The organism is Pseudomonas sp. GT1P32, from assembly GCF_054897805.1.
This window is the reverse complement of the sequence record NZ_CM142704.1, coordinates 5,801,325-6,030,779: the sequence shown is the minus strand read 5'-3', so window position 1 is coordinate 6,030,779 and position 229,455 is coordinate 5,801,325. Positions and strand designations below refer to the sequence as shown.

The following is a 229,455-nucleotide window of genomic DNA, read 5'->3' as shown; positions in this document are numbered from 1 at the left end:
CCGGTGTGGTGACCGAAACCAGATTGCCAGAGGTATCGAACACCATGGTCGAAGCGACCGGCAGGTTCAACGGAACCGCGGTAGGACTAGGGTCGGTGCCATTCGGGTTGCGACCATCAATCAGGGTGTAGGTTTTCCAGGTGTTCGCCCCGGTCTTGACCATGTATTGGTCCATGACGTGCTTGTTACCCTGAGTGTCATAAATCGGGGTACTGAACTGTTTGGTGAATGAGGCTTCTTTGGTCGAATCAAACGGGGTGGCAACCTGATCGATAACCGGTGCGGTGGAGTTCAGGTTGATCGTCGACGACACCGTGGAGGTGTTTTTTGGCGCCAGGTTCGAAGTATCGATACGCAGGTCGGTCAACACGCCGTTGATGATCTTGCCGTTGGCGTCCACGCCGTAACCTTGCAGACGCGCAGTGCCGTCGGTGTTGGTGACGTAACCGTCCTTGTCGACCTTGAACGTACCGGCACGGGTGTAGGACATCGAGCCGTTGTCGTTCAGCACGAAGAAGCCGGAACCGTTGATGCCCATGTCCAGCACGTTGCCGGTGTTGTTGACGTCGCCCTGGGTGAACTGCTGGGAAACGTTGGCCAGGCGCACGCCGTTACCAATGGTTTTGCTACCGGAACCCAGCTTGGTCGCCGAGTAAACGTCCGAGAATTCCGCACGGGACGATTTGAAACCGGTGGTCGCGACGTTGGCGATGTTGTTGCCGGTCACGTCCAGTTGTTTGTTGGCTGCATAGAGACCGCTAAGGCCGATATTGAAAGACATATTCCACTCCTTTGTGCCGTGTTAGTCGGCTCTACATACCAATTGTTTGTACTTTGGACAGGGCGATGCTGCCCCCCCCGGCGAGATTGAGCATCAACTCACCGCCGGTCTGGCTGATGGTCACGCTGCTGACAGTTGCCGGCAGGTACGTCACCAGCGAAGTCGCCTTGCCGTCGTAAGTTGCGGTGGCGCCGAAGGTGTACGTACCCGCCTTGGCCACTTCGCCCGCATCGTTCTTGCCGTCCCAGATGAAACTGGTGCTGCCGGCTTTTTGGCTGCCCAAGTCGATGGTGCGGATGACCTTGCCATCGGCGTCGGTAATCTTCACTTTCACCGGATCCACCGACGCCGGAACCGCGATGGTCCCGTTGAAGCTCTTGGAGGTATCGACCACGGCCTTGTCGCTCGGGGCGATGACCGAACGCCCGACCAGCGACGAAGCCTGCAAGGCCTGGGACGAGTTGTAATTGCTGGCCAGGCCACTCACGGTAGTGTTGAGCGTGGTGATGCCTTCCAGGCTGCTGAACTGTGCCAACTGGGCAACGAACTCGCCGTTGTCCTGCGGCTCCAGCGGGTTCTGGTTCTTCAGCTGTGTCACCAGCAACTGCAGGAACGCATCCTTGCCCAAGGCCTTTTTGCCGGTGGCGCTGTTCGTGGCGGACGCCAGGCCATCGGCACTGGTGTTGGTCTTGATCGAAGAGTTGGCCAGGATGTCTTTGAGGCTGATGCCGCTGGTGGTATCGGTAACACTCATCTGAGTCGCCCCTTATCACTGACCGAGGGTCAGGACCTTCTGCATCATGGTTTTGGCGGTGTTCATCATTTCGGCGTTGGTCTGGAACGAACGGCTCGCGGAAATCATGTCGGCCATTTCTTCGACCACGTTGACGTTCGGGTAGTAGACGTAGCCCTTGGCGTCGGCCGCCGGGTGGTTCGGCTCATAGCGCGCTTCCAGATTGCTCTGGTCTTCGACCACGCCCAGCACTTGCACGCCCTGACCGGCTGCTTCCTGGTTCTGGAACAACGAATCGCTGCCGCCGCTCTGCCCGCCCTGGAACATGGTGGCGAACACTGGATGACGTGCGCGATAGGTCTGGTCGATGCTCGACGAGACGGTCTCGGCGTTGGCGATGTTCGAGGCCACGGTGTTCAAGCGCGTGGTTTGCGCACTCATGCCGCTACCGGCAATGTTGAAAACACTGGATAGAGACATGACTTACTCTCCGCGAATGGCTGACATCAGCCCTTTGAATTTGCTGTTGAGCAGGGTGAAGCTGGCCTGGAAGTTGATCGCGTTTTCCGCGTAGTTCGACTGTTCCAGCTGGGCGTCCACGGTGTTCTGGTCAATCGACGGTTGCATCGGCGTGCGATACAGCAGCGACTCGTCGCCATTGCCCATGCCTTCGGCTTCGATATGACGGTTGTTGGTCATGTTCAAGGCGAATGTGCCGCTCTTGGTTTTCTCGTTCTGCTCGGCGAGCACTTTCGAGAAGTCCAGATCCCGAGCCTTGTAGTTCGGGGTGTCGGCGTTGGCGATGTTGTTGGCCAGGACTTCGGCACGCTGGGCGCGGAAGCCCAGGGCTTGTTCGTGGATACCGAGCGCTTTATCGAAGCTGATGCTCATGTCGGGAAACCTTCGGGTGACCTGATTTTTCGTACGATGGATATAGCAAGCGGCGTGCCAATTCAAAAAAGCCCGTAAACCGGGGCTTTGCGGGCAAGGGGCGAAGCGGCAATGCCAGAAAAGCGGCAACGGGTTTCCGCCGTCTGCCGCTTTTCTGCCGCTTTCGGTTTGGGCTCGGGTTGTGACCGGGGTTTGTAGGCATATCCGTTGTTGGGGTAACGGCGGCTATTGGTTTCGCCCTTACGGCGAGTCACTTGGAAAAGCCCCAAGTAACCAAGGGCTCTTGCCCCTTTCGTTCGGTGCCTCGCTAAGGCTCGGCATGCCCTCGCTCCGGTCCTGCTCCGTGGGCCCGCCGCCATCGGCCATCCATGGCCGGGGGCGGCTAACCCGGCATCCATGCCGGGTTGCCCACTGCGCAGAACCTCCACTCGGCCTCTCGAGGGGGCGACTACCGCCACAGCCGCCGAGGCGGCCTGATAGCCGACCTGGCTCATGCGCCGTGCCCGCGCTCCAGCAATGTGATGGCCCCACCAATTTCGGACTTTTACGCATTCCCCCTGTAGGAGCCGGCTTGCTGGCGATAGCGGTGGGTCAGGCAATGAATGTGTTGGCTGGACGGCCGCTATCGCCAGCAAGCCGGCTCCTACAATGGATTGGGTTCACACGATTCAAAATGGTAGGAGCTGGCTTGCCAGCGATGGAGGTCAACGATAACGCAGGCTGTCTGAATGAACGCGTTGCCCCGACGCTTTTCGCCAGCAAGCCGGCTCCTACAATGGATTGAGTTCACACGATTCAAAATGGTAGGAGCTGGCTTGCCAGCGATGGGCGTCAACGATAACGCGAGCTGTCTGAATGAACGCGTTGTCCAAACGCTTTTCGCCGGCAAGCCGGCTCCTACAGGAATCGGCGTACGCTTTTGATTCCCACCACTCATCAGGCCGAGCGTTAGCTCGCCTTCAGCTTTTGATCTGAGCGCCCCCTCGAGAGGCCGAGCGCAGGTTCTGCGCAGTGGGCAACCCGGCATGGATGCCGGGTTAGCCGCGCACGGCCAGGGATGGCCGATCGCGGCGGGCCCACGGAGCAGGACCGGAGCGAGGGCATGCCGAGCCTAGGCGAGGCACCGAACGAAAGGGGCAAGAGCGCTTGGTTACTTGGCGCTTTTCCAAGTGACCCGCTGTAAAAGCGGAACCAATATCAGCCATAACCCCAGAAACGGATATACACACCAAAACAGCAGACAAAAAAAACGGGAGCCCCAAAGGACTCCCGTTTTTCAAACTACCGCCAACCCATCACTTCGCCTGGTAAATGATCCCCGGGCTGCACTGGACCATCTGGTAATGATCCGGCAAACCGTTCAGCGCTTCGGACGCGCCAAGGAACAGATAACCGCCAGGCTTCAACGTGCTGTGGATGCGCAACAGGATGTCTTTCTTCACCTCGGCGGAGAAGTAGATCAGCACGTTGCGGCAGAACACGATGTCGAACTTGCCGAGGCTCGCGTAACTGTCCAGCAGGTTGAACGAGCGAAACTCCACCCGACTCTTAATCGGCGCCTTGATGGCCCAGCGCCCCGGCCCTTTCGGGTCGAAATAACGTTGAAGACGTTCGGGCGACAACCCACGGCCGATGGCCAGGCTGTCGTACTCGCCAGTCTTGCAGTTGGTCAGCATGGTGCCGGACAGGTCAGTGGCAACGATCTGCACACCCATCTTCAACTGGCCCATATTGACCCGCTCGAACTCGTCGATGGACATCGACAGCGAATACGGTTCCTGACCCGACGAGCAGGCCGCCGACCAGATTCGCAAGCGTTGCCCCGGAGCCGCCTTGATCGCTTCGGGCAGTACCTTGTTCTTCAAGACTTCAAACGGATAGGTGTCACGAAACCACAGGGTTTCGTTGGTCGTCATGGCATCGACCACCAACTCGCGCAAACCGCTGCGCGGCTGGGTCTGGATGCGCTGAACCAGCTCACCCAGGGACTTGATGCCTTGCTGTTCCATCAGTTTGTTGAGACGGCTCGAAACCAGGTACTGCTTGTTTTCACCGAGCAAAATGCCACAGGCTTTTTCCAGGAAGACCCGGAATTGTTCGAAATCCAAATTACCCGTAGACAAAGATGCCGCCTCTTAAATCGTGTTAATCACCAGGGGCAAAAGGCCCCTAGCTGATGTCTGCTGCTTTGATCCGGTCAACTACCCGGGATGCCAGGTCATCAGGACGGAATTTGGCGAGGAAGTCATCGGCACCGACTTTCTTGACCATCGCCTGATTGAATACGCCCGACAACGAAGTATGCAGGATGATATGAAGCTTTTGCATGCGAGGGTCGTTGCGGATCTCGGCCGTCAGGGTGTACCCGTCCATCTCCGGCATCTCGATGTCGGAGATCATCATCAGGAACTCTTCTTCCGGCTTCTTACCCTCATCGGCCAGTTTGCGCAGGTATTCCAGCGCTTGCCGTCCGTCGTTCAACGCCACCACTTCGACGCCGACCGTTTGCAGGCAGCGCGTGACCTGCTTGCGCGCCACCGACGAGTCATCGACCGTCAGCACCCGCAACGACAACGCCTTGTGCTGGGTCTCGACATCGACCACGCCGACGGAAATCGCTTCCGGTGTCGGCGCCACTTCCGCCAGGATCTTCTCGACGTCGATGATTTCGACTAACTGATTGTCGACCCGAGTCACAGCCGTCAGGTAATGATCGCGTCCGGTGCCCTTGGGAGGCGGATGAATCTCCTCCCAGTTCATGTTGACGATGCGTTCCACCGAGCGCACCAGGAAACCCTGGGTCTTGGTGTTGTACTCCGTGATGATCACGAACGGATTGCTTTGATCTTTAAGCGCCCCCGAACCGGTCGCCATTGCCAGATCAAGGATCGGAATGGTCGCCCCCCGGATATTTGCCACACCGCACACGACAGGACTGGACTTGGGCATCAGGGTCAGCTTGGGGCATTGCAGCACCTCGCGAACCTTGAACACGTTGATCCCGTAAAGCTGCTGGCCGTCGAGACGGAACAACAACAGCTCCAGGCGATTCTGCCCTACCAGTTGCGTGCGCTGGTTTACCGAATCCATTACACCAGCCATGCCCAGACTCCTACACCAACGCTAAGTGTGTTGCGACGCACATTCATCACTAAACGGCACGGCGCTTGCTTTTTAACTCTTATGAACACAGAACCGACATTTTTCCGACGCCTGACATCACCTATCCGCAGATTGCTCTGTGCAGTGTCGGCCGTTTGCCTGTTCAACGCTGGCAGCCCTGCCTTTGCTGACGCAGTTACCTTGCCTGACATGCTTATCGGCGTCACCCAGGGCTTTCTTGAATTCACCGTAGAAGACTATCTGGCTACCAGTCAAACGGAAGGTCGCTACGAAATCCAGGTCAACCAGCTCGACCAGCGACTGCGCATGCCCATGTGCGACAAGGAATTGACAGCCAGCCTCGAGAGTCCGGCCAAGCCGCTGGGCCGGGTCACGGTCAAGGTTCGCTGCGAGGGGGCATCGCCCTGGACAGTCTTCGTACCCGCTCAAGTCCGCCTGTTTCGCGACGTTGTGACCGTCACCCGGCCCCTGCGCCGCGCAGGGATTGTCGAGCCCGATGACGTGACGCTGCGCGAGCGTGACATCAGCCTGATCGGCCAGGGCTACTTCACATCCGTAGACCAGGCGATCGGCCAGCGACTTACCCGACCAATGGTCACCGACCAGGTGATTACCCTGGTTCATCTCGAACAGGCGGAAGTCATTCGCAAAGGCGATCAGGTGGTGATTACCGCCCGCAGTGGTACGCTCAGCGTGCGAATGCCCGGCGAGGCCCTGTCCAACGGCGGTATGGCCGAGCAGATACGGGTGAAAAACCTCAATTCCAGACGGGTCATCAAGGCGCAGGTTACCGCGCCAGGTCAGGTGGAAGTGTCCATGTAGGATTCTCTGTTCGTGAAGATGTGGCGTTGCCCGAGGCTGTTCCCTAAACTGTGCCGCATGCAGGAGAAGTGCTGGCGCATGCGGGCCCATTTGATAAATGGGTCTAAAGTTTTCACAGGGAGAGCCGAAAACATGGCAAGCGTCCAAATACTCAGAGGTTTTTTACCATGGTCATCGATTTCAGCCGTTTGAACAGCTCCTCGCCACTTACGGGCAGTACACGTACCAGCGTTGCCAAGGAAACTGCCGAAGCTGGCAAATCCGCGCCGCTGAATACCCCGGCCGAACAGGCCACTGCCATCAAAAGCGGGGAATCGGTACACCTCAGCAATGAGGCTCAACAGTTGCAACAGGTCACTGACAAGCTGCGCGATCAGCCTGCCGTCGACAACGCCCGTGTGGCCGAGTTGAAAGCAGCGATTGCCGATGGCAGCTATAAAGTCGACAGCAGCCGTGTAGCCAGCAAACTGCTCAACTTCGAAGCCCAGCGCTAGGCTACGGCCCGCGCCAGGCTTTTGGACGCTTAAAACCCAAGGCCAGCCATGCAAGACACTAATTTACTGCAACTGATCACCGACGACTTTGCTCCAGCGCAACACTTGCTTGAGTTACTGCAAACCGAGTCCCTCGCCTTGCACGGTCGGGACATGCCACTGCTCGAAGAAATTCTGGCGCAGAAACAGGCATTGATCATTCTGCTTGAACAGCATGGCCGCAAGCGCAGCGAAATCCTCGCCAGCCTCAACCTGCCGACCAATCGCAACGGCCTGGAGCAACTCGCCAGCCATTCGAGCATTGGCGATGAGTTGTTGGCCCAGAGCGATGTGCTGACCGATCTACTGGCTCAATGCCAGGCGGCGAACGTCAATAATGGCCAGTCAATCCTGGTCCAGCAGGCCGCCACGGCCAATCAGCTGAAAATCCTGACCGGCGGTGAACCGCCAGCGCTTTATGATGCCCGCGGATCAACCGCCAAGCTTGCGAAGCCGCGCCCGCTCAGTCAGGCTTGAGCCTGCAAATGACCACGCCCTATCAAGACTCGCAACATGCTGGCAATATACTGGCCAGCCGTAGTCATATTTTGTCTGGAGATTGATGAACCGTGTCCAATGCCTTAACCGCGGAAGATGCCCCGCAGCCACCCAAGGTGCTTACCACACCGTTGGAAATCTCCGGCAACCTGCGCCAACTGCAAGAAAGCCATGATCCGCTGATCATCACCTTCCATGAGCGCACCCAGCGCTTCCAGAGCTATCTGGTGGACGTGGACCGCGAGCGCGGCACCATCGCGCTCGACGAAATGATCCCGCGTGACGGTGAGCGCTTCATGCTGGCCGGCGAACCGTTCAAGGTCGAAGGCTTTCACGAAGGCGTGCGCATTGCCTGGGAAAGCAACGGTCAGCTGACCATCGACGAATCCGGTGACACCCGCTGCTATCGTGGCTCGCTGCCAGATGAAGTGGTTTATCACCAGCGCCGCAATGCCTTCCGTGCAGCTTTGAAGCTGGCCCAACTGGTCAACGTCGATCTGGACGGTGAAAAGCTCAAGGCGCCGATCAGCGGCAAGCTGCTGGACATCTCCGCCACCGGCTGCAAATTACGCTTTGACGGCGACATCACCGGCAGCCTGCAATTGGGCCAGGTCTACGACCGCTTCGCCGCCGCCCTGCCCTTTGGCAAAATGACGGCACCGGTCGAGCTGCGTTACCTGCATTTCGAAGAAAGAATCTCCACCACCTTCGCCGGCATCCGCTTTCACAACATGAGCGGCCTGGTGCAGCGTCAGGTCGAGCGCTTCGTCTATCAGCTTCAGCGCGAAGCACGACGTTTCGACAAAGACGACCTGTAATTCGAGCGCCAATAAAAAACGGGCAGTCCCTTGCGGTGACTGCCCGTTTTTTATGCCCGGGTTTAAGGCCTGGCCTCGGTGAAGCTTTGCTCGCGCCCCGTGTCAGGGTCCTCCGGAGGTGGAGCGGTTGGTGCCTCAGGCTCCTGCTCAGGAGCCGGATCAGGATTGACCGGGGTCTGCATCTGGTCCTGCACCACTTGCTCATCGACCCGTGGATCAAGGCAAGCCACCAGCGGCGAACTCGACATGCTGTCCGGCATGGCGACGTGATGCAGCGGCGCGTCGTCCACCTGATGCAGGTTGGTCACCGCTTTCGGGCGGATCCGCCACACTAGCACCAACGCGAAGAAACTGAAGAAGGCGTAGAGCATCTGGCTGCCAAACATCTTCATCAGTACCCCCGCGACCAACGGCCCGATACTCGCGCCGACACCGTAGGTCACCAGCAACATCGCCGTCAGAGACACCCGCCGATCAGCCTCGACGTGGTCATTGGAAAACGCGACCGCCAGCGGGTACAGGCAAAATTTCACCAATGAGCAGATAAAACCGGTGATGAACAACACCTCCAGCGGCACCTGCTGCATCACCGCCAGCGGCAACGCGGCAACGGCCAGTACCAGCGCAAAACAGCGGATCAACAGCGCCCGGTCATAACGGTCGGACAACCAGCCCAACGGCCACTGCACCAGCAGGCCGGCAAAAATACAGCTACCCATGAACAGACCGACCTGCTCCGTGGACAACCCTTGCTGCGAGGCATACAGCGGCGCCAGACCGTAGAACGAACCGATGATCAGCCCCGCCCCCAGCACGGTACTCAACGACTGCGGCACACGCTTGATGAAGAATCGCGGCTCCATCGGCGCCGGGTGGAGCGCCGCCGGGTGAATCCGCCGCGTCAGGGCCACCGGCACCAGGCACAGTGCGAAGCACAGGGCGACCAGCATCAACAGCTCAAGACCGAGCGCCGGGTGCATGACCAGAATCAGTTGCCCCAGCACCAGGCCAAGATAAGAAGCGATCATGTAACCGCTAAACACCGTGCCGCGTTGCGAGGCTTCGGCCTGCTCATTGAGCCAGCTTTCGATGACCATGTACTGGCACATCATGCCCAGACCGACGATGACCCGCAGGAATATCCACGCCGGCAGCCAGTCCACCAGACCATGGCCCAGCACCGCCGCGCCAACAATCCCGGCGCAGGCCGAATAAGCCCGGATATGCCCGACCCGCGCAATCAACCGGTGACCGATCTTGCCCCCCAGCACGAGGCCGAAATAGTTGGCCGCCATCAACGCACCGACCCACAGGCTGTCGACATGGTCGGCCGCCAGGCGCAAGCCCAGGTAAGTACTCAGCAAGCCGGAGCCGATCAACATCATCAGCGAGGCGAAATACAGCGCTCGAAAGGGTTTCCAGATTTGGCGCATCGGCGTTCCGAGCGGCTCCTTGCGGTAAGAAACGGGCTATCCGAAAAGATAGCCCGAAGACGAAGGTTCGTCAGGCCTGGGCGGCTAAAACACGGCGCTCCCAGGGCGTAATTTCATCAAAGAAGCTGGTCAACTCCATGGTCTTCGAAGCGACGTAGCCTTCGATGAACTCCTTGCCGAACAGTTCCTTCGCCAATTGGCTACGTTTCAGACGCTCAAGTGCGGCATGCAAGGTACACGGCAACGAAAGATTATCCGGAACCTCGAATTCGCCCTGGATTGCTTCACTTGGCTCCAACCTGTTTTCAATGCCATACAACCCTGCCGCCAGACTCGCCGCAATCGCCAGATACGGGTTGGCATCTGCCCCCGGCAGGCGATTTTCCACCCGACGCGCCACCGGCGAGCTGGCTGGAATGCGCAAACCGGCCGCCCGATTGTCGTAGGACCAGCAGGCATTATTCGGTGATGCGAACGGATGGCACAAGCGCTGATAGGAGTTCACGTTCGGTGCAAATAATGCAGTGAAATCCGCCATCCCGGCCTGCTGGCCACCGATGAAGTGACGGAAGGTCGCCGTCGGCTCACCGGCCTCGTCGCTGAACACGTTACGCCCGGTGGCGATCTCGACGATGCTCTGGTGAATATGCATCGAGCTGCCCGGCGTGTGCGCCAGTGGCTTGGCCATGCAGACCACCGTCAGCCCATGCTTGAGCGCCACTTCTTTAAGCAGATGCTTGAACAGCAATGTCTGGTCGGCCAGCAACAATGGATCACCGTGCAACAGGTTGATCTCGAACTGACTGACGCCCATCTCGTGCATGAACGTATCGCGCGGCAAACCGAGGGCCGCCATGCACTCATAGACTTCACTGAAAAACGGCCGCAAGCCGTTATTGGAACTGACACTGAACGCCGAATGACCGTCCTCGCGCCGACCGTCCAGGCCCACCGGCGGCTGGAATGGTTGCGTCGGGTCGGTGTTGGGGGCAAAGACGAAAAACTCAAGCTCGGTGGCCACCACCGGCGCCAGCCCAAGGGCGGCGTAACGCGCGATAACCGCCTTGAGTTGACCGCGAGTCGAGAGAGAAGAGCTTTCGCCGGTCAGTTCGTCCGCATCGCAAATGGCCAAGGCACGCGGCTGCTTGCTCCAGGGCAAGCGGTGGATCTGCGCAGGATCGGGCACCAGCGCCAGATCGCCGTCATCGCTGCCGTAAAAACGCGCTGGCGGATATCCGCCCATGATGCATTGCAGCAGCACACCCCGCGCCATCTGCAAACGCCGCCCCTCAAGAAAGCCTTCGGCTGTCATGACCTTGCCACGGGGCACGCCGTTCAAATCCGGCGTAACACATTCAATCTCATCAATGCCCGTCAATCGCTGCGCGAGTGAACGCTGGCCATCGGTTGTCATGACGCAATCCTTTGTAGTTGTGCAAGCCGCGAACGGCGACCGTACAAAATAGGCTCCGCGTGTTCGGAATATCAAGCAGCGACTAACAAAAACGCCATGGCGAACAACAACGCCGGAATAACCGTCACCGCAACCCTTGTAGGAGCCGGCTTGCCGGCGATGGCGTTCGTAAGAACGCCGCAGAGTTCAAAGCCCTCATCGCTGGCAAGCCAGCTCCTACAGGGGATGCGGTGTATTCAGGGGAGATAGAGGCTGAACACACCACCGCCCAACGGGCCGCCGTTGCTGATTTCAGTGCGCCCACCGATCCCGTTGCGCTGATGCAACGCGGCAATCCGTCCGGCGAAATACAGGCCCAGGCCGGTGCTGCCGCTGCTGTGGTTGATGCCCTGCACGTAATCGGTCTGACGCTCAATCATCTCGGCCGGATAACCTTCACCATCGTCGTTGATGGTCAACACCAGTTGCCCGGCCTCGTCGCTCACCGTGATCAACAGTGCGTGACGGGCGTAACGGATGGCGTTGTTGATGCTGTTGGCCAGCACCGACGCAATCAGCTCACGGTCGAAGAAACCCAGCGGGCTCAGGGGGTCCACTTCATAGGTCGCCATGATGCCGCGACTGGCGAACACGTCCTGATGGCAGGCCAGTTGCGCTTCGATGAAGTCATCCAGTTCGTGGTAAGCCGGCTGCAACGGCATCTGGTTGACGCCGAGTTTGTACAGCCCCAGCAACTGCACCAGCATGCCGTTGAGGTGGGCGAACTCGAACTCGATCACGCCCTGCTCCGGGGTGTGCCGCGCCGGATCGGGCAAGCGCGCCAGCCATTGGCTGTGGGCCTGCATCAGCATCGCCAGAGAGTTCTTCATGTCGTGCACGGTGGAAGCAATCACCGTGGAGAAATCCAGTGCCGGGTTGTCTTGGTTCATCCGCTGAACGCCTTGATTTTCAGTTTCTGATAACGCGGATATCGCGCATCGGTGTCGGGCATCAGGCCGACCGTTTTCAGGCAGGCGCGACATTCTTCAAGCTCCGCCGATGGCACGCTGGTGTCGGTGCCATGCAGCAGCGATTGCGCCATGTTCAACGCAATACTGATGTTCTTCGGTTGCAACGCCAGGGCTTTGCGGAACACCGCCCGCGCTTCCACCAGGTTGCCGGTCTTGTACACCCGCACGCCTTGGCGGTTGAGTTCCGCCGCATCGTTGCCGGAGTTGAGGATGCTCGGGTCGTCGGTCAGCTTGGCGATGCCCTGCATCACCGTCGGATCGTCGCCGTAGATTTCTGCGCAGTTTTTCAGCATCGACTTGCCGGCGTCAGCCTGCCCAAGCATTTGCAGTTGCTTGGCCACCAACAGCGCGGCTTCGGCACTCATGAATTGCTCCATGCCATCGAGGCGCAACATCGCTTGCTCGGTGAGCTTTTCCGCGGTTTCGGCGTCGTTGAGCAACAGGCTGGTGGCCTTCATCAGCCGCGCACGAATCTGCAGGCCCGGGTCGGAAGGGTTTTCCTTGGCCACGGCACTCAGCGTGGTGTTGATTTCCAGCCGGGTCCGGGTGTCCAGGCCCTTTTCGCTGCCCTTGCTGATCAACGCATGGGCGAGACCGAGGTTGCTTTCGGCGTCCTTGAAACGTGACTGGGCACCTTGGCTGACGGCCTGACGGTAAGCTTTGGACGCGGTCTCGAAATCTTCGTTGGTCATCGCCAGCTTACCCAGCAGCGCTTGCCGGCGTACGGCCAGCGGGGACAAACGAATCGCCTCCTCCAACACCTGCTGCGCCGCCTTGGTGTCGCCCTCGGCGACCAGCACATCGGCCATGCCGTCATAGAGCGCCGGCATCATCGGGAACACTTTCAACGCTTTTTCGTAGACGCCCTTGGCCTGGCTGACCTGACCCCGCTTGAACAGCAACTGGCCCAGCCCGGCAAACGCCCATGGCAAAGGCCGGTCGGCAATGATGCCGTCGTAGAGACGCTCCAGCGCTTCGTTCTGATTCAAGTCGCGCAAGGCATCGGCACGGTAGCGCAGGCACAGCGGCGAGTAACGGATGTCCTGCTTGCACAAGGCGATGCAGGCGTTGAGCACTTCAACCGGCTTACCGCGATCGAGCGCCTGCAGGATCGGCTTGAGCAAGGTCTTGCGCTGCTCCAGACGCTCCAGGCGCTGGGCCAGGCCGGAACGGTTGAAGGGTTTGGTCAGGTAAGCATCAGGCTCGTGCTCAAGGGCACTGAGCACCATCGCCTGACTGGTCTCGGCGGTGACCATGACGAACACGGCTTCATGGCTGATCAGCTTCTCGACCATCAGGTCTTCGAGAACCTGCTGACCGTTCTTCTTGCCATCGCCGAGGTGGAAATCCTGCAGGATGAAATCGTAGGACTTCTGCGAACACATGCGCAGCGCCTGCTCGCCGGTGTCGGCGGTGTCCACGTCCTTGACGCCCAGCTCACGCAGCATGGACCTGACGGAACTGCGGAAATCCGAGAAATCATCGACGATCAAAAAACGCTTTTGGTGATACGACAGCATCGAAGATTTCCAGGCAGTTTTTAGAAGAAGATCATGACTGTCTGGGTTATCGGCCAGCAGGGCCATTCACTTGAAGAATTGGAATGCATTTACGCCGTTGAAGTCCAAATTTCAAAGGGCCGCGAATGCGGGCTAAATATTTGAAGGTGTTATTGAAAAACGGGATTATCCTGATTTATTACATCGCGTCTGCTCCCCCCCTTTCAGGTCCAGACCCTCCCGTCGTTGGCACAGGCAGAAGTTATGACCACCACTCCCGATCGCTCAGCGAATTCCAATGAGCGAAAGACCCTGATCCCCAGCACCCTGGATTTTCCGGTGGTGGGTATTGGCGCGTCGGCAGGTGGACTGCAAGCCATCAAGCTGTTCTTCGAAAACATGCCGCAGGACAACGGCATGGCGTTCGTGATCATTCTTCACCTCTCCCCCGATCACCAGAGCATTGCCGACAGGATCGTCCAGGAATCGACCGCGATGCCGGTTCTGCAAGTCACTGAAAGGGTGTCCATCGAGAAAAACCATGTGTACGTCATTTCACCGGCGCAACGCCTGTCGATGAACGATGGTTTTCTTGAGGTCAGTACCAGCGATACCCGGGAAACCCGTCACGCCTCGATCGATCTGTTCTTTCGCGACCTGGCCGATGTCCACCGGGAACGAGCCTTCTGCCTGGTGCTGTCGGGCACCGGTTCCGACGGTGCCGTCGGTCTTTCGCGGATCAAGGAACAGGGCGGCGTCACACTGGCCCAGGCGCCGGAAGACGCCGAGTTCGACGGCATGCCCCGCGCCGCCATCGATACCCGCATGGTTGACCTGGTTTTGCCGGTCGTTGAAATGCCGCAAAAACTGCTGGAGCTGTGGCGTAACTCTCAGGAAATCAGCTTGCCCATAGCCAACGACCCCGAACTGCAAACCATAGTCGCCATCTCCGAACGCGAAGCGCTGCTCGCGGAGCAAATGTTGCACGACATTCTGATCCAGCTGCGTACCGGCACCGGCCATGATTTCAAGCACTACAAACGTGCCACCGTGTTGCGCCGGATCGAACGGCGGATGCAGGTCACAGCCCAGCCGGACCTGGCGGCCTACTATCACTATCTGCAAGACAATCCCGAAGAAACCAAGGCCCTGCTCGGCGACATGCTGATCGGCGTGACCAACTTCTTCCGCGATCGCGAGGCCTTCGAAGCGCTGGAGCGCGATGTCGTGCCGCAACTGGTCAGTGCCGCCGTGTCAGCGCAGCCCGAGAAAGAAGAAATTCGTGTCTGGTCCGCGGGTTGTTCCACCGGCGAAGAAGCCTACAGCCTGGCGATGTTGCTCAGCGATCAATTGCAACTGGACGCCAGTGCGGCATCGCTGCAACTGTTTGCCACTGACATTGACGAGCGCGCCATCAGCGTCGGCCGGGCCGGGCTGTACCCGCAAGCCATCGTGACCGACGTGCCGCCCACTCGACTGCGGCATTACTTCCTCAAGGAAGATGACCATTACCGGATACGCAAGGAAATCCGCGAAAAGGTCCTGTTCGCCAAACACAGTCTGCTGTCCGATCCGCCGTTCTCGCAGATCGACCTGATCGTGTGCCGCAACCTGCTGATCTATCTCGATCGCGAAGTGCAGCGCGAAATCCTGCAAATGTTCCACTTTGCCCTGCGCCCCGGCGGGTTCCTGTTTCTCGGCTCCTCCGAAAGCGCGGACGCATGCCACGAACTGTTCGCCCCGGTGGACAAACGCAACCGGATCTTCCGCGCCAAGACCGGCACGGCCAACAGTCGCCGCACGCCGACCATGCCGCGTGGAGGCTATGTGCGGACCAATATTTCCCAGCAGCCGACGCACAGCGGTGTGCAGCGCAAAACGTCTTTTGCCGATATCCATCAACGCGCCCTCGAACAGTCCGCGCCACCGAGCGTGATCGTCGATGCCAACGCCGACATTCTGCACATGAGTGAAAGTGCCGGGCGTTTCCTGCGGCACGTCGGTGGTGAGATGTCGCGCAATTTGCTGACGCTGATTCTTCCGGAGCTGCGCCTGGAACTGCGCACCACGTTGTTCCAGGTTCAGCAGAGCAGTCTGTCGGTCAAATCCCGCGAGGTGTCGATCAAGCGTGATGAGCGGCGTTATCTGATCGATCTGGTCGCTCATCCCTACAAGGATGAAGGCTCGGACAGCGAGTACGTGCTGGTGATTTTCGAGGAGGTCGAAGTCGATCCTTCAGAACTGGCGGCGACCACCGTGCTGCAGAACGAAAACCAGGTGCTGTCCAACCTCGAACGCGAACTGCAACGCACCAAGCTGCATTTGCAGGACACCATCGAACAATCGGAAGTCTCCAGCGAAGAGCTCAAGGCCTCCAACGAGGAAATGCAGGCGATCAACGAAGAACTGCGCTCGGCCACCGAAGAGCTGGAGACCAGTAAAGAAGAGCTGCAATCCATCAACGAAGAGTTGCTGACGGTCAATTTCGAGTTGAAGACCAAGGTCGAAGAAACCGACAAGATCAATGACTACCTGACCAACCTGATCGCCTCCACCGACATCGCCACGGTGTTTGTCGACCGCAGCATGCGCATCAAGTGGTTCACCCCGCGCGCCACCGACATCTTCAGCATGCTGCCGGTGGACACCGGGCGCTCCCTGCTCGACATCACCCATCGCCTGCATTACGACAACCTGACCGGTGACGCGGCGCTGGTGTTCGAATCGCTGAACATGATCGAGCGCGAAGTCAGCAGCACCGACGACCGCTGGTACATCGCCCGCCTGCTGCCCTACCGCTCCAGCGAAGACCACATCGACGGCACCGTACTGACGTTCATCGACATCACCAAGCGTCGGGCGGCTGAAGAAGAGCTGCGCCTGAGCGAAGAGCGTATGCGCCTGGTCGCTGAAAGTACCCGCGACTACGCGATCATTACTCTCGATGAACAAGGGGTGATCACCAGTTGGAACAAAGGTGCGGAGTTGATCTTCGGTTACAGCAAGGCTGAGGCCGAGGGCGCTTACTACGACTTCATTTTCTCCCCCGAGGACCGTGCGACGGGCGTGCCGGAAAACGAGCTGCTGACAGTGCGCAGCCACGGCCGCAGCGACGATGAACGCTGGCATCTGCGCAAGGATGGCAGCCGCTTCTTTTGCAGCGGCGAAGTGACCCTGCTCAGCGGCGACAACCTGCAGGGCTACGTGAAAATTGCCCGTGACCTGACTGGCCACAAACGCCAGCACGAAGAACAGAGTCAGGAGCTGGCCGAAACTCGTAACACCAATAACCTCAAGGACGAGTTCTTTGCGGTCATGTCCCACGAACTCAAGCATCCGCTAAACCTGATCCAGCTCAACGCAGAATTGCTGCGGCGCTTGCCGGTGACCAAGTCGCTGGCACCGGCGGCCAGGGCGGTAAACACCATTTGCGACGCAGTCACCAGCCAGGCGCGGATCATCGACGACCTGCTGGATGTCGCCCGGGTCCGCACCGGCAAGCTCAAGCTGCAAACGGTCGCCATCGACCTCACCAGCGTGCTGCGTGATGTCCACACTGTCGTGCTCAATGACCAGCATGACGTCACGGTCGAACTGCTCGTGCCATCCGATGCGTTGATGGTCCAGGCCGACCCGACACGGCTGGAGCAAATCATCTGGAACCTGGTGAACAATGCACTGAAATTCACCCCGGCCAAGGGTCGTGTGCAATTGATCGCCAGCCAGGCTGGGGACATGGCGCGGCTCGACATCAAAGACAATGGCGCCGGCATTGCCCCGGAAAACCTCGATCACGTGTTCGACCTGTTTGGCCAGGCTGAAAAGCAACATGTCACCCACACCCGCGAAGGGCTCGGGATTGGTTTGTCACTGGTCCGCCAGTTGACCGAGGCGCAACGCGGTACGGTCGAGGTGAATTCTGCCGGCGTAGGCACAGGCTGCACGTTCACCGTCTACCTGCCATTGGCCAAAACCAACGGCGAAGCGCAAGCCGCAGCCCAGACCGAAGAGGCCTGCGGCAGGCTGAGCGGACTGACGATTCTGTTGGTGGACGATTCCGCGGATGTGCTGGAAACCCTGAAAATGCTGCTGGAGATGGAAGATGCGCAAGTGATTGCCTTTGACCGCCCGGTGGCGGCGCTGGACGCGGCAAAAAACACCCGGTTCGACCTGATCATTTCCGACCTCGGCATGCCGGTCATGAATGGCCACGAGTTGATGAGCGCACTGCGTGAGTTGCCGCTCGCAAAGGACGTACCAGCCATCGCACTGACCGGCTACGGGGCTCACAGCGATATTCAGAAATCACGACAGTCGGGCTTTGACCAGCACATTGGCAAACCGGTGTCCTACGATGACCTGATCCAAACCATCGAGACGCTGCGTCGCCAGCGCTGAAGCGCGCTCAGTTCAAATAGGCGCGCTGCACGCAGGCGCGCCGATCGATCGCCTGCCTGAGCCGCTCCTTGTGATCGGCCCAGACGATGGGATCAACCTTGGTGGAGCGCATCAAGACGAGCATGGCCTCCTTGGCGGCCAGGTACTCTGACCAGGCATCGGCAGACCTGAGCTTCAAGCGTTCACGCTCGGTCATCTCCATCCGGCGCAACGCGACGACCGACTCATCGGTAATCACCGGACTCAACGTCAATTGCACCCGGTGCGGCGCAACGAACGCCACAGTATCCGCCACAATCTCCCTCGCCCGCTGGGTACCCCACTTCAAAGCTGCACAGTAATGTTCACCAGCCTTGAGGTCATGATGCTCCTCGCGAATCGGCCAGCCATCAACGCCGTAGACACCTACAAAAATCTGGGTAACCCCTTCAACACTGATCCGCGCCTGCACCTCGATTTGCACGCCACTGCCCAGCACTTCTTCGTGGGTGTGCAGAGGCAATCGCGTGTTGGTCCACAACCAGAATTGGGCGCCCCTGCGTCGCATCGATTTCGCTCCTTGAGTGGTCTTTGGAGTAAGGCACAGCAATGAGCGTCTATCAAATGTTGGTCGTCAGGTGATCGCACACGAAAAAGCCCCGCCGGATGCGAGATCCTGGCGGGGCTTTTTTGACAGCCACAGGGCTGGAAATTGATGGTGTCCCAGGGCAGGTTCGAACTGCCAACCTTCCCCTTAGGAGGGGCGATTTAGAGGCAACTAGGCTTGAGACAGGCCAGCAATTACGGGGCTTATCGTCCGGTTGCGTCAGTGAAAACGGCCCCGTTTAGTTATTTTTGCTGCCACGGTACTGTCACGGAGCTGGATTGCTTGAAAGCGAAGATCACTCAAAAGCTCATCAACGGCCTACCCGCGGAGGCGAAAGCCTATCGGGTGCATGACACTGTACAGCCCGGCCTATTCATCCACGTGCTGCCGAGCGGGCATAAATCGTACATGGTCACCTGGTGTCGCAACAAGAATGCCACCCTCGGCCGCGTTGGTGTCGTGACGCTTGATCAAGCGCGCACCGAAGCCGCCCGATGCGCACGCCCACGGGGAGCCACTGGCTATCGCACAAGGGCGAAAAGGCGTCGCCCTGCCCTCCTTGCGCCAGTTCATCGACGACACCTATATGCCCTGGTTCAAGACGCACTACAAAGGGCATGAGAAAACCCTGTACACGCTCGACAACAGCTTCGAGGCAATCATGTCCCAGCGTCTCGACGCGATCACCAGCCGCGACCTGGACCAGATCCGCACCGGATGGATGCAGTCAGGCAACAAGCCCTCAACGGTAAACCGCAAAATGGGGTCGATCAGCGGCCTATTCAGTAGAGCCGTTGAATGGGAGTACATCGGCTCCCATCCAATGGACAGGCTCAAGGCTCTCAAGGTCGATTCCATGGGGCTGGTCCGCTATCTAGATGCCGACGAGACCAAGCGTCTGCGCGAAGCGCTGGACGCGCGCCAAGACGAAGCGCGGGCCGAGCGCGAAACTGCAAACAAGTGGCGAGCAGACCGCGGCAAAGAGCAGATGCAAAGTTTGCTGCAGCTGCCCTTCACTGACCACCTGAAGCCCATGGTGCTGGTGTCGCTGAATACCGGCGGCTTGGCACCTCTTTCCAATCGGCTAAATATTCAGCCGATTACTGCTTACCTTTCTCACTGATCCAACCTGCCGCCCAGCTCAATGGGTCTTTCGACTCCATCGGTTCGAGCGGCTTGCCGTCCCGCGCAGCCCTGATTCCTTCCTTTGCCGTCTCTTCGTGAATCCAGACAGTTGTCCGCTTGTAACCCGCTGCTCTCTGTCGTTCCGCAAAGTCCCGCTGCCGATCTGCGCCGGTGCGCTTGCCAACTTCGCTATTCGTGTTTGCCATTTCGATCTCCCGTAGTGCTGACAGACGAGATAGTGTCGCGCCGTTAGTGCTGACACAATAGACGAGTGCAAAATAATTGACCCAGGCGAAATTGGGTGAGTCGCTTTGGTCACCCCCATTACTACTGCCACATCCGCCGGATCATCTGGCCTGCTTCGCCTGCATTGGGCTTTACTAGCCCTACAATTCACCTTAGTGTCAGGATCGTATTTTTATAAAAAGGAGTTATGAGAATGTTTTTCTGGGAATGGGAAAGACTAGAAAATTATCTGCAAAAAAACCTATTGTTTGTAACAGACCCAGGAAAGCTTTTAAATCCAATCACATCTTTTACAATCACCAGAGACAAAAACCTCAAGTTAAACCTAGAAACGGTATCTCATACAAAGGGCATCACCGAACAGAAAGAGCGCCCACCAGGTACTGTCCGAATGAACACCGACGCAGTGCATTTCGAGAATCCAATGGGAAGCACGGCATTCGCCTCAGGAGTTCAATCATTAAATAGGAACAGCAAATACAACCCTCAGACTAACACTTACCAAAACCTCGAAAAATCTTCAATAAACCATTTCGAATATAAAACTCTAGAACCCGGCCCGACCTCCTATGTATTTGAATGGCTCGCAAACATCGACAGCCGCCATTATTTGTGGCCCGACCTAACGAAAGACAAACTAGTTTCAACTCCAACCCGAACATTTGGAGCGGGGGCCGACCAGATATCCTTTGAATCCGAGTCCACAACTGAAAACTTCGGCAGAAACTGTATCCGATTAAAAATCTGCAACTACGATATTATTTTAGGTGCTTCAAAGCACGACGACCACGACGCACATATAAAGCCAGGATACTTGCTATTCATTGGCGCACCTGAAGAAAACATAAGAAAAAAAATCAGAGACAGCTTGTCATTTTTTTTGGGTTTTCCAATCGTGTACTTAGGCTTCTCAACCTTCAACTCGGCCCAACGACTCTTAAGCTTCAAAGCGGTTAATGCATATAGCATGGACTCAAGAGCATTCAAGACTCCCACTCTCCCCCCAGCCCCCATCTCATCGGGATATATAGAAAACGAAATCGACTCAAACAAACTTGAGCAGATGCTAAACTCTTTTTGTGAGAAGTATGACCATTACGGACTGAGCAGCTTAAACTGGGAATACTGGCATGCAGTCACAGCGCCTACACATATGGCCCCCGCATATTTCGGAGCAATAATTGAGTCAATTCAGAACAAATACATAGATGAACAAGGCAGTAAATTCAACAACACTATACTTAGCAAACCAGAATATAAAAAAATCAAGAACGTCATCCTAAAGGCCACCGAAGAAATCGAAATATCTCCAAACGAGAAAAAAGTACTTCTCGAAAAACTAAGCAACGGGAACACCATATCTCAAAAAGTTCGTTCCCAACGTTTTTTTGAGCAGTTAGGGTTAGATATGGGTACGCTTGAGCTATCTGCCTGGCAAAGAAGAAACGATGCTGCTCACGGAAACCCCATACCAAATGACGACTATATCTCCCTCATTAAAGAAACAAAGCTATTAAAACTGACACTCCATCGAATAGTTCTTAAAATCATAAATGCAAGCGACTTGTACATTGATTACTACTCATTGCATTTTCCAACGCGTGCGATTAGCTCCGGGGTGCCGGAAGATGGCAGCGTTCAGCCGGGTGGTCTGGTAAATCGGGAGCCCAGCGGTTAAAGCCGTATCTGTTTATCGACCTAGCGCAGATCGACTCCGACGGATATCGCTGAGATGGCATCCTTTGTCAGTTGGTCCAGGGCCTACTGCTCGAATGCTTCAGCCATCGAGCCCGCTTTGCGCACGATCAGCAAAGCCAGCTCGGGCGGGAATGTAGCCTTGGATGGGTTTGGCAGATAATCGCAATCGATGACAGACATATGAACTCCGGGAGATGTACTCAGTTTTGAGTGCATCTCCAGCAAAACATCACGAACCTCCCACTTCACTCAGCTAAACTCAGCAGATTGGGTTCTAATTTACCCGCCCTTAACTCCATTCTGTAAAGGCTGGCATCCGGGTATTTCCCAGCAAGTAACTGGCGAACTCGTTGTTCAGTTTTGACAGTCACACGAGCACCAAGCGTCACTGACGCTAACTCTTCAGAAAAGAATAAGAAATCGCTAACCTGTTTTTCTGCCTCATTTGGCCGCCACGTGATAACACGCCATTCACGCTCATACTCCCAAGACTGGTCTTTGGTATAAAAAATAGCGTGCAACGTACTCTTTCTAAGTTCGGGGGTGTTTCCATACAACAAAAAGTCGAGACCTGACCCTACTATTGGGCGTTCAGCTGAATAAGATACCCGCGTAGCCTCTTGGAGAGGTGTATCATACCTAGCGATATGTCGAAAGCCGAAGACACAGCCGGCATGATTCTCAGCGTAATTAGCCCACATTGCGTTGTTATCATTCTCAGAAGTGACACATAGAACCCGTGCAGTGCTAAGTCCAAGGTTGTCGACGTAATCTCGAAGCGACATCTCAATTTTGTGATCGGCGTCAGAAACCTCACCAGTTAAGGCCTTCAAGATGTCCTCACGTGCGATGCAGCCCTCAGAGGCCATCCACCTAACAAGATTCAACAGTAAACGTGTTTGGTGCGTTAGCCGGGCCTCATCGAGTTCAACACCATCAAATACCGCAGCAACAATTGAAGCGGTTAGCAGTTGATAAGAATCAGCCACGCGCGGATGAAATCGCGGCATCCGCTGAAACTCAGCAATATCATTGAAAAGCAATGGGCTAGACCAGCGTAGCCTAGAGTTCTCCAGGATTAAGAAGGCAGTAGATGCTGGGGTGTATTTATAGAGAATTGGAGGGAGCTGCATGATCGGCATCCGATGCTGAGGAATCTCTGAAAGCACACATGAAACGAGTCAGCATGAGCTTTGGGGGGGCAATCATACTGACACGTAGAGAACCGGGCGAGAAATGAATGAGTGCATGGACGTTCGGCCAGAAAACTTCAATTTTGAGGGTACCTTACACCGCAGGTAAAACCATGCAATGTCTCGCTCCTCCAGTGAAATATCGCGATGTGTGATGTTTTGGTCTCAGTGAGACTGATCTCGTCTCACTGTTCGGGCGTTTTCAGCCAATCTGCCCGGGCGCCCTATCCTCGACATCAAACTCCTGCAAGTCATCCCTCGGTGTGTGCCCAGCTACCCTTCCAGCTCACATGGAGGGATGAAATGAACAACACACTGATCGCCGGCCTGCTCAACGCACTGAATCAAAACCAGATCGCCCTGAGCGCTGCCATGGAGGAACTTTCCAATTGGGTTGAACAGCGCGGCTCGGCCGACGTAGCCGAAAACGTGCGCGGAGCGCTATACACGCTAGACGAAAACCTTGATTTCATCAGACAAGGAATTGCAGAGCCGACCGTTTCAGGCAGAACCGTCAAAACCGAGAGGGCATATCAGCGCTGGTGGAGGTTTTCGACAAGTGCGCGAAAAGCCGGCAAGATGATGCCATTTAAATGGCCACCCGCTTTCTTTGGGTGTCACCTTGCCTGGAGGGCTTATGAAGGGACTCTTTCCACAGTATGACAATGCCAATGTAGTCAATTTTAGCGAGACGTGGAAGACAGCACTTTTTGTTTTTGACACTAACATATTACTAAACCTATATAGGTATCAATCAAACACTTGCGAAGAGTTGATCACTGTTATAAAAGAGCTTTCTGAACGAATTTGGATACCACATCATGTTGCGCTTGAGTTCCAACGAAACCGCCTATCTGTTATAGCTGCCCAAGGAAGAAAATTTAGCGACATAAGGAACATCCTCACAAAAGCAAAAACCGGACTATTCACTGAAATATCAAAACTGAGCCTACAAAAAAGGCACGCACTAATAGACACCGAATCCCTTCTCTCTGAGTTTGATGAACTAGTAAAAAAATTCTTAGACCAATTAGACCAACAACAGCACTCACAACAAAGACCAACAGAAAAAGACCCATTAAAATATAGAATCGAAGAGCTTTTTCACGAAAAAGTAGGAATCCCCTTCGCAGACCAAAACAAAATTGACACACTGAGCAAAACAGCCGAAAACCGGTATAAATTCAAAATCCCGCCAGGCTATGAAGACTCAGGAAAAGACAAAGATGGGCCTGATGAATTTTCCCATAGCGGTCTAATATATAAAAGAAAGTATGGCGATTACTTTACATGGACTCAGATATTAGATTACGCAAAAAAAACAAATCGTAAAAGTGTCATTTTCATCACTGATGACGGCAAAGAAGATTGGTGGTCCTTAGTAGAGTTCAATGGAGTCAAAACGATAGGCGCCAGGCCCGAGCTAATCGAAGAGGCAGCGATGTTAGGGGGAATCGAATCTTTCCTGATGTACAAGCCGGAAGGCTTCTTACAATATGCCAAGGAGTTCCTCAAGGCGAAAGTATCAGAAGAAACACTGAGCGAGGTTCGGGACGTATCCAAAAACAACAAACAAAACCCTACTCAACTGCCCCCCTCAACATTTCTTTTGTCAGAAACAGCCATAGAGCACATCATATGCAACTGGATAGTTACACAGGGGTACACACCTATATATAATGAAAGAATTCCAGTAGACTATCTTTATGAATCAGAGATAGGAAATCACGGTTTTCAACTGAAACGCTTTCAACTCAGCGACAACTCAAAAACATTGGCAATTTCAGCAATTTATTACGCTTATACGGTCGCAAAGGCATTCGACCTAGACGCCATAACAGTAATATTTACTGTTAAGAACGAATCAGAAGCAAACATTCTAATCGATATTTTAAGAACAGACATCGTTAAAAACTCAAAAGACAACCTCTACATTGTTGCCGGAGTAATTTCGGAAGAAAGTCCCAGCGCCCAGTTTGAACCATTACTTGATTTTCGATATAACGACCTTAAACCGGCTTCATACGCTTAGAGTAAAGAGCACCTGGCAGCAGGCTGGAGCAGACGCAACTCAATTGTGATCCTGGCTCATATTTGAGCCATGGGATAGTGAAACGCTACCCCATCAAACGCCACCAGCCGCTGCGAGATATCCCCCCGTGGCATCTCTTTCGCGACACGTTTTCATAATTCGCAAAACGTGTCGCGATACCTGCCATACCGAAATGGGAGGGCAGGTCAGTCCGCCACTCGAATCTCAAATCCAACTCGCCCCCCCACCATCCTCCGAAGCCCCCCCAGTAGTTACACGACCTCAGATTGAAGGTGAGTGACTGAGCCGAAAACCTAGCCCTGTATCACTTTGCCTACCACCGATTTACTGCAACGAAATCCTCTTCCTTTATCCCCTGAAAACTAACTATTTCAGTCCCGTTTAATCCGGTTACGTGTAGCACCTTAGGAATGCCTATCCAGATACGGGCAGACTTTGCCTTTTTCAGCCTTTTCGCTTGATAAGTAACACCCAAAGTGAAACAGCATTAGGAGAACACCGTAACTGATACAGGCACCTATCATGTTCATCCGCGCATACCTCCGAGCATCGACCGAAGAACAGCACGCCGGCCGCGCTCGCGATTCACTCGAGCAGTTCGCTGCCGATCACGACAAGACGATTGCCAGTGTGTACCTAGAGAATGCCAGCGGAGCGACTACAGATCGGCCTGAGCTGCTGCGCCTGCTCAAGGATGCGCGCAAGGGCGACGTGCTGCTGGTGAAGTCGATAGACCGCCTCTCCCGCTTGCCGGTGGAGGACTGGCAGAAGCTCGAGGCTGCGATCGATTCCAAGGGGTTGCGTATCGTCGCTCTGGACCTGCCAACCAGCCACCAGGGAATGAAGGACACCAAAGGCGACGAGTTCACCGGCCGGATGCTGGGGGCCATAAATTCAATGCTGGTGGAAATGATGGCCGCCGTTGCTCGCAAGGATTACGAACAGCGCCGCGAACGCCAGGCCCAAGGCATCGTGAAAGCCAAGGCCGCCGGCAAGTATCAAGGCCGACCGATAGACGAAAATCTACATAAACGGATTAAAGAGCTGCTCAACGCCGGTTTGGGTATCCGAGCTACCGCGCGGCACGCGAGTTGCTCAACTACAACCGTCCTTCGCATCAAGGACCAGCTCACTTTGATCTAGAGATGGTTCTCGGGTGGGCAAAAAACTATCCGCTTCGCTCACCTTGGCACTCTCCGGAAAGTAGCCATACTCTCAGAAAACGCTCGACGCTAAAGTTGAGCTCACACCTACAACTGCGCAGGAAAAGGAATGGAAGCTAACTGGGTTTTCGGAATAGGTACGATCATTGCCACCTTGCTTGGACCAATTTTTGCGGTGCAAGCACAGAAATATCTTGAGCGGATTAACGAATCTAGAAACCAAAAGAACTGGATCTTTAGCACTCTGATGGCAACTCGAGCCGCTAGATTGTCACCGGATCATGTACGCGCACTCAATATGATCGATCTAGCGTTCAACGGTGGCAGCTCACGCCGCCGGAAAGCCACGGAAACCGACGTGCTGGATACCTGGCGGGACTACCTTGAACATCTCTCATTGACGGTAAATGAGGGAAACTCGGAACGGTGGGTCGAAAAGCAACAAGAGCTTTTAGTTTTGATGCTGAGTGCAATGGCTACCGATCTAAATCTTCGGTATGACCGAGTACTTCTGCGGAATGGGGCATACATTCCAAAGGGGCATACGGATCTTGAGCTAGAGCAACAAAATCTCAGGCACTTCGCGATAAATGTTCTTTCAGGAAAACAGCCGATAAGCATGAACGTCACTGGATTTCCTTTCAGTGATGACATGACGAATTCTCAGCTGAAGCTACAAGCTGGGCTCTTGGAGATCTTGTCAGGCCAAGGCCACTTGAACATTCGTGTCCAGCCCACCGCCTCTGGAGAGCCTCCAAAGACACCCGTCACTTAGGTACGCCGCACTTTTCCTAAACGCCTGAAGTCTACTTTCTCTTTCGACCAGGCCCTAGACGGTCTCACCTACCGGTTATTAGCAAAAGGCCCCGCCCAACAGATGTCAGGCGGAGCCTTTTTAGGCATACCGGAGATACTTGCTGCACCCGCCCTGCACCCATGGGGGTTTAAGTCGGAGAGCTTAAATCGCTGTAGGCCTTGAAAAATATGGTGTCCCAGGGCAGGTTCGAACTGCCAACCTTCCCCTTAGGAGGGGGATGCTCTATCCAATTGAGCTACTGAGACACAAGTCGCCCGCGAGAAATGCGATGCGATGGACGGCGTGCATGTTAACGGGCGGGTCCGATTTTGTCATGTCGTCCGTAGGCTTTTTAAGTGTAGGCAGATGCCCCTCGACAGCACGGGATTTGTTAACCGTGCAAATTGCATCACCGCAAAAAGCCATCATTGCAAATTGCAATGAGGTCACCTTGCACGATTATCTTAATTGTTTGTTTTTAAAGGATTTAATAGCCGTTAGACTCCTGGCACGTCGGCTGCTTCAGCTGTTCTCAAAGAACAACGGAGGTCAGCCCTCATGAACCGCGCCCTTTTACTCTCGAACGCGATCGCTCTGGCGGTTTTTGTGGGTTTTCATTTTGCCCCCGAGAGCGGTGCCGAGCCGGTTGCCCAACGAATGCCTCATTACCTCCAGGTACAGAAGGCGCCTCAATTGGCGGTGTTGAGTGATCGGCAGGGTTTTGTCGGTCAAGAAGTGAGCCAGGAAAATATCCTGCTGCCGGCGCGGTCTTCAGAACGCCTGGTATTTTGAACAACCCTTCAGGAGCACAGCATGTCCAAACCAGCCGCAGGATTTTTCGTCCTCGCCCTGCTCAGTGGCATTCTTCATTTGTCATTGGTAGAGGACGCAATCGTCACTCTGCCGTTGATTGCCTGCGGCGTTTTCAGTGCGTTGTTCGTACTGGCGCTGGTCGCTGGCCGCAAGATCAAGTTTGATCCGGTGTTGCGCTGACTTGTATCAGCTTCAACAGGTCGGCCACTGTGTCCGAAAGTTCGCCTGAATTATCGAGTCGGTGGATTGGCGTCTCACCGACTGAGGCGTCAGCCGTGAACAGTTCATTTCTGCGCAGTCTCGCCTCAATCTCCGCCAGACTTTCACGCCCCCGCCGCAGCAAGCGCTCTCGCAGCACGTCCTCCTTGACCGTCAACAGAATCGGCACCAGCGCTGGATAGCGGCGTAGCGCCTGGGCCAAGTGCCCGCGGGAGCCGTTGATCAGGACATCCCTGCCCTCCTTGAGCCATTGATCGATCACGATAGGGATGCCGTAATCCAGGTCGTTGGCATGCCAGCACAGCGCGAAGTCGCCTTCTTCTTTTCGACGCGCGAACTCTTCACGGGAAACTCCGACGGCATCCTCGCCCACTGACTCGGCTGAACGCGTAATGACCCGACGTACCACTTCGCAGTTGATTGCCTGCAAAGGCGCACGAGCGGCCTCGATGAGGCTGTCCTTGCCGGACCCGGAAGGCCCCATCAGGTAAATCAATCTGCCATCCATCCTGAATCAGCCCCCCATGACGTGGTTGCCACTAGTAAATCGGCCATTTGCCACTATCCTGTATAAAGTAAGGAATCGTGATCGAAATCCGCACAGCATGCACCTTCAGGCGTCCTCGGACACCTCCTGTCGGGCAATAGGACGCGGCCAGCGATACGGACATGGGTAGTCTTTTCAAACCAGTCCGCATTTCTGATAATTGGTGCTGGCATAACGCCTTTATCCAGTTCAATATTTGTCACAGAATTGACGCCAATGATCTGGCTTCTTTGAGGCATGATGCGAGCCTCTATCAATTCAGGTTGAACATTTGGCCAGAGTCCTTGTCCTATCAGACATCGCGCGGCCAATCCCGAGAACCGCTCCCCTGAACTAACCGGTTAAATATATGCGCCCATTGAAACAGGCAATTTATTCCAGCCGTACGGCTGACAAGTTCGTCGTACGTCTGCCAGACGGAATGCGTGAACGCATTGCCGAGGTGGCTCGCAATCATCATCGCAGCATGAACTCCGAAATCATTGCGCGCCTGGAGCAGAGTCTCATTCAGGAAGGCGCACTGGGTGAAGAGTTGAGCATGCGACTGGACAGCCCGGAGCTGTCACTGCACGAACGCGAACTGCTGCAGCGCTTCCGCCAACTCTCCCACCGTCAGCAGAACGCACTCGTTTCGCTGATTGCCCACGACGCCGAAATGGCCGCAGACGCCTCCTGATTCATCCGAACGCTCAAGCCAGCTTAATCGCTGGCTTTTTTTTGCCTGAAATTCAGGCACAAAAAACCCGCCGATTGGCGGGTTAGTTGCACTTGTAGGAGCCAGGCTTGCCGGCGAAGGCGGCCCTGAGATCGCCTTCGCCGGCAAGCCTGGCTCCTACGAGCTGATTTGCGGGCTTCAGGCAGAGGGTAATCAGAGCAGGAAGATGGTCGCCAGCCCGAGGAAGATGAAGAAACCACCGCTGTCGGTCATGGCCGTAATCATCACGCTGGCGCCCATCGCCGGATCGCGCCCCATCTTCGCCAGGGTCATGGGGATCAACACACCCATCAACGCCGCGAGCAACAGGTTGAGCGTCATGGCGGCGGTCATCACCACGCCGAGGGACCAACTGCCGTAAAGCAGGTAGGCCACTGCACCAATCACCCCACCCCACACCAAACCGTTGATCAAACCGACGGCCAACTCCTTGCGCATCAGACGCGAGGTATTGCCGGTACTCACCTGGTCCAGCGCCATGGCGCGAACGATCATGGTGATGGTCTGGTTACCCGAGTTACCACCGATGCCCGCCACGATCGGCATCAAGGCCGCCAACGCCACCAGCTTCTCGATCGAGCCTTCGAACAGGCCAATCACGCGAGAGGCGATAAAGGCGGTGATCAGGTTGATTGCCAGCCAGGCCCAGCGGTTACGCAGGGACTTCCAGACTGACGCGAAAATGTCTTCTTCTTCCCGCAGACCCGCCATGTTGAGAACTTCGTTTTCGCTCTCTTCACGAATCAGGTCGACCATTTCATCGATGGTCAGACGGCCGATCAGCTTGCCGTTCTTGTCGACCACCGGGGCCGAGATCAAGTCGTAACGTTCGAACGCCTGTGCGGCATCGTAGGCGTCTTCGTCCGGGTGAAAACTCACCGGGTCGCTGGCCATCACTTCCGATACTTGTTTTTCCGGGTCGTTGACCAGCAAACGCTTGATCGGCAGCACGCCCTTGAGTACGCCGTCGTAATCGACCACAAACAGTTTGTCGGTATGGCCCGGCAGCTCCTTGAGCCGACGCAGGTAACGCAAAACCACCTCGAGACTGACATCCTCACGGATCGTCACCATCTCGAAGTCCATCAGCGCACCGACCTGCTCCTCGTCGTAGGACAACGCGGAGCGAACGCGCTCACGCTGCTGGCCGTCGAGGGTTTCCATCAGCTCGTGGACGACGTCTCGCGGCAGCTCGGAGGCCAGGTCAGCCAGTTCGTCGGCATCCATGTCCTTGGCCGCAGCCAGGAGCTCGTGATCGTCCATGTCGGCGATCAGGGTTTCACGTACCGAGTCGGACACTTCGAGCAGGATGTCGCCGTCGCGGTCAGCCTTGACCAATTGCCAGAGCGTCAGACGATCGTCCAGCGGCAAGGCTTCAAGGATGTAGGCAACGTCAGCGGAGTGCAGGTCATCGAGCTTGCGTTGCAGCTCGACGAGGTTCTGCCGGTGAACCAGGTTCTCGACCCGGTCGTGATGCGGACCTTCCTGGCGATGAGTCAGGTCTTCGACCACCCGCTGACGCTGCAACAGCTCAATCACTTGAGCGAGGCGGTCCTGCAGGCTTTCTTGCGTTTTCTTTACTTCAACTTCGGACATAGGCGAACTCCACTCCCAGCAGCGGGGCACGCCGGAAGGATCAATCAGTCAATTCATGATTGGAAAAGCGGTTTACTGAGTTACTACTGGGTAAGTCCATGGAGGTATTCCACAAGCCCCGGCGGGGCTGACGGGCGCAATGATACACCGCCCAACGTTTTTAAATGTTAAAAAATCGCGGCTGAAACAAGCGCTTGCGAGACAAACCTGAGCGCCGCCCTGATCCGTAAAAATGCGACGACTCATTCTGAAAAGAAAACACACCAGCGCTGAAAAATGTAGCGGCTACCCTTGTGTCAGACCGTCATGGAGGACGTTTGATGCCATTGAATGCCAGTTATTTTCTGCTGATCGCCCTGCTCTGCCTGCCCCCCGTGGCACTTGCCTCAACCGTTCACCGCTGCGAGGCAGCAAACGGCCGCATCACCTTCACCACGCTGAGTTGCACGACCGGGGAAAGCCTATCGCTCCAGGAAGTGCGCACGTTTACCCCCGGCAGCACGGTGTCGCTTATGCCGGAAGCGGACTTTCGCGAAACATCACGTATGAATATCAAAAGGAGGGAGCCAACGGTCGTCGGCCAGACAGAGGACAACTGTGGAAATCTGATCGATGCCCGGGAACGCAGGGAAGCAATCATCAATCAGCGGATTGTCGCCGGCATGAGCCAGCAAGACGTCGAAAGCGCCCTCGGCAAGCCAGACAAGATCAGTATTCGCAATTCGGCCACGAGTTACCGATACGACACCAAGCGAGGTCGTAGCGCACACGTCGAGTTCGATGAGAGAGGATGTACCAGAGGAAAAGCCAAATCCCAGACGGCAAAAAGCCCGCGTTAAACGCGGGCTTTTTGTTGTTTGGTGCACTCGACAGGATTCGAACCTGTGACCGCTCGGTTCGTAGCCGAGTACTCTATCCAGCTGAGCTACGAGTGCAATTTGTGTTTTTAGACCAGATCACAACTGGTTGAAGCAGAGTAGCTCACATTACTGCAAACAACTCTTAAATGGTGCACTCGACAGGATTCGAACCTGTGACCGCTCGGTTCGTAGCCGAGTACTCTATCCAGCTGAGCTACGAGTGCATTTGTTGCCGCGCATTATAGGCCGTCGAATCTTTTTGTAAAGCGCTTTTTTCTAGTAATTTCAACAACTTACCGAAGAAGCCAGATTACAACGTACTACGCAAATAATGGCGGAGAACGGGGGATTCGAACCCCCGACACCCTTTTGAGGTGTACTCCCTTAGCAGGGGAGCGCCTTCGGCCACTCGGCCAGCTCTCCGCAACACGGGGCGTATATTAACCAGCTTCTTCCCCGTTTGCAAACATAAAAAACGATAAAAATTAATGGCTTGGTTCTTCGTCCTTCTCTTTCTTTATACGCAGGTAAATTTCCTCACGGTGGACCGCAACCTCTTTCGGGGCGTTGACACCGATACGCACTTGATTTCCTTTAACGCCGAGCACGGTCACGGTGATTTCTCCATCACCAATAATCAGGCTTTCTGCGCACCGACGAGTCAGAATCAGCATACCTTTCTCCTCACGCATTTCATTTCAGGGACAACAGTCTGCAAAAAAAAGGCACTCGACCTACAACCTGAAAGATCGCAGCCCTACATGCCTGAGTATTGACTAGCGCGGGCAAAAGAACAGCTTCGAGCCGCACCATTCAAAAAACAAAAGGGCGCGGTCAGACCGCGCCCTTCGGCAAACGCATCACTCGCCCGTTCGGGCCGGCGCGTCCAGTTCGAAAGCCGTGTGCAGGGCGCGCACAGCCAGTTCCAGGTACTTCTCTTCGATCACCACGGAAACCTTGATTTCCGAGGTCGAGATCATCTGGATGTTGATGCTTTCTTTCGCCAGGGATTCGAACATCCGGCTGGCCACACCTGCGTGGGAGCGCATGCCGACACCGACGATCGAGACCTTGGCGATCTTGATGTCGCCAACGACCTCACGGGCACCGATCTCGCGAGCGGTGTTTTCCAGCACGGTTTGCGCGGCCTGGAAGTCGTTGCGGTGCACGGTGAAGGTGAAGTCGGTGGTGTTATCGTGCGCAACGTTCTGCACGATCATGTCGACTTCGATGTTCGCGGCGCTGATCGGGCCGAGAATCTTGAATGCAACGCCCGGGGTGTCTGGCACGCCACGGATGGTCAGCTTGGCTTCATCGCGATTGAAAGCGATGCCGGAAATGATCGGCTGTTCCATGGTTTCCTCTTCATCAATAGTAATGAGGGTGCCCGGACCCTCCTTGAAGCTGTGCAGTACGCGCAGCGGAACGTTGTACTTGCCGGCGAACTCCACCGCACGGATCTGCAACACCTTGGAACCGAGGCTGGCCATTTCCAGCATCTCTTCGAAGGTAATCTTGTCCAGGCGCTGGGCCACGGACACCACACGCGGGTCGGTGGTGTAGACGCCGTCGACGTCGGTGTAGATCTGGCATTCGTCAGCCTTCAAGGCTGCCGCCAGCGCCACGCCGGTGGTGTCGGAACCGCCACGACCGAGGGTGGTGATGTTGCCGTGCTCGTCGACGCCCTGGAAACCGGCGACAACCACCACACGACCTGCTTTCAGATCACCGCGAATCTTCTGGTCATCAATCTGCAAGATACGCGCTTTATTGTGCGCGCTATCCGTCAGAATCCGTACCTGGTTGCCGGTGTAGGACACCGCTGGCACGCCGCGCTTGATCAGCGCCATGGCCAACAGGGCAATCGTCACCTGCTCACCGGTGGAAACGATCACATCCAGCTCACGCGGAACCGGTTGGCCGTCGCCACTGATTTGCTTGGCCAGATCGATCAGACGGTTGGTTTCGCCGCTCATTGCAGACAGCACAACCACCAGGTCATCGCCGGCATCGCGGAATTTCTTAACCTTGTCGGCGACCTGCTCGATTCTCTCGACAGTGCCGACCGAGGTGCCTCCAAATTTCTGTACGATCAAAGCCATTTCAAAGCCGCCTCTGCCCATGAAGGGCGCCCAAATAATCACTCAAACAGCGTTCCGGCCCACCACTAGACTGTGGGCCGCAGACACTGCCTTATAAACCCTGCTCTACAAATGGAACAGTCAGGGCCAATGCCGCATCCAGTGCGCCAGCGTCAGTACCACCGCCCTGCGCCATGTCTGGACGACCACCGCCCTTCCCGCCCACTGCCGCAGCGGCTTGCTTCATCAAATCACCGGCTTTGAGTTGGCCAGTCAGGTCTTTGGTTACGCCTGCAACCAGAACGACCTTTTCCTCATGGACACTGCCGAGCAGGATCACTGCGCGGCCGAGTTTGTTTTTCAGTTGATCGACCAGCGCCAGCAGCGCCTTGCCGTCCTGACCGTCCAGACGCACGGCCAGTACTTTCACGCCTTTGACGTCCAGGGCGGAAGCCGACAGATCGTCGCCCGCCGCGCTGGCAGCCTTGGCCTGCAACTGCTCGAGTTGCTTCTCCAGCAGACGGTTGCGCTCCAGCACAGCCGACAGCTTGTCGATCAGGTTGTCGCGGCTGCCCTTGACCAGGCTGGCCGCTTCCTTGAGTTGTTCTTCGGCAGCGTTCAAGTATGCCAGCGCCGCAGCGCCGGTGACCGCTTCGATACGACGCACACCGGAAGCCACACCGCCTTCGCTGATGATTTTCAGCAGGCCGATGTCACCGGTACGGTTGGCGTGGATGCCGCCGCACAGCTCGACGGAGAAATCGCCGCCCATGCTCAGTACGCGCACGTTGTCGCCATACTTCTCGCCAAACAGCGCCATGGCGCCTTTTTGCTTGGCGGTTTCGATATCGGTTTCTTCGGTTTCAACAGCCGTGTTCTTGCGAATCTCGGCGTTGACGATGTCTTCCAGTGCCTTCAACTGCTCAGGCTTGATGGCTTCGAAGTGGCTGAAGTCAAAGCGCAGGCGCTGACTGTCGACCAACGAGCCTTTCTGCTGGACGTGATCGCCCAGCACCTGACGCAATGCAGCGTGCAGCAAGTGAGTGGCCGAGTGGTTCAGCGATGTCGCGTGGCGCACGTCGGCTTCGACGTGGGTCTCGACCGGCGAACCGACAGTCAGGCTGCCCAATGCCTGCACACCGTGGTGCAGGAACGCGCCACCGGTCTTGGTGGTGTCGCGCACATCGAAACGGCCGATGTTCGATTGCAGGTAACCGCAGTCGCCAATCTGACCGCCGGATTCAGCGTAGAACGGGGTCTGATCGAGAACGATCACGCCCTCTTCGCCTTCACTCAAGACGTCGACGGACTTGCCTTCTTTATAGATGGCGACAATTTTCGCCGAACCACTGGTGGCCTTGTAGCCGGTGAATTCGGTCGCCACGTCAACCTTGACCAGGGTGTTGTAGTCCAGACCGAACGAACTGGCGGAACGGGCACGGACGCGCTGGGCTTCCATTTCGCGTTCGAAGCCGGCTTCGTCGACGGTCAGGTTGCGCTCGCGGGCGATGTCCGCGGTCAGGTCCATCGGGAAACCGTAGGTGTCGTAGAGTTTGAACACTACGTCGCCTGGCACCACGGTGCCTTTGAGTTCCAGCAGATCCTGCTCGAGAATCTTCAGGCCGTGCTCCAGGGTCTTGGAGAACTGCTCTTCTTCGGCCTTGAGCACGCGCTCGATGTTGGCCTGTTGCTTGTGCAGTTCCGGGAAGGCTTCACCCATCTCGGCCACCAGCGCGGCAACGATCTTGTAGAAGAAGCTGCCGGTCGCGCCCAGCTTGTTGCCGTGACGGCACGCACGACGGATGATCCGGCGCAGGACGTAACCGCGACCTTCGTTGGACGGGATCACGCCATCGGCGATCAGGAAACCGCACGAACGGATGTGGTCGGAAACAACCTTGAGCGAAGACTGGTCGCCATTTTCGCAGCCGATGGCTTCAGCCGAAGCTTTCAGCAGGTTCTTGAACAGGTCGATGTCATAGTTGGAATTGACGTGCTGCATCACCGCACTGATCCGCTCCAGGCCCATGCCGGTATCCACCGACGGCGCTGGCAACGGATGCAACACGCCATCGGCGGTGCGGTTGAACTGCATGAAGACGTTGTTCCAGATCTCGATGTAACGGTCACCGTCTTCTTCCGGCGAACCCGGTGGGCCGCCCCAGATGTGGTCGCCGTGATCGTAGAAAATCTCTGTGCAAGGGCCGCACGGGCCGGTGTCGCCCATGGTCCAGAAGTTGTCGGACGCGTATGGCGCGCCTTTGTTGTCGCCGATACGGATCATGCGCTCGACCGGTACACCGATCTCTTTGGTCCAGATGTCATACGCTTCGTCGTCGGAGGCGTAGACGGTGACCCAGAGTTTTTCCTTCGGCAGTTTCAGGACGCCGGTCAGGAAGGTCCAGGCGAAGGTGATCGCGTCGTGCTTGAAATAGTCACCGAAGCTGAAGTTACCCAGCATTTCGAAGAAGGTGTGGTGACGAGCGGTATAACCGACGTTTTCCAGGTCACTGTTCTTGCCACCGGCACGCACGCATTTCTGGCTGCTGGTCGCACGGGTGTACGCACGTTTTTCCTGGCCCAGGAAACAGTCCTTGAACTGGTTCATCCCCGCGTTAGTGAACAGCAGGGTTGGGTCGTTGCCCGGAATCAAAGAGCTGGAGGCTACACGAGTGTGGCCTTGCTCTTCGAAGAAGCGAAGGAAGGCTTCACGGATTTCTGCGCTTTTCATTAGGTTCTTCCACGGAGGCTGCGGCCAAAGGCCTGTGCGAAACGTCAACAGACGAAGCGACGGCAAAGGGCCGCATTATATCGGCCCAGCGCGCGGGGTACAGCGTGTTTATACGATAGAAACGGTCAATTGGACGGCTAACGCGGTCAGTTGCGCGAAAACTCGACGAATGTCGCGACGACTTGCTCGATTTGCGCACGGCTGACGTCCATGTGCGTGACCATTCTAAGGCGGCCGGCGGCGCTGAGTTTGATCCCGCGCTCGGCGGCAAAGGCCTTGATCGCCTCGGCCTTGTCGCCCATCTGCACATAAACCATGTTGGTTTGCACCGGCTCGACTTCGTAACCGGCTTTTCGCAGTCCGTCCGCGAGGAATTGCGCGTTGGCATGGTCGTCGGCCAGACGCTGGACGTTATTGTCCAGAGCGTACAACCCCGCCGCCGCCAGAATCCCGGCCTGACGCATGCCGCCGCCGACCATCTTGCGCAGACGGCGCGCCTTGCCGATCAGCTCGACCGAGCCGCACAACACCGAACCGATCGGCGCGCCCAGCCCCTTGGACAGGCAGACTGACACCGAATCGAAATGCTGGGTGATTTCCCGGGCATCGACACCCAGTTTGACTGCCGCGTTGTACAGGCGAGCGCCGTCGAGGTGCAGTTGCAACCCGTGTTCGCGAGTGAAACTGCGCGCCCGGGCCAGATACTCCAGCGGCAGAACCTTGCCCTGCATGGTGTTTTCCAGCGCCAGCAAGCGGGTGCGGGCGAAATGGAAATCGTCCGGTTTGATCGCGGCAGCCACCTGAGTCAGGTCCAGCGAGCCGTCGGCCTGCACTTCCAGCGGTTGCGGCTGAATCGAACCAAGCACCGCCGCGCCGCCACCTTCGTACTTATACGTGTGCGCCTGTTGGCCAACGATGTATTCGTCACCGCGCTCGCAGTGCGCCATCAGGCCCAGCAGGTTGCTCATGGTGCCGGTCGGCACGAACAGCGCCGCGGCAAAGCCCAGGCGTTTCGCCAACTCGGCTTCCAGACGATTGACCGTCGGATCTTCACCGTAGACGTCGTCACCGATGGCCGCGTTGGCCATTGCGTCGAGCATCCCTGGAGTCGGCTGAGTGACGGTGTCGCTGCGAAGATCGATAACGCTCATGAATCTGGCCTCGGTAAGCAGGGGAAAATCCCTTTCGGAATGGAGTTACTGCGGTCATGTCGACGAATAATCAACCCTTGGGCGAGGAAAAGACGCAGCAAGTGAGCGAAAAAGTCGATAGCAATCATCAGATAGCAGCAATGCACGGCTGAGAAATATGTGTTAAAAACGCTGCGCCGCCAGACAATCTGTCGGCAAAACGTTCTCAGGGCGGGGTGCAACTCCCCACCGGCGGTAATTGCGCGCAATGCGCATAGCCCGCGAGCGCTTGGCGACAGGCACGGCTTCGGCGGTGTTTGAAGGCAAGGTCAGCAGACCCGGTGTGATCCCGGGGCCGACGGTCATAGTCCGGATGAAGAGAGAACGGGATTGGCGCCAAAGGACCGTCCGCAGGCATTCGTGCGAGCGTGCGTACCCTTAAATCCCATTCGATTCATATGCCCTGTTTTTTACATAAACAGGAGTCAGAACATGCAACCCACCGCAATCGACAGCAAAAGCAAACACCATCAGGGCGAGCGCGTTGCGTTCATCCAGGCCTGCTGGCACAAGGAAATCGTCGATCAGAGCCGTAAGGGCTTCGTCGCAGAAATGATTGCTCAGGGTTATCAGGAATCCGACATCGACTTCTTCGAAGTCGGCGGCGCCTTTGAAATGCCCCTGCACGCCAAGTTGCTGGCCAAGACCGGCCGTTATGCCGGTATTGTCGCGGCAGCCCTGGTGGTGGACGGCGGGATCTACCGCCACGAATTCGTCGCCCAGTCTGTGGTCAGCGGCCTGATGCAGGTTCAATTGGAAACCGAAGTGCCGGTGTTCTCGGTGTCCCTGACCCCGCACCACTTCCATGCCGGTGAAGAGCATCAGAAATTCTTCTTCGAGCATTTCGTGCACAAAGGCCAGGAAGCGGCGAAGACATGCGCGGATACGCTGAGCAAGATTCGGGCGTTGCGTCGTACTGAGCCGCGTGCAGTAGCCGTCTAAACCCGAAATCTGCTGCTTGGGTGCGGTTTTATGACCTCACCCAAACCCACTGTGGGAGCGGGCTTGCTCGCGAATGCGGTGTATCAGTCGACAAATACGTTGACTGGCACACCGCATTCGCGAGCAAGCCCGCTCCCACATTGGTTATGAGCTGTGTTTAGGCCAGGTTTTCGTCGGTGGTCGGCACGATCAGGATGCCGGCGCGTAGGCCGTTCTTGACCTTGGGGTTCGGGAAGATAATCCGCGCGCCCTCTTCTTCGATGATCCAGCGCGTCTGGGCGATGTCTTCGGCCAGCAGATAACCCACTTCCAATTCCGAAAAATTCTCGATGTCCGCCGGCAGGTTCAAGCGGAAGCTATCGCTGTGCTTGATGATTTCCCGCGCCACGCTGAACAACTGCAACCCATCCAGCGCCTCTTCGGTCATCTCTGGCTCGGTGCCTTCGATGATCTGTTTAAGGCGGGTTTCCAGCAGGGAGACGTTGACCCCGTCGTTTTGCCCGAACGGCCGCGCCTTGCCCAACTCCAGGGTGAAAGACTCGGCACCCAGCTTGTCGTAGGTGTAGGAACTGAAAACGATGGATGGCTTGTTTTGCAGCAGTACCGCTTCCATACCGGCGGCACGCAGGCGAGCCAGTTCCTGACGGGAATGCTGGCGATCTTCTTTCCACGGATACAACGCAAACTGCTCGATTTTCGAGCCACGAATCGCGGTGTGCAGGTCGTAATGCAGACGCTCGCGATCCGGCAGGCTGAAGAAACTGGCGGCCAGCCGCTCCAGTTCACAGGCGCGCAGGGCTTCGGAGCCGCTGGTTTGTTCGTGACGGCCGTTGAACAGCCGATTGACGTCCTGCTCGATGAAGCGCTCGCCCTTGCGAATCGCTTCCGGGTTGCCAAACAGGAACAGAATACGTGCGCGCGGCTTCAAGTCGCCGCGAGCGATGTCATGCAACAGGCGATCGAGCAACTCGATCGGCGCTGTTTCGTTGCCATGGATCCCGGCTGACAGCAGCAGGTCCAGGCCATTGTCGCGAGCCTCAGGTGGCCGGACTTCCAGCGCACCTTCGCTCAACCAGCGCATGCGCACGCCTTCGACAGTCAGTTGAGTCTTCTCCGCCGGTTCGCGGCCGGCGAGGGTCAGTTCAAGCAGTTTGCCGAGGGCGAGCATAGAGCGGTTTCCTTAGTGGTCGTGGGCGCAATCCGGGCCGTGCACGTGGTCTTCGTCGCCGACTTCAGCCGGTTCCATTTCCAGTTGCAGACTTACCAGATTAGTTGCCAATGGGCGCAGCAGCAGGTTGGCGTATTCAGCGTCACCTTCTTCGACGTCCACGCCGATCAGCAATTGGCCGCGGCCATCGTGCTGAATCCACAGCTCTTTGCCTTGCCAAATGACAGCGACGCGGGTGCAGGAAGTTTCCAGTTGCGTGCCGTCGGTGTCTTCAAGGATCAGCTGCAGGGTATCGCTCATGTGTTTTACGCTCTCGACGTTCAATTGATCTGGAATGGATAAACCGCGCCCAGTTTAAGGATTTGCGTCAGTTCATCCAGTGCCGTCCGGCACTCAAGCAACAATTGCGGGTCCGCAAGGTCGGTTTCGGCCATGCGGTCGCGGTAGTGCTTTTCGACCCATTCGGTCAGCGTGCCGTACAACGGTGCCGTCATGATAACCCCTGGGTTGACGGCCGCCAGTTCGGTTTCATTCAGCGCCACGCGCAAGCGCAGGCACGCCGGGCCACCGCCGTTCTGCATGCTTTGTTTCAGATCGAAGACTTTGACTTCGCGGATCAGGCCGCCAGAACTGGTCAGGCTTTGCAGGTACTGCCAGACGCGTTCATTACCACGGCACTCTTCCGGCACGATCAACAGCATCGAGCCGTCAGGACGCGACAGCAACTGGCTGTTGAACAGGTAGGAGCGCACCGCGTCTTCAACGGTAACCGCCGAACGGGGTACACACACCGACTGGAATTTCCCGCCGACCTTGGCGAGTTTGCTTTGCAGCTCGGCCAGCATCTGCTCGGTGTCGAGGAACGCGTCCTCGTGATAGAACAGCACCTCGCCGTTACCCACCGCGATCACGTCATTGTGGAACACGCCCTGATCGATCACCGAAGGATTCTGCTGGGCGTAGACCACGCCGTCATCGCTCAAACCGTGCAGACGAGCAACGGCTTGCGAGGCTTCGAGGGTCTGGCGCGCCGGGTATTTCTGCGGTGCCGGGTAGCGGTTATCGAACGCGCTGCGACCGAACACAAAGAACTCGACGCCGGCTTCACCGTATTCACGGCAGAAACGCGTGTGGTTCGCTGCGCCTTCGTCACCGAATTGCGCCACGGCCGGCAACGCGGCGTGGTGAGCGAAATGTTTCTGGTCAGCGAACATCGCGCCCAGCACGCGGCTGGTGGTCGGGTGCTCGATACTGCGGTGGTATTTGCAGTTGAGGTTGGCGGCGGTGAAATGCACGCGACCGTCGGCGGTGTCGGCACTCGGGCTGACCGTGGCGGCGTTGGCTACCCACATGCTCGACGCCGAGCAACTGGCGACCAGCAACGGCATCGCGTCTTTCGCAGCCTGCTCGATCACTTGCGCGTCGGTGCCGCTGAAGCCCAGGCGACGCAGGGCGGCGACATCAGGACGCTCTTGCGGAGCCAGAACGCCTTGTTGAAAGCCCATTTCCATCAGCGCTTTCATTTTCGCCAGGCCTTGCAGCGCAGCTTCCTTCGGGTTCGAAGACTGCTGGCTGTTGCTCTGGGACGCGACGTTGCCGTAGGACAGGCCGCCGTAGTTATGGGTCGGCCCCACTAGACCGTCAAAATTGACTTCATAGGATTTCATCAGCGAGGCTCCACGAGAATCTGTTTTTATAGGCTTCAGGTAACAATTCAGTACGACCGAGTTGCGGCCTTCGCGGGCAAGCCTCGCTCCTACAGGTTCAATGGGATCCGTAGGAGCGAGGCTTGCCCGCGAATGGGCGCTACGCCATCTTCACGCCGGGCGTGAGGGCCGCTGGCAAGGTCAGGCTCGGCGTTTCCAGCGAGGCCACCGGGTACGCGCAGTAATCTGCCGCGTAATAGGCGCTGGCGCGGTGGTTGCCCGAGGCGCCGACGCCGCCGAACGGTGCGCTGCTTGCAGCACCGGTCAGCTGTTTGTTCCAGTTGACGATACCGGCACGGCTTTCCAGCCAGAACTGCTGATAACGCGCTTCGGAATCCGACAGCAAACCGGCCGCCAGGCCATAGTCGGTGTCGTTGGCTTCAGCGATCGCCGCTTCAAAATCAGCGTAGCGGATCACTTGCAGCAACGGGCCGAACAGCTCTTCGTCAGGACGATCGGCAACGGCGGTCACGTCCAGAATACCTGGAGTCAGCAACGCGGCTTGTGCCTGAGGCTGAGTCATTTCCAGCAACGTCACGGCGCCATTGGCCAGCAGATGTTCCTGCGCATCCATCAGCGCTTTCGCAGCGCCAAGGGAAATCACCGAGCCCATGAACGGCGCAGGCTGCTGATCGAACGCACCGACTTCAATCGTCGAGCTGACCGCCACCAGACGCGCCAGGAGCGTGTCGCCCCAGGCGCCCTGCGGCACCAGCAAGCGGCGGGCACAGGTGCAACGTTGACCGGCAGAAATGAAAGCGGACTGAATGATGGTGTACACCGCGGCATCCAGATCAGCGACCTCATCGACCACCAGCGGGTTATTACCACCCATCTCCAGCGCTAGGATCTTGTCCGGACGACCGGCAAACTGCTGGTGCAGATGATTGCCGGTGCGGCTCGAACCGGTGAAGAACAGACCGTCGATACCCGGGTTCGCCGCCAGGGCGATACCGGTTTCGCGAGCGCCTTGCAGCAGGTTCAACACGCCGGCCGGCAAACCGGCTTCGATCCAGCACTTGACCGTCAGTTCGGCGACTTTCGGGGTCAGCTCGCTCGGTTTGAACAGCACGCTGTTACCGGCCAGCAGCGCCGGCACGATGTGACCGTTGGGCAAGTGACCCGGGAAGTTGTAAGGACCGAACACCGCGACCACGCCGTGTGGCTTGTGGCGCAACACGGCGGTGGCGTCGCCCAGCGGGCCGCTCTTCTCGCCGGTGCGTTCGCGGTAGCTCTGCACCGAAATCGCAATCTTGTTGACCATGCTGGTCACTTCAGTCGCCGCTTCCCACAGCGGTTTACCGGTTTCTTCACCGATGCAACGCGCCAGTTCGTCAGCGTTGTTTTTCAGCGCGCCAGCAAAGGCTTCCAGCACCGAAATACGTTCTTCCAAAGTACGACGGGCCCAACCCGGAAACGCCTGACGCGCGGCTTGCACGGCGGACTCAACCTGAGCGGCGGTAGCGCCCTCGCCGGCCCACAGCACTTGCTGGGTCACCGGGTTCAGCGATTGGAAGGCTTCACCCTGACCGGCCAGCCATTCACCTGCGATGTATAGCGAATTCATTATTTCGACTCCCGAGCAGCAGACAACGGAACGGCGCGCACTTGATCGCCGGCGTTGAGATGAAGACGTTTGGCGGTCAGCGGATCGACGACCAAAGTGCCAGCGGCGAAGCGTGCTGGCGCGGCAGTGATCCGGCAGTCTTCACGCTTGCGGTTGTGAATCAGGAAAGGCGTGGCGTCGTCACCCGGCGTGCCGATGGCCAACACCAGCGCCTGGCTGTCGCGCACGGCGCGGATCTTGCCGGTTTCGCATTCCACTGCCGGGCCGGCGTCGAAGATGTCGACGTAGCCTTGATAGCTGAAACCTTCGCTCTTGAGCATGGCCAGAGCCGGCTCGGTGTCCGGGTGAACCTGACCGATCACGTTGCGCGCATCCGGCGACAGGAAGCAGGTGTACAGCGGGAATTTCGGCATCAGTTCGGCGATGAACGCCTTGTTGCCCACGCCGGTCAGGTAATCGGCCTGGCTGAATTCCATTTTGAAGAAATGACGACCGAGGCTTTCCCAGAATGGCGAACGCCCGGCTTCGTCAGACACGCCGCGCATCTCGGCGATGATCTTGTTGCCAAACAGTTGCGGGAACTCGGCGATGAACAGCATCCGCGCCTTGGCCAGCATGCGGCCGTTGAGGCCCGTGCGGAAATCGGCGTGCAGGAACAGCGAGCACAATTCCGAGTTGCCGGTCAGGTCGTTGGCCAGGAACAGCGTCGGGATTTCGCGGTAGATGTTCAGCTCTTGCGAAGCGCTGACCGTCAGGCCGACCCGGAAGTTGTACCAGGGCTCACGCAGGCCGACGGCGCCGGCAATGGCGGAAATGCCCACCACACGACCGTTGTCGTCTTCGAGGACGAACAGGTAGTCCGCATCGCCGCGCCCGGCTTCACCGCGAAAAGTCTTCTCGGCCCAGCCGACCCGATGGGCCAGACGCTCTTCGTTGGCCGGCAAAGTGGTCAGGCCGGTACCGGTGCTGCGGGCCAGGTCGATCAGAGCGGGTAAATCGCTGCTGCGTACGGGACGAACGATCATGCTATCTCCTCAAACGGGCCGCTTGCGCCACCCGCGAAACACTTGCTGCTTTCTAGGTTGAAAAGCAGGCGTTAAACCGCCACCAGGCGCACGCTTGCACCTTCACCGACGCCCAGGGCTTCGGCCGCTTCCAGATCCAGGGTCACGGGTTTGCCCGGCGCGTAATCGAGCTCGAGCAACACTGCGCGGTAATCCTGCAACTGCGCATTGGCCACCAGGTACTGACGACCGGCACCTTTGACCGGCTCGCCGATTTTCACCGGCACGACACGGCTCTGGGCGATCGAACGGATCCCCGAAACACGCGCATGCAACGTCGGGCCGCCGTCGAAAATGTCGATGTAGTGATCGGTCTCGAAGCCTTCACGCATCAGGATGTCGAAAGTGATCTGCGCCCGTGGGTGCACCTGGCCCATCGCTTCTTGCGCGGAGTCCGGCAGCAACGGCACGTAGATCGGGTAATGCGGCATCAGCTCGGCGAGGAACGTGCGGCTCTTCAGACCGCACAGACGCTCGGCTTCGGCGTAGTTGAGGTCGAAGAAGTTGCGACCGATGGCGTCCCAGAACGGCGAGTCGCCATTTTCATCGCTGTAACCGACGATCTCGGTCACCACGGAATCGGCAAAGCGCTCCGGATGGCTTGCCACGAACAGCAAACGGCCACGGGAGTTGAGCTCGGCCCACGGCGAACCCACCAACTCGCGCTGCACGTAGAAACTGGTCAGCAAGCTGTTGCCGGTCAGGTCGTGGCACTGGGAGAGCACGTGAATCTTGTTATGAATCTTCAGCTCGCGGGAAGCGTGCACGAAGGTTTCATTGCGGAAGCTGTAGAACGGCTCGGAATAACCGGCCGAGGCAACGATGGCCGAGCAGCCGGCCAGTTTGCCGGTGGCGGTGTCTTCGAGGACGAAGAAATAGCTCTCTTCACCGTTGAAGCTGACTTCGGCAGCGAACGAAGCTTCGCTCGCGGCGATCTTGTCGCTCAGGCGTTCAACGTCATCCGGCAAGGAAGTGACACCAATCGGGCTGTCCGCAGCCAGACGCTGTACCTCGCCCAGATCAGCCATTTGCGCGGGGCGCATCACCAGCATGGTGTCACTCCTTTCTCATACTCTTTGAGGAAAATAAGCCGAACCCTGTGGGAGCGGGCTTGCTCGCGAAAGCGGTGTGTCAGACAACAATGATGCTGACTGATACACCGCTTTCGCGAGCAAGCCCGCTCCCACATTTGAACCGGGCCGGCATAGAAATTGGGTTCGACGCCTGAAATCATCAGGCGTCGAAGGGTCTATCAGGCTTGCGTCAGTTTTGCCGCAGCGCGCTCGAAACGATCCAGGCCGGCATCGATATCGGCGTCTTCAACCACCAGGCTTGGCGCAAAACGCACCACGTCCGGGCCGGCTTGCAGGACCATCAGGCCTTCGCGCTCGGCGGCGTTGAAGATGTCTTTTGCCTTGCCTTTCCAGGCCTCGCTCAGCACGCAACCGATCAACAGGCCCATGCCACGAACCTTGGTGAACAGGCCGTATTTCTCGCCGATCTGCTCCAGGCGAGCCTTGAACTTGTCGTGCTTGGCGTTGACGCCGGCCAGCACTTCAGGGGTGTTGATCACGTCGATCACCGCTTCGGCGACGGCGCACGCCAGCGGGTTGCCACCGTAAGTGGTGCCGTGGGTGCCGACGACCAGGTGTTTGGCCAGGTCTTCGGTGGTCAGCATGGCTGCGATCGGGAAACCGCCGCCCAGGCTCTTGGCGCTGGTCAGGATGTCCGGGATCACGCCGTAATGCTGGTAGGCAAACAGATGGCCGGTACGGCCCATGCCGGTCTGCACTTCGTCGAAAATCAGCAGCGCGTTGTGCGCGGTGCACAGGTCACGGGCGCCTTGCAGGTATTCGAGTTCGGCCGGGATAACACCGCTCTCACCCTGGATCGGCTCCAGAACCACAGCGCAGGTCTTGTCGGAAATGGCGGCTTTCAGCGCGGCCAGATCGTTGTACGGCACGTGGGTGATGCCGGTGATTTTCGGACCGAAACCGTCGGAATACTTCGACTGGCCACCGACGTTCACGGTGAACAGGGTACGGCCGTGGAAGCTGTTGAGCGCGGCGATGATTTCGTACTTCTCGCTGCCAAACCGATCATGGCCGACACGACGGGCCAGCTTGAACGCGGCCTCGTTGGCTTCGGCGCCGGAGTTGCAGAAGAACGCACGCTCGGCAAAGGTTGCGTCGATCAGCTTGTGCGCCAGGCGCAGGGCAGGCTCGTTGGTGAACACGTTGGACACGTGCCACAGCTTGTTCGCCTGCTCGGTCAAGGCACCGACCAGCGCCGGGTGCGCATGGCCCAATACGTTAACGGCAATCCCGCCGGCGAAGTCGATCAGCTCGCGGCCAGACTGGTCCCATACGCGGGAACCGGCGCCACGCACAGGAATGAAGGCGGCAGGCGCATAGTTGGGAACCATTACCTGGTCGAAATCGGCGCGTTCTACCGCAGCGTGCTCAACGGACATCGGAGTCTCCTGAAGAGGAACACTCGCCGGAAACTGGCGAGCGATGGGGGGATTGTAAGGACAGTTTTCAGCCCGGCCTTGCCGCCAAGCGACAACTTCTTATAGCGCAAACCCCGGTTTCAGCCGGGTTTACGGCAATGCGACATATAGCGTCGCAAAGGCGCAGTTTAAACCGGCGGCACAGGTTATAGGCAGGCTTGTCGAGCGGTGCGGTAAATATGTACCGCACACCGTGCTTCATCGTTTGTTTTCCTTGGGCTCCATCCAAACGCTAACGGACTAGCGCCATGATTCAGCATGACCCCGAGCTTACGGCTCAGCCAGACGCGCATTTCCAGCATGCGTTCCACAATCTGCCCGACTGGCTATTAACAGCATCGCCCGCTACGCGCACTGCGCTGAAAAGCGCGCGGCTGGACCTCCCTGAATGGCACGCCCAGGCAACCCGCCAGCAGCACCAATCATTGAAAGCGGCCAACACGCACTACCTGGCCCAGCGTAACCACCTGGAATCCATGCTGGATAAATTGCAGAACGCCCGGGACTTTGCCGAACCGCTTCTGCGTGACGCACTGAAAACCCGGTACGGCCTGGAACTGGACGTCAAGACGACCTTCCTGCGCCTGTACATCCCGCAGACCGTTCCGTGGTTCCCGATCAAGACCGGTGCCGCGCGCACCTGGACGGTCTCGCTGCTCGACGCCGCCCTGCACAACTTTCAGGATTCGGAAACCGAAGCGCAGGCTTACGAATCAGCTTCGACGTTCATCACCGAACCCTCGTCCACCGGGCAATTCGATACATTGCCGGCGATCAAGCGCCAACTCTCCATTCAGCACTTCACCCGGTTGTGCAGGGAGCTGGATATCGGCGGTCGATACGAGACCCACCTCAAGGAAAACCTGGGGTTCACCAACCCGGTCGCCGCTGCCGTGTTGAAGTCGAGCGTGATCAAGACGCACAAGGCCGCCCTGCTATCGGCCCTGCATCTGGCTCAAGTCCGGGGCGACCTGCCGCTAGATGCAGGGCAATCGATTCTCGACATTATCGAGGGCCGCGAAAACGTGGGCCTGGACAACTGGCGACTGCACTGTCACGACCTGAGCCTGATGTCTTCATTGCTGACCGGCATCGTCATTTTCGCGCCGCGACTTGAACTCACCTCCCAGCGGTCGCGGATCATCGTCTACATCCCCGACGACCCGGAACACCCGCTCAAACAGTACCCCGACACCCTGGCGTTCATGACCGAGCTGACCCGCAAACTGCGCTCGCCTGCTTACCAGGCGTTCTTCAGCCGGTTCATCGATCATCAGGAACGAGGCCACTTTTTCGCCGACCTCAACAGTCGCCTGCGCGCAGTGACCTGGCATGAACACCAGCGCGGTGATCCGCTGCCAAGCTGGCGCGACACTCCCATCGACAAGCCCAACCTGCAATTCTCGGTGGGCCCGATCAGAAACGATCTGTGGACTCACCTCTACCAGCAGCAATTGAACAAACTGCTCAATGACGCACGCCCCCTTGCGATCTCTACCGCCAGTGCCGACCGAGCGGCACGATGGGCGGCGTGGGACGCCTTCAGCAATGTCGCCAAAAAGATCCTTGAAGTGGCGTCGTTCGTTGCCCTGCCTTTTGTTCCGTTTCTGGGCGAATTGATGCTCGCCTACATGGCCTACCAAGTGCTCGATGACACGTTCGAAGGCATCATCGACTGGGCCGAAGGCCTGAAAACCGAAGCGTTCGGACACTTGATGACGATCGCCGAGACGGTGGTTGAACTCGGGACGTTCGCGGTGGGCGGCGTCATGGCGGCCGGTGCGTTCAATGGCCTCATGTCTCGCGAGGCGGTGACGCTGATCTCCCCGCTCAAACCCATCAAGACAGCCACAGGCAAAACCCGATACTGGAAACCGGATCTCGCGCCGTACGAACAGTCCGTTGATCTGCCGGACGCTGCCAGCCCCGACCCTCTCGGTTTGTATCAGCATGAGGACAAAACGCTGGCGCGCATTGAAGGCAAACTCTACTCGGTAAAACCGGACAGCAAGACTGGCCGCTTTCAGATTCAACACCCGCGTCGGGCCGACGCCTATCAGCCGGCTCTGCGACACAACAACCATGGTGCCTGGCAGACCACACTGGAGCGACCGCTGACGTGGGACCGGGAAACCGTGCTGCGCCGCCTCGGCCAGAGCGTCGAATCGTTCAATGCTGCCGAGCGCGAGCAACTCCTGCAGATCAGCGGTTTTCACGACAACGTGTTGCGCGAGATCCACGTCGAGAATCAGCGCCCACCTTCGCTGCTGACCGACACGATCAAGCGCTTCAAGATCGACCGCGACATTCAGGCGCTGGTCGAGCAGACCGGCAGTGACCATCCCGACCGCTATCAGGCGCTGAACCAGCGCAGATCGCTGTTCCAGTCGCGCTACCGTGAACTTGAAAAAACCGCCGATCGCCACGTTCTGCTACTGCAAGGCGAAGTACAGGGACTGCCCACAGACATCGCGCAAGAATTGGTGAGCAACGCAAGCGGCACCGAACTGAAACAAATGCACAGCGGCCGCTTGCCCCAGCGCCTCAAGGATGTAGCGCTGAAAGCCATGGACGCGGTGCGTGTCGCCAGAGCCTATGAGGGGTTTTATCTGGAGGGCATGGAAACGGCGGACACCCATCGTCTGGCCCTGCACAGCCTTGAGTCACTGCCTGGCTGGCCTGCTCGCCTGCGCATCGAAGTCAGGGAGTTTTCCCACGAGGGGACGTTGCGCGACAGCATTGGCCAGCCCGACGCACCGCTCCTCAAGACATTGGTGCACACCGAGGACGACACGTATCGGCTCCATGAAAACACGGCTCTGCCGGGCGACTTTTATCAGGCCATCCTGTTGGCACTGCCCGACACTGAGCGCACGGCATTGGGTCTTTCCCCTGAAGACGGTCAGCTACTCAAACAACGCATTGCCGAGCATGCGCAGAACAATCCCGCATTGCGCACGCTGCTGGTGAAGCATCCCAACCGAAAACCCTTCTATGACCCGGCGACCATGCGCCTGCCCGGCGGATCGGAGGGTTACCACCGAACAGGTCGCCCCACCCCAACGCTGAATGACAGGGTTCGCGAGGTCTATCCAGGCCTGCCCCAGGATGAACTCCGCGTCGTCGTCGCCCGCTTGCAACGCCACCCCGATGGCGCTCGCGTGGAGCTTTCGCGCCTGAGCAATGAACTCGAACGGCTGCATGAAGATCTGGACACCTGGATAAAGGAAGCCCCCACCGTCCACCCCGAAACCAGACAGCCATTGAGCGAGCTGGAACAACAGGCCCAGCAGCACAACCGCCGGTTGCTGGCTCAGGAGATCCAGCAGAGTTGGCGTCGGCAAACGCAACGGGATCTCGACTCGGCAGAGCACAGTGACCGCTATGTGCTGCGATTCGACGAGCCGATTCTGGGTGAGCTGCCGGTGCTGACGGCGGACTTCAGTCACGTATCGCTGGTCGCCCTTGAAGGCAGTCACGCGGAGCAAGGTGTTCACGGTTTCCTGCAAAACTTCAGCGACCTTCGTCGCCTCGATTTGCGGCGCTTCTCCCTGACCACCCTGCCCGACGCCATCCCACGGATGACCAACCTCGACACATTGGTGCTGAACGAATGCGCGATCAGGATTGATGCAGACGCGTGGTCGAAACTGTCCTCATTGAACAAACTGGTGATGCTGGACCTGTTCCGTAATCCGGTTGATGTGGTACCCGATGTCGGCGCATTTACCGAGCTCGTGCACCTGGACCTGAGCGCAACCGGGCTGACTGAAATCCCCGCCAGTGCTATCACGCACCCCAAACTCGATACGCTCATGCTGATCAATAACCGGATCACCGAGCTACCCGAAGGGGTGTTCGACAGCGTAGTCTACGACAAGCGCGGCGTGCACCTGTCGGACAACCCGCTCGTCGACAGCGCTCGGCAACTCGTCAAGCTGCACTACCTCGAAACCTCATACGATCTGGGCGTCTATGCCCCCGAAGCGGATATCGAACGAGCCAGGGCGCTCTACCCGAACATGGAAGTCGAGCAGGCCAGCGACTTCGTCTACGAACTGCCCGGCACACTGGAAGAGGGCCGAGAGGCGCTGACCCAACTGGAGGCAGAACTGGCTCAATTGAGCAACGATCTGGCGACATGGACAGCCGATCTGCCGCCGCACCACCCGCTAACGGGCGAACCCTTCGATGCCTCCCAGCTGTTTGTCGAACACGCTAATCGCGATGAATTCAAAGAGGCACTGGAACGCTGCTGGCGGCATGACGCCGAACTGGATGATTTCAATGACTCGCTTGAGCCGTCGTTTGAACTCTCCATCCGCCCGGTCATCATCGGGGAACTGCCGACCCTCAGCGCCGACTTCAGCCATGTCTCTGCACTGGAGCTGCACAGTGTCGATGGCGTGACGCGCATCGGGCGTTTTCTGGAATCCTTCCCGAACCTGAAAAGCCTGAGGCTGCGTGACTGCAACCTCGGTGACATTCCCGATGCGCTGTTCAAGATGGGGCAACTCAGGTCGCTGTCGATTCCCAACTGCCGCGTCAGCCTGTCAGTGCAGTCGGTCGGCGCATTGGCGGGAATGGAACAGCTCGAATACCTCGATCTGGGCCTCAACCCCTTGGGGCTGACACCCGACCTGAGTCAGATGCCGGACCTGGCGACCATTCTGCTCAACGACACCGGCATCACCGACATACCCGATGGCCTGCTACAACTGGCCGAACTGGACTGGGCAGACTTGAGCGGCAATGCAATCACCAACGTACCCAGCGACCTGTTGGAGTTGCCCGTGGAAGTGGCCGAGAACATTACGCTGAGGGGCAATCCGTTTACGGAGGAAAGCCTGTTGCGGCTGATCAGTTACTTCGAACGCACACGTGCGGACTTTGGCGTGGAAGAGGTGATCAATCGAGGTGAAATGAACGTATCCACCTCTGAGGGTTCCGAGATCGACGAATAGATCAGCCGCGCTCGGACGGCACCGACGACAACTCGAACGGACTGCTGCTGCGTCGCTGGTTGCGATCTTCCCGCGGCGTGGCACCAAAGAAGTTGCGGTAGGCGCTGGAGAAATGTGGCCCCGAGGAGAAGCCGCACGACAGGCCGATCTGGATGATCGACTTGCTGGTTTGCATCAACATCTGCCGGGCCTTGTTCAGGCGCAGTTCCAGGTAGTACTGGCTCGGCACGCGGTTGAGGTATTGCTTGAAGATCCGCTCCAACTGGCGACGGGACACGCACACGTGCTGGGCGATTTCGTCGGTGGTCAGTGGTTCTTCGATGTTGGCTTCCATCAGCAACACCGCCTGGGTGAGCTTCGGATGGCTGGAACCGAGGCGGTTCTGCAGCGGAATGCGTTGGCGTTCGCCGCCTTCGCGGATGCGCTCGACCACCAGCTCTTCGGACACGGCGCCAGCAAGTTCGGCGCCGTGATCACGGGCCAGCACTGCCAACAACAGGTCGAGAACAGACAGGCCACCGCACGCCGTCAGGCGATCGCGATCCCAGTCGAACAGATGGCTGGTGGCGATGACTTTCGGGAAACGCTCGGCGAAATCGTCCTGCCAGCGCCAGTGCACGGCGGCGCGATAACCGTCGAGCAAACCGAGTTGCGCCAACGGATAAACACCGGCGGACAGACCACCGATCACGCAACCGGCACGCACCAGTTGTTTCAGCGCACTGCTGAGCGCCGGCGCGAGGGTGGTCGGCGGCTCATCGGCGAGCAGGAACAACTTCTGGAAGTTTTCGAGCTTGCCGGCCCAGGGTTCACCCGGCAATTGCCAGGCGCCTTCGGTCGACGGTTCGGCCTGCAGGAACGACAGTTCGTAGACCACGTCCGGATGCACACGCTGGGCAACACGCAAGGCCTCCTCAGCCAGCGCAAGCGTCAGTGCTTTAGTGCTGGGCCAAATCAGGAAACCAATTCGATGGGCAGTCATGGCGGGCAATCCGAAACGAAACAGTGATGAAGGCATGGGCCAATGCTAGCCCGTAAATGAACGCAAATCTCAAAACCTGTAGGAGCCGGCTTGCCGGCGATGGCGGTATGCCTGTGCCAGATATGCAAACTGGCTCACCGCTATCGCCGGCAAGCCGGCTCCTACAAGGAATCGGGGGCGGCCGTTAATTTGCGAAGCATGCACTATCCCGGTGCACAACGGCAGTCTTGATTATTTCAGGCTGCCAGAGAGGAATTGTTGCAGACGTTCGGACTGTGGATTGACCAGCACCTCACGCGGGTTGCCGCTTTCTTCGACGACGCCTTTGTGCAGGAACACCAGCTGGTTCGACACTTCACGGGCGAAGCCCATTTCGTGGGTCACCACCACCATGGTCCGGCCTTCGAGGGCCAGGGCTTGCATCACCTTCAGCACGTCGCCGACCAGTTCAGGGTCGAGGGCCGAGGTCGGTTCGTCAAACAGCATCACCTCAGGTTCCATCGCCAGTGCACGGGCAATCGCCACGCGCTGCTGCTCGCCACCGGACATGTGGCCAGGGTAGGCGTCTTTACGATGTGCCACGCCGACCTTGTTCAGGTAGTGCTCGGCTTTCTCGCGGGCTTCGGCCTTGGACATGCCGAGCACGTGGACCGGCGCTTCCATGATGTTTTCCATCGCGGTCATGTGCGACCACAGGTTGAAGTGCTGGAACACCATCGACAGACGCGAACGCATGCGTTGCAGCTGTTTCGGGTCAGCGGCTTTCAGCGCGCCGTCCTTGTTGGCAACCAGTTTCAGCTCTTCGTTGTTGAGCAGGATCTTGCCCGCGTGCGGCTGCTCCAGCAGGTTGATGCAGCGCAGGAAGGTACTTTTGCCGGAGCCACTGGAGCCGATGATGCTGATCACATCGCCAGCCGCCGCTTTCAGGGACACGCCCTTGAGCACTTCGTGACTGCCATAGCGTTTATGCAGGTCTTGGACTTCAAGTTTGTACATGCGGTCGGTTCTCACAAAAACAGTCAGTCAGTCGTTGAGCAAGCGCCCGTGACGCAGCGCTTCGCGCCCCGCCACCTTGGCCAGCCAGAAACCGGGTTGGGCATAACGCAGCCGTTCAATGGCAAACAGCACCCCGGACGTACCAGCACACACCGTGCTGACCCGATCCGATAACGGATCGATCACTTCAAAAATCTCGTCGCCGGCTTCGATCCACTCACCGGGTTTACGCAGAAAACTGATCACGCCCGGATGCGGCGCGAACAGCAATTCGGTGCCTTCGAACGGCATGCCTTCACACGCGTCCTGCGCAGGTTTTGGCCATTCGCCGCTGATCAATCCCTGCTCGGCGAGGAACGCGAGAATGCCTTCGGCGTAAGCCTCGGCTTCAGCGCGACCGGTGTCAGACTGACCACCTAATTCAATAGTAGTCGCCAGGCACGCCAGTGGAATCTGCGCATCCGGAAACTGACGCGACAGACGCAGCCACGGCAGCGAACAGGCTTCGTCGAAGGAACTGCCGCCGGAATCTTCCGCCAACAGGCCCACTTTCACATTCAGGTGCGCGGCGAGCGAACGCCATTGCGGCCAGTGTTGCGGCAAGGCGTACATGTGCAGCGCGGCTTCGCAATCGCAATGCAGATCAAGCACCACATCAGCGGTGCAGGCATGGCTGAGCAACACGCGCTGCATGCCTTGCAACTGGCTGCTCGCCTCCGGCAGTGCCGCCAGGTGATCGCTCATGGCCTGACGGATCAAGCGGATGTTGGCGTGCGGATCGTCACCCAGATGTCCTTCAAGTTGGGCGGCCACTGGCGCGCTCAGCTCGACGAAATCGCGGTTGAAGTTCTTGCCGCTGCCCGCTTCGAAACGCCCTTGATGACCGCCTTGCAGCAGCTGACCGAGGCCCAGTGGATTGGCCACCGGCACCAGCTCGACCACACCGTTGAGCAAGCCTTGGGCTTCGAGTTCGGTCAGGCGCTTTTTCAGCTCCCAGGCCGTGCGCATGCCCGGCAATTCGTCGGCGTGCAGGCTGGCCTGGATGTAGGCCTTGCGCTCGCCACTACCGAAGCGGAACACCGAAATCTGGCGTTCGCTACCGAGGTGGCTCCACGGCAATGAATGATCGATGCGTTCCATATCAGTGCTTCCGCGGGGCCAGGTAGCCCAGCCAGCGGCGCTCGGCCAGTTTGAACAGCTTCACCAGAATGAAGGTCAGGCACAGGTAGAACACACCCGCGGTGATGTACGCTTCGAACGGCAAGTAGAACTGAGCGTTGACCGTGCGCGCGGCACCGGTGATGTCGATCAGGGTCACGATGGACGCCAGACTGGTGGTCTGCAACATCATGATCACTTCGTTGCTGTACTGCGGCAGCGCCCGGCGCAGGGCCGATGGCAGCAGAATCCGCTTGTACATCTTGAAGCGCGACATGCCCATGGCCTTGGCCGCTTCGATCTCACCGTTCGGCGTAGCGCGCAGGCTGCCGGCGATGATTTCTGCGGTGTAGGCGCTGGTGTTGATCGCGAAGGCCAGGCACGCACAGAACGTCGCGCTGGACAGCCACGGCCACATGAAGCTTTCACGCACCGCCTGGAATTGCGCCAGACCGTAGTAGATCAAAAACAGCTGCACCAGCATCGGCGTGCCGCGGATCACGTAGGTATAGAGCCAGGCAGTCATGTTGACGACCGCGTTCTTCGAGACGCGCATCAAGCCCAGGGGCAAGGCGCACAGCAAACCGAAGAACAATGACAGTGCGAGCAATTTGAGGGTGGTCACCAGGCCGCCGAGGTACAGCGGCAGGGCCTCCCAAATGACGTTGTAGTCGAAGATCATAGATCAGCCGCCCTTACGCCTACCGAGTAGCGCTTCTCAAGGTGACGCAATGCCAGCAACGAGACACTGGTGATCACCAGGTACATCGCGGCCACTGCGAGGAAGAAGGTGAAAGGCTCGCGGGTGGCATCTGCCGCCTGCTTGGCCTTGAACATCATGTCTTGCAGACCCACCACCGAAATCAGCGCGGTGGCCTTGGTCAGTACCAGCCAGTTGTTGGTGAAGCCCGGAATCGCCAGGCGAATCATCTGCGGCACCAACACCCGGAAGAACACCTGAAAGCTGCTCATGCCGTACGCCATACCGGCTTCGGCCTGCCCCTTCGGAATCGCCATGAAGGCACCACGGAAGGTTTCCGACAGGTACGCACCGAAGATGAAACCCAGGGTGCCGATACCGGCGGCCAGCGGGTTCAGGTCGATGTAATCGTCATAGCCGAGCATCGGTGCGACGCGGTTGAGCAGGTCCTGACCGCCGTAGAAAATCAGCAGGATCAGCACCAGATCGGGAATCCCGCGGATTACCGTGGAATACAGATCGCCCAGCCAGGCCAGCCAACGCACCGGCGACAGACGCAGCGCAACGCCGATCAGCCCCAGGACGATGGCCAGGGCCATGGACGACAAGGCGAGCTGAAGCGTCAGCCATGCGCCATCGAGGATGACAGCCCCGTAGCCTTTCAACATGATTCAGATCCTCGAAAGTTGGGATGAAAAAATGGCGCAAACCTCAGAGATCCTGTTGCTTGCGCCATTCGGACTTGTCGCCGGGACGTGTTACTTGCCGTAGATATCGAAGTCGAAGTACTTGTCCTGGATCTGCTTGTACTTGCCGTTCTCGCGAATGGCAGTGATCGCGGTGTTGACCTTGTCTTTCAGCGCATCACCCTTGCGAACAGCAATACCTACGCCGTCGCCGAAGTATTTGACGTCGGTGAAGGCCGGGCCCACGAAAGCAAAACCTTTGCCGGCGTCGGTTTTCAGGAAACCGTCATTCAGCAGCGTAGCGTCTGCCACGGTGCCGTCGAGGCGACCGGCAGCGACGTCGAGGTAAATTTCGTTCTGCGAACCGTACGGCTTGACCTCGGCACCCAGCGGAGCCAGGACTTCGCGGGCGAAACGCTCGTGGATCGAACCACGCTGCACGCCGATGTTCTTGCCCTTCAGCTCGGCCAGGCCTTCGCTGACTTGAGTGCCGGCCTTCATGACCAGGCGAGCCGGGGTGTTGTAGTACTTGTTGGTGAAGTCCACGGACTTCTTGCGGTCTTCAGTGATCGACATCGACGACAGGATGGCGTCGATCTTGCGCACTTTGAGTGCCGGGATCAGACCGTCGAACTCTTGCTCGACCCACACGCACTTGACCTTCATTTCTTCGCATAGTGCGTTGCCGATGTCGTAGTCGAAACCAACGATGCTGCCGTCCGGCGCTTTGGAAGCAAACGGAGGGTATGCCGCTTCGATGCCAATTTTCAGAGGCTTTTCATCGGCGAAGGTTGGCAGGGACAGCACGGACAGTGCCAGGGCGCCAAGCAGCACGAGTTTCTTCATCTTGGGACTCCATCGGTAAAGGGCTAAAACGGCAGAGTGAGCAACAGCCCAATATGCGAATGAGTAAAACCGGAAAGCGGTTGCTGCGTCCTGGGAAACCGGCGTTGTTTTCAACGCGGGCAACGACGAGCGAGTGATCGGCATTCTAACGACAGGCCCGAAGCCGATATTTCTTCAATGCGACAACAAATTACAGAAGCACCGAGAAAGCCGTTTAGGCACGTTGACAGCCTTGCAATTTCATGCAAGAGCAAAAGACAGTGAACCGATCTATATTGCAAATTGCGGGCCTATTATTGGCAAACCCTTCTAATCCGGCAAGCGCAGCGTGGGTTCTTATTTTTTTGCGGGGCTGAAATGCACGGATGCGGGGTTATGGCGTTTCGCAATGCCCCGTATCGGCGCGGGCGGTTACACATTCAGTTACTTGAAGGGTCGTGGGTAACAGTAGGAAATGGACTACGGGGGAAGCCGATAATTATTGGCTGGTGTTTATTGGGTGTCTGACAGATTGCCTTCGCGGGCAAGCCTCGCTCCTACAGGATTCAGGTACACCTCAACCCCTGTAGGAGCGAGGCTTGCCCGCGAAGAGGCCCGAACAGCCAATACAAAACCCTCAGGCATAAAAAAGCCCCACCAGACTCAACACCTGGCAGGGCTCCAATAACGCCAAACGCTACTTACGCAACATTCATCGTCTTGTGCGTATCAATCAAATGCTGCACCACACCCGGATCCGCCAGGGTCGAAATATCCCCCAACCCATCATATTCAGCGGTCGCAATCTTGCGCAGAATCCGGCGCATGATCTTGCCCGAACGCGTCTTCGGCAGCCCCGGCGCCCACTGGATCACATCCGGCGAAGCAATCGGGCCGATCTCTTTACGCACCCAGTTCTTAAGTTCCAGACGCAATTGCTCGCTCGTCTCTTCGCCAGCGATCAACGTGACGTAGACATAAATGCCCTGCCCCTTGATGTCGTGCGGCACACCGACCACGGCGGCTTCAGCGACTTTCGGGTGCGCAACCATCGCGCTCTCGATCTCGGCGGTGCCCATGCGGTGGCCGGACACGTTGAGCACGTCGTCCACACGGCCGGTGATCCAGTAGTAACCGTCCTCGTCACGACGCGCACCGTCGCCGGTGAAGTACATGCCGCGGAAGGTCTTGAAGTAGGTGTCGACGAAACGGTCATGGTCGCCATACAGCGTACGCGCCTGGCCTGGCCACGAATCGAGAATCACCAGGTTACCCTCGGCGACGCCTTCAATGATGTTGCCCAGGTTGTCCACCAACGCCGGCACCACGCCGAAGAACGGACGTGCCGCCGAACCTGGCTTCAGTGCGTGAGCGCCCGGCAACGGGCTCATCATGTTGCCGCCGGTTTCGGTCTGCCACCAGGTATCGACGATCGGGCAACGGGATTGACCGACGTTTTTGTAGTACCAGTCCCACGCTTCCGGGTTGATCGGCTCACCGACCGAACCGAGCAGACGCAAGCTGCTGCCGTCAGCGCCTTCAACAGCGGCCTTGCCCGACGCCATCATCGCGCGGATCGCGGTCGGCGCGGTGTAGAGGATATTGACCTTGTGCTTGTCGACGATCTTCGCCACCCGAGTGATGTCCGGGTAGTTCGGCACGCCTTCGAACAGCAGCGTGGTCGCGCCGTTGGCCAGCGGGCCGTAGACAATGTAACTGTGGCCGGTGACCCAGCCGACGTCGGCGGTGCACCAGTAGATTTCGCCCGGGCGGTAGTCGAACACGCGCTCATGGGTCATGGCCGCATACAGCAAGTAGCCGGCGGTGGTGTGCTGCACGCCCTTCGGCTTGCCGGTGGAACCGGAGGTGTAAAGGATGAACAGCGCTTCTTCGGCGCCCATTTCTTTCGGCGCGCAGACACTGCCCGCCACTTTCATCAGGTCTTCAAACCAGATGTCGCGATGCTGGTTCCACTTGATGTCGCCACCGGTGCGCTTGCACACGATGACTTTCTGGATGCTGCTGGTTTCCGGGTTGGTCAGCGCGTCGTCGACGTTGGACTTGAGCGGGATTTTCTTGCCAGCACGAATGCCTTCGTCCGCAGTGATCACCACTTTCGAGCGGCAGTCGATGATGCGACCGGCCAGGGCTTCCGGCGAGAAACCACCGAACACCACCGAGTGAATCGCGCCGATCCGGGTGCAGGCCAGCATGGCGACCACGGCTTCGGGAATCATCGGCATATAGATAGTCACCACGTCGCCGCGGTGCACATCCTGGCCGCGCAAGGCGTTGGCGAACTTGCAGACTTGTTCGTGCAGCTCGCGGTAGGTGATGTTGCGGCTTTCGGAAGGGTCATCCCCTTCCCAAATGATCGCGATTTGATCGCCGCGCTCGGCCAGATGACGGTCGAGGCAGTTGTAGGAAACGTTCAGGGTGCCATCGGCGAACCACTTGATGTCGACATGGTGATCGTCGAAGGACGTCTGCTTCACCGTGGTGAAAGGCTTGATCCAGTCGAGGCGCTTGGCTTGCTCGCGCCAGAAACCGTCAGGGTTGACGACCGACTGCTGGTACATGGCTTTGTAGGTTGCCTCGTCGGTCAGCGTGTTGGCCGCTACCTCGGGACGAACGGGATACAGAGAAGCCGCACTCATCTTTCTTACCTCGGTGGAATAGTTGTTTTTGTATGGCCCTGTTGTAGCCCGGGCCGGGCCTATAGAACCATTCGACGATGGTAGTAACAAGCCCCTACAAATTATCGTGATAACCCCGCACAAATGTACGCAACCCCTGTAGGAGCGAGGCTTGCCCGCGAAGAACGATAACGCGGTCAACCTGAAAACCGCGTCGCCAACATCGCCAGCAAGCCGGCTCCTACAACCGTATTCCACGATTGTTACGAAATCTGTCAAAGGTGTTTATCAAAACCCCACCTATATGAATGCCAACCCCACGCCTAAAATCCACCTCGCCAACAAGGCAAACCCTGATTAACCAAGTTGCAGCCCCCACGAAGGCAGTTAATCAAAACACCGGTAACCAAGTTCCACACGCAACCCCAAAAAGGTTGCGTGACCCCACTCGACCTCTAAAAGGTAAAACCGAAATGAAAGCTTTATTAGTTCTGGCCCTCTCCAGCCTGTGCGCAACCGCCATGGCAGACGAGGTCCCGACTGATGTCGCACAGCAACAACCCGCTATCGAGGAATACACTTACTCCACTCACCTCGATATCGCCAAAGTTGTCTCCATGAGTGAAATCCCCAATGTGTGCGAAGTTGTCCCCATGAAAATGGAATACGACGACTCCAAAGGCCAACGCCACATCCTGCGCTACAGCATCATGGGTAACGGCTGCTCCAACGGCTGATCACCCGCACTCCCCTAAACGGTTCGACCCAATGCCCGATCATCACACCGACCTGTAGGAGCCGGCTTGCTGCGGGCGGCGCTCCGACGATAGCAGTCGACGCAATGTTCAAGGCAGTCAAAGCGCCGAACCGTATAGATCGATTTACACGATAGCTTTCAGCATTTATTTGCGCTTTTTAATCGAATCTATCGGCGTAGTATGAATCCCACACCAAGGCAAACAACGCCAACGAACCTGGAGCAACGACCATGAAAACCAAACTGATCCTCGCCCTGACCCTGTCTGTACTGGCCGCCAACACCTTCGCCGCCGACGGTTACGACCGCACGGGCTCGGCCACTTTCACCACCGAAGCCGCTGTCGCTTCTGACGGCTACGACCACACCGGCTCGGCCAAAGTCGCCGCCGATGGTGCCGATCACATCGGTGCAGGCAAACTCGCTTCCGATGGTTTTGATCACACTGGCGCCGCCAAAGTCGCTGCCGATGGTGCCGATCACGTCGGTTCCGCCAAAGTCGCCGCCGATGGCGCAGATCACGTCGGTGCCGCTCGCCTGAGCTGATCATCGAGCGTGACTTACAGCCCGACTTCGGTCGGGCTTAGTTGTGTCTGGGGCCAGCGAAAACCGACTCAAAACACAACATGTAGTGAAAAACCCGATTTTTTGGCTATTTTTTGAACAAAAAAGTAGCACGTCAAAATTTAAGAAAAAAAATCTGCTCCCGCGATCACCAGCCAAAGCCCTATAAACCCTCGCTCCGACCGAAAAACCCTCCTTCTCGACCGCTCCATGCGCGGATTCGCCCCACCACGGCCGCAAAAATTTCCCTATAATGCCGCCTTAAACGGGCCTGCAATATTCCCTTACAGGGATGACAGCCAGTCCGAAGCCCAGGCCGACGTCGTCAACGACTGCAGCGCCATCAGCGGCTCTCGGAACCCCGTACAAAATTATGTTTATTTGCCTGCGTGTACCGCTGCAAAAAACGCTATCCAACGCGGCCAGACCGGTCGTGTGAAAAACCAACCAATCAGTTTTCACACGGGCATCTGGCCCTCACGCAGGAGACGACACGTCATGCTGAGCTGGGACGAATTCGACAAAGAAGACAGCGGCGAGACCGTGGTAAAAGGCGCCAACGCCGGCCACGCGACTGAAGCCAACATGGACCGCCTCGACACCGCCGGTGGTGTTGCCGCTCAAGAAGCTCGCGCTGTAACCGCGTCCGACTCCGCCGCCATCGCTCGCGCCAAGGCTGCCCTCGACAACCTCGACATCGCCGAAGGCCTCGCCGAACTCGAAGGCGCCTCCGCCCGTGTCGCCGTTGACGAAAAGCGCATGATCAACTGCCGCGCCGACCTCAACCAACTCGTACCGTTCAAGTACGACTGGGCCTGGCAAAAGTATCTGGACGGTTGCGCAAACCACTGGATGCCGCAAGAAGTCAACATGACCGCCGACATCGCCCTCTGGAAAGACCCGGAAGGCCTGACCGACGACGAGCGCCGCATCGTCATGCGCAACCTCGGCTTCTTCTCCACCGCCGACTCCCTGGTTGCCAACAACCTGGTCCTGGCCGTGTACCGCCTGATCACCAACCCGGAATGCCGCCAGTACATCCTGCGCCAGGCTTTCGAAGAAGCGATCCACACCCACGCCTACCAGTACTGCATCGAATCGCTGGCCATGGATGAAGGCGAAATCTTCAACATGTACCACGAGATCCCATCGGTCGCGAAAAAAGCCACCTGGGGCCTGAAGTACACCCGTTCGATCTCCGATCCGAAGTTCGAAACCGGCACCGTCGAAACCGACAAAGAACTGCTGCGCAACCTGATCGCCTACTACTGCGTTCTGGAAGGCATCTTCTTCTACTGCGGCTTCACCCAGATCCTCTCCATGGGCCGCCGCAACAAAATGACCGGCGTCGCCGAGCAGTTCCAATACATCCTGCGCGACGAATCCATGCACCTGAACTTCGGCATCGACGTGATCAACCAGATCAAAATCGAAAACCCGCACTTGTGGGACGCCGAGATGAAGGAAGAGGCTTCGCAGATGATTCTGCAGGGGACTCAGCTGGAGATTGAATATGCTCGGGATACCATGCCTCGTGGGGTGTTGGGCATGAATGCGGCGATGATGGAGGACTATCTGAAGTTCATCGCTAACCGTCGTTTGTCGCAGATTGGGTTGAAGGAAGAGTATCCGGGGACGACTAACCCGTTCCCTTGGATGAGCGAGATTATGGACTTGAAGAAAGAGAAGAATTTCTTTGAGACTCGGGTTATTGAATACCAAACCGGTGGTGCGCTTAGCTGGGATTGATTTCCGAGCTCGCCGCGATTTGATGATTGCAATTTGAATCGGCGAATCGAAAAAGCAAAAGCCCCGATCTGATCGGGGCTTTTTTATTGGGGAATGAATAACCTTTTTCATCCCTACGTCGCTACGCCAAAACTCCTACAGATCTTCCAGCCACTTCCGTATTGATGTCCACTCAAAGCACCTCTAAGCTCAATTGCAGGTGCCTAAGAAACGCCCAACGTAGAAGCTACTCCGTCAAACAGTAATCGCGCATGTCTCGAAGACTTACGTACGATTTTCTGTTTGAAGAGAACGCTTGTTGGGATTTTTTTAAGTCCTCTACGTCGGGTTTTGGCCCTCTCAAAATTCACACGTAGAGGTAATGGATATGCCGACACAAAGACCACTCCGCTCATCCTCCTTCCCGGAGATCGGTCATGTCTGATCCGATCATTCCAACACGTTTCGCACGCCAAAACCTCCACCTCCATGCGCTCCTTCTGGAAAACCAGCCATGGCTCTGCGCCCGCGATCTGGGTCGGCTGATGGGATTCCATCTGAGTGATCGTGTAGTCAACAAACTGGATCAGGATCAGCGGCGGACCTTGCGGATTGAATATTACGGACAATTTGAGCAGCGGTTAATGCTCAGCGAATCAGGGGCTTATGCGCTGTTGGTGTATCACTACGCGCCGGGGAACCGGTTGTTGCGTGAGTGGTTGACCCACCAAGTGGTCCCGGCCTTGCGCGATGCGGACCAGCCGAAGAATACGGATCGGCCAATGTTAAGTTTGTTGGATTGGCCGGAGATGTCGTTGAGTCTGTTGCATTGGCAGGATGAAGGTTGGATTCGGCTGCGGGACATGCCCTACCTCTTGCACGATAAGCCGCAACTACAGGTTATGGGGGTTGATCCTTGGTGGTGGAGGGTTGTGCAAATGCTTCTATCGTCGAAGCATTTACCTAGGTTAAATCGTCGAAAACCCATCGACCATTGAGAAGACTTTTCAGTTGCTCAACGCTCAGCAACTGTTGGGGTTTCCTATGAACAATCGCGTGGCAATTCGCACAGAGTGGAATCAAGTCAGTCGCTGGATCGACAACCTGGTCCTCGTCAAATTCGGAAATGGGCTTCACATGGTGCACATGAATAAAGCCTTTTGCATGTGCGCCATACGCTTTCTCGAAATCAAAATCACAGGCTTTGCATCGAAGCCCATGAATAGCGATTGCCTGAAGCCGAAGCTTTGGGCTGCGCTCATACCTCACACCGTAATAGGCGATTTTTTTCCCTTCAGTCCCGATAACACTAGTCTCAAATTCCTGCGCACTATCGATTAGGCTGAAATCGAAGGCCTGCTCCACCTGTAGCTTCGCACGGGAACAAATGTCGTCAAACACCATCTGGTCAATAAACCGGACACCATTACGCCAGTAATTACTCTTCAGTTTTTCGGGAATCTGCTCAAGGTATTCTCCGTCGAGTTTAATGGGAACCGCAGATTCAAAGGGCCTGAAGCCCTCAATGACAGCGAACAAATCACCTCGTGTGCTGTTCTCATCCGCATGAACCTTTCCGATTCGAGCAACACCAAAATAATGAGGGCTGGCACTCAGACGCTGATCCGAAAAAGCCTTGTTTGTCATCTTCCCTTTGTAATACAGCACCGCCGTTCCTTCGGTCAGAATTGCTCGATACTGTTTCGGAAAGTGATATAGGACACCGGTTTCATCGGCCCACTTCGATTCATCATTTTCGGCAATGACAGCTGGCATCCACTCATCCCCCTATAAGAGGATGAAGACTACCAAAAATACGGAATTCTCCTACACGATTAGCGGAAAGATTTCGCAATCAGTTCAATCCAGAATCTCGAGAGCAGCGGCGGCGCATACGTCGCACCTACAGCTCTCACCAGGCTATGACATCGTGTGGAAAATGAAGATGTTGGCGCGACTAAGATGAATTAAAAGGTGCGCCATCACCCGCCTCCCGCTATTAATACCGTTCCCCACTCAAGGACCCGAGCCCACCATGAAATTCGACCTCGCCTACTGCCTCAGCCTCGACGACAAACTGTCGATCTATGACGTGCGCGATTTGAATTTCGACGAGACCATGGAGTTCGATTCCGCCAAGGAACACTTCCAATGCCCCAATGACGCATGCAGGGCGGCCTTCGATGCGGCGAATGTGTTGACAACATTCAACGCCAAGAACGTGAATTACGTCCGCACTCCGCACTTCAAGAACACGCCCAGCACCCGGCATGTGGTGGACTGTCCTTATGTCAGTCTCAAGGCGTCGGCGTCGGGTGTGGACTCGGACGGTACAGAAACGGATGACAGTCGCGAGGAACATTTCCCGTCGGAGTTGTTACTGACTCGGCGTCAGTATGTGCGTAAGCCGTCGAACCCGGCGGTGGCGGCGGATGTGGTGCGGGACGATCCGAATCCTCTTACACAGCCCAGCGATACCGAGCACCCAAGCCACGAATCAGCGCCGGACAAGACCAGTGTCTTCGCCCACCCGGTGGAGTGTTTTGTGTCGAACTTCGAGGACAAGGAGTTGCTCAAGCGCGTGCCGCTGAAGATTGGCGAGCACACTGCGCCTTATGGGTCGTTCTTCAAGAAGATCGAATACCTGACGGACAACAAGGGGCTGATTTACTGGGGCAAGATCAAGGAGATCAAGGATTACACGCAGAGCTTTCGCATCGATTTCGAGCAGAAGGTCTGGTTCAAGCAAGCGGATGAGGCGAAGAAGAAGCCTTATTCGGTCAACGTTTACCTGAGCAAGAAGTTGATCGAGAACTACCGCAAGCGCAAAGCGTTTCTGGAGGAGATCAAGCATGCCATCGACAGTGGTGCCGAGTTGTATTGCTTCTTTTATGGCGTGACGCCGGAGTTGAAGCAGGTGCCGAGCAAGAAAACCCCCGAGCAGACGTTCGGGGTGTTCAGTGCGAATATCGAGAACCTGGATCACTTCATTATTCGTGAGGCGCCGGGGTTGTCGGATAAGTAATCCAACATCAGGGCAACTGCAGTGCTACTCCACCAGGATGTTGCTTGACCAGGCTATAGGGCAGGACGCTCCAGCCCACATTTCCGCACACCGCCGCGACGTGAGGAAAGGACGGTTCCAACTTGATGCCTTTCTCGGTGAAGTACCAGGAAGGAAATTGCCAACGGTCGTCCTCGTCGTAGCCGCAGTCGTTCTCCCCCTCAAGCGTTATGGTCATTTCATTGGGATAAAGCTTAAGTAACTGCGCCACCAGCCACGGCGCCAGCTCTTTGCTGCGGTAATCCGAGTAGGCAGTGAATGAATCAGACGAAGAAATATAGGCGTCGTAGTTTTCCTCGTAATGCAGCGGTCTGCCCTGCCCGACCCAAAGCACATCATCAAGCGTCAGTGATTTACCTGTCTTGGTATCGAGGTTGAGTGCTTCATTGGTCTGATCTGGGTATGCGCCGCCACAGAAGTACTCGGTTGAAACACGGACGCTCATCACGGACGGCGTCATCCACAGCGGCTGACTGATTTGTGAGTAATAGGCGTCAGCGTAATTGGCGAAGCATCCGTAATAGCCCACGACCTCTTGCCACAAACGGCCCTTCAGTTGCTGATTGATGCGTTGACGCTCTTCGGCGCTGTAACCCGAAACCACCTCAAACAACTCGGCTTTTGATTGGGGTTCGCTCCACCATTGCAACGTGTAGCCCATGAAGGTTTCGGTTTTGCCTTGTGTGAGTTTTATACCTTGCAGGCGCAGGTATTCGTACGGTGCCTTGTCGTGAAGTCTGACGAGATAGGGCAAGGTTTCGGCAGGAACTTGAGGAAAGTTTGCTTGCTGCAACTCGACCTTCAAGACCTTGCCTTTGGGGCTGGTCCATTCTCCGGCCCAGCCATTGGGCTTGGGTTGCAAGCGAATTGTCGGAAGAGGTTTGTTCTCTCCATAACGCTGGTCACCCTCTTCGAGCACAAGCGTTTCCCCTTCCTTTGAGCCACTAAGCACCAAGTCCTTGCGATACTTTTGATAGAAGTAGCGGCCCTCACTGCCATCGGCGTTCACCTCCAGCACAATCGGCATTTTGCCCAGCGTCCCGGTGTAGACCTGCTTGCCGCTGTCAGCCCACAACAGTGTGGAAAACGTTGAGCACATCAACACGACAACGCCAGGCAGACGAATCAATCCTTTAAACATCAAATCATCCTTGAATGCAGCGAACATTGGTTCGCGGGAAATAGCCGCGAATTATGGCGAAGCTTCGTCTGCGAATCGATGAAAAGCTAGCTTGATAGCGATTAACTCCAACACATGCTGACCATCACCAATACCAGCAAACCAATATAGATACGCGCATGTATCCGATCCGGAATCCGCCCGATCCACGGCGTAGCCAATCGAATCCCCACCAACGACCCCATCGTCAAAACTGCAAACGCCAGCAGATCTACATAACCGACAAACCACGCTCCCAAATCAAAATCGCTAAACCCGGCCATCGCCATATAAGTCACCGTCCCGGCCAACGCCACGGGCAGGCTTAGCGGATTAGCCATGGATGTTGCCTGCGACATGCTCAACCCGCATCGCCGCAACAACGGCACGGTCATGACGCTACCACCCACGCCGAGAAACGTAGCGATGCCGCCGATTCCTACACCTCCACCGGACACTTCCGCCCTCCCCAATCGCCGTGAGATTCCATTACCTGCGTGTGTAAGAAAACCGCGTCTGAACAGGCAATCCACAATGGTCACGCCCAGGTAGGCAATGAACGCATACCGAATCACCTCGCCACTCACCCACATCGCCGCCACAGCTCCGACCACCGCCCCCAATCCAATGAACCCACCCAACGGCCACAAGTAATGGCGAATCAGATTACCGGCGCGGTGATGTTTTCCGGTGGCGACCAGAGCGTTGACGATCATCACGCAGGTCGAGGTGGCGACGGCGATGTGCATCGCCGATTGACCGATGGGGTCGTCTGAACCGTGGCTGGCCATGAGCATGCGGTACAGCAATGGCACGACGACAAAGCCGCCGCCGAAGCCGAACAGCACGGCGGTGATGCCGGTCATGCAGCCAAAGAGTGTCAGCAGGAGGTAGAACATTGCGCGTCGTCCGTTGGTTGAGAGTGGTCGACGATAGAGCGATGTGGCTTGGCCTGCTTCAGCAAGTGAGCCAATAATGTTTGCGTTTACGCCAACTGCTGGAAGCCGCTTGATGCGCAATGTTTCGATTAATGTGCTGGATGACACGCCACGGTCGGTGGTGGCGATCGGTACGGATTATTCCTACGGTCATGTGCTGCCTAGTCATACACACCGACGGGCGCAGTTGTTGTACGGCGCCACCGGGGTGATGCAGGTCGGCACGCATGACGGCAACTGGGTGGTGCCGCCACAGCGGGCGGTGTGGATTCCGGCGGGGGTGGCGCATGAAGTGTTGATGCTGGGGGTGAGCACTCGCAGCTTGTACATCGAGCCGGGTGCCGTGGATTTGGGCGAGCGTTGTCAGGTGATCAGCGTTTCGCCGTTGATGCGGCATTTGCTGATGGAGGCGGTGGAGGTTCCGTTGACGTACGACGAGGCCGGGCGCGATGGAGCGTTGATCGACTTGCTGCTGCATGAGTTGGCGCGCAGTGCTCACTTGCCGCTGCACATTCCGTTGCCGGTCGATGCGCGGCTGCTTGGGTTGTGCCAGGGCTTTTTGCAGCGACCCGATGTTCATCAATCGCCGCAGCAATGGGCGGATCAGATGCACGTCAGTCTGCGCACGTTCAATCGGCTGTTCCGCCAGCAGACCGACCTGAGTTTCAGCCAGTGGCGCCAGCGTGCCTGCGTGGTGCTGGCGCTGGCGCGATTGGCGGTGGGTGAGCCGGTGACGCGGATTGCGCTGGATTTCGGTTATGACAGCCCGGCGGCGTTTTCGACGATGTTTCGCCGAGTGTTGGGTCAGGCACCGTCCGTCTGGTTGGCAGGGGCGAAATAGCAGAATTCAAAAAATGAGTTTGATCCGGGTGCAAAACAACTGTACAAAAACACAGTACATTTTGAATCAGCACTCTCGAGCCCGGAGAACACCATGGCCTCTTATGCGATGAAAATCACCCTGGAACGTATCGCCCTCTTCCAATTCACCCCCGCCCATTGCGCCCAGGCCCGGGCGATGTTGGGTTGGAGCGTTGATGAGCTGTCTCGGGAGTCTGGCGTTTTGGTTGATGTGATTGAGCGATTTGAGGCCAGGCGTGATGTGCCGGATGAACACCGGCTGGCGTTGGCGTATCGGTTTGAGTCGGAGGGGTTGGTGTTTTTCCCGGGGTTTGCGCCGGGGCGCGGGATGAGTGTTAAAGGGTCTGCATTGAATTCGGTGGGCCGGGCGGATTTTGCGATGGTTGAGTGACGTGACAGATCGCAGCTCCAACACTTGTCAGCGTTCGAGTTGCGATCTGGTTTGCATTGGTTATTGACTAGGGCTTGAACGCAGGTATTGGCCGCACATTTGAAGCTTGCTCATAACCATAAGCCAATGCCAGAAGCGTGGCCTCGCTCCAGCGAGTTCCGAAAAACAACAACGACGTCGGTACTCCGTCATCGCCCACTCCGGATGGGATCATGATGCCGGGATACCCTGCCAGAGGTATGACATTCAAACCAGGTGAACCAACATCCAATACCAAAGCATCCAGTTGATGCGCTACCAGTAAATCATCGATGACAGCCGCATTTTCGCTTTGAATTTTTTGCCACAGTTCGTTGTACGTGTGCTCGTTAAAATCAACGTTGCTGGCCGCACTCAACGTGGCTTGCCCGTAACCTTCAGCCCCGGGCGAGTGCTCGTTATAGTGCAGAAGATCATCCAGGCTCTGGATTGCAAGACCGGTTCGCGTCGCAAGGTACTCGGGAAGATGCCGCTTGATTCCCATAGAGAATGCCTTGTCCACCTCCTCTGGGGTTTGCGATTCAGGGTCATTGATATCCACCGGAATCAGTGTGGCCCCTGCGGACTGCATGACTTCCAGCGCTCGGGAAAACTGAGGATCGCTCTGTGCCGCTTCGCTTGTTGTATCGAACTTGACTGGATAACCGATTCGCCGTCCAACCAGCGCATTCGGAAGCAATAACGCCGTGTAGTCCACGCCACTGATGGCGAAGGGTTGTTTGACCGGTTCAGCATCGTCGCTGCCGGTCATAGCATTCAATAGCAGTGCTGCTTCACGAACGGTACGCGCCATCGGCCCGGGAGTATCGACTTTATGACTGACCGGTACGATGCCACTGCGACTCAACAGGCCCACGGTAGGCTTGAGGCCCACCACTCCGTTGATGGACGCCGGCGCAATGATCGAGCCTGCGGTTTCCGTGCCGACGGCCAACGGTGCAAATCCTGCGGCAACCGCTGCACCGGAACCAGAGCTTGAACCCAGTGGCGTGACGCTCAATACATGCGGGTTTTTTGTTTGTCCGCCACGGCTGCTCCAACCTTCAGGAATGCCCGGCTCACGAAAACCGGCCCACTCACTGAGGTTGGTTTTCCCCAGGATGACCGCACCGGCCGCTCTGAGTTGCTGCACGATGAACGCATCCTTTGGGGCTGGTTGCCCGACCATGGCCAATGACCCGGCGCTGGTCTGCATCTGATCGGACGTATCGATATTGTCTTTGAGTAACACCGGAATGCCATGCAGAGGCCCCCGGACGTGTCCACTTCGTCGCTCTTCATCCAGCGACTCGGCAATGGCCAATGCATCGGGGTTGAGCTCAATGATCGCGTTGATCATCGGGCCTTGTTTATCCAACGCCTCGATCCGTTGCAGCAGGTACTGCACGAGCGCTACAGCGCTCAGCTGAAAACGCTCCATTCTCTGGGTGATTTCATCGACACTTAAATACTCCAGACCCGACTCGCGTGCAGGCATTTGCGCATAGCGGTTCAACGTGACATCCATGTTTAAAAGATCCTTGTGATGGCTGATAGCAAGTGAATGAGCTCGCTCGTTTTCCCAGCCTACAGACGCTGCTGGAAATGTCCGTCATCTCCTGGCGCTGGATCGTGTATGAATATTCGCCTCAATCCGTAGTTCAGCCGACGCTCTGCTGGTAAACCTGCTGCTCGACCTCATACCACCAAGCACTCCCCCGCTGCGGATACATCACATTAAACGCCTCACCCATCTGCGGCGTGGTAATCGAAACACTGCGTTCCCAGGCCAATGCCAGTATCCGGTCAAACGGTTCAAACCAGGCGTGCATCGACAGATCGAAGGTGCCGTTGTGAATCGGCAGTAACCAGCGACCTTTCAGGTCGATGTGCGCTTGCAGGGTTTCTTCGGGTTGCATGTGCACATGTGGCCACTCGACGTTGTAGGCGCCGGTTTCCATCAGGGTCAGGTCGAACGGGCCGTACTGTTCGCCGATACGTTTGAAGCCGTCGAAGTAGCCGCTGTCACCGCTGAAGAAGATCCGCGTGTCGGCGTCGATCATCACCCACGAGGCCCACAGCGTGCTGTTGCCATCGAACAGGCCTCGGCCGGAAAAGTGTTGCGACGGGGTGGCGACGAATTGGATGCCGTCGACTTCGGTGCCTTGCCACCAGTCGAGTTGACGCACTTTGCTGGTGTCGATGCCCCACTTGATCAGGGTGTCGCCGACGCCCAGCGGCGTTAGGAAGTATTTGGCTTTGTCCGCCAGTTTGAGCACGGCCTGATAATCAAGGTGGTCGTAGTGATCGTGGGACAGAATTACCGCTTCAATCGGCGGTAGTTCTTCGAGGCTGATCGGCGGCTGGTGAAAGCGCTTGGGGCCGGCCCATTGCACCGGTGAAGCGCGTTCGGCGAAGACCGGGTCGGTGATCCAGAATTTGTCCCGCAGTTTCAGCAATACCGTGGAATGACCAAGGCGATAGACGCTGTGGTTGGGCGCGGCGATCAACGCGTCGTGGGTCAGGCGTTGCACCGGAACGGCCGCCGTCGGGCGGGTGTTACGGGGTTTGTGGAAGATCATGTTCCACATGATGCGCACCATTTTGCGAAAGCCTTCGCGTTGCACGGGTGCATGGTTGCGGAAGTGCCCTTCGGCCTGACGGGACGCTTCAGGTGCAGAGGCGTTAGTGGAATTGGCCATGACTGAATGACTCCAGGAAACCGCACGATGTGCAGCTTCTGCGGTGGGACGATAAATGGCCAAGGCACGCACGCATCAGCCGGACACTCTATTTTTTACTGTGCAGGATTAACGAAACATTACACTGTACAGTGTAGTTTCTAGGTTGCATCAAAGCTGATCACAAGTAAACTGCTGAGTGTAATTCTTAATTTCTTCTGCCGAAGCGTACTTATGACAGCTCCACAGCGCCTGACCGACCGAAAACGCGAAGCGATCATTCAAGCGGCGATTGCCGAATTCCGGGCCAACGGTTTCGACATCACCAGCATGGACAAGATTGCCGCCACCGCTGGCGTGTCGAAGCGCACGGTGTACAACCACTTCCCCAGCAAGGAAGAGTTGTTCGCCGAAATCCTCAATCAGTTATGGGCGCGGGTCACGGCGGAACAGGAAACAGCCTACCGCCCTGACTTGCCGCTACGCGACCAGATGCGCCGCATGCTGATGGCGAAATTGCAGATGCTGGGCGATGACAATTTTCTTGATCTGGCGCGGGTCGCCATCGCGGCCACCATCCATTCCCCCGAGCGCGCGCAGAACATGGTCGCGCGAATGGGCGAGCGCGAAGAAGGTTTGACCCTGTGGATTCGCGCCGCTCAGGCCGATGGGCGATTGAAGCCGGTCGACCCGGAGTTTGCCGCGCAACAGATTCAGGGGATGCTCAAATCCTTTGCGTTCTGGCCGCAGATTTCCATGGGGCTGCCCGGCCTGTCGCCTGAAATGCAGACCACCGTCGTGGACTCTGCGCTGGACATGTTCCTCGCCTGCTACCAGCTCTAAATCAAGCTTTCGCTGCGCCCTGGCACCGTTAAATGGCTTCGAAGGACACTGATTATTCCCGTTGGAATAAATGACAATGTCTGTCGTTTACCGATGAACGGTAGCTCTGAATAAAACACGGCAATGTGTTTCAGAATGAATCTGGTGCAGGACATTATGGAAAATCAACGCGGCAAGGGCCTGTCATTTACCAGACGCATTTACTTGCCTCGAACCATTGGCATGGGCATCGGCTGTATCAGCGTGGCCGCCGCACTCTACCCGTTAAACCTGCCGATCTGGGTTTGGGTACTGCTGCTATTCAATGGTTTTGTCTGGCCTCACCTTGCCTATCAACTGTCGACCCACTCGACTTTTCCCTACAAGGCAGAACGCCACAACCTACTCTTCGATTCGCTGTGTGGCGGTTTCTGGGTGGCGACCTTTCAGTTCAACCCGCTCACCACCGTGACCATCCTTGCGATGATGGCAATGAACAATGTCGCGGCCGGAGGTCAGCGCCTGTTCATTCAGGGCTCCCTCGCTCAAGTGGCAGGAGGGACAATTTCGTTGCTGCTGTTTGGCGCAGCCTTTACCCCGGCTGCCACGCAGATGCAGGTGTGGGCGTGTCTGCCAATGCTCACGCTCTACCCACTGGCGGTGGGCATGGTCTGCTATCGATTGGCAATAAAACTGTCCGAACACAAACGTGCCTTGAGTGCCCTGAGTCGTACTGACAGCCTGACCGGTCTGCTCAACCACGGCGCCTGGAAAGACTTGCTGCAACTGCAGTTCCAGCACTGTTGCGAACATCAACAACCCGCCGTAATTGCCTTGATCGACATCGATCACTTCAAACCCATCAACGACACTTACGGGCACATCGTCGGTGACTCGGTGCTGCGTCAGTTAAGCGCCGAGCTCAAACGAAATCTGCGCGAATGCGATCTGGCCGGGCGCTATGGCGGTGATGAATTCTGCGTGATCCTGCCCGACCTGCCGTTGCATCAGGCGCGGGATGTCATGGAACGCTTGCGTGAAGTTCTGAACAACTACCGGCATCAGGAAATACCCGAGCTGCGGGTCAGCCTGAGTATCGGCCTGGCTGCTTATCATCCGTCCTTCTTCGATGCCATCGCCTGGCTCGATGACGCGGACAAAGCCCTCTACACCGCCAAAAATACCGGCCGCAATAAAATCTGTTTAGCCACCAGCGATACCGAGCGCAATACCGCTGCCGCGCTGGAGATTTAGCCACAGCTGCGCGGATCACCGGGCGGTGGCGCTATAGTGGGCCTCAGTCCCCGCGCCCTGCCGAGAGCATCATGACCACCGAAACCAAAGCCACCGCGCCCGTCGATCACCTGCGTTTCCACCGTCCTCACGCTCACCTGGCGCCGACCTTCGGCAATGACAAGTTCGCCCTGCGCGCCGAGGCCTTTGCGCGGTTCTTCGGTACACCGACTTTTCTCGGTGCGCAGACACTGATCGTGGTGTTGTGGGTGTGCCTCAATCTGTTCGGCGTGGCGCACTTTGACCTGTACCCGTTCATCCTCCTTAACCTGGCGTTCAGCCTGCAATCGGCCTACGCCGCGCCGCTGATTCTGCTGGCCCAGACCCGGCAAGCCGCGCGGGACAAAGCTCAATCCGACGCCGACGCACAACACCGCGAAGCACTGGCCGTGGCCAACAGTGAACGTCAGGCCCAAGCGGCGCATAACACTGCGCAATTGCTCGAATTGCTTGAACAAAACACCCGCCTCACCGAGATGACCAAGACCCTCACTGAACGTATCGAAAGCCTGACGTCGGAAATGCATCAGCATTTCGTGCGCAAGGTCTGACACTGTTCAAGGCAATTTCAACGCCCGCCCCAACTCATCGAACAACGTCACCACCGAACGCAACGCACGACAGTCCGGGCGGGTCAGCAACCACAGCGCGGTGTCGTAACCGTGCAACGGCTCGCTCAACGGTTGCAGCCCGTCACCGATCAGAAAGTCCGGCAATGCCGCGACACCGAGCCCGGCCCGCACCAGCTCAGTCACCGACAACATGCTGTTGCAACGATAACCCGGTGTGACGCCGGGCAATTGCTGACGACGCCACGCGACGGTGGGGTGATCGGGGAGGAAGTCGTCCGGGGCGATCCATGTCAGCGCAGCCAAGTCTTCGGCATCAACCGATTTCAGATACGCCGTGCTCGCACAGACGCGATACGACACCTGCGCCAGACATCGGCCCACCAAGTGTTCCGGCGGATTCCGGGTCAGGCGCAAGGCGATGTCCGCGTCCCGGCGGCTGAGATTGGCGAAGTCGTTGGACGTGCTCAACTCGATCGTCAGCGCCGGATAGCCGGGCATGAACTGCGCCAGCGCCGGCAGCAACAAACCTTGTAAAACCGAATCGGTGCAGGTCAGGCGTACAGTGCCGCTGATGACTTCACCGCCCTGCTCCACGCCGATGCGCGCAGCCTCCAGCGCTTGCTCGGCGCGCTCGGCCTGTTCGGCCAAGGTCTGCGCAAGACTGGTGGGCAAGTAGCCGGCGCGGCTTTTTTCGAACAGTTGCTGGCCCAGCGCGGCTTCCAGTCGGCGCACGGCGCGGAACACCGTCGAAACGTCGACCTTCAACAGTGCCGCAGCCCGGGCCAGCGAGCCGCCGCGCACAAGGGCGAGGATCAGGGACAAGTCGGGGTAGTCCAGTCGATAGTGCGTTGCTGCATTGATCACTTGGGATAACGCCAATGTTGAGTGCGTGAACGCCAATCTATAGTGGGCTCCAGGAATCAACAAGCGTCGAGAGCCCTCATGGAAAACAGCGCCATCCGCATCGCCCTGATCGGCGATTACGACCCGCAAGTCACCGCCCACCAGGCGATTCCCGTCGCCCTCGGCATGGCTGCCGAACACACCGGACTGGACGTGCAGTTCCAGTGGCTGGCCACCGACCACATCAACGACGACAACCCGCTGCAAGACTTCGACGGGTTCTGGTGCGTGCCCGCCAGCCCTTACCGCGACACGGACGGTGCGCTGCGAGCGATCCGCTTTGCCCGCGAACAACAGCGACCTTTCCTCGGGACGTGTGGCGGCTTTCAGCACGCCGTACTCGAATACGCCCGCAACGTTCTGGGGTGGGAAGATGCCGAGCACGGCGAGACATCACCCGATGCCACGCGAGCGTTGCTCACGCCGCTGACTTGCTCGCTTGTCGAAGCCATCGACAACATTCATCTGGTTGAAGGTTCGTTGATCGCCAAGGCGTACGAAAACTCGGTGATTCGTGAAGGCTATCGCTGCCGTTATGGTGTGAATCCGGAGTTTGAGCGGGATCTACTGAGCCAGGAATTATCCGCGGTGGGGCACGATTCGACGGGGGATTTGCGAGCGGTGGAATTACGCGGGCATCCGTTTTTTGTCGCCACGCTGTTTCAACCTGAACGTGCCGCGCTCAAAGGAATTCTGCCGCCGCTGGTGAGTGCATTGATCGACGCGTGTGCGAGGCAGAAATCATGATTGCCCAGACACCGGAACCGCCTTACTACGCGGTGATTTTTACGTCGCTGCGCACCGACGGCGATCAGGGTTACGCCGAAGCTGCCGAGCGCATGGTTGAACTGGCGCGTGAGCAGCCGGGGTTTCTCGGTGTGGAGTCGGCGCGGGGTGAGGACGGGCTCGGGATTACGGTGTCCTATTGGGCCAGTGAGGCGGCGATTGTGGCGTGGAAACATCATCCCGAGCACAGCGCGATTCGTGAGCGTGGGCGCTCGACCTGGTATGCGGCGTGCAGTACGCGGGTGTGCAAGGTTGAGCGGGCCTATGAGTTCAAGCAGTAAATCATGCGGTGTTTTTTAGGCCGCCATCGCGGGCAAGCCCGCTCCCACAGGGATATGTGCCGTTCACAAAACCCTGTAGGAGCTGGCTTGCCAGCGATGAGGCCATCACAAACACCGCAAAACTCAGCCCCGCACCAAACTGCGCACCGCCGAAATCTCCGGCACTTCCCGCCGATTCATGTACACCCGCAACGGCTCGGTAATGTTGATCCGGTCATCAATGTTCTGGTCCAGCAACAACTGAATCAACTCGCGCTTCAGCGTCATGGCCTGCTCCGGCCCCGACGCCCAGACGAATTCACTCACAGGAATGATGCCGTCATCCGCCACGTCCATGCCGAAGGAGTCTTCGCTGAAACGCACGATGTATTGGCCGGTCTTGCGATTGAGACCGACGAAGCCTTTGAGTTGGTCGGCGGCCTGGCAGATGAGTTCGGAAGTGATGCGCATATAAACCTCACACAAGTGATCGATGGTTTACACGCAGGGCAAGATGAAGGGCGTTCCCTCTGCCGGGGAAGCTGCCGGGGCCAAGAGTACTGCAAAGAACCGCACAAATGCGCTGAAAAAATCCGCTTTAAACACGTTTATGTCGGTCTCGCGATAGCGCAAGCGGCGTTCAGTTGTTAAAAGAGACGTCTTTGAAAACACTCTGCGAAAGGATCTCGACCATGCCTGTAACTTTCACCAAGAGCGCCCTGCTGCTGAGCGTGCTGCTCGGCCTCGGCCAGGCGCAGGCCGCCAGCGAGCCAAGCCCTACTTCACTGGCCACCCGTGCAGGCATTCCGCACCCGGCGGTGATTGCCCACCGTGGCGCGTCCTTCGATGCACCGGAATCCACCGCCGCCGCCTACAAACTGGCGCGCGACCTGGGTGCCGATTACCTCGAACTCGACCTGCAACGCAGCAAGGACGGCGTGCTGTTTGCCCTGCACGACAACAACCTGCAACGCACCACCGACGTCGCCAGCAAATTCCCTGAGCGCAAGGACAGCCCGGCCAACGCATTCACCATCGCCGAGCTGAAAACCCTCGATGCTGGCAGCTGGTTCAACACGGCTTACCCGGATCGCGCGCGTCCTTCTTTTGCCGGTCTGAAAATCCTGACCCTCGACGAAATCATCGACATCGCCCAAGGTAACCCGCTGCACAAGCCCGGCCTGTACATCGAAACCAAGGAGCCGAAGCAATTCCCCGGCCTCGAGCGCGACCTCAAAGATAAATTGCAGGATCGCGGATGGCTGAGCCCGGCCGGTTCGAAACTGGCGAAAAGCGAACTCGCCGTCGGCCAGGGCAAAGGGAAAGTGGTGCTGCAAACCTTCGAGAAGAGCAGCCTCGAACTGCTGGAAAAGGAAATGCCACAAGTGCCGAAGATCCTGCTGTTGTGGGTCGGCGAAGGCAGCATCGAACCCAAGTCCAAGGTGACGTTCGCCGAGTCCGGCGACAAGGACAAAGCCACGTACTACGCCAAGCAGGAACCGAAGGACAAAGCCGAATTCCAGCAATGGGTCGAGTACGCCAAGGCTCAAGGCGCAATCGGCACCGGCCCTTCTGCCGCACTGACCAAGGGTGGCGATCAGAGCTACTCGGACCTGGTCAAACCGTGGATGAACCAGTACACCCACGATCAGGGTTTGCTGGTGCACGTCTACACCATCGATGATGCGGTGGATTACCAGAAAGTCATGGACGCCGGCGTCGATGGCATCTTCACCAACCGCGCCAGCGAGCTGTTGAAGTTCTACAAACGCCCGGCGGCGGGTACGGTTGCGCAGTTGTTGCAGAACAACGGCTACTGAGTGACGCAAAACACCGAGTGGACGGGCCGTCTGTGGTTGGGACGTGACTATGGCCTGATCCACGGTGAGCTGGGGCGCACCGCGCCCCATGCCCATTACGCCCATCAGCTGATCCTCGCGCCGGATCGTCCGGTCACCGTCATTCTCGACGGCGTCCCCCAAACGGCCCATCGCCTGTTCATCCCCTCTCAACTCAGCCACAGCATTGTCGAAGCCAAGGATGCGGTGTTCACCGTGTATGCCGAGCCGCTGATGTTCGATGGCCAGACATTGCGCGATTGCGTGTTCAACGCCGGGTCATCGCTGGAAAGCCTCGATAACGCCATTCGCCATTGCCCGCGAAGAGCGTTGAATGATCCGCGAATCGAACGTGCATTGGCCACCCTCGACGGCTTGCTGACCCGCAAAGTCCCGGCCAGTGCCTTGGCCGCTGAAGCGCACCTGTCGTTGAGTCAATTGCAACGCCTGTTCGCCAGCCAGCTCGGCCTGCCGATTCGTCGGCTGGTGGTGTGGCGGCGGGTGCGGTTGGCGATGGTGCTGATCCTCAATGGCAGCACGGTGACCGAGGCCGCGCACGAAGCCGGGTTTGCCGATTCGGCGCACTTCTCCAGAAGCCTGAAAAAACTCTTTGGCGTGACCGCGCGCCAGGCGCTGCACCACATCGACTTGCGCTTGCTGGATTAGCGCCGCAACGGCTCAGGCACCGCTGGCTCTTCGCTCAACTTCACCGAAGTAAATGGATCGCGCAATTGCGCCACATAACCCCGAGGAAAGTCCGGACGACTGCCGATGCCCAAATCGCCGTGACGAATCTCATGGTCTGTGGTGTAAAACCCGGTGCCCAGCAACAGGTCCCAACAGTTGAAAAACAACCCGAAATTCACATCACCTGCACGTCCGTATTTCATGTGATGAAAACGGTGGACCGGCGCCCAGGCGAACACTCGACGCAACGGCCCCAGCTGCATATCGACATTGGAATGCTGCAGCAACAACTGGATGGCGATGGCGAATACCAGCAGTGCCGCCACGTCCGGCGGGATACCGAGCAGTAACAAGGGCAAGAGTCCGGCCGAAGCTTCCAGCAATTGATGCAACGGATGCTTCATCAACCCGTTGAAGCCGTAGAGCCGTTCAACGCTATGATGCACCGCATGCAAACGCCACAATCCCTTCACGCGATGGCTGGCGTAATGCATCAGGCTGAGCCCGCCATCGGCGATAAAAATCGCCAGCGCCAGTTGCAGCCACAGCGGCCACTCCCTTGGCCATGCGCCATCGAACGACAGCAACGCTACCAGACCTGGTAACGCCAGCAGACCGAGCGCATTCAACGTCTCGTTGACCAGCCCGTGAACGATGTCACGGGCGCGATCACCGGCTGAACGATTCCAACGCACTTCATAGGGCAAGGCCCACTCGGCCAGGAACGACACTGCCAGGGCGGTCAGAAATACAGGCAACAACCAGCCCGGTGACAACCTGATGTAGCCCACCAACCATACCCCGACACCGATGAACCCGGCCCAAAACAATGGCGCGTAGATCCGCGCGACGATTCGTTTCATAAGCACCTCGATTGATTGAGGTCACAGCATGAAACGTCGCCGGGTGGTGCAATTGAACAAACGACGCAATCGAACTCCAGCGCGTTTTTAAGGGTCAGTTAAGGTCTGGAAGCTAGTCTGATCCCACTTAAACAGATCACCCCAAGGAAAGAACCTCATGAAGACTTTGACTGCCCTGTTCACCGCTGCCGCCCTGACCCTCACTGCTGGCCTGGCCCAGGCGGCTGATGTTCCTGTCGATCAGATCCCACAGCTGGTCAAAGACGGCAAGATCAAGCCGCTGGAAGAGCTGAACCAGATCGTTCTGAAGTTGCACCCGGGCGCCACGATCACTGACAGCGACCTCGACAAACACTCCAACATCTACGAGTACGAAGTTGAACTGCGTGATGCCAAAAACATTGAGTGGGACGTGGACTTGAACGCCGCCACTGGCGAAGTCCTGAAGAACAAACAAGACACCTGATACGCGCATAGAAAAAGCCGCACGATTTTCGGATCGTGCGGCTTTTTTGTGTTTTCGAATCAGGCCGACGTACTGACCATCGATCCCGCAGTGCTGCTGCCTTCTTCCTGCAACGCCGCCAACAACGCCGCCGTTGCGGTCTGCAACGAACCGGAGGTCGTCGCAATCTGCGACTGAGCCGCCGCCACATCGGCGGCCTTGGCGTCTGCACTTTCCTGTTTGGCCTGGGCCGCTTGCAGTTGTTGCTGTTGTTCCTGCAATTGCTTTTGCAGCTCGGCGATCTGCTTGCGCAGGGCTTTCACCGAATCCGATTCTTCGCTGCTGCTGGAGCTGCCGCCACTCGCCGCCGGTGCGCCGTCGGCGGACACCTTGGTGGTGTCGCTGGACGCCTCGGCGCTGGCGGTGACAGACGTGTCGTCAGTGCTTGCTGTGGCTTTGGCCGAAGCAGTGGCGACGGGCTGGATGATCGAAACAGACGAGATGTTAACCATGGCGTTTTCCATTGAGGTGATGGGTATACGCTCATCATCGACATCGGGTCAGCGGACTTGAGATCGACTGTGTACCCACTCGGTAAGCAAGCCGGTACACAGCCATTTCCCTTACGCGCTCAAGCGCGCCGTCACCTCGTTCAACTGCCCCGACAACCCGTGCAGGTTGTGGCTGGCCGCTTCAGTGCGCTGCACGTTGTCGAGGTTGGTACTGGCGATGCTGGTGATCTCGGTAAGGTTGCGCGAGATGTCTTCGGCGACCGAGGTCTGCTCTTCGGCGGCGGTGGCGATCTGGCGGTTCATGTCGCGAATCGCTTCCACGGCATGCGTGATGCGCTCCAGCATGGCGCCGGCCTCAGTCACTTGCTGAACGCTTTCTTCGCTGCGCGACTGGCCGCTTTCTATCGCCTGGGCCGCGTCCACCGCACCGGTTTGCACGGTCTGGATGATCTGGTTGATCTCGATGATCGACGCCGCCGTGCGCTGCGCGAGGCTGCGCACTTCATCGGCCACCACGGCAAAACCGCGGCCCGCCTCACCGGCACGCGCCGCCTCGATTGCCGCGTTGAGTGCCAGCAGGTTGGTTTGCTCGGCGATGCCGCGAATCACTTCCAGCACCTTGCCGATGCGTCCGCTGTCGGTTTCCAGTTGGCGGATGACCGTGGCGGTGTTGGCGATTTCGCCGCGCATGCGTGTGATGGTGTGGATGGTGCCCTGCATGACTTTTTCGCCCTGCTGGGCGGACTGGTCGGCATCGTCGGCGGCACGTGCCGCATCGGCGGCGTGGCGCGCGACTTCTTGCGCGGTGGCAGACATTTCGTTCATCGCCGTGGCCACTTGGTCGGTGCGGTTGAACTGCTCGTTGGTGCCACTGGCCATGAGGCTGGCAATCGAATTCAGCTCACCGCTCGCGCTGTCCAGATCCTTGGCACTGACCTGCAAACGGCTGAAGGTTTCAGCGAGAAAATCACGCAAAGTGTTGGCCGCCACCGCTAACTTGCCCAGCTCGTCCTGACGGGTGCTGGCCACGCGTTCGGCAAACTTGCCCTGGCTAAGTTGCGCCACGTAGTCGATCAATTTGCGGATCGGTTCGACCAGGTTGCGGTTGACCAGCCACAGGCTCAACAGCCCGATCAACAAGCCCGAAGCGAGCATCACAATGATGCCCAACAACACGGTGCGATCGGCGCTGGCGCTGATCAGCTTCGACTGCTCGACGCCCTGTTTGCGCAGTTCGCTGACCAGTTCGCTCATCTGGTCGCTGGCTGCACGGTCGACACCTTTGACTGCGGTGTCGCCCGCCGTTGGATCGGCACCGGCCGCCACGTAAGCATCGCGACCTTTCTGGTATGCCGCGCCCAACTGACGATGCTCGTCACGCAGGCGTTCGATGCGGGTCTTGAGTTGCGGCTCGATGCCCTTCTGCCCGGCCAGTTCGCCGAGGATGCCCTGCACCTCGCGCTGACGGTCTTCGAATTGCTTCCAGTATTTGTCCAGGTCTGCCGGCTGCTTGCCGCGCAGCAGGACGTTTTTCCATTCCTGCACCTGCACCTTGAATTGAAGGTTGGCTTCATCGATCAATTGAGAGGTGTGCAGCGGGCCGTCAATGAGATTCGCGTAGCTTTGAACGCCATTCGACAGAAAGTGAAAACAGGCCAGGGCGATCAACAGCATCGCAAACAGGCTGCCGCTCAACAGGGCGAGAATTTGCGCTCTCAAGGACTTTTGCAAAGACATCGGAAGGTACTCGTGACAGGAATGAGGCACGCCTTGGGGTGGCGTGAAAGTAATCCGGACATTCCCTGTCTACAGCGTCGAACGCATGCTCTTTGTAGGAGCCGGCTTGCTGCGGGCGGCGTTCCGACGATAGCGTCCGGCCAGTCGGGAAATAGGTCGACTGCCCAGACGCTATCGCCAGCAAGCCGGCTCCTACGAGATCGGCGTGTCAGGGCCGTTCTTGAGCGGTTCCGACAGCCGGTAGAAGGCACTTGGCCAGCTCCACGAAGCTGTCACAAAACTGTCAAGACGCCTTGCGATGATGCGGCTCAAGTGAACCTGTGAAACCCGCGACAGGCCGCCTCCTCACAGCGAGACCTCATGAACCACAGCATCGACCAAAGCCATCGCGACCCGGACCTGTTCGGTCTGCTGTACGGTTTCAGTTTTCGTCCCGGCGAACGCGGTCGGGAAATCGATTCGGCCATGGCGCTGCGGTCCCTGCAACAATCGGACGACAGCGACGAATTTCTCTGGCTGCACCTGAACCTCGCTCACGCCGCGTGCGAGCGCTGGATGAAAAGTCATCTGGAATTGCCCGACGAGTTTTTCGAAGCCTTGCATGAAGGCTCGCGTTCGACGCGCATCGAGCATGTCGATTCGGCATTGCTGGCGGTGGTCAACGACGTGGTGTTCAACCTCAGCAGCATGGTCTCCTCGGATGTGTCGACGCTGTGGGTGTGTGCGCGCAGTCGGCTGATCATCAGCGCGCGCCTGCAACCGCTGCACTCGGTGGACAAGTTGCGTTCCTCGGTGAAAGCCGGTGAGCGTTTTCGCTCGCCGCTGGAATTGCTCGTGCATTTGCTGCGCGACCAGGGCGAAGTGCTGACGCAGATCGTGCGCAAGACCAGCCTCAGCGTCGATCAGATCGAAGATGAATTGCTGTCCTCGCGGCTGTCGACCAACCGCGCGGAGCTGGGCGCCAATCGCCGGGTGCTGGTGCGCTTGCAACGGCTGCTGGCGCTGGAGCCGGGCTCGTTGCTGCGCCTGCTCAATCGCCCGCCGCAATGGTTGCAGAAGGAAGACGTAAAGGAGTTGCGCAAATCCACCGAGGAATTTGCGCTGATCATCAACGACCTCACGGCGCTGGGTGAGCGGATCAAGCTGTTGCAGGAAGAGATTGCCGCCAACCTCAACGAGCAAAGCAACCGCACGCTGTTTACCTTGACCGTGGTCACGGTGCTGGCGTTGCCGATCAACATCATTGCCGGTTTTTTTGGCATGAACGTGGGGGGCGTGCCGCTATCGCAGGACCCTGAGGGGTTCTGGATCCTGGTGGCCTTGGTCGCGACGTTTACGGTGATTGCAGGGCGTTGGGCATTCAAAAAACGCGAGGATTATTAAGCAACCACCACCCCCTGTAGGAGCGAGGCTTGCCCGCGAATGGAACACCTCGGTTTAACTGAATGACCGCGTTATCGTTCTTCGCGGGCAAGCCTCGCTCCTACAGGGGACGGTGTGTGTTCGGATCGGTGGTATCAGCAAAAACCCCAAACACTGACCCAACGCAGCCTCCCTGTAATATTTAGCAACGATCATGACCGACACACTTCCCTCCTCAGGATTGTCCGTCATGGCTACTCCTTCCTACACCGCCGCCCAGGCGCCCGCCAGCAGCGCCAGACCGCAGCTCGACAAGAAACCCGGCCTGTTCACCCTGGTGATTTTCTTCGGCGTGCTGGCCAGTGGACTGTTGTTCACCGCGTACAGCCTGATGCACGACATGAGCGAACTCGGCACGGTGGTCACCACCTGGACGCCGTTTCTGTTGCTGGGCGTGGCGCTGCTGATCGCGCTGGGCTTTGAGTTCGTCAACGGTTTCCACGACACCGCCAACGCGGTGGCCACGGTGATTTACACCAACTCGATGCCGCCGAATTTCGCGGTGGCCTGGTCCGGGTTCTTCAACTTCCTGGGGGTGTTGCTGTCCAGCGGCGCGGTGGCGTTCGGCATCATCGCCCTGCTGCCGGTGGAACTGATTCTGCAAGTCGGTTCGTCCGCCGGGTTCGCGATGATTTTCGCCCTGTTGATCGCCGCGATTCTGTGGAACCTCGGCACCTGGTGGCTGGGCTTGCCGGCGTCGTCGTCGCACACGCTGATCGGTTCGATCATTGGTGTCGGCGTGGCCAATGCCCTGATGCATGGCCGCGATGGCACCAGCGGCGTGGACTGGGCGCAAGCCACCAAGATCGGTTACGCGCTGCTGCTCTCACCGCTGGTCGGCTTTGGTTTTGCCGCGCTGTTGCTGCTGGCCTTGCGCGCCTTCGTCAAGAATCGCGCGTTGTACAAGGCGCCAGAAGGCAACACGCCACCACCGTGGTGGATTCGCGGCATGCTGATCGTGACCTGCACCGGCGTGTCGTTTGCCCACGGTTCCAACGACGGCCAGAAAGGCATGGGCCTGATCATGCTGATTCTGGTCGGCACGCTGCCAATGGCTTATGCGCTGAACCGCACCATGCCGGCCGATCAGGCTTTGCAGTTCGCCGCCGTCGCCGAAGTCACCCAGCAAGCGCTGGTGAAAAATTCGCCGCTGCCGGCACCGGCCGACCCGCGTGCGGTGTTGTCCGACTACGTGCGCAGCAAGGAAGCCACGCCGCAACTTATCCCGGCCCTCGCCGCGCTCACCGGCCGTATCGGCGCCGAGGTCAAGGGTTACGGCTCGTTGTCCAAAGTGCCCGCCGAAGCCGTGGGGAACGTGCGTAACGACATGTACCTGACCAGCGAAACCATTCGCCTGATGGACAAGAACAAGGTCGGCAACTTCGACGCCGACACCAGCGGCAAGCTGCAACTGTTCAAGCAGCAGATCGACAACTCGACGCGGTTTATCCCGTTGTGGGTGAAGATCGCGGTGGCGATTGCGCTGGGCCTGGGCACCATGGTCGGCTGGAAACGCATCGTGGTGACCGTCGGCGAAAAGATCGGCAAGACCCACCTGACCTACGCGCAAGGCGCCTCGGCTGAAACCGTGGCCATGCTGACCATCGGCGCGGCGGACATGTTCGGATTGCCGGTGTCGACCACCCACGTGTTGTCTTCAGGGGTGGCCGGGACCATGGTCGCCAACGGTGGCGGCTTGCAGATGAAGACCATCCGCAATCTGCTGATGGCGTGGGTGTTGACCTTGCCGGCGGCGATTCTATTGTCGGGCAGTTTGTACTGGTTGTTCACCCAGATTTTCTAGCGTCAACACAACCCCCTGTGCCGGACGGCCCCTGTGGGAGCGAGCCTGCTCGCGAAAGCGTTATGTCAGCTGCATTTATGTCGACTGACACAACGCCTTCGCGAGCAGGCTCGCTCCCACATTGCGCAGTCAGCCACAGGATTTTTTTCGTCTGGAGAATGCTTTTCGTCGCAAATTCAGGGGATTGCGCTTTTATTGGTCCTCCGCCCACCGGATTGCTCTTCAGTTTGCTAACGTGTGGCCGACTCTTAAGAGACTCGATGTATTCAGGAGAGGAACCGTGAATCTGTACATCAATCAGCTTCAACACAAAGCTGACTTCAAAGAAGCCATCTATGGCGGCGACATCTTCCTGAACACACAACTGCGCGCCGCCAAAGAGCTGTGCGCGTTCGCCCAGGAAAGCATCACCGCTGCCTTCGACGGCGAGACCAACCACCAGGCGCTGCACACGCTGATGCCGGTGGAAGAATTCGTCGTACTGGTGACGCGCCTCAAAGGCCAGTTCACCAACAGCCTGCGTGCCAAAGAACTGATCCGCAGCTTCACCGAAGAGATCGGTGCCGCCCCCGAAGAATTCATTTTCGACGTACCGCGTATCCGCGTCGTGCCCAACTACGACTACCTGCATGCGGGCGTCAGCTATGCCTACAAGCCGCATCGCGATACCTGGTACGGCGGCGTCGACTGCCAGATCAATACCTGGATGCCGGTCTACACGATCCAGCCTGACCAGACCATGATGATCAACCCGGCCTACTTCGATGCCCCGGTGAAAAACACCTCGGCGCAATGGAGCCTGTCGGACTGGATTGACGTACAACGTCAACGCGCCAAGGACAACGTCAAGGAAGAGGCACGCCAACACCCGGTGCCCACCGAAGCGATCAACACCGCGTCCGAAATTCGCATCGCCGGCAACACCGCTGAGATGCTGGTTTTCTCGGGCTCACACCTGCACGGCACGGTGCCCAACTACACGCAACAAACCCGCTTCAGCGTGGATTTCCGCCTGATGCACCTCGACGACCTCAAGCACAAGCGCGGCGCGATCAACGTCGACAGCGCCTGCCCTGACGTCGGCGCAGGTTTCAAAGACTATTTCCACGCCCACGACTTTTCTAATTTCCAAGGAATCGAAGCATGACCAAGCGTCGCATCACGCCTGCCGAGGCCCAGTACAACGAAACCCGTGCCAACGTTCTGAAACGGGTCGATGCCGAGTACGTGGCCGACGCACCGTTCGTCTTTGCCAACCGCATCGGCGTGACCGCTGCACTGTCGCGTATGGAACTCTTCAAGAAAGTCGCTGAAGTACCGGGCGCGATCATCGAGTGCGGCGTGTACAAGGGCAACTCGCTGATGCTGTACATGCACTTGTCGATGATCCTGGAACCGTACGCGATCAACCGTTCGATCGTTGGCTTCGACACCTTCGAAGGCTTCCAGAGCATCGACAAGAAAGAAGACCCGGCCGACGTCAACGAGACCATGTTCGCCGACACCGACCAGTCGCTGATCCAGGACATGATCGACGCCAACGACCTGCTGCGCCCGGTCAACCGCATCCCGCGCTGCGAACTGGTCAAGGGCGACATCGTCAAGACCGTACCGGAGTGGGTCAAGACCCGTCCGGACCTGGTCGTGGCCATGCTGATCCTCGACACCGACCTGTACGAATCGACCAAAGTCGCGCTGGAAACCTTCCTGCCGTACATGCCAAAAGGCGCCATCGTGGTGCTGGACGAAGTCGCTTATCGCAACTTCCCGGGCGAAACCAAAGCCCTGCGTGAAGTGCTCGACCTGAACAAGATCGAACTCAAGCGTCTGCCGTTTGACAGCTGCGTAGGCTACTTCCACGTCTAACGCATAACCCCTGTAGGAGCCGGCTTGCTGGCGATGGTGTGTCAGTCGATACCACTCTGACTGACGCACCATCGCCAGCAAGCTGGCTCCTACAGGGTTTGTTTTCAGGTTTCGCAAGACTCTCGCATCACCATTCGTTCGCGCACTACGTCATACACCCAGTGGTAAACGTAGGTGTACGGCAGGAAAAACAACAACACCCCGATATCCAGCAAGAACGCCTGCCACAGGCTGACGTTGAGCCACCAGGCAATCAGCGGCACGCCGACCGCCACCAACCCGCCTTCAAACAGCAGCGCATGAACGACTCGCGTCCAGGCGTTGTGCGCAATCTCGAATCGCGTCAGCACGCGGTCAAAAATCCCGTTGAAGATCACGTTCCAGGCCAGGGCCAGTGCCGCAATGACAACGGTGACGACGCCCATGTCGAGCATCGGCTTGTCCATGATCCACGCCAGCAACGGGGTGCAGATCACGATGGCCAGCAGTTCAAAGCCGATGGCCTGGAAAATACGTTCAGTGATGGATTTGTTGGCGTTCATGAGCAGAACTCCCTGAGTGACTGTGGTTGCCATGATCCATCCTCACACCGATACTTCATAACCAATAACCATCGATCAAGGCGATAGTTCATGGCCTCTCAGGAAGTGTTGCAAGCGTTTGTGCAAGCGGCGACCCAGGGCTCGTTTTCCGCGGCGGCGCGCAAACTGGGGCGCAGTCAGTCGACCATCAGCGCTGCGGTGGCAAGCCTGGAAATCGATCTGAATCTGGTGTTGTTCGACCGCAGCAGCCGCAAGCCCACGCTGACGCCGGCCGGGCACGTGATGTTGCAACGGGCCGAGGAAATCCTCGCGGCCACCAGCCGCCTGGAAATGACCGCCAGCCAACTCTCTCAGGGTGTCGAGCCGAAGCTGACCGTGGCGATTTCCGACACCTATCAGTCCGACCGTTTCGAAGCGGCGCTCAGTGCGTTCGAGCAGCGTTACCCGGACCTGGAACTCGAATGCCTGATCGCCGAATGCGATGACCTGGTGGCGCTGGTGCAAAGCGGTCGGGCGCATGTGGCGTTCGCCGAGCAACAGGACAGTTACCCGCCGGACCTGGTCAGTTCGACGGTGCAGGAACGCACGGAAATCGCTTTGTTCGTGTCGCGTGAGCATCCGCTGGCGACCCTGAGCGGAATCGATCAGGAGTTGTTGCAGCAGCACCGGGAGCTGCGTCTGGCGACCATCGTCAATCCGTATGAAAGCCGGGCGAAGGGGCGCGTGTGGTCGGCACCGAGTTACTTGATGCTGCTGGAAATGGCTCAGGGCGGATTCGGCTGGGCACCGTTGCCGCGATGGCTGGTGGGGCGGTTTGGTGCCGGGACGTTGCAGGAGTTGAACGTGCGTGGGTGGCCGAAGCCGCTGTTCGTCGATGCGCTGTGGTCGCGGCTGCATCCGCCGGGGCCGGCGGGGAGCTGGTTGTTGGGCAAGATGTTGGAATGAAGGTCCTGCGGACCTTATCGCCAGCAAGCCGGCTCCTACAGGGATTGGTGGTGTCCACAAATTTGTGACCGACGCGATCCACTGTAGGAGCCGGCTTGCTGGCGATGGGGCCCGCCAAATCACCTCATTCCAACGCCCTGATCCGCGCCTCGATAAACCGCCGCTCCGGCACCTGCTGCGTCAATTCCAGCGCCCGCTCATACGCCACCCGCGCTTCCTCTACCCTGCCCAACTGCCGACAAAACTCCGCCCGTGCCGAATGCGCCAGGTGGTAATCCAGCAATTCGCCGCGATTCAGAATCCCTTCAACCAACGTCAACCCCGCCAACGGTCCATCGCGCTTGGAGATCGCTGCCGCGCGATTCAGCTCAATCACCGGTGAAGGCACCGCCGCCAACAGCACATCATACAAACCCGCAATCTGCGCCCAGTCTGTCTCCCCCGCCGTCGGCGCTTCGGCATGCACCGCCGCAATCGCCGCTTGCAGGCAGTAAGGTCCGAATCGCCGCGAGGTCAGCGCTCGCGCAATCAGCGCGCACCCTTCGGCAATCAACCCGGCATCCCACAACGAACGGTCCTGCTCATCCAGCACAATCAGCTCGCCACTCGCCGACGTTCGCGCCAGGCGTCGTGACTCATGCAACAGCATCAGCGCCAGCAGGCCCATCACTTCGGGTTCGGGCAGCAATTCCATGACCAATCGGCCGAGGCGGATGGCCTCGCGGGTCAGATCCTCGCGAGTCAGTTCAGCACCGATGGACGCCGAGTAACCTTCGTTGAACACCAGGTAAATCACCCGCAGCACGCTGTCGAGGCGCTCGGGCAATTCCGCCAGGGTCGGCACCTGATAAGGGATTTTCGCGTCGCGGATTTTTGCCTTGGCGCGCACGATGCGCTGGGCAATGGTGGCCGGTGCCGAGAGAAACGCCCGGGCGATTTCTTCGGTGGTCAGGTCGCAGACTTCGCGCAACGTCAGCGGCACTTGAGCATCCGCCGCGAGTGCCGGGTGACAGCAGGTGAAGATCAAACGCAGGCGATCGTCTTCCACGTCTTCGTCACTCCAGTCGGCCTGCTCCAGCGCTTCCAGTTGCGCGATCAGTATCGGCCGGGACGCGGCAAACCGCGCGCGCCGACGCAAGCCGTCGATGGCCTTGAAGCGCCCGGTGGACACCAGCCAGGCACGCGGATTGCCCGGCACACCGTCACGCTGCCAACGCTCGACCGCAATGAAAAAAGCCTCGTGCAGGGCCTCCTCGGCAAGATCGAAATCACCGAGCAAACGGATCAGGGTCGCGAGGATTCGCCGCGAGTCTTCGCGGTAAACCTGCTCGACCCGAGCCTTGACCGACACGTCAGCCATCAGTCCCGAATGCCTTCAGTCACCCACATCACCACGCAAACCTCCTTATCAGGGATTCAATTGACGAACCGGTCGCACCTCGACACAGCCGACCCGGGCCGCCGGAATATTGCCGGCGACCTGAAGCGCTTCATTGAGGTCTTTGGCGTCGATCAGGTAGAAGCCGGCCAACTGCTCCTTGGTTTCGGCGAACGGGCCGTCGGTGATCGACACTTTGCCGTTGCGCATGCGCACGGTGGTCGCGGTCTGCACCGACTCCAGCGCTTCGGCGGCGAGCATGCGGCCGCTGCCCTGGATCGATTCGGCGTAGGCCATGCACTCGGCGTCGTTGGGACTTTCGGGCAGCGAGTGCAACTCCTGTTCGTTGCTGTAGACCAGGCATAAATACTTCATGGGGCTCTCCGGATCGAACTGATCAACTATGGCTGCAGTTTGGCGCATGGGGGGCACTTCCCGACGATCAGGGCTGCAGACCGAACAGCGCGGTGCCGCTCGTCATGTCGAACGGTGCCGACCAGTGTTCGTGGACGATGCGCCATTGCCCGGCCTCGCGCCGATAGCAGCCGGTCACGCGCATCCAGCAGGCCTGGGTTTCGCCCTTCTCGTTGGTGCCGCCGCAATGAGCCAGCCAATGGGCGAAGGCGATGTGCTCGTCGGCCACGATGTTCATCTGGTCAAAATCAAAGGTGTGCGGGCCCTGGCACATTTCCATGCATTCCAGCCAATGCGCGCGGTAGGCTGCCTTGCCGCGAAATTGCAGGGCCTTGACCGCGTCGTAGGAGACGATGTCCTCGGCATACAACGCCATGATTTTCTCGACATCCTTGGTGATGACCGCCTGACGATAGGTGTCGATCAGGGCCTGGATTTCGTGGGTAGCGTTCATGGTGGTTCTCCGTGGTTTTTGTTGTGAAGACACCCTTAGTCGTCCGGCAAGACGCCAGATCGACAGTCAAATTAAAAATAATCCATGGGCGCAAACTCGCTAGAATCCGAGGCTCATTTCTGTTGGAAAAAGGACACTCCAGTGACAACCCGACTCGTGCCTTACGAAACCCTGAACGCGCACCAGCGCCAGCAGGTCGAGGCCATCGAAGTTCATCAGGAACAGATCAAGTTCTCCGGTGACATCCACGGTGCGTTGCACACCCTGCTGTCCAAACCCGGCCCCGGCGTCAAAGGATTTGCCCTGCTGGTCGAGGATGTTCCGGTGGCTTTCCTGCTGCTCAAACGCCCGCCGGTGCTGCCGGCCTGGGCCGACGAACACAGCGCCACCCTGCATGCATTGCAAGTCGATCAGCGTCATCAAGGCAAAGGTTATGGCAAGGCCTGCCTGCAAGCCTTACCGGAGGTCGCGCGTCAGGCGTTTCCGGAAATACGGGGGCTGGAGTTGTCGGTGGACGCGGACAACGAAGCCGCCATCGCGCTGTATGCAAAATTCGGCTGGGTCGACAGCGGCGAAGCCTACAAGGGCCGGATCGGTTACGAACGGCGCATGGGCCTGATTTTCTGAGGTGGTTATGCTCGACAGCATCGAAGTACTGGAAGCGATTTACGGCCACCCCCACGAACGCGCGGTGCGCAAGCAAATCCCCTTTTTGAACGAGGATTATCAAGCGATGGTCCGCGCCTCGCCGCTGGTGATCATCAGCTCCGTCGGCCCCGACGGCGTTGACGGCTCGCCACGCGGTGACACGCCGGGTTTCGTGCGAATCATCGATGAGCGCACCCTGGCGATCCCGGATCGCCCGGGCAACAACCGCATCGACACGCTACGCAATGTGGTGCTCGATTCGCGGGTGTCGCTGCTGTTCATCATCCCGGGGATCGGCGAGACGTTGCGGGTCAACGGCACGGCGCAGATCAGCAATGAACCGGGGTTACTGGAGAGCTTCGCAGTCAATGGCAAACCGGCGCGCACGGTGATGCTGGTGACGGTGGAGGCGGCGTTTTTCCACTGCTCGAAAGCGATTGTGCGTTCGGATTTGTGGAACCCCGAGAAGCACCTGGATCGCTCGGCGCTGCCGACGGCGGGTGCGTTTCACAAGCGGTTGAATGACGGGCAGTTTGATTCGGAGACATATGACCGGGAGGCTCCGCTGAGAGTGCGTGACAGTCTCTACTGACACGAAACCTGACCATTGTAGGAGCCGGCTTGCCGGCGATGGCGGCGTATCAATCAATATTGATGGCGCCTGACACACCGTTATCGCCGGCAAGCCGGCTCCTACAGGGGATCTTCTGTGTTGGGTAAATGGGGTTACAACACCAACACCATCTCATGCCAAGCCATACCGCCATGATCCGACGCGGAAGGCTTGATGTAGGCAAACCCGAACCCGGCGTACAACGGAATATGCCGCTCTTTGCACATCAGGTTGATGCTGGTCTTGCCCAGCCCACGCATGCGCTCGATGAACTCGCCCATCAAGCGTTTCGCCAAACCCTGCCCCTGATAATCCGGATGCACCACCACCGACATGATCACCACGTGCGGGCCGGCCGGGTCGTGGCCGATCAGTTCCTTGAACGCTTCGTCCGACATCTCGACCTGAAACGCCGCACCGGAGTTGATGAAACCGGCTACAACGCCGTCCACTTCGGCGACGATGAAACCTTCGGGCCAGGTGGCGATGCGGGTGGCGATTTTTTCTCGGGTGGCGGCTTCGTCGCCTTCGTAGGCAACAGTTTCGATGGCGAAGCAGCGGTCCAGATCAGCAGGCAGGACGTTTCGGATGACGGGGTTCGACGAGTTCATGGCAGAACAGCACCTTGGGGCAAGTGAGATGACAGAGTATCGCTCGCCGATTCTAACAAGACTGGCTGGCCTTCGAATGCTCGATACCCGGCACTCGAATGACAAGGCCCGGCGCGGCAACCAGCGCCTGGCCTTCTCTACAGCCCAACCAAGCGATAACCCACCTGCAATTCGGTGATGAAATGCTGCGGCTGGGCCACATCGGCCTCCAGTTTTTGCCGCAGGTGCGCCATGTGCACCCGCAGGTAGTGAGCACGATCGACGTAATCCAGCCCCCACACTTCCAGCAGTAACTGGCGATGGGTCATGACCCGGCCTTGTCCGCGAATCAATGCGCAAAGCAGGCGATACTCGATGGGCGTCAGATGAACCGATTGGTCCTCGCGCCGGACCTCGTGCGTGGACAGGTCCACTTCGATCATGCCGAACGTCACCTTGCTGGTGACGGCGGCGGTTCCGTTCTGCACATGTCGACGCAACTGGGCGCGGATACGCGCCAGCAACTCTGGCACGCCGAAGGGTTTGACCAGGTAATCGTCGGCGCCCGCATCCAGCGCCGCCACTTTTTCCTCTTCACGATCACGGGCCGACAGCACCAGAATCGGCACCGTCATCCAGCCCCGCAGCTCGCTGATCAATTGCTTGCCGTCACCGTCGGGCAAGCCCAGATCGACAATCACCAGATCCGGTTGACGGCTGGCGGCGTGGATCAGGGCGCGTTTGACGTTGTCGGCTTCGAACACCTGAAAACCTTCATCCTGCAGCGCGATACCGATGAAACGGCGGATGTTGGCCTCGTCCTCGACAATGAGGATGCGTGCACTGGTCATAGCGATTCCATGGAAGGCGGATGACCCGCCGGTAGAGTGATGACAAAGCGGATACCCGAGGTGGCCTGAGGTTGGGCCTCGATCGTTGCGCCGTGGGCCTGGACAATGCGCTTTGCCAACGCCAGCCCAAGGCCGATACCGGCCACGGCCGACTCCTGCTGCCCCCGCGAGAACGGCTCGAAAAGGCTCTGAGGTGTGCTGCCCGGAGGGCAACCGGGACCGGCGTCGATCACCTCCAGCACAATGCTGTCCTCCTCGTGCCGGGCCGCGACCTGCACCAGCGTTCCGGCCGGGGTGTACTTGGCGGCGTTGTCCAGAAGGTTGACCAGCACACGCTCGATCAACAGCGCATCGACTTCCACCAACGGCAACTGTGGCGACAGCGCGGTGCGTACGACGTGCCGCGCCAACGGCTCGCGCAGTTGACGCAAGGCGCTGCCGACGATTTCCTCCAGCGAATGCCATTGCCGGTTCAGGCGCACACCGCGTTCCTGCATCCGGGCCATGTCCAACAGGTTTTCGATCAACCGCTGCATGGAGCTGGCCTGATCGCGGATGCCGTCAAGCAACTGTGTCAGCGTTCCGGGCGGCGCGTGGGGCGCCGCCGCATCTGCCGCGCCAATAATGGAGGTCAGCGGCGTGCGCAGGTCATGAGAGATCGCGGCCAGCAGCGTATTGCGCATGCGCTCGCCCTCCATCTGCACCAAGGTGCTCTGCGCCACTTCGACGAAATGCACCCGCTCCAGCGCGATCGCCAGTTGGCTCATGCACGCTTCGAGCAAACGCTGTTCCTCCGGCTCGTTCAATCGCTCGGGTTCAGCCAGTTCGAGCACCAACACGCCACGTACGCGCATGGGCGCCTTCAACGGTAAATAGCGGCCTTGAGCGGCCGCCAGCGTATCGGTGCCCTGACCGGCGGGTTGACCGTGGTCGTAAACCCATTGGGCAATGCTTTCATCGATCGGGAATGCACCGGCGCCACAGGAATGGACACTGTCTTTATCGTCCGGAAGTGCCAGCCCGCCCCGCGCTTCAAACACGCCACTGAACGTGCGCAGCGCCACCTCCGTGATCTGCTCCACCGTCAGCGCCGCCGACAGGTCGCGAGCAAGCCTGGCCAATGACGTCGCGCGCCGTTCACGGCCGGCAGCGGTGCGAGCCTCATGACGCAAGCGGGCTGTCAGTTGACCGGTGATCAACGCAATACCCAGCATCAAGGCGAAGGTAAAGAAATACTGGGTGTCATTGACCGTGAACGACCAGCGTGGCTGGACGAAGAAAAAATCAAAACACAACACCGCCAGCATCGCCGCCCAGACACCCGGCCCGCGCCCGTAACGCAGGGAGACCAACACCACCGTGAGCAAAAACAGCATGACCACGTTGGCCAGATCAAACACCTGCAACAACAAGGCGGCCACCGCCGTGGCGGCAAAACAGGCAAGGCTGGCCCACAGGTACGCCGCAGCCCTGCTCGGCGGCAACGCGGCATCCGTGTTCACCGCCACCGCAACCACGACGGGCAACGGGCCATGAGCGATGACAATCTGATCGATCTCGGGGTGACGACGGCTGATACGGTCACTGATCGACTGATGCCAGAACTGCCAGACCTTGCGCGGGTAATGCCCGAGCACCAGGCGATTGGCGTTATGTTCACGGGCAAACGCCACCAGCGTCTCGGCCACGTCCATGCCTGACGGCGTGGCCGTGTCGGCACCGAACTCAGCGGCCAGCGCCAGGGTTTTCATGGCGGCGGCATAGCGATTCGCGCCGCCTTCACGGCGCTGAACCGAGGGCACATGGACGACAATCCAGTCCGCCTCGAGTTTCTGTGCCAGACGCGCCGCTTCACGAACCAGACGTTCATCCGACGGGTAGCCTGCCACGCCGACCAGAAGACGCTCGCGCGCGGGCCAAAGAGTGTTGATGGACCGCTCGCGGCGATAGTCGCGCATCTGTGCATCGACCCGATCGGCCGTACGCCGCAGTGCCAGTTCGCGCAAGGCCAGCAAGTTGCCTTTGCGAAAGAAGTGCCGGGACGCGCGCTCGGCCTGGGGCGGCAGATAGACCTTGCCTTCCTTGAGACGGCGCAATAAGTCATCGGGTGGCAGGTCGATTACCACCACTTCATGGGCCGCGTCGAACAGATGATCGGGCACGGTCTCGCGCACACGGATGCCGATGATCCCGCTGACGATATCGTTGAGACTTTCCAGATGCTGGACATTGAGGGTGGTCCAGACGTCGATGCCGGCGCGCAGCAGTTCTTCGACATCCTGCCAGCGTTTGGGGTGACGCGAACCGGGAACGTTGCTGTGGGCCAGTTCATCCACCAGCAGCACCGCCGGACGTCGCGCCAGCGCAGCATCCAGATCGAACTCGCTGAGAGCACACTCGCGATGCATCACGCTGTAGCGCGGCAGCAGTTCCAGACCGGTGAGCAGTTCCGCGGTTTCCCGGCGGCCATGGGTTTCGACCACGCCCGCCACCAGGTCACGGCCCTGGGTTACTTCACGCTGGGCCGCGATGAGCATGGCACAGGTTTTCCCCACCCCGGCATTGGAGCCGAAATAGATGCGCAATTTCCCGCGCAGGGCGGCCTGTTCGTCTTGTTGCAGCTTCTCCAGCAGCGCGTCGGGATCAGGGCGGCCGTCACGTGAAGCGGTGAACGTATCAGTTACGAGCATGGCAATCCTTTTGAACCGCACGGCGCCACACAGGGCGCCGCGCAGTCAGTCCTTTCAAACCAGGCCAAGCCCGGCCAACAGCATGTCGATCACCTTGATCCCCGCGAACGGCACCAGCACGCCACCCAACCCATAGATCAGCAGGTTGCGATTGAGCAACGCTGCGGCGCCGATGGCTCGGTAAGTCACACCCTTGAGCGCCAGCGGGATCAGAAACACGATGATCAGGGCATTGAAAATCACCGCGCTGAGGATCGCCGAGCTCGGGCTGCTCAGGTGCATCACGTTCAGGGCACCCAGTTGCGGATAGGTCGCGACGAATGCGGCCGGTACGATAGCAAAATACTTGGCCACATCGTTGGCCACGCTGAAGGTGGTTAACGCGCCACGCGTCATGAGCATCTGCTTGCCGACTTCAACCACCTCGATAAGCTTGGTCGGGTTGCTGTCCAGATCGACCATGTTGCCCGCTTCCTTGGCGGCCTGAGTCCCGCTGTTCATGGCCACGGCCACGTCCGCCTGGGCCAGTGCCGGCGCATCGTTGGTGCCATCTCCCGTCATCGCCACCAGCTTGCCCTGCGCCTGGTAGTCGCGGATCAGTTGCAGCTTGTCTTCCGGCCGGGCCTCGGCCAGAAAGTCGTCGACACCGGCTTCCACGGCAATCGCCGCCGCTGTCAGGCGGTTGTCGCCGGTGATCATGACCGTCTTGATCCCCATGCGCCGCAGTTCGGCAAAGCGCTCCTTGATACCACCCTTGACCACGTCCTTGAGCTCGACCACGCCCAATGCCTGTTGACCATCGCACACGACCAGCGGCGTACTGCCACGGCGCGAGACTTCATCAACCTTGCTCTGCAATGCCGGCGGGAAACTGCCGCCCAGCGCCTCGATGTGCTGGCGAATGGCATCTGCAGCGCCCTTGCGGATGCTCCGGCCACCGGCCAGATCGACGCCGCTCATGCGGGTTTGCGCGGTGAAATGCACGAAGCTCGCCCCCAGGGCATTGAGGTCCCGCGCCCGCAGGTCGAACTTCTGCTTGGCGAGCACCACGATACTGCGTCCTTCCGGCGTTTCGTCGGCCAGCGAGGCCAACTGCGCGGCGTCCGCCAGTTCCGATTCCTTGACACCGGGCGCCGGCAGAAAACTGCTGGCCTGGCGATTACCCAAGGTAATGGTGCCGGTCTTGTCCAGCAGCAGGACATCTACGTCACCCGCCGCTTCCACGGCCCGCCCGGAGGTGGCAATGACGTTGGCCGACATCATCCGGCTCATGCCCGCCACACCAATCGCCGACAGCAGGCCACCAATGGTCGTCGGAATCAGACAGACCAGCAGCGCCACCAGCACGGTGGCGCTGACCACGTCGCCGCCGCTCATGGTCACCGCCATCATCGAGTACGGGCCCAGCGTCACGATCACCAGCAGAAACAGAAACGTCAGCCCCACCAGCAGAATGGTCAACGCGACTTCGTTGGGCGTCTTCTGGCGCTTCGCGGATTCGACCATGGAAATCATGCGATCCAGAAACGACTCGCCGGGATTGACGCTGATACGCACCACCAGCCAGTCCGACAGCACCTTTGTGCCCCCGGTGACCGATGAAAAGTCGCCGCCCGCCTCTCGAATCACGGGTGCCGACTCCCCGGTGATCGCGCTTTCATCCACCGACGCCACACCTTCGATCACCACACCATCGAGGGGCACCAGATCACCCGCCTCGATCAACACCACGGCATCCTTGAGCAGTTCGCTGGAAGGCACTGGCCTCCAGGCGGAACCATGTCGGGGTTGCTGCAACAGCTTGGCCAGGGTCTGGCGCTTCATCCCGCGCAGGCTGGCCGCCTGGGCCCGACTGCGCCCCTCGGCCAGGGCTTCGGCGAAGTTGGCAAACAGCACGGTGAACCACAGCCACAACGTGATGCTGAGAATGAAACCACTGGGGGCTTCGCCCTCACCGCCCAGTGATTGAAACCACAACAGCGTGGTGAGAATGCTGCCCAGGTAAACCACAAACATCACCGGGTTCTTCCACTGCGCCTGGGGCAGCAATTTCTTGAAAGCATCCAGGCACGCCGTGAGTAACAACCCACGGTCGAACAACGGCAAACGAACTTGCTTACTCATGGTTGTTTCTCTTGTTCACTGGCCGCAAGGGATGGCTGATGCACAGGCGTCAAGGCATCCAGCGCAAGGTTGAGTTGCAGCACATTGACTCGGGGCTCACCGAGCAAGCCAAAGGTGCGCTGCTCAGTGTGGGCATTCACCAGCTTCAGCAGATCGGCTTCCGGCAGGTGACGAAGGCGTGCGACGCGCGACGCCTGAATCTGTGCGTTGGCCACCGAGATGTGCGGGTCCAGTCCTGACGCCGACGAGGTGACCGCATCCACCGGCACCTGGGCATCGGCTGCCAGGCCGTTCTGCCGGCGGTAGGCTTCGACGCGCATGGCCACGGCGTCGATCAACTTCTGGCTGGTAGGGCCAAGGTTGCTGGCGCCACTGGAACCTGCGTTGTACGGCTGTGCCACGCTCTTGCTCGGGTCCAGTGGATCAGCGCCAAGGGTCATGCTTGGACGCCCCTGAAAATACTCGGAGCGAGTGAAATGCTGGCCGATCACCGCCGAACCGATCACCAACCCGTCCCGTTCAACCAGGCTGCCCCGGGCCTGATACGGGAACAGCACGTTAGCCACCAGCGTGGTGAACAACGGATACACCAGCCCGGTCAGCAACATGAAGAACGCCGCCGAAATCAGCACCGGGCGCAACAGGCCGACAAACAGAAATTGCACCTTGGTTTGTGTTTGTACTTGAGTCATCACATCCCCCTCACTTGTAGGTCTGGCCGGACAGCAACTGCAGTTGCTCGACCAGCGGGCCGAGCGCAAGCGCCGGCAGGAAAGTCAGGCCGCCCACCACCAACACCACGAACACCACCAGAAACATAAACAGCGGCGTGGCGGTCGGAATGGTGCCTGCACCGGCCGGGATGTTCTTTTTCATCGCCAGGGAACCGGCGACCGCGAGCATCGGCAGCATCGTGAAGAAACGTCCGAGCAACATGGCAAGACCGATGGTGGTGTTGAAGAACGGCGTATTGGCATTCAACCCGGCGAACGCCGAACCGTTGTTGGCTGTGCCCGAGGTGTAGGCATACAGCACCTCGCTGAAGCCATGAGGCCCCTGGTTGTTGAGGCTATTGAGGGTGTCGGGCCAGAGTGCCGCCAGGGCGGTGAAGCCGAGAATGCAGATGGGATGCGCCAGCACCGAGAGCATGACCAGCTTGATCTCCCGTGCCTCAATCTTCTTGCCGAGGAATTCGGGGCTGCGACCAATCATCATGCCCACCAGAAACACCGTCAGCAGCGCGTACTGGATCAGGTTGATAAACCCCACGCCGTCGCCACCGAACACGCAGTTGAGCATCATCTGCGCCAGCGGTACGAAGCCGCCCATGGGCGTCAGCGAGTCATGCATGGCGTTCACCGAGCCGGTGGTTGCGCCGGTGGTGGTGGTCACGAACAGGCTGGTGTCAGCAATGCCGAAGCGCAATTCCTTGCCTTCCATGTTGCCGCCACTCTGGGTGGCCGACAGCACCTGATCCACGCCCACGCGGGTCAACAGCGGGTTGCCACTTTGTTCGGCGGTGTAAACGATGCTCAGGAAGCCGACGAACATCACCAGGAACGTGCCAAAGAACACCCAGCCCTGACGCCGGCGCATCAACATGCTGCCGAAGGTGTACGTCAGCGCTGACGGGATCAGCAGCATGCTGAGGATATGCAGCATGTTCGTCAGCGGGGTCGGGTTCTCGAACGGGTGCGCGGCGTTCATGCTGAAGAAACCGCCACCGTTGGTGCCGATGTGCTTGATGGACTCGAAGCTCGCCACCGCGCCAACGATCAACTGCTGCTGCGCACCTTCCAGGGTGGTGGCAAGGGCTTGGGAGCTCAGGGTTTGTGGCATGCCTTGCCAGACATAAACCAGCGCCATGCCAAAACACAGTGGCAGCATCACCCGGTACAGGGTGCGAGTGAAATCCACCCAGTAGTTGCCGATGTCAGCGGAATTCGATCGGCTGAGGCCGCGAATGAAACCCGCAGCAGCCACAACGCCCGCTGTTGCGCCGACGAACATCAGGAAGGTGATGACCGCCATCTGGCTGAAGTTAGACAGGCTGGTTTCACCTGAATAAGCCTGCCAGTTGGTGTTGGTGATAAAAGACGCCGCGGTATTGAACGCCAGGTCCGGTGATTGCGCGCTCAGCCCCAACGGGTTGAGCGGCATGAAACCTTGCAGGCGCAACACGATGTAACCCAGCAACATCATTGCCGCGTTCGACAGCAACAGGGCCGAGCCGTAACGTGCCCAGCCCATGGTTTCGGTTGAATCGATCCCCAACAAACGATACGTGGCGCGCTCCGCCAAGGCATGGTTTTGCCCGGTGAATACCCGCGTCAGCCACTTCCCCATCAAGACGGCGAGTCCGGTCATCAACCCGAGAATCACCGCAAATTCCAGCATAGTGCTCAACATGTCGATGCTCCGTTCAAATCTTGCCCATGGCGACGATGACCATGGCTGTCGCAGCAAAAAACACCACGCTAACCCCCATGAAAATCAGGTCGTACATTGCCGGTTTCCTTTCTCAAGACCGCCCTGGCGGGCGAATAAAAACGCCTGTGCCGCAATGACTGCGGCCATCAGAACTTCTCTGCACGGATAAGGGCGTAACCCAGGTAGGCGAACAACAGGGCGGCGCACAGGCCGCTGGCGATGTAAATGAACTCGAGTGTTAACAAGACAGCTCCCCCTGACATAACGAATGGGCACCCGCAATCGGGTCCCGGCAGAGCGCGTCAGAGCACAAAACGCACTGAATACGCGCTCTTATCTGCGCAGTGCAGGTTATGTGAGGGGGTATCAAGGACGGACACTGATTGGGGGCAGCGGTATTAAGACGGCGTATAGATCGAGCGAAACGGGCGATAGGCGGGAGGTGATGCGAGGGGCCAACGACAGGCACGAACGGGCACTGTGAAGTGCCCGTTCCAGGCCTGGTTCATTACGCTTTGATCGGCACCCAGATTTCCAGTTTCCCGGTGTTGAGCTTCGGGTTGAAGTCTTCGCTGTAGCGCTCCAGTTCCGGCGCATCCAGCACCTCATGCCCTGACTGCGGCTGCCAGGTGCCAAAGATGTACTGAAACAATTGCGGCAAGGTATCCAGCGGCCCTTTGTGCTCGAACACCGCGTAATACTGAGGCTGGACTTCTACCCAACGGTACAGGTCCGGCAAATCGTCGAGCTTGCTGATCTCGACGCCGGCGATGTAGTCGAAGCCGCCCTTGCCGTCGAAATTGAAACACACACCGTAGGTAACTTCGCCCTTTTGGCCCGGAACGTTTCCGATGTGCGGAATGAATTTGTCCCAGAGTGCTGGAATGCCCTGGGTGGTTTCCTGAGTAAATTTTCCACTAAGCCCTGCAATGAGCTGGAAGTGCCCGTGTTCGAAGCGTGGTTCCGGGATTTCGACGCTTTTATTATCATCCATGACTCGGCTCCTGGTACAAAAAGTGGGTTCGGCTAGGAGTATAGAAGCCAAACCCGATTCGCCCAATTACAGCGTATGCAACGCCTCGACCGCTCCAGCGCCAATAAACTCGTTGTACCCCGATAGAATCACGTACACCGCGAAATAGCAGAAGATCGCCGCCGATGCCATGTATGAATAACGCAGCAGCTTGTCGCCCAGCAACTTGCCGCCATGGCTCGCGGCGAAGCACAGGCCTGCCGACCACAACAGTCCGGCGCAGAGAAATCCGCCGAGGAACAATGCCGAGCTGAGCGCCCCGCCACCGCCGGACCGTGCGATCAGCGTGCCGCCCACCGCCGCGAACCAGAGAATGGCGCTGGGTGACGACATGGCCAGGAAGATCCCTCGAAAGAACTCCTTGCGGTGCGAGTTGTGGCCCACGTCGGCGGTCTCGGCCAACAGCGCCTCATGGTGGATCGCCGAATAGATCATCTTCGCCGCGAAATAGATCAGCAACGCCGAACCACCAATCCACAACACCCAGCGCACGGTTTCGTATTGCAGCAAAACGGTCATGCCGGCCAGGGCCAGCACGGCGTAAATCAGGTCGCCGACGCAGGTGCCCAACCCCAGCGCAAAGCCTTGAAAATAGCCGCGCTGCATGGCCAGCGTGATCATCGCGATGTTGGCTACGCCGATGTCCAGGCACAGAGAAAGGCTCAGCAAAAAGCCGCTGCTAAATTCCATCGACCGATTTCCTTCGGAAAAAAAATTATTTACGTGGAGGCTGGACAGTCTGCCACAGCTGCCCTTACATTCCGCCACAGGTCACCGCAGTGACCAGCGTCGCTCGGACGGTTCCGGGCGCTTACGTTATCCGAGGCAACAATGGCCGAACAAGGTTCGCCGCGCCGCTTTGCGCGCATAGATCGACTCCCCCCTTACGTATTCAACATCACCGCCGAGCTGAAGATGGCCGCCCGTCGTCGTGGCGAAGACATCATCGACTTGAGCATGGGCAATCCCGACGGCCCGACGCCGCCGCACATTGTCGAAAAACTCGTCACCGTCGCCCAGCGCGAAGACACCCACGGTTACTCCACGTCCAAGGGCATTCCGCGTCTGCGCCGGGCGATTTCCAACTGGTACAAGGAACGCTACGAGGTCGACATCGACCCGGAAAGCGAAGCCATCGTGACCATCGGTTCCAAAGAAGGCCTGGCGCACTTGATGCTCGCCACCCTGGACCAGGGCGACACCGTGCTGGTGCCAAACCCGAGCTACCCGATTCACATCTACGGTGCCGTGATTGCCGGCGCCCAGGTGCGTTCGGTGCCGCTGATTCCGGGCGTGGACTTCTTCGCCGAACTGGAACGGGCGATTCGCGGCTCTATTCCGAAACCGAAGATGATGATCCTCGGCTTCCCGTCCAACCCCACCGCGCAGTGCGTTGAGCTGGACTTCTTCGAACGGGTGATTGCCCTCGCCAAACAGTACGACGTACTGGTGGTGCATGACCTGGCCTACGCCGACATCGTCTACGACGGCTGGAAAGCCCCGTCGATCATGCAAGTGCCTGGCGCCAAGGACATTGCGGTGGAGTTTTTCACCCTGTCCAAGAGCTACAACATGGCGGGCTGGCGCATCGGCTTCATGGTCGGCAACCCGGAACTGGTCAACGCCCTGGCGCGGATCAAGAGCTACCACGACTACGGCACCTTCACACCGCTGCAAGTCGCGGCAATTGCCGCACTGGAAGGCGATCAGCAATGCGTGAAAGACATCGCCGAGCAGTATCGTCAGCGGCGCAATGTGCTGGTCAAAGGCCTGCATGAACTGGGCTGGATGGTGGAAAACCCGAAAGCGTCGATGTATGTCTGGGCGAAGATTCCCGAAGCGTATGCGCACCTGGGTTCGCTGGAGTTCGCCAAGAAACTGCTCGCAGAAGCCAAGGTTTGCGTCTCGCCGGGTGTCGGGTTCGGGGAATATGGGGATGATCATGTGCGCTTCGCGCTGATCGAAAACCAGGACCGGATTCGTCAGGCCGTACGCGGGATTCGCGGGATGTTCAGGGCGGATGGGCTGGTAAGCAAAACCACCGGCTAGAGAAACAATCTCGGGAGCGGCCACGTCCGTGTCCGCTCCCGATTTGATTCAATTGTCTTCAGGCATTATTGGAAAAAACCTGTCCCTGAAAGCAAACGGTTAGCCGGCAACAGTAAAGGTCCGCAATTCTGTCCACTCCGAATCGACGCCCCCCACGTTTTGTCTAGCCTTGACTTGGTACTTCCTCTGTTGCCAAGGAGAAGGTGAAAGCACTTGCCATTGACCTGAAGTCATCACGTCAGCCGAACCCAGCACCGTTCCATCATGTAGCGCAACAGTTACCTTCCCCCCGATGATCGCCGTCCCAATAAACGAGGGTCTTAGATTTGACTCACCACCTTCAGCAGGAAGGATAATTTCGGGTTTCTCAACAATAGGCGTGCTCATAGAGTCTGCTCCTCATCCATGATTCAACGATCAAACAGGAACCCTGTGACTGGCGTTCCTTTCAAGCAGGGATGTTCGACGCGTCTACGCTGGTCGTCTACCTGTGAGAAATGACAGTTCCGACAAGCGGTTGTGTCATCGGTACCCAAAAGATTTGGCTTGTCGCAGATTCCTGCCCATAAAAAAACCGCATAAATGCGGTTTTTTTGTTATCGGTAATGATCGAAACCAGCGTCTACGGGGGTTCGACAATCCATGTAGGAGCCGGCTTGCTGGCGATTGCATCGACTCGGTTTAACGTCTAACCGAGTCGATGCAATCGCCAGCAAGCCGGCTCCTACAAAAGCCTTGTTTAGACGAACAACGACAGCAGCAGGATGAAGCCCAGGCCGACCACCGACAGGATGGTTTCCATCGCCGTCCAGGTCTTGAAGGTTTCCGCTACGGTCATGTTGAAGTACTGCTTCACCAGCCAGAAACCCGCGTCGTTGACGTGAGACAGAATCAACGAACCGGCACCGGTCGCCAGCACCAGCAGCTCACGGTTCACACCCGGAATCATCCCCACCACCGGCACCACAATGCCTGCGCCAGTAATGGTCGCCACGGTCGCCGAACCAGTCGCAATACGGATCACCGCCGCCACCAGCCAGGCCAGCAGGATCGGCGAGATTTGCGCGGCCACCGCCATGTTGCCGATGACATTACCCACGCCGCTGGTCACCAGCATCTGCTTGAAGCCACCACCGGCACCGATGATCAGGATGATCGCGGCGGTTGGCGCGAGACTCGCATCCAGCCATTTGAGCATCTGGCTGGAGCCAATGCCCTGCTTGTAACCGAAGGTGTACAGCGACAGCAGCAACGCCAGCAGCAGAGCCGAGATCGGGTGACCGATCAGGTCCATGAAGGTGCGGAAGAAGTTGCCGTCCGGCAGCACCACGTCGGCAAAGGTCTTGAGCAGCATCAGGAACACCGGCGACAGCACGGTGACCAGGGTGATGGCGAAGCTCGGCAGTTCAGCTGAATCCGTCTCGCGGGCCAGTTGATCCACCAGTTCCTGGTTGGGATGACCGGGAATGTATTTGGCAATGAAGGTGCCGTAGATCGGGCCGGCGATGATGGCCGTCGGCAGCGCAACGATCAGGCCGTAGAGAATGGTTTTACCGATGTCGGCACCGAACACGCCGATGGCCAGCAGCGGGCCCGGGTGTGGCGGAACCAGGCCATGCACGGCAGACAGACCGGCCAGCAGCGGGATACCGATCTTGATGATCGACACGCCGGTACGCCGGGCGACGATGAACACCAGCGGGATCAGCAGTACAAAACCGATTTCGAAGAACAGCGGAATGCCGACCAGGAACGCGGCGAACATCATTGCCCACTGCACTTTGTCCTTGCCGAACGCGCGAATCAGCGTCTGGGCAATCTGATCCGCCCCGCCCGACTCGGCCATCATTTTGCCGAGCATCGTGCCCAGCGCGAGGATGATGCCGACGAAACCGAGCACGCCACCGAAGCCGTCCTGGAACGCCTTGATGATGGTGCCAATCGGCATGCCGGAAGTCAGCCCGAGAAAGGCTGCGGCAATGATCAGGGCAATGAACGGGTGAAATTTGAACTTGGTGATCAGGACGATAAGCCCGATCACCGTGACCACTGCATCGAGCAGCAGGAACGTCTCGTGGGACATGCCAAACATTAGGGGTGTCTCCTGGTTGTTGTTGTTATTAAAGCGGGTAATTCGAAAGCCATAGGGACAGCGCTATCTCTTCAAGCAAAATTTAACCGGCGCGTTTCAAGCCGTGTTCCAGCCACCAGGCGTGGGCTTGCTTCGCCAACTGGTCGACGCTGTGGTTCGAGGCGTCGAGGGCCAGGGTCAGCGGCTCGCCAACGGGGGATTCGAGGGTCGCAAACTGGCTGTCGATCAGGGTCGACGGCATGAAATGGCCCGGCCGATGGGAGACACGATCGGCCGCCACTTCAGGCGTGAGTTCAAGGAACACAAAGCCCAGGCCCGGCAAGGCGCTGCGCAAAACTTCGCGGTAACTGTGTTTGAGGGCCGAGCAGGTCAACACCGGGCGCTGGCCCGTGGCGTCGACGCGGCGCAGCTCATCGCACAGGCTGTCGAGCCAGCCGGCACGGTCGTCGTCGTTCAGGGGGATACCCGCGCTCATCTTTTCGATATTGGCGGCAGGGTGGAAAGTATCGCCTTCAATGGCAGTCGCGCCGCTGAGCTGGCACAAGGCTTCGCTGACGCAGGTCTTGCCGCAACCGGCAACGCCCATGATGACCAGGGCGGTGATGGGATGATTCATGTAACACCTCAGCGCGCAGACAGCGCTACCTTTGCCAGTTATGACACTAGACGAAAAGTAGAAGTTGCCGACGCCTTCTTGTCATTTTTGTGGGTTGCAGCATGTTCGTTCCGGACGCCGAAAAGCGAGGTTCAGGCAAAACTCGCTTACGCATTTGCAGCTGCATCGGGACAGCGCTACCTTAGTGCCTTGAATTTTGTTTGGCAAGCCGCCCGATGACCTCTCCTAAAAACGATAAAAATACGCGAACCACTGGCCGTCCTACCCTCAATGAAGTAGCCCGACTGGCCGGCGTCAGCCCGATTACCGCCTCCCGCGCCTTGCGCGGCGTGAGCACGGTGGCCACCGAACTGGTGGAAAAAGTGCAGAAAGCCGCGCTTGAACTCAACTACGTGGTCAACCCCGCCGCCCGTGCGTTAGCCTCGGCCCAGAGCCATTCCGTGGTGGTTTTGGTGCCGTCGCTGTCCAACTTGCTGTTCATCGACACCCTGGAAGCCATTCATCAGGTTTTACGACCGAAGGGCTTCGAAGTGCTGATCGGCAACTTCCATTACTCGCGCGATGAAGAAGAAAACCTGCTGCGCAATTACATGGCCTATCAGCCGCGCGGTTTGCTGCTGACCGGGTTTGATCGCACCGAAAGTTCGCGGCGGATGATCGAGGCGAGCAATATTCCCTGCGTCTACATGATGGAACTCGACAGCGCTGCGGGCCTCAATTGCGTGGGTTTCTCGCAACTGGCGGCCGGCGAAACGGCGGCGGAGCATTTGCTGTCCCGCGGTCGCAAGCGCCTGGCGTACATCGGTGCGCAACTGGATCAACGCACGTTGCTGCGTGGCGAAGGGTTTCGCAAAGCCCTGCAAAAGGCCGGTCGGTATGACCCGGACCTGGAAGTGCTGACGCCCCGCGCCTCCTCCGTCGGTCTGGGCGGCGAGCTGTTCCTGCAACTGATCGCCAGTCATCCCGATGTCGACGCGATCTTCTTTGGCAACGACGACCTGGCCCAGGGCGCGCTGCTGGAAGCGATGCGCTGCGGAATCAAAATCCCCGAACAAGTGGCGGTCCTCGGTTTCAACGACCTGCCGGCCTCGGCGCACATGGTCCCGCGCCTGAGCAGCATAAATACCCCGCGCGAGGCAATTGGCCGTCGCGCGGCAGAGCAGATGTTGACGTTGATGGCGGGCAACACGGTGGCGAAACCGGTGCAGGACATGGGGTTTGAGTTGAAGGTACGCGAGAGTACGTAGTCCAGGACTGATCGTTGCCACGCTCTGAGGGCTGAACGGGAACGATCAGTTACACCTTTTACCCCCTCCTCCAGGCGGGCAGCGTGCAAAATCCGCCCTCTCCATTCCCGGCGGACGTGTACATGCGCAAAATGATCATCACGGCCTTCCTGCTAGCCGTCTCACTTGGACAGACGCTTCAGGTGCAGGCCTCTGAGCCAGACGACTGGACTCATTTCCTGAACGACCCTCGCTTCATGCCAGCGATCAAAAGCTGTCTTGCCGCCCACCCGAAAGGTCAGGGGCCTGCCGTCGTAATGAGCGTTGGGCATGCCAGTCTTGAAGAGGCTTACGTCATGACCACCGACCTGAGCGGGCGCAGAAATGTGTGTTTTTCCAGTAAGGATACTGGCGCGCAGGTGCGATCCCAGACCGTTTTCGACCTGCCAGGTCCGCTGTTTGTATCAGTGGATCAAGTCAAGGTCGCCCCCAAGGGCGAGTGCATCGAGCCCACCCCGGTATTCATCGATCAACAGCTTCAAGGCTGGATCCTCAGGCAACCCATCCTCAATCAGCACACGCCCAGTGCCTGCTCGACTCCAATCTGGACAGATCTGATAACACTCGATTAGGTCCTCCTCCTTTGTTTGATCATTCCCACGTTGTGTGGTCCGCACCGTCAAGCGGCGCATCGCCCATGCCGCAGGTTTTCAACTAATCTTGTGGGTGCTCCCTGTCCCGCTTATCGCCTCGCAGGGCCGGCATACTGTTAGAGTCCCGAAGCGTCGAATCGCTAACGGAGTAGCTCAATGGAACATGCACTGAAGATTCTCGGCAAAGCCTCATCCATCAACGTCAGAAAAGTCCTGTGGACCTGTGACGAGCTGGACCTTTCCTACGAACGCGAGGACTGGGGCAGCGGGTATGCCTCGACCCACAGTCCCGAATTTGTCCGGCTCAACCCCAACGCGCAGGTGCCGGTGATCATCGATGAGGCCGGCGTGCTGTGGGAGTCCAATACCATCTGCCGTTATCTGGCCGGCAAACACCCACACGCTGAATTGCTGCCGCACGAACCGGCGGCGCGCGCCAGGGTGGAGCAGTGGATGGATTGGCAAGCCACCGATCTCAATTCGTCCTGGAGCTACGCGTTCACGGCGCTGGTACGCAAAGACCCGGAGTTCCAGGACGCGCACCGGATTGCCACGGGCTTGCGCGGCTGGAATCAGAAGATGGGCATCCTCGAACATCAGCTCGCGACCACCAAAGCCTATGTTGCCGGACAACGGTTCACGCTGGCCGATATCGTCATCGGGCTTTCAGTCAACCGTTGGCTGATGACGCCGATGGATCGACCGGATTTCCCGGCCATCGACGAATATTTCCAACGCCTGGCGCAACGCCCCGGGTTCCTCAAACACGGCTGCAACGGCCTGCCTTGATCGGTCGACCTCTGCCGTCGGGCGGCAAAGGTTGACCGCAACTCTTTCGTTTTCTGTTCAAGAAAAAACATAACCAATTGAAAATATTATGTTTTATTTCATGGGCACGCTAATTGCTCAAATCGCTGCACCGCAAACACCTACAAGGTCTACTCATCATGTTGGTCAGTGCAAAGCAAAACCTAATGACGCCGCTTCCCAAAAAGCCGGGCGACGAACCGACCGCGGACGCCACCGCGGGTCTTCAAGGTGGCCTGCAAGCCGTTTTGATGCAGAGCGTGCAAAACAATATCCAGCTGCAAAACGTGAAGAACGATGGGAAGGTCGTGGGGTCTGCCTCCACACTCGCCACGGAACAGGTCAACGCCGCCAATAAAATCAGCGACAACGTCGATGAAGCGTTCGCCAAGACCCGTGTCGCGCTGCAAGCCACCGATGCCTCGACAGTGCCAAAGGCCGGTGAAAGCACCGCCATGGCCGACTTCAAGGACTACATGAGCAAAACCCCGGAACAGCGGTTGCGCGACAGTATTCTGAAAGAGATGGGGATTACCGAAGAAGACCTGAAAGCCATGCCGCCGGAGAAACAACTGGCGGTCGGTAAAGAGATTGCCGAGCGTCTGCAAGACAAGATGAAACTGGCGCAGGCCGAGAAAGAAAACGGCAGCAGCAGCAGTGAGAAAGGCAGCGCCCAGGTGGTCGACAAGTTCCTCGCGTCGCTGTAACCACGCGGATGCTTCTGTAGGAGCCAGCTTGCTGGCGATGGCGATCTTGCGGACGCCATCGCCGGCAAGCCAGCTCCTACAGGGATCGTGACGGATTCTGGATTGTGGGCTCACCCAAAATCTGTAGGAGCCAGCTTGCTGGCGATGGCGATCTCGCGGACGCCATCGCCGGCAAGCCAGCTCCTACAGGGATCGTGACGGATTCTGGATTGTGGGTTCACCCAAGAACTGTAGGAGCCGGCTTGCTGGCGATGGCGTCCGCAAGATCGCCATCGCCGGCAAGCCGGGCTCCTACAGGTCAGCGTTTCAATTCAATTGCAGCGTTGAATTGAACTGGCTGATCGCGTCCACCACGTGCCGCGAGCCTTGCTGGATTTCCAGGATCACCTCCCCCGCCTCGTTCGCCAGTTCCACCCCAAGACCGGTGCGGCTCAAACTCGACTGCATGCTCGACACCGCGCTCAATGACAAATCGTGGTTTTTGCGCACCACGTCGACAATCTCCAGCGTCGCCTGGCTCGTGCGTGCGGCGAGGCTGCGAACCTCATCCGCCACCACGGCAAACCCTCGGCCGTGCTCCCCGGCCCGCGCCGCCTCGATGGCCGCGTTGAGCGCCAGCAGGTTGGTCTGGTCGGCAATGCCGCGAATGGTCTGAACGATGGTGCCGATGATGTCGGACTGTTTGCTCACCGCATCGATGCTCAGCGCCGCTTCGTTCAAGTCCCTGGAAATGTCCTGGATGATCTGCACCGTCTGCTGCACCACCTGAGACCCCTTTTGCGCGCAGGCGTCGTTCTGCACCGAAGTGCTGTGGGCCGACTCCGCAGCCGTTTGCAGCGTGGTCACTTGCTGCGTGATGTCGCTGGCGAACTTCACCACTTTGTACAGACGGCCCTTGGCGTCGAACAACGGGTTGTAGGACGCTTCGAGAAAAATTGTATGACCGTGCTTGTCTCTGCGTTCGAAACGGCGCGAGTGATATTCGCCGCGATTCAGTGAAGCCCAGAACCCTTTGTAAGACTGCGATTCGGCTTCGGCGCGGTGGCAAAACAGACTGTGATGCTGGCCGACGATTTCGTTGAGCGCGTAGTGCGTGGTCTTCAGAAAGTTTTCATTGGCGGTGATCACATTGCCAGCGGGGGTGAATTCGATCACCGCCATCGAACGACCAATTGCCGCGAGCATGCTTTCGTTTTCGTGTTCCTTGTTCACCCTGTCCGTAATGTCGGTGGCGACTTTGATCACACTGCTGACTTGCCGGTCGGCACCGAAAACCGGCATGTAACTGGCGTCGAGCCAGATCTCCTTGCCGCCCTTGTTCAAGCGCGAGAAAGTCCCGCTGATCGGCTCGCCACGGGCCAGGTCACGCCACAATTTGGCGTAGGCCTCGCTGCGATAAAACGTTTCCTCGCAAAAGATCCGGTGATGTTTGCCGCGCACTTCTTCGGCGCTGTAACCCATGGCTTTGCAAAAGTTGTCGTTGGCATCAAGCACGATGCCGTCAGGGGTGAACTCAATCATCGCCATCGAACGACTGACGGCCGCTAACTTGGCGTTGGCCTCGGTCAGCGCACAGCTGTAGCGCTCGATTTCCTGCAAGTCAGCCTTGTGATGTAGGTTAAACATGGTCGTATCACCCTAAGCGCGGTCGTTTGATTGATGAAAGTTCTTCGGTCTTTCAACGTATCCACCACAACGTTCCATGGAACAGGCACACGCATTCCTCCAAGGGAGGAATTGTCAGGTGATCAATGATGTTGAATCGGAGAGTCCATGTGGCAACGCTCTTATCAAGACATCCGTCTCTTGATAGCCCGGGACCGGGCCAGCCCTAACGTTTTCATAAGTAACTCCCTCTACCGTAAAACTCCTGGTTGCTCGAAAAGGTGCCTTGGGGTGCGCACTCTGGAGCTGCAGGCCGGCCTTCACATGGCGACCGACATGGTTCGTCAGGACTGAGCATAGCCAGCCGCAATAGGCTTGCAAGGCCACTAGTCGGCCAGTATTGGGGACAAAAACGGTTCAGCTGACGCCTGATTTATTGTTCAGCCGGGCTGTTCAACAACGCTTGCGCTGCGAAAGCGCAGATCAAGGAGAAACTGTTCGAGCGCTTTGCGGTGTTGCCGGGCGCTGGAGCGACAGGTGTATGGGCTGACGGGTGGGTTCAGCGTTGCGGATGCTTACTTGTTTACAGTGTTGCGGTGGCGCATTTGAATGAATGGCCGGCGTTGGTGCGGTTTCAGGCGCGGATTGATTTGCGCCCGGCGGTGCAAGCGGCGTTGGCCGTGGAGTTGGTGTAAGGTTTCAGATTGATTCGCGGGCAAGCCTCGCTCCTACAGGTCTAGCGCTTTACCTGTAGGAGCGAGGCTTGCCCGCGAAGGCGATGTAACAGGCGCCGAAAAACTTACAAACTTGCACTCACTTTGGTCGCCACTTCCCCCGGTACCCAACCCTTCCAGATCTGCGGCTGATCGCGCAAAAACGCTTCCGCCACCTGACGCGGTTGCTGGCGTTTTTCGCTCATCTGCGCCAGCGTCTGGTTCAGCAGATCGATCGGGAAATCGACTTTCTCGAAGAACGACACCAAGTCCGGATACTGCGTCTTGAACGGCGCAGACACGCCGATCGCCAGGCTCGCCGGCATCGAGCGCGTGCCTTTGGGGTTTGGATTGTTGGCATCGGCCAGGGTCTTCCAGGCCTCGGCGTCGAACGGCGGCTCTTCGAGTTTCACCAGTTTAAAGCGACCCAATAGCGGCGTCGGTGACCAGTAGTAGAACAGCACCGGTTTGCCGCGACGGATCGACGAGGCCACTTCGGCATCCAGCGCCGCGCCGGAGCCGGTGCGGAAGTTGACGAAGCTGGTGGTCAGGTCGTAAGCCTTGAGTTTCTGACTGTTGACGATCTCCGAAGTCCAGCCGGTCGGGCTATTGAGGAAGCGTCCGCGACTCGGGTCTTCGGGGTCGCGGAACACGTCTTTGTAGCGCGCCAGATCGGCGACGGATTTCAGCTCCGGCGCCAGCGGTTTGATCCCGCGCTCCGGGTCGCCCTTGATCACGTATTCCGGCACCCACCAGCCTTCGGTGGCGCCCTTGACGGTGTCGCCCAGCCCGAACACTTTGCCTTCCGACGCAGCCTTGACCCACGCCGGACTGCGCCCGGCCCACTCTTCGCCGATCACTTGAATGTCGTTCTTGGCCAATGCCGCTTCGAGGCTGACGGTGCTGCCCGGCAAAGTGTCGGTCGGGTAGCCGTAACCTTTTTCGACGATCAGCCGCAGGATCTCGGTGATCAGGCTGCCGCTTTCCCAGGTGATGTCACCGAAGTGGATCGGCTTGGTTTGTTCCGCGGCGGGAACGTGGGTCGCCACAAGGCTCAGGGCCAGCAGCGAACTGCCGAGCAGGGTTTTGATCGATTTCATGCGGACCTCTGGTGCAAGGGTTCATTGGCGCTGTGCTGGGCGCACAACGCTTGGGAGCGGGTCATGTAGACGCTGACCGAGCGCTGGGAAATGCCCAGTTCGGCAGCGATTTGCGGGTAGGTCAGGCCATCGATGCGCGACAACAGGAACGTCGCCCGGACTTTGCCCGGCAAACGCTCAAGCGTTCGGTCGAGGCGGTGCAACGCCTGGGTCAGTTGCAGCAATTCCTCGGGCGAGGACGCTTGAGGCTGATCGAGGTGTTGCAGTTGATCGAGGTGCTGACGCTCCAGATCGCGACGGCGCCAGAGCTGATAAATCAACCGGCGGGCGATGGTGGTGAGCAAGGCGCGGGGCTCGCGGATCGGGGTCAGACCCGGCGATTCGAGCAGTTGCACGAAGGCCTCGGCGGCGATGTCTTCGACGCTGGAACTGGCCCCGAGCAACTGGCGCAACCGAGCGCACAGCCAGGGGTAATGGGCGCGGAACAATCCGCCCACGTCGTTTCGATGGGATACGTCGGTGCCGGACATAGAGGCTCCAAGGGTTAGGGTCGCTGAATGTCCGGTGGTCCGGTGACGCGAATCCTAGCAAGGAGCCTTATTCTTTAATAATACTTAAAATGCATTTTTATATTCATTTAAGGAATTAACGTGGTGTTTGATGGATCGCCTTCGCGGGCAAGCCTCGCTCCTACAGGTTCTGTGTCGATCTCTGGATTGATGATCGACACAGAACCTGTAGGAGCGTGGCTTGCCCGCGAAGGCGATCTCCAGTCAACGCAACCGCCCAAACCCCAACGCCTCGGCCTCCTGCTGATAATCGAGAACAACCTGATAGTCGCTCTCGCTGGCCGGCAACACCTCGTGCAACCCGAGGACTTCGGCGACATCGGGCAATTCCCGCAACGTCTCGTTCATCACCTGCCGAAGCGCCTCCACCTGTTCATCGGTCGCCGTCGCAACGGTGATATACGGCAAGGTCGGGCTGAACGCGCTACGCACCACCACGCGCAATCCCGCCACTTCCTCTTCGGCGTGCCGCGCCAGGTAGGCGAAGGTCACGCTGTCGATGGCGGCGAGGTCGGCTTGATCTTCACGCAGCCAGCGCAAGCTCTCGCGGTGGCTGCCGCTGATGCCGACGCTGGCGAAGAACTGTCCGTCGCGGTGCAACGGCGCGAGTCGTTGACGCAGCAGGTTCATGCCGCTGTTGGAGTCTTCGCCGTTGATCACGCCACGGCTGCCGAAAAACGCGGGCAAGGTCCGGCGTGAATCATCGGCACGGCTCAGCAGCAGACTGCAATGGTTGCCGCCGCTGCTGTCCGGCAGTTCGTAACGAGGCCGGCCGATGACCCGAACCTGGCCGCGCAATGCGGTCATCAGCGGATAGCCGCAGGTTTGGGTCAGCAGCAACTGCGGGGACAGCCACAGGTCCATCAGCGACAGCCCTTCGGCGTTGCGGCGGGTGGCGCCCAAGCGCTCGAGGATTCGCGTCAGCCAACGCTCGTTGGCCTGGCGGATGGGTTCGGGGGCGACGTACATCAGTAATTCGGTGATGTGTTGAGTCATCAAAATCTCTCAAACAACAAACATCTACTGTAGGAGCCGGCTTGCCGGCGATGGCGGTATATCAGTCCCATCAATGCAACATGACACACCGCCATCGCCAGCAAGCTGGCTCCTACAGGAGATCGTATTGGCCATCAGTGGAAGGGGTGTTTCGGGCTGTCGATCGCCTTTATCCCATTCTCACGCCATAACTGAGCATAACCCTGCACCAGAAACCCGCCGCTGCGCGCCACCCATTGCTCGCGGCGCGCGTGGTAGGCGCGGGGCAAGTCATACCAGGGCAGGCTCGGCAAGTCGTGATGCACCAGATGAAAATTCAGGTTCAGGAACAGCCAGCGCCACGGCCAGCCGGCTTCGTTGAGCACGGTGCGTTGCTCGGGTTGCGCATGGGGACGGTGCTCATAGTAGGAACGGATCATTGCAATCGACAGCGCCGGCACGCTGATCAGCAACAGGTAATGCCACACCGGCACCACGCTGTAATGGGCGATGAACAGCAACATCAACACAGTGAGTGCGCCGTGGGTCAGCCACATCAACCAGGCCTGTCGATCACCCGATCTCAGGCGCTGCAGTTCTTCGCGCGCCAGCGCCAGCAAGGCCAGCGGCGCACCGATGATGAAGCGTCCGAGTACAGTTTTGTTCAACCAATGCAGGCTCTGTTCAAACACGGAACTGCCCTGCCACCGCTCGGCACTCAGGTAACGGCTTTCCGGATCGATGCCCGGCAAGGTCAGGTCTTCGTCGCGGTGATGCTGCAAATGACTGTCGCGATACAACGTGTAGGGGTACCAGACGGCGAACGGTGCGTAGCCGAGGATTTTGTTCAGCGTGGTCCAGCGGGTGGGATGACCGTGGAGCAATTCGTGCTGCACCGACAACCACAGCACCACCAGCGGAATCAGCAGCAACGTGCTCCACCAGACGCCCAATCGATTGCTGGCCAGCATGATGCTGAACCAGCCGCCGTACACGCCGATCAGCAGCAACCAGGTCGGCCACTCGGTGCGAGCGGTCAGGCGTTGGCGCAGGGTTTCGATTTCTTCTCGGTGGGCGTTATCGAAGTAATGGGGCATGGCGTTGCTCAGATCGGGGACCAGTCCCCTTCTGTGCAATGGCATCGGGAAATCTTGCAGATTATTTTTTCGCTGTCTGTAGGAGCCGGCTTGCTGGCGATTCAGGCAACGCGGTCTGCCTGACACACCGAGTGGTCTGAATCGCCAGCAAGCCGGCTCCTACAGGGGGGACGTGCGTTTCATGCTTACCGCTTAATGGCCGAACACATCCACCTTCTTGGCCTTCTTGTCCGCACGTTTTTCATCGGCGGTTTTCGCCGGTTTCTTCTTCGCTGCTTTTTTTGAATCCATGCCTTTGGCCATGATACGTACTCCACTCATACGGGATGTGAGATCAGGTATACACCTATCCCCCGCCGCGCGTTCTTTTATAATCACCCGCTTTGCGCACACACAGACCCAACCCATGCCCGACACCCAATACACCTTGCTCGCCGAGCCGTTATGGCCCCTGATGAACAAGTTTTATCGCGCCCACCAATCGTCGATGAAAGCGGTCCGCGACGCTCAATTGTGGGTGGCCAGACGCGACGAAATCATTGCGGCGCTGTGCTTGCGTCCGGTCTCGGGCGGGCATTGGTTGACCGGTTTGTTTGTCGATCCGGCCTGTCGTGAACAAGGGATCGCAGCAACGCTGATTGCCGAAGCGGTGAACGGTCTCGACCAACCGGTCTGGCTGTTCTGCCACCCGGACTTGCGGGACTTTTATGAGCGTCGCGGGTTTACCTTCGATCCGCCCATGCCTTACGCCATGGTCGAACGCTTGAGCCGCTATGCGCGCAGCAAACCGATGATCGCCATGGGCTTAGAACCGTTGGTGAGGTCGACCATTGATAATGTGTGATCGGGCCAGGATTGCTGCGTGCTAGCCTCGGGGTCGACTTCGACCTCTCTGGGATGCTCCATGAAACCCGCCCTTCTCGCTTTGACGCTTGCCCTGTTTGTCCCCGTGTCCAGCCATGCCGCCGAACCGACAACAGTTTCCGCCGAGCAGTATGCCGAGGTGTCTAAAGGCACCTGGCGCGCGCCGGAGAACGTCGCGCGCGATGGCTATCGTCATCCACAACAGACGTTGCAGTTCTTCGGTCTGGGACCAAAACAGACCGTTATTGAAATCACCCCCGGCAACGGTTGGTACAGCGAATGGCTCGCGCCGTTGCTCAAGGATCACGGACAGTACGTTGCTGCGGTCCAGGCGCCGACGGTCAGTGACTACGCACGCAAGAACGAGGAGAAGCTCAAGGCAAAATTCGCCGCTGCCCCTGCGCAATATGCGAAGGCGGATGTTCTGGAGTTCGACCCGAAAGCCCCTGTGTTCGGCAAACCCGGCTCGGCGGATACGGTGCTGACCTTTCGCAACGTGCACAACTGGGTGCTGGCCGATACCGCATCGAAGACGTTCGAAGCATTCTTCAAGGTGTTGAAACCGGGCGGCGTGCTCGGCGTGGTCGATCACCGGGCCAAGGACGGGGTATCGCTGGATGACATCAAGCACAGCGGTTACCTGGCCACCGATTACGTGGTGAAACTGGCGACCGATGCCGGATTCAAGCTTGAGGGGCAGAGCGAGATCAACGCCAATCCGAAGGACACCAAGGATTATCCCGAAGGCGTGTGGACGCTGCCGCCTGCGCTGACGCTGGGGGACAAGGATCGGGCGAAGTATGTGGCGATTGGCGAGTCGGACCGGATGACGTTGCGGTTCGTCAAACCCGAGAAATAGACGCAACCTTGTAGGAGCCGGCTTGCTGGCGATGGCGGTGTATCAATCAACAATGATGGTGCCGGGCATACCGCAATCGCCAGCAAGCCGGCTCCTACAGGGTTACGCGTAGATCAGTCGTCAGCGTTGGGATCGAGATCCGGGAACATCACTTCGGTGAACCCGAATTTGCTGAAGTCGGTAATCCGCGACGGGTACAACCGACCGATCAGGTGATCACATTCGTGCTGCACCACACGGGCGTGAAACCCCGACGCGATGCGCACGATCGGCTCGCCTTTCGGGTCGAAACCTTCATAGCGAATTTGCTGGTACCGACTCACCGCGCCGCGTAATCCGGGCACCGACAGGCAGCCTTCAAACCCCTCTTCCATCACCGGGCTCAACGGCGTGATCAGCGGATTGATCAGGATCGTCTGCGGCACCGCTTCAGCGTCCGGATAACGCTCGCTGTGCTCGAAACCGAAGATCACCAGTTGCAGGTCGACGCCGATCTGCGGCGCGGCCAGGCCCACCCCGCCGACGCTTTCCATGGTCTGGAACATGTCGTCGATCAGTTGCCACAGCTCGGGGCTGTCGAACATCTCGGCGGGGACCGGCGGCGCAATGCGCAGCAGGCGCTCGTCGCCCATTTTCAGGATTTCTCGGATCATTTGATGACTTCGTCAGTGGGTGGTTTCACCGAGTGATCCCGGCCCAGTCCGGAAACGTGATGTTTCTCTTCGTGGACAGGACCATGCTCGCCGGGGACCTTTTCGCCAGGGTCCTTGCCTTCGGTCGACATGTGTTCGATCACCGCATTCATTTCCGCGCCGAGCAACAGCACCGCGGCGGAAATGTAGAAGTACAGCAACAGCACGATGATCGCGCCGATACTGCCATACATGGCGTTGTAGTTGGCGAAGGTCTTGACGTAAAACGCAAAGCCCAACGACGCAACGATCCACACCACCACCGCCAGCACCGAGCCGGGAGTGATGAAACGAAACTCCTGTTTGACGTCGGGCATGACGTAATAGATCAGCGCCACGGCAATCATCATCAGGATCACGATGACCGGCCAGCGAGCGATGGTCCAGACCGTGACAATAAAGTCTTCAAGACCAACCTGCGCGGCGATCCAGCCCATCACTTGCGGCCCGAGCACCATCAGCGCGGCGGCAATCAGCAACATCCCGGCAATGCCGATCGTGTAGAAAACCGACAGTGGAAAACGCTTCCAGAACGGACGGCCTTCGACCACGTCGTACGCGGCGTTCATCGCGCTCATCATCAGTCGCACGCCGGCCGAGGCCGTATACAGCGCGATGACGATACCGACCGAGAGCAAGCCCCCCTTGGATTGCTGGAGCTGGTCGATCACCGGGTTCACTTGCTCCAGTGCCTGGGGCGGCAGGACCAGTTCCGATTGCAGGCGCAGCCAGGAAAAGAAGTCCGGCAAGTGCAGGAAACCGATCAGGGCGATCAGAAAAAGAATGAAGGGGAACAACGAAAACAGCATTTGATAGGCCAACGCCGAGGCATAGGTCGACATCTCGTCGGCGACGAACTCGGTGACCGTGCGCACCATCACGCGATGGAGGGGCAGACCTTTCATGTCCGGGAAAATCATTAGCGTCTCCTTTCGCCGCAATGGGGTTGAAGTCGTGGCGACTCAGGGGCCGTTTTCTACATCAAAGTAGCCTACTTGGCGACTTTGAAACAATTTCCGTGCGCAAGTTCAGGCTGACACAAAAACGGCCATCCGTGGATGGCCGTTTCTGATTTTTACCAACAACCAAATCAAGCCTTGTCGACGCCTTTCTTGATCGCGTCCTTGGCTTTGCCCACTGCTTGCTGAGCTTCGCCTTTCTTTTCCTGCAGTTTGCCTTCGGCTTGCAGTCTGCTGTTGTCAGTCGCCTTGCCGATGCCTTGCTTGACGTTGCCGACGGCTTCGTTAGCCAGGCCTTTTACTTTATCGCCAGTGCTGCTCATGGTGTTTCTCCTGTGAACAAATCAATGAGATAAGTCGTTACACAAGGATTGACCGGAGGCGTTTGCGCGGAGTTTCATTTATTTTCAGCGCGACATTTCATCGTTCCGTGCAGGTTGGGCTTTATGTTTGCCGACCAACCCCCGAGAATGCGCAACGTATTCAGGCCACGGCCCTGAAGATCCAATCCCGTAGGAATGTTATGAAACTCGATAAAAAGCAGGCCATTGCCCGCAGAAACCAGGAACTCGGCGGTGCTGTGCTTGGCGTCAACAACTGCCATTTCGCCGAATTGAACCGTAACCGCAACATCTGGTGGTTCGATCTCCCGGTGGCGCGCCTGGCCATTGGTCAGTACGAATGGATTCACCTGCTGATGCACACGCCGGACACCGACGAACTGCTGCACCTGAAAGTGCCGACGGTGTTCCTGCGCGAGAAGCTCGAAGGGCTGGTGGTGCGTAACCAGGGCAAGCGCAAGGCTGCGCTGAGCCTGGAGTTGAGTGCGGACAAGGATTCGTACCTGCAGGACATGCGCCCGGCGGGCACCAACGTCAATTTCGCGCCGTTCCGCATGTAGGAGCCGGCTTGCTGGCGATTGCGGTGTATCAGTCACCAACGATGTGTCAGATACACCGCAATTGCCAGCAAGCCGGCTCCTACAGGTCCATCAACAAAAAGCCCCGCATCTGCGGGGCTTTTGTTTGTTACGCGCCTACTTTCTTCGCGTTGATCTTCTTCAGCTCTTCATCCCGCAACTCACGGCGCAGGATCTTGCCCACGTTGGTGGTCGGCAGCGCATCGCGGAACTCGACCGAACGCGGAACCTTGTAGCCGGTGACGTTCGCACGCATGTGCTCCATCACTTGCTCCTTGGTGAGGGTCACGCCCGGTTTGGCGACGATGAAAATCTTGATCGCCTCACCCGACTTCTCGTCCGGCACGCCGATGGCCGCGCATTGCAGCACGCCCGGCAGGGTCGCGAGCACGTCTTCGAGCTCATTCGGATACACGTTGAAACCGGACACCAGGATCATGTCTTTCTTGCGATCGACAATGCGCATGTAGCCGTCTGGCTGGATCAGCGCGATGTCACCGGTCTTCAACCAGCCTTCGCTGTCGAGCATTTCGTCGGTGGCTTCCTGACGCTGCCAGTAACCCTTCATCACCTGCGGACCTTTCACACACAGTTCGCCGATTTCGCCCAACGGTTGTTCAACGCCGGCATCGTCGATGACTTTGCACAGGGTCGACGGCACCGGAATGCCGATGGTGCCGATCTGGATATTCTGGATCGGGTTCACGGTGGCCACCGGGCTGGTTTCGGTCATGCCGTAACCTTCGCAGATGGCGCAACCGGTGACCGCTTTCCAGCGTTCGGCCGCGGCCAGTTGCAGGGCCATGCCGCCCGACAGGGTGACTTTCAGCGCCGAGAAATCCAGCTTGCGGAAGCCTTCGTTGTTGCACAGGGCCACGAACAGCGTGTTCAGGCCGACGAAGCCGCTGAACTTCCACTTCGACAGTTCCTTGACCATCGCCGTCAGGTCGCGCGGGTTGCTGATCAGGATGTTGTGGTTGCCGATCAGCATCATCGCCATGCAATGAAAGGTGAAGGCATAGATGTGGTACAGCGGCAGCGGCGTGATCAGGATCTCGCAACCTTCATTCAGGTTGGAACCCATCAGCGCCTTGCACTGCAACATGTTGGCAACGAGGTTGCGATGGGTCAGCATTGCGCCCTTGGCCACGCCGGTGGTGCCGCCGGTGTATTGCAGCACCGCCACGTCGCTGCTGGCCGGGTTGGCTTCAGCCACTGGCTGGCCATGGCCCTTGCTCAGCACGTCGTTGAACTTGATGGCTTTGGGCAAGTGATACGCCGGGACCATCTTCTTCACGTACTTGATAACGCTGTTGATCAGCAGGCGCTTGAGCGGCGGCAGCAGGTCGGCGACTTCGGTGACGATGACGTGCTTGACGCCGGTTTTCGGCACGACGGCCTCGGCCAGATGCGCCATGTTGGCCAGGCAGACCAGGGCTTTGGCACCGGAGTCGTTGAACTGGTGTTCCATTTCCCGCGCGGTGTACAGCGGGTTGGTGTTGACCACGATCAGCCCGGCGCGGATGGCACCGAACACAGCGACCGGGTACTGCAAGACGTTGGGCAGTTGCACGGCGATTCGATCGCCCGGCTGCAAGTCGGTATGCTGTTGCAGGTAAGCGGCAAAGGCACCGGACAATTCGTACAGTTCACCGTAGGTGATTGTCTTGCCCAGGTTACTGAATGCCGGCTTGTCGGCGAAGCGTTGGCAGGACTGTTTCAACACTGCCTGAATATTCGGATACTCGTCCGGATTGATGTCGGCAGCAATCCCGGCAGGGTACTTATCCTTCCAGAAGTCTTCGATCATGGAAGCCCACTCCTCAGCAACGCGAATTCAAATACCGCATTTGATGCGATTATTATTGGTGTTTGATTATTGGTGAGTCTGGGCTTTTTACAGAGGCCGAGAGGTCACAAAGCGCGCCGAGAGTAGCAGCTTTGCCAAGGGCCGACTAGAGCCAAAAGCGGCCTCTACAGTCACATTCGTGACTCAAGAATGACAAACGGTCATTTTAGAGCAAAAAACCTATATGTCGCTGAAAGCCCCGAAAAACGGGGCTTTCGATTCTTAAAAGCTTCGCGGGCAAGCCTCGCTCCTACAGGTTTTGTGTCGTTCATTACCTTATGAACAACACTGACCTTGTAGGAGCGAGGCTTGCCCGCGAACCGCGCGAAGCGCGGCCATTTATCGGTTAGGCGATATCCCGCAACTCCCGCCGCAGAATCTTGCCCACCGGCGTCATCGGCAACGACTCACGCAACACGATGTGCTTGGGCACTTTGTACGCGGTGAAGTTTTCCTTGCAGTAAGCCTTCAACTCTTCAAGGCTGACCCCCGATTCACGCGCCACCACAAACAACTTCACCGCCTCGCCCGAACGTTCGTCCGGCACACCGATGACGGCGCAGTTGGCGACTTTCGGGTGAGCCATCACCACGTCTTCGATTTCGTTCGGGTACACGTTGAAACCCGAGACGATGATCATGTCTTTCTTGCGATCGACGATGCGCACAAAACCGTCCGGGTCGATCACTGCGATGTCGCCGGACTTGAACCAGCCTTCGGCATCCAGCACTTCGGCGGTGGCTTCGGGTTTCTGCCAGTAGCCCTTCATGATCTGCGGGCCCTTGATGCACAGTTCACCGCGCTCGCCCAACGGTTGCTCGACGCCTTCATCGTTGATGACTTTCAGCGTGGTGCCCGGCACCGGCAGGCCGACCGTGCCGATCCGCGATTTGTCGCCGTACGGGTTGGTGCACGCCACCGGCGAGGTTTCGGTCAGGCCGTAACCTTCGGTGATGCGGCAATCAGTCAGTTGCTCCCAGCGCTCGGCGGTGGCCTTGACCAGCGCGGTGCCTCCGGAGTTGGTGAGCTTGAGGCTGGAGAAATCCAGGGTCTTGAAATCCGGGTGGTCCATCAACGCGACGAACAGCGTGTTGAGCCCCAGCAACGCCGAGAACCGCCAGTTTTTCAGCTCTTTGATGAAGCCCTTGATGTCTCGTGGATTGGTGATCAACACGTTGTGGTTGCCCGTCACCATCATGCACATGCAATTCGCCGTGAATGCATAGATATGGTACAGCGGCAGCGGCGCGATCATCACTTCCTGCCCTTCGCGCAACAACGGCTGGCCGTCGTCACCGAACTGGCTGAGGCAGGCGCGCGCCTGCTGCATGTTCGCCACCAGATTGCCGTGGGTCAGCATCGCTCCCTTGGCCAGCCCGGTGGTGCCGCCGGTGTATTGCAGCACGGCGATATCGTTGAGGCCGGCGTTCAACGGCTTGATGCCCAGCCCCCGGCCCAGACGCAGCGCGCTCCTGAAGGAAATGGCCTGCGGCAAGGCGTAGTCCGGGACCATTTTCTTGACCTTGCTGACCAAGGTGTTGACCAGCCAGCCCTTGGCGGCAGGCATCAGGTCGCCCATCTTCGCTTCGATCAGGTACTGGATGTCGGTGTCGGCCAGCACTTCCTGGACCTTCTGCCCGAATACGTTCAGGTAAACCAGTGCCCGGGCACCGGAATCCTTGAACTGATGACGCATTTCCCGCGCGGTGTACAGCGGGTTGGTGTTGACCACGATCAGCCCGGCGCGCAACGCACCGAACACGGCAATCGGGTAATGCAGGACGTTGGGCATCTGCACCGCGATGCGATCGCCGGGCTCCAGGTCGGTGTGGGCTTGCAGGTAACCGGCGAACGCGGCGCTGTAGCGTTCCAGTTCGGCGTAGGTCAGGGTGACGCCCATGTTGCTGAAGGCCGGGCGGTCAGCAAATTTTTTGCAGGAACGCTCGAACACCTCGATCACCGACTTGTAAGCCCCTTGATCGATGTCCAGGGGTACGCCGGCCGGGCGTTTGTCATTCCAGAAATCAGGTTGCATTGTTCTTGTCCTCTTTACCTGAACCTATCCGGGGCCGCTTTTGTGTCACCTTTGAAAAAGCGGAGCTTCACGGACACTAGCAGCTATAGCGAATCAGGCAAATATGCCAACAACCGTCATTGACCGTGTGAATCTCGGTGCCGTGGTGCGGCCTGATCAGACGGCAAGCGCAGGATGCGCTATACAATGGGCCGAGCCCATGCAAAGGAATCGCCATGATCCACGACACCTTCTGGCTGACCGCGAGTGACCGCAGCCGCCTCTTCGTCAACCAGTGGCTGCCCGCAGCGCCGTTGAAAGCGGTGATCCTGCTGGCCCACGGCATGGCCGAACACAGCGGTCGCTATGCGCGCCTGGCAGAAAAGTGCTGCGCACAGGACTACGGTGTGTACGCGCCGGACCTGCGTGGACATGGCAAAACTGCCGAAAACGGGACGCTCGGTCATTTCGCCGACGACGATGGCTGGTGCAAGGTGGTCGGTGACCTCGCCAGCCTCAATCAGCACATTGGCCAGCAGCATCCCGGCGTGCCGATCGTGCTGCTCGGCCATAGCATGGGCAGCTACATCGCCCAGGCTTATCTGCTGCATCACAGCGCCAGCCTGCACGGCGCGGTGCTCAGCGGTTCGAACTTCCAGCCCGTGGCGCTTTATCGCGCGGCGCGGCAGATTGCCCGCCTGGAACGACTGCGCCAGGGGCCGAAGGGCCGCAGCGCGCTGATCGAATGGCTGTCGTTCGGCTCGTTCAACAAGGCCTTCAAACCGGCCCGCACCCGGTTCGACTGGCTCAGCCGCGACCCGGTGGAGGTCGATCTGTACGCCAACGACCCGCTCTGCGGCTTTCGCTGCACCAACCAACTGTGGATCGATTTGCTCGGCGGCTTGCAGCAAATCAGCAAAGCGTCCAATCTCGCTCAGATCGATCCGGGCCTGCCGTTGCTGGTGATTGGCGGTGAATGTGATCCGGTGAGCGAAGGCAAGCGTCTGAAAGATCTGGCCGATGCGCTACGCGTCGCTGGCAGCCAGAGCCTGCAACTGACGATTTATCCGCAGGCACGGCACGAACTGTTCAACGAGAGCAACCGCGATGAGGTGACGGCCGATGTGCTGGGCTGGATCGCACAAGCCCTGAGCCACCGCCGCCCGCCCCGATCCGAATAGTTTTTTTGTGGTTTTTTTATTTGTCACAGGAATTGAAACAGATGACCCAGGTTACCAACACCCCGTACGAAGCCCTCGAAGTCGGCCAGACCGCCAGCTACAGCAAGACGGTCGAAGAGCGTGACATTCAGTTGTTCGCCGCCATGTCGGGTGACCACAACCCGGTGCATCTGGACGCCGAATTTGCCGCCGGCACCATGTTCAAGGAGCGCATCGCGCACGGCATGTTCAGTGGCGCATTGATCAGTGCTGCGGTTGCCTGCGAGTTGCCTGGGCCGGGGACTATTTATATCGGTCAACAGATGAGCTTTCAGAAGCCGGTGAAGATTGGCGACACGCTGACAGTGCGCCTGGAGATTCTGGAGAAGTTGCCGAAGTTTCGTGTGCGCATTGCCACCCGCGTGTTCAACCAGCGCGATGAGTTGGTGGTGGATGGCGAGGCGGAGATTCTGGCGCCGCGTAAACAGCAGACCGTGACGTTGACTAATCTGCCGGCGATCAGCATCGGCTGAGTCCGGCGCTTGACTGTAGGAGCCGGCTTGCTGGCGATGCGTACGCCTCGGTATCTCAGGGAAACCGCGTTGATCCCATCGCCAGCAAGCCGGCTCCTACAGTGGCTGCGATCTTTTGATCCTATGGCCCCTCCTGCACCTGCACACTCGCCGTCATCCCCGAACTCAAGTTGATCCCCTCGGGCACCTTGTCCAGTTTGATTCGCACCGGAATCCTCTGCGCCAACCTTACCCAGTTGAATGTCGGTTCCACCTCCGCCAACAACTGCCCATCCGGCGTGGTGTTGCGATCGGTAATCCCGCGACTGATGCTTTCCACCTGCCCTTCCAGCGCCTCTCCCGCGCTCATCAACCAGACCTTCACCGGATCGCCGACGCGAATCCGCGGCAGTTTGGTTTCTTCGAAATACGCCTGCACATAAAACGTTGAATCATCGATCAACGCCATCACCGGTTGTCCCGCATTCACGTAATTGCCCTGGGCCAGACGCAGGTTGGTGATGTGGCCGCTGCGGGGCGCGTGGACCTGACTGCGGGCGAGATTGAGTTCGGCGACCTTGGCTTCGGCCTGGGCTTCACGCAGTTCGCCACGAGCGATGCCGGCGTTGATTTGCGCGTTCTCGCGCAGCTCGGCACTGATCGCTTGCGGGCCGAGGCTGGCGCGACGACTGGCTTCGCGCTCGCGCAGGTTGAGTTGTTGCTGACGGGTTTGCACCACCGCTTGCGCCTTCTCCAGCGCCGCTTCGAAACGGTCGCGGTCAATGCTCAATAACAGATCGCCAGCCTTCACCGGCTGGTTGTCGAAGGCCTCGAGTTCACGCACCCAGCCCGACACATCCGGGGCGATGACCACCACGTCGGCGCGAATCCGCGCGTCCCGGGTCCACGGCGTGAGCATGTAGTACTGCCACAAATGGAAACCGGCAAAAATCGCCAGCGCCACCAGGCACAGGGTTACCGCGACACGCACGGGTGTACGCATGTTCAACTCCTTATAAAGGTCCAAGAACGACGGTGATCAGGGTCAATACACAGACGTACAAGGCGCAATCGAATAACGCTTCGTGCCAGATCCAGCGACCGGCCGGGGTCAGGCGCAACAGCAGGCGCAAGCCCCCGGTGACCAGCAGCGCCAGCACCACATAAATCAGAAACGGACTGAGCAGCACGCCGCCCACCGACCATTCACGCAAGCCCATGGCTTTGCTCCTGTTGACGGCACCAGGCGCGCCAGCTGTTCTGCAATTGCAGCACCGCGCCCTGGGCCAGTTTCACCGGGTCGCTGGGTGGCAATGCGTACAAGGTTTTCAAGAAATCTTCGCTGGGTTGTTCCAGCGCATCCGCGCAGTGGCCGGCCGGGCCTTGTTCGAGGACGTTTTCCAGTTGTTCGAGATAACGCCGCTGCGCTGCACTGACCGGTGCCTGCGCCGCCGCCAGGCTCAAGCGCAAATGCAGCAGCTCGTCGCCGATGTCGAGACCGAGCAAGCCGTCGTCCCAGCGACTGCGCGCCGGCTCCGGCAGCTCCGGGTAGTGCCGCGCCAGTTGCAGCAAGCGATCGGCCATGCGTCCGCCGAACCAGCTTTCGGCACCGCGCAGGTTGCGCCGGGTCAGGCGCACCAGGTCGTCGAGGGTCGCCGCCAGCAAACGCCGACCGTGCCACGTCGGGTTGCGCAGGATCAGCAAGTGGAAGGCCAGCACTGCCGCACCAACGCCCACCACCATGGCTTGAGCGCTGTTGAAGAACGTCGCGACATCAAACTTCATCGCGTTGAGCGGTGACACCAGCACGATGAAATGCAGACAGAACGACGTGGCCGTGGCGCCGATCTGCGGCCTGGCCATGCCCAGCGCACCGAAAAACAACGGCACGCCCATGCCCATGCAGAGCAGCGCAAAACCACTCCATTGCGGCAGCAGAATCTGCCCGACGAAGAATGCCGCCGGGATCGCCAGGAAAATCCCGCGCATGAAACTCATGCCGATTTGCGCGCCGTTTTCGCGACTGGCGAACAGGCTGCACACCACACACGTCAGCACCAATGCGCCCGAAGCGGCGGGCCATGCAGTGGCCAGCCAGAAACACGACACCACCAGAAACGCCAACGCACTGCGCGCGCCGAACACCAGCGCCAACGACAGGTCGCGATGCGGTGTCAGGGTACGCGGCGGGTCGACGGTTTCCTTGCCCTCCTCCACCGCCGTCAATGCCGCGCTCGCCGCCATCGCGGTATCCATCAGCAGGGTGAAACGGACCAGACAGTAACTCTGCGCAGAGCTGATCTGCGGGTCATGGCTGGCGTCGAGCAAGCGCGGGCGCAAGGTTTGCAACATTGCGGTGTCCGGGCTGGCGAGCGCTTGCTGAACCTCGGTCATCCACGGCATCAACTGCTCGGCTTCTTGCGGTTCAAGTTGCTTCCACTGCCGGCGCACCGAGCGTGCGATGCGCAGCAACATCAACAGTTTCTGGCTCAATCCGCTGATGGCCCGCGCACGCTGCCGGCCCAGCCCGCCTTCGAACCAGGCATGTTCGCGCTGGGCATCCACCGCGACGATGCGGCCGAGGATCTCCAGCAGTCCCTTGCGCGCCTGACCGTCGCCGGCCAGGGTTGCGCGTGCGGCGTTCATCCCACTCTGCCACGCCGTTCGCGCCTGATCCGCCAGTTGCCGTTCGACGCGCATCGGCCATAGCAGCGCGCTGGCGGCGGTGGCGCAGAGAATGCCCAGACAGATTTCCGTGCAGCGCGCCACGGCTTGGTCGAACACCGTCAGCGGGTGGCTGATGGCGGGTAATGCGATGATCGCCACCGTGTAACCGGCCAGCACAAATGAATAGGACCAGGCACTGCGCAGCAGCGTCGAACTCGCCGTACACAACCCGAGCCACAACGCCAATGCCAGCAAAAACAGCCACGGCGTCTGGGCGAACAGGCCCATGAACACCACCGACATGAACGTCCCGATCAGCGTCCCCAGCAACCGTGCCAAACCCTTTTGCACGACCATCCCGGACAACGGCTGAGCGACGATGAACGCTGTCATCAACGCCCAGGCCGGTTGCTCCAGGCCCCAGCGCAATGCCAGCCACAATGCCAGGCCGCCACCGAGCAACGTCTTGATCGAGAACTGCAAGGCGCGGCGGTCAGGCGCGAATAAAGCCTGCAAAGTGATAGGCACGTAAAGCACTCTTGAAAGGACGATTTAACGATAGTCGGGTTCATCGAAGTGACCGGGAAATCAAATTATTAGCTGGCTATCTATCAGGCGTCCAGCGCTAAAACCCAGGCACAAAAAAACGCCAGGCTGGCTGGCGTTTTTGACAGGCTTTGCGCGCTTACGAGCGTGCGCGAGCCTGGTTGCGCAGGGCTTTCACCTGATCGTGATTGCGTTGCACGCCGTGATACTGACGTTCAACCAGGTCACGAATGCCCACCAGGTTGTGTTTGTTGATTTTCTCGATGGCTTCTCGGTAAGCCTTCAATGCATGGTCTTCACCGCGTTCGGCTTCATTCAGCACGGCTTCTTCATCCTTGCCGGTGAACACCGCTTTCACGTCGACCCAGCGGCGATGCAAATCACCACTGACGCTGGTGGAAGTTTCCGGATCGCCACCCATCGAACGCACCGCAGCCTGCAGTTCGGAAGCCGCAGTGGCGCAGTCGGCGGAGCGAGAGACGAACAGTGTTTTCAGTTCTGGATGCTTGATGTCTTCAGCGCAAGTCTTGAACCCTTCCTGACCGTCTTTGCTGGTTTCAATCAGGTCGTTGAGTACAGAGATCGCTTCTTTATTAATGTCAGTCATTTTTCAATTCCTTGCGGGTTGATGAAAGATGCAATAGGTATTGCACCCCGCATGCCAGCCTTGAATTGATAATTTATTGGTTAATTTTCAATAACTTAGCTTTACAGAGAAAATCTGTATCCGCTTTTTTTGCATGATCTGTCAATTGGCCTGCATGCAGAATGCCTGTATTTTCCAAGGCTGTTGAATCAAGACGATCGATTGATGAACCCTGAAAAACTCGAACTGCTGATTACCCGCGAAATGCCCTTCGGCAAATACAAGGGCCGCATCATTGCCGACCTGCCCGGCCCCTACCTGAACTGGTTTGCCCGGGAAGGTTTCCCCCATGGCGAACTGGGCGGACTGCTGGCCCTGATGCAGGAAATCGATCACAACGGCTTGTCGGAACTGCTTGAACCGCTGCGCGCCAAACACGGCAAACCCGCCCCTCGCCACTGAGCCGTCCCCATGCCCGATAACACCCGCCGTGCCCGTGATGAAATGTTCTGGCAAACCTTTGCCGACCGCTATGCCGTCGAACCCGGCCCGATCAACCTCGAGAATGGTTACTTCGGCCGCATGTCGCGCACGGTGGTCGAGGAATACCAGCGCAACATCGAACTCATCAATCGCGGCAACTCGGTGCATGTGCGCCAGCGTTTCGAACAGGGTGAAAACCTGGCGATCGTGGAACGTCTCGCCGACCTGATGGGCGTAACAACCGAATCCGTCGCCTTCACCCGCAACGCCTCGGACGGCTTGCAATCGCTGATCCGCAATTACAATCGCCTGCAACCCGGTGACCAGGTGCTGATCTGCGACCTGGAATACGACACGGTCAAAGGCGCCATGCGTTGGCTGGCCCGGCATCGCGGCGTGGAAGTGATCGAGATCGAACACGCCCACCCCGCCAGTTTCGACAGCCTGCTGGCGACTTACCGCGACGCCTTCGTGCGTTACCCAAAGCTCAAATTGATGGCCCTGACTCACGTCACTCACCGCACCGGCCTGGTGATGCCGGTGCAGGCGATTGCGGCCGCCGCCAGGGAGCACGGGATCGACGTGATCCTCGACGGTGCCCATGCGCTCGGCCAGATCGAGTTCAATCTCGATGACCTCGGCATCGCGTTCGCCGGTTTCAACCTGCACAAGTGGATCGGTGCGCCGCTGACCCTGGGCTTCATCTACATCGCCCCGGAGCGCCTCGCCGACATCGACCCGGACATGGGCGAGATGCATTTCCCGATCACCGACATTCGCGCCCGCACGCCGTACAGCACACCCAACATTCCGGCGTTGCTAACCCTGCCGCTGGTGTTCGAAGAACATCGGGCGATGGGCGGTTCCGCCGCCAAGGGCGCTCGGCTCAATTACCTGCGCAACCGCTGGGTCAGCGCCGTACGCGATTTGCCGGGCATCGACGTCATGACCCCGGATGATCCGCGACTGTATTGCGGCATCACCTCGATGCGCTTTACCCGGCATACCGACCAGCAAGCAATGGCTGGGCGGCTGCTCAAGGACTTCAACCTGTTTACCGTGGCGCGCAGCGGTGCAGCGAGTGGTCCGTGCATCCGCATTACGCCGGGGCTGACCACCACCGCAGCCGACATGGATGCGCTGAGCGCGGCACTGAACGAGCTGCGCTGACATCACACGGTGTACTTGTCGAAGTCCTCCGGCATGATCTGTGATGAAATCGCGAACGTGTCGATGCCAATGGTCATCTGCCCGAAAAAACCGTCTTCTTTCGAATCTCGACCGAGGGTGTGAACGTTCAGGGTCGAGGCTTCGCCGCCCATGGTGTTGTAGAAATAGTCCTCGTCGTTGGTCAGCGCGGTGACGGTTCGGCCGCTGTACTCCCTGGCATTGAGTACCGAGCGCGAGGCCACTTCAGGAAAGTACAGTTGGCCGACCCAGGCAACGTGGCGCTCTTCGAGATAGTTGTTGCCGGCGGTCACTCGAATCGCGACGTGTATGTGCAGCGCGCGACCGGCATAGAACCCCGGATAGATCGTGGTGAAACGCACGATGCCCTTCTGGTCGGTGAATTGCCCGCCGCGCAGATACGTGTCGTCGTCGGTACGCGGGATCGCGCCGATATCGCCGACATCGACTTCCTTGTCCGGGTTGACTTTGCTCCACCCCGAATAGGCGCCGCGGGCATTGCAATGCCAGATATCGACGATGGCCCCGTTGACGGGCTCACGGGTCATCGCATCGATGATCGTCAGCCGCAGCACCAGAGGAATGCCGTCCAGGCCTTCGCTGATGTTCCGCCTGATCAGTTTCGGGTTGCGAAAATACGGACCGGCGATCTGTTCGGGTGACAGCAGGTAAGCCGGTTGTGCCGATGTAACTGAGGTGTTGTCGTCCATGACGTTCTCTCTTCCATAAGATGAACGCAGGTTAACGCTGGATCAGCGGCGAGATGCGGTAACTATGTATCGCATGATGTCTCTGTAGGAGCGAGCGGTGCGGCGGTCCGACTTGCCCGCGAAGGCGTCGGTACAGTCAGCATCGGATGTGACTGGGCTGACGCCTTCGCGGGCAAGTCGGACCGCCGCACCGCTCGCTCCTACAGGATCAGTTTTTTTGCGGGCAAAAAAAAACGGTGCACCGACCAAGCGCACCGTAAAGCCGTAGAACACACAACGAAGTGTTGGGTAAAAGCAGGTCAGTCCAGCAGCGCCAAGGCCTCGGCGGTGCATTCCTGAATGCGGGCCCAGTCGCCGTTCTTGATCCACTCCGGATCAAGCATCCAGCTACCGCCCACGCACATCACGTTTTTCAACGCCATGTAGCTCTTGATATTGGCCGGGCCGACGCCGCCAGTCGGGCAGAATCTCACTTCGCCGAACGGGCCGCCCAAGGCTTTGATTGCCGCAACGCCGCCGCTGACTTCCGCCGGGAACAGCTTGAAGCGGCGATAGCCCAGACCGTAGCCTTCCATGATGCCCGAGGCGTTGCTGATGCCTGGCAGCAGTGGAATCGGGCTGGCGACACTGGCTTCGAGCAGGTCACGGGTGATGCCCGGCGTCACGATGAATTGCGAACCGGCGGCTTCGGCAGCGGCCAGCATCTGGCGATCGAGCACGGTGCCGGCACCGGTCACCAGTTCCGGACGCTGCTCGCGCAGGATCTGGATGGCCTTGAGGCCGAACTGCGAACGCAGGGTCACTTCCAGGGCTGTCAGGCCACCGGCCGCGAGGGCGTCGGCCAATGGCAGCACGTCCTGTTCGCGAGCGATGGTGATCACCGGCAGAATCCGCGCCTTGGCGCAGAGGCTGTCGATCAGGGCAACTTTGTCCGCCATGGAAACGGTCGGGGATGGGGTTGTCATAGCGGCTGTTCCTTGGCTCATGGGCACCAGTAAATCTCTAACGTGGGTTGCAGAAAGGCGCGCACCGGCATTTCGGCGACATCGTCACCGGCCAGCGCGAAACTCAGGGTGGTCAGCTTGGACTGACCGGAAATCGACAGAATCTTGTGTTTGGCCGAGGCCAGCAGCGCACGACTCATGGTCAGGCGCTGATGCGGCACGGTTGGCGCCAGCATCGGGTAGCAACGACGCTTGCCGTCGACTTTCAAGGCGTCGGCCAGGTTCGGGCTGTTCGGGAACAGCGACGCGGTGTGGCCATCGTCGCCCATGCCCAGCACCAGCACGTCAATCGCCGGCAGCTCGGCGAGCAGGCGATCAGCCTGTTCGGCCGCGTGCTCCAGGTTCGCGGTGGCGCTGTACAGGCTCAGGAACTGAGCCTTCGCCGCCGGGCCTTGCAACAGGTAACGCTTGAGCAGACCGGCATTGCTGTCAGCATGTTCAACCGGCACCCAGCGCTCGTCCGCCAGGCTGACCACCACGTTCGACCAGTCCAACGACTGCTTGGCCAAGTGCTGGAAAAACGCCACCGGACTGCGCCCGCCGGACACCACCAGCGTGGCCGTGCCTTGAGCATCAATCGCATCGCTCAGTTGCCTGGCCACCTGCAGTGCCAGGCCTTCGGCCAGCAGCACCGGGCTTTTGAACGCATGGGCGCTGACGCCCTGCGGCAATTGCAAATTAGATATCGCCATACCACGACCTCCCGTCCCGCGTGATCAGAGCAATGGAGCTCATCGGTCCCCAGGACCCGGCCGCGTACGGCTTGGGCGCATCACCGGATTTTTTCCACCCGGCGATCAACTGGTCACACCACTTCCACGCAGCTTCGATTTCATCTTTACGGACAAACAGGTTCTGATTGCCACGCATCACTTCCAGCAACAACCGCTCGTAGGCATCGGGGATCCGTGCGCTGCGCCAGGTGTCGGAAAAATTCAGCTGCAACGGACCGCTGCGCAGCTGCATGCCCTTGTCCAGGCCTTGTTCTTTGGTCATCACACGCAAGGAAATACCTTCGTCCGGTTGCAGGCGGATAATCAGCTTGTTGCTGATCTGCAGGCGCTGCTCCGGGGCGAAGATGTAGTGCGACGGTTCCTTGAAGTGGATGACGATCTGCGACAGCTTTTGCGGCATGCGCTTGCCGGTACGCAGGTAGAACGGCACGCCGGCCCAACGCCAGTTGCGGATGTCGGCACGCAGGGCGACGAAGGTTTCGGTGTCGCTCTGGGTGTTGGAATTCGGTTCTTCCAGGTAGCCAGGAACTGATTTTCCTTCGCTGTAACCGGCGATGTACTGGCCGCGCACCACTTGCGTGGTCAGGCCTTCCGGGCTGATCGGCGCCAGCGCCTTGAGCACTTTGACTTTCTCGTCACGGATGCTGTCGGCGGACAGGTCGGCCGGCGGGTCCATGGCAATCAGGCAGAGCAGTTGCAGCAGGTGATTCTGGATCATGTCCCGCAGCTGACCGGCCTTGTCGAAGTAGCCCCAGCGGCCTTCGATCCCGACCTTCTCGGCCACGGTGATTTCCACGTGGGAAATGTAATTCTGGTTCCACTGGGTTTCGAACAGGCTGTTGGCGAAACGCAGGGCAATGAGGTTTTGAACGGTCTCTTTGCCCAGGTAGTGGTCGATGCGGTAGGTGCGGTTCTCCGGGAAGAACTGCGCCACGGCGTCGTTGACCTTGCGCGAGGATTCGAGGTCCGAACCGATAGGCTTTTCCAGCACTACGCGGGTGTTCTCGGCCAGACCGACCTTCGCCAGGTTCTCGCAGATCGCGCCATAAACGGCGGCCGGCGTGGCGAAGTAGGCAATCACCCGCTGGGCGCTGCCAGCCAGTTCGGCAAGGGCTACGTAATCGTCAGCCTTGAGGAAATCGACGTGCAGGTAGCTCAAACGAGACAGGAAGCGCTCGACCACCGCCTCGTCCAGCTCTTTGGCACCGACGTAGCGGCGCAGCTCGGAAGCGATGAACGCCAGATGCTCCTGTTCGCTACCGGGCTCACGGGCCAGCGCGATGATGCGCGTGTCCTCGTGCAGCAGGCCTGCGCCATCGAGTTGATAGAGGGCAGGAAACAGCTTGCGCAGGGCCAGATCGCCAAGCGCGCCGAACAAGGCAAAGGTGCACGGTTCAACCGTAATCGAAGGCATGATGTTTGTTCTTTTATCAAGTTAAGCTACAAATACCTTTTTTCAAGGCATCGCTCAAGAGAAAATGTAGTAATAACCACAACATTTTCGCAAAATACAGATTCCGAGTGGTGGTCGGTTGGAGCCATCAGTAGGATAGGCCACCGCTTGGGGCCCTATCAAAGGCCCAATTTGCATAGCAACACCCTTATTTGCATCGCAGTGCACTCTTGTAGGTGCACCAAGGAAATCATATGGACCGCGTGCGAAATTTACTGGAACAGATCCAGAATCGCCTTGAAGACCTGAACAAGGCGGAACGCAAAGTCGCCGAAGTGATCCTGCTCAACCCACAGCAGGCTACCCGGTTCAGCATCGCCGCCCTCGCCCAGGCCTCCAAGGTCAGCGAGCCGACGGTCAACCGTTTCTGCCGTTCGTTCGGCGTCAGCGGCTACCCGGAACTCAAGCTTCAGCTCGCCCAGAGCCTGGCCAGTGGCGCGGCGTATGTCAGCCGCGCGGTCGAGGCCGACGACAATCCGGAAGCCTATACCAAGAAGATTTTCGGCAGCGCCATCGCGTCGCTGGACAGTGCCTTGCAGGCGCTGGACCCGAACCTGATCAGCCGCGCCGTCGACTTGCTGATCCAGGCCCGGCAGATTCACTTCTTCGGCCTCGGCGCCTCAGCCCCGGTGGCGCTGGATGCGCAGCACAAATTCTTCCGCTTTAACCTGGCCGTCACCGCCCATGCGGACGTGCTGATGCAGCGCATGATTGCCTCGGTGGCCCACACCGGCGAGTTGTTCGTGATCATTTCCTACACCGGCCGCACCCGCGAACTGGTGGAAGTGGCGCGTATCGCCCGGGAAAACGGCGCGTCGGTGCTCGGCTTGACCGCCGAAGGTTCGCCGCTGGCCAAGGCCAGTACCTTGAGCCTGAACATCCCACTACCGGAAGACACCGACATCTACATGCCGATGACTTCGCGGATCATTCAGCTCACCGTGCTGGACGTGCTGGCGACCGGCATGACGTTGCGCCGTGGCGTGGATTTCCAGCCGCATTTGCGCAAGATCAAAGAGAGTTTGAATGCGAGTCGGTATCCGATTGGGGATGAGTTTAATTAATCAGGTTTGAGTAGTTTGTCGGCTGATAGTCCGTCTTCGCGGGCAAGCCTCGCTCCTACAGGTTCAGGGTGACCTGTAGGAGCGAGGCTTGCCCGCGAAGGCGTCAGCCGCAACACAGCTGAATCAAGCACCCACCCGCGCCTGCAAACTCAAATGCGCTTTCTGCCCCGGCGCCAGGCTCAGGCTATCGGTCCCGCCGCTCGCCGCCTCGACACACACAAACTCGGAAATCTCATTCCAGCTCACCCCCAGCAATGGACGCGTCCCCGGGTGCCAGACCACCGTGTCCGCATCATCCCCGGTATCGATGCACAATTCCCGCTGCCACGCGTGGTCCTTGAGCTGCAATTCGCCGTCATGCTGGAACACCCGCTGGCAGCCACCCTCTACCCGCAACTCGCCTTCCTGCTGACAAACCTGGCGGTTCAACTGGTCGTAACCGTGCGCTCCGTCGAGCCCAGACAGCGCTATCTCACCGACATCACCAATACGCCAATAGGCGTGCAATGCCTGGCTCAATTGGCACGGCAGGCTGTCCTGATGCTCGGTGCTCAGGCGCAACTCCATGCGTTCGCCAAGGTGCGCATGCAGGTCCACTTGCCAGTCGCACAACTGCAATTGCCAGTGCAGGCGCACGCCGTCGTCGTCATGACGGCTGTCGAGCAGCTTCCAGTCCAGCAAGCGTGCCCAACCATGGGACGGCCAGGCGTTTTCGCTCGGATGGCGGCCATACCACGGCCAGCACACCGGCACGCCGCCACGAATCGCACCGACATGCGGCCACTTCGCCGCGCACCAGAGCCAGGGCTTCTGATCCTTGGGCTGAAAATGCAGCAACTGCGCGCCCTGACGACTGAACACCGCCTGACACAGCGGGTGATCGATCACCAAAACGTCGCGCATCTGATAGCGCTCCCACGCAAACACCGGACGTTCGCGCAAGGATTTGAAGAAGCGTTGTAGCGGATGCTCATGCATGTGCCACGGTCCTGAAAATCAGCTGTCACCGGGGTGTGCCGCCCCCAAAAAAAAGCGGACAGCCTAGGCTGTCCGCAAAAATGCGCACATAGAGAGGAGCTTATCGCAACAGCGTTAGAACACCGACTGAATTTTCAGGCCGGCGACCAGCGCGTTATCGACTTCATCCACACCGCCCGGGTGAGTGATGTATTGCAGGTTAGGACGCACGGTCAGCCAGTTGGTAACGTGGAAGCCGTAGTTGATCTCGTAGTTGTACTCGGTGGTACGCAGTGGCGAGAACCGTGGATCGTTGTAGTCCGTGACATTGTTGGCGGCGTTGACCAGCTCGGCGTTTTTCTTCACGTCATCGTTGACATGGATACGCGCGAAACCGATACCGACGTCATCTTTCGGACGAGCATCGAACGGGCCTTTGTACACAAACATCAACGACTGGTAGTTGTCGACGAAGTTGGTGTCCTTGTCGTGGAACGTGGCGTTGGCCGAAACGGTCAGGCCGCGGCTCTTGTCACCGTTGTGGTCGGTCAGCTGTTGCTGCGCCACGAACCAGTAGCCGGACTTGCTGTTGTGGCTGCGGTAGGCGTTGCCGCTGGTGGCTGCATCAGCACCGTTGTCGTCTTCACGAACGTCATCGGCATTGGCCGTGCTTTTGTAGTAACCGACACGGTATTCGCCCGGCAGGTTGTTAGGGTTAGGCAACCAGACCAGCTCCACCGGCAACACGGTGCCTTCTGTACCACTGCCGCTTAGCTTGAAGCCGTTACCGTGCTCCAGTTGAGTCGGGTTCTGGTTGTACGCGCCGATCTGCGCATAGAACTCAGGCGAGATGTTGTACTTCACGCGGATCGCGGCCTGGCTGATCGGCCAGTTGTACCAGATGTTGGTCGCCCAGTTACCCACTTGGGAACCGCAGAACGCCAGGTTCTGGAACTCGCAAGGGAAGGTGTTGAAGTCTTCGCCTTCGCCAAAGTAACCGGCCTTGACGTCCAGTTTGCCGTCGAGGAACTGGTGCTTGATCCACAGCTGGGTCAGACGGACCATATGGCCGCGACCGTAGACTTCCTGGGAAGAACTCAAGGTGCCGGCACGCGGGTCGCCGACACGGTCATTGGAGATGTTCTCGCCGTTACGGTTGGTCAGCTGGATCTTCGCCTGGGTGTTATCCCAGCCCCACAGTTTTTGCAGGTCCAGTGCCACGCCCAAACCAAACTGGTCGGCGTAACGCGCTGTCTTGTCGTTGTTGTAGCCGCCGTGAAGGTTCCCGCCCACTTCACCGACGTAGTCCATCTTGATGTCGATGCCTTGCTCGATCAGCTTGGTCCGCTCACCACCCCAATCACCGGTCATCCATTCGGAATCAGCGCTGAACGCGTCAGCCGCGTGCACACTACCGGCCAGCATCATTGCCGCAATTGCCGACAACTGGCAGATAAGCTGAGCGTTGTTGTTCTTCTTCATCCCTACATCCTCGTTTTATTGTTATTAACTGTTTTTATCTAACGCGGTTACATCAGTTGCGATGCGCGACAGGCCGCCCACCGCATATCCCCCTTGTAGGAGCCGGCTTGCTGGCGATGGCGGTGTGTCAGTCGACATTTGCGTTGAATGACACGCCGCTATCGTCGGAACGCCGCCCGCAGCAAGCCGGCTCCTACATTTGATCTTCATCGGCCTTTGAATTGGGTAACGTTGGCAGCTCGTGTCTCAGCTTGCGGTTGACCGGCCACCCCCAGGCGCTCCCCGGTCTTGGCATCGAACAGCAGCACTTTCGATGGATCGAATTGCAGGGTCAGGGTCTCGCCCACGGCCGGCGCAACGTCCGGCGCCAGGCGGCAGCAGACTTTGGTTTCATTCAGATTGACGAACACCAGCGTGTCCGGACCGGTCGGTTCGGTGACCTGCACTTCGGCGCGAATAGTCGGCAAACCATTCGGCTCGCTGCCCGCCAGCACGATCTGCTCCGGGCGCATGCCGAGGATCACTTCGCGATCTTCCAGACCGGCGTCCTGCATGCCCAACGGCAATTCGCAGCGCGCCTGACCGCTGTCGAGCAGCGCCACCAGACGACCGTCCTTGCGCTGCAAGCGCAGGGGAATGAAGTTCATCGGTGGCGAACCGATGAAGCTCGCCACGAACAGGTTGGCCGGGTTGTTGTAGATGTCTTTCGGCGTGCCGAACTGCTGAATGATCCCGTCCTTCATCACCGCCACTTTGTCGCCCAGCGTCATCGCTTCGATCTGGTCGTGGGTCACGTAGACCGTGGTGGTTTTCAGGCGCTGGTGCATCAGTTTCATTTCAGTGCGCATCTCGACGCGCAGCTTGGCGTCGAGGTTGGACAGCGGTTCGTCGAACAGGTAAATCTTCGGCCGCCGCGCCAGGGCACGGCCCATCGCCACACGCTGCTGTTGACCGCCGGAGAGCTGGCCGGGCTTGCGGCTGAGCAGGTGCTCGATCTGCAACAGCTTGGAGACGCGAGCGACTTCTTCGTCGATTTCGGCGGCGGGCATTTTGCGAATCTTCAGGCCGAAGGCGATGTTGTCGCGCACGCTCATGGTCGGGTACAGCGCGTAGGACTGGAACACCATGGCGATGTCGCGATCTTTCGGGCTCATGCCGCTGATGTCGGCGTCATCCACCAGGATCGCGCCGCCACTGATGTTTTCCAGGCCGGCGATGCAGTTCATCAGCGTGGATTTACCGCAGCCCGACGGACCGACCAGGATCAGGAATTCCCCGTCATCGATCTTCAGTTCGATGTTTTTCAGGGTGTCCGGCAAACCGGCGCCGTAGGTCTTGTTGACGTTGCGTAATTCGAGAGTTGCCATGTTTCTACCCCTTGACCGCGCCGGACGTCAGCCCACGCAGGAAATACTTGCCAGCGAATATGTAGACCAGCAGTGTCGGCAGCCCGGCGATCATCGCGGCGGCCATATCAACGTTGTATTCCTTGGCCCCGGTGCTGGTGTTGACCAGGTTGTTCAGGGCCACGGTAATTGGCTGGGCATCGCCACTGGCGAAGACCACACCGAACAGGAAGTCATTCCAGATCTGGGTGAACTGCCAGATCAGGCAGACCATCACGATCGGGATCGACATCGGCAGCAGGATCTTCCAGAAAATCGTGAAGAAGCCTGCGCCATCCAGGCGTGCAGCCTTGACCAGCGCATCCGGAATGCTCACGTAGTAGTTGCGGAAGAACAGCGTGGTGAACGCCAGGCCGTAGACCACGTGCACCAGCACCAGACCGGTGGTGGTGTTGGCCAGGCCGAACTTGCCGAGGGTGAACGACGCCGGCAGCAGCACGGTCTGGAATGGCAGGAAGCAGCCAAACAGCAGCAGACCGAAGAACAACTGCGAGCCACGGAAGCGCCACATCGACAGCACGTAGCCGTTCATGGCACCGATGAAGGTCGAGATCAAAACCGCCGGCACGGTGATTTTCACCGAGTTCCAGAAGTACCCGCCGACCACGTCCCAGGCCTTGATCCAGCCTATGCCGTCAATGACGGTCGGCCAGCTCAGCAGGTTGCCGGTACGGATGTCTTCCGGGGATTTGAAGCTGGTCAGCAGCATCACGATCAGCGGAATCAGGTACACCGCAGCGGCCAGCAGAAGCGTGGCGTAAATCGCAATGCGGCTGAAACTCAGCGTCGGTTTTCCGAGTTGATTAGTCATGGCGTTTGCCTCGCAGCTCGGAGTACAGGTACGGCACGAGGATGGTCAGCACGGCACCGAGCATCAGCATGGCGCTGGCCGAACCGATGCCCATCTGGCCACGGCTGAAGGTGAAGGAATACATGAACATCGCCGGCAGGTCGGACGAGTAGCCGGGACCGCCCGCCGTCATCGCCGCCACCAGATCGAAGCTCTTGATCGCGATGTGCGCGAGGATCATGAAGGCGCTGAAAAACACCGGGCGCAGGCTCGGCAGGACGATCTTCAAATAGATGGTCGGCAGGCTCGCACCGTCGACTTGTGCGGCACGGATGATCGATTGATCGACACCGCGCAGACCGGCCAGGAACATCGCCATCACAAACCCGGAGGCTTGCCACACGGCAGCGATCACCAGGCAGTACACCACGCGATCCTGATCCACCAGCCAGTCGAGACGGAAGCCTTCCCAGCCCCAGTCACGCAGCATCTTGTCCAGGCCCAGGCCTGGGTTGAGCAGCCATTTCCACGCGGTACCGGTGACGATCATCGACAGCGCCATCGGGTACAGGTAAACGGTGCGGATGAAGCCTTCCTTGCGAATGCGCTGGTCCAGCAGCACCGCGAGAAACACGCCCAATACCAGGCTGATGCCGATGAACATGCCGCCGAAGAGCGCGAGGTTCTTGCTCGCGACCCACCAGCGATCGTTGTCCATCAGGCGCATGTATTGCTGCAGGCCGACCCATTTGTAGCTCGGCATGAAGCTGGAATTGGTGAAGGACAGTACGAATGTCCAGATGATGTAACCGTAGAAACCAACCAACACGATGAGCATGCTTGGCGCGAGTACCAACTTGGGTAACCAGCGTTGCAGCGCATCGAACGGTGAGGCTTTGCTGAAAACCGCCACAGAGCTCATCGGGATAATCCATTGGAGAAGTGAGTATCTGTAGGAGCGAGGCTTGCCCGCGAAGGCGGCGTAACTGTCGACAACTCTGTTGAATGTCAGACTGCTTTCGCGGGCAAGCCTCGCTCCTACAAGGGGAACGGTCCCAGAAAATTGCCGCAGGCGAGCCCGCGGCCTCAGGGATTACTGGGCGGCTTTGACAGCCGATGCCAGTTGGGCGCTGGCCTTGGCCGGGTCAGCGTCCTTGTCGTTCATGAAGTTGGTGACCACATCGAAGATCGCGCCTTGCACGGCCAGGGAAGTGGCCATGTTGTGCGCCATGCTTGGTTGCAGGCCGCCGGTCTTCTCGTCCGCCAGGAAGTCCTTGGCGGCGGTTTGAGCGCAGGCGTCGAAACCGAGCTTGTCCATCTCGTTCAGCATGTCGGTACGGACCGGGATCGACCCCTTGTTGATGCTGAAGACTTTCTGGAAATCGGTACCCAGAGCAACCTTGGCCAGGTCTTGCTGGGCGGCGATGTCACCCTTGCGATCAGCTTTCAACTTGAATACAGCCATCGAGTCGATGTTGTAGGTGAAGGCTTTTTCGGTGCCCGGGAACGGCACGCACTGGTAGTCCTTGCCGGCGATTTTCTTCGCCGCAGTCCATTCGCTTTTCGCCCAGTCGCCCATCATCTGCATACCGGCCTTGCCGTTGATGACGTCGGCGGCAGCGATGTTCCAGTCACGACCGGCGCGGTTCGGGTCCATGTAGCCGGTGAGTTTTTTCAGCTCGGTGAACGACTTGGTCATTTCCGGCCCGGACAGGGTTTTCTGATCCAGGTCTACCAGCGCTTTTTTGTAACCGTCAGCGCCCATGACCGAGAGCACCACGTCTTCAAACACGGTGCTGTCCTGCCAAGGCTGACCACCGTGGGCGAGCGCGATGAAGCCGGCGGCTTTGAGCTTGTCGCCGGCGGCGTAGAATTCTTCGAGGGTGGTCGGTGCTTTGTCGATCCCGGCTTTCTTGAACACTTCCGGGTTGATCCACAGCCAGTTCACACGGTGAATGTTCACCGGAACGGCCACGTAGTCGCCTTCGTATTTGACGGTGTCGGAGACTTTCTTGATCAGCAGGTTATCCCAGCCTTCGGACTTGGAAACGTCTTTCAGGGTGTCGGTGCTGAGCAGGCCAGTGCTGCCCCACTCCTGGATGTCCGGGCCTTTGATCTGGGCAACGCCTGGCGGGTTACCGGCGACAGCGCGGCTTTTCAGTACGGTCATGGCCGTGGAACCGCCACCACCGGCGACTGCGCCATCCTTCCAGGTGAAGCCGTCTTTTTCGACCTGGGCCTTGAGGACATCGACCGCTGCTTTTTCACCACCCGACGTCCACCAGTGAACAACTTCCACCGAACCTTTGGAATCGGCGGCAAGGGCACTGAGGGGAAATGCACTGAGGGGAAGCAGCGACGCGAGAGAAATGACAGTAGCGAGGCGAGAAATCGCATTCATCTAGTAGTACCTTTCTTGTTGTTATGCATGCAAGTCTGGTGCTTGCGCTGCATAGGATTTTAAACAGGAGTCATCCCTTCGCAGGTAACGAAGGGACGCGTGAATGTCACCGCATGGTTACATAGAACCGCTCTGGGACAGACTCGCCAAGGCACTGGCCATGCTCGGCGCCAACGGCAGGCGCGGAATCAACACGGCTTGCCAGGCGTGATAGAGATCGGGTTTGCCGGCCCAGATATCGGCGCTCGGACGGTTCTGCGGATCGAGCTCGTGATACCAACTGCCCTCGCAGCGGTCGATGAAATGACTGTCACAAAATTCCCAGAACAGTCGGTACCAGGTTTCATATTGCTCATCGCCCGTGCGTTTAAGCAGCGCGCTGGCGGCGGCGCTGGCTTCACAATGGGTCCAGTGCAAGCGATGGCGAACCACCGCGCGATTATCCCAATCGAGGGTGTAGACAATCCCGGGTAACCCGTCGACATCCCAGCCGTGGCGGCAGTTGTGCTCGAAGAGTTTTTGCGCGTCGCTCGCGAGCCAACCGGGCGTCAGCATCCCGGCCTGTACTCGCGCAGCTTCGAGGTGCAGCAACAGTCGGGCCCATTCGAAGCCGTGGCCTGGCGTTGTGCCGTAAGGACGGAAACCGTCGGCCGGGTTGTCGTGGTTGTAGTCGCGCAACGGCTGCCAGTCGCGGTCGAAATGCTCGACCACCAGGTAATCGTTGGCGGCTGCGTGACCATGGATCACGCGCTCGACGATCCGTTGCGCACGGCACAACCAGCGATTGTCTTGCGTGACATCGGCCAGTGCCAGGAAGGCTTCGGTGGCGTGCATGTTGCTGTTAGCGCCGCGATAACTTTCCTCTTCACGCCAGTCGCGATTGAAGGATTCGCGCATTGCGCCCTCCTCCTCGCTCCAGAAATACGTGTCGATGATGTGGATCGCGTCATCAAGCAAGGCCTGTGCGCCGGGACGCTGCGCCACCACGGCGGAACTGGCGGCCAGGGCAACGAAGGCGTGCAGGTACGCGGCCTTGCCGGTGTTGTCGTCAAGAGGATGCGCGGTGGCGAACCAGCCGCCATGCTCAGCATCGCGCAACGGCCCGCGAAGGGCATTGATGCCGTGATCCACCAGCTCGGCGAAACCCGGCAGGCCCTGGATGTGCGCCATGGCGAAGCTGTGGGTCATGCGCGCGGTGTTCATGGTTTCAGCGTGGGCGTTGGCCGGGAGACAGCCTTTTTCATCGAGATTGCCGAAGCCCTCGGGAAGCTTCGAAGCCTTGGCGAATGCCAGCAGGCGCAAGCCTTCGGCGGCGAGCCATTGCTGATGGGACGGTGCGTTCAGCCAACTGCTGAACGCGGGTTGGAAGGTGTCCATGGGGTGCCTTTTTTGTTGTTATGACTGCGGGCAGTCTAAACAACGGGCGGTGGCGGGCTTGTAACGAAGGGGGCGAGTTATGTCACCAAGCCGTGACAATTGCAGGGCGTGGCGCCTATTTGCTTTTGTAGGAGCCGGCTTGCTGGCGATCAACGATAACGCGGTGTGTCAGGCACGCCGCTATCGCCAGCAAGCCGGCTCCTACAGGGTTGTGTGTCAGTCGATTGATCGAGGCAATTGGAGCGTCACCCGCAACCCACCCTCACGCAGGTTTTGCAGGCTGACTTCCCCGCCATGGCTATGGGCAATGTTGCGCGCAATGCCCAACCCCAAGCCATAACCCTGCTGCTGCCCGGCCAGACGAAAGTGCGGCTCGAACACCTGCTCCAGCCGCTGCTCCGGCACACCCGGCCCTTCGTCATCGACATGCAGGACAAACGCGTTCTCGTCGTCATCGATGTGCAGGTGCGCGTTCTGACCGTACTTCAAGGCGTTGTCGATCAGGTTGCCGATGCAGCGCTTGAGCGCCAGCGGTTTGCCCGGATACGCCGCCAGCGCCCGACCCTGCTGGGTCACGCGACCGTTGCCGTTAGGCGCCAGATACGGTTCCACCAGGCAATCGAGCACATGGTTGAGGTCCACCTGTTCGATGTTTTCGTGAATGTCAGTGTCTTTCACGCATTGCAGCGCACCTTTGACCAGCAGCTCCAATTCATCGAGATCACGACCGAATTTGGCTTGCAGCTTTTCGTCCTCAAGCAATTCGACACGCAGACGCAAGCGGGTAATCGGCGTGCGCAAATCATGGGAAATCGCGCTGAACAACTGGCTGCGTTCAGTCAGGTAACGGCTGATACGTTCGCGCATCGCATTGAAGGCGCGCCCCACTTCGACCACTTCACTGCCGCCGCCCTCCGCCACCGGCTCGACTTCCGCCCCGAGGGACATATCCCGCGCCGCCCGCGCCAAACGCTTGAGCGGCCGGCTCTGCCAATGCACCAGCAAGCCGATGAACAACAGCAAAAAGCCGCTGGTGAGGACGATGAACCAGACTTGCTGCGCTGGCAGGCCTTGCTCTTCAAGGCTGGTGTAGGGCTCGGGCAACAGCGAGGCGATGTACAGCCATTCGCCCGGCGCCATCTGGATTTGCGTGACCAGCACCGGCGGATTCACCGGTTCAAGGGTCAGTGCGTAATGCGCCCAGGAACGCGGCAGCTCATCCAGTTTCAGGCCACCGTTGAAGATCCGCAGGTCTTCGGGGCTGACGAAGGTCACCGAGATATCGGTGTCCTGTCCGAGCGACTGGCGCAGCACTTCGTCCACGGCTTTGAGCACCGCCTCTTTGCGCGGCGTGATCGGCAGCACTTCCATGCCCAAGGGTTTGTCGTTGAGGGTCACCACGAAACGGGTGCCGCCCATGCTGCGCAACTGATCGAGCACCAGCGGCCTGAACGCCACCGGCAACGAGCGAAAGTAACTGACGCTGGCGGTCATCGAATGGGCAAGGCTGCGGGCGCTGGTGACCAGGCCTTCGAGCTGCGTGGCACGCAATTGCGAGACCCAGATCACGCTCGACAACGTCTGCGCGAACAACACGGCCAGCAAGGTCAGTAGCAGCATCCGCCCGAGCAGCGAACGCGGGACCGGAATCTTTGCCGCGAGCTTGCGCAAAACCTCAGTGACCATTGCTGGCAACCACATTGGCCGCCAACTGATAACCGCTGCCGCGCACGGTGCGAATCAGTCGTGGCGGTTTTTCGGTATCACGCAGGCGTTGGCGTAAACGGCTGACGGCCATGTCGACGATTCGGTCGAGAGGCATCAGGTCGCGTCCACGGGTGGCGTTGCCGATGGTGTCTCGGTCGAGGATTTCCTGGGGGTGATCGAGGAACAGTTTCAGCAGGGCGAAATCGGCGCCGGAGAGAATCACTTCTTCGCCATCGATGTGGAACAGCCGATGGCTGACCATGTCCAGTCGCCAGTCATCAAAGGCCAGCACTTCACTGCCGGAACGCTCCTGGCCGAATTGCGCACGACGCAACAAGGCTTTGATCCGCGCCTGCAATTCACGAGGGCTGAAGGGTTTGCCGAGGTAGTCGTCGGCGCCCAGTTCCAGGCCGATGACGCGGTCGGCTTCGTCGGAGCTGGCGGTGAGCATGATGATCGGCACTTGCGCCTGACGCGGGTGCTGGCGAATCCAGCGACAGAGGCTGAAGCCGTCTTCGTCGGGCAGCATCACATCGAGGATCACCAGATCGCTCGGCGCATCGTTCAACGCCTGGCGGAAACCGGCGCCGTCGGGCGTGGTACGTACCTGGAAACCCGCGCGGGTCAGGTAGGTGTCCAGCAACTCGCGTATCTCTTGATCGTCATCGACCAACAAAATCGACTTGTTGACTGAGCTCACGGGGCGGCGTCCTTGTTGTTTGAATTGGGCGGATTATGCCTGATCGATCATAAATCTATGTGTCTGTTCCGGCCTCTTCGCGGGCAAGCCTCGCTCCTACAGGTTGCTTCGGTGCTTCCGTAGGAGCGAGGCTTGCCCGCGAAGGTTGCGACGCGGCTTCAAGCCTGATCGAGCGCCACACCCGCACCCACCAGCCCGGAATACGGCGCCGTCACCAGCCACACCGGAATCCCCTTGAAGTAGTCGCTCATGCAACCCTTGTCGGCAAAGCACCGCGCAAAACCGCTTTCGAGGAAAAAATCGGCAAACCGCGGAATCACTCCACCGACGATAAACACACCACCGCGCGCGCCCGTGGTGAGCACGTTGTTGCCCGCCACGCGACCGAGCCAGCAACAGAACTGTTCCAGCACTTCCAGCGCAATCGGATCACCCGCCAGGCCGGCGGCGGTGATCGCTTCCGGCGTTTCGAGCACAGGTGTGTGCCCGTCCACCGCGCAAATCGCCCGATAGACGCGCGGCAAGCCGCTGCCACTCAACGCCGTTTCAGCGCTGACATGCCCGATCTCGCTGAAGATGTGTTGCCACAACTGAGTTTCACGCGGACTGCTCAACGGCAAATCGACGTGACCACCCTCGCCCGGCAATGCAGCAAAACGCCCTTCGCCGAGATCAAGCAAAGTACCGACGCCCAGCCCCGTGCCCGGACCAATCACCACCGCCGGGCGCAACGGTTCCGGCGTACCTTCGCAAACCACGCGGAATTCGCCCGGCTGCAAACGGGTCATGCCCAGCGCCATCGCCGAGAAGTCGTTGACCAGCAGCAGTTGCTCCACTTGCAAGGTCTGGCAGAACGCCTTGCGACTGAGGCGCCAGTGATTGTTGGTGAACTTGAATTCATCACCGCTCACCGGGCCGGCCACTGACAGGCACACGGAACCAATCGAACCCGGCGCCAGCCCCTGCCCGTTCAGATAGACACTGATCGCCTCTTCCGGGCTGGGAAAATCTGCCGTTGCCAGCACCTGGACCGATTCCAGCTGCTGGTTTTTCCACAACGCGAAACGTGCGTTGGTCCCACCGATGTCACCGACCAAAGCCAGTTTCAATTAAGCGTCTCCAGGGCAGAAGTAAAGGCGCTGGCGCCCTGCTCTGCGGAGCTGAAGGCCATGCGCATGAAACCAAACAGCTCGCGACCGGTGCCAATGTTGTTGCCCAACAGGCCCTTGGCCGGCGTGCGCGCTGCGAATTCTTCGGCGTCCACCTTAAGCTCCAAAGTGCCTTTGACGCCATCGACGCGGATGATATCCCCCTCTTGGACTCGCGCCAAAGCGCCGCCCACGTAAGCTTCGGGGCTGACGTGAATCGCCGCCGGGATTTTCCCCGAGGCACCGGACATGCGCCCGTCAGTGACCAGCGCGACTTTGAAACCGCGATCCTGCAGCACGCCGAGGAACGGCGTCATCTTGTGCAGTTCCGGCATGCCGTTGGAGCGCGGCCCCTGGAAGCGCATCACCGCGACAAAGTCCTTCTCCAGCAAACCGGCCTTGAACGCGTCGGCCAGATCCTGTTGATCCTGGAACACCATCGCCGGTGCTTCGACAATCTGGTTTTCCAAGGCGACCGCCGAGACTTTCATCACGCCACGACCGAGGTTGCCTTCCATCACGCGCAAGCCGCCCTCGGGCGAAAACGCACGCGCCACCGGGCGCAGGATGGTTTCATCGAGGCTGTCGGTGACGCCTTCGCGCCATACCAGCTCACCGTTATCGAGGAACGGTTCCTTCGTGTAACGGCTCAGGCCGTGGCCCAGAACCGTGTTGACATTTTCGTGGAGCAAGCCGGCTTCCATCAGTTCGCGGATCAGGAACGACATGCCGCCCGCCGCCTGGAAGTGGTTGATGTCGGCTTTGCCGTTCGGGTAGACGTGGCTCAGGGTCGGCACGACTTCGGAGAGGTCGGCCATGTCCTGCCAGGTCAGTTGAATGCCCGCCGCCATGGCAATCGCCGGCATGTGCAAGGTGTGGTTGGTCGAACCGCCGGTGGCGTTCAGTGCCACGATGGAGTTGACCAGCGAACGCTCATCGACGATTTCGCCGATCGGCATGAAGTTGCCATTCTGCTTGGTCAGGCGCGTGACCTGATGCGCCGCTTCGCGGGTCAGGGCATCGCGCAACGGCGTGTTAGGGTTGACGAAAGAGGCGCCCGGCAAGTGCAGGCCCATGACTTCCATCAGCAACTGGTTGGTGTTGGCGGTGCCGTAGAAGGTGCAGGTGCCAGGGCTGTGGTAGGAGTTCATTTCCGATTCCAGCAGCTCTTCGCGCGAGGCCTTGCCTTCGGCATAGCGCTGACGCACATCGGCTTTCTGCTTGTTGGAAATGCCCGAGACCATCGGCCCGCCCGGTACGAAAATCATCGGCAGATGACCGAAGCGCAACGCGCCCATCATCAGGCCCGGCACGATCTTGTCGCAGATGCCGAGCATCAGCGCGCCATCGAACATGTTGTGAGAAAGGGCAACAGCGGTGGACAGCGCGATCACTTCACGGCTTGGCAGGCTCAGTTCCATGCCCGGCTCGCCTTGGGTCACGCCATCGCACATCGCCGGGGTGCCGCCGGCGAACTGGCCGACGGAGCCGATTTCGCGCAGGGCTTTTTTGATCAGTTCAGGAAAGACTTCGTACGGCTGATGCGCCGAGAGCATGTCGTTATATGACGAAACAATCGCGATGTTCGCGGAGTTCATCATTCGCAGGCTGTTCTTGTCTTCGGTGCCGCAACCGGCCACGCCGTGGGCGAAGTTGGCGCATTGCAGCTTGCCGCGCATCGGACCGTCGCTGGCCGCACCGCGAATGAGCGCAAGGTAAGCCTCGCGGGTTGCGCGGCTGCGGGCGATAAGCCGTTCGGTGACCTCAAGGACGCGGGGATGCATGTGTAGAACTCCAGGCTAACGGATGTGGCGACCTGATTGTCTATGCTGAACAAGAGCCGTTGTTGATGGGATGACAAACGGCTTTCTTGATCATTCGGACCAGTTGATTCAGGTCACTCGTTGTAGATTGAACAAAATATTGCCACTAAAAAGGCTTGTTTTCTATTTTTATGCGAATAATCTTGTAATTCCAACAACAAAACGACGGCGGCCCTGTTAAATGACTCTTCGAATCGCAATCAATGGTTTTGGCCGTATCGGCCGCAACGTCCTTCGCGCACTGTATACCCAAGGCTACCGCCAGGATTTGCAGATCGTTGCAATCAATGACCTGGGCGACAGCTCGATCAACGCTCATCTGCTCAAGTACGACACTGTTCACGGCACGTTCGACGCCGATGTCCAGCACGATCAGGAAAGCCTGACTGTCAACGGCGACCGGATTTCCGTCAGCGCCATTCGTAACCCGGCCGAGCTGCCGTGGGCTGCGGAAAAGATTGATGTCGTGTTCGAATGCACCGGTTTGTTCACCGACCGGGCCAAAGCCGCCGCGCATATTACGGCCGGCGCGCGCAAAGTGATCATCTCTGCACCGGCCAAAGGCGCCGACGCCACCGTGGTGTATGGGGTGAACCACGACATTCTGCGCCAATCGCACCAGATTATTTCCAACGCGTCGTGCACCACCAACTGCCTGGCCCCGGTGGCCCAGGTGCTGCACCGCGAACTGGGCATCGAAAGTGGTTTGATGACCACGATCCACGCCTACACCAACGATCAAAACCTGACCGACGTCTACCACACCGACCCGTACCGCGCCCGTTCGGCCACCCAGAACATGATCCCGAGCAAGACCGGTGCGGCCGAAGCGGTCGGCCTGGTGCTGCCGGAACTGGCGGGCAAACTGACCGGCATGGCCGTGCGTGTGCCGGTGATCAACGTGTCGCTGGTGGACTTGACCGTGCAACTGAAACGCGAGGCGTCGGCCGATGAAGTGAATGCGCTGCTGAAGGAAGCCAGCCAGCATTCGAAGATTCTGGGCTACAACACGTTGCCGCTGGTCTCGAGCGATTTCAACCACAACCCGCTGTCGTCGATCTTCGACGCCAACCACACCAAGTCCAGCGGCAAGCTGCTCAAGGTTCTGGCCTGGTACGACAACGAATGGGGCTTCTCCAACCGCATGCTCGATAACTGCCTGGCGCTGTGCAACGCTGAGTAAGTTGGCGTCCGTGATACCGCTATCGCCAGCAAGCCGGCTCCTACAGGGGTTACGTCGTCCCCGATTCTGTAGGAGCCAGCTTGCTGGCGATGGCGGCCTCGAGATCGCTATCGCCGGCAAGCCGGCTCCTACAAGGTTGCGGCGTACCCGATCCCCTGTAGGAGCCGGCTTGCTGGCGATGGCGGCCTCATGAACACCATCGTCGGTAACCTGCCTACGGAACACCCCATGATCGGTATCAGCTTCACGCAAAAAACCGTCGCCGCGCGCAAACGCATCGCCCTGGTCGCCCATGACCACTGCAAAGTGTTTTTGCTGGACTGGGCCGAGCGGCACAAAGACAAACTCGCGCAACATGAACTGGTCGCCACCGGCACCACGGGTTTGTTATTGCAACAACGCCTCGACCTGCCCGTGGAAAGCATGATCAGCGGCCCATTGGGCGGCGACCAACAACTCGGCGCGCGAATCGCCGAACAGCGGGTCGACATGTTGGTGTTCTTCTGGGACCCGTTCGAACCGCAGCCCCACGACCCGGACATCAAGGCGTTGCTGCGGGTCGCGGCAGTCTGGAACATTCCCGTCGCCTGCAATGAATGCAGCGCCGACTACCTGCTCAGCAGCCCGTTGATGGATCAGGCGCATTCACATCGCATTCCCGATTACGCGACCTATTTGCTGGTCCGCGCATAAACCTTCACAAATCAGGACTTGACCATCGTAGCGGATGATAAGCATTATCATTTGATCGAAATGGATCAGGTCCTCCCGTGAGTCAATCGCGCTTCAATCACGTCTTCATCGCCCAGCGCGTCTCTCTGCTGCGCACGCTGGAGCGGATGGTCAACAATCACAGCACCGCCGAAGACCTCTTGCAGGAGACCTACCTGCGCGTGACCCGTGCGCTCAGCGAACGGGCCATCGACCACCTTGAACCCTTTGTTTTCCAGACTGCCCGCAACCTGGCGCTGGACCATTTGCGTGCGCGGCGCATTCAGTCACGGACGATGCTCGACGACGTGCCGATGGACGTGGTGGAAAGCATTGCCGCGCCGGCCAGCAGTGCCGAGGACGCTGCCCATGCCAAACAATTGCTGGAGCGTTTGAACGTGAGCCTCAGTGAACTCAGCTCCCGTCAGCAGCAGATTTTCATTCTCAGCCGCTTGCACGGACACAGCTATCTGGAGATTTCCGAGAAGCTCGGCGTGTCATTGAGCACGGTGCAAAAGGAGTTGAAGCTGATCATGGCCATCTGCATCGGTGTCGCCGAACGGTTAAACGGCGACTGAGCAAGCAAGGCTTTGCTACCCTTGCCCACTTTCAAGCTTCACTAAAAAAACAGCCGTGCACAGACACTGCCGAGGAAACACCGTGACGGACACCCACCGCTCCCCTCCGCCCTCCCCGGCGCGGGACCCCGCAAGTGCGATGGACCAGGCCCTGGACTGGCTGATCGTGCTGGGCAGTCCGAGCGAGGAACAGACTCGCCAGTTCCAGGCATGGCTGGACGCCGACCCTTTGCATGCGCAAGCGTTCGCCAAGGCCCAGGCCATCTGGGACGGCCCGCAAGTCGTGCAATGCGCGCAACACTTGGCCGCGCTGCCACCCAAAGTCACCGTGCTGTCGCGCCTGCGCCCGCACTGGAAACCGTTGGCCACCGCTGCCGTTTTGATCCTCGGCCTGTTCAGTTTCAGCAACCTGCCTCTGCGCCTCCAGGCCGATCACCTGACGGTGGTCGGCGAACGTCAGCGCCTGCAACTGGAGGACGGCTCGAAAGTCCTGCTCAATACCAATTCGGCGTTTTCCAGCACCATCAACGATCAGCAGCGCGTCGCCCGTCTTTATCAGGGTGAAGCGTTTTTCGAAGTGCCGGCCCATCGCGGCCAGCCGCTGGAAATCGACGCCGGACCGGTGAAGGCCAGCGTGCACGACACGGCGTTTGCGGTGCGCTACCTCGATGGCGTGGCGCAGGTTCAAGTGCAGCGTGGTGATGTCGACTTGCGGGCGACCCGCGACGACGCACGGATTCGCCTGTCTGCCGGCGAAAGCATCCGCATCGGCCCCAACGGTTTCGACCGACCGGCCAGGCTCGATGCCGCGACTGACCTGGCCTGGGTCCAGGGCCGACTGGTGTTCGAAAACTGCCCTATGAGCCAGGTGCTGGCGGAGCTGCGTCGCTACTATCCAGGCTGGATCATCAACAACAACGAGCAATTGGCCGACGTCGCCGTGACCGGCAATTACCGTCTCGACCAGCCGCTGGACGTGGTCCGCTCGCTGGCGCACATCACCTCGGCACGGCTCCAGGAATATCCGGCGCTGGTGATATTGAACTAAATGAGAATTATTTTTACTCGATAGCTGAAGCTCGTACGTCTCGTTATAGCCAATGCAATTGATTCGCATCTTCATATGCCAATCAGCACCTATAAAGATTCGTGCGACTCGGAGCGCTATCGATGTCCTCTCGCCTTACCCGCCACTCCTCTTCACCGTCCCGCGTGCTCTCGCTGTTGACCGCCGCCATCCTCATGGCGGGTAGCGCGCCGCTGATGGCCGCCACCGCCGCCGAGCAACCGACGCGCAACATGGGCGATTACGCGTTTGCGATCCCGCAACAGTCGCTCGTCTCGGCACTCAATGCCTTTACCGCGGTGACGGGCTGGCAGGTCGGCTTGCCGGCAGAACTTGGGCAAGGCGTGGCCTCGCCGGGTGTGCGCGGGTCCTTGTCGCCGGAGAAAGCCCTGGATCGCCTGTTGGTGGGGACCAACCTGAGCTATCGCAAACTGGGCAACAACAACATCGTCCTGGAAAAGCGCCCGAGCAGCGGCGCCCTCAACCTGCAACAGGTGACCATCAGCGCCACCCGCCAGGAACAAACCGTGGAAAGCGTGCCGGGCACCGTCACCGTCCACACCCGCGAAGAGCTGGACCGCAACAACGTCAACACCATCAAGAACCTGGTGCGTTACGAACCGGGCGTTTCGGTCGGTGGTGCGGGCCAGCGCGGCGGGATCAGCGGCTACAACATCCGCGGCATCGACGGCGACCGGATCCTGACCCAGGTCGATGGCGTCGAAGTGCCGAACGATTTCTTCAACGGCCCCTATGCCAAGACTCAGCGTAACTACGTCGACCCGGAGATCATCAAACGCGTCGAAATCCTCCGCGGGCCGGCCTCGGTGCTGTACGGCAGCAACGCCATCGGTGGCGCGGTCAGTTACTTCACCCTCGATCCGGACGACATCATCAAACCCGGCAAAGACGTCGGCGCCCGCCTGAAAACAGGTTACAGCTCCGCCGACGAGAGCTGGCTGAAGTCCGCGACGGTGGCTGGCCGCGCCGATCAGTTCGATGGCTTGCTGCATTACAGCCAGCGCGATGGTCATGAAACCGAATCCTACGGCAGCAACAACGGCACCGGCCTGGCGCGCACTGCGGCCAACCCGGAAGACGTGCGTACCTACAACGTGCTGGCCAAGATCGGCTGGAACTACAACGAAGATTCGCGCCTGGGCCTGACGTATGAAAAGTACAAGGACGACCGCGACACCGATCAGAAAAGCGCCTACGGCGGTCCTTACTTCCAAGGCGCACCAACCGTTCCGAACAGCGCGTTGCCCGGCGGCATGTACCAGTGGCGCACCGGTAACGACACCGTCACCCGCGAGCGTTTCGGCCTGGAACACAGCTTCGCTCTCGACAGCCTTTTGGCAGACAACGTCAAGTGGAGCCTGAACCACCAGGTCGCCAAGACCGACCAGAGCACCGAAGAGTTCTACTTCCCGTTCTCGCGCAAAGTGCTGCGCACCCGCGAAACCCTTTATGAAGAAAAACAGTGGGTGTTTGACGCGCAACTGGACAAGGCTTTCAGTCTTGCCGACACCGAGCACCTGCTGACCTACGGCACCACGATCAAGCAGCAGAAAGTCACTGGCTCGCGCAGCGGCAACGGCACCTGCCTCGCGGTCTTTGGCTCCTGCCGAACTATCGGCGCCGTCAGCACCGCAGACGTACTGAAAAAATCCAGCGACTTCCCCGACCCGACCGTCAACACCTACAGCCTGTTCGCCCAGGATCAGATCAGCTGGGACAAATGGACCTTCCTGCCGGGGCTGCGCTACGACTACACCGAGCTCAAGCCGCACATCACCCAGGAGTTCTTGAACACCGTGGCGGCCGATGGTCGCGGCACCGTCAGCAACGACGCCAAGACCTGGCATCGTGTGTCGCCGAAATTCGGCCTGACCTACGCCCTGACCGACCAGTACACCTGGTATGGCCAGTACTCCGAAGGCTTCCGCACACCGACCGCCAAAGCGTTGTTCGGGCGCTTCGAGAACACCACCACCGGCTATCGCGTGGAACCCAACCCGAACCTCGAACCGGAAACCAGCAAAGGCTTCGAAACCGGCCTGCGAGGTCAATTCGAATCGGGCTCCTTCGATGTGGCCGTGTTCTACAACAAGTACCGCGACTTCATCGAAGAGGATGCCATTTCCCCCGGTTACAACGAGCTGACCTTCCAGAGCGCCAACATCAAGCACGCCACGATCAAGGGCGCAGAGGTCAAGGGACGTCTGAACCTCGACGCGTTCGGCGCGCCACAAGGTCTGTATACCCAGGGCTCGGTGGCCTACGCCTACGGTCGCAACAACGACAACGGCGAACCGATCAACAGCGTCAACCCGCTGACCGGCGTGTTCGGCCTCGGTTACGACCAGGACAACTACGGTGGTTTGCTCAGCTGGACACTGGTGAAGAAGAAGGATCGCGTCGACGACACCAAATTCAAGTCGCCGGACGGTGTCAGCAACCAGTTCAAGTCACCGGGATTCGGCGTGCTGGACCTGACCGGTTTCTACAAAGTGACGGACGAGGTGACCGTCAGCGCCGGGGTCTACAACCTGACCGACAAGAAGTACTGGTTGTGGGATGACGTGCGCGGTTACGACGGCGTCGGCGAGGCCTCGGTCATCAGCCCGGCCAACCTTGATCGCCTGACTCAGCCGGGTCGCAACTTCGCGGTCAATCTGGTCTGGGACATCTGACCCCGCACTCTCGCTGCGCGGCTTTTTATAAAGCCGCACAGTGAGGTTTTTTTACTGTCAGGCGTCTTCTTGTTCGTCTCGTTACCAAGCGCCTCTTTTCTTCAAGGATTTCTCATGACTCTCCAGGACACTGCTCAACGCCCGGCTTTACGCTCGCAACGCTTGAACCAGATCACCCATGAGCCCCACACCAAACTCGATGCGCTGGTCAAAGCCCACGCGCCGTTCGAAACCCAGGCCAATTTCGCCCGTTTCGTGGTGGCGCAGTATCTGTTCCAGTCGGAGCTGGTGGCGCTGTACAACGATGCCGAACTGATCGCCATCGTTCCCGATCTGGCGGCGCGCTGCCGTGCAGAAGCGGCCAAGGCTGACCTGGCCGATCTGGACACCGAAGTGCCGACGCCTGTCGCGGGCGCAGTGAACAACCCGAGCAAAGCCGAAGCGCTGGGTTGGTTGTTTGTGTCCGAAGGCTCGAAACTGGGTGCAGCGTTCCTGATCAAGCGGGCTGTCGGCCTGGGCCTGAGCGAAACCTTCGGCGCCCGTCACCTTGGCGAGCCGGCCGGTGGCCGCGCTGAAGGCTGGAAAAGCTTCGTCAAGACGCTGGACGGTCTGGAACTCACCGAGCAGGAAGAAGCCGAGCTGGATAAAGGCGCAATCAATGCGTTAAACCGCTTCACCGTTCTGCTGGAACAGGCTTACGCCACCACCCCCGAACTCGCCTGATAACACCCCACCTGTAGGAGCCGGCTTGCCGGCGATGGCGATTTCAATGACGCCATCGCCAGCAAGCTGGCTCCTACAGGTTACAAGTCGACCTTATGACTCCCTCCTCCTCCAAACTTGCCCGCATTCTGTTCGGCGCTCTCGCCTACGTCAGCCTAGCCATCGGCCTGATCGCCATCGTCGTGCCAGGCCTGCCGACCACCGAGTTCGTCCTGCTCGCCGCCTGGGCCGCGACCAAGAGTTCGCCGCGCCTGAGTGCCTGGCTGGAAAACCATCGGCTGTTCGGTCCGGTCCTCTGCAACTGGCGCAACGGTAAAATCGTCGCGCGTCGAGCCAAGGTCAGTGCCACCGTGAGCATGCTGCTGTGCGCCGGGTTGATGCTGGTCATGCTCGATCACGGTTGGCCGGTTTACCTCGCCATCGCCGGCATGAGTCTGGGCAATCTGTGGATCTGGTCACGACCGGAATCACTGCCGCAAACCACCTGACACACTCCGCGATTTTCCCCCGTTTTAATCCCCTTTTCGGCACATTTTTCCGCGCAAACGTTCAACCATGACCGTTCGTCGGAGTCACCTTCATGCATCCTCGCCCCACGCCGATGCGCAGAGATTGGCGCTGAATGGATTTGGCGAACCGGGTCGATCTCGACTCGCAGCCAACACTTCATCCCTTCGCGAGTTCGTCCTATGTTCGACTCTCTGTCCATCCGCCTGAAAATCGTTCTGCTCTCCGGTCTATGCCTGCTGGGCGTGGTCGTCCTGATCGTCAGCATGAACTTCTACCAGACCAACCAGAACGATGAGCTGGTCAACGCCTCCAGCAGCAAAATGCTCACCGACAGCGTGCAAGACCTGCTTCAGGCCAAGGCCGCCGAGCAAGCGGTGCGGGTGCAGAAAACCTTTGGCGAAAGCCTGCTGGTGGTGACCGCCCTGGCGGACCAGATCAAGGACATGCGCACCCTGGCCGCCAAGCGCTCGCTTGAGGCGGGCGCCCTGCGTGAAGAGTTGAACCAGAGCCTGAAAACCGCCTTCGAGCGCAACAGCAAAGTGCTGGGGATCTGGCTGGCGTTCGAACCCAACGGGCTGGACGGCAAGGACAGCGAGTTCGCCAATGACGCCGCTCGCCAGTCCAACGAAGTCGGTCGTTTCGCCAGTTACTGGAGCCGCGCCGGTGGTACCGCGCTCAACACGATCATGGTCGAAGACGACATGACCAAAACCACCTTGAGCCTCAGCGGCACACCTTACAACAGCTGGTACACCTGCCCTCGCGACAATAAGCGCACCTGCCTGCTGGACCCGTACGCCGACACCGTCGGCGGCAAGGAAATGCTGATGACCACCATTTCCGTACCGCTGCTGGTGGACGGCAAATCCATCGGCGTGGTTGGCGTGGACATCGCCCTCGACGCCTTGCAGGCAGCGGCTGTCGGTTCCCAGCGTGATCTGTTCAACAGCGCCGGGCACATGCTGATTGTCTCTGGCAGCGGCGTGCTCGCCGCTTACAGCGTCGACGCAAGCAAGGTCGGCAAAAGCATCGGTGAGACCCTGGGCGCAGAGGGCAAAGATGTCCTGCAATTGCTCAGCGGTGGCGCCCCGAAAATCCTCGAACAAGGTGATTTGATTCGTGCGGTGTACCCGGTCAGCCCGATCAGCGATTCCAAAGCCTGGGGCGTGGTGATCGACCTGCCCAAGCAAGTGCTGCTGGCCGATTCGGTGAAGCTGCAAACGGTGCTCGATGATGCCCAGCAAAGCGGCACGATCAAAGCCGTGCTGGGGGCAGTTGCTGCCGGCCTCGTCGGTCTGCTGCTGATCTGGCTCACCGCTTCGGGCGTGACCCGGCCGATCAACAGCGTCGCCGAGATGCTCAAGGCGATTGCCAGCGGCGACGGTGACCTGACCCAGCGTCTGCATTACAGCAAGCAGGACGAACTGGGCGAACTGGTGAGTTGGTTCAACCGCTTCCTCGACAAGCTGCAACCGACCATCGCGCAGATCAAACAGAGCATCACCGATGCCCGTGGCACCGCCGACCAGTCTTCTGAAATCGCTCGCCAGACCAGCGAAGGCATGCAGGTGCAGTTCCGCGAAATCGACCAGGTTGCCACCGCATCCAACGAAATGAGCGCCACAGCCCATGACGTCGCCAACAGTGCGTCGAACGCGGCAAACGCTGCCAAGGGCGCTGACCAGTCGGCTCGCGATGGCATGTCGATCATCGAACGCAGCACCCGCGACATCAATCAACTGGCCGACGAAGTCAGCAAGGCAGTGACCGAAGTCGAAGCGCTGGCGGTCAACAGCGAGCAGATCGGTTCGGTGCTGGAAGTCATCCGCAGCATCGCCGAGCAGACCAACCTGCTGGCACTCAACGCGGCCATCGAAGCCGCCCGTGCCGGGGAAAGCGGTCGCGGTTTTGCGGTGGTGGCCGATGAAGTGCGCAACCTGGCCAAACGCACGCAGGATTCGGTAGAAGAGATCCGCATCGTCATTGAGCGCATCCAGAGCGGCACCCGCGGCGTGGTCGCCACCATGCATTCGAGCCAGACCCAGGCGCACAGCAATGCCGGACAGATCCAGCAAGCGGTGCAAGCCTTGAGCAAAATCAGCGACGCGGTCACGGTGATCAGCGACATGAACCTGCAAATCGCCAGCGCCGCCGAACAGCAAAGCGCCGTGGCCGAAGAGGTCAACCGCAACGTCTCGGCGATCCGCACCGTCACCGAAACCCTGACCGGCCAGGCCACCGAATCGGCGCACATCAGCAGCCATCTCAACTCGTTGACCACCCACCAGATGAAACTGATGGATCAGTTCCGCGTTTAACGCTACACCGCAAAACCCTGTAGGAGCGAGGCTTGCCCGCGAATGTGTCGACGCGGTGTGTCAGGCAGACCGCGTTATCGTTCTTCGCGGGCAAGTCGGATCGCCGCATCGCTCGCTCCTACAGGTGGGTATCTGATTGAGCGGTGTTTTGTTCTATGCTCAGGCCCTCTTCCGGAGGGCCTTCGATGACTGATTTACTCACGTCCATTCAAGCCGCACTCGGCTTGCCCCACACCCCGATTCCGTTCACCTCGAAGGGCGCCCTGCCCTCGGCGTTCGCCGTCACTGACCTGGCGAGCGCCAGCATTGCCGCTGCCGGCCAGGCGGTCAGCGAGTTACTGCATCAGCACACCGGTCGTTTGCCCGGCCTTGAAGTCGACCGTCGCCTCGCGTCTTTCTGGTTCGCGACGTCGATCCGTCCCGTCGGCTGGAGCGTTCCTCCACTCTGGGACCCGGTGGCCGGAGACTACCCGACCAGCGACGGCTGGATCCGCCTGCACACCAACGCGCCTTATCACCGTGCGGCGGCCGAAAAAGTGCTCGGTGCCTGTGCCGACCGCGCCGCCGTGGCGAGCAAGGTCGCGCAATGGGCGAAAACCAATCTGGAACACGCCGTGGTCGAGGCCGGTGGCTGTGCCGCCGAAATGCGCAGCTGGGCGCAATGGCAGGCGCATCCCCAGGGCCAGGCGGTGAACTCTGAGCCACTGATTCAGTTCAGCGCCGGCAACCCTGAACTGCCGCGATCGTGGCAAGGATCGGTGGCGCGACCGCTGGCCGGGATCAAGGTGCTGGATTTGACCCGCGTGCTCGCCGGCCCGGTCGCCAGTCGCTTTCTCGCCGGCCTCGGCGCCGACGTTTTGCGCATCGACCCACCGACCTGGAACGAGCCCGGCGTGGTGCCGGAAGTCACCTTGGGCAAACGCTGCGCACGCCTGGATTTGCATGACCAGGCAGATCGCATCCTGTTCGAAAGCCTGCTCAAGGACGCCGACATTCTGCTCCACGGCTACCGCGCCGATGCCCTGGAACGGCTGGGTTACGGAGTCGCCGAACGACAGGCACTCGCGCCCGGCCTGATCGACGTCTGCCTGAATGCCTACGGCTGGAGCGGGCCATGGCAGAACCGCCGCGGCTTCGACAGCCTGGTGCAGATGAGCAGCGGAATTGCTGAAGCGGGGATGCAATGGAAGAAGGCGGACCAGCCGACACCGTTGCCGGTGCAGGCGCTGGATCATGCCACCGGGTATTTGATGGCGGCTGCGGCGATCACGTTGTTGGGACGGGGCGGGTCGGCGCGGTTGTCGCTGGCGCGGACGGCGAAGTTGTTGATTGAACAGGGTGCGGGGACGAATGAGCCGTTGCGGGCAGAGGATGAAAACGATCAGGGCCTGTTGGTAGAGCAGACGCCCTGGGGGCCGGCGCATCGGCTGCATGTGCCATTGAAGATCACCGGGACGCCGTTGCAGTGGGCGATTCCGGCTTCTGAATTGGGTTCACATCGCGCGCAGTGGTGGTGACCGTTCCGGCCCCTTCGCGAGCAGGCTCGCTCCCACACTGGATCAGCGTCGATCACAAACCTGTGGGAGCGAGCCTGCTCGCGAAAGCGTCCGAACAGTCAGCAAAAATCCCGGATCAGCTCAGTCCGCCCGACTCAGTGATGTCCACAAAAGCTGCGCCGCATACCCTCGACAAGGTCGCCACCCCTCGGCCCGCGCCAACAGCTCCCGAGCCGTCACCCGCTCCCCCTCAAGCGCCGACAACGCATTGATCAACCCCACATCCCCATTCGGAAACGCATCCATCTCGCGCAATTGTCGCAAGGCAATGTACTGCGCCGTCCAGTCGCCAATCCCGTGCAACGCCAGCAACCGAGCCACACCACCCTCACGCCCCGGTTCAAACAACAACGGATCATCAAGCAACGCCTGGGCCACACCCGACAACGTCCGGCCCCGGCTTTTCGGCATACCCAACGTCGCCAGATCCGCCTGCGCCAACACGCAAGCCGATGGAAACACATGCGTGATACCGGGCAAAACCGACGCCAAAGGCTGCCCATATTGCACCACCAGTTTCCCCGCCAACCTGATCGCCGCAACCACGCTGATCTGCTGCCCCAACACCGCACGAATCGCCAGTTCCAGACCGTCCCACGTCCCCGGAACCCGCAATCCCGGCCGCTCGGCAATCAACCGCGCCATCAACGGATCAGCCTCCAGCGGCCGATGAATCGCCGCTAAATCCGCATCCAGATCAAACATTCGCCGCAACCGCGCAACGATCTCCGGCACCGCCGCCGGGTCAGGAAAATCCAGCGTCACTTCCAGCGCATCGCCCGCCACTGGCCTTATCGAAAACGTTCCGTGATCGCCGTCCAGGCCGATGCTGCGCGAATACACGTCATCAACCACCGTTTCCATTCCCGCCACGGCCCGCGCCGACAAGAACCCCAGCATTGCCGGCCAGTCATAGGGCGGCTGATAGGCCAGCCGCAACCTCACAACGACAGAAATCCGCTGTACAAGCCATACGCCGCCAACCCGGCGCCGCTGATGACCGCGGTAAAAATCCCTTTCTCGATCAGCGTAAACAGCGGTTCGCCCTGCTCATGTTTGGCCTTGGCAAACAGAATCACCCCCGGCGCATACAACAACGCCGACAGCAGCAAATACTTGACCCCGCCGGCGTACAACAGCCACACCGCATAACTCAACGCGATGCCGCCGATCAGCAAGTCCTTGGTGCGTTCCGCCGACGCGTGCTCGTACGTTTCGCCGCGCCCGCTCAACAACACCGCATACGCTGCCGACCACAGATACGGCACCAGAATCATCGACGACGCGAGGTAGATCAGGCTGGTGTAAGTCCCGGCGGAAAACAGCGTGATCAGCAGGAAAAACTGGATCATCACGTTGGTCAGCCACAGCGCATTGACCGGCACATGGTTGGCGTTTTCCTTTTTCAGGAAGGCCGGCATGGTCTTGTCCTTGGCCGTGGCGAAGAGGATTTCGGCACACAGCAGCGCCCAGGACAGCAACGCGCCGAGCAGCGAAATCGCCAGGCCAATGCTGATCAACAACGCGCCCCAGGGCCCGACGATGTGTTCCAGCACTGCCGCCAGTGACGGGTTCTGCAGGTTGGCCAGTTCCGGCTGGCTCATGATCCCCAGCGACAACACGTTCACCAGCACCAACAGCGCCAGCACGCCAATAAAACCGATGACCGTCGCCCGGCCGACATCCGAACGTTTCTCCGCCCGCGCCGAATACACACTGGCGCCCTCGATGCCGATGAACACAAACACGGTGACAAGCATCATGTTGCGCACCTGATCCATCACGCCGCCGAAATTCGGGTTGCTGCGGCCCCAGATGTCACGGGTAAAGATGTCGGCCTTGAACGCCACGGCGGCGATGACGATGAACATGATCAGCGGCACGATCTTGGCCACGGTGGTCAACTGATTGATGAACGTCGCCTCCTTGATCCCGCGCAGCACCAGAAAATGCACGGCCCACAGCAGGACCGAGGCGCAACCGATGGCGATGGGCGTGTTGCCCTGGCCAAACACCGGAAAGAAGTAGCCGAGGGTGCTGAACAGCAGAACGAAGTAACCGACGTTGCCCAGCCACGCGCTGATCCAGTACCCCCACGCGGACGAGAACCCCATGTAGTCGCCGAACCCTGCCTTCGCGTAGGCGTACACCCCGGAGTCCAGCTCGGGTTTGCGATTGGCCAGCGTCTGGAACACAAAGGCCAGCGTCAGCATTCCGACGGCGGTGATGGCCCAACCGATCAATATCGCGCCGGCATCGGCACGGGCGGCCATGTTCTGCGGCAAGGAAAATATCCCGCCACCAATCATCGATCCAACCACCAGCGCGATCAGTGCGCTCAGGTGAAGTTTTTGCGTCGGTTGCGACATGCCTGCGTCTCCATTTTTCCCGATGCAGCCGGGGAATGACCACGCTCGGGAAACCGTCACATGGTTGGTTTTAACTAAATAGGTACAGCGTAATAACGTTTATTAGAAAACGCCAAGTCATGTCCTTTATTTATAGCGGATGATTCTATTAGCGTCTTGGCAAAGAGCGAATTTGTGGGTCAATCTTAATTAATCGATTCCCTAACTGAAACCGGCGTCAAAAATTTGCGGAAAGCAGAAAACGAACTAGCGTAAAAGTTCCAAGCAATTGGAGTTATTCCTTTTGTATGAATCAAGGCCTCTGGACCGGGCTTTTCCGGAAAAACAGTTATGCCCGGAAAAGGTTCATAAGTCTTTCATTAACAATGGAATGTAGCCATGCACTGATCTAAGTCAGCTGACTGAATTGCTAACAGAACTACTCTGTTGTCTCTCTTCTCCTGCATTGGAGTCATGCAATGTCTGAATCCCCCGGAAAACTGAAACTCGGTGCACTTGTTGCGTTGGTTGTCGGCTCTATGATTGGTGGCGGGATATTTTCCTTGCCCCAGAACATGGCCGCCAGTGCCGACGTCGGCGCGGTGCTGATCGGTTGGGCCATCACCGCTGTCGGCATGCTGACACTCGCCTTCGTGTTCCAGACACTCGCCAACCGCAAACCGGATCTGGACGGCGGTGTTTACGCCTACGCCAAGGCCGGATTCGGCGACTACATGGGTTTCTCCTCCGCGTGGGGTTACTGGATCAGTGCCTGGCTCGGTAACGTCGGTTACTTCGTCCTGCTGTTCAGCACCCTCGGCTACTTCTTTCCGATCTTCGGCGAAGGCAATACCGTTGCCGCGGTAATCGGCGCATCGGTGCTGCTCTGGGGCGTGCACTTCCTCGTCCTGCGCGGGATCAAGGAAGCGGCGTTCATCAACCTGGTGACCACCGTCGCCAAGGTCGTGCCGCTGCTGCTGTTTGTGCTGATCGCGATTTTCGCCTTCAAGCTCGACATCTTCACCGCTGACATCTGGGGCGTGAAAAACCCCGATCTGGGCAGCGTGATGAACCAGGTGCGCAAAATGATGCTGGTCACCGTCTGGGTGTTCATCGGCATCGAAGGCGCGAGCATCTTCTCGGCCCGCGCGGAAAAGCGCAGCGATGTCGGTAAAGCCACCGTGATCGGCTTCATCACCGTGCTGTTGTTCCTGGTGCTGGTGAACGTGCTGTCGCTGGGCATCATGACCCAACCGGAACTGGCGAAACTGCAGAACCCGTCGATGGCGGCGGTGCTGGAGCACGTGGTCGGTCACTGGGGCGCGGTGCTGATCAGCGTCGGCCTGATCATTTCCCTGCTTGGTGCGTTGCTGTCATGGGTGCTGCTGTGTGCGGAGATCATGTTCGCCGCCGCCAAGGACCACACCATGCCGGAATTCCTGCGCAAGGAGAACGCCAACCATGTGCCGGTCAATGCCTTGTGGCTGACCAACGCGATGGTGCAGCTGTTCCTGATCATCACGTTGTTTTCCGCCAGTACTTACCTGTCGCTGATCTACCTCGCCACTTCAATGATTCTGGTGCCGTATCTGTGGTCCGCGGCTTATGCACTGCTGCTGGCGGTGCGCGGCGAGAGTTATGAAAACGACCCGGGCGAACGCTCGAAGGATTTGCTCATCGGTGCCATTGCGGTGATCTACGCGGTCTGGCTGGTCTACGCAGGGGGCACCAAATACTTGCTGTTGTCTGCCCTGCTCTATGCGCCCGGCGTGATCCTGTTCGCCAAGGCCAAGCGAGAACTCGGCAAACCGATTTTCACCAACGTCGAGAAGCTGATTTTTGCAGCCGTCATCGTGGGCGCCCTGGTGGCGGCTTACGGGCTGTATGACGGCTTCCTGACCCTGTAACACCCGATTGTTTTGTCATCTGGAGGATCACTGTAATGACCACGGAAAAAGTTAAGTACGGCGTACATTCCGAAGCCGGCAAACTGCGCAAAGTCATGGTTTGCTCCCCCGGCCTGGCCCACCAGCGGCTGACCCCGAACAACTGCGACGAACTGCTTTTCGATGATGTGCTGTGGGTTGCCCAGGCCAAGCGTGACCATTTCGATTTCGTCACCAAAATGCGCGAACGCGGGGTCGACGTGCTGGAAATGCACAACCTGCTGACCGACATCGTCGCGATTCCTGAAGCCCTCGACTGGATTCTGGAACGCAAGGTCACCGCCAATTCGGTCGGTTTGGGGTTGATCGATGAAACGAAGTCATGGCTGCGCAGCCTGGAGCCGCGCAAGATTGCAGAGTTCCTGATTGGCGGCGTCTCCGCCGATGACCTGCCGGACAGTTTCGGCGGCAAGACCATCCAGATGTTCCGCGATTTCCTCGGCCACTCCAGCTTCATTCTGCCGCCGCTGCCCAACACCCAGTTCACCCGCGACACCACGTGCTGGATCTACGGCGGCGTGACGCTGAACCCGATGTACTGGCCGGCGCGCCGTCAGGAAACCTTGCTGGCCACCGCGATCTACAAATTCCACCCGCAGTTCACCAACGCCGACTTCGAAATCTGGTACGGCGATCCGGACCAGGAACACGGCAGTTCCACCCTTGAAGGCGGCGACGTCATGCCGATCGGCAACGGCGTGGTGTTGATCGGCATGGGCGAACGCTCATCCCGTCAAGCCATCGGCCTGTTGGCCCTGAACCTGTTCAAGAACAAGGCCGTCGAAAAAGTCATCGTCGCCGGTCTGCCGAAGTCCCGCGCAGCCATGCACCTGGACACCGTGTTCAGCTTCTGCGACCGAGACCTGGTGACGATTTTCCCGGAAGTGGTGAACCAGATCGTCGGCTTCACCCTGCGCCCGGACGAAGGCAAACAAGGGGGCATCGACATCCGTCGCGAAGAAGGCAACTTCCTCGACGTGGTGGCCAAGGCATTGAACCTCAAAGCGTTGCGCGTGGTGGAAACCGGCGGCAACAGCTTCGCCGCCGAACGCGAGCAGTGGGACGACGGCAACAACGTGGTGGCCGTGGAACCCGGCGTGGTGATCGGTTATGACCGCAACACCTACACCAACACCCTGCTGCGCAAGGCCGGTGTGGAAGTCATCACCATCAGCGCCGGTGAACTGGGACGCGGCCGTGGCGGCGGCCACTGCATGACCTGCCCGATCATCCGCGACCCTATCGACTACTAAACGACCATCCCCCCGGCCGCACTGACCCGGTAGCGGCCGGGCCGATTACCGAACTCAAGGAGAATCATCATGGCGTTCAACATTCACAACCGTAACCTGCTCAGCCTGGAGCACCACACGCCCCGTGAGCTGCGTTACCTGCTCGACCTGTCCCGCGACCTCAAACGCGCGAAGTACACCGGCACCGAGCAACAACACCTCAAAGGCAACAACATCGCGCTGATCTTCGAAAAAACCTCGACCCGCACCCGTTGCGCCTTCGAAGTCGCGGCCTACGATCAGGGCGCCAACGTCACCTACATCGACCCGAATTCCTCGCAAATCGGCCACAAGGAAAGCATGAAGGACACCGCCCGCGTGCTGGGGCGCATGTACGACGCTATCGAATACCGTGGCTTCAAGCAGGAAATCGTCGAGGAACTGGCCAAGTTCGCCGGCGTGCCGGTGTTCAACGGACTGACCGACGAGTACCACCCGACGCAAATGATCGCCGACGTGCTGACCATGCGTGAACACGCGGACAAGCCGATCCACGAGATCAGCTACGCCTACCTCGGCGACGCGCGCAACAACATGGGCAACTCGCTGCTGCTGATCGGCGCCAAGCTGGGCATGGACGTGCGCATCTGCGCGCCGAAAGCCCTGTGGCCGCTTGACGATCTGGTCTCGCGCTGCAAGAAATACGCGGAAGAAAGCGGTGCCCGCATCACCTTGACCGAAGACCCGAAAGCAGCGGTCAAGGGCGTGGACTTCATCCACACCGACGTTTGGGTGTCAATGGGCGAGCCGGTCGAAGCCTGGGCCGAACGCATCCAGCAACTGTTGCCCTACCAGGTCAACGCGGAACTGATGAAAGCCACCGGCAACCCGCGCACCAAGTTCATGCACTGTCTGCCGGCGTTCCATAACAGCGACACCAAGGTCGGTAAGCAGATTGCCGAGCAGTATCCGCACCTGTCCAACGGCATCGAGGTTACCGATGACGTATTCGAGTCGCCAGCGTGCATCGCCTTCGAGCAAGCGGAAAACCGCATGCACACGATCAAGGCGATCCTGGTGTCGACCCTGGCTGACCTGTAACGGCTGACCCGGCCTCCTGTAGGAGCCGGCTTGCCGGCGATGGCATCTCCTCGGTCTGTCAGATTCACCGCGGTGATGTCATCGCCGGCAAGCCGGCTCCTACAAGGACATCCGCAACCTCTCTGCTTTAGAAGGACTGAATCATGCGTATCGTCGTTGCTCTGGGCGGTAACGCCCTGCTCCGCCGTGGTGAACCCATGACCGCGGACAACCAACGCGCCAATATCCGGATCGCCACCGAACAGATCGCCAAGATCCATGCCGGCAACGAACTGGTCATCGCTCACGGCAACGGCCCGCAGGTCGGCCTGCTGTCGTTGCAGGCGGCGGCCTACACCTCGGTGTCGCCTTACCCGCTGGACGTGCTCGGTGCCGAAACCGAAGGCATGATCGGCTACATCATCGAACAGGAACTGGGCAACCTGCTGGACTTCGAAGTGCCCTTCGCCACGCTCCTGACCCAGGTCGAAGTCGACGCCAACGACCCGGCCTTCCAGAACCCGACCAAACCCATCGGCCCGGTGTACACCAAGGCCGAAGCAGAAAAACTCGCCGCCGAAAAAGGCTGGGCGATTGCCCCGGATGGCGACAAATTCCGCCGCGTGGTGGCCAGCCCGAGACCGAAACGCATCTTCGAAATCCGCCCGATCAAGTGGCTGCTGGAAAAAGGCAGCATCGTGATTTGCGCCGGCGGTGGCGGCATTCCAACGATGTACGGTGCCCACAGCAAGCTGCAAGGTGTGGAAGCGGTGATCGACAAAGACCTGTGCTCGGCGCTGCTGGCCGAACAACTGGACAGCGATTTGCTGGTGATTGCCACCGACGTCAGCGCGGCCTTCATCGACTACGGTAAACCCACGCAAAAAGCCATCGGCCAGGCGCACCCGGACGAAATGGAAAAACTCGGCTTCGCCGCCGGCTCCATGGGACCCAAGGTTCAGGCAGCCTGCGAGTTTGCCCGCCATACTGGAAAAGTCGCGGTGATCGGTTCACTCTCGGACATCGAGGCGATCGTCCAGGGCACGGCCGGCACCCGCATCAGCACGGCAAAACCTGGCATTACTTATTTGTAAGGAGAACCGTCAATGGCACAGTTCGAGCCCGGTCACCTGCACATTGAGCGCCACGCACTGACACCGGACGATGTCAGCTACAACGTGCACCTCGACTATGAAGTCAGCAAGAATCCCAAGGGGGAAAAAGGGATTCAATTCACCCTGCATGGCAGTATTCAAGGAAAGGACGTGAAAGAGCCGTTCTTTCTGCGCAAGGAGGAAGCCTACAACTTCGCCAACAACGTAACGAAAATCGCCGAGAAATACGGGATTCCGAAGACCCACAGCCAGATCGGCTCGGTCCACAAGCATTACGATCTGATGTTCGAAGACATCCGCAAGCAGCTGGATATGAAATCCGGCGACCCGGTGAACATCGAACACTTCGAATAGCCCTATTCCCCTGGATGAACGCTGTACCTGTAGGAGCCGGCTTGCTGGCGATCGCATCAACTCGGTTTGCCTGACTCACCGAGGCGATGCGATCGCCAGCAAGCCGGCTCCTACAGGTTGCGTGCGCATCAGCGGATTTCACCTGAACCCCTCCTCCAAGGCATACTTGCCACCCTCCGCACGTCAGATAAAAAAACCGCCCCATGCGTATCCACGTCAGCTTCATCGACCGCGTCGGCATCACCCAGGAAGTCCTGGCCCTGCTCGGTGGGCGCAATCTCAATCTGGATGCGGTGGAAATGGTCCCGCCCAACGTCTACATCGACGCCCCGACCCTGAGCCCGGACGTGCTCGAAGAACTGCGCGACGCCTTGCTCAGCGTACGCGGCGTGCAGGCCATGACGGTGGTCGACATCCTTCCCGGCCAACGTCGGCACTTGCAGCTCGACGCGCTGCTTGCGGCCATGACCGACCCGGTGCTGGCCCTGGACAGCGCCGGCAAGGTGCTGCTGGCCAACCCGGCATTGATTGCCTTGTACGGTCGCGAACCGGCCGGGGAAAGTGTCGCTGACCTGTTTGCCGATCCGGCATTGCTCGACGCCCTGCTGGAGCACGGCTTTCGCTTGCCGCTGCGGGAGATCACCGTCAACGGTCAGACCTTGTTGCTGGACGCCACGCCGATCACCGATGCCGGCGCCCTGCTGACGCTGTATCAACCGAACCGCATCGGCGAACGCCTCTCGGCGCTGCACCACGACCATGCCGAAGGGTTCGATGCGCTGCTCGGCGAATCCCCGGCGATTCGTACGCTCAAGGCCCGCGCGCAGCGGGTAGCAGCCCTCGATGCGCCGCTGTTGATCCAGGGCGAAACCGGCACCGGCAAAGAACTCGTCGCCCGGGCCTGTCACGCCATCAGCGCGCGGCACAGCTCACCGTTCCTGGCACTGAACTGCGCGGCATTGCCAGAGAACCTCGCCGAAAGCGAACTGTTCGGCTACGCCCCCGGCGCCTTCACCGGTGCACAACGGGGCGGCAAACCGGGGCTGATGGAATTGGCCAACCAGGGCACGGTGTTTCTCGATGAGATCGGCGAGATGTCGCCGTACTTGCAGGCAAAATTGCTGCGTTTCCTTAACGACGGCAGCTTCCGTCGGGTGGGCGGTGATCGTGAAGTGAAGGTCAACGTGCGGATCCTCAGCGCGACGCACCGCGACCTGGAAAAAATGGTCAGCGAAGGCTCGTTCCGCGAAGACCTGTTCTATCGCCTCAACGTGCTCAATGTCGAAGTCCCGCCGCTGCGCGAACGCGGCCAGGACATTCTGCTGCTGGCGCGCTATTTCATGCAGCAGGCCTGCGCGCAGATTCAGCGACCGGTGTGTCGCCTGGCGCCGGGCACTTACCCGGCGCTGCTGGGCAACCGCTGGCCGGGCAACGTGCGGCAATTGCAGAACGTGATCTTTCGCGCCGCGGCGATTTGCGAAAGCAGCCTGGTGGACATCGGCGACCTCGACATCGCCGGCACCTCGGTGGCGCGCCAGAGCGACACAGAAGTCGACAGCCTGGAGCAGGCGATGGAAGAGTTCGAAAAGACCCTGCTGGAAAAACTCTACGTCAGCTACCCCTCCACCCGGCAACTGGCCAGCCGCCTGCAAACCTCCCACACCGCGATTGCCCATCGGTTGCGCAAGTACGGCATTCCCAATAAGCCGTAATCGCTGTTGGTTCGAACGGATTCTTTCGATAAACCTCGACCTGTAGGAGCCGGCTTGCTGGCGATGGCGATGCTGAAGTACGCCATCGCCAGCAAGCCGGCTCCTACAGATCGTGGACAATCTGAAAACGACCTCCACCTGTACTGAAAGCGCTACAGCGGAACGATATCGATACACCCTCTTCGGATCACCGCTGTACAAGGCTTTGATCCACCTATACTTTTTTGTCCGCATTCGACTGTAGCGATTTCGCTACACCGGTCAAACAGTCACGCCCGCAAAAACTCTATAACTAATTGATTTATAACAATAAAATCAAATTGGCCGCGAAATTGCTTAGTAACCACTCATAAATCAGGGCTTACGCCCAAGCATTCAATCGCGTCCACCAGACGAGTCTGGCCCCCTTAGGAGTTTCCATGAGCGAATTGCGTTTTACTGAAGATCACGAATGGCTGCGTACCGAAGCTGATGGTTCCGTCACTGTCGGCATCACCGCTTTCGCGCAGAACGCCTTGGGCGACGTGGTTTTCGTACAACTGCCTGAGCTGCAGTCCTACGACAAAGGCGCAGAAGCCGCCACCGTGGAATCGGTAAAAGCCGCCAGCGGCGTGTACATGCCACTCGACGGTGAAGTGCTGGAAGTAAACCCGGCGCTGGACAGCAGCCCGGAACTGGTCAACGAAGATCCGCTGGGCGAAGGCTGGTTCTTCCGCTTCCAGCCAACTGACGCCTCGGCTGTTGCCAAACTGCTGGATCAGGACGCTTACGACCGTCTGATCAAAGCCAACGCCGAAGCCTGAGGAGCACGCACATGACTCAAATCAATCTGAGCACTGCCAACGAGTTCATCGCGCGCCACATCGGCCCGCGATCCGGCGATGAGCAAGCGATGCTCAACAGCCTCGGCTTCGACTCGCTCGAAGCCCTGAGCGCCAGCGTCATTCCGGACAGCATCAAAGGCACCAGCGTGCTCGGCCTCGAAGACGGCCTGAGCGAAGCCGACGCCCTGGCGTTGATCAAAGGCATCGCGGCCAAGAACCAGCTGTTCAAGACTTACATCGGCCAGGGCTACTACGGCACTCACACACCGTCGCCGATCCTGCGCAACCTGCTGGAAAACCCGGCCTGGTACACCGCCTACACCCCGTACCAGCCAGAAATTTCCCAGGGCCGTCTCGAAGCGCTGTTGAACTTCCAGACCCTGATCAGCGACCTGACCGGCCTGCCGATCGCCAACGCCTCGCTGCTCGACGAAGCCACTGCCGCCGCCGAAGCCATGACCTTCTGCAAGCGCCTGAGCAAGAACAAAGGCAGCCACGCGTTCTTCGCCTCCGTGCATTGCCACCCGCAAACCCTCGACGTGCTGCGCACCCGTGCCGAGCCATTGGGCATCGACGTCGTTGTTGGCGACGAGCTTGAACTGACTGACGTGACGCCGTTCTTCGGCGCCCTGCTGCAATACCCGGCCAGCAACGGTGACGTCTTCGACTACCGCGCACTGACCGAGCGCTTCCACGCCGCCAACGCACTGGTTGCCGTCGCCGCAGACCTGCTGGCCCTGACCGTGCTGACCCCGCCGGGCGAGTTCGGTGCTGACGTGGCCATCGGCAGCGCACAACGCTTCGGCGTGCCGCTGGGCTTCGGTGGCCCGCACGCGGCTTACTTCTCTACCAAAGATGCGTTCAAGCGCGACATGCCGGGCCGTCTGGTCGGTGTCTCCGTGGACCGTTTCGGCAAGCCGGCCCTGCGCCTGGCCATGCAAACCCGCGAGCAACACATCCGCCGCGAGAAGGCCACCAGCAACATCTGCACCGCGCAGGTTCTGCTGGCCAACATCGCCAGCATGTACGCCGTGTATCACGGCCCGAAAGGCCTGACGCAGATTGCCAACCGCATTCATCACCTGACCGCGATCCTCGCCAAGGGCTTGAGCGCACTGGGCCTGACCGTCGAGCAAGCCAGCTTCTTCGACACCCTGACCCTGAACACCGGCGCCAACACCGCCAAACTGCATGACAAGGCGCGTGCACAGCAGATCAACCTGCGCGTGATCGATGGCGAGCGTCTGGGCCTGTCCCTCGACGAAACCACTTCGCAAGCTGACGTCGAAACGCTGTGGGCCTTGTTTGCCGACGGTAAGGCGCTGCCAGACTTCGCCGCCCTCGCCGCTTCCGTGCAAAGCACCATCCCGGCTGCGCTGGTTCGCCAATCGCCGATCCTCAGCCACCCGGTGTTCAACCGTTATCACTCGGAAACCGAGCTGATGCGCTACCTGCGCAAGCTCGCGGACAAGGACCTGGCCCTGGATCGCACCATGATCCCGCTGGGTTCGTGCACCATGAAACTCAACGCCGCCAGCGAAATGATCCCGGTGACCTGGGCCGAGTTCGGTGCTCTGCACCCGTTCGCCCCAGCCGAACAAAGCGCCGGTTACCAGCAACTGACCGACGAACTGGAAGCGATGCTCTGCGCCGCCACCGGTTACGACTCGATCTCGCTACAACCAAACGCCGGTTCGCAAGGTGAATACGCCGGTCTGTTGGCCATTCGTGCTTACCACCAGAGCCGTGGCGAAGACCGCCGCGACATCTGCCTGATTCCGTCGTCCGCCCACGGCACCAACCCGGCCACCGCCAACATGGCTGGCATGCGCGTTGTCGTGACCGCCTGCGACGCACGTGGCAACGTCGACATCGAAGACCTGCGCGCCAAGGCCATCGAGCACCGCGAACACCTCGCTGCGCTGATGATCACTTACCCGTCGACCCACGGCGTGTTCGAAGAAGGCATCCGCGAAATCTGCGGCATCATTCATGACAACGGCGGCCAGGTGTACATCGACGGCGCCAACATGAACGCGATGGTCGGCCTCTGTGCGCCGGGCAAGTTCGGCGGCGACGTGTCCCACCTGAACCTGCACAAGACCTTCTGCATCCCTCACGGTGGTGGCGGCCCGGGTGTCGGCCCGATCGGCGTGAAATCGCACCTGACCCCGTTCCTGCCGGGCCACGCCCAGATGGATCGCAAGGAAGGCGCGGTCTGCGCAGCACCGTTCGGCAGCGCGAGCATTCTGCCGATTACCTGGATGTACATTCGGATGATGGGCGGCGCGGGTCTCAAGCGTGCTTCGCAACTGGCGATCCTGAATGCCAACTACATTTCCCGTCGCCTCGAAGAGCACTATCCAGTGCTGTACACCGGCAGCAACGGCCTGGTGGCGCACGAGTGCATCCTTGATCTGCGTCCGTTGAAAGACAGCAGCGGCATCAGCGTCGATGACGTTGCCAAGCGCCTGATCGACTTCGGCTTCCACGCCCCGACCATGTCGTTCCCGGTGGCGGGCACGCTGATGATCGAGCCGACCGAAAGCGAATCCAAGGAAGAACTGGACCGCTTCTGCGACGCCATGATCCGCATCCGCGAAGAAATCCGCGCAGTGGAAAACGGCACCCTGGACAAGGACGACAACCCGCTGAAAAACGCCCCGCACACTGCAGCGGAATTGGTCGGCGAGTGGTCCCATCCGTACAGCCGTGAGCAAGCGGTGTACCCGGTTGCGTCGCTGATTGAAGGCAAATACTGGCCGCCGGTCGGTCGCGTCGACAACGTCTTCGGTGATCGCAACCTGGTTTGCGCTTGCCCGTCGATCGAAAGCTACGCTTGATCTATAGGGGGCGGATTCTCTCGCCCCACTAGGACGCCACAAAACCCCGTAGGAGCGAGGCTTGCCCGCGAAGAGGCCATCAAGGTCGCCAAAAGCTTCGCGGGCAAGCCTCGCTCCTACGGGGTCGCGGTGCTCCTCATAACAAGAAACCGGAGAACAACCATGTCGTTAAGCGTGTTCGACCTGTTCAAGATTGGCATCGGCCCCTCCAGCTCCCATACCGTCGGCCCGATGCGTGCTGCTGCGCGTTTCGTCGAAGGTTTGCGCCGTGAAGGGCTGCTGGCCGCGACCACCTGCGTCAAAGTCGAGCTCTACGGCTCGCTCGGCGCCACCGGCAAGGGCCACGGCAGCGACAAGGCTGTGCTGCTCGGCCTGGAAGGTGAACACCCGGACACCGTGAACACCGAAACCGTCGCCGCCCGCCTGCAAGACATTCGTGGCAACGGTCGCTTGAACCTGCTCGGCGAACACAGCATTGCGTTCAACGAGAAAGAACACCTGGCGATGATCCGCAAACCGTTGGCCTATCACCCCAACGGCATGATCTTTCGCGCGTTCGACGCCGCGGGCCTGCAGATCCGCAGTCGCGAGTACTACTCGGTCGGTGGTGGTTTTGTGGTCGATGAAGACGCCGCCGGAGCCGACCGTATCGTCGAAGATTCAACCCCCCTGACCTTCCCGTTCAAAAGCGCCAAGGACCTGCTCGGTCATTGCACCACCTACGGCCTGTCCATCAGCCAGGTGATGCTGACCAACGAAAGCGCCTGGCGCCCGGAAGCGGAAACCCGCGCCGGCCTGCTGAAAATCTGGCAAGTGATGCAGGATTGCGTCGACGCCGGTTGCCGCAACGAAGGCATCCTGCCCGGCGGTTTGAAGGTCAAGCGGCGGGCGGCAGCGCTGCATCGGCAACTGTGCAAGAACCCAGAATCGTCGCTGCGCGATCCGTTGTCGGTGCTGGACTGGGTCAACCTGTACGCCCTGGCGGTCAACGAAGAAAACGCCAATGGCGGGCGCGTGGTCACCGCGCCTACCAACGGTGCAGCGGGCATCGTCCCGGCGGTTTTGCACTACTACATGCGCTTCATCCCCGGCGCCAACGAAGACGGCGTTGTACGTTTTCTGCTGACGGCTGCCGCCATCGGCATTCTCTATAAAGAAAACGCCTCGATCTCCGGCGCTGAAGTCGGCTGTCAGGGTGAAGTCGGCGTGGCCTGTTCGATGGCGGCCGGCGCGTTGTGCGAAGTGCTTGGCGGCACCGTGCAGCAAGTGGAAAACGCCGCCGAAATCGGCATGGAACACAACCTCGGCCTGACCTGCGACCCAATCGGCGGGCTGGTGCAAGTGCCTTGCATCGAGCGCAACGCCATGGGTTCGGTGAAAGCCATCAATGCCGTGCGTATGGCCCTGCGTGGCGACGGTCAGCACTTCGTCTCGCTCGACAAAGTCATCCGCACCATGCGCCAGACCGGCGCCGACATGAAAAGCAAATACAAGGAAACCGCCCGTGGCGGTTTGGCGGTCAACATTATCGAGTGCTGATGCGCGCTCACTGCATCTGCACACTTTTTCAGGAGCTGGATATGTCCACCGAACAACTGTTGAAAACTCCGTTGCACGCACTGCACATCGAACTCGGCGCCCGCATGGTGCCGTTTGCCGGCTATGACATGCCGGTGCAGTACCCGCTGGGCGTCATGAAGGAACACCAGCACACCCGTGATCAGGCCGGGCTGTTCGATGTTTCGCACATGGGCCAGATCCGCCTGACCGGCGCCAATGCCGCCAAGGCCCTGGAAACCCTGGTGCCGGTGGACATTATCGACCTGCCGGTGGGCATGCAGCGCTACGCCATGTTCACCAACGAGACAGGCGGCATCCTCGATGACCTGATGGTCGCCAACCTCGGTAACGACGAACTGTTCCTGGTGGTCAACGCGGCCTGCAAGGATCAGGACCTCGCGCACCTGCGCAAACACATCGGCGACCAATGCACCATCGAGCCGCTGTTCGAAGAGCGCGCACTGCTGGCCCTGCAAGGTCCAGCCGCCGTCACGGTGCTTGCGCGCCTGGCGCCTGAAGTGGCGAAAATGACGTTCATGCAGTTCGCCCGCGTGAAGTTGCTGGGCGTGGACTGCTTTGTCAGCCGCTCGGGTTACACCGGCGAAGACGGTTTCGAAATCTCCGTACCGGCTGCCAACGCCGAAGCGTTGGCCCGCGCCCTGTTGGCCGAGCCAGAAGTTGCGGCCATTGGCCTGGGCGCTCGAGATTCGCTGCGTCTGGAAGCCGGCCTGTGCCTCTACGGCCATGACATGAACACCGACACCACTCCGATTGAAGCGAGCCTGCTGTGGGCCATCTCCAAGCCTCGACGTGCCGATGGCGCGCGGGCCGGCGGTTTCCCTGGCGCTGAAACCGTGTTCGCCCAGCAGCAAGCCGGTGTCAGCCGCAAGCGTGTAGGCCTGTTACCGCAGGAACGTACACCGGTGCGCGAGGGTGCAGAGATCGTCAACGAAGCAGGCGACATCATCGGTAGCGTTTGCAGCGGCGGTTTCGGTCCGACCCTGAGCGGTCCTTTGGCCATGGGTTACCTCGATAGCGCTTATATCGCCATCGACACACCTGTGTTCGCAATCGTTCGTGGGAAAAAGGTGCCTTTGCTTGTAAGCAAAATGCCATTCGTTGCACAACGCTACTATCGTGGTTGATTGACTGTTTCTATAAGTAACGCGGTTGCGTTAACAGTGCACTAATGTGTAACGCAACCGCCATAAAACAGTGCAAGCTTTCGATTATGAACGCTGCTTATAACAATCGAAAACAATTGAACCGCCGCATCGAATAAGCCGGAACTAGTGAAACACTTATGGCCAGCAACCTGAGTAAATCCGGGCCTCTCACGGGGCTTGTTTTTTCTCCCGTAGTTGGCGTAGAGTTTGTTCACTGTGTTTGCATGGGTCGCTTGGAATCGTGACCTGGGCAGTAGCCTACAAGTTAGCTACATCCCGTTCGACGTCTTCTTACTCTCCTGCAACCAGCCCCAGTACTCTTTCATGAGAAGGAGACTGTCATTAATTTTTGCGTCAAAGGAAATAAGAAATGTCCCAACGTCAGAGCGGTACCGTCAAGTGGTTTAACGACGAGAAAGGTTTTGGTTTTATCACTCCAGAAAGCGGTCCGGATCTGTTCGTGCATTTCCGCGCTATTCAGGGCAACGGCTTCAAGAGCCTGAAAGAAGGCCAGAAAGTGACCTTCATCGCCGTGCAAGGCCAGAAAGGCATGCAGGCTGACGAAGTACAAGCAGAAGCCTAACCTTCTGTAACGAAAAAGCCCCTGATACTGATATCAGGGGCTTTTTTGTGCGCGTAAATCCGTAAAATGGCTTCTTTTTCCGTCGAGAGCCCTGCCATGTCGAAACACCTGCTCAACCCTCAGGGCGACTTTCCCGCCGCGACCCTGGGCCGTCGTCTGGCAGCGATGTTCTATGACTTTCTGTTGTGCACTGCCCTGCTGATCGTCACCAGCGGCCTCTACAAGATGATCCAGATGGCGATCATCGGCGAAGACAAAATGCGTACCCTGACCGAAGCTGGCGCACTGGACGGTGACCCGTTGCTGTCGACGGTGTTGTTGTTCGTGCTGTTCGGCTTCTTCGCCAAGTTCTGGACCTGGTCCGGCCAGACACTGGGCATGCAGGTATGGTGCATCCGCGTGCAGAACGCCGATGGCTCATCCATCAGCCTTTGGCAGGCCCTGCTGCGCTTTGTCGTGTCGATCGCATCCTTGCTGTGCGTCGGCCTTGGATTCATCTGGTCGCTGTTCGACAAACAGAAACGCAGCTGGCATGACATGTATTCGGGCACCCAGCTGGTGCGGATCCCGAAGAAAACCAAGTAAATTCGCACAGCACAAAAACCACTGTGGGAGCGAGCCTGCTCGCGAAGGCGGTGTATCAGTAAACATTAATGTCGACTGACACCCCCTCTTCGCGAGCAGGCTCGCTCCCACAGTTTTGCGCGTTGGCTGACAGCTTTTAAGCGTTCCCGGCCAGCTTCATCCGCGCAGCCTGAGTGAAGTCGAGCATCCGCTTCAACGGGCGAATCGCCTGAGGGATCAACGCCGGATCGACAAAGATCTCGTTCGCACCTTCTTTCAAGGCCTTCAGCGTGCGCTCAAGCGTATTCATCGCCATCCATGGGCAGTGCGCGCAACTGCGGCACGCCGCGCCGTTACCCGCTGTTGGCGCCTCGATGAACACCTTGTCCGGGCACAACTGCTGCATCTTGTAGAAGATGCCACGGTCGGTGGCAACGATAAGCGTCTTGTTCGGCAGACTCTGCGCCGCTGCAATCAACTGACTGGTGGAACCGACAGCGTCCGCCAGCTCGATCACCGAGGTCGGTGATTCCGGGTGCACCAGAATCGCCGCGTCCGGATACAGCACTTTCATGTCTTCAAGCTGCTTGGACTTGAACTCTTCGTGAACGATGCAGGCACCGTCCCACAGCAGCATATCCGCGCCGGTCTGGCGCTGAATGTAGGTGCCCAGGTGCTTGTCCGGGCCCCAGATGATCGTTTCGCCGTTATCCATCAGGCTTTCAACGATTTCCAGCGCGCAGCTTGATGTGACAACCCAGTCCGCCCGGGCCTTGACCGCTGCCGAGGTGTTGGCATACACCACCACGGTACGTTCCGGGTGCTGATCGCAGAACGCCGAGAACTCGTCCACCGGGCAACCCAGGTCCAGCGAGCAGGTCGCTTCCAGGGTCGGCATCAGCACACGTTTTTCAGGGTTGAGGATTTTGGCGGTTTCGCCCATGAATTTCACACCGGCTACCACAACGGTCTTGGCCGGGTGAGCATTGCCGAAGCGGGCCATCTCCAGCGAGTCGGAGACACAGCCTCCGGTTTCTTCAGCCAGGGCTTGAATAACCGGATCACAATAGAAGTGTGCGACCAGCACCGCGTCCTGAGCCTTGAGCTCGGCAGCAATGGCAGCGCGATAATAAGCCTCTTCCTCGACCGTCAGCGGCTTGGGCTGCTTGGCGTCGAGGTGGGCTTGAACCAGAAGGCGTTCGGAAATCTGCGTCATGTTCGCAAGACCTGCAAGCGCTTACGCGCGAAAGTCGAGTATACACCCGGCTCCGGACCCTTCAGGGGTACCGCCGGGAAAGTGAGTATTCATCAGGCATGGACAGCGTTGAAGCTGCGCAAGGCTACAGAATATCCCTTGGAGACAAAAGACCATTTCAAGCTGATTCCGATACACAACGCCTTGCAGGTCATGATTCTTGAAGCGAGAAATTTGCCAGTACTAACAGATTGAGTGGTGACGGACGATTAAAAACCCGGCCACCACCGCTTTTCGGTGCACGAATCAAAATAACTTGATGGTGATCCAGCCGTTATCCTTGAATTGAGCGTCTAGCACTTTGACATCCCCATCCATGGGCAGTTTTTTGCAAACTACGTTCGTGGGGAAATCCCTTTGCTTTTCAAGCGGCACATACTTCTGTCCCGAAAACGCTTTGATCGAAGCTTCAAAATAATCAACTTTCAACGTTGAGTTGCCTTGCGAACGGCTCTTCAAAATATCGGTAACAGCTTCCATTCGCTCAAGAACAGCACGGCATCCGTTAGCAACCAAAGGAAAGTTGTACTGATAGGAGAATAGTGGCACCGCCATCATCGAAACCGAGTAAGGCAACTTGGCAGACAAATCACTGTCTTGAATAACGATCGACATCGGATCGCTGGAGGCGGCCTTATATTCTTCAACCGAATTAAACTGCAAACCGCGAAAATACGTGTACTCCAGTCTGCTGAAGCTGAATCCATAAGCTTTGAACGTAAGGTATAAAATAATCGAGGCAACAGCAAAACAAGCAAGCCCCGCACCTTTGATCGCATGACACCTTAGAAAATCAAGAAAAACAATAACTGCCAACCCAGCCACAAGACTGGATGAGTAATCAATATAATTCTTGTAGGACAGCATAACCCCAGAGACGACATGCACATTACAGACAAGAAACAACGAAAGCACAATAAAAAACTGGCTATACGCATGCCAAGTGTCTTTTATCGCGAATTGACGGGAAAGAGCAATCTGAACCACAAAAAGACCCAGCGCTACAACGCCGGAAATCGGCAACATTGGCACGTGGCTTTTTATATAGGCATCCGGCATCGCGAGAATGAACGGATCTTTTGACAAAAACAGAAAATCAAAAAACACGAACCCGAAAGATATAGCCAGATAAGAAGCGACGCAAGCGATGCCTATCCGCCAATAGTTCAGGCTCTTATTAAAAAACCATGAATGCAGCAAGATAAAGCCACTGACCAGGAAGTAGGCATAAGATATACCCACATAAAAATATAACAATGGCAACAACACAAACAAACAAAGCAAGCGCCCGGTTTTTAAAAAACCCGCAACCGCCAGCGCAACAAAAAAATAAGACAACTGCGGCTCCGGGGTTCTCAGCGCCGACTGGTAATATTCCCAGCCGTAACCGAATACGCCATAGTCTCTGGTCAGGTGCGCTATAAGCGGATTCCCAAAATTAAAAATAATGGGAGAAAACAAAACTATCGCGGCATAAATTAACGCCCGCCCATAGTCGACATTCAGCCTATGAAGAATAAATACAAGAAGGAAAAATGTGGCCGGGGTCAAGAGACAATCAAACAGAATATTGATCTCCCCCCCACTCAACCCTAGATGTTGGAGGGTATAAACGATCGCTCCGGAAGCCCAGTAACCAGGCACCGTCAAAGAGCCCAACGCGCCTTGATAGCTTAGATAGGTCTCTTCATCCCAGGCGTTTACATAGATAAAATTGACAGATTCAAAGTACGCATAAAGCATGGGAAAGGCGTAAGACAAATATGCCAGCGCCACAAAAACTATCTTAAGAGCCAAACTGGCCGATATTCTTTCAGATGCCTGCTTTAGCGCCGCAAAAAACATAATGCCTAAATCCCCGTCATGAAAACGAACTTCAATATGCCTGTTCCGGAGATAAAAACCTCACGCATCATTGGCACGGATGCCACGAATGGCACCCTGTCCCCCATTGAATCCCAGTACAGCTCTTCGCAAAAAAACGTAGCCTAACCAATGGCTCGCGCCAAGACGTCCACAACTTGATCTTGCTGCTCTGACGTCAGGCCGACCCAAAGGGGTAGTCGCAATAAAGACTCTGAAAGTGCATCGGTATTGTCCATGGAACCATGAACTCTTCCGTAGCGCAGACCGCCCGGTGACGAATGAAGAGGAACATAATGGAATACGGCGGATATATTGTTTCGCTTCAACTCTTCCAGGACAGCCTGTCGATCAACGCCTGGCGCCAGCAACACATAGTACATATGCGCATTGTGCTGGCAGTCTTCCGGCACTATTGGACGACGCAACAAGCCCTTCTGCTCCAAAGGAGCAAGGGCAGCATGATAGTAGTCCCAGACTGCCAATCGTCGATCGGTGATACTTTTAGCTTCTTCAAGTTGTGCCCAAAGAAATGCGGCAATCAACTCTCCCGGCAAGAATGAAGAACCTACTTCCTGCCAGGTATATTTATCTACCTGCCCACGAAAGAAGCGACTGCGGTCAGTGCCTTTCTCACGAATAATTTCAGCGCGTAACGAAAGCTGTGGTTCGTTAACTAAAAGCGCACCGCCCTCCCCCGAAATCACATTCTTTGTTTCGTGAAAGCTGAATGCACCGAGATCACCAATACTCCCGAGTGCACGCCCCTTATAGCTGGACATTACACCCTGGGCAGCATCCTCCACTACTTTGAGACCATGCTTACGAGCAATATGCATGATCGTATCCATCTCACAGGACACTCCCGCATAATGAACGGGAACAATAGCTCTGGTCCGGGGAGTAATAGCTGCTTCAATCAGCTTCTCATCCAGATTCAATGTATCTTTACGAATATCCACAAATACAGGAATCGCACCACGCAGCACGAAGGCATTGGCGGTTGAAACGAACGTATAGGATGGCAAGATCACTTCATCGCCAGGCTCTATGTCCAGCAACAATGCGGCCATTTCAAGCGCGGCGGTGCAAGAGTGAGTGAGGAGCGCGGTATTACAACCTGTGCTTTGTTCAATCCATTGATGACAACGCTTGGTGAAGGAGCCATCACCCGCCAGCATATTCCCGAACTTGGCTTCTGCGATGTAGTACAGCTCTTTACCCGTCATGTATGGACGATTGAAGAATATTTTTTCAGTGTTCATGCCTGCTCCGACTGGGTAAGTTTTGGCTCTGGCTCAGTAGGTTTTCGGAATCACAATGAAAACTACGGTGAGAAAAAGTTGAACCCCCTACTGCCTGGACGACAGAAGGAGACGCCCCGGTCCGGGCTTTCATCTTTTATGTCTCTGCCACTTCCACTTCGTCACAGTATGTCAGATGAGCCCGTCATTCTGAACATCCATGTCGAAATTGGCGCCTGCCGTGGCCCTTACGAAGTCACACGCCTACGAAAGCCATACACAACTGACCCGACCGCGCCGCGCACTTTCTTCCGGGCAAAAAAAAATCCGGAAATCCTCACTTTCGTGGGCCTTCCAGACTTTTAAAACTGCTATAAAAATGGTGGGTCGTGTGGGATTCGAACCTACGACCAATTGGTTAAAAGCCAACTGCTCTACCAACTGAGCTAACGACCCGCTGTGTGGTGGCGCGTATAATACTGATTTTTAAGGACTATTCAACACCTAATTTGAAATAAATCAAAAATAAGGTGTTGGATCGCTGATTCCGGCTGCTGCGAAGCCTTCCGCACGCAGTCGGCAGCTGTCGCATTTGCCGCACGCGTAGCCTTTATCGTCCGCCTGATAGCAGGAAACGGTCAGACCGTAATCGACGCCCAGCTTCACGCCCGCCTGGACGATCTGCGCCTTGCTCAGGTTTTGCAGGGGCGCCTGAATGCGGAAGCCATTGCCTTCGACACCGGCCTTGGTCGCCAGATTGGCCATGCGCTCGAAGGACTCGATGAAATCAGGACGGCAATCCGGATAACCGGAGTAATCGACAGCGTTAACGCCGATGAAGATGTCGCGCGCCCCGAGCACTTCGGCCCAGCCTAGCGCCAGGGACAGAAACACGGTGTTGCGAGCAGGCACGTAAGTCACAGGGATGCCTTCGCCTGCCTCTTCCGGTACATCAATGCTGCTGTCGGTCAGTGCCGAGCCACCGATGCCATTCAGGTTCAAACCGATGACCTTGTGCTCGACCACACCTAAGTCCCGGGCAACACGCTCAGCGGCGTGTAATTCGGCGTGAGACCGCTGACCGTAATCGAAGCTCATCGTGTAGCAGCTGTAGCCTTCAGCGCGAGCCATGGCCACGACCGTCGCCGAGTCGAGGCCGCCGGACAGCAGGATGACCGCACGTTTTTCAGCAATATTCGGTTGTTCAGTCATATCAGCGCCCCGGCTCGTCATTCCAAAGATATTTATGCAGCTGCAGTTGCAGACGCACTGGCAGGTTGTCCGCCACCACCCAGTCAGCCAGATCCCGAGCATTCAGGTCATGGTGACTTGGCGAGAACAGCACTTCACCGGCTCGGCGATCCAGACCGTACTGAATCAGCTTCGACACGGCCCAGTCGTAGTCTTCCCGCGAGCAGATGACAAACTTCACCTGGTCGTTGGGGGTGAGCAGTTCGATGTTCTCATAGAGGTTGCGATGCGCTTCCTTTGAACCCGGGGTTTTCAGGTCGACAACGCGACTTACGCGTGAATCTACCGCCGAGATATCAAGCGCACCACTGGTTTCCAGTGACACTTCGTAACCGGCGTCGCACAACTGCTTGAGCAATGGGATGGCATTGGGTTGCGCCAGCGGCTCGCCGCCGGTGACACACACATAACGCGGGCGGAAACCGGCCACTTGCTCGAGGATGTCGTCGAGCGTTCGGACAGTGCCACCAGAGAACGCATAGGCGCTGTCGCAGTATTGGCAACGCAATGGGCAACCGGTCAGGCGCACAAATACTGTGGGCAGCCCGGCAGTCCGCGTTTCCCCCTGCAACGAGTAGAAAACTTCGGTGATTCTCAATGTGTCTTGCATAGTCGCCACGGGCGTAACAGCTAAACAGGCTGTCCGCCTCCGTCAGCACTTCAAGGAACCCCGCCAACGCGCAGGCCCCAAAAAGCGTATTTCATAAAAAGGGCGTGAATTCTAACGAAAAAACCCGCGACAAGCGCGGGTTTCTTCGAAATGGGTCAAGCACGCTTACATGCGTTGCAGATCGCGTTGGGCCAACTGAGCGGCGGAAGTACCCGGATATTGGGACACAACCTGTTGCAGAATGCCTTTTACCTTGTCGGGATGACCGAGGCGGCGCTCTACATCAGCCAGCTTGTACAGCGAGTCAGGCACTTTGTTGTGCTTTGGGTACAGCTGCGAAACCTTGGCAAATGCCTGACCTGCACCTTGCAGATCGCCTTTGGCCAGGTTTACTTCGCCCAACCAGTACTGGGCGTTGCCCGCGTATTGGCTGTTCGGGTATTTGCGCAGGAAAGCGGAGAAAGCCTGACTGGCTTTGTCGAAATCCTTGGCCTTGATCAAGTCGAAGGCTGCATCGTAATACAGTTTTTCCTTCGCCGGATCCGCCGGTTCGCTACCTGCGGCAGGCGCGTGTGTGGAAGTGGCAGCAGCTGCCGCCCCTGCACCCGCTGCTGCACCGGGGGCATTCAGATCGCCACCGGTAGAAGAATTCTCAGGAGTCGCGGCTGGTGCAACGCCGGTTCCTATGCGCCGATCAAGATCCTGGTATCGCTCCAGGTTTTCCTGCTTCATGCGCGCTACATCATTTTGCAGAACTTCAATCACACCTTGTTGGCGCGAGATCTGCTCCTGCATCGATTGCAGTTGGTTGAACAGCTCGCCCTGTGCCGAGACAGGGGCCGAAACCCCTCCCCCGGCATAGGCGCCGTTCGTACCGTAACCCGCAGGCGGATAACTACTCCCGCTATTGTTATAGCCGGAGTCATTATCGACCACAGGAACCGCAGCCCACACCGCAAGCGGTGCGAGGCTGAGAGCCAAAACAGTTACAGCACGACGGCACGTTCGCATGACGAATTACTTACGCAGTTCGACGCGACGGTTTTGAGCCCAGGACTGCTCGTCGTTGCCGGTAGCAACTGGACGCTCTTCGCCGTAGGAAACCAGTTCCAGCTGAGCTGGGGAAACACCTTGCAGTACCAGGTAGCGTTGAACGGCTTTCGCACGACGCTCGCCCAGTGCCAGGTTGTACTCACGAGTACCACGTTCGTCGGTGTTGCCTTCCAGAACAACGCGAGCGCCGTTTGCTTTCAGGTCTTTGGCGTGAACGTCCAGAGCGCGCATGGCTTCTGGCTTCAGGTCCGAGCTATCGTATTCGAAGTAGAAGGTGGTGATTGCGCGCAGAGCAGCTTCTTCGCTCAGGGAGCCATCAACGGCACCAGTGTTAGCGCCGTAACCAGCGTTTGGATCAACAGCGCCTTCACCGGCGTTGTCGCCGCCTTTGGACGAGCAACCTACAGCTACAGCCATGGCCAGAGCCAGCGCAGCAAATTTACCAAACTTCAGCATTTCCATCGTGAAACTCCTAATGAACCCCAGTGTGTTAAGTACAACGTGTAGCGCCGCGTCAGTTCAGGAAAGGGGACCAGGAAGGTTCTCTGACTTCGCCTTGTGCGGTAGGAAGCGGGAGCCTTACGCGTCCATTAATGGACACGAGCATCAAGACTCCCCGGCCCTGCTGGCGGGTGGCGTAGATTACCATGGTGCCGTTGGGCGCAACAGTAGGCGACTCGTCCAGAGTGCTATCAGTGAGGATTTTTACGCTTCCGCGCTGCAAATCCTGGGCCGCCACCTTGAAATTAGTGAAGCCATCCTGGCGGTGAATCATCACCAGGGTCTTTTCATCAGCCGAAAGCTTCGGGTTGGCGTTGTAGTTGCCGATGAAAGTCACACGCTCCGCACCGCCGCCACTGGCGCTGGTTTTGTAGATTTGTGGCTTGCCGCCACGGTCGGAGGTGAAGTAAAGGGTATTACCATCCTTGCCCCAGAACGGTTCGGTGTTGATGCCAGGACCGTTGGTGACACGGGTCAGCTGACGCGAACCCAGGTTCATCACATAGATATCCGGGTTACCGTCTTTCGACAGAACCAACGCCAGGCGATTGCCATCCGGCGACCAGGCTGGCGCGCCATTCAGGCCTTCGAAGTTGGTGATCTGCTCACGGCGACCGGTGTCGATGTTCTGCATGAAGATGCGCGGACGCTTCTGCTCGAACGACACATAAGCGATGCGCTTGCCATCCGGTGCGAAACGCGGCGACAGGATCGGCTCGCGCGATTGCAGCAGGGTCACGGCGCGGGCACCGTCATAGTCAGAACGTTGCAGTGTGTAGCGCGTGTTCTTCTCGGAGAAACGCTCTGCAGTCACGTACAACAGACGTGTCGAGAACGCACCTTTGATACCGGTGAGTTTTTCGAACGACTGGTCCGCGATGTAGTGCGACATGTCACGCAGTTGATCAACGCTGCCCGACACGCTGCCGGTCAGCACTTGCTGTTCGGTGGCGACGTTGAACAGAGCGTATTGAACCTGCAGGCGACCGCCCGCCGGAGCAATGCTGCCGACCATAACGTACTGGGCGCCGAGCGCCTTGAAGTCACGGTAGATGATTTCGCTGGCCTGGCTCGGCTGGCTGATCATGTTCTGCTTTGGAATCGGCGAGTAGTAACCCGAGTTGCGCAGGTCGTTACCGATGATTTCGGCCATGTCGTCCGGCAACACGCTGCCGCCCTGGTTGCCAAACGGTACGACGGCGATCGGAGTAGCCCGATCGCTGCCGCTGGTGACCAGAATGTTTTTTTCATCTGCCGTCGCGATCCCTGCCAGGCAGCAGATCACGACAAGCATTCCTCGAAGAAGGTTTCTCACAAGGCTAGATCCTCAGGTGTGAATGTCACTTTGAATGACCGATAGGGCGCAAATTCAGCCGGTTTCATTTTCTGTACTTCAATCAATCGTCCAATGTTCTTGACCGCCGCGACCGCCGAAGCATCGAACGGACCGTCGCCGCTGGACTTAAGCACGCTGGCCGACGTGATTGTACCGTCAGGCAACATGCCGATTTGCACCACGACCGACATGCCTTTGCGTGCCGATGGAGGACGAGCCCAGCCTTCTGAAGCGCGGATCCGAATCAAGTCGTCGATGCTACCGGCGACGCTATCGCCCTGCTCGTCGGCTACGGTTGCCTCACGCTCAGTCGTGTCGGAAAGCAAATCTGCAAGGGCCTGAGCCTTTTTGTCTTCGACGGATTTACGCGACGCTTCCTGCGATTTTTTCTTCGCAGCATCGGCGGCAGCTTTCTTCTTCGCGTCTTCGGCGACTTTCTTTTTCGCCTCTTCAGCTTCAGATTTCTTCTTGGCGTCTTCCGCGGCTTTCTTCTTCGCGTCTTCGACGATCTTTTTCTTCGCTTCTTCAGCGGCCGCTTTCTTGGCCTCTTCTTCAGCTGCTTTCTTGGCTTCTTCTTCAGACTTCTTCTTGGCTATATCAGCCAATTGTTTCTCTTCGGCCTTTTTGGCTTCGGCGGTCTTCTTCGCTTCATCGGCTTTCTTGGCTTCATCAGCCTTTTTTGCCTCGTCCGCTTTCTTCGTCTCGTCGGCCTTCTTGGATTCCTCGGCTTTTTGAGCCGCATCTTCCTTCTTTTGTTCCGCGGCTTTGATCGCTTCCTGCTCGATCTTTTTCTGTTCCATCTGTTCGACTTCGGTCTGGCGCGCGGCGGATTTCTTCGCCTCACCTGCAATCTTCTGATTGGTCTGGGTAGTCGCCGGGCTTCTGGACTTCAGTTGGTACAGGGTCGCCTGGACAATCGGCTTGGCCGGCGGCAGCTCCGGTGTGAAGGCAAAACTGACGAACAGCATGCCAAAAACCAGCACGTGCAAGACAATCGCCAGGACACTAGGCCAGAAGTAGCTTTCCGAGGCGGATGGCTCTCGCATTTGCTGCATCAGGGTGCCTCGGTAATCAAGCCAACATTACCGACCCCGGCCTTCTGCAATCCGCCCATGGCACCCATGACGGAACCGTAATCGACGGTTTTGTCGCCGCGGATGAACACCTGGGTACGTTTGCCGCCTTCAGTCCCGGCGCGAATGATCTTGGTCACCGCATCAGTCATCTGAGGCAAGGTCATTGCCCTGTCCTGCTGCTTTTCAGTGTCGACTTCGCTGCCAAGGTTCCAGTAGTAGGTCTTGTCAGCCTTGATCGAAATGGTCAGGACCTGGGTGTTGTTGTCCTGCGGCAAGGCTTCGCTGGAAACCTTGGGCAGATCAACTTTCACGCCCTGATTGAGCATCGGCGCGGTCACCATGAAGATGACCAGCAGTACCAGCATCACGTCGATGTAAGGCACTACGTTCATCTCGGCAACCGGCTTGCGCTTTTTGCGAGCTCGAGCGATTAAAGCCATTGGAAATTACCTGCTTATTCTTCGCTGGTGTGCACTTTGCGGTGCAGGATCGCCTGGAATTCATCGGCGAAGGTGTAGTAACGGCCGATCAGCGTTTCGCTGCGAGCGGCAAAACGGTTGTAAGCGATAACGGCAGGGATGGCGGCGAACAGGCCGATTGCAGTTGCAATCAGTGCCTCGGCGATACCTGGAGCCACAGTGGCCAGCGTCGCTTGCTGGGCAGTTGCCAGGCCACGGAAGGAGTTCATGATGCCCCAGACCGTACCGAACAGACCGATGTAAGGGCTGACGGAGCCGACAGTGGCGAGGAACGGCAGGCTCTGCTCGAGCTTTTCTTCTTCGCGGGAGATGGCGACGCGCATGGCGCGGGCCACACCTTCCATGACCGCTTCCGGGTCAACGCCTGGCTGCTGACGCAGACGGGAGAATTCCTTGAAGCCGGCACGGAAGATCTGCTCGACGCCCGAATCCGGGTCCGGGTTGCTGCCGGCCTGACGGTACAGTTTGGACAGGTCGATACCCGACCAGAAGCGCTCCTCGAAGCTCTCCAGGGCGCGTCGACCGGCGCGCAGCAAGTTGCTGCGCTGAAAGATCATGATCCATGAGGTCACCGATGCGGCTACCAGGATCAGCATTACCAGTTGCACCACGATACTGGCATTGCTGACCAGGCTCCACATGGAGGAATGGTCGACGACGTTAGCTTCCACGCTTTATCTCCTGCTTTGAGTGTGTACCCGCGCCGCTCACGTCGGCAAAGGCCGCACGTAGAGCTTCGGGAATGGCCCGGGGTTTTAAACTTTCAGTGCGCACACAGGCCACCAAAAACTGCCCTTCACAGAGCAGCGCATTATCCGTGGCTCGCCTGACCTGCTGTTTAAAGCGCAGGCTGACACGGTTCAATTCGATTACTTCAGCGCTTACCAGTAGCTCGTCGTCCAGTCGCGCCGGCGCGTGGTAACGCGCTTCGCTGGAATGCACGACAAACAACAGGTCCTCCCCTGCCAGCTGGGATTGGGCAAAGCCCAGCTCCCGGAGCCGCTCGGTTCGAGCCCGTTCCATAAACTTGAGGTAATTAACGTAATACACGATGCCGCCCGCATCGGTGTCCTCGTAATAAACGCGACAACGATGTGCGAAAGGCTCAAGCCCGTTTTGCGCGCGCATACTCTAGTGCTTACTCCTCAGGTTGCCAATCCGGCCAGGCAACTGTTTTTCATTGATCTGCGGCTTTCTCGCGAAAGTACGGTCCTGGGACAGCACAATGCCCGAAAAATCAGCGCGCAAAGGTTAATTAATCGTCCACTGCATCAAGAAACTCGTCTACCACGGGCATCTCGCCCAATCGTGACGGAATGTTTAAACCAAAGTGCAGGTACGCATGCCGGGTGACCACCCGCCCCCGCGGCGTGCGCATGATATAGCCCTGCTGGATCAGATACGGTTCCAGCACGTCTTCAATGGTGTGACGTTCTTCGCTGATCGCGGCGGCCAGACTGTCGACGCCCACCGGGCCACCGTCGAACTTCTCGATCATGGTCAGCAGCAGACGCCGGTCCTGGTGATCGAAGCCACGTTCGTCGACATCCAGCAGATTCAAGGCGAGATCGGCAATCGGCTTGGTGATGTGGCCCTTGGCGCGAACTTCGGCGAAATCACGCACCCGGCGCAACAGTCGGTTGGCGATCCGCGGGGTGCCACGAGCACGGCGGGCGATTTCGAAAGCGCCTTCCGGGTCCAGCGGCAAGCCAAGAATGTTCGCCGAACGGCTGACAATCGTCGCCAGATCAGCCGTGCTGTAGAACTCGAGACGCTGGACGATGCCGAAGCGGTCACGCAGCGGGTTGGTCAGCATGCCGGCGCGTGTCGTCGCCCCCACCAGCGTGAACGGCGGCAGATCCAGCTTGATCGAACGGGCAGCCGGGCCCTCGCCGATCATGATGTCGAGCTGGAAATCTTCCATGGCCGGGTACAGCACTTCTTCGACAATCGGCGACAACCGATGGATCTCGTCGATAAACAGCACGTCGTGCGGCTCGAGGTTGGTCAGCAGCGCAGCCAGGTCACCCGGACGCTCAAGGACCGGGCCCGAGGTGCTTTTGATCGACACACCCATTTCCTGGGCGATTATATTGGCCAGAGTGGTTTTACCCAGACCCGGCGGACCAAAGATCAGCGTGTGGTCCAGGGATTCGTTACGCCCACGGGCAGCCTGGATGAACAACTCCATTTGCTCGCGAACGGTCGGCTGGCCAATGTATTCGGCCAGACTGACAGGACGAATCGCCCGATCCTGGACTTCCTCGCGGTCGCGCGGGCCGGGCGTGGCGGCTATCAGACGATCAGCTTCAATCACTTAGATCATTCCCTTCAGGGCACGGCGAATCATGTCTTCACTGCTCAAACCTTTCTCCTTGATCGCGGAAATCGCCTTGCTGGCTTCCTGCGGCTTGTAGCCCAGGGAAATCAGCGCGCTGACGGCGTCATTTTCCGCAGTAGCGACCGGCGCAATATCCGGCCCGCCTGGCTGGTTTGGCACCAGGGCGAACATCGCCGGCACGGTTTCCCACGCCTTGAAGCGGTCCTTGAGTTCCACCAGCAAACGCTCGGCGGTCTTCTTGCCCACGCCCGGCACCTTGGTCAGGGCCGAGGTGTCCTGAGACTGCACGCAACGTACCAGCTCATCGACTTCCAGGCTCGACATCAACGCCAGGGCCAATTTCGGCCCTACACCATTGAGACGGATCAACTCGCGAAAAAAGTCTCGCTCACGCTTGCTGGCGAAACCATAGAGTAACTGCGCGTCTTCGCGTACGACCAAATGGGTGTGCAACGTCAGCGGTTCACCGACCGACGGCAAGCGATACAGCGTGGTCATGGGCACTTCAAGCTCATACCCCAGACCGTTTACATCCAGAATCAGGTGCGGCGGCTGTTTCTCAGCCAGTGTGCCGCGCAAGCGTCCAATCACGTTTCAGATCCTTGAGCGTTGGCCAGTTCGGTGGCTGGCGACTGACAGGACAAGGGTGTTGCGCCGACAACACAGGCACAAAACCCTCATTCCGTAAAAATGACTGCTGATGCTATCAGAGACGCAGGCGCCCGCCACGACTGCGTGCCGTGCCCAGACCATGAGGCAACAGGCTGGAACGGGTGTGAGCATGGCAAATGGCAATGGCCAGGGCGTCCGAGGCGTCGATTTGCGGTTTACTGGTGAGTTTCAACATGTGCATCACCATCATTTGCACCTGCTCTTTATTCGCCGCGCCGGTCCCGGTCACTGCCTGCTTGACCTGGGTGGCCGTGTATTCGGCGATTTCCAGGTTTTCTTCCGCACCGGCAACGATTGCCGCGCCTCGGGCCTGACCGAGTTTCAACGCGGAGTCGGCGTTGCGCGCCATGAACACCTTTTCGATGCCCATGGTCACCGGCCCGTAGGTCTGGATGACTTCACGCACGCCGCGATAGACAATTTGCAAACGCTCAGGCAACTCGCCGGAACCGGTACGAATACAGCCCGACGCCACGTACACGCAGCCACGCCCGGTATCGCGTACCACGCCATAACCGGTGATGCGCGAACCGGGGTCGATACCAAGAATTAAAGTCATAACGCCTGCGGCTTAAGAGGGTGGGGCCTGCTGATGACACATTACGGGAAAGCGACCCGATCTGTAGGAGCCGACTTGCTGGCGATGACGGCCTTAAGGCAGCGCAAGACTTGAGGGCCTCATCGCCGGCAAGCCGGCTCCTACATGATGGTGTGAGCCCTTAACCGAGCTGTGCGGCCACCGACTCCGGGATATCCGCGTTGGAATAGACGTTCTGCACGTCATCCAGGTCTTCGAGCATGTCGATCAGCTTGAGGACTTTCTCGGCACCTTCCAGGTCCAGTTCGGCGCTGGTGGTCGGCAGCATGACGATTTCCGCATCATCACCTTTGAAACCGGCGGCTTCCAGCGCATTACGCACGGAGTAGAAACCGGCGAACGAGGTGAACACGTCAATGGAGCCATCTTCGTTAGTGACCACGTCATCGGCGTCCGCCTCCATGGCCGCTTCGATCAAGGCGTCTTCATCCACGCCCGGCGCGAAGGAAATCTGCCCTTTGCGCTCGAACAGATAAGCCACCGAACCGTCCGTCCCCAGGTTGCCACCGCACTTGCTGAATGCGTGGCGAACAGCCGCTGCAGTGCGATTGCGGTTGTCGGTCATGCACTCGACCATTACCGCCACGCCACCCGGGCCGTAACCTTCGTAGCTCAGCTCGACCATGTCGTCGGTATCGGCAGCACCGGCACCGCGAGCCACCGCGCGATCGATGATGTCTCGGCTCATGTTCGCGCCCAGCGCCTTGTCCAGGGCCAGTCGCAGACGCGGGTTCGAGCCCGGATCACCGCCGCCCTGACGGGCAGCAACGGTCAGTTCACGAATCCACTTGGTGAAAATCTTGCCCTTCTTGGCATCCTGACGTTCTTTGCGGTGCTTGATGTTCGCCCACTTGGAATGACCCGCCATAACTCGCTCCGAATTCTCTTTGAAACATTGCCCGCCGCACACGGAGTGCCGGCCAGCAAACAAAAAATCTCGACCTAAAGAAAAGGCGCATCCCATGAGGATGCGCCTTCAGGGTCAGCCTTACTCAGCCTTTGGCGTTTCGCGCAGACGAATGTGCAGTTCGCGCAATGCCTTGGCATCTACAGCACCCGGAGCCTGAGTCATGACGTCAGCCGCGCTCTGGGTTTTCGGGAAGGCAATCACTTCACGGATCGACTGGGCACCGGTCATCAGCATCACCAGACGGTCCAGACCGAAGGCCAGACCACCGTGCGGCGGCGCGCCGTATTTCAGGGCGTCGAGCAGGAAGCCGAATTTCTCTTCCTGTTCCGCTTCATTGATACCCAGCAGGCGGAATACCGTCTGTTGCATTTCCTTGCGATGGATACGGATCGAACCGCCACCCAGCTCGGTACCGTTCAAAACCATGTCGTAGGCACGGGACAGAGCGGTCGCCGGGTTGGCTTCCAGCTCTTCCGGGGTGCATTTCGGCGCGGTGAACGGGTGGTGCAAGGCAGTGAAGCTGCCGTCGTCGTTTTCTTCGAACATCGGGAAGTCGACGACCCACATTGGCGCCCACTTGCAGGTCAGCAGGTCCAGGTCGTTGCCGACCTTGATCCGCAGCGCACCCAGGGCTTCGCTGACGATCTTGGCTTTGTCGGCACCGAAGAACACGATGTCGCCATCAACTGCGCCAACGCGATCGAGGATCACGTTGAGGTTGGCTTCAGGGATGTTCTTGACGATTGGCGACTGCAGGCCTTCAACGCCTTTGGCGCGCTCGTTGACCTTGATGTACGCCAGGCCTTTGGCACCGTAGATGCTGACGAACTTGGTGTAGTCGTCGATCTGCTTGCGCGGCATGCTCGCCGCGCCAGGAACGCGCAGGGCGGCGATACGGCATTTCGGATCGTTGGCCGGGCCACTGAAGACCTTGAAGTCGACTTCTTTCAGCTGATCGGCAACGTCCACCAGCTCCAGCGGGTTACGCAGGTCCGGCTTGTCGGAACCGTAACGACGCATGGCCTCTTCGAAGGTCATGTGCGGGAATTCACCGAATTCCAGATCCAGCACTTCCTTGAACAGCTGGCGGATCATGCCTTCGGTGAGGCCCATGATGTCTTTTTCATCGAGGAAGCTGGTTTCGATGTCGATCTGGGTGAATTCAGGCTGACGGTCGGCACGCAGGTCTTCGTCGCGGAAGCACTTGGCGATCTGGTAGTAACGGTCGAAGCCGGCCACCATCAGCAGCTGCTTGAACAGCTGTGGCGATTGCGGCAACGCAAAGAACGAGCCGGCGTGAGTACGGCTCGGCACCAGGTAGTCACGTGCGCCTTCAGGGGTGGCACGGGTCAGGATCGGTGTCTCGACATCGAGGAAGCCGTTTTCGTCGAGGTAACGACGGATGCTGGTGGTCATGCGCGAACGCAGACGCAGCTTCTCGAGCATTTCCGGGCGACGCAGGTCGAGGAAGCGATAGCGCAGGCGGGTTTCTTCACCGACGTCGGAGAATTCGTTGAGCGGGAACGGCGGGGTTTCCGATTCGTTCAGTACTTCCAGCTCGTAGCCCAGCACTTCGATCATGCCCGACGCCATGTTGGCGTTGGTGGCACCGGCCGGACGCAGACGAACCTTGCCGGTGATCTTCACGACATATTCGCTGCGCACGCGGTCGGCGGCGGCGAAGGACTCAGCGCGGTCCGGGTCGAACACCACCTGGGCCAGACCGTCACGATCACGGATATCGAGGAAAATCACCCCACCGTGGTCACGGCGACGGTGAACCCATCCGCAAAGGGTAATTTCCTGGCCTTCCAGGCTTTCGTTCAGTTGGCCGCAATAATGGCTGCGCATCATGGTAGTGGTTTCACTTCTCGTAATTCGAAATTCGGTTAGAGGCCTTGCACACGGGTTGGCGCAAGAGCTCGCACGTGTCGTTCAACTCAGGTTCCAGACCCTAGTCGGCTTTATCGCCGCCGGCCAGGTTCTTCTTGGAACCGGTCTTGAAATCGGTTTCGTACCAGCCGGTGCCGCTAAGGCGGAAGCCCGGCATGGACAGCATCTTCTTAAGCTCTGGCGCCTGGCAGGCAGGGCAGTCGACCAGCGGTGCTGCGCTGATCTTTTGAATGGCTTCCAACTGATGACCACAGGAAGCACATTGATAGTCGTACATCGGCATGGGGGTTGTCTCGGCGATCAGATTGCTACCGCGCACGCTGGGTTTTGCGGCAAAGAGCGGGATTATATCCATTAAATGCAGCCTGTGCAGCCGTAAGACTGCACAGACTGACACACGATGCATTCCGCCATCACGGCTAGGCCATGACGACGCAACTCCCCTCCTTCAGGCTGTGCACAACGCAGACAACCCGCACCAGCCCGCTGAAATTCTTCACCCCGCCGTGGCGCAAATGCACTTCTCGATCCACGTGAGACAACAACGCACTGACCGAGCAGCAATTGATCCTGGCCATTTCCCCCAAGATATCCCAATACACCTGCTCAAGCCGCAAGCAGGTGGCAAAGCCATTCAAGCGTACGGATCGGGATAATGGCTGGGCCAGGCCCATATCGAACTCACTGACAAACGGATCGATCCTTACATCCTTGAATGAACCGTTCCTCCCCTCGCTTCGCCTGTCTTCATAAACCATACCGTTGACACTCCTTTGCCATACCTGGTTCTTATAAGAGTCATGCTGTGATTCTTATAAAAGCGCAGGCGCAAAGTTATATCCAGATGACTTTTTGACCATCCACGTAGGATAAGCCAACAACTGAAGGCGGATCATGGAGACCGTCCTAGTCCGGACAATCTCCTACACACATCGGCGCAAAATCATTCAACGAAGAGAGGCCGAAACGACAGCGCGCGGACAAAGCCTGCAAGGCTCCATCCGCGCACTGAGCGCGTTACTCATCCAGCAAGGCGCGCAACATCCATGCGGTTTTCTCGTGAACCTGCATGCGCTGGGTCAGCAGATCCGCCGTGGGCTCGTCGCTGACTTTGTCGAGCAGGGGAAAGATCCCCCGCGCGGTACGCGTGACGGCCTCCTGCCCTTCGACCAGTTGCTTGATCATGTTTTCTGCGCTGGGCACGCCCGGCTCCTCCTTAATAGAAGAAAGGCGCGCATAAATGGAATAGGCACCCGGAGCAGGAAAGCCCAGCGCGCGAATGCGCTCGGCAATCGAATCGACCGCCAGGGCCAACTCGTTATATTGCTCCTCGAACATCAGGTGCAGGGTCCGAAACATGGGACCGGTGACATTCCAGTGGAAATTATGGGTTTTCAAATAAAGTACATAAGTGTCCGACAGCAGACGTGAAAGTCCGTCGACGATGGACTTGCGATCCTCTTCACTGATACCGATATCGATTGCCATGCTTTTCCCCTAAAGGTGATCAAATTCATCCGACAGGTGCAGGACCACTCTAGCAAGCCTGTCGCCACACCGCAGGCGGGATTGCCCCCAGTCCCTGCGACAAATCGCCCCCGATGCACCGCTGGACTCCCTGATTTGAGTAGCCGCAAGCTTTGCTGTTAAATAGACAGTGTGTCGCGAGGCCCTATTTTTCCGGGCGTTGCGCATAGGCTGATAACGAGTACGTGCCCAACGCCTCTTATTGTTCTGAAGCGAACCGTGCTCCATCAGCTCTTCCTTGTGATCCGTCTTAACGTGAGTTAATCAAAATGTTGAAAATCGTCCACCTGCTAATGGGCGCAGCAGCCCTGCTGCTGTCCTTCATCCCTAGCCTGCGATCCGAAGCTGTTCCTTACCTGCAACAACCCGATGCGCTTTACCTGGCCTTTTTCGGCCTGCTCAACCTCACCCTCGCACCTGTAATCCCTTACTGGAACAAAGGCCCGCGTCATCAACTGCAAAACCTGGTCAGCGCCCTGCTGGTTCTGACTGTCGTATTGCAAACCCTGACGCTGCTCGCGCCGATGCCTGTCATCGCCGGTCAACCTGCCGTACTGTTCAGCCTGGTGGCGGCCCTGATCGCCGTGCTTCTTCATCTGGCCATCAGCTTCTACAAATCTTCACCGGCCACCGCTTCGCCAAGCTATGACATGACCAACCGCGATACCGGCACCGTGAAGTGGTTCAACACTTCCAAAGGCTTCGGGTTTATTTCCCGTGATTCCGGCGATGATATTTTCGTGCATTTCCGGGCCATTCGTGGCGAAGGTCATCGCGTCCTGGTCGAAGGCCAGCGCGTGGAGTTCTCCGTCATGAATCGTGACAAAGGCCTGCAAGCCGAAGACGTGATCGCTGCTCTCCCGCGACGCTGATTCAAGGCTAAAAAAAACCGCGAACAGCCTGGCTGATCGCGGTTTTTTTATGCCTGCATGTTCAGTAATGCGGCGGTGGCGCTTCTTCTTCGAACGTTTCGAACTGGCCGGCCATTTCCTCCTGACGCTTGAGCAAGGCCGCCATTTGCAGTTGCAGACGCTCAACGGCACGCTGCTGCGTCGCCAGCACATCGCTCAATGCCTGGATGGTGTCATCCTGAAAGGCCAGTTGGCTCTCCAGATCGGTAACGCGTTCTTCCAGGCTCATGGCTCAACCCTCCAGAAACGTAAAATCATCGGTCAACACCAGACGCAGCCGCTCGCGAATCACCGCGATCTGCTCTGCACTGTAAGGCTTCGCCGGGTGCTTGCCCCAGACCGGAGCCGGCCAGGCGGCATCCTCACGTTTGCGCACAATCACATGCATGTGTAACTGACTGACGACGTTACCCAGGGCCGCGACGTTCAATTTGTCCGCGTCGAACGAGTCCTTGAGCATTTCCGCCAGCTCGGTCGTTTCCTTCCAGAGCTGCAGCTGATCAGCGACATCCAACTGAAATATCTCGCTGATATCGTCGCGACGAGGTACCAGGATGAACCACGGGTAGTTCGAATCATTGGACAACAGCAACCGGCTGAGCGGGAAATCCCCGATCGGTAACGTGTCTTGTTGAAGTCGTGGATCTAAAGCGAACACTGCGCGCACTCCCCTCTGGTCATCATTTTCAGCTTAGCGCCCCTCCACGCAGGGCGACGCACCAAGCGACAGGACGGCAGCATACCTGTGAACACCACCGCCTTCACGACGAACCACGGTCGAAGGCCCATCGAAATTCGAGCGACCTGCAGAATGCTCGCCCCGACATGAGACATTTTTCGCAAGGGCGCACCATTACAGAACCGATCATCATGCAAAAAACGCTGAAATGACTGACAGACAACGACCTGTTCGCATTCACCCAACAGTCATGCTGTATGAATTCAGTACAGCGATTAAAATTTTTTGCACCAAAACCGCACAGTGCGTCTACGCTGAGTGCGTCGGGTATCCGCCAATTACCCACTGACGGGGTGAACCGGTAACATTTTTGGTTGTCACGCAGTCGGCCAAGAGGGCGCAACACGATGCAAACCGTGGCGTCAAGCCCCATTAAAAGGTGCTTGTAACCCCCGGTTTTATGAGGTTTTTACGGTAACACGCAGGCGTTCAGAAAAAAAAACAGCAAATTGCTGATTTGTGCACGCTTGTTGCATTCACACTCACATCGCCTGCAAGGCAACCACTGGAAGTGGAAGCCTTCAAGGCAATAAAAACAGTGGCAGGGTTGCCCGATGGAGATTCAAACGCTTCACCAAGGACTCTTTTTACCGATGCTCAAGCCCCCGGAAAACAGCGCTGAAGTTGTCATTCCTATTGCATTGGGGCTGTAAATTTGCGACATCTACCAAGCCGTTTGCGACAGGGTCGTAAAGAAGCTGAAAGGTTAGGTACGCAAGTATCGCCAATATGGTCGGCGTGATATAAGTTTGCGCCGACACAAAAAGAAAGAGCCGCCCAGATAATAAATCAGGTGGGACGGCAGTACTCTTCTAAAACCAAAGGAGCAAATCACGATGCGCGTGATGAAGTGGAGCATGATCGCACTGGCAGTTGCAGCAGCAGCCAGTACCCAAATGGCTACGGCCGCACCTTTTGTAAGCGACCAGTCTGAAGCCAAAGGTTTTGTTGAAGACGCCAAGTTGAACTTGCTGGTTCGCAACTACTACTTCAACCGTGACAACAAAGACGGCGGCCACGACGTCAAAGACTGGACCCAAGGTATCTGGGGCACCTTCAACTCCGGTTACACCGCGGGTACCGTTGGTGTTGGCGTTGATGCATTCGGTTACCTGGCCATCAAACTGGATGGCGGCGATGGCACTTCCGGTTCGGGCAACATGAGCCGTAGCAACGCCGTCAAGGCCAACGGTTATGCCCACGAAGTCAACGACAGCCAGGGTAAAGCCGGCGCGGCCATTAAATTCCGCGTCTCCAAAACCGAGCTGAAACTCGGCGACATGTCGCCAAGCACTGCTCCAGTGTTTGCTGTTGGTGGTTCCCGTATCCTTCCTCAAGTTGCCAGCGGTATCCAACTGCAGAGCAGCGAAGTCAAAGACCTTGACCTCGAAGGCGGTCACTTCTACTCGGGTTCCAGCCAGGACAAAAACGCCCGTGACGGCGACCTGTTTGCAAACTACGCCGGCGTGCAAGCCGACAGCATCGACTACATCGGTGGCAAGTACGGCATCAACGACAACCTGAGCGTGTCGCTGTACGGTGCCCAGCTGGAAGACATCTGGAACCAGTACTACGCCAACGTGAACCTCACCACTCCATTTGGTGGTGACACGTCGCTGAACACTGACTTCAACATCTATCGCACCACCGATACCGGTGATTCGAAAGTCGGTGACATCAGCAACACCGCATTCTCGCTGGCAACTGCTCTCTCGTTCCTGAAAGCACACACCATCACCCTGGCCTTCCAAAAGGTTAATGGCGATACCCCGTTCGACTACGTCGGTATCGGCAAGAACAACCGCGGTGGCGACTCGATCTTCCTCGCCAACTCCATCCAGTACTCCGACTTCAACGCTCCTAACGAGAAGTCTGCCCAGATTCGCTACGATCTGAAAATGGCTGAGTACGGCGTTCCTGGTCTGAGCTTCATGACCCGTTACGTTAAGGGTTGGGACATCGATGGCACCGGTCTGGCTGCCAACAGCAAATACCGTAACAACGACGGCGACCCGCTGTACGGAAAAGACGGCAAACACAACGAAACCAACTTCGAAGCCAAGTACGTTGTTCAGTCTGGCCCGGCAAAAGATCTGTCCATTCGCTTCCGTCAAGCTTGGCACTTTGCTAACGCCGACGAAGGTGAAGGCGACGTGAAAGAGTTCCGTGTGATCGTCGACTACCCACTGTCGATTTTGTAATCGCATCCAGTTAGTTTGCGGTAACAAATAAAAAAGGCCCATCTTCGGATGGGCCTTTTTGTTGCCTGCTTGTTGCTTACTGCACCGCAGATTCCTGAACCACTCGAATCATCCGCTGTGGAAACGGGATATCGATGCCGGCCGTTTTCAACCGGTCACGGGACTGTTCGTTAAACATGAACATCACATCCCAATAATCCGCCGTCTTCACCCACACTCGCAGGGAAACAGTGATCGAACTGTCGCCCAGGGTAGAAATGACGGCCTGCGGAGCCGGTTCAGCCAAAATGCGTTCATCCTTGGCCAGATCCAGCAATACTTCACGGGCCTTCTGCAGGTCCGCTTCGTAATCCACGCCCACATCAAACACAACCTTGCGGGTGGGTTGACGGTTGGTGTTGGTGATAATGCCGTTCGACAAATTGCCGTTCGGGACGATGATGGTCTTGTTATCGCCAGTGCGCAGTACGGTGTGGAAAATCTGAATGCTGTCGACCGTACCGGCAACACCTTGAGCTTCGATCCAGTCACCGATACGGAACGGACGGAACAACAGAATCAGCACGCCACCGGCGAAGTTCGCCAGGCTGCCCTGCAACGCCAGACCGATGGCCAGACCGGCCGCACCGATTGCGGCAACGAAGGAGGTGGTTTCGACACCGATCATCGACGCCACGCTGACGATCAGCAAAATCTTCAGAATAATGTTCGCCAGGCTGCTGATGAACCCTTGCAGCGCAAGGTCAGCGTTACGCAGCGCGATCAGGCCGCCCAGTTTCTGCGTCACTTTGTTGATCAACCACCAGCCGATGGCCAGGGTGATGATCGCCAGCAGCACCCGGCTGCCGTATTCCATAATCATCGGAATCCAGGCTTGGGACGCCTTGACCAGGTTGTCCACTTCAGCATTCAAGTCCATCTACGTTCTCCTGATTTCCGGCCACACGGCACGCGAAAAAAATAAGCGGCAGAAAGGCTGCTCCCGTTCGGGGGCAGCCTTTCTGCCGCTGCTTGGGCCTCGGACGCCGAAAACGCCGAGAGGTTCCCGCCTGAGAAGTCAGTCGCGGAAGTTGTTGAACTGCAACGGCATGTCGAACGCCTTGGCACGCAGGGCCGCAATGGCTTCCTGCAGATCGTCACGCTTCTTGCCAGTGATGCGCACTTGCTCGCCCTGAATGGCGGCCTGCACCTTGAGCTTGGCGTCCTTGACGTGAGCGACGATTTTCTTCGCCAGCTCTTTGTCGATGCCTTCCTTGAGAACGGCTTCCTGCTTCATCAGCTTGCCCGACGCATAGGCGTCCTTGACTTCAAGGCACTGCACGTCGATCTTGCGCTTGACCAGCGCCAGCTTGAGGATCTCAATCATTGCTTCGAGCTGGAAATCGGCTTCAGCGGTCAGGTTGACGGTCAGGTCCTTTTCCTTGAACTCGAAGGTGCCCTTGCCTTTCAGGTCATAACGACGATCGAGTTCCTTGACGGCGTTCTCGACCGCGTTGGTGACTTCGTGTTTGTCCAGTTCGGATACCACGTCGAACGACGGCATGTAATCTCTCCAATAAAGGGCGCGCTCGATCAAGATGGAGCACGCCTGGCTTGCGGTTAAAATCCGCGCTGATTATAACGGGTCTTTCCCATCATTCACTGCGAGCGTCCGATGCGCGCCTCAAACAGAGCAAAAAGCTGATGTCCACCACCTGGCATGTTCTGGGCGCCGGCAGCCTCGGCACCTTATGGGCCACACGTCTGGCGCGGGCCGGGGTGCCGGTCCGGCTGATCGTCCGGGATGCGCCGCGCTTGCAGGCTTATCAGGCTGCGGGCGGCTTGACGCTGGTGGAGCACGGCAAAGCAACAACGTATGCCATTCCCGGCGAAACTACCGACAGCGATGAGCCGATCAACCGCCTGCTGGTGGCCTGCAAAGCCTACGATGCCGAGCAGGCCGTGGCCCGACTGGCGCCGCGCCTCGCGTCCGGCGCCGAATTGATCCTGTTGCAGAACGGCCTTGGCAGTCAGGACGCCGTTGCCGCGCAGGTGCCGCAAGCGCGCTGCATTTTTGCTTCGAGCACCGAAGGCGCGTTTCGCGACGGTGACTGGCGCGTGGTATTCGCCGGTCATGGTTACACCTGGCTGGGGGATGCCGGTCATCCCGTCGCGCCGATCTGGCTGGATGACGTGAGCGCCGCCGGGATTCCCCACGAATGGAGCACCGACATTCTGACCCGGCTTTGGCGAAAACTGGCGCTCAACTGCGCGATCAACCCACTGACGGTGTTGCACGATTGCCGCAATGGCGGCTTGCAGGACCACCATTGCGAAGTCGCGACCCTCTGCGGCGAACTGACCGAGCTGCTTGAACGCTGCGGCCAGCCGGCTGCCGCCGAAAATCTCCAGCCGGAAGTGGAACGGGTGATCCACGCCACCGCAGCCAATTTCTCGTCCATGTACCAGGACGTCGCGAATCAACGCCGTACGGAAATCAGCTACCTGTTGGGCTACGTCTGCAAAGTGGCTTCGCGGCACCAACTGAACCTGCCGCACCTCAATCAGCTTGAATCACGCTTGATCGCCCATCTGCACAGCCTTGGATTGCCCAGCGACTGAGCAGCGGCTACGCTGGCCACTTGTTCCTTTTCAGCGATAAACCTGATGCCATTGCGCCAGCGCCTTGAAAACCTTCCCGTCGGCCAGAAACTGCTGGCCGCCCTGCTGGTGCTGTTGACCACCGTTTTGCTGGTCGCCAACCTGACCTTTATCAGCGCCGCGTACTACATTTCCCAGGAGAGCATGGCGCCCCAGGCCTTGCAGACCATTGGCCGACTGGTGTCCAACCCGAGCCTGGTGGCTGAAGCGCTGCAGTCACCACAAAATGCCGAGCGGCTGCTCAATGAGCTCAACAGTTATTCACCGCTGCGCGCGGCAGCCCTGTATGACGGCAAGGGCGAAAGGCTGGCGCAGTTGCAACGTGGCGATCATTTGGGCCTGCCTGAGCGTTACCGCCACATCGAATCCTGGCAAGCCACCGAATTTCGCAGCAACCAAGTGATCACCCTGCCCCGCCCCGGCACCTCGCCTGGCCATCTGCTGCTGGTCGCCAGCAGCGAACTGCCGATGGCCTTCTACACCGGGACCCTGACTGCCAGCCTCGGCATTCTGATTTTCAGCGTGCTGTTATGGCTGGTGATCGCCCGGCAGATCAAACGCCTGATTACCCGGCCAATCCATCAACTCGAAGAGCTGTCCCGACAAGTGACCCGGGAAGAAAACTACGCCCTGCGCGCCTCACGCGGCAACCATGACGAAATCGGCAGCCTGGCCGAGGCGTTCAACACCATGCTCTCGCGTATCGAGGCACGGGAGCAGCAACTCAAACGGGCACGGGACGAATCCCAGGCCGCTTACGATCAGGCCCAGGGCCTGGCCGAAGAAACCCGCCACACCAACCGCAAACTGGAACTCGAGGTCCAGGTGCGCAGCAAGATCGAGAAGAAACTCACCGGGTTCCAGAATTACCTCAACAGCATCATCGACTCCATGCCGTCGGCGCTGATCGCCCTCGACGAGCAGCTCTACGTGACGCAGTGGAATCAGGAGGCCAGCGCCCTCTCCGGCACACGCCTGGATGAAGCGCTGAATCAACCGATCTTCCTCGCCTTCGAACCGCTCAAACCGTTTTTGCCGCAGCTCAAGCAAACCGTCGAGCAGCACACGGTGGCGAAGATTGAACGCGTGACCTGGTTCAAGGACGATGAACCCAAGCATTACGCTCTGACCTTTTACCCACTGATGGGCGGTGCCGGTCGTGGCGTGGTGATCCGCATCGACGACATCACCCAGCGCCTGTCGCTGGAAGAAATGATGGTGCAGTCGGAAAAAATGCTCTCGGTGGGTGGCCTCGCCGCTGGCATGGCCCACGAGATCAACAACCCGCTCGGCGCGATCCTGCACAACGTGCAGAACATTCGTCGACGCTTGTCCCCGGACTTGCCAAAAAACCTCGAACAGGCCGAACAGATCGGCATTGAGCTGGATACGGTCAACGAGTACCTGAAAGTACGTGAGGTGCCGCAGTTGCTCGACGGCATTCAACAGGCGGGCGCCCGGGCGGCGAAAATCGTCACCCACATGCTTAGCTTCAGCCGCCGCAGCACCCGGCAAATGGCGCCGTGCGATTTGCCGGCGCTGATCGATCAAGCCGTGGAAATTGCCGGCAACGACTTTGACCTGGCGATTGGCTTTGACTTCAAGGGTCAGGCGATCATTCGTCAGTTCGACCCCGCTCTGGGTCCCGTGCCCGGCACCGCCAACGAACTTGAGCAGGTGCTGCTCAACCTGCTGAAAAACGCCGCGCAAGCCATTCACCAGCGCGAGGACGGCTGCGAGCCGGGACGGATCATCCTGCGGACCAGACTCAATCCGCCGTGGGCGGAAATCCAGGTCGAGGACAATGGCATCGGCATGAGCGAGAGCGTGCGCAAACGCACCTTCGAACCCTTCTTCACCACCAAGGAAATCGGTCAGGGCACCGGGCTTGGCTTGTCGGTTTCGTATTTCATCATCACCAACAACCACAAGGGTCAGATGGAAGTGCAATCGACCCTGGGCCAGGGCACGTGTTTCACCTTGCGCCTGCCGTTGACGAGCACCCCGCTCGTTTCTCAAGAACTCAATCAGCTTTCGAGGTAACCATGGGCTTTCGCTTGTCGAAGATCTACACCCGCACCGGCGACAAAGGCGAAACCGGGCTGGGCGACGGCCGCCGCGTGCCCAAGGACCACCCGCGGATCGAGGCCATTGGCGAAGTCGATTCATTGAACAGCCAGGTCGGCGTGCTGTTGGCCGGGCTCGAAGCGGAACGTGGAAAATTTCCCGGATTAAACGAAGTGATCGAGGTTTTGGCGCCTTGCCAGCATCGGTTGTTCGACCTCGGTGGCGAACTGGCCATGCCGGAATATCAGGCGTTGAATGCGGCAGAAATCGAACGCCTGGAAGCGGCGATCGATGTGTGGAATGAAGAGCTGGGGCCGCTGGAGAATTTCATTCTGCCGGGCGGTTCGGCGCTGATTGCGCAAGCGCATGTGTGCCGAAGCCTGGCGCGCAGTGCGGAGCGCCGGTGTCAGCATTTGAATGCGCTTGAGCCGTTGGCCGGGGTTGGCCTGGCGTACATCAATCGGTTGTCGGATCTGTTGTTTGTGGTGGCGCGGGTGATTGCCAGGCGTCAGGGGATTGCGGAGATTTTGTGGCAGCCTGCTGCGAAACCTGGAGTTTAATTGGCGCCCTTAAGGACGCCTTCGCGGGCAAGCCTCGCTCCTACTGGAGAATGCATATTCCTGTAGGAGCGAGGCTTGCCCGCGAATAGGCCAGTGGCTACACCAAAGAATCCGGCCAGAACGCCCGTATCCCCGCCACGCCTTGGGCGCCTGCCGCCCAAGCCTTCTGCTGTTCCGCCGGCCCAACACCACCGAGCAAGAACACCGGCATGCTGAAACCTTCGATCAACGTTGCAGCCTGCTCCCAACCCAGCGGCTGAGCCCCCGGATGCGTCAGGGTCGGCTGCACCGGCGACAGGGTCACAAAGTCCACGCCCATCTGCTCGGCCAGCGCCAGTTCCTCGGCGTTATGGCAGGACGCCGCCAACCAGCGCGACGCCGGTAGTGGACGACCGGCCGCTGCGTATTTGCGCAGCTGTGCCGAGGTGATGTGCCAACCGGCCGACGGGAAATCGCCCAACCATTCGAACGGCCCCTTGATCATCAACTGCGCCTTACCGGCACACAGCCCGGCCGCGTCCACCGCCAGATCACGGTATTTCGGGTCGTAGCCGTTGGGCGCCCGTAGCTGGATCAACTTGATGCCGTTGGCGATGGCTTTCTGAATACCGCGCAGCAGCGCAGGGGTTTCCAGATCTTCAGGCGTAATCAGGTAAGCCGAAGGCAACCGCGCCGCCGCAACGATTGGCTGGTTGGCGGCCGGAAACTCATAGCCCGGCAGATCACGCGGCGCCACCCATTCCAAAGGCTGGCCTTCGGCACCGTGAGGTTCACCGGAAAAGTCCGAGACCTCCCAGACATCCAGCAACACTTGTTTGTCCGGGTAGTCATGGCGGACCTTGATCAGCGGTCGAGCGGCATTGACCACAATCCCCAGCTCTTCATGAAGCTCACGGGCCAGCGCAGTTTCCACGGACTCGTCTGCCTCGACCTTGCCACCCGGGAATTCCCAAAGACCGCCCTGATGCTGAGTGTCGGCACGCCGGGCGATAAGGATCTTGCCGCTGCTATCGCGGATAACCGCGGCGGCTACGTGTACTCGTTTCACTGCCCGACCTCCTCCAGACCCGCCTTTTGCCAAGCCTTGAAGGCTGGCCATTGGTAGATCGTTTCGACGTAGGCCTCATCCGCCGCCGGCAACTTCACCTGATAGGTACGCAGGCGTACGGCAATGGGTGCGAAGAAGGCATCGGCCAGGGTCGCGCGGCCAAACAGGTATGGACCGGTTTCGGTCGCGGCTGCGCGGCACTCGGCCCACAACGCCAGCATGCGTTCGATGTCCGCCTGGACGTCAGCCGGGACCGGCGACAAAGGTGCGTCGCGGCTCAGGTCAAACGGCATGTTGCCGCGCATGGCGAAGAAGCCGGCGTGCATCTGTGCACATGCCGAACGTGCCTGGGCGCGGGCCGCAACGTCTTTTGGCCAGAGGTCGGCGTCAGGGAATTGTTCGGCCAGGTACTCGGCAATCGCCAGGGAATCGGCGATGGTGCCGTGCTCGGTTTTCAGCAACGGGACTTTGGCGGTCGGCGAATGTTTGAGCAGACGCTCGCGGGTGTCCGGCTGGTTCAGTTTGATCAATTCTTCGGTGTACGGGGCGCCGGCCAGGTCAAGGGCCAGGGCGCCGCGCAGGGACCAGGAGGAATGCAATTTGTCGCCGATGATCAGGTGGAGGCTCATGTTCGGGACCTTTTGATAGGGGGTACAGGCCAGAATCTTTGGTGTCTGATCGGACCTCTTCGCGGGCAAGCCTCGCTCCTACAGGGATTGCGCGATCCTTGTAGGAGCGAGGCTTGCCCGCGAAAGCGATCTGTCTTACGTACGGTATTCGGCGTTGATCTTCACGTATTCGTGGGACAGGTCCGTGGTCCAGATGGTTTCGCTGCAATCGCCGCGACCCAGTTCGATACGGATGGTGATTTCTTCCTGCTGCATCACCGCTGCGCCCTGGGCTTCAGTGTAGGTCGATGCGCGGGCGCCACGGCTGGCGATGCAGACTTCGCCGAGGAACACGTCGATCTTGCTCACGTCCAGGTTCGGTACGCCAGCACGGCCAACGGCAGCCAGGATGCGGCCCCAGTTCGGGTCGGATGCGAACAGCGCGGTCTTGATCAGCGGCGAGTGCGCCACGGTGTAACCGACGTCCAGGCATTCCTGGTGATTGCCGCCGCCGTTGACTTCAACGGTGACGAACTTGGTCGCGCCTTCGCCGTCACGCACGATGGCCTGGGCCACGTCCATGCACACTTCGAACACAGCCTGTTTCAGCTTGGCGAACAGTTCACCACTGGCGGAGGTGATTTCCGGCAGTGCCGCCTGACCGGTGGCGATTAGCATGCAGCAGTCGTTGGTCGAGGTGTCGCCGTCGATGGTGATGCGGTTGAACGACTTGTTGGCGCCGTCCAGCAACAGGTTTTGCAACACGTCGCGGGAGACTTTGGCGTCGGTGGCGATGTAGCCGAGCATGGTCGCCATGTTCGGACGGATCATGCCCGCGCCTTTGCTGATGCCGGTAACGGTGATGGTCACGCCGTCATGCTTGAACTGGCGGCTGGCGCCCTTCGGCAGGGTATCGGTGGTCATGATGCCGGTGGCGGCAGCTTCCCAGTTGTTGACCGACAGGTCGTCGAGAGCGGCTTGCAGCGCGCCTTCGATTTTCTCGACCGGCAGCGGTTCGCCGATCACACCGGTGGAGTACGGCAGCACCAGGCTGGCATCGACGCCGGTCAGTTCGGCCAGTTTCGCGCAGGTACGCTCGGCGGCCGCCAGACCCGGTTCGCCGGTGCCGGCGTTGGCGTTGCCGGTGTTGGTCAGCAGGTAACGCACCGGACCTTGCACACGTTGCTTGGCCAGGATCACCGGAGCAGCGCAAAAGGCGTTCAGGGTGAACACGCCCGCCACGGTGGAACCTTCGGCGCAGCGCATGACCACGACATCCTTGCGCCCAGGGCGCTTGATGCCGGCCGAGGCGATACCGAGTTCAAAACCGGCAACCGGGTGCAACGTTGGCAAAGGACCAAGACCAACAGCCATGAATGCGCTCCTTAATAAATGATGTCTGCACCGCTTTCAGGAAGAACGGTGGTGTAAATGGCAAAACGCCGCGACGGCTGATGCCGGTCGCGGCGCGGGTATTTCAGCGTATGAAACGGGTTTTACTGGATCTGCCCGTGGCAATGCTTGAACTTCTTGCCCGAACCGCAGTAGCACAGTTCGTTACGGCCCAGCTTCTGTTCGTTGCGTACCGGCGCTACGGCGAGGGCTACATCGACCTCTTCACCCAGCAGTTCCGGTTGCTCGAGACCAGGCGCTTCAGCGTGCTCGAACTGCATGCGCGCCGCCAGTGCTTCGGCTTCCTGGCGCAGGCGTTGCTCTTCTTCGATCGGATCTTCGCGGCGGACCTGAACGTGCGACAACACACGGATCGAGTCGCGCTTGATCGAATCCAGCAGCTCGGAGAACAGCGTGAACGACTCGCGCTTGTACTCTTGCTTCGGGTTCTTCTGCGCATAGCCACGCAAGTGGATGCCGTGACGCAGGTGGTCCATGGTCGACAGGTGGTCTTTCCACAGGTCGTCCAGCACGCGCAGCACGATTTGCTTCTCGAAGGTGCGCAGCGCGTCGGCGCCCGCCTGGTCTTCTTTCTCGTTGTACGCCGCGATGAGCTCCTGCATCAGCTTCTCGCGCAGGGTTTCTTCGTACAGGTGATCGTCTTCGTCGAGCCATTGCTGGATCGGAAGCGCCACACCGAAGTCGCTCTGCAATGCCGCTTCCAGACCGGCCACGTCCCACTGCTCAGGCAGCGATTGCGGTGGAATGTGGGCGCTGACGGTAGCGTTGAGTACGTCCTGACGGAAGTCGGCGATGGTTTCACCGATGTTGTCGGCGGCCAGCAACGTGTTGCGCATGTGATAGATCACTTTACGCTGTTCGTTGTTGACGTCATCGAACTCGAGCAGTTGTTTACGAATGTCGAAGTTGCGGCCTTCAACCTTGCGCTGAGCCTTCTCGATGGCGTTGGTCACCATGCGGTGCTCGATCGCTTCACCGGACTGCATGCCCAATGCTTTCATGAAGTTCTTCACCCGGTCAGAGGCGAAGATGCGCATCAGGCTGTCTTCCAGCGACAGGTAGAAACGACTGGAACCGGCGTCACCCTGACGACCTGCACGACCACGCAACTGGTTGTCGATACGGCGCGATTCGTGACGTTCGGACGCAATCACCTGCAAGCCACCCGACTCCAGCACTTGCTGGTGACGCTTCTGCCAGTCGGCCTTGATCTGGGCAATCTGCTCCGGCGTCGGGTCTTCCAGAGACGCGACTTCCACTTCCCAGTTGCCGCCCAACAGAATGTCGGTACCACGACCGGCCATGTTGGTGGCGATGGTCAGTGCGCCTGGACGACCGGCCTGGGCAATGATTTCGGCTTCTTTTTCGTGGAACTTGGCGTTCAGGACCTTGTGTTCGATGCCTTCCTTCTGCAGCAGCGCAGACATGTGCTCGGAAGTTTCGATGGTTGCAGTACCCACCAGCACCGGACGGCCGTGAGTCATGCATTCCTTGATGTCGTTGATGATCGCCGCGTATTTCTCTTCGGCGGTCAGGAACACCAGGTCGTTGTAGTCTTTACGTGCCAAAGGCTTGTTCGGCGGGATCACCATGACCTGCAGGCCGTAGATCTGGTGGAATTCGAACGCTTCGGTGTCTGCGGTACCGGTCATGCCGGACAACTTGTTGTACAGACGGAAGTAGTTCTGGAACGTGGTCGACGCCAACGTCTGGCTTTCGGCCTGGATGTTCAGGTTTTCCTTGGCTTCGATAGCCTGGTGCAGGCCTTCGGACAAACGGCGACCCGGCATGGTACGACCGGTGTGTTCGTCGACCAGGACAACCTGACCGTCCTGCACGATGTATTCAACGTTGCGGTTGAACAGCTTGTGCGCACGCAGGCCGGCATAAACGTGGGTCAGCAGGCCAAGGTTATGCGCCGAATACAGGCTCTCGCCTTCAGCCAGCAGGCCGACGCGGGTCAGCATGTCTTCGATGAACTGGTGACCGGCTTCGTTGAGTTCGACCTGACGGGTCTTCTCGTCGACGGTGTAATGGCCGGCCTTGGTGACTTCGCCTTCGACTTCTTCGACGTGCAATTGCAGCTGCGGGATCAGTTTGTTGATCTCGATGTACAGCTTCGAGCTGTCCTCGGCCTGACCGGAAATGATCAGCGGGGTACGGGCTTCGTCGATGAGGATGGAGTCGACTTCGTCGATCACGGCAAAGTTGAGTTCGCGCTGGAATTTTTCTTCCATGCTGAACGCCATGTTGTCGCGCAGGTAGTCGAAACCGAATTCGTTGTTGGTGCCGTAGGTGATGTCGGCGGCGTAGGCCTGACGTTTCTCTTCCGGCGGCTGGAAAGGTGTAACCACACCGACCGTCATGCCGAGGAATTCGTAGAGCGGACGCATCCAGTTGGCGTCACGGCGGGCCAGATAGTCGTTCACGGTAACAACGTGCACGCCTTTGCCGGACAGCGCGTTGAGGTAAACGCCCAGTGTAGCCACCAGGGTCTTGCCTTCACCGGTACGCATTTCCGCGATCATGCCTTCATGCAAGGTCATGCCGCCGATCAGCTGGACATCGAAGTGGCGCATACCCATGACGCGCTTGCCGGCTTCGCGGGCGACCGCAAAGGCTTCTGGCAGCAGCTTGTCGAGGGTTTCCCCTTTGGCGATGCGGGCCTTGAACTCATCCGTCTTGGCACGCAATTGATCGTCCGAAAGGGCCACCATTTGCTCTTCGAAGGCATTGACGAGTTGCACCGTCTTGAGCATGCGTTTGACTTCACGCTCGTTCTTGCTTCCAAAAAGTTTCTTTAACAAAGGCGCAAACATATCGGCAGGATCTTCCACACTAAAGGGATGGAGGGCGGCCCCGTGAGTCGCCCGTGCAGCCCTCATGGCCGCATGCGAACGAGCATTCTACCCGGAAACGATGGTGAGGAAAGTGGCGTTATTCCACGATGCATGCACTGCGCTGTTACGGGGCTCACTTAAAATAAGGGCTTTTTGCTGAACTTCAAGCCACTGACGGCAGAAGTTACTTGTTGATTTAATGGGTAAAGCGCGCGCAAAGCAATGGGTCGGGCGCATCCAGTGCTTTCTGCTACCATGGCAGCTCTGTTACTTCAGGTGTCTGATCATGGCATTTCGCCCTCTTACGGCCAGAGCACCCGCCGTTCTGCTTCGCGAAGCCAAACCGCTGAAAGCCATTTTTGGCCATGCTCAACGCCTGGGTCATTTACAACGTCTGCTCGAAAGCCAATTGCAGCCCGCTGCGCGCAAACATTGCCATGTGGCGTCGTGGCGCGAAGGCAGTCTGTTGCTGATTGTCACCGACGGACATTGGGCAACGCGTCTGCGCTATCAACAGAAACGTCTGCAACGGCAGTTGCAGATGTTTGATGAGTTCGCCAGCCTGACGCGGATTCTGTTCAAGGTGCAGCCGCCGACCGTTCAGCAAGGAGCAGCCGGGCATACCATCAGTTTGTCGACGGATGCGGGCGCGACGATTCAGGCTACGGCTGAGGGGATCAGCGATCCCAACCTGCGGGCGGCGCTGGAGCGACTGGCCGCTCACGCAAAACCCAAGGACTGAAATCGCCGGGACCTTCGTAGGAGCGAGGCTTGCCCGCGAAGAGGCCCTTGAAGCAGCCAAAAGCTTCGCGGGCAAGCCTCGCTCCTACAGGGATGGTGTGTATTCAATGACTTTCAGCGGCGTTTGCTGCCGCCGAGCAACGACCCCATCAACCCACGCACCAATTGCCGACCAAGCTGATTGGCCGCCTGTCGCATCGCCGACTTCAGCGCCTGCCCTGCCGCCGTGCCGAGGAACTCCCCGGCCTTGTCGGTGAAGCTCGGTTCCTCTGGCGCAGGTTTGCCCGGTGCCGCTTCGAGTTCCGGCGCCAGGCCTTTGCGTCCCATCAGCACTTCATAGGCCGATTCGCGATCCACCGGTTTGTCGTACCGCCCTTTGAACGGCGAGCCGGCGATCAGCAGCGAGCGCTCGGTTTCGCTCAGCGGCCCGATCCGTGATTGCGGTGGTGCCACCAGAACGCGCTGGACCATCTCTGGCGTGCCTTTGTCCTGCAACGTGCCGACCAGCGCCTCGCCGATCCCCAGTTCGGTCAGCACCGACAAGGCATCGAACGCCGGGTTCGGCCGGAAGCCCTCGGCCACCGCACGCAGGGACTTCTGCTCCTTGGCGGTGAACGCACGCAAGCCATGCTGGATACGCAGGCCGAGCTGCGCCAGCACGTCATCCGGCAGGTCGCCCGGCGATTGGGTGACGAAATACACGCCCACGCCTTTCGAGCGAATCAACCGCACCACTTGCTCCAGTCGCTCCTGCAACGCCTTGGGCGTATCGGCAAACAATAAATGGGCTTCGTCGAAAAACAGCGCCAGCAGTGGTTTGTCGGCATCGCCGCGCTCCGGCAGTTGCTCGAACAGTTCAGCCAGAAGCCACAACAGAAACGTCGCGTAGACCTTCGGCGCTTCGTGCACCAGACGACTGGCATCCAGCAAGTGAATGCGCCCGCGTCCCTCGGCGGTCGGTTGCAGAATGTCTTCGAGTTGCAGCGCCGGCTCGCCGAACAAGGCCTCAGCACCTTGTTGCTCCAGGGTCGCCAATCGGCGCAACAAGGCCTGGCTGGAACCGGTGGTCATCAGCGCGGCGTCGTCGCCCAGCAATTCGGGGTGGTCGCGCAGGTGATTGAGCAGTGCCTTCAGGTCCTTCAAGTCCAGCAGCAACAGGCCTTCGCGATCTGCGACCTTGAACGCGGCATACAGCGCCGACTGCTGGCTGTCGGTCAACTCCAGCAGGGCGCCAATTAACAGCGGGCCCATTTCGCTCAGGGTTGTGCGCAAGGGATGACCGGTTTGGCCGTGAATGTCCCACAAAGTGACCGGGTACGCCTGCGGCGTGTGATTCAGCCAGGGCATCCCGGCGATTCGCTCGGCGATCTTGCCCTGCGGGTTGCCGGCAGCGCCGAGGCCGCACAGGTCACCTTTGATGTCCGCTGCGAACACCGCCACGCCAGCATCGCTGAATGCTTCGGCCAGTCGTTGAAGGGTGACGGTCTTGCCGGTCCCGGTAGCGCCCGCGACCAGACCGTGACGGTTCGCCAGGCGCATGGCCTGGGCGATCGGTTGCCCCGCGAGATCGGCACCGATAACGAGTTGCGATGAATCAGGCATTTGGTCACCCATGGTTAATCTTTAATTCTGCACGGCCGATATAAAAGACTGAAAAGCTTCGGTAATCCCCCCAAGGAGAGGACGGAAATATCAGCTTGTTTTCATGACCGCCCACTGCGCGCTTCTTTATAAAAGCACGCCTTGAGCATTAAGACCTTAGCGGAACCCCAAGCCATGAACAAAAATCTGCGCTTCAGCCATAAAATCCTGCTTGCCGCCGCTCTCATCGTCATTGCCGCGTTCGCCTCGTTCACGCTGTACAACGACTACTTGCAGCGCAACGCCATCCGCGAGGATCTGGACAAGAATCTGCAAAAAATGGGCAGCGTGACTGCCAACAACATCCAGACCTGGTTGACCGGGCGCAGTCTGCTGATCGAAAACCTCGCACAAAACGCCGCGCTGAACGCGGACATCGGCAACGTCACCAAGCTGCTGGAGCAGAAGGCGGTGACGTCGACCTTCATGGGTGCTTACATTGGCAACAAGGATGGCACCTTCATCATCCGCCCGGACAGCAAAATGCCGGATGGCTATGACCCGCGCGCCCGCCCCTGGTACAAAAGTGCCCAAAGCACCAGCGGCTCGGCGCTGACCGAACCCTACATCGATCTGGCCTCTGGCCAACTGGTCATCTCCATCGTCAACAGTGTGCTCAAGGATGGCCAAAACATCGGTGTGGTCGGTGGTGACCTGAGCCTGCAAGTGATCGCCGACAGCCTGAATGCGCTGGATTTCGATGGCATGGGTTATGCGTTCCTGATCAGCGCCGACGGCAAGATCCTGGTGCACCCGGACAAAGCGCTGGTGATGAAATCCCTGGCTGAGGCGTACCCGAAAAACACGCCACGCATCAGCAGCGACTTCAGTGAAGTGGAAGTCGATGGCAAAACCCGCATCGTCACGTTCACTCCGATCAAAGGCCTGTCTTCCGTCAACTGGTACATCGGTCTGTCGGTGGATAAAGACAAAGCCTTCGCGAAGCTCAGCGATTTCCGCGCCTCGGCGGTCGTTGCGACCGTCATCGCAGTTGCGATCATCATTGCCTTGCTGGGCATGTTGATCCGTATCCTGATTCAGCCGCTGCACGTCATGACCCGCGCCATGGCCGACATTGCCGATGGCGAGGGCGACCTGACCAAACGCCTGACTATCCAGAACAACGATGAATTCGGCCTCCTGGGCACCGCGTTCAACCGTTTCGTGGAGCGCATTCACGGTTCGATCCGCGAAGTGTCTTCGGCCACCGGCCAGGTCAACGAAGTGGCGCTGCGTGTAGTCGCGGCTTCCAACTCGTCGATGTACAACTCCGACCAGCAAGCTTCGCGCACCAGCAGCGTCGCCGCCGCGATCAATCAGCTCGGTGCCGCGGCCCAGGAAATCGCGCGCAACGCCGCCCAGGCGTCGAGCCAGGCCAGCGATGCCCGCAGCCTCGCCGAAGACGGCCAACAGGTGGTGGATCGCAGCATCGTCGCGATGAACCAACTGTCGAGCATGCTCAGCGCTTCGAGCACCAACATCGAATCGCTGAACAGCAAAACCGTAAACATCGGGCAGATTCTCGAAGTGATCACCAGCATTTCCCAGCAAACCAACCTGCTGGCGCTGAACGCCGCGATTGAAGCGGCCCGTGCCGGTGAAGCCGGACGTGGTTTTGCCGTGGTGGCCGACGAAGTGCGCAACCTGGCACACCGCACGCAGGAATCGGCGCAGCAGGTGCAGACCATGATCGAGGAGCTGCAAGTCGGCGCCCGCGAATCCGTCAGCACCATGAGCGACAGCCAGCGCCACAGTCAGGACAGCGTGGAAATCGCCAACCTGGCGGGCGAACGCCTGAACAGCGTGACGTTGCGCATCGGTGAAATCGACGGGATGAACCAGTCCGTGGCGACGGCGACCGAGGAACAGACGGCGGTGGTGGAGTCGATCAACGTCGACATTACCGAGATCAATACGCTCAACCAGGAAGGGGTGGAAAACCTGCAAGCGACGTTGCGGGCGTGTTCGGACCTGGAGCAGCAGGCGGCACGTCTCAAGCAATTGGTAGGTAGTTTCCGGATCTGATGCGCTTCTGAGGGCCCCTTCGCGGGCAAGCCTCGCTCCTACAAGGTTTTACGTGAACCTGTAGGAGCGAGGCTTGCCCGCGAAGGCGGTCTGTAACACACCACAAAACCCCAGCCGAACATCTATTCTTCATAAAGGTCAACCAAGGGAGTACAACGGACCGGAGGGATGTTCATCGTGCACATCGCGGACATAACCATGTTCTACGCCCCTGCCAGCGGTGGCGTGCGCACGTATCTGGATGCAAAACACCGTCGTCTGGGCGTCAAGCCCGGCATTCGCCACAGCCTGCTGATCCCCGGCTCACACTTGAGTGAACAGGATGGCGTTTACACGGTTCCGGCCCCTGCCCTGCCCTTCGGCAAGGGTTATCGTTTCCCTCTCCGTCTCGCCCCTTGGCGAAATGTCCTGCAGGATTTGCAGCCCGATCTGATCGAAGTCGGTGACCCGTACCTCACAGCCTGGGCAGCGCTCGATGCCCGCCGCCAACTCGATGTGCCAGTGATCGGCTTCTATCACTCGGACTTGCCGCTGCTGGTCAGCAATCGCATGGGCAATTGGGTCACAACCAACGTCGAAGCGTATGTCAAAAAGCTCTACGGCAACTTCGACCGGGTCTTGGCGCCGAGCCGGATCATGGCCGACAAACTGACCAGCCTGGGCGTGAACAACGTTTTCGTCCAAACCCTGGGCGTCGACCTGCAAACCTTTCATCCCGAGGCCCGGGATCCAAGCCTGCGGACGCAACTGGGCATCAATGAAAATACACACCTGCTGATTTTTGCCGGGCGAGGCTCCAAGGAAAAAAACCTGCCGGTGTTGCTGGAATGCATGCGACGCCTGGGGCGGCGTTATCACCTGTTGCTGCTGGGGTCGTCGATGCCGGTCGTGGTCCCGGACAACGTCACCGTCATCCATGAGTTCTGCCCCGTCACGCAGGTGGCGAAGTTGATGGCCAGCGCCGATGCGCTGCTGCATGCCGGCGACCAGGAAACGTTTGGCCTGGTAGTCCTCGAAGCCATGGCCAGCGGCATTCCGGTCGTAGCCGTGGCGGCGGGAGCCTTTGAAGAAATCATCAGCGCAGAATGCGGGCTGCTGTGCGCGCCGAACGACCCGGTGGCGATGGCCAATGCGGTACGGGAGCTGTTCAGTTCAGGCAGTGCCGCGCTCGGCCAACAAGCGCGCCTCCATGTCGAACGGCATTACTCGTGGGACACGGTGGTCAACAGCCTGTTGGGCCACTATCACGCCGTCCTCGGCAACCAATGGCCGCTGGCCGCCAATGGTTGAAAACATGACTGCGCCCTGCCTGTTACTCGTGCTGCATGACGTCGCGCCGCACACTTGGGCCGATTACCAACCTTTTGTCGAAGCCGTCGACGCCTTGGGCGAGGTGCCGATGACCTGGCTGGTGGTGCCGGATTTCCACAGACACAACGATCTGGAGGCACACCCGGGGTTGCGCCGCCTGCTGACCGGTCGAGTCGCCCGAGGTGACGAATTGGCACTGCACGGCTATTTTCATTGTGATGATGAGCCGCCGCCCAACACGCCACGAAACTGGTTCATGCGCCGCATTTATACCCACGAAGGCGAGTTCTACACGCTGTCTCAGGACGCGGCTCTCGTGCGTCTGCGCGCAGGTATCGAGCTGTTTCATCGCTATGACTGGCCGCTCGAAGGGTTCGTCGCTCCGGCCTGGTTGATGAGCGAAGGTACGCGCCAGGCCTTGCGCCAGTTACCCCTGAGTTACACGAGCGATCCACAGCATCTGTTTCGTCTACCGGATTTCACCCCGGTCGATGCGCCGGGACTGGTCTGGAGTGCGCGCAGCGCATGGCGGCGAGGTTTGTCGAAGCTCGTCAGCGATCAGCGCGAACAACGCTGGCGCCAGGCGCCGGTAATTCGTCTGGGCCTGCACCCGGTGGACATGCGTCATCGGTTTGCGCGCGATTACTGGCTGCAAACCCTCAAGCGATTGCTCGACCAAGGCCGCATGCCGATGACCAAGGCTCGTTGGCTCGCGCTGCACAGCGACTGTGTCGGTCGCGCCGCATGAGCCGGGGGATTCTGCTGTTTGTCGCGCTGCTCGCGGCGGTGCTGATTCCGCTGCTGCTGGGTGGCAACCAGACCTGGTCGCGATTGCAAAGCTTTCCACTGAGCTGGTTGCTGATCATGTTCGGCATGATCCTGCTGTGCTGGGTGGTGAACACGATGCGCTTGCGCCTGTTGCTGGGTGATGAGCGCGACAAGGTCAGCCCGATCAAAAGCCTCGGCGTGGTAATGGCCGCCGAGTTCGCCTACTGCGCCACACCGGGCGGCAGCGGCGGACCGCTGACCATCATGGCGCTGCTGGCCCGCAACGGGGTTCGGCCGGCACGGGGCAGCGCAGTTTTCGCCATGGACCAACTCAGCGATCTGCTGTTCTTTCTCTGTGCGTTAAGCGGGATTCTGATTTATGCGCTGTTCCAGCACCTCAGCGAGCGCATGGAGTGGCTACTGACCGTCAGTGCGATATCGATGTTCGGCGGGCTGCTCAGTTGTGTGGTGATCGCGCGCTACCATCGGCTGCTGATTCGCCTCAGCGGGCGGCTGCTCGCACGTCTCAATGTCAAAGGCACCACGCGCATGCGCTGGGCGCGAAAACTCCTGCACTTTCTTGCGGCGTTCACTGACACGCTGAAGTTGCCCTTTCAGACATTGATCAAGGTGTTTGCCCTGACCTGTGTGCATTGGGTGCTGCGCTATAGCGTGTTGTACCTGGCGTTGCGCGGGCTTGGCGCGGATTTGCAGTGGGCCTGGAGCTTTTTGATTCAGATGCTTTCGCTGAGTGCGGGGCAGTTCAGCCTGTTGCCGGGGGGCGCCGGGGCGGCGGAATTGACCTCGGCTGCATTGCTGGCGCCCATGGTGGGGAAATCTACTGCGGCGGCGGCGATTCTGATTTGGCGGGCGGTGACTTATTACTTTTATCTGGTGGTGGGGGGGCCGGTGTTTTTGTTGATGGTTGGGCGGCCGTTGTTGAAGAAGTTGATGAGGTTTAAGCAGGCTTAGGGCTTGCGGGTTTTTTGATGGTGTACATATCCGTTTTTTTGGTTAAGGCGGCTATCGGTTCCGCTCTTACAGCGGGTCACTTGGAGAAGCGCCAAGTAACCAAGCGCTTTTGCCCCTTTCGTTCGGTGCCTCGCCTAGGCTCGGCATCCCCTCGCTCCGGTCCTGCTCCGTGGGCCCGCCGCGATCGGCCATCCATGGCCGGGGGCGGCTAACCCGGCATCCATGCCGGGTTGCCCACTGCGCAGAACCTCCACTCGGCCTCTCGAGGGGGCGACTACCGCCACAGCCGCCGAGGCGGCCTGAAAACCGACCTGGCTCTTTGGTCGACCGCGTTGTCTTTCTTGGCTGCGACCACTCATTCCGGATGTGGACACGGCCCCCCTGTAGGAGCCGGCTTGCTGGCGATAGCGGTGGGTCAGGCAATGAATGTGTTGGCTGGACGGCCGCTATCGCCAGCAAGCCGGCTCCTACACGAGATCGGGTTTACAGGGTTCAAAATTGTAGGAGCTGGCTTGCCGGCGATGGACGCCAACGATAACGCGGGCTGTCTGAATGAACGCGTCGCCTAGACGCTTTTCGCCGGCAAGCCGGCTCCTACAGGGATCGGCGTACGCTTTTGATTTCCACCACTCATCAGGCCGAGCGTTAGCTCGCCTTCAGCTTTTGATCTGAGCGCCCCCTCGAGAGGCCGAGTGGAGGTTCTGCGCAGTGGGCAACCCGGCATGGATGCCGGGTTAGCCGCGCACGGCCAGGGATGGCCGATCGCGGCGGGCCCACGGAGCAGGACCGGAGCGAGGGCATGCCGAGCCTAGGCGAGGCACCGAACGAAAGGGGCAAAAGCGCTTGGTTACTTGGCGCTTCTCCAAGTGACTCGCTGTAAAAGCGAAACCAATAGCCGCCGTTACCGAAGAAACGGATATGTACACAATCAAAACGAGCGCGCACCAGACCTCAAGACCGCTTCGCCAGCAAGCCGGCTCCTACAAGGTCAGGGTCAGTACGAGGCTCAGGATTCAACTGCTCCCACAACTCCGCCGCACCGGGAAACTCCGTGCCGTCTTCGGCACTCATGTCATCCGGATCATAACGGCTCAAACACCCCTCCCCCAATGTCGCGGGAGCCTTGGAAGTAGCTTTGTCCAGTGGATCGGCCATGGTCATGTCCTCAGTGCAGAAACGGCGAAGGGCCTGGAACGATTGAACGCCCAGGCCCTTCGAATTTCAACCGCGTCGCGTGGCAGTCAGAACACTACAGTCTTATTGCCGTGCACCAGCACCCGGTCTTCCAGGTGATAACGCAGACCGCGGGCCAGCACCATTTTCTCGACATCGCGACCGAAACGCACCATGTCTTCGATGCTGTCACTGTGGCTGACGCGCACAACGTCTTGCTCGATGATCGGGCCGGCGTCCAGCTCTTCGGTCACGTAGTGACACGTCGCACCGATCAACTTCACCCCACGCATGGAGGCCTGGTGATACGGCTTGGCGCCAACGAACGACGGCAGGAAGCTGTGGTGAATGTTGATGACCTTGTGCGCATACTCGCTGCACAACTCGGGCGGCAGGATTTGCATGTAGCGGGCAAGTACCACCACTTCGGCATCGTGCTGTTTGACCAGTCGCGAGACTTCGGCGAACGCCGGCTCTTTATCCTGCGGATTGACCGGTACGTGGTAGTAAGGAATGCCGTGCCACTCGACCATGCTGCGCAAATCATCATGGTTGGAAATCACGCAGGAGATTTCGCAATCCAGCTCATCGCTGTGCCAGCGGTGCAGCAAGTCGGCCAGGCAATGGGACTCACGGCTTGCCATCAACACCACGCGCTTCTTCTGCGCGGTATCGGTAATGCGCCAGTTCATCGAGAACTCTTCGGCAATCGGCGCAAACGCCTCGCGGAAAGCCTCGATACCGAAAGGCAGCGAGTCGGCACGAATTTCGTGACGCATGAAAAACCAGCCACTGAGATTGTCCGAGTGGTGGCTCGCTTCAGTGATCCAGCCGTTATGTGACGCCAGAAAGTTACTGACTTTAGCAACGATGCCGACGCGGTCCGGGCAAGCAATCACCAGCCGAAAAGTGCGCATGAGGGGGAAACTCCAGAACTTCGCAAAGGCCGCCATTCTAGCGATTGCGCGAAAAAACTGCAGTATAGATGACACCTCGCGTTGCGCGAGGGCCGCTGGCACAAGCGTTGGGGGTTGTCGGTTACCTGCGCGATGGTGATCCTGTCAGCATTCTTCAAGCATTCAATTGTGAATATCTGTGATACCTGCGTCACACTATTTAACTGTACATCCAATTTGCGCCCTATTCATCGCAACTAATTTAAATAAACCCCGGTTAAATGTTTACTTGATGAAACACCCTGACTATTATTGCCGCACTGTCACCTGCCATCCAGCGCACAACATAAGGTAGTCCCCATGTCCTTGATCAACGAATATCGTGCCACCGAAGAAGCTATCAAAGAGCTGCAAGCCCGTTTGAAGAACCTGTCCCAAGACGACAAACTGCAAACCGAGCTGGAATTCGAAGGCAAACTGCGCACCCTGATGGGCGAATACTCCAAGTCCCTGCGTGACATCATTGCGCTGTTGGATCCAGAATCCAAAACCAAAGCACCACGCGGCGGCGCAGTAAAAACTACTGGCACCAAGCGTGCTCGCAAAGTTAAACAATACAAAAACCCGCACAACGGCGAAGTCATCGAAACCAAAGGTGGCAACCACAAAACTCTGAAAGAGTGGAAAGCCAAGTGGGGCGGCGACGTGGTTGAAGGCTGGGCTACCCTGCTGGGCTAAGCCGCAAGCCTGTCGCAGAGCAATCCGCGACAAAAAAGAACGCCAGCAATCGCTGGCGTTTTTTTATGCCCGAAACTCAGGCCCGTGCATTTTCATTTTCAAAGATTCAAACGTTTGCGCAATGTCTGGACATAATTGCTCCACTCATCGAGCACCTCTTGCTGGAATGGCGTCGCAGTAATGTTCAATTGGGCTGCGGCTTCTACAAATGCTTCCAGGGTATTGGGTGCCCCCCACTCGGGCGCTGACAAACGTTGCTGACAGAATATTCGCCAGCGTTCTTGCTCTTCGAAACTCAACGTGTCGGGAAAGTTACGTGCGCGATATCGAAACAATAATTCAGGTAAACGTTCATCATCGAACGGCCATTGCTCTTGCGCTAATTGCGCCGGGTCAGCCGCCCGGACTTGCTCACAAAGACGCCGGTCCCGATCACCGATAAAACCATCGTATAACTGTTGTTCAGGGTCCTGGCTCTGGGCGAAATCCTCTCGGGCATAAATGGCCTGAACTTTATCTCGCCAAATTGTTTGTGCGGCACTTAGCCGCAGTGTGCGCTCCTGATAAAGCGCCATATCCAGCCCCAGTCGTTGCTGATCATCGGGACGAAGCACCGACAACGGCGCCACCACCGGGCATTTGTTGATGTGGATGAGTTTGAGCGGTACCGGCAGTTCGCCTTCGGCGAGTTCATCGCGACGGGTATACAAACGCTGGCGCAAGGTCTCGGCATCCAGGTCGAGCAATCCCTGGGGATCCAGGTGCAGGTCACAGACAATCAACGCGTTCTTGTTGCGCGGATGCCAGGCCAGCGGCAACACCACGCCGACATAACTGCGTGCCGCCGAAAAACGCCCGGAAATGTGCACCATCGGCTGCAACAGTCGAATCTGATCCATCACCTTTTGTTTGCTGCGCAACTGAAACAGCCAGTCGTAGAGCTTCGGCTGTTTTTCCCGGATCAGACGTGCCAGTGCGATGGTCGCGCGAACGTCCGACAGCGCTTCGTGAGCATTGCCGTGATCGATACCGTTGGCGGCGGTCAGGCGTTCGAGTTTGAGCGTCACCCGCCCTTCGTCATCCGTCGGCCAAACCAGGCCATCGGGCCGCAAGGCATACGCCGCACGCACCACATCGATCAGGTCCCAGCGACTGTTACCGCCCTGCCACTCGCGGGCATAGGGGTCGAAGAAATTTCGGTACAGGCTGTAACGAGTCATCTCGTCGTCGAAACGCAAGGTGTTGTAACCCGCGCCACAAGTGCCCGGTGCCGCCAGTTGCGCGTGTACCCGCGTCATGAAATCGGCTTCGCTCAAACCGTGTTCGGTCAGTTGGCCCGGCGTGATGCCAGTGATCGCGCAGGCCGCCGGATGCGGCAGGATGTCTTCACTGGGCTGGCAATAAAGATTGACCGGCTCGTCTATGACATTGAGATCAAAGTCAGTGCGCAGCCCCGCCACTTGCAGCGGACGGTCGCAACGCGGATTGATGCCGGTGGTTTCATAGTCGTACCAGAAGATCGAGGTCACGGGCTATTCCTGAACTGAAGATCGGCGAAGTCTAGGCGTTCACATCCCGCCCCGGCCAGTAATCTTGCATTCAATCACCTATGACCACGCATCGTGCAATACATAGTTATGTCGTTTCCCCCCGTGAGGCTGCTAGCATCGGACGCACAGAGAATCCCGATCAGGCCACATCATCAGGTTGCCCATGCTCGAGACCACAGCACTGCAAAGGAAAGCGACGCTGTCCCCGCCACTGGATACGCGGTATCAGGTTGAAACGCCGGAAGGCATCGACTTGCCACTGCGCCCGGCCGGGTTGATGGTCCGTGCGCTGGCGTTCTCCATCGACCTCGGGCTGCGCGGGCTGATTCTGGGTCTGCTGTTTATCGTCCTCGCGTTTCTGGGGAAACTCGGCGCAGGGCTGGGCTCGATCCTGCTGTTCGCAGTGAGCTGGTGGTACATGGTGTTGTTCGAAGTGCTCAATCAAGGGCGCTCGCCGGGCAAGCAATGGATGGGCCTGCGGGTGGTGCAGGATGACGGCACGCCGATCGGCTGGTCCGCTTCGCTGTTGCGCAACCTGCTGCGATTTGTCGACCTGTTGCCGTTCGGCTATTTCCTCGGCGCCATCAGCTGCCTGCAACACCCCAGCTTCAAACGCCTCGGCGACCTGGCCGCCGGCACGCTGGTCATCTACCGCGAACAGCCGCTCACCCGACCGCAAGTGCCCGACGCCGAACCGCGACGTCCGGCCTTCGCCATGACGCTGATCGAGCAACGCGCCATCCTCGGGTTTGCCGAACGCCAGGGTGAACTCTCCGAAGCGCGGGTCAATGAACTCGCTTCTATCCTCGCCCAACCGTTGAACGTCGCAGCGCCTCGGGCGGTGGCGGAACTCAACGGCATCGCCCGCGGCTTGTTGGGCCCCGCATGAAGCAAAGTCTTTTCGAGAATCGCCACAAGGCTGAATGGGCGCAGTTTTCCCTCATGCTCGACAGGCTGGAGCGCAATAAAGACACCTCACGTGTTGCCAGTTTTGCGAAAGACTATCGCCGGCTCTGCCAGCACCTGGCGCTGGCTCAGGAGCGTGGATACAGCAGTTTCCTGATCGACTCGTTGCAGCAACAGGTCCTGCGCGGACATCAACAACTTTATCGACATCGCAGCCGCCTGGGGGCCAATGTGCTCGGCTTCATCCTCGCGGATTTTCCGCGACTGGTGCGCGAACAGTGGCGCTTCGTGCTGGCCGCCAGCCTGATGTTTTTCGGCAGCCTGATCGGCTTCGCACTGTTGGTGTATCTGTTCCCGGACCTGGTCTACAACCTGATTCCGGCACAACAGGTCAGCGACATGCAAAGCATGTACGACCCCAACGCCGGACACCTGGGTCGCTCGGCGGAACGGGCGGCCAGTGAAGATTGGGTGATGTTTGGCTTCTACATCATGCACAACATCGGCATCGCTTTTCAGACGTTCGCCAGCGGTTTGCTGTTTGGCCTGGGCAGCGCGTTTTTCCTGTTCTTCAATGGCTTGATGATCGGCGCGGTGGCCGGGCACCTGACGCAGATCGGCTACGGGCAAACCTTCTGGTCATTCGTGATCGGCCACGGTGCTTTCGAACTCAGCGCCATTGCCCTGGCGGGTGCCGCCGGCCTGCAACTGGGCTGGGCATTAATCGCACCGGGGCGTCTGCCACGCGCCGAAGCCTTGCGAGTCGCGGCACGCAAAAGCGTATTACTGATTTGCGGGGTCATGCTGTTTCTGTTGATCGCTGCATTCATCGAAGCCTACTGGTCATCCATGACCGGGCCGGCGCCGATGACCAAATATCTGGTCGGCGCAACGCTGTGGTTTTTGGTAGCAATGTATCTGCTGTTTGCCGGACGGACTCGTCATGCGCCTGAGTGACGCGACCGTGGTGATCCGCCCTCGAACAACCTGGGAAGCCATGGACCTCGGTGTCCTGCTGAGTCAGCGGCACCGACGCCTGTTGATGACCAGTTGGGCCATCGTGACCTTGCCGGTTTTCGCCTTGCTCAGCTTGTTGCTGTGGGATTCACCGTCCCTCGCCGTCTTCATTTTCTGGTGGCTGAAACCGGCGTTCGAACGCCTGCCGCTGTACATCCTGTCCAAAGCCATGTTCGGTGAAACACCCACCTTGAAACAGGCGCTGCGCCATTGGCCGCGACTGCTCAAGCCACAATTGCTCGCCAGCCTGACCTGGCGACGCTTGAGTCTGAGTCGCAGTTTCCTGATGCCGGTGGTGCAACTCGAAGGCCTGAGTGGGCAAGCGCGGCAACAGCGCTTGCAGGTGCTGTTGCAACGCGACAGCAGCGCGGCGCGCTGGCTGACGATCATCGGTGTGCATCTGGAAAGTGCATTGTGGATCGGCCTGATGGTGCTGTTTTATCTGTTCCTGCCGCAACAGGTCGAACTCGACTGGAGCTGGCAGACGTTGCTGTCCGCCGCCACACAAGACTGGCGCTGGCTGGAACACCTGACCAACGTGTTTTACGTGTTGGTGCTGGTGGTGTGGGAACCGATTTACGTGGCCTGCGGCTTCAGCCTTTATCTGAACCGGCGCACGGTGCTGGAAGCCTGGGATATCGAGTTGGTGTTCCGCCGTCTGCGCCAACGCTTGAGCAGTACCGCTGTCGCCTTGCTGCTGGCGGCATTTTTGCTGGTGCCTGCGGTGCAAACCGTGTGGGCCACCGAGCCTGCGACCTCACCGGACAGCCCGCGTCTGCTGGACCAGCCTCTGACCAGCCAGGCGTCCCGGGACAGCATCAAGGCGATCCTCGATCAGCCGCCGTTCAAGAACAAGGAAACGGTCACCCGCTATCGTTTTGGCGGCGAAGACAAACCCGCCGCCGAAACCCCGGACGATGGCAAGGCTCCCGAGTGGCTGAAGGCACTACTGAAGTTGCTGGATAACCAGCGTTTCGGTGCAATGGCGACCCTGATTGAAGTGCTGCTGTGGGGTACGGTGATCGGCGCTATCGGTTTGTTGATCTGGCGTTACCGCGACTGGTTGCAGGCGTTTGTCAGTCGCCGACCGGCGTTACCGCGCAAAGTCGCACGGTCGCTGCCACAGCAAGCATTCGGCCTGGACCTCAACCGAGAAACCCTGCCTGCCGACATCGCCGCCAGCGCTGAAAGCCTCTGGCAAACCAACCCGCGTGAAGCACTCGGATTGCTTTATCGCGCCCTGCTCAGTCACTTGCTGCACGACTACAACATGGCGCTGAAACCGGCCGACACCGAAGGCGAAGTACTGGAGCGCGTCGAACACCTGCAACAACCCGCGTTGCTGACTTTCAGTAAAAAGCTGACGGGGCACTGGCAGAACATGGCCTACGGGCATCGCCTGCCCCCCGCGCATGTGCAACAGGAACTCTGTGATGGCTGGCGGGCGCTGTTCGGCTCGGGAGTGACGCATTGAACCGGCGGCTCTGGCTGGCGGTCGGCGTGTTCATCGCTGCGCTGTTGGCTGTGTTGAGTGTTTATCTGTTCTTCAAGGCAACGCCCTATCAGGCAGACATCGATCACGGCCCTTCGCCCGAAGCCCAGGCCAACCCTTATCTGGCCGCCGAACACTTCCTGCGCAAACAGGGCCTGACCGTCGGCCATGCCAACAGCCTCGACGTGCTGCCGACGCTGGACCCGCGCCAGCACAGCCTGTTGTTGCTAGGCGACCGGTACAACATGACGCCACGGCAGATTGACCAAGTGATGAACTGGACCCGCGCCGGTGGGCGTCTGTTGTTCATCGCCGAATCACTGTGGGATGAAAAACTCGGCCAAAGCAATGACCTGCTGCTCGACCGGGTGCAGGTGCACCAGTCACTGAGCAAAGACCTCAAGGACCCGCCACCCGCTACCGGTGAGGATCCTTACCCCAACCTGACCAAACTGTATCTTGAGGATGAAGACGCCCCGGCCTACGCCACCTTCGATACCGCGTTCCATCTCGAAGACCCGAAAAATCTCGCGCAAGCCTGGGCCAACAGCGGCAAGGCCACGCACATGATGCAGCTCAGCCACGGGCTCGGCTCGATCATCGTGGTCACCGACGCCGACCTGTGGAAAACCCCGGCCATCGACCAGTACGACAATGCCTGGCTGCTCTGGTACCTGACCGCGGACACTCAGGTGACGCTGTTGTTCAACACCGATCACGACAGCCTGCTGACCTTGTTACTGCGCTATTTCCCTCAGGCGCTTGTCGCCCTCATCGCCCTGATCGGCCTTGGCCTCTGGCATGTCGGCGTGCGCCACGGCCCATTGATTGAACCGGCGCCGAGAGCCCGTCGGCAACTTCAGGAACACCTGCGTGCCAGCGCCGATTTCATCTTGCGCCGCAGCGGTCAGGACAGTCTGCTGCAAGCCTTGCAGCAAGACATCCTGCGCCGGGTGCGGCGCCGTCATCCCGGTTTTGAACAACTCGGCGTCGCCGAACAATGGCTGGTGCTCGCACGCCTGACCGGCCAACCCACACGCGCTATCAGCCAGGCCATGAGCCCGCGACCGAAGCAACGGCTGTCCAGCGTTGAATTCAGCCGTCAGGTCGCTCACCTGCAAACCTTGAGGAACGCCTTATGAGTGAACAGATCGAGCCCGGCGCGCCGAGCCACGCCGAGCAGCAACGCCAACGCGCCAGTCACCTGGCCCAAGCGATAAGAGTTGAATTGCAAAAAGCCGTGATCGGCCAGAACACCGTAATCGATGACGTACTCACCGCATTGATTGCCGGCGGTCATGTGCTGCTCGAAGGCGTGCCGGGGTTGGGCAAGACCTTGTTGGTGCGCGCCCTCGCCCGCTGCTTCGGTGGCGAATTCGCGCGCATTCAGTTCACCCCGGACCTGATGCCCAGCGATGTGACCGGCCACGCGGTGTACGACCTGCAAACCGAGCAATTCAAACTGCGCAAAGGGCCGTTGTTCACCAACCTGTTGCTCGCCGAC

General features: G+C 58.7%; 209 protein-coding genes, 6 tRNA genes, 7 pseudogenes and 1 riboswitch (2 of these 223 running past the window's edge). Of the genes and pseudogenes, 93 read left to right on the top strand and 129 right to left on the bottom strand.

Annotated features, from left to right (window positions below):
• From flgE to ACYZUC_RS27620, 6 genes are all read right to left on the bottom strand, one after another.
• Nucleotides 1-781, bottom strand: the 5' portion of a protein-coding gene (gene flgE / locus ACYZUC_RS27645; RefSeq protein ID WP_461991708.1) for a flagellar hook protein FlgE. The gene continues 539 nt to the left of window position 1, outside the view; the window shows 781 of its 1,320 coding nt (coding positions 1-781); its start codon is at nt 779-781; its stop codon lies beyond the left edge, outside the window.
• A 31-nt stretch (nt 782-812) separates the two neighbouring features.
• Complete coding sequence (gene flgD, locus ACYZUC_RS27640) at nt 813-1,535, bottom strand: flagellar hook assembly protein FlgD (RefSeq protein ID WP_461991706.1); 723 nt, start codon at nt 1,533-1,535, stop codon at nt 813-815.
• A 15-nt stretch (nt 1,536-1,550) separates the two neighbouring features.
• Complete coding sequence (flgC, locus tag ACYZUC_RS27635; protein WP_096509466.1) at nt 1,551-1,994, bottom strand: flagellar basal body rod protein FlgC; 444 nt, start codon at nt 1,992-1,994, stop codon at nt 1,551-1,553.
• A gap of 3 nt (nt 1,995-1,997) precedes the next feature.
• The gene (gene flgB, locus ACYZUC_RS27630; protein WP_008041767.1) at nt 1,998-2,405 is read right to left on the bottom strand and encodes a flagellar basal body rod protein FlgB; all 408 of its coding nucleotides are present in this window, start codon (nt 2,403-2,405) and stop codon (nt 1,998-2,000) included.
• Between the two features lie 1,295 nt (nt 2,406-3,700).
• Nucleotides 3,701-4,528, bottom strand: a complete 828-nt coding sequence (gene cheR / locus ACYZUC_RS27625) for a protein-glutamate O-methyltransferase CheR (RefSeq protein ID WP_192227950.1) — start codon at nt 4,526-4,528, stop codon at nt 3,701-3,703.
• Nucleotides 4,529-4,574: 46 nt separating this feature from the next.
• On the bottom strand, nt 4,575-5,507 hold the full coding sequence (locus ACYZUC_RS27620) for a chemotaxis protein CheV (RefSeq protein ID WP_192227951.1): 933 nt from the start codon (nt 5,505-5,507) through the stop codon (nt 4,575-4,577).
• An 81-nt stretch (nt 5,508-5,588) separates the two neighbouring features.
• Here ACYZUC_RS27620 and flgA point away from each other — a divergent pair, with 81 nt between their 5' ends.
• The 4 genes from flgA (at nt 5,589) to ACYZUC_RS27600 (ending at nt 8,199) form a co-directional block, all read left to right on the top strand.
• Nucleotides 5,589-6,350: a flagellar basal body P-ring formation chaperone FlgA gene (gene flgA, locus ACYZUC_RS27615; RefSeq protein ID WP_461991703.1), complete on the top strand. Its 762-nt coding sequence runs from the start codon at nt 5,589-5,591 to the stop codon at nt 6,348-6,350.
• Between the two features lie 167 nt (nt 6,351-6,517).
• Nucleotides 6,518-6,844 (top strand): flagellar biosynthesis anti-sigma factor FlgM, encoded by a 327-nt coding sequence (flgM, locus tag ACYZUC_RS27610; protein WP_461991701.1) that lies wholly within the window; start codon nt 6,518-6,520, stop codon nt 6,842-6,844.
• Nucleotides 6,845-6,892: 48 nt separating this feature from the next.
• Nucleotides 6,893-7,360, top strand: a complete 468-nt coding sequence (locus ACYZUC_RS27605) for a flagella synthesis protein FlgN (RefSeq protein WP_461991699.1) — start codon at nt 6,893-6,895, stop codon at nt 7,358-7,360.
• 92 nt (nt 7,361-7,452) lie between these two features.
• Nucleotides 7,453-8,199 carry a flagellar brake protein gene (locus tag ACYZUC_RS27600; RefSeq protein ID WP_461991697.1) on the top strand — a complete coding sequence of 249 codons (747 nt, stop codon included), beginning with the start codon at nt 7,453-7,455 and terminating at the stop codon, nt 8,197-8,199.
• Between the two features lie 62 nt (nt 8,200-8,261).
• On the opposite strand, the gene ACYZUC_RS27595 is transcribed toward ACYZUC_RS27600, so the two are convergent.
• From ACYZUC_RS27595 to ACYZUC_RS27580, 4 genes are all read right to left on the bottom strand, one after another.
• Nucleotides 8,262-9,632: an MFS transporter gene (locus ACYZUC_RS27595; protein ID WP_461991695.1), complete on the bottom strand. Its 1,371-nt coding sequence runs from the start codon at nt 9,630-9,632 to the stop codon at nt 8,262-8,264.
• 70 nt (nt 9,633-9,702) lie between these two features.
• On the bottom strand, nt 9,703-10,944 hold the full coding sequence (locus tag ACYZUC_RS27590; protein WP_461996773.1) for a glutamine synthetase family protein: 1,242 nt from the start codon (nt 10,942-10,944) through the stop codon (nt 9,703-9,705).
• A 338-nt stretch (nt 10,945-11,282) separates the two neighbouring features.
• The gene (locus ACYZUC_RS27585) at nt 11,283-11,975 is read right to left on the bottom strand and encodes a sensor histidine kinase (protein WP_461991693.1); all 693 of its coding nucleotides are present in this window, start codon (nt 11,973-11,975) and stop codon (nt 11,283-11,285) included.
• Nucleotides 11,972-13,576: a response regulator gene (locus tag ACYZUC_RS27580; RefSeq protein WP_461991691.1), complete on the bottom strand. Its 1,605-nt coding sequence runs from the start codon at nt 13,574-13,576 to the stop codon at nt 11,972-11,974. The genes ACYZUC_RS27585 and ACYZUC_RS27580 overlap by 4 nt, the downstream gene beginning before the upstream one ends.
• 243 nt (nt 13,577-13,819) lie before the next feature.
• On the opposite strand from ACYZUC_RS27580, the gene ACYZUC_RS27575 reads away from it, so the two are divergent.
• Nucleotides 13,820-17,953, top strand: a complete 4,134-nt coding sequence (locus ACYZUC_RS27575; RefSeq protein WP_461991689.1) for a CheR family methyltransferase — start codon at nt 13,820-13,822, stop codon at nt 17,951-17,953.
• Between the two features lie 7 nt (nt 17,954-17,960).
• Here ACYZUC_RS27575 and ACYZUC_RS27570 read toward each other — a convergent pair whose 3' ends face one another.
• Nucleotides 17,961-18,500, bottom strand: coding sequence for a hypothetical protein (locus ACYZUC_RS27570; protein ID WP_461991688.1), 540 nt, complete (start codon nt 18,498-18,500; stop codon nt 17,961-17,963).
• 148 nt (nt 18,501-18,648) lie between these two features.
• Nucleotides 18,649-18,723: transfer RNA gene (locus tag ACYZUC_RS27565), tRNA-Arg, on the bottom strand.
• A gap of 38 nt (nt 18,724-18,761) precedes the next feature.
• On the opposite strand from ACYZUC_RS27565, the pseudogene ACYZUC_RS27560 reads away from it, so the two are divergent.
• Both ACYZUC_RS27560 and ACYZUC_RS27555 read left to right on the top strand, forming a co-directional pair.
• Nucleotides 18,762-18,983, top strand: a pseudogene (locus ACYZUC_RS27560) (hypothetical protein); the annotation flags it as partial.
• Between the two features lie 22 nt (nt 18,984-19,005).
• Complete coding sequence (locus tag ACYZUC_RS27555) at nt 19,006-19,662, top strand: phage integrase (protein ID WP_461991686.1); 657 nt, start codon at nt 19,006-19,008, stop codon at nt 19,660-19,662.
• On the opposite strand, the gene ACYZUC_RS27550 is transcribed toward ACYZUC_RS27555, so the two are convergent.
• Entirely contained in the window at nt 19,640-19,870 is a 231-nt protein-coding gene (locus ACYZUC_RS27550) for a hypothetical protein (protein WP_461991684.1), read from the bottom strand. The two genes, ACYZUC_RS27555 and ACYZUC_RS27550, sit on opposite strands and share 23 nt — an antisense overlap.
• Before the next feature lie 233 nt (nt 19,871-20,103).
• Between ACYZUC_RS27550 and ACYZUC_RS27545 the strand changes: the two genes are divergently transcribed.
• The gene (locus ACYZUC_RS27545) at nt 20,104-21,588 is read left to right on the top strand and encodes a hypothetical protein (RefSeq protein ID WP_461991682.1); all 1,485 of its coding nucleotides are present in this window, start codon (nt 20,104-20,106) and stop codon (nt 21,586-21,588) included.
• Between the two features lie 265 nt (nt 21,589-21,853).
• On the opposite strand, the gene ACYZUC_RS27540 is transcribed toward ACYZUC_RS27545, so the two are convergent.
• A complete protein-coding gene (locus ACYZUC_RS27540) occupies nt 21,854-22,741 on the bottom strand; it encodes a DUF2971 domain-containing protein (protein WP_461991680.1) in 888 nt (295 codons plus the stop codon).
• A gap of 363 nt (nt 22,742-23,104) precedes the next feature.
• On the opposite strand from ACYZUC_RS27540, the pseudogene ACYZUC_RS27535 reads away from it, so the two are divergent.
• The 4 genes and pseudogenes from ACYZUC_RS27535 to ACYZUC_RS27520 all read left to right on the top strand — a co-directional run.
• A pseudogene (locus ACYZUC_RS27535) lies at nt 23,105-23,290 on the top strand (hypothetical protein); the annotation flags it as partial.
• A gap of 148 nt (nt 23,291-23,438) precedes the next feature.
• Entirely contained in the window at nt 23,439-24,833 is a 1,395-nt protein-coding gene (locus tag ACYZUC_RS27530; RefSeq protein ID WP_461991678.1) for a PIN domain-containing protein, read from the top strand.
• Between the two features lie 543 nt (nt 24,834-25,376).
• Entirely contained in the window at nt 25,377-25,997 is a 621-nt protein-coding gene (locus ACYZUC_RS27525) for a recombinase family protein (RefSeq protein WP_461991676.1), read from the top strand.
• 129 nt (nt 25,998-26,126) lie between these two features.
• A complete protein-coding gene (locus ACYZUC_RS27520; RefSeq protein ID WP_461991674.1) occupies nt 26,127-26,792 on the top strand; it encodes a DUF6680 family protein in 666 nt (221 codons plus the stop codon).
• A gap of 210 nt (nt 26,793-27,002) precedes the next feature.
• On the opposite strand, the gene ACYZUC_RS27515 is transcribed toward ACYZUC_RS27520, so the two are convergent.
• A tRNA-Arg gene (locus ACYZUC_RS27515) sits at nt 27,003-27,079 on the bottom strand.
• Between the two features lie 292 nt (nt 27,080-27,371).
• Here ACYZUC_RS27515 and ACYZUC_RS27510 point away from each other — a divergent pair.
• Complete coding sequence (locus ACYZUC_RS27510; protein ID WP_461991672.1) at nt 27,372-27,605, top strand: hypothetical protein; 234 nt, start codon at nt 27,372-27,374, stop codon at nt 27,603-27,605.
• 21 nt (nt 27,606-27,626) lie between these two features.
• Entirely contained in the window at nt 27,627-27,806 is a 180-nt protein-coding gene (locus ACYZUC_RS27505; RefSeq protein WP_461991670.1) for a PA3371 family protein, read from the top strand.
• Here the strand turns inward: ACYZUC_RS27505 and phnN are convergent.
• Nucleotides 27,781-28,353: a phosphonate metabolism protein/1,5-bisphosphokinase (PRPP-forming) PhnN gene (phnN, locus tag ACYZUC_RS27500; RefSeq protein ID WP_461991668.1), complete on the bottom strand. Its 573-nt coding sequence runs from the start codon at nt 28,351-28,353 to the stop codon at nt 27,781-27,783. The two genes, ACYZUC_RS27505 and phnN, sit on opposite strands and share 26 nt — an antisense overlap.
• A 388-nt stretch (nt 28,354-28,741) precedes the next feature.
• Here phnN and ACYZUC_RS27495 point away from each other — a divergent pair, with 388 nt between their 5' ends.
• Nucleotides 28,742-29,068: an Arc family DNA-binding protein gene (locus ACYZUC_RS27495; RefSeq protein WP_003178899.1), complete on the top strand. Its 327-nt coding sequence runs from the start codon at nt 28,742-28,744 to the stop codon at nt 29,066-29,068.
• A gap of 192 nt (nt 29,069-29,260) precedes the next feature.
• Here ACYZUC_RS27495 and mgtE read toward each other — a convergent pair whose 3' ends face one another.
• A complete protein-coding gene (mgtE, locus tag ACYZUC_RS27490) occupies nt 29,261-30,703 on the bottom strand; it encodes a magnesium transporter (protein ID WP_008033095.1) in 1,443 nt (480 codons plus the stop codon).
• Nucleotides 30,704-31,023: 320 nt separating this feature from the next.
• On the opposite strand from mgtE, the gene ACYZUC_RS27485 reads away from it, so the two are divergent.
• Nucleotides 31,024-31,542: a cell envelope protein SmpA gene (locus ACYZUC_RS27485; protein WP_461991665.1), complete on the top strand. Its 519-nt coding sequence runs from the start codon at nt 31,024-31,026 to the stop codon at nt 31,540-31,542.
• Between the two features lie 19 nt (nt 31,543-31,561).
• Here the strand turns inward: ACYZUC_RS27485 and ACYZUC_RS27480 are convergent.
• The 7 genes from ACYZUC_RS27480 to ltaE all read right to left on the bottom strand — a co-directional run bounded on the left by ACYZUC_RS27480 (nt 31,562) and on the right by ltaE (nt 37,526).
• Nucleotides 31,562-31,638: transfer RNA gene (locus ACYZUC_RS27480), tRNA-Arg, on the bottom strand.
• A gap of 72 nt (nt 31,639-31,710) precedes the next feature.
• Nucleotides 31,711-31,787 (bottom strand) — tRNA-Arg (locus ACYZUC_RS27475).
• 108 nt (nt 31,788-31,895) lie between these two features.
• A tRNA-Ser gene (locus ACYZUC_RS27470) sits at nt 31,896-31,986 on the bottom strand.
• 62 nt (nt 31,987-32,048) lie between these two features.
• A complete protein-coding gene (gene csrA, locus ACYZUC_RS27465) occupies nt 32,049-32,237 on the bottom strand; it encodes a carbon storage regulator CsrA (protein ID WP_002554426.1) in 189 nt (62 codons plus the stop codon).
• 186 nt (nt 32,238-32,423) lie between these two features.
• Nucleotides 32,424-33,665 carry an aspartate kinase gene (locus ACYZUC_RS27460; RefSeq protein ID WP_008033100.1) on the bottom strand — a complete coding sequence of 414 codons (1,242 nt, stop codon included), beginning with the start codon at nt 33,663-33,665 and terminating at the stop codon, nt 32,424-32,426.
• A 91-nt stretch (nt 33,666-33,756) separates the two neighbouring features.
• Complete coding sequence (alaS, locus tag ACYZUC_RS27455) at nt 33,757-36,375, bottom strand: alanine--tRNA ligase (protein WP_461991662.1); 2,619 nt, start codon at nt 36,373-36,375, stop codon at nt 33,757-33,759.
• A gap of 146 nt (nt 36,376-36,521) precedes the next feature.
• Entirely contained in the window at nt 36,522-37,526 is a 1,005-nt protein-coding gene (gene ltaE, locus ACYZUC_RS27450) for a low-specificity L-threonine aldolase (protein ID WP_461991660.1), read from the bottom strand.
• Nucleotides 37,527-37,723: 197 nt separating this feature from the next.
• A riboswitch (FMN riboswitch) is annotated at nt 37,724-37,895 on the top strand.
• Nucleotides 37,896-37,997: 102 nt separating this feature from the next.
• Here ltaE and ACYZUC_RS27445 point away from each other — a divergent pair.
• A complete protein-coding gene (locus ACYZUC_RS27445; RefSeq protein ID WP_008033105.1) occupies nt 37,998-38,507 on the top strand; it encodes a 6,7-dimethyl-8-ribityllumazine synthase in 510 nt (169 codons plus the stop codon).
• A 157-nt stretch (nt 38,508-38,664) separates the two neighbouring features.
• On the opposite strand, the gene astE is transcribed toward ACYZUC_RS27445, so the two are convergent.
• From astE to ACYZUC_RS27410, 7 genes are all read right to left on the bottom strand, one after another.
• The gene (gene astE / locus ACYZUC_RS27440; protein WP_461991658.1) at nt 38,665-39,675 is read right to left on the bottom strand and encodes a succinylglutamate desuccinylase; all 1,011 of its coding nucleotides are present in this window, start codon (nt 39,673-39,675) and stop codon (nt 38,665-38,667) included.
• Nucleotides 39,676-39,687: 12 nt separating this feature from the next.
• Nucleotides 39,688-39,975 carry a hypothetical protein gene (locus ACYZUC_RS27435; RefSeq protein ID WP_008033108.1) on the bottom strand — a complete coding sequence of 96 codons (288 nt, stop codon included), beginning with the start codon at nt 39,973-39,975 and terminating at the stop codon, nt 39,688-39,690.
• Between the two features lie 20 nt (nt 39,976-39,995).
• Entirely contained in the window at nt 39,996-41,342 is a 1,347-nt protein-coding gene (gene astB, locus ACYZUC_RS27430; RefSeq protein ID WP_461991656.1) for an N-succinylarginine dihydrolase, read from the bottom strand.
• A 139-nt stretch (nt 41,343-41,481) separates the two neighbouring features.
• Entirely contained in the window at nt 41,482-42,951 is a 1,470-nt protein-coding gene (gene astD, locus ACYZUC_RS27425) for a succinylglutamate-semialdehyde dehydrogenase (protein ID WP_280164039.1), read from the bottom strand.
• Entirely contained in the window at nt 42,948-43,973 is a 1,026-nt protein-coding gene (astA, locus tag ACYZUC_RS27420) for an arginine N-succinyltransferase (RefSeq protein WP_461991654.1), read from the bottom strand. The genes astD and astA overlap by 4 nt, the downstream gene beginning before the upstream one ends.
• 71 nt (nt 43,974-44,044) lie before the next feature.
• Nucleotides 44,045-45,064 (bottom strand): arginine/ornithine succinyltransferase subunit alpha, encoded by a 1,020-nt coding sequence (gene aruF, locus ACYZUC_RS27415; RefSeq protein WP_008033116.1) that lies wholly within the window; start codon nt 45,062-45,064, stop codon nt 44,045-44,047.
• Between the two features lie 200 nt (nt 45,065-45,264).
• A complete protein-coding gene (locus ACYZUC_RS27410) occupies nt 45,265-46,485 on the bottom strand; it encodes an aspartate aminotransferase family protein (protein WP_008033117.1) in 1,221 nt (406 codons plus the stop codon).
• A 287-nt stretch (nt 46,486-46,772) separates the two neighbouring features.
• Between ACYZUC_RS27410 and ACYZUC_RS27405 the strand changes: the two genes are divergently transcribed.
• Nucleotides 46,773-51,488 carry a dermonecrotic toxin domain-containing protein gene (locus ACYZUC_RS27405; RefSeq protein WP_461991651.1) on the top strand — a complete coding sequence of 1,572 codons (4,716 nt, stop codon included), beginning with the start codon at nt 46,773-46,775 and terminating at the stop codon, nt 51,486-51,488.
• Nucleotide 51,489: 1 nt separating this feature from the next.
• Here ACYZUC_RS27405 and argR read toward each other — a convergent pair whose 3' ends face one another.
• The 7 genes from argR to acs all read right to left on the bottom strand — a co-directional run bounded on the left by argR (nt 51,490) and on the right by acs (nt 59,492).
• Nucleotides 51,490-52,470, bottom strand: coding sequence for a transcriptional regulator ArgR (gene argR / locus ACYZUC_RS27400; RefSeq protein ID WP_461991649.1), 981 nt, complete (start codon nt 52,468-52,470; stop codon nt 51,490-51,492).
• 231 nt (nt 52,471-52,701) lie between these two features.
• The gene (locus ACYZUC_RS27395) at nt 52,702-53,466 is read right to left on the bottom strand and encodes an ABC transporter ATP-binding protein (protein WP_461991647.1); all 765 of its coding nucleotides are present in this window, start codon (nt 53,464-53,466) and stop codon (nt 52,702-52,704) included.
• A gap of 27 nt (nt 53,467-53,493) precedes the next feature.
• Nucleotides 53,494-54,606 (bottom strand): M14 family metallopeptidase, encoded by a 1,113-nt coding sequence (locus tag ACYZUC_RS27390; RefSeq protein ID WP_461991645.1) that lies wholly within the window; start codon nt 54,604-54,606, stop codon nt 53,494-53,496.
• A 1-nt stretch (nt 54,607) separates the two neighbouring features.
• A complete protein-coding gene (locus ACYZUC_RS27385; RefSeq protein ID WP_110964516.1) occupies nt 54,608-55,306 on the bottom strand; it encodes an ABC transporter permease in 699 nt (232 codons plus the stop codon).
• Nucleotides 55,303-55,992, bottom strand: a complete 690-nt coding sequence (locus ACYZUC_RS27380) for an ABC transporter permease (protein WP_007951063.1) — start codon at nt 55,990-55,992, stop codon at nt 55,303-55,305. Before ACYZUC_RS27380 ends, ACYZUC_RS27385 begins: the two co-directional genes overlap by 4 nt.
• A gap of 90 nt (nt 55,993-56,082) precedes the next feature.
• Nucleotides 56,083-56,856 carry an ABC transporter substrate-binding protein gene (locus tag ACYZUC_RS27375; protein WP_461991642.1) on the bottom strand — a complete coding sequence of 258 codons (774 nt, stop codon included), beginning with the start codon at nt 56,854-56,856 and terminating at the stop codon, nt 56,083-56,085.
• A 680-nt stretch (nt 56,857-57,536) separates the two neighbouring features.
• The gene (gene acs, locus ACYZUC_RS27370) at nt 57,537-59,492 is read right to left on the bottom strand and encodes an acetate--CoA ligase (protein ID WP_192417029.1); all 1,956 of its coding nucleotides are present in this window, start codon (nt 59,490-59,492) and stop codon (nt 57,537-57,539) included.
• 452 nt (nt 59,493-59,944) lie between these two features.
• Here acs and ACYZUC_RS27365 point away from each other — a divergent pair, with 452 nt between their 5' ends.
• The 4 genes from ACYZUC_RS27365 to ACYZUC_RS27350 all read left to right on the top strand — a co-directional run bounded on the left by ACYZUC_RS27365 (nt 59,945) and on the right by ACYZUC_RS27350 (nt 63,518).
• Nucleotides 59,945-60,208: a DUF2790 domain-containing protein gene (locus tag ACYZUC_RS27365; RefSeq protein WP_008038474.1), complete on the top strand. Its 264-nt coding sequence runs from the start codon at nt 59,945-59,947 to the stop codon at nt 60,206-60,208.
• 251 nt (nt 60,209-60,459) lie between these two features.
• On the top strand, nt 60,460-60,774 hold the full coding sequence (locus tag ACYZUC_RS27360; RefSeq protein ID WP_461991640.1) for a hypothetical protein: 315 nt from the start codon (nt 60,460-60,462) through the stop codon (nt 60,772-60,774).
• Nucleotides 60,775-61,290: 516 nt separating this feature from the next.
• Nucleotides 61,291-62,541, top strand: coding sequence for a ribonucleotide-diphosphate reductase subunit beta (locus ACYZUC_RS27355; protein WP_008034875.1), 1,251 nt, complete (start codon nt 61,291-61,293; stop codon nt 62,539-62,541).
• Nucleotides 62,542-62,957: 416 nt separating this feature from the next.
• Complete coding sequence (locus ACYZUC_RS27350; protein ID WP_461991638.1) at nt 62,958-63,518, top strand: BRO-N domain-containing protein; 561 nt, start codon at nt 62,958-62,960, stop codon at nt 63,516-63,518.
• On the opposite strand, the gene ACYZUC_RS27345 is transcribed toward ACYZUC_RS27350, so the two are convergent.
• Nucleotides 63,484-64,296: an HNH endonuclease gene (locus tag ACYZUC_RS27345; RefSeq protein WP_461991636.1), complete on the bottom strand. Its 813-nt coding sequence runs from the start codon at nt 64,294-64,296 to the stop codon at nt 63,484-63,486. The genes ACYZUC_RS27350 and ACYZUC_RS27345 overlap by 35 nt on opposite strands.
• Nucleotides 64,297-64,555: 259 nt before the next feature.
• Here ACYZUC_RS27345 and ACYZUC_RS27340 point away from each other — a divergent pair, with 259 nt between their 5' ends.
• Entirely contained in the window at nt 64,556-65,545 is a 990-nt protein-coding gene (locus tag ACYZUC_RS27340) for a hypothetical protein (RefSeq protein WP_461991634.1), read from the top strand.
• Nucleotides 65,546-65,552: 7 nt separating this feature from the next.
• Here ACYZUC_RS27340 and ACYZUC_RS27335 read toward each other — a convergent pair whose 3' ends face one another.
• Both ACYZUC_RS27335 and ACYZUC_RS27330 read right to left on the bottom strand, forming a co-directional pair.
• Nucleotides 65,553-66,725, bottom strand: a complete 1,173-nt coding sequence (locus tag ACYZUC_RS27335) for a hypothetical protein (RefSeq protein ID WP_461991632.1) — start codon at nt 66,723-66,725, stop codon at nt 65,553-65,555.
• Between the two features lie 101 nt (nt 66,726-66,826).
• A complete protein-coding gene (locus tag ACYZUC_RS27330) occupies nt 66,827-67,642 on the bottom strand; it encodes a sulfite exporter TauE/SafE family protein (RefSeq protein WP_461991630.1) in 816 nt (271 codons plus the stop codon).
• Nucleotides 67,643-67,754: 112 nt separating this feature from the next.
• On the opposite strand from ACYZUC_RS27330, the gene ACYZUC_RS27325 reads away from it, so the two are divergent.
• Nucleotides 67,755-68,522 carry an AraC family transcriptional regulator gene (locus ACYZUC_RS27325; protein ID WP_461991628.1) on the top strand — a complete coding sequence of 256 codons (768 nt, stop codon included), beginning with the start codon at nt 67,755-67,757 and terminating at the stop codon, nt 68,520-68,522.
• A 93-nt stretch (nt 68,523-68,615) separates the two neighbouring features.
• A complete protein-coding gene (locus ACYZUC_RS27320; RefSeq protein WP_461991626.1) occupies nt 68,616-68,933 on the top strand; it encodes an XRE family transcriptional regulator in 318 nt (105 codons plus the stop codon).
• A gap of 67 nt (nt 68,934-69,000) precedes the next feature.
• Here ACYZUC_RS27320 and ACYZUC_RS27315 read toward each other — a convergent pair whose 3' ends face one another.
• A complete protein-coding gene (locus tag ACYZUC_RS27315; protein ID WP_461991624.1) occupies nt 69,001-70,479 on the bottom strand; it encodes an amidase family protein in 1,479 nt (492 codons plus the stop codon).
• Between the two features lie 133 nt (nt 70,480-70,612).
• On the bottom strand, nt 70,613-71,653 hold the full coding sequence (locus tag ACYZUC_RS27310; protein ID WP_461991622.1) for an MBL fold metallo-hydrolase: 1,041 nt from the start codon (nt 71,651-71,653) through the stop codon (nt 70,613-70,615).
• Between the two features lie 213 nt (nt 71,654-71,866).
• Here ACYZUC_RS27310 and ACYZUC_RS27305 point away from each other — a divergent pair, with 213 nt between their 5' ends.
• The 3 genes from ACYZUC_RS27305 to ACYZUC_RS27295 all read left to right on the top strand — a co-directional run bounded on the left by ACYZUC_RS27305 (nt 71,867) and on the right by ACYZUC_RS27295 (nt 74,298).
• A complete protein-coding gene (locus ACYZUC_RS27305) occupies nt 71,867-72,475 on the top strand; it encodes a TetR/AcrR family transcriptional regulator (protein ID WP_461991620.1) in 609 nt (202 codons plus the stop codon).
• A 156-nt stretch (nt 72,476-72,631) separates the two neighbouring features.
• Nucleotides 72,632-73,708 carry a diguanylate cyclase gene (locus ACYZUC_RS27300; protein ID WP_461996772.1) on the top strand — a complete coding sequence of 359 codons (1,077 nt, stop codon included), beginning with the start codon at nt 72,632-72,634 and terminating at the stop codon, nt 73,706-73,708.
• Nucleotides 73,709-73,779: 71 nt separating this feature from the next.
• A complete protein-coding gene (locus tag ACYZUC_RS27295; protein ID WP_461991618.1) occupies nt 73,780-74,298 on the top strand; it encodes a DUF1003 domain-containing protein in 519 nt (172 codons plus the stop codon).
• Nucleotides 74,299-74,304: 6 nt separating this feature from the next.
• Here the strand turns inward: ACYZUC_RS27295 and ACYZUC_RS27290 are convergent, their stop codons facing one another.
• Complete coding sequence (locus ACYZUC_RS27290) at nt 74,305-75,246, bottom strand: LysR family transcriptional regulator (RefSeq protein WP_461991616.1); 942 nt, start codon at nt 75,244-75,246, stop codon at nt 74,305-74,307.
• Between the two features lie 15 nt (nt 75,247-75,261).
• On the opposite strand from ACYZUC_RS27290, the gene ACYZUC_RS27285 reads away from it, so the two are divergent.
• Together ACYZUC_RS27285 and ACYZUC_RS27280 are read left to right on the top strand one after the other, a co-directional pair.
• Nucleotides 75,262-75,969 (top strand): CTP synthase C-terminal region-related (seleno)protein, encoded by a 708-nt coding sequence (locus ACYZUC_RS27285; RefSeq protein WP_461991614.1) that lies wholly within the window; start codon nt 75,262-75,264, stop codon nt 75,967-75,969.
• Nucleotides 75,966-76,289, top strand: a complete 324-nt coding sequence (locus ACYZUC_RS27280; RefSeq protein WP_461991613.1) for an antibiotic biosynthesis monooxygenase family protein — start codon at nt 75,966-75,968, stop codon at nt 76,287-76,289. The genes ACYZUC_RS27285 and ACYZUC_RS27280 overlap by 4 nt, the downstream gene beginning before the upstream one ends.
• A gap of 123 nt (nt 76,290-76,412) precedes the next feature.
• Here the strand turns inward: ACYZUC_RS27280 and ACYZUC_RS27275 are convergent, their stop codons facing one another.
• A complete protein-coding gene (locus ACYZUC_RS27275) occupies nt 76,413-76,739 on the bottom strand; it encodes a DUF2025 family protein (RefSeq protein WP_461991611.1) in 327 nt (108 codons plus the stop codon).
• Nucleotides 76,740-76,960: 221 nt separating this feature from the next.
• On the opposite strand from ACYZUC_RS27275, the gene ACYZUC_RS27270 reads away from it, so the two are divergent.
• On the top strand, nt 76,961-78,088 hold the full coding sequence (locus ACYZUC_RS27270; protein WP_461991609.1) for a glycerophosphodiester phosphodiesterase: 1,128 nt from the start codon (nt 76,961-76,963) through the stop codon (nt 78,086-78,088).
• Nucleotides 78,089-78,772 (top strand): helix-turn-helix transcriptional regulator, encoded by a 684-nt coding sequence (locus ACYZUC_RS27265; RefSeq protein WP_461991607.1) that lies wholly within the window; start codon nt 78,089-78,091, stop codon nt 78,770-78,772.
• On the opposite strand, the gene ACYZUC_RS27260 is transcribed toward ACYZUC_RS27265, so the two are convergent.
• The gene (locus ACYZUC_RS27260) at nt 78,769-79,656 is read right to left on the bottom strand and encodes a sterol desaturase family protein (protein WP_461991605.1); all 888 of its coding nucleotides are present in this window, start codon (nt 79,654-79,656) and stop codon (nt 78,769-78,771) included. The two genes, ACYZUC_RS27265 and ACYZUC_RS27260, sit on opposite strands and share 4 nt — an antisense overlap.
• A 157-nt stretch (nt 79,657-79,813) precedes the next feature.
• On the opposite strand from ACYZUC_RS27260, the gene ACYZUC_RS27255 reads away from it, so the two are divergent.
• Nucleotides 79,814-80,122 carry a PepSY domain-containing protein gene (locus ACYZUC_RS27255; protein ID WP_461991603.1) on the top strand — a complete coding sequence of 103 codons (309 nt, stop codon included), beginning with the start codon at nt 79,814-79,816 and terminating at the stop codon, nt 80,120-80,122.
• A gap of 59 nt (nt 80,123-80,181) precedes the next feature.
• On the opposite strand, the gene ACYZUC_RS27250 is transcribed toward ACYZUC_RS27255, so the two are convergent.
• Together ACYZUC_RS27250 and ACYZUC_RS27245 are read right to left on the bottom strand one after the other, a co-directional pair.
• Nucleotides 80,182-80,613 (bottom strand): hypothetical protein, encoded by a 432-nt coding sequence (locus ACYZUC_RS27250; RefSeq protein ID WP_461991601.1) that lies wholly within the window; start codon nt 80,611-80,613, stop codon nt 80,182-80,184.
• 111 nt (nt 80,614-80,724) lie between these two features.
• Complete coding sequence (locus tag ACYZUC_RS27245) at nt 80,725-82,350, bottom strand: methyl-accepting chemotaxis protein (RefSeq protein WP_461991599.1); 1,626 nt, start codon at nt 82,348-82,350, stop codon at nt 80,725-80,727.
• 360 nt (nt 82,351-82,710) lie between these two features.
• On the opposite strand from ACYZUC_RS27245, the gene ACYZUC_RS27240 reads away from it, so the two are divergent.
• The 4 genes from ACYZUC_RS27240 to ACYZUC_RS27225 all read left to right on the top strand — a co-directional run bounded on the left by ACYZUC_RS27240 (nt 82,711) and on the right by ACYZUC_RS27225 (nt 87,442).
• Nucleotides 82,711-83,733 carry a transporter gene (locus ACYZUC_RS27240; RefSeq protein WP_253404655.1) on the top strand — a complete coding sequence of 341 codons (1,023 nt, stop codon included), beginning with the start codon at nt 82,711-82,713 and terminating at the stop codon, nt 83,731-83,733.
• Nucleotides 83,734-83,962: 229 nt separating this feature from the next.
• A complete protein-coding gene (locus ACYZUC_RS27235; protein ID WP_461991597.1) occupies nt 83,963-85,576 on the top strand; it encodes an inorganic phosphate transporter in 1,614 nt (537 codons plus the stop codon).
• Between the two features lie 280 nt (nt 85,577-85,856).
• On the top strand, nt 85,857-86,723 hold the full coding sequence (locus ACYZUC_RS27230; RefSeq protein ID WP_461991595.1) for a hypothetical protein: 867 nt from the start codon (nt 85,857-85,859) through the stop codon (nt 86,721-86,723).
• Nucleotides 86,720-87,442 carry a TylF/MycF/NovP-related O-methyltransferase gene (locus tag ACYZUC_RS27225; protein ID WP_008038533.1) on the top strand — a complete coding sequence of 241 codons (723 nt, stop codon included), beginning with the start codon at nt 86,720-86,722 and terminating at the stop codon, nt 87,440-87,442. The genes ACYZUC_RS27230 and ACYZUC_RS27225 overlap by 4 nt, the downstream gene beginning before the upstream one ends.
• A gap of 104 nt (nt 87,443-87,546) precedes the next feature.
• On the opposite strand, the gene ACYZUC_RS27220 is transcribed toward ACYZUC_RS27225, so the two are convergent.
• On the bottom strand, nt 87,547-87,984 hold the full coding sequence (locus ACYZUC_RS27220; protein WP_192229143.1) for a multidrug/biocide efflux PACE transporter: 438 nt from the start codon (nt 87,982-87,984) through the stop codon (nt 87,547-87,549).
• Between the two features lie 90 nt (nt 87,985-88,074).
• On the opposite strand from ACYZUC_RS27220, the gene ACYZUC_RS27215 reads away from it, so the two are divergent.
• Nucleotides 88,075-88,929 carry a LysR family transcriptional regulator gene (locus tag ACYZUC_RS27215; RefSeq protein ID WP_461991593.1) on the top strand — a complete coding sequence of 285 codons (855 nt, stop codon included), beginning with the start codon at nt 88,075-88,077 and terminating at the stop codon, nt 88,927-88,929.
• Nucleotides 88,930-89,053: 124 nt separating this feature from the next.
• On the opposite strand, the gene ACYZUC_RS27210 is transcribed toward ACYZUC_RS27215, so the two are convergent.
• From ACYZUC_RS27210 to ACYZUC_RS27200, 3 genes are all read right to left on the bottom strand, one after another.
• Nucleotides 89,054-90,289: an RNA polymerase sigma factor gene (locus ACYZUC_RS27210; protein ID WP_461991591.1), complete on the bottom strand. Its 1,236-nt coding sequence runs from the start codon at nt 90,287-90,289 to the stop codon at nt 89,054-89,056.
• Between the two features lie 48 nt (nt 90,290-90,337).
• Nucleotides 90,338-90,682, bottom strand: a complete 345-nt coding sequence (locus ACYZUC_RS27205; protein WP_008032567.1) for a YciI family protein — start codon at nt 90,680-90,682, stop codon at nt 90,338-90,340.
• Nucleotides 90,683-90,749: 67 nt separating this feature from the next.
• Nucleotides 90,750-91,175 carry a YybH family protein gene (locus ACYZUC_RS27200; protein WP_461991589.1) on the bottom strand — a complete coding sequence of 142 codons (426 nt, stop codon included), beginning with the start codon at nt 91,173-91,175 and terminating at the stop codon, nt 90,750-90,752.
• Between the two features lie 141 nt (nt 91,176-91,316).
• On the opposite strand from ACYZUC_RS27200, the gene ACYZUC_RS27195 reads away from it, so the two are divergent.
• Nucleotides 91,317-91,802, top strand: coding sequence for a GNAT family N-acetyltransferase (locus ACYZUC_RS27195; RefSeq protein ID WP_461991587.1), 486 nt, complete (start codon nt 91,317-91,319; stop codon nt 91,800-91,802).
• Nucleotides 91,803-91,809: 7 nt separating this feature from the next.
• Nucleotides 91,810-92,415: a pyridoxamine 5'-phosphate oxidase family protein gene (locus tag ACYZUC_RS27190; RefSeq protein ID WP_461991585.1), complete on the top strand. Its 606-nt coding sequence runs from the start codon at nt 91,810-91,812 to the stop codon at nt 92,413-92,415.
• Nucleotides 92,416-92,549: 134 nt separating this feature from the next.
• Here ACYZUC_RS27190 and ACYZUC_RS27185 read toward each other — a convergent pair whose 3' ends face one another.
• From ACYZUC_RS27185 to ACYZUC_RS27145, 9 genes are all read right to left on the bottom strand, one after another.
• Nucleotides 92,550-93,047, bottom strand: a complete 498-nt coding sequence (locus ACYZUC_RS27185) for a GNAT family N-acetyltransferase (protein WP_461991583.1) — start codon at nt 93,045-93,047, stop codon at nt 92,550-92,552.
• 137 nt (nt 93,048-93,184) lie between these two features.
• A complete protein-coding gene (locus tag ACYZUC_RS27180) occupies nt 93,185-93,877 on the bottom strand; it encodes a response regulator (protein WP_461991581.1) in 693 nt (230 codons plus the stop codon).
• A complete protein-coding gene (locus tag ACYZUC_RS27175) occupies nt 93,874-96,567 on the bottom strand; it encodes a DUF4118 domain-containing protein (RefSeq protein ID WP_461991579.1) in 2,694 nt (897 codons plus the stop codon). Before ACYZUC_RS27175 ends, ACYZUC_RS27180 begins: the two co-directional genes overlap by 4 nt.
• Before the next feature lie 54 nt (nt 96,568-96,621).
• Complete coding sequence (gene kdpB, locus ACYZUC_RS27170; RefSeq protein ID WP_461991577.1) at nt 96,622-98,691, bottom strand: potassium-transporting ATPase subunit KdpB; 2,070 nt, start codon at nt 98,689-98,691, stop codon at nt 96,622-96,624.
• Nucleotides 98,688-99,383, bottom strand: a complete 696-nt coding sequence (kdpC, locus tag ACYZUC_RS27165; RefSeq protein ID WP_461991575.1) for a K(+)-transporting ATPase subunit C — start codon at nt 99,381-99,383, stop codon at nt 98,688-98,690. Before kdpC ends, kdpB begins: the two co-directional genes overlap by 4 nt.
• Nucleotides 99,384-99,393: 10 nt before the next feature.
• Nucleotides 99,394-101,100: a potassium-transporting ATPase subunit KdpA gene (gene kdpA, locus ACYZUC_RS27160; RefSeq protein ID WP_461991573.1), complete on the bottom strand. Its 1,707-nt coding sequence runs from the start codon at nt 101,098-101,100 to the stop codon at nt 99,394-99,396.
• A 167-nt stretch (nt 101,101-101,267) separates the two neighbouring features.
• Nucleotides 101,268-101,366: a K(+)-transporting ATPase subunit F gene (kdpF, locus tag ACYZUC_RS27155; protein WP_095130908.1), complete on the bottom strand. Its 99-nt coding sequence runs from the start codon at nt 101,364-101,366 to the stop codon at nt 101,268-101,270.
• Nucleotides 101,367-101,629: 263 nt separating this feature from the next.
• Entirely contained in the window at nt 101,630-102,115 is a 486-nt protein-coding gene (locus ACYZUC_RS27150; RefSeq protein WP_461991571.1) for a GyrI-like domain-containing protein, read from the bottom strand.
• Between the two features lie 66 nt (nt 102,116-102,181).
• Nucleotides 102,182-102,844, bottom strand: coding sequence for a LysE family translocator (locus tag ACYZUC_RS27145; protein ID WP_192229137.1), 663 nt, complete (start codon nt 102,842-102,844; stop codon nt 102,182-102,184).
• 141 nt (nt 102,845-102,985) lie between these two features.
• Between ACYZUC_RS27145 and alaC the strand changes: the two genes are divergently transcribed.
• Nucleotides 102,986-104,203: an alanine transaminase gene (gene alaC / locus ACYZUC_RS27140; RefSeq protein ID WP_008038550.1), complete on the top strand. Its 1,218-nt coding sequence runs from the start codon at nt 102,986-102,988 to the stop codon at nt 104,201-104,203.
• A gap of 99 nt (nt 104,204-104,302) precedes the next feature.
• On the opposite strand, the gene ACYZUC_RS27135 is transcribed toward alaC, so the two are convergent.
• The 3 genes from ACYZUC_RS27135 to ACYZUC_RS27125 form a co-directional block, all read right to left on the bottom strand.
• Nucleotides 104,303-104,590, bottom strand: a complete 288-nt coding sequence (locus ACYZUC_RS27135; RefSeq protein ID WP_461991568.1) for an Ig-like domain-containing protein — start codon at nt 104,588-104,590, stop codon at nt 104,303-104,305.
• Nucleotides 104,591-104,942: 352 nt separating this feature from the next.
• Nucleotides 104,943-106,295, bottom strand: a complete 1,353-nt coding sequence (locus ACYZUC_RS27130) for a GntP family permease (protein ID WP_461991566.1) — start codon at nt 106,293-106,295, stop codon at nt 104,943-104,945.
• Nucleotides 106,296-106,377: 82 nt separating this feature from the next.
• Nucleotides 106,378-106,911, bottom strand: coding sequence for a gluconokinase (locus tag ACYZUC_RS27125; RefSeq protein ID WP_192229135.1), 534 nt, complete (start codon nt 106,909-106,911; stop codon nt 106,378-106,380).
• A 215-nt stretch (nt 106,912-107,126) separates the two neighbouring features.
• Here ACYZUC_RS27125 and gntR point away from each other — a divergent pair, with 215 nt between their 5' ends.
• The 5 genes and pseudogenes from gntR to ACYZUC_RS27100 all read left to right on the top strand — a co-directional run bounded on the left by gntR (nt 107,127) and on the right by ACYZUC_RS27100 (nt 110,304).
• A complete protein-coding gene (gene gntR / locus ACYZUC_RS27120) occupies nt 107,127-108,158 on the top strand; it encodes an HTH-type transcriptional regulator GntR (protein WP_008032586.1) in 1,032 nt (343 codons plus the stop codon).
• A 122-nt stretch (nt 108,159-108,280) separates the two neighbouring features.
• The gene (locus ACYZUC_RS27115; RefSeq protein WP_461991564.1) at nt 108,281-108,769 is read left to right on the top strand and encodes a hypothetical protein; all 489 of its coding nucleotides are present in this window, start codon (nt 108,281-108,283) and stop codon (nt 108,767-108,769) included.
• A 40-nt stretch (nt 108,770-108,809) separates the two neighbouring features.
• Nucleotides 108,810-108,887: pseudogene (locus ACYZUC_RS27110) on the top strand (chlorhexidine efflux transporter); the annotation flags it as partial.
• Nucleotides 108,888-108,946: 59 nt separating this feature from the next.
• Complete coding sequence (locus ACYZUC_RS27105) at nt 108,947-109,579, top strand: glutathione S-transferase family protein (protein ID WP_461991562.1); 633 nt, start codon at nt 108,947-108,949, stop codon at nt 109,577-109,579.
• Between the two features lie 158 nt (nt 109,580-109,737).
• Nucleotides 109,738-110,304, top strand: a complete 567-nt coding sequence (locus ACYZUC_RS27100; RefSeq protein WP_461991560.1) for a hypothetical protein — start codon at nt 109,738-109,740, stop codon at nt 110,302-110,304.
• Between the two features lie 306 nt (nt 110,305-110,610).
• Here ACYZUC_RS27100 and ACYZUC_RS27095 read toward each other — a convergent pair.
• A pseudogene (locus tag ACYZUC_RS27095) lies at nt 110,611-111,042 on the bottom strand (methyl-accepting chemotaxis protein); the annotation flags it as partial.
• 111 nt (nt 111,043-111,153) lie between these two features.
• Nucleotides 111,154-111,825 (bottom strand): annotated as a pseudogene (locus ACYZUC_RS27090) (PAS domain-containing protein); the annotation flags it as partial.
• A 557-nt stretch (nt 111,826-112,382) separates the two neighbouring features.
• Here ACYZUC_RS27090 and ACYZUC_RS27085 point away from each other — a divergent pair.
• Nucleotides 112,383-112,604 (top strand): annotated as a pseudogene (locus ACYZUC_RS27085) (glutathione S-transferase family protein); the annotation flags it as partial.
• Between the two features lie 104 nt (nt 112,605-112,708).
• Here ACYZUC_RS27085 and ACYZUC_RS27080 read toward each other — a convergent pair.
• The 4 genes from ACYZUC_RS27080 to ACYZUC_RS27065 form a co-directional block, all read right to left on the bottom strand.
• Nucleotides 112,709-113,722, bottom strand: coding sequence for an ABC transporter substrate-binding protein (locus ACYZUC_RS27080; RefSeq protein ID WP_008033013.1), 1,014 nt, complete (start codon nt 113,720-113,722; stop codon nt 112,709-112,711).
• Nucleotides 113,719-114,252, bottom strand: a complete 534-nt coding sequence (locus ACYZUC_RS27075) for a sigma-70 family RNA polymerase sigma factor (RefSeq protein WP_461991558.1) — start codon at nt 114,250-114,252, stop codon at nt 113,719-113,721. The genes ACYZUC_RS27080 and ACYZUC_RS27075 overlap by 4 nt, the downstream gene beginning before the upstream one ends.
• Nucleotides 114,253-114,495: 243 nt before the next feature.
• Nucleotides 114,496-115,287 carry a phosphate/phosphite/phosphonate ABC transporter substrate-binding protein gene (locus ACYZUC_RS27070; RefSeq protein WP_461991556.1) on the bottom strand — a complete coding sequence of 264 codons (792 nt, stop codon included), beginning with the start codon at nt 115,285-115,287 and terminating at the stop codon, nt 114,496-114,498.
• Between the two features lie 134 nt (nt 115,288-115,421).
• On the bottom strand, nt 115,422-116,363 hold the full coding sequence (locus ACYZUC_RS27065; protein WP_461991554.1) for a fatty acid desaturase: 942 nt from the start codon (nt 116,361-116,363) through the stop codon (nt 115,422-115,424).
• A 406-nt stretch (nt 116,364-116,769) separates the two neighbouring features.
• Here ACYZUC_RS27065 and ACYZUC_RS27060 point away from each other — a divergent pair, with 406 nt between their 5' ends.
• Together ACYZUC_RS27060 and ACYZUC_RS27055 are read left to right on the top strand one after the other, a co-directional pair.
• Nucleotides 116,770-117,207 (top strand): GNAT family N-acetyltransferase, encoded by a 438-nt coding sequence (locus ACYZUC_RS27060; protein ID WP_461991552.1) that lies wholly within the window; start codon nt 116,770-116,772, stop codon nt 117,205-117,207.
• A gap of 60 nt (nt 117,208-117,267) precedes the next feature.
• On the top strand, nt 117,268-118,086 hold the full coding sequence (locus tag ACYZUC_RS27055) for a class I SAM-dependent methyltransferase (RefSeq protein WP_461991551.1): 819 nt from the start codon (nt 117,268-117,270) through the stop codon (nt 118,084-118,086).
• 113 nt (nt 118,087-118,199) lie between these two features.
• On the opposite strand, the gene def is transcribed toward ACYZUC_RS27055, so the two are convergent.
• From def to ACYZUC_RS27040, 3 genes are all read right to left on the bottom strand, one after another.
• Complete coding sequence (def, locus tag ACYZUC_RS27050) at nt 118,200-118,739, bottom strand: peptide deformylase (RefSeq protein ID WP_008032999.1); 540 nt, start codon at nt 118,737-118,739, stop codon at nt 118,200-118,202.
• On the bottom strand, nt 118,736-119,698 hold the full coding sequence (locus tag ACYZUC_RS27045) for a YihY/virulence factor BrkB family protein (protein ID WP_461991549.1): 963 nt from the start codon (nt 119,696-119,698) through the stop codon (nt 118,736-118,738). The genes def and ACYZUC_RS27045 overlap by 4 nt, the downstream gene beginning before the upstream one ends.
• Before the next feature lie 170 nt (nt 119,699-119,868).
• Nucleotides 119,869-120,060 (bottom strand): CsbD family protein, encoded by a 192-nt coding sequence (locus ACYZUC_RS27040; protein WP_461991547.1) that lies wholly within the window; start codon nt 120,058-120,060, stop codon nt 119,869-119,871.
• Between the two features lie 200 nt (nt 120,061-120,260).
• On the opposite strand from ACYZUC_RS27040, the gene ACYZUC_RS27035 reads away from it, so the two are divergent.
• Nucleotides 120,261-120,638 (top strand): hypothetical protein, encoded by a 378-nt coding sequence (locus tag ACYZUC_RS27035; RefSeq protein WP_461991545.1) that lies wholly within the window; start codon nt 120,261-120,263, stop codon nt 120,636-120,638.
• A 127-nt stretch (nt 120,639-120,765) separates the two neighbouring features.
• On the opposite strand, the gene fadD1 is transcribed toward ACYZUC_RS27035, so the two are convergent.
• A complete protein-coding gene (gene fadD1, locus ACYZUC_RS27030) occupies nt 120,766-122,466 on the bottom strand; it encodes a long-chain-fatty-acid--CoA ligase FadD1 (RefSeq protein ID WP_461991544.1) in 1,701 nt (566 codons plus the stop codon).
• Nucleotides 122,467-122,851: 385 nt separating this feature from the next.
• Nucleotides 122,852-124,540, bottom strand: a complete 1,689-nt coding sequence (fadD2, locus tag ACYZUC_RS27025) for a long-chain-fatty-acid--CoA ligase FadD2 (protein ID WP_461991542.1) — start codon at nt 124,538-124,540, stop codon at nt 122,852-122,854.
• A 215-nt stretch (nt 124,541-124,755) separates the two neighbouring features.
• Between fadD2 and ACYZUC_RS27020 the strand changes: the two genes are divergently transcribed.
• Both ACYZUC_RS27020 and ACYZUC_RS27015 read left to right on the top strand, forming a co-directional pair.
• Complete coding sequence (locus ACYZUC_RS27020) at nt 124,756-125,700, top strand: lysophospholipase (protein ID WP_461991540.1); 945 nt, start codon at nt 124,756-124,758, stop codon at nt 125,698-125,700.
• 41 nt (nt 125,701-125,741) lie between these two features.
• Nucleotides 125,742-126,212 (top strand): MaoC family dehydratase, encoded by a 471-nt coding sequence (locus ACYZUC_RS27015; protein ID WP_461991538.1) that lies wholly within the window; start codon nt 125,742-125,744, stop codon nt 126,210-126,212.
• Nucleotides 126,213-126,333: 121 nt separating this feature from the next.
• On the opposite strand, the gene ACYZUC_RS27010 is transcribed toward ACYZUC_RS27015, so the two are convergent.
• The 4 genes from ACYZUC_RS27010 to ACYZUC_RS26995 all read right to left on the bottom strand — a co-directional run bounded on the left by ACYZUC_RS27010 (nt 126,334) and on the right by ACYZUC_RS26995 (nt 130,011).
• Nucleotides 126,334-127,194 (bottom strand): efflux RND transporter periplasmic adaptor subunit, encoded by an 861-nt coding sequence (locus tag ACYZUC_RS27010; RefSeq protein WP_461991536.1) that lies wholly within the window; start codon nt 127,192-127,194, stop codon nt 126,334-126,336.
• A 10-nt stretch (nt 127,195-127,204) separates the two neighbouring features.
• A complete protein-coding gene (locus tag ACYZUC_RS27005; protein ID WP_207285447.1) occupies nt 127,205-127,411 on the bottom strand; it encodes a DUF1656 domain-containing protein in 207 nt (68 codons plus the stop codon).
• The gene (locus ACYZUC_RS27000) at nt 127,398-129,386 is read right to left on the bottom strand and encodes an FUSC family protein (protein WP_461991535.1); all 1,989 of its coding nucleotides are present in this window, start codon (nt 129,384-129,386) and stop codon (nt 127,398-127,400) included. The genes ACYZUC_RS27005 and ACYZUC_RS27000 overlap by 14 nt, the downstream gene beginning before the upstream one ends.
• A gap of 157 nt (nt 129,387-129,543) precedes the next feature.
• On the bottom strand, nt 129,544-130,011 hold the full coding sequence (locus tag ACYZUC_RS26995; RefSeq protein ID WP_461991533.1) for a PA2169 family four-helix-bundle protein: 468 nt from the start codon (nt 130,009-130,011) through the stop codon (nt 129,544-129,546).
• Nucleotides 130,012-130,215: 204 nt separating this feature from the next.
• Between ACYZUC_RS26995 and ACYZUC_RS26990 the strand changes: the two genes are divergently transcribed.
• The gene (locus ACYZUC_RS26990; protein ID WP_003213031.1) at nt 130,216-130,452 is read left to right on the top strand and encodes a DUF3820 family protein; all 237 of its coding nucleotides are present in this window, start codon (nt 130,216-130,218) and stop codon (nt 130,450-130,452) included.
• Nucleotides 130,453-130,461: 9 nt separating this feature from the next.
• Nucleotides 130,462-131,643: an aminotransferase class V-fold PLP-dependent enzyme gene (locus ACYZUC_RS26985; RefSeq protein WP_461991531.1), complete on the top strand. Its 1,182-nt coding sequence runs from the start codon at nt 130,462-130,464 to the stop codon at nt 131,641-131,643.
• 2 nt (nt 131,644-131,645) lie between these two features.
• On the opposite strand, the gene ACYZUC_RS26980 is transcribed toward ACYZUC_RS26985, so the two are convergent.
• The 4 genes from ACYZUC_RS26980 to zwf form a co-directional block, all read right to left on the bottom strand.
• Nucleotides 131,646-132,371, bottom strand: coding sequence for an intradiol ring-cleavage dioxygenase (locus ACYZUC_RS26980; RefSeq protein ID WP_461991529.1), 726 nt, complete (start codon nt 132,369-132,371; stop codon nt 131,646-131,648).
• Between the two features lie 299 nt (nt 132,372-132,670).
• Nucleotides 132,671-133,336: a bifunctional 4-hydroxy-2-oxoglutarate aldolase/2-dehydro-3-deoxy-phosphogluconate aldolase gene (locus ACYZUC_RS26975; RefSeq protein WP_461991527.1), complete on the bottom strand. Its 666-nt coding sequence runs from the start codon at nt 133,334-133,336 to the stop codon at nt 132,671-132,673.
• Between the two features lie 17 nt (nt 133,337-133,353).
• A complete protein-coding gene (pgl, locus tag ACYZUC_RS26970; protein ID WP_461991525.1) occupies nt 133,354-134,067 on the bottom strand; it encodes a 6-phosphogluconolactonase in 714 nt (237 codons plus the stop codon).
• A complete protein-coding gene (zwf, locus tag ACYZUC_RS26965; protein ID WP_192229118.1) occupies nt 134,054-135,523 on the bottom strand; it encodes a glucose-6-phosphate dehydrogenase in 1,470 nt (489 codons plus the stop codon). The genes pgl and zwf overlap by 14 nt, the downstream gene beginning before the upstream one ends.
• A gap of 242 nt (nt 135,524-135,765) precedes the next feature.
• Here zwf and ACYZUC_RS26960 point away from each other — a divergent pair, with 242 nt between their 5' ends.
• Nucleotides 135,766-136,626, top strand: a complete 861-nt coding sequence (locus tag ACYZUC_RS26960; protein WP_177318169.1) for a MurR/RpiR family transcriptional regulator — start codon at nt 135,766-135,768, stop codon at nt 136,624-136,626.
• 123 nt (nt 136,627-136,749) lie between these two features.
• Here the strand turns inward: ACYZUC_RS26960 and ACYZUC_RS26955 are convergent, their stop codons facing one another.
• The 11 genes from ACYZUC_RS26955 to edd form a co-directional block, all read right to left on the bottom strand.
• Nucleotides 136,750-137,604 (bottom strand): D-hexose-6-phosphate mutarotase, encoded by an 855-nt coding sequence (locus ACYZUC_RS26955; protein WP_461991523.1) that lies wholly within the window; start codon nt 137,602-137,604, stop codon nt 136,750-136,752.
• Nucleotides 137,605-137,718: 114 nt separating this feature from the next.
• The gene (locus ACYZUC_RS26950; protein WP_461991521.1) at nt 137,719-139,065 is read right to left on the bottom strand and encodes a carbohydrate porin; all 1,347 of its coding nucleotides are present in this window, start codon (nt 139,063-139,065) and stop codon (nt 137,719-137,721) included.
• 206 nt (nt 139,066-139,271) lie between these two features.
• Nucleotides 139,272-140,432, bottom strand: a complete 1,161-nt coding sequence (locus ACYZUC_RS26945) for an ABC transporter ATP-binding protein (protein ID WP_461991519.1) — start codon at nt 140,430-140,432, stop codon at nt 139,272-139,274.
• Nucleotides 140,433-140,436: 4 nt separating this feature from the next.
• Nucleotides 140,437-141,282: a carbohydrate ABC transporter permease gene (locus tag ACYZUC_RS26940; RefSeq protein ID WP_084319031.1), complete on the bottom strand. Its 846-nt coding sequence runs from the start codon at nt 141,280-141,282 to the stop codon at nt 140,437-140,439.
• Entirely contained in the window at nt 141,275-142,183 is a 909-nt protein-coding gene (locus ACYZUC_RS26935) for a carbohydrate ABC transporter permease (protein WP_084319029.1), read from the bottom strand. The genes ACYZUC_RS26940 and ACYZUC_RS26935 overlap by 8 nt, the downstream gene beginning before the upstream one ends.
• Nucleotides 142,184-142,354: 171 nt before the next feature.
• Entirely contained in the window at nt 142,355-143,662 is a 1,308-nt protein-coding gene (locus ACYZUC_RS26930) for an ABC transporter substrate-binding protein (protein WP_461991516.1), read from the bottom strand.
• Between the two features lie 117 nt (nt 143,663-143,779).
• Nucleotides 143,780-145,039 carry a D-mannose isomerase gene (locus tag ACYZUC_RS26925; RefSeq protein ID WP_461991514.1) on the bottom strand — a complete coding sequence of 420 codons (1,260 nt, stop codon included), beginning with the start codon at nt 145,037-145,039 and terminating at the stop codon, nt 143,780-143,782.
• A gap of 216 nt (nt 145,040-145,255) precedes the next feature.
• Entirely contained in the window at nt 145,256-146,725 is a 1,470-nt protein-coding gene (locus tag ACYZUC_RS26920) for an ATP-binding protein (protein ID WP_008031017.1), read from the bottom strand.
• Nucleotides 146,715-147,446, bottom strand: coding sequence for a response regulator (locus ACYZUC_RS26915; RefSeq protein WP_008031015.1), 732 nt, complete (start codon nt 147,444-147,446; stop codon nt 146,715-146,717). The genes ACYZUC_RS26920 and ACYZUC_RS26915 overlap by 11 nt, the downstream gene beginning before the upstream one ends.
• Before the next feature lie 158 nt (nt 147,447-147,604).
• Nucleotides 147,605-148,555 (bottom strand): glucokinase, encoded by a 951-nt coding sequence (locus tag ACYZUC_RS26910; RefSeq protein WP_461991512.1) that lies wholly within the window; start codon nt 148,553-148,555, stop codon nt 147,605-147,607.
• Entirely contained in the window at nt 148,552-150,378 is a 1,827-nt protein-coding gene (gene edd / locus ACYZUC_RS26905; RefSeq protein WP_461991510.1) for a phosphogluconate dehydratase, read from the bottom strand. The genes ACYZUC_RS26910 and edd overlap by 4 nt, the downstream gene beginning before the upstream one ends.
• Before the next feature lie 220 nt (nt 150,379-150,598).
• Here edd and gap point away from each other — a divergent pair, with 220 nt between their 5' ends.
• From gap to ACYZUC_RS26855, 10 genes and pseudogenes are all read left to right on the top strand, one after another.
• The gene (gap, locus tag ACYZUC_RS26900; RefSeq protein WP_150634027.1) at nt 150,599-151,600 is read left to right on the top strand and encodes a type I glyceraldehyde-3-phosphate dehydrogenase; all 1,002 of its coding nucleotides are present in this window, start codon (nt 150,599-150,601) and stop codon (nt 151,598-151,600) included.
• A 228-nt stretch (nt 151,601-151,828) separates the two neighbouring features.
• On the top strand, nt 151,829-152,293 hold the full coding sequence (locus tag ACYZUC_RS26895) for a methylglyoxal synthase (RefSeq protein WP_461996771.1): 465 nt from the start codon (nt 151,829-151,831) through the stop codon (nt 152,291-152,293).
• Nucleotides 152,294-152,370: 77 nt separating this feature from the next.
• Nucleotides 152,371-152,889 (top strand): RNA polymerase sigma factor, encoded by a 519-nt coding sequence (locus ACYZUC_RS26890; protein WP_253404679.1) that lies wholly within the window; start codon nt 152,371-152,373, stop codon nt 152,887-152,889.
• An 82-nt stretch (nt 152,890-152,971) separates the two neighbouring features.
• Complete coding sequence (locus ACYZUC_RS26885; RefSeq protein WP_461991507.1) at nt 152,972-153,937, top strand: FecR family protein; 966 nt, start codon at nt 152,972-152,974, stop codon at nt 153,935-153,937.
• A gap of 122 nt (nt 153,938-154,059) precedes the next feature.
• Nucleotides 154,060-156,651, top strand: coding sequence for a TonB-dependent receptor (locus ACYZUC_RS26880; RefSeq protein ID WP_461991505.1), 2,592 nt, complete (start codon nt 154,060-154,062; stop codon nt 156,649-156,651).
• A gap of 114 nt (nt 156,652-156,765) precedes the next feature.
• The gene (locus ACYZUC_RS26875) at nt 156,766-157,374 is read left to right on the top strand and encodes a biliverdin-producing heme oxygenase (RefSeq protein ID WP_461991503.1); all 609 of its coding nucleotides are present in this window, start codon (nt 156,766-156,768) and stop codon (nt 157,372-157,374) included.
• A gap of 95 nt (nt 157,375-157,469) precedes the next feature.
• Nucleotides 157,470-157,862, top strand: coding sequence for a YbaN family protein (locus ACYZUC_RS26870; protein WP_461991501.1), 393 nt, complete (start codon nt 157,470-157,472; stop codon nt 157,860-157,862).
• Between the two features lie 201 nt (nt 157,863-158,063).
• Nucleotides 158,064-159,344, top strand: a pseudogene (locus ACYZUC_RS26865) (methyl-accepting chemotaxis protein); the annotation flags it as partial.
• A 102-nt stretch (nt 159,345-159,446) separates the two neighbouring features.
• The gene (locus tag ACYZUC_RS26860; RefSeq protein ID WP_461996770.1) at nt 159,447-160,202 is read left to right on the top strand and encodes a methyl-accepting chemotaxis protein; all 756 of its coding nucleotides are present in this window, start codon (nt 159,447-159,449) and stop codon (nt 160,200-160,202) included.
• A gap of 185 nt (nt 160,203-160,387) precedes the next feature.
• Nucleotides 160,388-161,719 (top strand): CoA transferase, encoded by a 1,332-nt coding sequence (locus tag ACYZUC_RS26855; RefSeq protein ID WP_461991499.1) that lies wholly within the window; start codon nt 160,388-160,390, stop codon nt 161,717-161,719.
• Between the two features lie 120 nt (nt 161,720-161,839).
• On the opposite strand, the gene ACYZUC_RS26850 is transcribed toward ACYZUC_RS26855, so the two are convergent.
• Together ACYZUC_RS26850 and arcD (ACYZUC_RS26845) are read right to left on the bottom strand one after the other, a co-directional pair.
• Complete coding sequence (locus ACYZUC_RS26850) at nt 161,840-162,703, bottom strand: DNA-3-methyladenine glycosylase family protein (RefSeq protein WP_461991497.1); 864 nt, start codon at nt 162,701-162,703, stop codon at nt 161,840-161,842.
• Nucleotides 162,700-164,127: an arginine-ornithine antiporter gene (gene arcD, locus ACYZUC_RS26845; protein WP_461991495.1), complete on the bottom strand. Its 1,428-nt coding sequence runs from the start codon at nt 164,125-164,127 to the stop codon at nt 162,700-162,702. Before arcD (ACYZUC_RS26845) ends, ACYZUC_RS26850 begins: the two co-directional genes overlap by 4 nt.
• A gap of 458 nt (nt 164,128-164,585) precedes the next feature.
• On the opposite strand from arcD (ACYZUC_RS26845), the gene arcD (ACYZUC_RS26840) reads away from it, so the two are divergent.
• From arcD (ACYZUC_RS26840) to ACYZUC_RS26785, 12 genes are all read left to right on the top strand, one after another.
• Entirely contained in the window at nt 164,586-166,013 is a 1,428-nt protein-coding gene (arcD, locus tag ACYZUC_RS26840) for an arginine-ornithine antiporter (protein ID WP_461991493.1), read from the top strand.
• A 35-nt stretch (nt 166,014-166,048) separates the two neighbouring features.
• On the top strand, nt 166,049-167,305 hold the full coding sequence (gene arcA, locus ACYZUC_RS26835) for an arginine deiminase (protein WP_461991491.1): 1,257 nt from the start codon (nt 166,049-166,051) through the stop codon (nt 167,303-167,305).
• A gap of 69 nt (nt 167,306-167,374) precedes the next feature.
• Entirely contained in the window at nt 167,375-168,385 is a 1,011-nt protein-coding gene (locus ACYZUC_RS26830; RefSeq protein WP_008027820.1) for an ornithine carbamoyltransferase, read from the top strand.
• A gap of 143 nt (nt 168,386-168,528) precedes the next feature.
• On the top strand, nt 168,529-169,458 hold the full coding sequence (gene arcC / locus ACYZUC_RS26825) for a carbamate kinase (protein WP_461991489.1): 930 nt from the start codon (nt 168,529-168,531) through the stop codon (nt 169,456-169,458).
• A 12-nt stretch (nt 169,459-169,470) separates the two neighbouring features.
• The gene (locus tag ACYZUC_RS26820) at nt 169,471-169,833 is read left to right on the top strand and encodes a DUF5064 family protein (RefSeq protein ID WP_008027817.1); all 363 of its coding nucleotides are present in this window, start codon (nt 169,471-169,473) and stop codon (nt 169,831-169,833) included.
• 203 nt (nt 169,834-170,036) lie between these two features.
• Nucleotides 170,037-171,545, top strand: a complete 1,509-nt coding sequence (locus ACYZUC_RS26815; protein WP_461991486.1) for a sigma-54-dependent transcriptional regulator — start codon at nt 170,037-170,039, stop codon at nt 171,543-171,545.
• Nucleotides 171,546-171,964: 419 nt separating this feature from the next.
• Complete coding sequence (gene gcvH / locus ACYZUC_RS26810) at nt 171,965-172,348, top strand: glycine cleavage system protein GcvH (RefSeq protein ID WP_008027813.1); 384 nt, start codon at nt 171,965-171,967, stop codon at nt 172,346-172,348.
• Nucleotides 172,349-172,359: 11 nt separating this feature from the next.
• Nucleotides 172,360-175,212 (top strand): aminomethyl-transferring glycine dehydrogenase, encoded by a 2,853-nt coding sequence (gene gcvP, locus ACYZUC_RS26805; protein WP_461991484.1) that lies wholly within the window; start codon nt 172,360-172,362, stop codon nt 175,210-175,212.
• Nucleotides 175,213-175,374: 162 nt separating this feature from the next.
• Nucleotides 175,375-176,751 (top strand): L-serine ammonia-lyase, encoded by a 1,377-nt coding sequence (locus tag ACYZUC_RS26800; RefSeq protein ID WP_461991482.1) that lies wholly within the window; start codon nt 175,375-175,377, stop codon nt 176,749-176,751.
• Between the two features lie 41 nt (nt 176,752-176,792).
• Nucleotides 176,793-177,917, top strand: coding sequence for a glycine cleavage system aminomethyltransferase GcvT (gene gcvT / locus ACYZUC_RS26795; protein WP_223451742.1), 1,125 nt, complete (start codon nt 176,793-176,795; stop codon nt 177,915-177,917).
• Between the two features lie 391 nt (nt 177,918-178,308).
• Nucleotides 178,309-178,521 (top strand): cold-shock protein, encoded by a 213-nt coding sequence (locus ACYZUC_RS26790; RefSeq protein ID WP_007977299.1) that lies wholly within the window; start codon nt 178,309-178,311, stop codon nt 178,519-178,521.
• 96 nt (nt 178,522-178,617) lie between these two features.
• Nucleotides 178,618-179,106, top strand: coding sequence for an RDD family protein (locus ACYZUC_RS26785; protein WP_192417086.1), 489 nt, complete (start codon nt 178,618-178,620; stop codon nt 179,104-179,106).
• A 136-nt stretch (nt 179,107-179,242) separates the two neighbouring features.
• On the opposite strand, the gene nadA is transcribed toward ACYZUC_RS26785, so the two are convergent.
• The 21 genes from nadA to ACYZUC_RS26680 all read right to left on the bottom strand — a co-directional run bounded on the left by nadA (nt 179,243) and on the right by ACYZUC_RS26680 (nt 197,655).
• Entirely contained in the window at nt 179,243-180,301 is a 1,059-nt protein-coding gene (nadA, locus tag ACYZUC_RS26780; protein ID WP_008038662.1) for a quinolinate synthase NadA, read from the bottom strand.
• A gap of 285 nt (nt 180,302-180,586) precedes the next feature.
• Nucleotides 180,587-182,185, bottom strand: a complete 1,599-nt coding sequence (locus ACYZUC_RS26775) for a hypothetical protein (protein WP_461991480.1) — start codon at nt 182,183-182,185, stop codon at nt 180,587-180,589.
• 143 nt (nt 182,186-182,328) lie between these two features.
• Entirely contained in the window at nt 182,329-183,468 is a 1,140-nt protein-coding gene (rffA, locus tag ACYZUC_RS26770) for a dTDP-4-amino-4,6-dideoxygalactose transaminase (RefSeq protein WP_461991478.1), read from the bottom strand.
• A 359-nt stretch (nt 183,469-183,827) separates the two neighbouring features.
• Nucleotides 183,828-183,903: transfer RNA gene (locus tag ACYZUC_RS26765), tRNA-Lys, on the bottom strand.
• A 63-nt stretch (nt 183,904-183,966) separates the two neighbouring features.
• On the bottom strand, nt 183,967-184,641 hold the full coding sequence (queC, locus tag ACYZUC_RS26760) for a 7-cyano-7-deazaguanine synthase QueC (RefSeq protein ID WP_461996769.1): 675 nt from the start codon (nt 184,639-184,641) through the stop codon (nt 183,967-183,969).
• 19 nt (nt 184,642-184,660) lie between these two features.
• Nucleotides 184,661-185,308, bottom strand: coding sequence for a 7-carboxy-7-deazaguanine synthase QueE (gene queE, locus ACYZUC_RS26755; RefSeq protein ID WP_042560634.1), 648 nt, complete (start codon nt 185,306-185,308; stop codon nt 184,661-184,663).
• Nucleotides 185,309-185,473: 165 nt separating this feature from the next.
• Nucleotides 185,474-186,319, bottom strand: a complete 846-nt coding sequence (gene ybgF / locus ACYZUC_RS26750; RefSeq protein ID WP_461991476.1) for a tol-pal system protein YbgF — start codon at nt 186,317-186,319, stop codon at nt 185,474-185,476.
• A 6-nt stretch (nt 186,320-186,325) separates the two neighbouring features.
• Nucleotides 186,326-186,823: a peptidoglycan-associated lipoprotein Pal gene (pal, locus tag ACYZUC_RS26745; protein ID WP_008027793.1), complete on the bottom strand. Its 498-nt coding sequence runs from the start codon at nt 186,821-186,823 to the stop codon at nt 186,326-186,328.
• 52 nt (nt 186,824-186,875) lie between these two features.
• Nucleotides 186,876-188,177, bottom strand: coding sequence for a Tol-Pal system beta propeller repeat protein TolB (gene tolB, locus ACYZUC_RS26740; protein ID WP_412548220.1), 1,302 nt, complete (start codon nt 188,175-188,177; stop codon nt 186,876-186,878).
• Nucleotides 188,174-189,253 (bottom strand): cell envelope integrity protein TolA, encoded by a 1,080-nt coding sequence (gene tolA / locus ACYZUC_RS26735; protein WP_461991473.1) that lies wholly within the window; start codon nt 189,251-189,253, stop codon nt 188,174-188,176. The genes tolB and tolA overlap by 4 nt, the downstream gene beginning before the upstream one ends.
• The gene (gene tolR, locus ACYZUC_RS26730) at nt 189,253-189,705 is read right to left on the bottom strand and encodes a protein TolR (RefSeq protein WP_161806672.1); all 453 of its coding nucleotides are present in this window, start codon (nt 189,703-189,705) and stop codon (nt 189,253-189,255) included. Before tolR ends, tolA begins: the two co-directional genes overlap by 1 nt.
• Nucleotides 189,706-189,728: 23 nt before the next feature.
• On the bottom strand, nt 189,729-190,424 hold the full coding sequence (gene tolQ, locus ACYZUC_RS26725) for a protein TolQ (RefSeq protein WP_008027789.1): 696 nt from the start codon (nt 190,422-190,424) through the stop codon (nt 189,729-189,731).
• On the bottom strand, nt 190,414-190,881 hold the full coding sequence (gene ybgC, locus ACYZUC_RS26720; RefSeq protein ID WP_008027788.1) for a tol-pal system-associated acyl-CoA thioesterase: 468 nt from the start codon (nt 190,879-190,881) through the stop codon (nt 190,414-190,416). Before ybgC ends, tolQ begins: the two co-directional genes overlap by 11 nt.
• Before the next feature lie 127 nt (nt 190,882-191,008).
• Nucleotides 191,009-192,070, bottom strand: coding sequence for a Holliday junction branch migration DNA helicase RuvB (ruvB, locus tag ACYZUC_RS26715; RefSeq protein WP_008027785.1), 1,062 nt, complete (start codon nt 192,068-192,070; stop codon nt 191,009-191,011).
• Nucleotides 192,071-192,685 (bottom strand): Holliday junction branch migration protein RuvA, encoded by a 615-nt coding sequence (gene ruvA, locus ACYZUC_RS26710; RefSeq protein WP_008027783.1) that lies wholly within the window; start codon nt 192,683-192,685, stop codon nt 192,071-192,073.
• Between the two features lie 115 nt (nt 192,686-192,800).
• Nucleotides 192,801-193,325, bottom strand: a complete 525-nt coding sequence (gene ruvC, locus ACYZUC_RS26705; RefSeq protein WP_461991470.1) for a crossover junction endodeoxyribonuclease RuvC — start codon at nt 193,323-193,325, stop codon at nt 192,801-192,803.
• A 160-nt stretch (nt 193,326-193,485) separates the two neighbouring features.
• Nucleotides 193,486-194,232 (bottom strand): YebC/PmpR family DNA-binding transcriptional regulator, encoded by a 747-nt coding sequence (locus ACYZUC_RS26700; RefSeq protein WP_461991469.1) that lies wholly within the window; start codon nt 194,230-194,232, stop codon nt 193,486-193,488.
• 120 nt (nt 194,233-194,352) lie between these two features.
• Complete coding sequence (gene aspS / locus ACYZUC_RS26695; RefSeq protein WP_461991467.1) at nt 194,353-196,128, bottom strand: aspartate--tRNA ligase; 1,776 nt, start codon at nt 196,126-196,128, stop codon at nt 194,353-194,355.
• Between the two features lie 100 nt (nt 196,129-196,228).
• Nucleotides 196,229-196,450 carry an FmdB family zinc ribbon protein gene (locus ACYZUC_RS26690; protein ID WP_010457489.1) on the bottom strand — a complete coding sequence of 74 codons (222 nt, stop codon included), beginning with the start codon at nt 196,448-196,450 and terminating at the stop codon, nt 196,229-196,231.
• A 136-nt stretch (nt 196,451-196,586) separates the two neighbouring features.
• Nucleotides 196,587-196,925 carry a ribbon-helix-helix domain-containing protein gene (locus ACYZUC_RS26685; RefSeq protein ID WP_008029232.1) on the bottom strand — a complete coding sequence of 113 codons (339 nt, stop codon included), beginning with the start codon at nt 196,923-196,925 and terminating at the stop codon, nt 196,587-196,589.
• A gap of 259 nt (nt 196,926-197,184) precedes the next feature.
• Nucleotides 197,185-197,655: a Dps family protein gene (locus ACYZUC_RS26680; protein ID WP_461991465.1), complete on the bottom strand. Its 471-nt coding sequence runs from the start codon at nt 197,653-197,655 to the stop codon at nt 197,185-197,187.
• A gap of 308 nt (nt 197,656-197,963) precedes the next feature.
• On the opposite strand from ACYZUC_RS26680, the gene ACYZUC_RS26675 reads away from it, so the two are divergent.
• Nucleotides 197,964-198,566 carry a cold-shock protein gene (locus ACYZUC_RS26675; RefSeq protein ID WP_008029235.1) on the top strand — a complete coding sequence of 201 codons (603 nt, stop codon included), beginning with the start codon at nt 197,964-197,966 and terminating at the stop codon, nt 198,564-198,566.
• A gap of 61 nt (nt 198,567-198,627) precedes the next feature.
• On the opposite strand, the gene ACYZUC_RS26670 is transcribed toward ACYZUC_RS26675, so the two are convergent.
• Complete coding sequence (locus ACYZUC_RS26670) at nt 198,628-198,834, bottom strand: SlyX family protein (RefSeq protein WP_008029236.1); 207 nt, start codon at nt 198,832-198,834, stop codon at nt 198,628-198,630.
• Between the two features lie 3 nt (nt 198,835-198,837).
• Nucleotides 198,838-199,263 (bottom strand): HIT domain-containing protein, encoded by a 426-nt coding sequence (locus ACYZUC_RS26665; protein ID WP_461991463.1) that lies wholly within the window; start codon nt 199,261-199,263, stop codon nt 198,838-198,840.
• Between the two features lie 917 nt (nt 199,264-200,180).
• Here ACYZUC_RS26665 and ACYZUC_RS26660 point away from each other — a divergent pair.
• Entirely contained in the window at nt 200,181-201,545 is a 1,365-nt protein-coding gene (locus ACYZUC_RS26660) for an OprD family porin (protein ID WP_461991461.1), read from the top strand.
• A 76-nt stretch (nt 201,546-201,621) separates the two neighbouring features.
• On the opposite strand, the gene ACYZUC_RS26655 is transcribed toward ACYZUC_RS26660, so the two are convergent.
• Nucleotides 201,622-202,464, bottom strand: coding sequence for a mechanosensitive ion channel family protein (locus tag ACYZUC_RS26655; protein ID WP_461991459.1), 843 nt, complete (start codon nt 202,462-202,464; stop codon nt 201,622-201,624).
• A gap of 138 nt (nt 202,465-202,602) precedes the next feature.
• Nucleotides 202,603-203,088, bottom strand: a complete 486-nt coding sequence (locus ACYZUC_RS26650) for a YajQ family cyclic di-GMP-binding protein (protein WP_461991457.1) — start codon at nt 203,086-203,088, stop codon at nt 202,603-202,605.
• A gap of 140 nt (nt 203,089-203,228) precedes the next feature.
• Between ACYZUC_RS26650 and ACYZUC_RS26645 the strand changes: the two genes are divergently transcribed.
• Genes ACYZUC_RS26645 through ACYZUC_RS26635 form a run of 3 tightly spaced genes read left to right on the top strand, consistent with a single transcriptional unit; the run spans nt 203,229 to nt 206,812 of the window.
• Nucleotides 203,229-204,146: a putative 2-dehydropantoate 2-reductase gene (locus ACYZUC_RS26645; RefSeq protein ID WP_461991455.1), complete on the top strand. Its 918-nt coding sequence runs from the start codon at nt 203,229-203,231 to the stop codon at nt 204,144-204,146.
• 45 nt (nt 204,147-204,191) lie between these two features.
• Nucleotides 204,192-206,228, top strand: a complete 2,037-nt coding sequence (locus ACYZUC_RS26640) for a sensor histidine kinase (protein ID WP_461991453.1) — start codon at nt 204,192-204,194, stop codon at nt 206,226-206,228.
• 2 nt (nt 206,229-206,230) lie between these two features.
• Nucleotides 206,231-206,812 (top strand): cob(I)yrinic acid a,c-diamide adenosyltransferase, encoded by a 582-nt coding sequence (locus ACYZUC_RS26635; RefSeq protein WP_008029250.1) that lies wholly within the window; start codon nt 206,231-206,233, stop codon nt 206,810-206,812.
• Between the two features lie 97 nt (nt 206,813-206,909).
• On the opposite strand, the gene ACYZUC_RS26630 is transcribed toward ACYZUC_RS26635, so the two are convergent.
• The 4 genes from ACYZUC_RS26630 to secA all read right to left on the bottom strand — a co-directional run bounded on the left by ACYZUC_RS26630 (nt 206,910) and on the right by secA (nt 212,700).
• Complete coding sequence (locus tag ACYZUC_RS26630) at nt 206,910-207,860, bottom strand: Nudix family hydrolase (RefSeq protein WP_461991451.1); 951 nt, start codon at nt 207,858-207,860, stop codon at nt 206,910-206,912.
• Nucleotides 207,857-208,489, bottom strand: a complete 633-nt coding sequence (locus ACYZUC_RS26625) for a glutathione S-transferase family protein (RefSeq protein WP_461991449.1) — start codon at nt 208,487-208,489, stop codon at nt 207,857-207,859. Before ACYZUC_RS26625 ends, ACYZUC_RS26630 begins: the two co-directional genes overlap by 4 nt.
• Before the next feature lie 135 nt (nt 208,490-208,624).
• Nucleotides 208,625-209,842 (bottom strand): bifunctional glutamate N-acetyltransferase/amino-acid acetyltransferase ArgJ, encoded by a 1,218-nt coding sequence (argJ, locus tag ACYZUC_RS26620; RefSeq protein WP_461991447.1) that lies wholly within the window; start codon nt 209,840-209,842, stop codon nt 208,625-208,627.
• 122 nt (nt 209,843-209,964) lie between these two features.
• Nucleotides 209,965-212,700, bottom strand: coding sequence for a preprotein translocase subunit SecA (gene secA, locus ACYZUC_RS26615; protein ID WP_223415662.1), 2,736 nt, complete (start codon nt 212,698-212,700; stop codon nt 209,965-209,967).
• Between the two features lie 307 nt (nt 212,701-213,007).
• Here secA and ACYZUC_RS26610 point away from each other — a divergent pair, with 307 nt between their 5' ends.
• Nucleotides 213,008-213,463, top strand: coding sequence for a DUF721 domain-containing protein (locus ACYZUC_RS26610; RefSeq protein ID WP_461991445.1), 456 nt, complete (start codon nt 213,008-213,010; stop codon nt 213,461-213,463).
• Between the two features lie 113 nt (nt 213,464-213,576).
• Here ACYZUC_RS26610 and ACYZUC_RS26605 read toward each other — a convergent pair whose 3' ends face one another.
• A complete protein-coding gene (locus tag ACYZUC_RS26605; RefSeq protein WP_461991443.1) occupies nt 213,577-215,064 on the bottom strand; it encodes a helicase HerA-like domain-containing protein in 1,488 nt (495 codons plus the stop codon).
• A 174-nt stretch (nt 215,065-215,238) separates the two neighbouring features.
• On the opposite strand from ACYZUC_RS26605, the gene ACYZUC_RS26600 reads away from it, so the two are divergent.
• The 4 genes from ACYZUC_RS26600 (at nt 215,239) to ACYZUC_RS26585 (ending at nt 220,179) form a co-directional block, all read left to right on the top strand.
• Nucleotides 215,239-217,128, top strand: coding sequence for a methyl-accepting chemotaxis protein (locus ACYZUC_RS26600; RefSeq protein WP_461991441.1), 1,890 nt, complete (start codon nt 215,239-215,241; stop codon nt 217,126-217,128).
• 168 nt (nt 217,129-217,296) lie between these two features.
• On the top strand, nt 217,297-218,418 hold the full coding sequence (locus ACYZUC_RS26595; RefSeq protein ID WP_461991440.1) for a glycosyltransferase family 4 protein: 1,122 nt from the start codon (nt 217,297-217,299) through the stop codon (nt 218,416-218,418).
• Complete coding sequence (locus tag ACYZUC_RS26590) at nt 218,411-219,187, top strand: DUF2334 domain-containing protein (RefSeq protein ID WP_461991438.1); 777 nt, start codon at nt 218,411-218,413, stop codon at nt 219,185-219,187. Before ACYZUC_RS26595 ends, ACYZUC_RS26590 begins: the two co-directional genes overlap by 8 nt.
• A complete protein-coding gene (locus ACYZUC_RS26585; RefSeq protein WP_461991436.1) occupies nt 219,184-220,179 on the top strand; it encodes a lysylphosphatidylglycerol synthase transmembrane domain-containing protein in 996 nt (331 codons plus the stop codon). Before ACYZUC_RS26590 ends, ACYZUC_RS26585 begins: the two co-directional genes overlap by 4 nt.
• Nucleotides 220,180-221,130: 951 nt before the next feature.
• Here the strand turns inward: ACYZUC_RS26585 and ACYZUC_RS26580 are convergent.
• On the bottom strand, nt 221,131-221,334 hold the full coding sequence (locus ACYZUC_RS26580; RefSeq protein ID WP_461991434.1) for a hypothetical protein: 204 nt from the start codon (nt 221,332-221,334) through the stop codon (nt 221,131-221,133).
• A gap of 86 nt (nt 221,335-221,420) precedes the next feature.
• Entirely contained in the window at nt 221,421-222,269 is an 849-nt protein-coding gene (purU, locus tag ACYZUC_RS26575; RefSeq protein WP_008031689.1) for a formyltetrahydrofolate deformylase, read from the bottom strand.
• 339 nt (nt 222,270-222,608) lie between these two features.
• Between purU and mvaT the strand changes: the two genes are divergently transcribed.
• Nucleotides 222,609-222,986: a histone-like nucleoid-structuring protein MvaT gene (mvaT, locus tag ACYZUC_RS26570; RefSeq protein ID WP_007933316.1), complete on the top strand. Its 378-nt coding sequence runs from the start codon at nt 222,609-222,611 to the stop codon at nt 222,984-222,986.
• A gap of 98 nt (nt 222,987-223,084) precedes the next feature.
• Here mvaT and sbcB read toward each other — a convergent pair whose 3' ends face one another.
• Nucleotides 223,085-224,515: an exodeoxyribonuclease I gene (gene sbcB, locus ACYZUC_RS26565; RefSeq protein WP_461991432.1), complete on the bottom strand. Its 1,431-nt coding sequence runs from the start codon at nt 224,513-224,515 to the stop codon at nt 223,085-223,087.
• Nucleotides 224,516-224,699: 184 nt separating this feature from the next.
• On the opposite strand from sbcB, the gene ACYZUC_RS26560 reads away from it, so the two are divergent.
• The 5 genes in view from ACYZUC_RS26560 to ACYZUC_RS26540 are tightly spaced (each overlapping or abutting the next) and all read left to right on the top strand, a layout consistent with a single transcriptional unit that may run on beyond the window.
• Complete coding sequence (locus ACYZUC_RS26560; protein WP_461991430.1) at nt 224,700-225,425, top strand: RDD family protein; 726 nt, start codon at nt 224,700-224,702, stop codon at nt 225,423-225,425.
• Nucleotides 225,422-226,399 (top strand): stage II sporulation protein M, encoded by a 978-nt coding sequence (locus tag ACYZUC_RS26555; RefSeq protein ID WP_461991428.1) that lies wholly within the window; start codon nt 225,422-225,424, stop codon nt 226,397-226,399. Before ACYZUC_RS26560 ends, ACYZUC_RS26555 begins: the two co-directional genes overlap by 4 nt.
• Nucleotides 226,386-227,933 (top strand): DUF4129 domain-containing protein, encoded by a 1,548-nt coding sequence (locus ACYZUC_RS26550; protein ID WP_461991426.1) that lies wholly within the window; start codon nt 226,386-226,388, stop codon nt 227,931-227,933. The genes ACYZUC_RS26555 and ACYZUC_RS26550 overlap by 14 nt, the downstream gene beginning before the upstream one ends.
• On the top strand, nt 227,930-229,093 hold the full coding sequence (locus ACYZUC_RS26545; RefSeq protein ID WP_461991424.1) for a DUF4350 domain-containing protein: 1,164 nt from the start codon (nt 227,930-227,932) through the stop codon (nt 229,091-229,093). Before ACYZUC_RS26550 ends, ACYZUC_RS26545 begins: the two co-directional genes overlap by 4 nt.
• Nucleotides 229,090-229,455, top strand: the beginning of a protein-coding gene (locus ACYZUC_RS26540; RefSeq protein WP_461991422.1) for an AAA family ATPase. It continues 636 nt past the right edge of the window; the window shows 366 of its 1,002 coding nt (coding positions 1-366); its start codon is at nt 229,090-229,092; the stop codon falls past the right edge of the window. The genes ACYZUC_RS26545 and ACYZUC_RS26540 overlap by 4 nt, the downstream gene beginning before the upstream one ends.

Excerpts from the sequence above, each read along its gene's own strand:
- flgD (WP_461991706.1), bottom strand. The coding sequence starts at position 1,535 with ATGAGTGTTACCGATACCACCAGCGGCATCAGCCTCAAAGACATCCTG.
- flgC (WP_096509466.1), bottom strand. The coding sequence starts at position 1,994 with ATGTCTCTATCCAGTGTTTTCAACATTGCCGGTAGCGGCATGAGTGCG.
- flgB (WP_008041767.1), bottom strand. The coding sequence starts at position 2,405 with ATGAGCATCAGCTTCGATAAAGCGCTCGGTATCCACGAACAAGCCCTG.
- ACYZUC_RS27620 (WP_192227951.1), bottom strand. The coding sequence starts at position 5,507 with ATGGCTGGTGTAATGGATTCGGTAAACCAGCGCACGCAACTGGTAGGG.
- flgA (WP_461991703.1), top strand. The coding sequence starts at position 5,589 with ATGAACACAGAACCGACATTTTTCCGACGCCTGACATCACCTATCCGC.
- flgM (WP_461991701.1), top strand. The coding sequence starts at position 6,518 with ATGGTCATCGATTTCAGCCGTTTGAACAGCTCCTCGCCACTTACGGGC.
- ACYZUC_RS27605 (WP_461991699.1), top strand. The coding sequence starts at position 6,893 with ATGCAAGACACTAATTTACTGCAACTGATCACCGACGACTTTGCTCCA.
- ACYZUC_RS27595 (WP_461991695.1), bottom strand. The coding sequence starts at position 9,632 with ATGCGCCAAATCTGGAAACCCTTTCGAGCGCTGTATTTCGCCTCGCTG.
- ACYZUC_RS27590 (WP_461996773.1), bottom strand. The coding sequence starts at position 10,944 with ATGACAGCCGAAGGCTTTCTTGAGGGGCGGCGTTTGCAGATGGCGCGG.
- ACYZUC_RS27585 (WP_461991693.1), bottom strand. The coding sequence starts at position 11,975 with ATGAACCAAGACAACCCGGCACTGGATTTCTCCACGGTGATTGCTTCC.
- ACYZUC_RS27580 (WP_461991691.1), bottom strand. The coding sequence starts at position 13,576 with ATGCTGTCGTATCACCAAAAGCGTTTTTTGATCGTCGATGATTTCTCG.
- ACYZUC_RS27575 (WP_461991689.1), top strand. The coding sequence starts at position 13,820 with ATGACCACCACTCCCGATCGCTCAGCGAATTCCAATGAGCGAAAGACC.
- ACYZUC_RS27570 (WP_461991688.1), bottom strand. The coding sequence starts at position 18,500 with ATGCGACGCAGGGGCGCCCAATTCTGGTTGTGGACCAACACGCGATTG.
- ACYZUC_RS27550 (WP_461991684.1), bottom strand. The coding sequence starts at position 19,870 with ATGGCAAACACGAATAGCGAAGTTGGCAAGCGCACCGGCGCAGATCGG.
- ACYZUC_RS27545 (WP_461991682.1), top strand. The coding sequence starts at position 20,104 with ATGTTTTTCTGGGAATGGGAAAGACTAGAAAATTATCTGCAAAAAAAC.
- ACYZUC_RS27540 (WP_461991680.1), bottom strand. The coding sequence starts at position 22,741 with ATGCAGCTCCCTCCAATTCTCTATAAATACACCCCAGCATCTACTGCC.
- ACYZUC_RS27530 (WP_461991678.1), top strand. The coding sequence starts at position 23,439 with ATGAAGGGACTCTTTCCACAGTATGACAATGCCAATGTAGTCAATTTT.
- ACYZUC_RS27525 (WP_461991676.1), top strand. The coding sequence starts at position 25,377 with ATGTTCATCCGCGCATACCTCCGAGCATCGACCGAAGAACAGCACGCC.
- ACYZUC_RS27520 (WP_461991674.1), top strand. The coding sequence starts at position 26,127 with ATGGAAGCTAACTGGGTTTTCGGAATAGGTACGATCATTGCCACCTTG.
- ACYZUC_RS27510 (WP_461991672.1), top strand. The coding sequence starts at position 27,372 with ATGAACCGCGCCCTTTTACTCTCGAACGCGATCGCTCTGGCGGTTTTT.
- ACYZUC_RS27505 (WP_461991670.1), top strand. The coding sequence starts at position 27,627 with ATGTCCAAACCAGCCGCAGGATTTTTCGTCCTCGCCCTGCTCAGTGGC.
- phnN (WP_461991668.1), bottom strand. The coding sequence starts at position 28,353 with ATGGATGGCAGATTGATTTACCTGATGGGGCCTTCCGGGTCCGGCAAG.
- ACYZUC_RS27495 (WP_003178899.1), top strand. The coding sequence starts at position 28,742 with ATGCGCCCATTGAAACAGGCAATTTATTCCAGCCGTACGGCTGACAAG.
- mgtE (WP_008033095.1), bottom strand. The coding sequence starts at position 30,703 with ATGTCCGAAGTTGAAGTAAAGAAAACGCAAGAAAGCCTGCAGGACCGC.
- ACYZUC_RS27485 (WP_461991665.1), top strand. The coding sequence starts at position 31,024 with ATGCCATTGAATGCCAGTTATTTTCTGCTGATCGCCCTGCTCTGCCTG.
- csrA (WP_002554426.1), bottom strand. The coding sequence starts at position 32,237 with ATGCTGATTCTGACTCGTCGGTGCGCAGAAAGCCTGATTATTGGTGAT.
- ACYZUC_RS27460 (WP_008033100.1), bottom strand. The coding sequence starts at position 33,665 with ATGGCTTTGATCGTACAGAAATTTGGAGGCACCTCGGTCGGCACTGTC.
- alaS (WP_461991662.1), bottom strand. The coding sequence starts at position 36,375 with ATGAAAAGCGCAGAAATCCGTGAAGCCTTCCTTCGCTTCTTCGAAGAG.
- ltaE (WP_461991660.1), bottom strand. The coding sequence starts at position 37,526 with ATGAGCGTTATCGATCTTCGCAGCGACACCGTCACTCAGCCGACTCCA.
- ACYZUC_RS27445 (WP_008033105.1), top strand. The coding sequence starts at position 37,998 with ATGCAACCCACCGCAATCGACAGCAAAAGCAAACACCATCAGGGCGAG.
- astE (WP_461991658.1), bottom strand. The coding sequence starts at position 39,675 with ATGCTCGCCCTCGGCAAACTGCTTGAACTGACCCTCGCCGGCCGCGAA.
- ACYZUC_RS27435 (WP_008033108.1), bottom strand. The coding sequence starts at position 39,975 with ATGAGCGATACCCTGCAGCTGATCCTTGAAGACACCGACGGCACGCAA.
- astB (WP_461991656.1), bottom strand. The coding sequence starts at position 41,342 with ATGAAATCCTATGAAGTCAATTTTGACGGTCTAGTGGGGCCGACCCAT.
- astA (WP_461991654.1), bottom strand. The coding sequence starts at position 43,973 with ATGATCGTTCGTCCCGTACGCAGCAGCGATTTACCCGCTCTGATCGAC.
- aruF (WP_008033116.1), bottom strand. The coding sequence starts at position 45,064 with ATGCTGGTGATGCGCCCCGCGCAAATGGCTGATCTGGGCGAGGTACAG.
- ACYZUC_RS27410 (WP_008033117.1), bottom strand. The coding sequence starts at position 46,485 with ATGTCCGTTGAGCACGCTGCGGTAGAACGCGCCGATTTCGACCAGGTA.
- ACYZUC_RS27405 (WP_461991651.1), top strand. The coding sequence starts at position 46,773 with ATGATTCAGCATGACCCCGAGCTTACGGCTCAGCCAGACGCGCATTTC.
- argR (WP_461991649.1), bottom strand. The coding sequence starts at position 52,470 with ATGACTGCCCATCGAATTGGTTTCCTGATTTGGCCCAGCACTAAAGCA.
- ACYZUC_RS27395 (WP_461991647.1), bottom strand. The coding sequence starts at position 53,466 with ATGTACAAACTTGAAGTCCAAGACCTGCATAAACGCTATGGCAGTCAC.
- ACYZUC_RS27390 (WP_461991645.1), bottom strand. The coding sequence starts at position 54,606 with ATGGAACGCATCGATCATTCATTGCCGTGGAGCCACCTCGGTAGCGAA.
- ACYZUC_RS27385 (WP_110964516.1), bottom strand. The coding sequence starts at position 55,306 with ATGATCTTCGACTACAACGTCATTTGGGAGGCCCTGCCGCTGTACCTC.
- ACYZUC_RS27380 (WP_007951063.1), bottom strand. The coding sequence starts at position 55,992 with ATGTTGAAAGGCTACGGGGCTGTCATCCTCGATGGCGCATGGCTGACG.
- ACYZUC_RS27375 (WP_461991642.1), bottom strand. The coding sequence starts at position 56,856 with ATGAAGAAACTCGTGCTGCTTGGCGCCCTGGCACTGTCCGTGCTGTCC.
- acs (WP_192417029.1), bottom strand. The coding sequence starts at position 59,492 with ATGAGTGCGGCTTCTCTGTATCCCGTTCGTCCCGAGGTAGCGGCCAAC.
- ACYZUC_RS27365 (WP_008038474.1), top strand. The coding sequence starts at position 59,945 with ATGAAAGCTTTATTAGTTCTGGCCCTCTCCAGCCTGTGCGCAACCGCC.
- ACYZUC_RS27360 (WP_461991640.1), top strand. The coding sequence starts at position 60,460 with ATGAAAACCAAACTGATCCTCGCCCTGACCCTGTCTGTACTGGCCGCC.
- ACYZUC_RS27355 (WP_008034875.1), top strand. The coding sequence starts at position 61,291 with ATGCTGAGCTGGGACGAATTCGACAAAGAAGACAGCGGCGAGACCGTG.
- ACYZUC_RS27350 (WP_461991638.1), top strand. The coding sequence starts at position 62,958 with ATGTCTGATCCGATCATTCCAACACGTTTCGCACGCCAAAACCTCCAC.
- ACYZUC_RS27345 (WP_461991636.1), bottom strand. The coding sequence starts at position 64,296 with ATGCCAGCTGTCATTGCCGAAAATGATGAATCGAAGTGGGCCGATGAA.
- ACYZUC_RS27340 (WP_461991634.1), top strand. The coding sequence starts at position 64,556 with ATGAAATTCGACCTCGCCTACTGCCTCAGCCTCGACGACAAACTGTCG.
- ACYZUC_RS27335 (WP_461991632.1), bottom strand. The coding sequence starts at position 66,725 with ATGTTTAAAGGATTGATTCGTCTGCCTGGCGTTGTCGTGTTGATGTGC.
- ACYZUC_RS27330 (WP_461991630.1), bottom strand. The coding sequence starts at position 67,642 with ATGTTCTACCTCCTGCTGACACTCTTTGGCTGCATGACCGGCATCACC.
- ACYZUC_RS27325 (WP_461991628.1), top strand. The coding sequence starts at position 67,755 with ATGCGCAATGTTTCGATTAATGTGCTGGATGACACGCCACGGTCGGTG.
- ACYZUC_RS27320 (WP_461991626.1), top strand. The coding sequence starts at position 68,616 with ATGGCCTCTTATGCGATGAAAATCACCCTGGAACGTATCGCCCTCTTC.
- ACYZUC_RS27315 (WP_461991624.1), bottom strand. The coding sequence starts at position 70,479 with ATGGATGTCACGTTGAACCGCTATGCGCAAATGCCTGCACGCGAGTCG.
- ACYZUC_RS27310 (WP_461991622.1), bottom strand. The coding sequence starts at position 71,653 with ATGGCCAATTCCACTAACGCCTCTGCACCTGAAGCGTCCCGTCAGGCC.
- ACYZUC_RS27305 (WP_461991620.1), top strand. The coding sequence starts at position 71,867 with ATGACAGCTCCACAGCGCCTGACCGACCGAAAACGCGAAGCGATCATT.
- ACYZUC_RS27300 (WP_461996772.1), top strand. The coding sequence starts at position 72,632 with ATGGAAAATCAACGCGGCAAGGGCCTGTCATTTACCAGACGCATTTAC.
- ACYZUC_RS27295 (WP_461991618.1), top strand. The coding sequence starts at position 73,780 with ATGACCACCGAAACCAAAGCCACCGCGCCCGTCGATCACCTGCGTTTC.
- ACYZUC_RS27285 (WP_461991614.1), top strand. The coding sequence starts at position 75,262 with ATGGAAAACAGCGCCATCCGCATCGCCCTGATCGGCGATTACGACCCG.
- ACYZUC_RS27280 (WP_461991613.1), top strand. The coding sequence starts at position 75,966 with ATGATTGCCCAGACACCGGAACCGCCTTACTACGCGGTGATTTTTACG.
- ACYZUC_RS27275 (WP_461991611.1), bottom strand. The coding sequence starts at position 76,739 with ATGCGCATCACTTCCGAACTCATCTGCCAGGCCGCCGACCAACTCAAA.
- ACYZUC_RS27270 (WP_461991609.1), top strand. The coding sequence starts at position 76,961 with ATGCCTGTAACTTTCACCAAGAGCGCCCTGCTGCTGAGCGTGCTGCTC.
- ACYZUC_RS27260 (WP_461991605.1), bottom strand. The coding sequence starts at position 79,656 with ATGAAACGAATCGTCGCGCGGATCTACGCGCCATTGTTTTGGGCCGGG.
- ACYZUC_RS27255 (WP_461991603.1), top strand. The coding sequence starts at position 79,814 with ATGAAGACTTTGACTGCCCTGTTCACCGCTGCCGCCCTGACCCTCACT.
- ACYZUC_RS27250 (WP_461991601.1), bottom strand. The coding sequence starts at position 80,613 with ATGGTTAACATCTCGTCTGTTTCGATCATCCAGCCCGTCGCCACTGCT.
- ACYZUC_RS27245 (WP_461991599.1), bottom strand. The coding sequence starts at position 82,350 with ATGTCTTTGCAAAAGTCCTTGAGAGCGCAAATTCTCGCCCTGTTGAGC.
- ACYZUC_RS27240 (WP_253404655.1), top strand. The coding sequence starts at position 82,711 with ATGAACCACAGCATCGACCAAAGCCATCGCGACCCGGACCTGTTCGGT.
- ACYZUC_RS27235 (WP_461991597.1), top strand. The coding sequence starts at position 83,963 with ATGGCTACTCCTTCCTACACCGCCGCCCAGGCGCCCGCCAGCAGCGCC.
- ACYZUC_RS27225 (WP_008038533.1), top strand. The coding sequence starts at position 86,720 with ATGACCAAGCGTCGCATCACGCCTGCCGAGGCCCAGTACAACGAAACC.
- ACYZUC_RS27220 (WP_192229143.1), bottom strand. The coding sequence starts at position 87,984 with ATGAACGCCAACAAATCCATCACTGAACGTATTTTCCAGGCCATCGGC.
- ACYZUC_RS27215 (WP_461991593.1), top strand. The coding sequence starts at position 88,075 with ATGGCCTCTCAGGAAGTGTTGCAAGCGTTTGTGCAAGCGGCGACCCAG.
- ACYZUC_RS27210 (WP_461991591.1), bottom strand. The coding sequence starts at position 90,289 with ATGGCTGACGTGTCGGTCAAGGCTCGGGTCGAGCAGGTTTACCGCGAA.
- ACYZUC_RS27205 (WP_008032567.1), bottom strand. The coding sequence starts at position 90,682 with ATGAAGTATTTATGCCTGGTCTACAGCAACGAACAGGAGTTGCACTCG.
- ACYZUC_RS27200 (WP_461991589.1), bottom strand. The coding sequence starts at position 91,175 with ATGAACGCTACCCACGAAATCCAGGCCCTGATCGACACCTATCGTCAG.
- ACYZUC_RS27190 (WP_461991585.1), top strand. The coding sequence starts at position 91,810 with ATGCTCGACAGCATCGAAGTACTGGAAGCGATTTACGGCCACCCCCAC.
- ACYZUC_RS27185 (WP_461991583.1), bottom strand. The coding sequence starts at position 93,047 with ATGAACTCGTCGAACCCCGTCATCCGAAACGTCCTGCCTGCTGATCTG.
- ACYZUC_RS27180 (WP_461991581.1), bottom strand. The coding sequence starts at position 93,877 with ATGACCAGTGCACGCATCCTCATTGTCGAGGACGAGGCCAACATCCGC.
- ACYZUC_RS27175 (WP_461991579.1), bottom strand. The coding sequence starts at position 96,567 with ATGCTCGTAACTGATACGTTCACCGCTTCACGTGACGGCCGCCCTGAT.
- kdpB (WP_461991577.1), bottom strand. The coding sequence starts at position 98,691 with ATGAGTAAGCAAGTTCGTTTGCCGTTGTTCGACCGTGGGTTGTTACTC.
- kdpC (WP_461991575.1), bottom strand. The coding sequence starts at position 99,383 with ATGACTCAAGTACAAACACAAACCAAGGTGCAATTTCTGTTTGTCGGC.
- kdpA (WP_461991573.1), bottom strand. The coding sequence starts at position 101,100 with ATGTTGAGCACTATGCTGGAATTTGCGGTGATTCTCGGGTTGATGACC.
- ACYZUC_RS27150 (WP_461991571.1), bottom strand. The coding sequence starts at position 102,115 with ATGGATGATAATAAAAGCGTCGAAATCCCGGAACCACGCTTCGAACAC.
- ACYZUC_RS27145 (WP_192229137.1), bottom strand. The coding sequence starts at position 102,844 with ATGGAATTTAGCAGCGGCTTTTTGCTGAGCCTTTCTCTGTGCCTGGAC.
- alaC (WP_008038550.1), top strand. The coding sequence starts at position 102,986 with ATGGCCGAACAAGGTTCGCCGCGCCGCTTTGCGCGCATAGATCGACTC.
- ACYZUC_RS27135 (WP_461991568.1), bottom strand. The coding sequence starts at position 104,590 with ATGAGCACGCCTATTGTTGAGAAACCCGAAATTATCCTTCCTGCTGAA.
- ACYZUC_RS27130 (WP_461991566.1), bottom strand. The coding sequence starts at position 106,295 with ATGTTTGGCATGTCCCACGAGACGTTCCTGCTGCTCGATGCAGTGGTC.
- ACYZUC_RS27125 (WP_192229135.1), bottom strand. The coding sequence starts at position 106,911 with ATGAATCATCCCATCACCGCCCTGGTCATCATGGGCGTTGCCGGTTGC.
- gntR (WP_008032586.1), top strand. The coding sequence starts at position 107,127 with ATGACCTCTCCTAAAAACGATAAAAATACGCGAACCACTGGCCGTCCT.
- ACYZUC_RS27115 (WP_461991564.1), top strand. The coding sequence starts at position 108,281 with ATGCGCAAAATGATCATCACGGCCTTCCTGCTAGCCGTCTCACTTGGA.
- ACYZUC_RS27105 (WP_461991562.1), top strand. The coding sequence starts at position 108,947 with ATGGAACATGCACTGAAGATTCTCGGCAAAGCCTCATCCATCAACGTC.
- ACYZUC_RS27100 (WP_461991560.1), top strand. The coding sequence starts at position 109,738 with ATGTTGGTCAGTGCAAAGCAAAACCTAATGACGCCGCTTCCCAAAAAG.
- ACYZUC_RS27080 (WP_008033013.1), bottom strand. The coding sequence starts at position 113,722 with ATGAAATCGATCAAAACCCTGCTCGGCAGTTCGCTGCTGGCCCTGAGC.
- ACYZUC_RS27075 (WP_461991558.1), bottom strand. The coding sequence starts at position 114,252 with ATGTCCGGCACCGACGTATCCCATCGAAACGACGTGGGCGGATTGTTC.
- ACYZUC_RS27070 (WP_461991556.1), bottom strand. The coding sequence starts at position 115,287 with ATGACTCAACACATCACCGAATTACTGATGTACGTCGCCCCCGAACCC.
- ACYZUC_RS27065 (WP_461991554.1), bottom strand. The coding sequence starts at position 116,363 with ATGCCCCATTACTTCGATAACGCCCACCGAGAAGAAATCGAAACCCTG.
- ACYZUC_RS27060 (WP_461991552.1), top strand. The coding sequence starts at position 116,770 with ATGCCCGACACCCAATACACCTTGCTCGCCGAGCCGTTATGGCCCCTG.
- ACYZUC_RS27055 (WP_461991551.1), top strand. The coding sequence starts at position 117,268 with ATGAAACCCGCCCTTCTCGCTTTGACGCTTGCCCTGTTTGTCCCCGTG.
- def (WP_008032999.1), bottom strand. The coding sequence starts at position 118,739 with ATGATCCGAGAAATCCTGAAAATGGGCGACGAGCGCCTGCTGCGCATT.
- ACYZUC_RS27045 (WP_461991549.1), bottom strand. The coding sequence starts at position 119,698 with ATGATTTTCCCGGACATGAAAGGTCTGCCCCTCCATCGCGTGATGGTG.
- ACYZUC_RS27040 (WP_461991547.1), bottom strand. The coding sequence starts at position 120,060 with ATGAGCAGCACTGGCGATAAAGTAAAAGGCCTGGCTAACGAAGCCGTC.
- ACYZUC_RS27035 (WP_461991545.1), top strand. The coding sequence starts at position 120,261 with ATGAAACTCGATAAAAAGCAGGCCATTGCCCGCAGAAACCAGGAACTC.
- fadD1 (WP_461991544.1), bottom strand. The coding sequence starts at position 122,466 with ATGATCGAAGACTTCTGGAAGGATAAGTACCCTGCCGGGATTGCTGCC.
- fadD2 (WP_461991542.1), bottom strand. The coding sequence starts at position 124,540 with ATGCAACCTGATTTCTGGAATGACAAACGCCCGGCCGGCGTACCCCTG.
- ACYZUC_RS27020 (WP_461991540.1), top strand. The coding sequence starts at position 124,756 with ATGATCCACGACACCTTCTGGCTGACCGCGAGTGACCGCAGCCGCCTC.
- ACYZUC_RS27015 (WP_461991538.1), top strand. The coding sequence starts at position 125,742 with ATGACCCAGGTTACCAACACCCCGTACGAAGCCCTCGAAGTCGGCCAG.
- ACYZUC_RS27010 (WP_461991536.1), bottom strand. The coding sequence starts at position 127,194 with ATGCGTACACCCGTGCGTGTCGCGGTAACCCTGTGCCTGGTGGCGCTG.
- ACYZUC_RS27005 (WP_207285447.1), bottom strand. The coding sequence starts at position 127,411 with ATGGGCTTGCGTGAATGGTCGGTGGGCGGCGTGCTGCTCAGTCCGTTT.
- ACYZUC_RS26995 (WP_461991533.1), bottom strand. The coding sequence starts at position 130,011 with ATGACTGACATTAATAAAGAAGCGATCTCTGTACTCAACGACCTGATT.
- ACYZUC_RS26990 (WP_003213031.1), top strand. The coding sequence starts at position 130,216 with ATGAACCCTGAAAAACTCGAACTGCTGATTACCCGCGAAATGCCCTTC.
- ACYZUC_RS26985 (WP_461991531.1), top strand. The coding sequence starts at position 130,462 with ATGCCCGATAACACCCGCCGTGCCCGTGATGAAATGTTCTGGCAAACC.
- ACYZUC_RS26980 (WP_461991529.1), bottom strand. The coding sequence starts at position 132,371 with ATGGACGACAACACCTCAGTTACATCGGCACAACCGGCTTACCTGCTG.
- ACYZUC_RS26975 (WP_461991527.1), bottom strand. The coding sequence starts at position 133,336 with ATGACAACCCCATCCCCGACCGTTTCCATGGCGGACAAAGTTGCCCTG.
- pgl (WP_461991525.1), bottom strand. The coding sequence starts at position 134,067 with ATGGCGATATCTAATTTGCAATTGCCGCAGGGCGTCAGCGCCCATGCG.
- zwf (WP_192229118.1), bottom strand. The coding sequence starts at position 135,523 with ATGCCTTCGATTACGGTTGAACCGTGCACCTTTGCCTTGTTCGGCGCG.
- ACYZUC_RS26955 (WP_461991523.1), bottom strand. The coding sequence starts at position 137,604 with ATGCATGAGCATCCGCTACAACGCTTCTTCAAATCCTTGCGCGAACGT.
- ACYZUC_RS26950 (WP_461991521.1), bottom strand. The coding sequence starts at position 139,065 with ATGAAGAAGAACAACAACGCTCAGCTTATCTGCCAGTTGTCGGCAATT.
- ACYZUC_RS26945 (WP_461991519.1), bottom strand. The coding sequence starts at position 140,432 with ATGGCAACTCTCGAATTACGCAACGTCAACAAGACCTACGGCGCCGGT.
- ACYZUC_RS26940 (WP_084319031.1), bottom strand. The coding sequence starts at position 141,282 with ATGACTAATCAACTCGGAAAACCGACGCTGAGTTTCAGCCGCATTGCG.
- ACYZUC_RS26935 (WP_084319029.1), bottom strand. The coding sequence starts at position 142,183 with ATGAGCTCTGTGGCGGTTTTCAGCAAAGCCTCACCGTTCGATGCGCTG.
- ACYZUC_RS26930 (WP_461991516.1), bottom strand. The coding sequence starts at position 143,662 with ATGAATGCGATTTCTCGCCTCGCTACTGTCATTTCTCTCGCGTCGCTG.
- ACYZUC_RS26925 (WP_461991514.1), bottom strand. The coding sequence starts at position 145,039 with ATGGACACCTTCCAACCCGCGTTCAGCAGTTGGCTGAACGCACCGTCC.
- ACYZUC_RS26920 (WP_008031017.1), bottom strand. The coding sequence starts at position 146,725 with ATGGTCACTGAGGTTTTGCGCAAGCTCGCGGCAAAGATTCCGGTCCCG.
- edd (WP_461991510.1), bottom strand. The coding sequence starts at position 150,378 with ATGCATCCCCGCGTCCTTGAGGTCACCGAACGGCTTATCGCCCGCAGC.
- gap (WP_150634027.1), top strand. The coding sequence starts at position 150,599 with ATGACTCTTCGAATCGCAATCAATGGTTTTGGCCGTATCGGCCGCAAC.
- ACYZUC_RS26895 (WP_461996771.1), top strand. The coding sequence starts at position 151,829 with ATGATCGGTATCAGCTTCACGCAAAAAACCGTCGCCGCGCGCAAACGC.
- ACYZUC_RS26880 (WP_461991505.1), top strand. The coding sequence starts at position 154,060 with ATGTCCTCTCGCCTTACCCGCCACTCCTCTTCACCGTCCCGCGTGCTC.
- ACYZUC_RS26875 (WP_461991503.1), top strand. The coding sequence starts at position 156,766 with ATGACTCTCCAGGACACTGCTCAACGCCCGGCTTTACGCTCGCAACGC.
- ACYZUC_RS26870 (WP_461991501.1), top strand. The coding sequence starts at position 157,470 with ATGACTCCCTCCTCCTCCAAACTTGCCCGCATTCTGTTCGGCGCTCTC.
- ACYZUC_RS26860 (WP_461996770.1), top strand. The coding sequence starts at position 159,447 with ATGCAGGTGCAGTTCCGCGAAATCGACCAGGTTGCCACCGCATCCAAC.
- ACYZUC_RS26855 (WP_461991499.1), top strand. The coding sequence starts at position 160,388 with ATGACTGATTTACTCACGTCCATTCAAGCCGCACTCGGCTTGCCCCAC.
- arcD (WP_461991495.1), bottom strand. The coding sequence starts at position 164,127 with ATGTCGCAACCGACGCAAAAACTTCACCTGAGCGCACTGATCGCGCTG.
- arcD (WP_461991493.1), top strand. The coding sequence starts at position 164,586 with ATGTCTGAATCCCCCGGAAAACTGAAACTCGGTGCACTTGTTGCGTTG.
- arcA (WP_461991491.1), top strand. The coding sequence starts at position 166,049 with ATGACCACGGAAAAAGTTAAGTACGGCGTACATTCCGAAGCCGGCAAA.
- ACYZUC_RS26830 (WP_008027820.1), top strand. The coding sequence starts at position 167,375 with ATGGCGTTCAACATTCACAACCGTAACCTGCTCAGCCTGGAGCACCAC.
- arcC (WP_461991489.1), top strand. The coding sequence starts at position 168,529 with ATGCGTATCGTCGTTGCTCTGGGCGGTAACGCCCTGCTCCGCCGTGGT.
- ACYZUC_RS26820 (WP_008027817.1), top strand. The coding sequence starts at position 169,471 with ATGGCACAGTTCGAGCCCGGTCACCTGCACATTGAGCGCCACGCACTG.
- ACYZUC_RS26815 (WP_461991486.1), top strand. The coding sequence starts at position 170,037 with ATGCGTATCCACGTCAGCTTCATCGACCGCGTCGGCATCACCCAGGAA.
- gcvH (WP_008027813.1), top strand. The coding sequence starts at position 171,965 with ATGAGCGAATTGCGTTTTACTGAAGATCACGAATGGCTGCGTACCGAA.
- gcvP (WP_461991484.1), top strand. The coding sequence starts at position 172,360 with ATGACTCAAATCAATCTGAGCACTGCCAACGAGTTCATCGCGCGCCAC.
- ACYZUC_RS26800 (WP_461991482.1), top strand. The coding sequence starts at position 175,375 with ATGTCGTTAAGCGTGTTCGACCTGTTCAAGATTGGCATCGGCCCCTCC.
- gcvT (WP_223451742.1), top strand. The coding sequence starts at position 176,793 with ATGTCCACCGAACAACTGTTGAAAACTCCGTTGCACGCACTGCACATC.
- ACYZUC_RS26790 (WP_007977299.1), top strand. The coding sequence starts at position 178,309 with ATGTCCCAACGTCAGAGCGGTACCGTCAAGTGGTTTAACGACGAGAAA.
- ACYZUC_RS26785 (WP_192417086.1), top strand. The coding sequence starts at position 178,618 with ATGTCGAAACACCTGCTCAACCCTCAGGGCGACTTTCCCGCCGCGACC.
- nadA (WP_008038662.1), bottom strand. The coding sequence starts at position 180,301 with ATGACGCAGATTTCCGAACGCCTTCTGGTTCAAGCCCACCTCGACGCC.
- ACYZUC_RS26775 (WP_461991480.1), bottom strand. The coding sequence starts at position 182,185 with ATGTTTTTTGCGGCGCTAAAGCAGGCATCTGAAAGAATATCGGCCAGT.
- rffA (WP_461991478.1), bottom strand. The coding sequence starts at position 183,468 with ATGAACACTGAAAAAATATTCTTCAATCGTCCATACATGACGGGTAAA.
- queE (WP_042560634.1), bottom strand. The coding sequence starts at position 185,308 with ATGCAAGACACATTGAGAATCACCGAAGTTTTCTACTCGTTGCAGGGG.
- ybgF (WP_461991476.1), bottom strand. The coding sequence starts at position 186,319 with ATGCGAACGTGCCGTCGTGCTGTAACTGTTTTGGCTCTCAGCCTCGCA.
- pal (WP_008027793.1), bottom strand. The coding sequence starts at position 186,823 with ATGGAAATGCTGAAGTTTGGTAAATTTGCTGCGCTGGCTCTGGCCATG.
- tolA (WP_461991473.1), bottom strand. The coding sequence starts at position 189,253 with ATGCAGCAAATGCGAGAGCCATCCGCCTCGGAAAGCTACTTCTGGCCT.
- ybgC (WP_008027788.1), bottom strand. The coding sequence starts at position 190,881 with ATGCGCGCGCAAAACGGGCTTGAGCCTTTCGCACATCGTTGTCGCGTT.
- ruvC (WP_461991470.1), bottom strand. The coding sequence starts at position 193,325 with ATGACTTTAATTCTTGGTATCGACCCCGGTTCGCGCATCACCGGTTAT.
- ACYZUC_RS26700 (WP_461991469.1), bottom strand. The coding sequence starts at position 194,232 with ATGGCGGGTCATTCCAAGTGGGCGAACATCAAGCACCGCAAAGAACGT.
- aspS (WP_461991467.1), bottom strand. The coding sequence starts at position 196,128 with ATGATGCGCAGCCATTATTGCGGCCAACTGAACGAAAGCCTGGAAGGC.
- ACYZUC_RS26690 (WP_010457489.1), bottom strand. The coding sequence starts at position 196,450 with ATGCCGATGTACGACTATCAATGTGCTTCCTGTGGTCATCAGTTGGAA.
- ACYZUC_RS26685 (WP_008029232.1), bottom strand. The coding sequence starts at position 196,925 with ATGGTTTATGAAGACAGGCGAAGCGAGGGGAGGAACGGTTCATTCAAG.
- ACYZUC_RS26680 (WP_461991465.1), bottom strand. The coding sequence starts at position 197,655 with ATGGCAATCGATATCGGTATCAGTGAAGAGGATCGCAAGTCCATCGTC.
- ACYZUC_RS26675 (WP_008029235.1), top strand. The coding sequence starts at position 197,964 with ATGTTGAAAATCGTCCACCTGCTAATGGGCGCAGCAGCCCTGCTGCTG.
- ACYZUC_RS26670 (WP_008029236.1), bottom strand. The coding sequence starts at position 198,834 with ATGAGCCTGGAAGAACGCGTTACCGATCTGGAGAGCCAACTGGCCTTT.
- ACYZUC_RS26660 (WP_461991461.1), top strand. The coding sequence starts at position 200,181 with ATGCGCGTGATGAAGTGGAGCATGATCGCACTGGCAGTTGCAGCAGCA.
- ACYZUC_RS26655 (WP_461991459.1), bottom strand. The coding sequence starts at position 202,464 with ATGGACTTGAATGCTGAAGTGGACAACCTGGTCAAGGCGTCCCAAGCC.
- ACYZUC_RS26650 (WP_461991457.1), bottom strand. The coding sequence starts at position 203,088 with ATGCCGTCGTTCGACGTGGTATCCGAACTGGACAAACACGAAGTCACC.
- ACYZUC_RS26645 (WP_461991455.1), top strand. The coding sequence starts at position 203,229 with ATGTCCACCACCTGGCATGTTCTGGGCGCCGGCAGCCTCGGCACCTTA.
- ACYZUC_RS26640 (WP_461991453.1), top strand. The coding sequence starts at position 204,192 with ATGCCATTGCGCCAGCGCCTTGAAAACCTTCCCGTCGGCCAGAAACTG.
- ACYZUC_RS26635 (WP_008029250.1), top strand. The coding sequence starts at position 206,231 with ATGGGCTTTCGCTTGTCGAAGATCTACACCCGCACCGGCGACAAAGGC.
- ACYZUC_RS26625 (WP_461991449.1), bottom strand. The coding sequence starts at position 208,489 with ATGAGCCTCCACCTGATCATCGGCGACAAATTGCATTCCTCCTGGTCC.
- argJ (WP_461991447.1), bottom strand. The coding sequence starts at position 209,842 with ATGGCTGTTGGTCTTGGTCCTTTGCCAACGTTGCACCCGGTTGCCGGT.
- secA (WP_223415662.1), bottom strand. The coding sequence starts at position 212,700 with ATGTTTGCGCCTTTGTTAAAGAAACTTTTTGGAAGCAAGAACGAGCGT.
- ACYZUC_RS26610 (WP_461991445.1), top strand. The coding sequence starts at position 213,008 with ATGGCATTTCGCCCTCTTACGGCCAGAGCACCCGCCGTTCTGCTTCGC.
- ACYZUC_RS26605 (WP_461991443.1), bottom strand. The coding sequence starts at position 215,064 with ATGCCTGATTCATCGCAACTCGTTATCGGTGCCGATCTCGCGGGGCAA.
- ACYZUC_RS26600 (WP_461991441.1), top strand. The coding sequence starts at position 215,239 with ATGAACAAAAATCTGCGCTTCAGCCATAAAATCCTGCTTGCCGCCGCT.
- ACYZUC_RS26595 (WP_461991440.1), top strand. The coding sequence starts at position 217,297 with ATGTTCATCGTGCACATCGCGGACATAACCATGTTCTACGCCCCTGCC.
- ACYZUC_RS26590 (WP_461991438.1), top strand. The coding sequence starts at position 218,411 with ATGGTTGAAAACATGACTGCGCCCTGCCTGTTACTCGTGCTGCATGAC.
- ACYZUC_RS26585 (WP_461991436.1), top strand. The coding sequence starts at position 219,184 with ATGAGCCGGGGGATTCTGCTGTTTGTCGCGCTGCTCGCGGCGGTGCTG.
- ACYZUC_RS26580 (WP_461991434.1), bottom strand. The coding sequence starts at position 221,334 with ATGGCCGATCCACTGGACAAAGCTACTTCCAAGGCTCCCGCGACATTG.
- purU (WP_008031689.1), bottom strand. The coding sequence starts at position 222,269 with ATGCGCACTTTTCGGCTGGTGATTGCTTGCCCGGACCGCGTCGGCATC.
- mvaT (WP_007933316.1), top strand. The coding sequence starts at position 222,609 with ATGTCCTTGATCAACGAATATCGTGCCACCGAAGAAGCTATCAAAGAG.
- ACYZUC_RS26560 (WP_461991430.1), top strand. The coding sequence starts at position 224,700 with ATGCTCGAGACCACAGCACTGCAAAGGAAAGCGACGCTGTCCCCGCCA.
- ACYZUC_RS26555 (WP_461991428.1), top strand. The coding sequence starts at position 225,422 with ATGAAGCAAAGTCTTTTCGAGAATCGCCACAAGGCTGAATGGGCGCAG.
- ACYZUC_RS26550 (WP_461991426.1), top strand. The coding sequence starts at position 226,386 with ATGCGCCTGAGTGACGCGACCGTGGTGATCCGCCCTCGAACAACCTGG.